The 230,686-nt window shown below is 63.3% G+C and carries 200 protein-coding genes, 1 tRNA gene and 2 pseudogenes (1 of these 203 only partly in view); 97 read left to right on the top strand and 106 right to left on the bottom strand.

Features of this window, described 5'->3' with window-relative positions; genetic code table 11:
• Window positions 1-78 precede the first annotated feature (78 nt).
• Window positions 79-294 (bottom strand): hypothetical protein, encoded by a 216-nt coding sequence (locus ACFOJ9_RS26850; protein WP_378983030.1) that lies wholly within the window; start codon window positions 292-294, stop codon window positions 79-81.
• Between ACFOJ9_RS26850 and ACFOJ9_RS26845 the strand changes: the two genes are divergently transcribed.
• From ACFOJ9_RS26845 to ACFOJ9_RS26835, 3 genes are all read left to right on the top strand, one after another.
• Window positions 293-1,843, top strand: a complete 1,551-nt coding sequence (locus ACFOJ9_RS26845; protein WP_378983027.1) for a cation:proton antiporter — start codon at window positions 293-295, stop codon at window positions 1,841-1,843. The genes ACFOJ9_RS26850 and ACFOJ9_RS26845 overlap by 2 nt on opposite strands.
• 89 nt (window positions 1,844-1,932) lie before the next feature.
• Entirely contained in the window at window positions 1,933-2,835 is a 903-nt protein-coding gene (locus ACFOJ9_RS26840; protein ID WP_378983024.1) for an endonuclease/exonuclease/phosphatase family protein, read from the top strand.
• Between the two features lie 7 nt (window positions 2,836-2,842).
• Window positions 2,843-3,688: an EamA family transporter gene (locus ACFOJ9_RS26835; protein WP_378983022.1), complete on the top strand. Its 846-nt coding sequence runs from the start codon at window positions 2,843-2,845 to the stop codon at window positions 3,686-3,688.
• Here the strand turns inward: ACFOJ9_RS26835 and ACFOJ9_RS26830 are convergent.
• The 14 genes from ACFOJ9_RS26830 to ACFOJ9_RS26765 all read right to left on the bottom strand — a co-directional run bounded on the left by ACFOJ9_RS26830 (window position 3,685) and on the right by ACFOJ9_RS26765 (window position 18,810).
• Window positions 3,685-4,917 (bottom strand): MFS transporter, encoded by a 1,233-nt coding sequence (locus ACFOJ9_RS26830; protein ID WP_378983020.1) that lies wholly within the window; start codon window positions 4,915-4,917, stop codon window positions 3,685-3,687. The two genes, ACFOJ9_RS26835 and ACFOJ9_RS26830, sit on opposite strands and share 4 nt — an antisense overlap.
• Window positions 4,918-5,083: 166 nt before the next feature.
• Window positions 5,084-5,398, bottom strand: coding sequence for a Dabb family protein (locus tag ACFOJ9_RS26825; RefSeq protein WP_378983018.1), 315 nt, complete (start codon window positions 5,396-5,398; stop codon window positions 5,084-5,086).
• Between the two features lie 7 nt (window positions 5,399-5,405).
• A complete protein-coding gene (locus ACFOJ9_RS26820; RefSeq protein ID WP_378983016.1) occupies window positions 5,406-7,034 on the bottom strand; it encodes a GMC family oxidoreductase in 1,629 nt (542 codons plus the stop codon).
• 12 nt (window positions 7,035-7,046) lie between these two features.
• The gene (locus ACFOJ9_RS26815; RefSeq protein ID WP_378983015.1) at window positions 7,047-7,808 is read right to left on the bottom strand and encodes a 3-ketoacyl-ACP reductase; all 762 of its coding nucleotides are present in this window, start codon (window positions 7,806-7,808) and stop codon (window positions 7,047-7,049) included.
• Window positions 7,805-9,307, bottom strand: a complete 1,503-nt coding sequence (locus ACFOJ9_RS26810) for a GMC oxidoreductase (RefSeq protein WP_378983013.1) — start codon at window positions 9,305-9,307, stop codon at window positions 7,805-7,807. Before ACFOJ9_RS26810 ends, ACFOJ9_RS26815 begins: the two co-directional genes overlap by 4 nt.
• 5 nt (window positions 9,308-9,312) lie before the next feature.
• The gene (locus ACFOJ9_RS26805; protein WP_378983010.1) at window positions 9,313-10,428 is read right to left on the bottom strand and encodes an ABC transporter ATP-binding protein; all 1,116 of its coding nucleotides are present in this window, start codon (window positions 10,426-10,428) and stop codon (window positions 9,313-9,315) included.
• Between the two features lie 4 nt (window positions 10,429-10,432).
• On the bottom strand, window positions 10,433-11,377 hold the full coding sequence (locus ACFOJ9_RS26800; protein ID WP_378983008.1) for a carbohydrate ABC transporter permease: 945 nt from the start codon (window positions 11,375-11,377) through the stop codon (window positions 10,433-10,435).
• Window positions 11,374-12,324, bottom strand: a complete 951-nt coding sequence (locus ACFOJ9_RS26795; protein ID WP_378983005.1) for a carbohydrate ABC transporter permease — start codon at window positions 12,322-12,324, stop codon at window positions 11,374-11,376. The genes ACFOJ9_RS26800 and ACFOJ9_RS26795 overlap by 4 nt, the downstream gene beginning before the upstream one ends.
• 90 nt (window positions 12,325-12,414) lie before the next feature.
• Complete coding sequence (locus ACFOJ9_RS26790) at window positions 12,415-13,668, bottom strand: ABC transporter substrate-binding protein (RefSeq protein ID WP_378983002.1); 1,254 nt, start codon at window positions 13,666-13,668, stop codon at window positions 12,415-12,417.
• Window positions 13,669-13,726: 58 nt separating this feature from the next.
• Entirely contained in the window at window positions 13,727-15,238 is a 1,512-nt protein-coding gene (locus ACFOJ9_RS26785) for an aldehyde dehydrogenase family protein (RefSeq protein WP_378983000.1), read from the bottom strand.
• Between the two features lie 10 nt (window positions 15,239-15,248).
• On the bottom strand, window positions 15,249-16,025 hold the full coding sequence (locus ACFOJ9_RS26780; RefSeq protein WP_378982997.1) for an enoyl-CoA hydratase/isomerase family protein: 777 nt from the start codon (window positions 16,023-16,025) through the stop codon (window positions 15,249-15,251).
• Window positions 16,018-17,619 carry an acyl CoA:acetate/3-ketoacid CoA transferase gene (locus ACFOJ9_RS26775; RefSeq protein WP_378982995.1) on the bottom strand — a complete coding sequence of 534 codons (1,602 nt, stop codon included), beginning with the start codon at window positions 17,617-17,619 and terminating at the stop codon, window positions 16,018-16,020. Before ACFOJ9_RS26775 ends, ACFOJ9_RS26780 begins: the two co-directional genes overlap by 8 nt.
• Before the next feature lies 1 nt (window position 17,620).
• The gene (locus tag ACFOJ9_RS26770) at window positions 17,621-17,755 is read right to left on the bottom strand and encodes a hypothetical protein (RefSeq protein ID WP_378982992.1); all 135 of its coding nucleotides are present in this window, start codon (window positions 17,753-17,755) and stop codon (window positions 17,621-17,623) included.
• The gene (locus tag ACFOJ9_RS26765) at window positions 17,752-18,810 is read right to left on the bottom strand and encodes a LacI family DNA-binding transcriptional regulator (RefSeq protein WP_378982990.1); all 1,059 of its coding nucleotides are present in this window, start codon (window positions 18,808-18,810) and stop codon (window positions 17,752-17,754) included. The genes ACFOJ9_RS26770 and ACFOJ9_RS26765 overlap by 4 nt, the downstream gene beginning before the upstream one ends.
• A 240-nt stretch (window positions 18,811-19,050) precedes the next feature.
• On the opposite strand from ACFOJ9_RS26765, the gene ACFOJ9_RS26760 reads away from it, so the two are divergent.
• Window positions 19,051-20,205 carry a dihydrodipicolinate synthase family protein gene (locus tag ACFOJ9_RS26760; protein WP_378982988.1) on the top strand — a complete coding sequence of 385 codons (1,155 nt, stop codon included), beginning with the start codon at window positions 19,051-19,053 and terminating at the stop codon, window positions 20,203-20,205.
• A gap of 164 nt (window positions 20,206-20,369) precedes the next feature.
• On the opposite strand, the gene ACFOJ9_RS26755 is transcribed toward ACFOJ9_RS26760, so the two are convergent.
• Complete coding sequence (locus ACFOJ9_RS26755) at window positions 20,370-22,646, bottom strand: alginate lyase family protein (RefSeq protein ID WP_378982985.1); 2,277 nt, start codon at window positions 22,644-22,646, stop codon at window positions 20,370-20,372.
• A 414-nt stretch (window positions 22,647-23,060) separates the two neighbouring features.
• On the opposite strand from ACFOJ9_RS26755, the gene ACFOJ9_RS26750 reads away from it, so the two are divergent.
• Entirely contained in the window at window positions 23,061-23,270 is a 210-nt protein-coding gene (locus ACFOJ9_RS26750) for a hypothetical protein (RefSeq protein ID WP_378982983.1), read from the top strand.
• A gap of 110 nt (window positions 23,271-23,380) precedes the next feature.
• On the opposite strand, the gene ACFOJ9_RS26745 is transcribed toward ACFOJ9_RS26750, so the two are convergent.
• A tRNA-Val gene (locus tag ACFOJ9_RS26745) sits at window positions 23,381-23,455 on the bottom strand.
• A gap of 192 nt (window positions 23,456-23,647) precedes the next feature.
• Window positions 23,648-24,010 carry a cell cycle two-component system response regulator CpdR gene (cpdR, locus tag ACFOJ9_RS26740; RefSeq protein WP_006199474.1) on the bottom strand — a complete coding sequence of 121 codons (363 nt, stop codon included), beginning with the start codon at window positions 24,008-24,010 and terminating at the stop codon, window positions 23,648-23,650.
• 162 nt (window positions 24,011-24,172) lie between these two features.
• Between cpdR and ACFOJ9_RS26735 the strand changes: the two genes are divergently transcribed.
• From ACFOJ9_RS26735 to ACFOJ9_RS26725, 3 genes are all read left to right on the top strand, one after another.
• Window positions 24,173-25,114, top strand: a complete 942-nt coding sequence (locus tag ACFOJ9_RS26735) for an N-formylglutamate amidohydrolase (protein ID WP_378982980.1) — start codon at window positions 24,173-24,175, stop codon at window positions 25,112-25,114.
• A gap of 395 nt (window positions 25,115-25,509) precedes the next feature.
• Entirely contained in the window at window positions 25,510-26,283 is a 774-nt protein-coding gene (gene hisN / locus ACFOJ9_RS26730) for a histidinol-phosphatase (RefSeq protein ID WP_378982978.1), read from the top strand.
• Between the two features lie 204 nt (window positions 26,284-26,487).
• Window positions 26,488-27,000: a DUF1579 domain-containing protein gene (locus tag ACFOJ9_RS26725; protein WP_378982975.1), complete on the top strand. Its 513-nt coding sequence runs from the start codon at window positions 26,488-26,490 to the stop codon at window positions 26,998-27,000.
• 18 nt (window positions 27,001-27,018) lie between these two features.
• Here ACFOJ9_RS26725 and ACFOJ9_RS26720 read toward each other — a convergent pair whose 3' ends face one another.
• Entirely contained in the window at window positions 27,019-27,996 is a 978-nt protein-coding gene (locus ACFOJ9_RS26720; protein ID WP_378982972.1) for an alpha/beta fold hydrolase, read from the bottom strand.
• 479 nt (window positions 27,997-28,475) lie between these two features.
• On the opposite strand from ACFOJ9_RS26720, the gene ACFOJ9_RS26715 reads away from it, so the two are divergent.
• On the top strand, window positions 28,476-28,943 hold the full coding sequence (locus tag ACFOJ9_RS26715) for an Hsp20 family protein (RefSeq protein WP_109659260.1): 468 nt from the start codon (window positions 28,476-28,478) through the stop codon (window positions 28,941-28,943).
• Between the two features lie 70 nt (window positions 28,944-29,013).
• Here the strand turns inward: ACFOJ9_RS26715 and ACFOJ9_RS26710 are convergent, their stop codons facing one another.
• The gene (locus ACFOJ9_RS26710) at window positions 29,014-30,063 is read right to left on the bottom strand and encodes a threonine aldolase family protein (RefSeq protein ID WP_378982969.1); all 1,050 of its coding nucleotides are present in this window, start codon (window positions 30,061-30,063) and stop codon (window positions 29,014-29,016) included.
• Between the two features lie 37 nt (window positions 30,064-30,100).
• The gene (locus ACFOJ9_RS26705; RefSeq protein WP_378982966.1) at window positions 30,101-30,295 is read right to left on the bottom strand and encodes a hypothetical protein; all 195 of its coding nucleotides are present in this window, start codon (window positions 30,293-30,295) and stop codon (window positions 30,101-30,103) included.
• A gap of 251 nt (window positions 30,296-30,546) precedes the next feature.
• Here ACFOJ9_RS26705 and gltB point away from each other — a divergent pair, with 251 nt between their 5' ends.
• Together gltB and ACFOJ9_RS26695 are read left to right on the top strand one after the other, a co-directional pair.
• Entirely contained in the window at window positions 30,547-35,283 is a 4,737-nt protein-coding gene (gene gltB / locus ACFOJ9_RS26700; RefSeq protein ID WP_378988078.1) for a glutamate synthase large subunit, read from the top strand.
• Between the two features lie 142 nt (window positions 35,284-35,425).
• Window positions 35,426-36,880 carry a glutamate synthase subunit beta gene (locus ACFOJ9_RS26695; RefSeq protein ID WP_378982963.1) on the top strand — a complete coding sequence of 485 codons (1,455 nt, stop codon included), beginning with the start codon at window positions 35,426-35,428 and terminating at the stop codon, window positions 36,878-36,880.
• 6 nt (window positions 36,881-36,886) lie between these two features.
• Here ACFOJ9_RS26695 and ACFOJ9_RS26690 read toward each other — a convergent pair whose 3' ends face one another.
• On the bottom strand, window positions 36,887-38,104 hold the full coding sequence (locus ACFOJ9_RS26690; protein WP_378982961.1) for an SGNH/GDSL hydrolase family protein: 1,218 nt from the start codon (window positions 38,102-38,104) through the stop codon (window positions 36,887-36,889).
• 129 nt (window positions 38,105-38,233) lie between these two features.
• Window positions 38,234-39,454 (bottom strand): lytic murein transglycosylase, encoded by a 1,221-nt coding sequence (locus ACFOJ9_RS26685; protein WP_378982957.1) that lies wholly within the window; start codon window positions 39,452-39,454, stop codon window positions 38,234-38,236.
• Window positions 39,455-39,664: 210 nt separating this feature from the next.
• Between ACFOJ9_RS26685 and galU the strand changes: the two genes are divergently transcribed.
• Window positions 39,665-40,570 carry a UTP--glucose-1-phosphate uridylyltransferase GalU gene (gene galU / locus ACFOJ9_RS26680; protein ID WP_378982955.1) on the top strand — a complete coding sequence of 302 codons (906 nt, stop codon included), beginning with the start codon at window positions 39,665-39,667 and terminating at the stop codon, window positions 40,568-40,570.
• Between the two features lie 70 nt (window positions 40,571-40,640).
• On the opposite strand, the gene ACFOJ9_RS26675 is transcribed toward galU, so the two are convergent.
• Window positions 40,641-42,431 carry an outer membrane beta-barrel protein gene (locus ACFOJ9_RS26675; protein WP_378982953.1) on the bottom strand — a complete coding sequence of 597 codons (1,791 nt, stop codon included), beginning with the start codon at window positions 42,429-42,431 and terminating at the stop codon, window positions 40,641-40,643.
• Window positions 42,432-42,681: 250 nt separating this feature from the next.
• On the opposite strand from ACFOJ9_RS26675, the gene ACFOJ9_RS26670 reads away from it, so the two are divergent.
• On the top strand, window positions 42,682-43,683 hold the full coding sequence (locus tag ACFOJ9_RS26670) for a KpsF/GutQ family sugar-phosphate isomerase (protein WP_378982951.1): 1,002 nt from the start codon (window positions 42,682-42,684) through the stop codon (window positions 43,681-43,683).
• 167 nt (window positions 43,684-43,850) lie between these two features.
• On the opposite strand, the gene ACFOJ9_RS26665 is transcribed toward ACFOJ9_RS26670, so the two are convergent.
• From ACFOJ9_RS26665 to ACFOJ9_RS26605, 13 genes are all read right to left on the bottom strand, one after another.
• A complete protein-coding gene (locus ACFOJ9_RS26665; RefSeq protein WP_023810067.1) occupies window positions 43,851-44,315 on the bottom strand; it encodes an NfeD family protein in 465 nt (154 codons plus the stop codon).
• A gap of 77 nt (window positions 44,316-44,392) precedes the next feature.
• Window positions 44,393-45,343 carry an SPFH domain-containing protein gene (locus tag ACFOJ9_RS26660; protein ID WP_378982949.1) on the bottom strand — a complete coding sequence of 317 codons (951 nt, stop codon included), beginning with the start codon at window positions 45,341-45,343 and terminating at the stop codon, window positions 44,393-44,395.
• Window positions 45,344-45,463: 120 nt separating this feature from the next.
• Window positions 45,464-46,675, bottom strand: coding sequence for an NAD(P)/FAD-dependent oxidoreductase (locus tag ACFOJ9_RS26655; RefSeq protein ID WP_378982947.1), 1,212 nt, complete (start codon window positions 46,673-46,675; stop codon window positions 45,464-45,466).
• A 134-nt stretch (window positions 46,676-46,809) separates the two neighbouring features.
• Window positions 46,810-47,874 carry a ferrochelatase gene (hemH, locus tag ACFOJ9_RS26650; RefSeq protein WP_378982945.1) on the bottom strand — a complete coding sequence of 355 codons (1,065 nt, stop codon included), beginning with the start codon at window positions 47,872-47,874 and terminating at the stop codon, window positions 46,810-46,812.
• 137 nt (window positions 47,875-48,011) lie between these two features.
• On the bottom strand, window positions 48,012-50,033 hold the full coding sequence (locus ACFOJ9_RS26645) for a 5'-nucleotidase C-terminal domain-containing protein (RefSeq protein WP_378982942.1): 2,022 nt from the start codon (window positions 50,031-50,033) through the stop codon (window positions 48,012-48,014).
• A 191-nt stretch (window positions 50,034-50,224) separates the two neighbouring features.
• Entirely contained in the window at window positions 50,225-50,602 is a 378-nt protein-coding gene (locus ACFOJ9_RS26640) for a hypothetical protein (RefSeq protein ID WP_378982939.1), read from the bottom strand.
• 85 nt (window positions 50,603-50,687) lie between these two features.
• The gene (locus ACFOJ9_RS26635) at window positions 50,688-52,133 is read right to left on the bottom strand and encodes a homospermidine synthase (RefSeq protein ID WP_378982936.1); all 1,446 of its coding nucleotides are present in this window, start codon (window positions 52,131-52,133) and stop codon (window positions 50,688-50,690) included.
• A gap of 129 nt (window positions 52,134-52,262) precedes the next feature.
• Window positions 52,263-53,192 carry a heme-dependent oxidative N-demethylase family protein gene (locus ACFOJ9_RS26630; RefSeq protein ID WP_378982934.1) on the bottom strand — a complete coding sequence of 310 codons (930 nt, stop codon included), beginning with the start codon at window positions 53,190-53,192 and terminating at the stop codon, window positions 52,263-52,265.
• Window positions 53,189-53,476 (bottom strand): YciI family protein, encoded by a 288-nt coding sequence (locus ACFOJ9_RS26625; protein WP_378982931.1) that lies wholly within the window; start codon window positions 53,474-53,476, stop codon window positions 53,189-53,191. Before ACFOJ9_RS26625 ends, ACFOJ9_RS26630 begins: the two co-directional genes overlap by 4 nt.
• Window positions 53,477-53,490: 14 nt before the next feature.
• Complete coding sequence (locus tag ACFOJ9_RS26620) at window positions 53,491-54,153, bottom strand: aminotransferase class IV family protein (RefSeq protein ID WP_378982928.1); 663 nt, start codon at window positions 54,151-54,153, stop codon at window positions 53,491-53,493.
• A complete protein-coding gene (locus ACFOJ9_RS26615; protein WP_378982925.1) occupies window positions 54,102-55,247 on the bottom strand; it encodes an aminodeoxychorismate synthase component I in 1,146 nt (381 codons plus the stop codon). The genes ACFOJ9_RS26620 and ACFOJ9_RS26615 overlap by 52 nt, the downstream gene beginning before the upstream one ends.
• Before the next feature lie 205 nt (window positions 55,248-55,452).
• Window positions 55,453-56,235: a proton-conducting membrane transporter gene (locus ACFOJ9_RS26610; protein WP_378982923.1), complete on the bottom strand. Its 783-nt coding sequence runs from the start codon at window positions 56,233-56,235 to the stop codon at window positions 55,453-55,455.
• Between the two features lie 363 nt (window positions 56,236-56,598).
• A complete protein-coding gene (locus ACFOJ9_RS26605; RefSeq protein WP_378982921.1) occupies window positions 56,599-58,431 on the bottom strand; it encodes a M3 family oligoendopeptidase in 1,833 nt (610 codons plus the stop codon).
• A 175-nt stretch (window positions 58,432-58,606) separates the two neighbouring features.
• Between ACFOJ9_RS26605 and ACFOJ9_RS26600 the strand changes: the two genes are divergently transcribed.
• The 3 genes from ACFOJ9_RS26600 to ACFOJ9_RS26590 all read left to right on the top strand — a co-directional run bounded on the left by ACFOJ9_RS26600 (window position 58,607) and on the right by ACFOJ9_RS26590 (window position 62,781).
• Entirely contained in the window at window positions 58,607-60,142 is a 1,536-nt protein-coding gene (locus ACFOJ9_RS26600; protein ID WP_378982918.1) for a sigma-54-dependent transcriptional regulator, read from the top strand.
• Window positions 60,143-60,590: 448 nt separating this feature from the next.
• Window positions 60,591-62,423, top strand: coding sequence for a DUF882 domain-containing protein (locus ACFOJ9_RS26595; RefSeq protein WP_378982915.1), 1,833 nt, complete (start codon window positions 60,591-60,593; stop codon window positions 62,421-62,423).
• A 166-nt stretch (window positions 62,424-62,589) separates the two neighbouring features.
• Window positions 62,590-62,781 (top strand): hypothetical protein, encoded by a 192-nt coding sequence (locus ACFOJ9_RS26590; protein WP_378982913.1) that lies wholly within the window; start codon window positions 62,590-62,592, stop codon window positions 62,779-62,781.
• Between the two features lie 73 nt (window positions 62,782-62,854).
• Here the strand turns inward: ACFOJ9_RS26590 and ACFOJ9_RS26585 are convergent, their stop codons facing one another.
• Window positions 62,855-63,493, bottom strand: a complete 639-nt coding sequence (locus ACFOJ9_RS26585) for a 2-dehydro-3-deoxy-phosphogluconate aldolase (RefSeq protein ID WP_378982910.1) — start codon at window positions 63,491-63,493, stop codon at window positions 62,855-62,857.
• A gap of 158 nt (window positions 63,494-63,651) precedes the next feature.
• Here ACFOJ9_RS26585 and trhO point away from each other — a divergent pair, with 158 nt between their 5' ends.
• The 3 genes from trhO to ACFOJ9_RS26570 all read left to right on the top strand — a co-directional run bounded on the left by trhO (window position 63,652) and on the right by ACFOJ9_RS26570 (window position 66,439).
• Entirely contained in the window at window positions 63,652-64,572 is a 921-nt protein-coding gene (trhO, locus tag ACFOJ9_RS26580; protein WP_378982908.1) for an oxygen-dependent tRNA uridine(34) hydroxylase TrhO, read from the top strand.
• A 117-nt stretch (window positions 64,573-64,689) separates the two neighbouring features.
• Window positions 64,690-65,427, top strand: a complete 738-nt coding sequence (locus ACFOJ9_RS26575; protein ID WP_378982905.1) for a tellurite resistance TerB family protein — start codon at window positions 64,690-64,692, stop codon at window positions 65,425-65,427.
• A gap of 256 nt (window positions 65,428-65,683) precedes the next feature.
• The gene (locus ACFOJ9_RS26570; protein WP_378982903.1) at window positions 65,684-66,439 is read left to right on the top strand and encodes an SDR family oxidoreductase; all 756 of its coding nucleotides are present in this window, start codon (window positions 65,684-65,686) and stop codon (window positions 66,437-66,439) included.
• On the opposite strand, the gene ACFOJ9_RS26565 is transcribed toward ACFOJ9_RS26570, so the two are convergent.
• Together ACFOJ9_RS26565 and ACFOJ9_RS26560 are read right to left on the bottom strand one after the other, a co-directional pair.
• Window positions 66,440-66,814 (bottom strand): YciI family protein, encoded by a 375-nt coding sequence (locus ACFOJ9_RS26565; protein ID WP_378982900.1) that lies wholly within the window; start codon window positions 66,812-66,814, stop codon window positions 66,440-66,442. It lies immediately after the preceding gene.
• A 292-nt stretch (window positions 66,815-67,106) separates the two neighbouring features.
• Window positions 67,107-68,003 (bottom strand): LysR substrate-binding domain-containing protein, encoded by an 897-nt coding sequence (locus ACFOJ9_RS26560; RefSeq protein ID WP_378982897.1) that lies wholly within the window; start codon window positions 68,001-68,003, stop codon window positions 67,107-67,109.
• A gap of 130 nt (window positions 68,004-68,133) precedes the next feature.
• Between ACFOJ9_RS26560 and ACFOJ9_RS26555 the strand changes: the two genes are divergently transcribed.
• The 3 genes from ACFOJ9_RS26555 to ACFOJ9_RS26545 are packed head-to-tail and all read left to right on the top strand — an operon-like array spanning window position 68,134 to window position 70,401.
• Complete coding sequence (locus ACFOJ9_RS26555) at window positions 68,134-68,973, top strand: transporter substrate-binding domain-containing protein (RefSeq protein ID WP_378982894.1); 840 nt, start codon at window positions 68,134-68,136, stop codon at window positions 68,971-68,973.
• A 13-nt stretch (window positions 68,974-68,986) separates the two neighbouring features.
• Entirely contained in the window at window positions 68,987-69,664 is a 678-nt protein-coding gene (locus ACFOJ9_RS26550) for an amino acid ABC transporter permease (protein ID WP_378982892.1), read from the top strand.
• The gene (locus tag ACFOJ9_RS26545) at window positions 69,664-70,401 is read left to right on the top strand and encodes an MBL fold metallo-hydrolase (protein ID WP_378982889.1); all 738 of its coding nucleotides are present in this window, start codon (window positions 69,664-69,666) and stop codon (window positions 70,399-70,401) included. Before ACFOJ9_RS26550 ends, ACFOJ9_RS26545 begins: the two co-directional genes overlap by 1 nt.
• Window positions 70,402-70,404: 3 nt before the next feature.
• Here the strand turns inward: ACFOJ9_RS26545 and ACFOJ9_RS26540 are convergent, their stop codons facing one another.
• Complete coding sequence (locus ACFOJ9_RS26540) at window positions 70,405-71,589, bottom strand: pyridoxal phosphate-dependent aminotransferase (RefSeq protein ID WP_378982886.1); 1,185 nt, start codon at window positions 71,587-71,589, stop codon at window positions 70,405-70,407.
• 83 nt (window positions 71,590-71,672) lie between these two features.
• Here ACFOJ9_RS26540 and ACFOJ9_RS26535 point away from each other — a divergent pair, with 83 nt between their 5' ends.
• The 4 genes from ACFOJ9_RS26535 (at window position 71,673) to denD (ending at window position 74,655) form a co-directional block, all read left to right on the top strand.
• Window positions 71,673-72,359 (top strand): GNAT family N-acetyltransferase, encoded by a 687-nt coding sequence (locus ACFOJ9_RS26535; RefSeq protein ID WP_352441881.1) that lies wholly within the window; start codon window positions 71,673-71,675, stop codon window positions 72,357-72,359.
• 27 nt (window positions 72,360-72,386) lie between these two features.
• Entirely contained in the window at window positions 72,387-73,364 is a 978-nt protein-coding gene (locus tag ACFOJ9_RS26530; protein ID WP_378982884.1) for a cation diffusion facilitator family transporter, read from the top strand.
• Window positions 73,365-73,453: 89 nt separating this feature from the next.
• Complete coding sequence (locus ACFOJ9_RS26525; protein ID WP_352441936.1) at window positions 73,454-73,666, top strand: hypothetical protein; 213 nt, start codon at window positions 73,454-73,456, stop codon at window positions 73,664-73,666.
• An 11-nt stretch (window positions 73,667-73,677) separates the two neighbouring features.
• Entirely contained in the window at window positions 73,678-74,655 is a 978-nt protein-coding gene (gene denD / locus ACFOJ9_RS26520; protein WP_378982882.1) for a D-erythronate dehydrogenase, read from the top strand.
• Between the two features lie 25 nt (window positions 74,656-74,680).
• Here denD and ACFOJ9_RS26515 read toward each other — a convergent pair whose 3' ends face one another.
• From ACFOJ9_RS26515 to ACFOJ9_RS26500, 4 genes are all read right to left on the bottom strand, one after another.
• On the bottom strand, window positions 74,681-75,829 hold the full coding sequence (locus ACFOJ9_RS26515; protein WP_378982879.1) for a nickel/cobalt transporter: 1,149 nt from the start codon (window positions 75,827-75,829) through the stop codon (window positions 74,681-74,683).
• A complete protein-coding gene (locus ACFOJ9_RS26510) occupies window positions 75,826-76,494 on the bottom strand; it encodes a DUF1007 family protein (RefSeq protein ID WP_378982877.1) in 669 nt (222 codons plus the stop codon). Before ACFOJ9_RS26510 ends, ACFOJ9_RS26515 begins: the two co-directional genes overlap by 4 nt.
• Before the next feature lie 89 nt (window positions 76,495-76,583).
• Window positions 76,584-77,483, bottom strand: coding sequence for a LysR family transcriptional regulator (locus ACFOJ9_RS26505; RefSeq protein ID WP_378982874.1), 900 nt, complete (start codon window positions 77,481-77,483; stop codon window positions 76,584-76,586).
• Window positions 77,484-77,485: 2 nt separating this feature from the next.
• A complete protein-coding gene (locus tag ACFOJ9_RS26500) occupies window positions 77,486-78,682 on the bottom strand; it encodes an amidase (protein WP_378982871.1) in 1,197 nt (398 codons plus the stop codon).
• A 540-nt stretch (window positions 78,683-79,222) separates the two neighbouring features.
• Between ACFOJ9_RS26500 and odc2 the strand changes: the two genes are divergently transcribed.
• Together odc2 and ACFOJ9_RS26490 are read left to right on the top strand one after the other, a co-directional pair.
• A complete protein-coding gene (gene odc2 / locus ACFOJ9_RS26495) occupies window positions 79,223-80,356 on the top strand; it encodes an ornithine/lysine decarboxylase (RefSeq protein ID WP_378982869.1) in 1,134 nt (377 codons plus the stop codon).
• 159 nt (window positions 80,357-80,515) lie between these two features.
• Window positions 80,516-81,187 (top strand): GNAT family N-acetyltransferase, encoded by a 672-nt coding sequence (locus ACFOJ9_RS26490; protein WP_378982866.1) that lies wholly within the window; start codon window positions 80,516-80,518, stop codon window positions 81,185-81,187.
• 96 nt (window positions 81,188-81,283) lie between these two features.
• Here the strand turns inward: ACFOJ9_RS26490 and ACFOJ9_RS26485 are convergent, their stop codons facing one another.
• The 4 genes from ACFOJ9_RS26485 to ACFOJ9_RS26470 all read right to left on the bottom strand — a co-directional run bounded on the left by ACFOJ9_RS26485 (window position 81,284) and on the right by ACFOJ9_RS26470 (window position 83,514).
• Entirely contained in the window at window positions 81,284-81,568 is a 285-nt protein-coding gene (locus ACFOJ9_RS26485; RefSeq protein WP_378982864.1) for an SCP2 sterol-binding domain-containing protein, read from the bottom strand.
• Between the two features lie 198 nt (window positions 81,569-81,766).
• Window positions 81,767-82,282 carry a hypothetical protein gene (locus tag ACFOJ9_RS26480; RefSeq protein WP_378982862.1) on the bottom strand — a complete coding sequence of 172 codons (516 nt, stop codon included), beginning with the start codon at window positions 82,280-82,282 and terminating at the stop codon, window positions 81,767-81,769.
• A 97-nt stretch (window positions 82,283-82,379) separates the two neighbouring features.
• On the bottom strand, window positions 82,380-82,805 hold the full coding sequence (locus tag ACFOJ9_RS26475; RefSeq protein ID WP_378982859.1) for a hypothetical protein: 426 nt from the start codon (window positions 82,803-82,805) through the stop codon (window positions 82,380-82,382).
• Between the two features lie 97 nt (window positions 82,806-82,902).
• Complete coding sequence (locus tag ACFOJ9_RS26470) at window positions 82,903-83,514, bottom strand: rod-binding protein (protein WP_378988074.1); 612 nt, start codon at window positions 83,512-83,514, stop codon at window positions 82,903-82,905.
• 141 nt (window positions 83,515-83,655) lie between these two features.
• Between ACFOJ9_RS26470 and dgoD the strand changes: the two genes are divergently transcribed.
• The 7 genes from dgoD (at window position 83,656) to ACFOJ9_RS26435 (ending at window position 90,876) form a co-directional block, all read left to right on the top strand.
• Complete coding sequence (dgoD, locus tag ACFOJ9_RS26465) at window positions 83,656-84,828, top strand: galactonate dehydratase (protein WP_378982856.1); 1,173 nt, start codon at window positions 83,656-83,658, stop codon at window positions 84,826-84,828.
• Between the two features lie 5 nt (window positions 84,829-84,833).
• Window positions 84,834-85,610 (top strand): SDR family oxidoreductase, encoded by a 777-nt coding sequence (locus ACFOJ9_RS26460; protein WP_378982854.1) that lies wholly within the window; start codon window positions 84,834-84,836, stop codon window positions 85,608-85,610.
• 24 nt (window positions 85,611-85,634) lie between these two features.
• Window positions 85,635-86,618, top strand: coding sequence for a substrate-binding domain-containing protein (locus ACFOJ9_RS26455; RefSeq protein ID WP_378982851.1), 984 nt, complete (start codon window positions 85,635-85,637; stop codon window positions 86,616-86,618).
• Between the two features lie 77 nt (window positions 86,619-86,695).
• Window positions 86,696-88,216, top strand: coding sequence for a sugar ABC transporter ATP-binding protein (locus ACFOJ9_RS26450; protein WP_378982849.1), 1,521 nt, complete (start codon window positions 86,696-86,698; stop codon window positions 88,214-88,216).
• Window positions 88,213-89,214 (top strand): ABC transporter permease, encoded by a 1,002-nt coding sequence (locus tag ACFOJ9_RS26445; RefSeq protein ID WP_378982846.1) that lies wholly within the window; start codon window positions 88,213-88,215, stop codon window positions 89,212-89,214. The genes ACFOJ9_RS26450 and ACFOJ9_RS26445 overlap by 4 nt, the downstream gene beginning before the upstream one ends.
• The gene (locus tag ACFOJ9_RS26440) at window positions 89,211-90,017 is read left to right on the top strand and encodes a FadR/GntR family transcriptional regulator (RefSeq protein ID WP_378982843.1); all 807 of its coding nucleotides are present in this window, start codon (window positions 89,211-89,213) and stop codon (window positions 90,015-90,017) included. The genes ACFOJ9_RS26445 and ACFOJ9_RS26440 overlap by 4 nt, the downstream gene beginning before the upstream one ends.
• A 16-nt stretch (window positions 90,018-90,033) precedes the next feature.
• Window positions 90,034-90,876 (top strand): aldose 1-epimerase, encoded by an 843-nt coding sequence (locus ACFOJ9_RS26435; RefSeq protein WP_378982840.1) that lies wholly within the window; start codon window positions 90,034-90,036, stop codon window positions 90,874-90,876.
• A 286-nt stretch (window positions 90,877-91,162) separates the two neighbouring features.
• Here the strand turns inward: ACFOJ9_RS26435 and ACFOJ9_RS26430 are convergent, their stop codons facing one another.
• The 3 genes from ACFOJ9_RS26430 to flhA are packed head-to-tail and all read right to left on the bottom strand — an operon-like array spanning window position 91,163 to window position 94,385.
• Window positions 91,163-91,546 (bottom strand): hypothetical protein, encoded by a 384-nt coding sequence (locus ACFOJ9_RS26430; RefSeq protein WP_378982838.1) that lies wholly within the window; start codon window positions 91,544-91,546, stop codon window positions 91,163-91,165.
• A gap of 2 nt (window positions 91,547-91,548) precedes the next feature.
• The gene (gene fliR, locus ACFOJ9_RS26425; RefSeq protein ID WP_378982835.1) at window positions 91,549-92,301 is read right to left on the bottom strand and encodes a flagellar biosynthetic protein FliR; all 753 of its coding nucleotides are present in this window, start codon (window positions 92,299-92,301) and stop codon (window positions 91,549-91,551) included.
• The gene (gene flhA, locus ACFOJ9_RS26420) at window positions 92,298-94,385 is read right to left on the bottom strand and encodes a flagellar biosynthesis protein FlhA (protein WP_378982832.1); all 2,088 of its coding nucleotides are present in this window, start codon (window positions 94,383-94,385) and stop codon (window positions 92,298-92,300) included. Before flhA ends, fliR begins: the two co-directional genes overlap by 4 nt.
• A 146-nt stretch (window positions 94,386-94,531) precedes the next feature.
• On the opposite strand from flhA, the gene ACFOJ9_RS26415 reads away from it, so the two are divergent.
• Together ACFOJ9_RS26415 and ACFOJ9_RS26410 are read left to right on the top strand one after the other, a co-directional pair.
• The gene (locus ACFOJ9_RS26415; protein ID WP_378982830.1) at window positions 94,532-94,828 is read left to right on the top strand and encodes a putative quinol monooxygenase; all 297 of its coding nucleotides are present in this window, start codon (window positions 94,532-94,534) and stop codon (window positions 94,826-94,828) included.
• 195 nt (window positions 94,829-95,023) lie between these two features.
• Window positions 95,024-96,805: a chloride channel protein gene (locus tag ACFOJ9_RS26410; protein ID WP_378982828.1), complete on the top strand. Its 1,782-nt coding sequence runs from the start codon at window positions 95,024-95,026 to the stop codon at window positions 96,803-96,805.
• Window positions 96,806-96,819: 14 nt separating this feature from the next.
• Here ACFOJ9_RS26410 and ACFOJ9_RS26405 read toward each other — a convergent pair whose 3' ends face one another.
• From ACFOJ9_RS26405 to ACFOJ9_RS26255, 31 genes are all read right to left on the bottom strand, one after another.
• Window positions 96,820-98,463 (bottom strand): MFS transporter, encoded by a 1,644-nt coding sequence (locus ACFOJ9_RS26405; RefSeq protein WP_378982826.1) that lies wholly within the window; start codon window positions 98,461-98,463, stop codon window positions 96,820-96,822.
• Window positions 98,464-98,705: 242 nt separating this feature from the next.
• On the bottom strand, window positions 98,706-98,972 hold the full coding sequence (gene fliQ / locus ACFOJ9_RS26400; RefSeq protein ID WP_023761707.1) for a flagellar biosynthesis protein FliQ: 267 nt from the start codon (window positions 98,970-98,972) through the stop codon (window positions 98,706-98,708).
• A 24-nt stretch (window positions 98,973-98,996) separates the two neighbouring features.
• Window positions 98,997-99,404 (bottom strand): flagellar hook assembly protein FlgD, encoded by a 408-nt coding sequence (flgD, locus tag ACFOJ9_RS26395; protein ID WP_378982822.1) that lies wholly within the window; start codon window positions 99,402-99,404, stop codon window positions 98,997-98,999.
• Window positions 99,404-99,847, bottom strand: coding sequence for a flagellar biosynthesis repressor FlbT (gene flbT, locus ACFOJ9_RS26390; RefSeq protein ID WP_378982819.1), 444 nt, complete (start codon window positions 99,845-99,847; stop codon window positions 99,404-99,406). The genes flgD and flbT overlap by 1 nt, the downstream gene beginning before the upstream one ends.
• Window positions 99,844-100,191, bottom strand: coding sequence for a flagellar biosynthesis regulator FlaF (gene flaF, locus ACFOJ9_RS26385; protein ID WP_109659362.1), 348 nt, complete (start codon window positions 100,189-100,191; stop codon window positions 99,844-99,846). Before flaF ends, flbT begins: the two co-directional genes overlap by 4 nt.
• A gap of 31 nt (window positions 100,192-100,222) precedes the next feature.
• Window positions 100,223-101,266, bottom strand: a complete 1,044-nt coding sequence (locus ACFOJ9_RS26380; protein WP_378982816.1) for a flagellar hook-associated family protein — start codon at window positions 101,264-101,266, stop codon at window positions 100,223-100,225.
• A 3-nt stretch (window positions 101,267-101,269) separates the two neighbouring features.
• The gene (gene flgK / locus ACFOJ9_RS26375; protein ID WP_378982813.1) at window positions 101,270-102,724 is read right to left on the bottom strand and encodes a flagellar hook-associated protein FlgK; all 1,455 of its coding nucleotides are present in this window, start codon (window positions 102,722-102,724) and stop codon (window positions 101,270-101,272) included.
• Window positions 102,725-102,751: 27 nt separating this feature from the next.
• Window positions 102,752-104,008, bottom strand: a complete 1,257-nt coding sequence (locus ACFOJ9_RS26370) for a flagellar hook protein FlgE (RefSeq protein WP_378982811.1) — start codon at window positions 104,006-104,008, stop codon at window positions 102,752-102,754.
• A 79-nt stretch (window positions 104,009-104,087) separates the two neighbouring features.
• A complete protein-coding gene (locus ACFOJ9_RS26365; protein WP_013529780.1) occupies window positions 104,088-104,756 on the bottom strand; it encodes a response regulator transcription factor in 669 nt (222 codons plus the stop codon).
• 221 nt (window positions 104,757-104,977) lie between these two features.
• Entirely contained in the window at window positions 104,978-105,565 is a 588-nt protein-coding gene (locus ACFOJ9_RS26360; RefSeq protein WP_378982808.1) for a transglycosylase SLT domain-containing protein, read from the bottom strand.
• Complete coding sequence (gene fliK, locus ACFOJ9_RS26355) at window positions 105,495-106,895, bottom strand: flagellar hook-length control protein FliK (RefSeq protein WP_378982806.1); 1,401 nt, start codon at window positions 106,893-106,895, stop codon at window positions 105,495-105,497. The genes ACFOJ9_RS26360 and fliK overlap by 71 nt, the downstream gene beginning before the upstream one ends.
• Entirely contained in the window at window positions 106,892-108,274 is a 1,383-nt protein-coding gene (locus tag ACFOJ9_RS26350; RefSeq protein WP_378982804.1) for a chemotaxis protein MotC, read from the bottom strand. The genes fliK and ACFOJ9_RS26350 overlap by 4 nt, the downstream gene beginning before the upstream one ends.
• Window positions 108,271-109,635, bottom strand: coding sequence for a MotB family protein (locus ACFOJ9_RS26345; protein ID WP_378982802.1), 1,365 nt, complete (start codon window positions 109,633-109,635; stop codon window positions 108,271-108,273). Before ACFOJ9_RS26345 ends, ACFOJ9_RS26350 begins: the two co-directional genes overlap by 4 nt.
• Window positions 109,632-110,258 (bottom strand): hypothetical protein, encoded by a 627-nt coding sequence (locus ACFOJ9_RS26340; RefSeq protein WP_378982800.1) that lies wholly within the window; start codon window positions 110,256-110,258, stop codon window positions 109,632-109,634. Before ACFOJ9_RS26340 ends, ACFOJ9_RS26345 begins: the two co-directional genes overlap by 4 nt.
• A gap of 3 nt (window positions 110,259-110,261) precedes the next feature.
• Window positions 110,262-111,908 carry a flagellar basal-body MS-ring/collar protein FliF gene (fliF, locus tag ACFOJ9_RS26335; RefSeq protein ID WP_378982798.1) on the bottom strand — a complete coding sequence of 549 codons (1,647 nt, stop codon included), beginning with the start codon at window positions 111,906-111,908 and terminating at the stop codon, window positions 110,262-110,264.
• 134 nt (window positions 111,909-112,042) lie between these two features.
• Window positions 112,043-113,107: a flagellin N-terminal helical domain-containing protein gene (locus tag ACFOJ9_RS26330; RefSeq protein ID WP_378982796.1), complete on the bottom strand. Its 1,065-nt coding sequence runs from the start codon at window positions 113,105-113,107 to the stop codon at window positions 112,043-112,045.
• A gap of 268 nt (window positions 113,108-113,375) precedes the next feature.
• Window positions 113,376-114,371 (bottom strand): flagellin N-terminal helical domain-containing protein, encoded by a 996-nt coding sequence (locus ACFOJ9_RS26325; RefSeq protein WP_378982794.1) that lies wholly within the window; start codon window positions 114,369-114,371, stop codon window positions 113,376-113,378.
• Between the two features lie 233 nt (window positions 114,372-114,604).
• Window positions 114,605-115,336, bottom strand: coding sequence for a flagellar type III secretion system pore protein FliP (gene fliP, locus ACFOJ9_RS26320; RefSeq protein WP_023810007.1), 732 nt, complete (start codon window positions 115,334-115,336; stop codon window positions 114,605-114,607).
• On the bottom strand, window positions 115,333-115,827 hold the full coding sequence (locus ACFOJ9_RS26315; protein ID WP_378982791.1) for a flagellar basal body-associated FliL family protein: 495 nt from the start codon (window positions 115,825-115,827) through the stop codon (window positions 115,333-115,335). Before ACFOJ9_RS26315 ends, fliP begins: the two co-directional genes overlap by 4 nt.
• Window positions 115,828-115,845: 18 nt before the next feature.
• The gene (flgH, locus tag ACFOJ9_RS26310) at window positions 115,846-116,556 is read right to left on the bottom strand and encodes a flagellar basal body L-ring protein FlgH (protein ID WP_378982788.1); all 711 of its coding nucleotides are present in this window, start codon (window positions 116,554-116,556) and stop codon (window positions 115,846-115,848) included.
• On the bottom strand, window positions 116,553-117,140 hold the full coding sequence (locus ACFOJ9_RS26305) for a MotE family protein (protein ID WP_378982785.1): 588 nt from the start codon (window positions 117,138-117,140) through the stop codon (window positions 116,553-116,555). Before ACFOJ9_RS26305 ends, flgH begins: the two co-directional genes overlap by 4 nt.
• A gap of 3 nt (window positions 117,141-117,143) precedes the next feature.
• Entirely contained in the window at window positions 117,144-118,385 is a 1,242-nt protein-coding gene (locus tag ACFOJ9_RS26300) for a flagellar basal body P-ring protein FlgI (RefSeq protein ID WP_378982782.1), read from the bottom strand.
• The gene (gene flgA, locus ACFOJ9_RS26295) at window positions 118,382-118,933 is read right to left on the bottom strand and encodes a flagellar basal body P-ring formation chaperone FlgA (protein ID WP_378982780.1); all 552 of its coding nucleotides are present in this window, start codon (window positions 118,931-118,933) and stop codon (window positions 118,382-118,384) included. The genes ACFOJ9_RS26300 and flgA overlap by 4 nt, the downstream gene beginning before the upstream one ends.
• Before the next feature lie 3 nt (window positions 118,934-118,936).
• The gene (flgG, locus tag ACFOJ9_RS26290; protein ID WP_013529795.1) at window positions 118,937-119,725 is read right to left on the bottom strand and encodes a flagellar basal-body rod protein FlgG; all 789 of its coding nucleotides are present in this window, start codon (window positions 119,723-119,725) and stop codon (window positions 118,937-118,939) included.
• Between the two features lie 11 nt (window positions 119,726-119,736).
• On the bottom strand, window positions 119,737-120,063 hold the full coding sequence (locus ACFOJ9_RS26285; RefSeq protein WP_378982776.1) for a flagellar hook-basal body complex protein FliE: 327 nt from the start codon (window positions 120,061-120,063) through the stop codon (window positions 119,737-119,739).
• A complete protein-coding gene (gene flgC, locus ACFOJ9_RS26280; protein WP_183448926.1) occupies window positions 120,063-120,479 on the bottom strand; it encodes a flagellar basal body rod protein FlgC in 417 nt (138 codons plus the stop codon). Before flgC ends, ACFOJ9_RS26285 begins: the two co-directional genes overlap by 1 nt.
• A 2-nt stretch (window positions 120,480-120,481) precedes the next feature.
• Window positions 120,482-120,862: a flagellar basal body rod protein FlgB gene (flgB, locus tag ACFOJ9_RS26275; protein WP_378982773.1), complete on the bottom strand. Its 381-nt coding sequence runs from the start codon at window positions 120,860-120,862 to the stop codon at window positions 120,482-120,484.
• A gap of 84 nt (window positions 120,863-120,946) precedes the next feature.
• The gene (locus ACFOJ9_RS26270) at window positions 120,947-121,624 is read right to left on the bottom strand and encodes a hypothetical protein (RefSeq protein ID WP_378982771.1); all 678 of its coding nucleotides are present in this window, start codon (window positions 121,622-121,624) and stop codon (window positions 120,947-120,949) included.
• Window positions 121,611-123,029, bottom strand: a complete 1,419-nt coding sequence (gene fliI, locus ACFOJ9_RS26265) for a flagellar protein export ATPase FliI (protein ID WP_378982768.1) — start codon at window positions 123,027-123,029, stop codon at window positions 121,611-121,613. Before fliI ends, ACFOJ9_RS26270 begins: the two co-directional genes overlap by 14 nt.
• Window positions 123,030-123,032: 3 nt before the next feature.
• Window positions 123,033-123,755: a flagellar basal-body rod protein FlgF gene (flgF, locus tag ACFOJ9_RS26260; RefSeq protein WP_378982766.1), complete on the bottom strand. Its 723-nt coding sequence runs from the start codon at window positions 123,753-123,755 to the stop codon at window positions 123,033-123,035.
• Between the two features lie 7 nt (window positions 123,756-123,762).
• On the bottom strand, window positions 123,763-124,884 hold the full coding sequence (locus ACFOJ9_RS26255) for a DUF1217 domain-containing protein (protein ID WP_378982763.1): 1,122 nt from the start codon (window positions 124,882-124,884) through the stop codon (window positions 123,763-123,765).
• A 147-nt stretch (window positions 124,885-125,031) separates the two neighbouring features.
• Here ACFOJ9_RS26255 and motA point away from each other — a divergent pair, with 147 nt between their 5' ends.
• Genes motA through ACFOJ9_RS26225 form a run of 6 tightly spaced genes read left to right on the top strand, consistent with a single transcriptional unit; the run spans window position 125,032 to window position 129,871 of the window.
• Window positions 125,032-125,907 (top strand): flagellar motor stator protein MotA, encoded by an 876-nt coding sequence (gene motA / locus ACFOJ9_RS26250; protein WP_023809996.1) that lies wholly within the window; start codon window positions 125,032-125,034, stop codon window positions 125,905-125,907.
• A 32-nt stretch (window positions 125,908-125,939) separates the two neighbouring features.
• Complete coding sequence (locus ACFOJ9_RS26245; protein ID WP_378982761.1) at window positions 125,940-126,887, top strand: FliM/FliN family flagellar motor switch protein; 948 nt, start codon at window positions 125,940-125,942, stop codon at window positions 126,885-126,887.
• A 16-nt stretch (window positions 126,888-126,903) separates the two neighbouring features.
• Window positions 126,904-127,290, top strand: a complete 387-nt coding sequence (gene fliN / locus ACFOJ9_RS26240; RefSeq protein WP_378982759.1) for a flagellar motor switch protein FliN — start codon at window positions 126,904-126,906, stop codon at window positions 127,288-127,290.
• A 44-nt stretch (window positions 127,291-127,334) separates the two neighbouring features.
• Window positions 127,335-128,345: a flagellar motor switch protein FliG gene (locus ACFOJ9_RS26235; RefSeq protein WP_378982755.1), complete on the top strand. Its 1,011-nt coding sequence runs from the start codon at window positions 127,335-127,337 to the stop codon at window positions 128,343-128,345.
• A 9-nt stretch (window positions 128,346-128,354) separates the two neighbouring features.
• A complete protein-coding gene (gene flhB, locus ACFOJ9_RS26230; protein WP_378982752.1) occupies window positions 128,355-129,437 on the top strand; it encodes a flagellar biosynthesis protein FlhB in 1,083 nt (360 codons plus the stop codon).
• A complete protein-coding gene (locus ACFOJ9_RS26225; RefSeq protein WP_136616788.1) occupies window positions 129,434-129,871 on the top strand; it encodes a hypothetical protein in 438 nt (145 codons plus the stop codon). Before flhB ends, ACFOJ9_RS26225 begins: the two co-directional genes overlap by 4 nt.
• A gap of 40 nt (window positions 129,872-129,911) precedes the next feature.
• On the opposite strand, the gene ACFOJ9_RS26220 is transcribed toward ACFOJ9_RS26225, so the two are convergent.
• Together ACFOJ9_RS26220 and ACFOJ9_RS26215 are read right to left on the bottom strand one after the other, a co-directional pair.
• Window positions 129,912-130,682 (bottom strand): helix-turn-helix transcriptional regulator, encoded by a 771-nt coding sequence (locus ACFOJ9_RS26220; RefSeq protein WP_378982749.1) that lies wholly within the window; start codon window positions 130,680-130,682, stop codon window positions 129,912-129,914.
• Window positions 130,679-131,389 carry a helix-turn-helix transcriptional regulator gene (locus ACFOJ9_RS26215; protein WP_378982746.1) on the bottom strand — a complete coding sequence of 237 codons (711 nt, stop codon included), beginning with the start codon at window positions 131,387-131,389 and terminating at the stop codon, window positions 130,679-130,681. Before ACFOJ9_RS26215 ends, ACFOJ9_RS26220 begins: the two co-directional genes overlap by 4 nt.
• Before the next feature lie 517 nt (window positions 131,390-131,906).
• Here ACFOJ9_RS26215 and ACFOJ9_RS26210 point away from each other — a divergent pair.
• Window positions 131,907-133,100, top strand: a complete 1,194-nt coding sequence (locus tag ACFOJ9_RS26210) for a TMEM43 family protein (RefSeq protein ID WP_378982744.1) — start codon at window positions 131,907-131,909, stop codon at window positions 133,098-133,100.
• A gap of 39 nt (window positions 133,101-133,139) precedes the next feature.
• On the opposite strand, the gene ACFOJ9_RS26205 is transcribed toward ACFOJ9_RS26210, so the two are convergent.
• Window positions 133,140-134,171, bottom strand: coding sequence for a histone deacetylase family protein (locus ACFOJ9_RS26205; protein WP_378982741.1), 1,032 nt, complete (start codon window positions 134,169-134,171; stop codon window positions 133,140-133,142).
• Window positions 134,172-134,194: 23 nt separating this feature from the next.
• Window positions 134,195-134,962: a TetR/AcrR family transcriptional regulator gene (locus ACFOJ9_RS26200; protein WP_378982738.1), complete on the bottom strand. Its 768-nt coding sequence runs from the start codon at window positions 134,960-134,962 to the stop codon at window positions 134,195-134,197.
• 142 nt (window positions 134,963-135,104) lie between these two features.
• Here ACFOJ9_RS26200 and ACFOJ9_RS26195 point away from each other — a divergent pair, with 142 nt between their 5' ends.
• The 8 genes from ACFOJ9_RS26195 to ACFOJ9_RS26160 all read left to right on the top strand — a co-directional run bounded on the left by ACFOJ9_RS26195 (window position 135,105) and on the right by ACFOJ9_RS26160 (window position 145,742).
• Window positions 135,105-136,784 carry an amidohydrolase gene (locus ACFOJ9_RS26195; protein WP_378982736.1) on the top strand — a complete coding sequence of 560 codons (1,680 nt, stop codon included), beginning with the start codon at window positions 135,105-135,107 and terminating at the stop codon, window positions 136,782-136,784.
• Between the two features lie 157 nt (window positions 136,785-136,941).
• Window positions 136,942-138,036, top strand: a complete 1,095-nt coding sequence (locus ACFOJ9_RS26190; protein WP_378982733.1) for an ABC transporter ATP-binding protein — start codon at window positions 136,942-136,944, stop codon at window positions 138,034-138,036.
• A 2-nt stretch (window positions 138,037-138,038) separates the two neighbouring features.
• A complete protein-coding gene (locus tag ACFOJ9_RS26185) occupies window positions 138,039-138,959 on the top strand; it encodes an ABC transporter permease (protein ID WP_056582570.1) in 921 nt (306 codons plus the stop codon).
• Complete coding sequence (locus ACFOJ9_RS26180; protein WP_378982730.1) at window positions 138,952-139,752, top strand: ABC transporter permease; 801 nt, start codon at window positions 138,952-138,954, stop codon at window positions 139,750-139,752. The genes ACFOJ9_RS26185 and ACFOJ9_RS26180 overlap by 8 nt, the downstream gene beginning before the upstream one ends.
• 22 nt (window positions 139,753-139,774) lie before the next feature.
• Window positions 139,775-140,809, top strand: a complete 1,035-nt coding sequence (locus tag ACFOJ9_RS26175) for an extracellular solute-binding protein (RefSeq protein WP_378982727.1) — start codon at window positions 139,775-139,777, stop codon at window positions 140,807-140,809.
• A gap of 68 nt (window positions 140,810-140,877) precedes the next feature.
• Entirely contained in the window at window positions 140,878-142,074 is a 1,197-nt protein-coding gene (locus tag ACFOJ9_RS26170; RefSeq protein WP_378982725.1) for a serine hydrolase domain-containing protein, read from the top strand.
• Between the two features lie 34 nt (window positions 142,075-142,108).
• A complete protein-coding gene (locus ACFOJ9_RS26165; RefSeq protein ID WP_378982723.1) occupies window positions 142,109-143,290 on the top strand; it encodes a serine hydrolase domain-containing protein in 1,182 nt (393 codons plus the stop codon).
• A 127-nt stretch (window positions 143,291-143,417) separates the two neighbouring features.
• Window positions 143,418-145,742 carry a Tex family protein gene (locus ACFOJ9_RS26160; RefSeq protein ID WP_378982721.1) on the top strand — a complete coding sequence of 775 codons (2,325 nt, stop codon included), beginning with the start codon at window positions 143,418-143,420 and terminating at the stop codon, window positions 145,740-145,742.
• Here ACFOJ9_RS26160 and ACFOJ9_RS26155 read toward each other — a convergent pair whose 3' ends face one another.
• On the bottom strand, window positions 145,743-146,654 hold the full coding sequence (locus ACFOJ9_RS26155; RefSeq protein ID WP_378982718.1) for a LysR family transcriptional regulator: 912 nt from the start codon (window positions 146,652-146,654) through the stop codon (window positions 145,743-145,745). It lies immediately after the preceding gene.
• A 152-nt stretch (window positions 146,655-146,806) separates the two neighbouring features.
• Here ACFOJ9_RS26155 and ACFOJ9_RS26150 point away from each other — a divergent pair, with 152 nt between their 5' ends.
• From ACFOJ9_RS26150 to amaB, 9 genes are all read left to right on the top strand, one after another.
• Window positions 146,807-148,003, top strand: coding sequence for an acyl-CoA dehydrogenase (locus ACFOJ9_RS26150; protein ID WP_056582555.1), 1,197 nt, complete (start codon window positions 146,807-146,809; stop codon window positions 148,001-148,003).
• Between the two features lie 352 nt (window positions 148,004-148,355).
• Window positions 148,356-151,715, top strand: a complete 3,360-nt coding sequence (locus ACFOJ9_RS26145; protein WP_378982715.1) for a transglutaminase family protein — start codon at window positions 148,356-148,358, stop codon at window positions 151,713-151,715.
• Window positions 151,716-151,721: 6 nt separating this feature from the next.
• Window positions 151,722-154,133: a circularly permuted type 2 ATP-grasp protein gene (locus tag ACFOJ9_RS26140; RefSeq protein ID WP_378982712.1), complete on the top strand. Its 2,412-nt coding sequence runs from the start codon at window positions 151,722-151,724 to the stop codon at window positions 154,131-154,133.
• 67 nt (window positions 154,134-154,200) lie between these two features.
• Window positions 154,201-155,085, top strand: coding sequence for a transglutaminase family protein (locus ACFOJ9_RS26135; protein WP_378982710.1), 885 nt, complete (start codon window positions 154,201-154,203; stop codon window positions 155,083-155,085).
• A gap of 146 nt (window positions 155,086-155,231) precedes the next feature.
• Window positions 155,232-156,170, top strand: coding sequence for a glycosyltransferase family 2 protein (locus ACFOJ9_RS26130; protein ID WP_378982707.1), 939 nt, complete (start codon window positions 155,232-155,234; stop codon window positions 156,168-156,170).
• A 111-nt stretch (window positions 156,171-156,281) separates the two neighbouring features.
• Entirely contained in the window at window positions 156,282-157,388 is a 1,107-nt protein-coding gene (locus tag ACFOJ9_RS26125) for a DNA topoisomerase IB (RefSeq protein WP_378982705.1), read from the top strand.
• Between the two features lie 108 nt (window positions 157,389-157,496).
• Complete coding sequence (locus ACFOJ9_RS26120) at window positions 157,497-157,871, top strand: YciI family protein (RefSeq protein ID WP_378982702.1); 375 nt, start codon at window positions 157,497-157,499, stop codon at window positions 157,869-157,871.
• Window positions 157,868-159,142 carry an RNA polymerase sigma factor gene (locus ACFOJ9_RS26115; RefSeq protein WP_378982699.1) on the top strand — a complete coding sequence of 425 codons (1,275 nt, stop codon included), beginning with the start codon at window positions 157,868-157,870 and terminating at the stop codon, window positions 159,140-159,142. Before ACFOJ9_RS26120 ends, ACFOJ9_RS26115 begins: the two co-directional genes overlap by 4 nt.
• A 174-nt stretch (window positions 159,143-159,316) precedes the next feature.
• Window positions 159,317-160,831, top strand: coding sequence for an L-piperidine-6-carboxylate dehydrogenase (amaB, locus tag ACFOJ9_RS26110; RefSeq protein ID WP_378982696.1), 1,515 nt, complete (start codon window positions 159,317-159,319; stop codon window positions 160,829-160,831).
• A 336-nt stretch (window positions 160,832-161,167) separates the two neighbouring features.
• On the opposite strand, the gene ltrA is transcribed toward amaB, so the two are convergent.
• On the bottom strand, window positions 161,168-162,406 hold the full coding sequence (gene ltrA / locus ACFOJ9_RS26105) for a group II intron reverse transcriptase/maturase (RefSeq protein WP_378987596.1): 1,239 nt from the start codon (window positions 162,404-162,406) through the stop codon (window positions 161,168-161,170).
• Between the two features lie 746 nt (window positions 162,407-163,152).
• On the opposite strand from ltrA, the gene ACFOJ9_RS26100 reads away from it, so the two are divergent.
• The 6 genes and pseudogenes from ACFOJ9_RS26100 to ACFOJ9_RS26075 all read left to right on the top strand — a co-directional run bounded on the left by ACFOJ9_RS26100 (window position 163,153) and on the right by ACFOJ9_RS26075 (window position 171,026).
• Window positions 163,153-164,061: a tyrosine-type recombinase/integrase gene (locus tag ACFOJ9_RS26100; protein WP_378982693.1), complete on the top strand. Its 909-nt coding sequence runs from the start codon at window positions 163,153-163,155 to the stop codon at window positions 164,059-164,061.
• A gap of 3 nt (window positions 164,062-164,064) precedes the next feature.
• Window positions 164,065-164,916, top strand: a pseudogene (locus ACFOJ9_RS26095) (IS91 family transposase); the annotation flags it as partial.
• A 72-nt stretch (window positions 164,917-164,988) separates the two neighbouring features.
• The gene (locus ACFOJ9_RS26090; RefSeq protein ID WP_378977626.1) at window positions 164,989-166,158 is read left to right on the top strand and encodes an IS110 family transposase; all 1,170 of its coding nucleotides are present in this window, start codon (window positions 164,989-164,991) and stop codon (window positions 166,156-166,158) included.
• A gap of 308 nt (window positions 166,159-166,466) precedes the next feature.
• A pseudogene (locus ACFOJ9_RS26085) lies at window positions 166,467-166,802 on the top strand (transposase); the annotation flags it as partial.
• A gap of 576 nt (window positions 166,803-167,378) precedes the next feature.
• A complete protein-coding gene (locus ACFOJ9_RS26080) occupies window positions 167,379-168,473 on the top strand; it encodes a branched-chain amino acid ABC transporter substrate-binding protein (protein ID WP_378982690.1) in 1,095 nt (364 codons plus the stop codon).
• Between the two features lie 81 nt (window positions 168,474-168,554).
• Window positions 168,555-171,026 (top strand): adenylate/guanylate cyclase domain-containing protein, encoded by a 2,472-nt coding sequence (locus ACFOJ9_RS26075; protein ID WP_378988072.1) that lies wholly within the window; start codon window positions 168,555-168,557, stop codon window positions 171,024-171,026.
• A gap of 308 nt (window positions 171,027-171,334) precedes the next feature.
• On the opposite strand, the gene ACFOJ9_RS26070 is transcribed toward ACFOJ9_RS26075, so the two are convergent.
• Window positions 171,335-171,682 (bottom strand): hypothetical protein, encoded by a 348-nt coding sequence (locus tag ACFOJ9_RS26070; RefSeq protein ID WP_378982687.1) that lies wholly within the window; start codon window positions 171,680-171,682, stop codon window positions 171,335-171,337.
• 232 nt (window positions 171,683-171,914) lie between these two features.
• Window positions 171,915-172,778 carry a hypothetical protein gene (locus ACFOJ9_RS26065; RefSeq protein WP_378982684.1) on the bottom strand — a complete coding sequence of 288 codons (864 nt, stop codon included), beginning with the start codon at window positions 172,776-172,778 and terminating at the stop codon, window positions 171,915-171,917.
• Between the two features lie 445 nt (window positions 172,779-173,223).
• Between ACFOJ9_RS26065 and ACFOJ9_RS26060 the strand changes: the two genes are divergently transcribed.
• The 3 genes from ACFOJ9_RS26060 to ACFOJ9_RS26050 are packed head-to-tail and all read left to right on the top strand — an operon-like array spanning window position 173,224 to window position 182,025.
• Window positions 173,224-174,930, top strand: a complete 1,707-nt coding sequence (locus ACFOJ9_RS26060; protein WP_378982681.1) for a ShlB/FhaC/HecB family hemolysin secretion/activation protein — start codon at window positions 173,224-173,226, stop codon at window positions 174,928-174,930.
• Between the two features lie 10 nt (window positions 174,931-174,940).
• On the top strand, window positions 174,941-179,773 hold the full coding sequence (locus ACFOJ9_RS26055) for a beta strand repeat-containing protein (RefSeq protein ID WP_378982678.1): 4,833 nt from the start codon (window positions 174,941-174,943) through the stop codon (window positions 179,771-179,773).
• Window positions 179,749-182,025, top strand: coding sequence for an MBG domain-containing protein (locus tag ACFOJ9_RS26050; RefSeq protein ID WP_378982676.1), 2,277 nt, complete (start codon window positions 179,749-179,751; stop codon window positions 182,023-182,025). The genes ACFOJ9_RS26055 and ACFOJ9_RS26050 overlap by 25 nt, the downstream gene beginning before the upstream one ends.
• Window positions 182,026-182,053: 28 nt before the next feature.
• Here the strand turns inward: ACFOJ9_RS26050 and ACFOJ9_RS26045 are convergent, their stop codons facing one another.
• From ACFOJ9_RS26045 to ACFOJ9_RS26030, 4 genes are all read right to left on the bottom strand, one after another.
• Window positions 182,054-185,335 carry an efflux RND transporter permease subunit gene (locus ACFOJ9_RS26045; RefSeq protein WP_378982673.1) on the bottom strand — a complete coding sequence of 1,094 codons (3,282 nt, stop codon included), beginning with the start codon at window positions 185,333-185,335 and terminating at the stop codon, window positions 182,054-182,056.
• Entirely contained in the window at window positions 185,332-188,448 is a 3,117-nt protein-coding gene (locus tag ACFOJ9_RS26040; protein ID WP_378982670.1) for an MdtB/MuxB family multidrug efflux RND transporter permease subunit, read from the bottom strand. The genes ACFOJ9_RS26045 and ACFOJ9_RS26040 overlap by 4 nt, the downstream gene beginning before the upstream one ends.
• The gene (locus ACFOJ9_RS26035) at window positions 188,445-189,806 is read right to left on the bottom strand and encodes an efflux RND transporter periplasmic adaptor subunit (RefSeq protein WP_378982667.1); all 1,362 of its coding nucleotides are present in this window, start codon (window positions 189,804-189,806) and stop codon (window positions 188,445-188,447) included. Before ACFOJ9_RS26035 ends, ACFOJ9_RS26040 begins: the two co-directional genes overlap by 4 nt.
• Before the next feature lie 141 nt (window positions 189,807-189,947).
• Window positions 189,948-190,706, bottom strand: a complete 759-nt coding sequence (locus ACFOJ9_RS26030; RefSeq protein ID WP_378982665.1) for an SDR family NAD(P)-dependent oxidoreductase — start codon at window positions 190,704-190,706, stop codon at window positions 189,948-189,950.
• 155 nt (window positions 190,707-190,861) lie between these two features.
• Here ACFOJ9_RS26030 and ACFOJ9_RS26025 point away from each other — a divergent pair, with 155 nt between their 5' ends.
• From ACFOJ9_RS26025 to ACFOJ9_RS25985, 9 genes are all read left to right on the top strand, one after another.
• Window positions 190,862-192,271, top strand: a complete 1,410-nt coding sequence (locus ACFOJ9_RS26025) for an aldehyde dehydrogenase family protein (RefSeq protein WP_378982662.1) — start codon at window positions 190,862-190,864, stop codon at window positions 192,269-192,271.
• 16 nt (window positions 192,272-192,287) lie between these two features.
• Window positions 192,288-193,091, top strand: a complete 804-nt coding sequence (locus ACFOJ9_RS26020) for an N-formylglutamate amidohydrolase (RefSeq protein WP_378982659.1) — start codon at window positions 192,288-192,290, stop codon at window positions 193,089-193,091.
• Between the two features lie 71 nt (window positions 193,092-193,162).
• A complete protein-coding gene (locus ACFOJ9_RS26015; protein ID WP_378982657.1) occupies window positions 193,163-193,747 on the top strand; it encodes a helix-turn-helix domain-containing protein in 585 nt (194 codons plus the stop codon).
• A 158-nt stretch (window positions 193,748-193,905) separates the two neighbouring features.
• A complete protein-coding gene (locus tag ACFOJ9_RS26010; RefSeq protein WP_378982654.1) occupies window positions 193,906-194,631 on the top strand; it encodes an ABC transporter ATP-binding protein in 726 nt (241 codons plus the stop codon).
• Window positions 194,632-194,673: 42 nt separating this feature from the next.
• Window positions 194,674-195,828, top strand: a complete 1,155-nt coding sequence (locus tag ACFOJ9_RS26005; RefSeq protein WP_378982651.1) for an ABC transporter substrate-binding protein — start codon at window positions 194,674-194,676, stop codon at window positions 195,826-195,828.
• A 48-nt stretch (window positions 195,829-195,876) separates the two neighbouring features.
• Window positions 195,877-196,581 (top strand): ABC transporter ATP-binding protein, encoded by a 705-nt coding sequence (locus ACFOJ9_RS26000; RefSeq protein WP_378982648.1) that lies wholly within the window; start codon window positions 195,877-195,879, stop codon window positions 196,579-196,581.
• An 8-nt stretch (window positions 196,582-196,589) separates the two neighbouring features.
• Window positions 196,590-197,489 carry a branched-chain amino acid ABC transporter permease gene (locus ACFOJ9_RS25995; RefSeq protein WP_378982646.1) on the top strand — a complete coding sequence of 300 codons (900 nt, stop codon included), beginning with the start codon at window positions 196,590-196,592 and terminating at the stop codon, window positions 197,487-197,489.
• Between the two features lie 17 nt (window positions 197,490-197,506).
• The gene (locus tag ACFOJ9_RS25990; protein WP_378982644.1) at window positions 197,507-198,592 is read left to right on the top strand and encodes a branched-chain amino acid ABC transporter permease; all 1,086 of its coding nucleotides are present in this window, start codon (window positions 197,507-197,509) and stop codon (window positions 198,590-198,592) included.
• A 35-nt stretch (window positions 198,593-198,627) separates the two neighbouring features.
• Window positions 198,628-200,022, top strand: a complete 1,395-nt coding sequence (locus tag ACFOJ9_RS25985) for a glutamine synthetase family protein (RefSeq protein ID WP_378982641.1) — start codon at window positions 198,628-198,630, stop codon at window positions 200,020-200,022.
• A 39-nt stretch (window positions 200,023-200,061) separates the two neighbouring features.
• Here the strand turns inward: ACFOJ9_RS25985 and ACFOJ9_RS25980 are convergent, their stop codons facing one another.
• The 4 genes from ACFOJ9_RS25980 to ACFOJ9_RS25965 form a co-directional block, all read right to left on the bottom strand.
• Entirely contained in the window at window positions 200,062-200,394 is a 333-nt protein-coding gene (locus ACFOJ9_RS25980; protein WP_378982639.1) for a hypothetical protein, read from the bottom strand.
• A gap of 63 nt (window positions 200,395-200,457) precedes the next feature.
• Window positions 200,458-201,306, bottom strand: coding sequence for an endonuclease/exonuclease/phosphatase family protein (locus tag ACFOJ9_RS25975; RefSeq protein ID WP_378982636.1), 849 nt, complete (start codon window positions 201,304-201,306; stop codon window positions 200,458-200,460).
• A gap of 112 nt (window positions 201,307-201,418) precedes the next feature.
• Window positions 201,419-202,882, bottom strand: coding sequence for a phospholipase D-like domain-containing protein (locus ACFOJ9_RS25970; protein ID WP_378982634.1), 1,464 nt, complete (start codon window positions 202,880-202,882; stop codon window positions 201,419-201,421).
• Window positions 202,883-202,957: 75 nt separating this feature from the next.
• Window positions 202,958-203,863, bottom strand: a complete 906-nt coding sequence (locus tag ACFOJ9_RS25965) for an SMP-30/gluconolactonase/LRE family protein (protein WP_378982631.1) — start codon at window positions 203,861-203,863, stop codon at window positions 202,958-202,960.
• Window positions 203,864-203,961: 98 nt separating this feature from the next.
• Between ACFOJ9_RS25965 and ACFOJ9_RS25960 the strand changes: the two genes are divergently transcribed.
• The 6 genes from ACFOJ9_RS25960 to ACFOJ9_RS25935 all read left to right on the top strand — a co-directional run bounded on the left by ACFOJ9_RS25960 (window position 203,962) and on the right by ACFOJ9_RS25935 (window position 209,429).
• On the top strand, window positions 203,962-204,681 hold the full coding sequence (locus ACFOJ9_RS25960) for a FadR/GntR family transcriptional regulator (RefSeq protein ID WP_378982628.1): 720 nt from the start codon (window positions 203,962-203,964) through the stop codon (window positions 204,679-204,681).
• A complete protein-coding gene (locus tag ACFOJ9_RS25955; protein ID WP_378982625.1) occupies window positions 204,678-205,880 on the top strand; it encodes a mandelate racemase/muconate lactonizing enzyme family protein in 1,203 nt (400 codons plus the stop codon). The genes ACFOJ9_RS25960 and ACFOJ9_RS25955 overlap by 4 nt, the downstream gene beginning before the upstream one ends.
• A 25-nt stretch (window positions 205,881-205,905) precedes the next feature.
• Window positions 205,906-206,883 (top strand): sugar ABC transporter substrate-binding protein, encoded by a 978-nt coding sequence (locus tag ACFOJ9_RS25950; protein WP_378982623.1) that lies wholly within the window; start codon window positions 205,906-205,908, stop codon window positions 206,881-206,883.
• Window positions 206,884-206,961: 78 nt separating this feature from the next.
• On the top strand, window positions 206,962-207,939 hold the full coding sequence (locus ACFOJ9_RS25945) for an ABC transporter permease (protein ID WP_378982617.1): 978 nt from the start codon (window positions 206,962-206,964) through the stop codon (window positions 207,937-207,939).
• A 3-nt stretch (window positions 207,940-207,942) separates the two neighbouring features.
• Entirely contained in the window at window positions 207,943-208,674 is a 732-nt protein-coding gene (locus tag ACFOJ9_RS25940) for an ATP-binding cassette domain-containing protein (protein ID WP_378982613.1), read from the top strand.
• On the top strand, window positions 208,674-209,429 hold the full coding sequence (locus ACFOJ9_RS25935) for an SDR family oxidoreductase (RefSeq protein ID WP_378982611.1): 756 nt from the start codon (window positions 208,674-208,676) through the stop codon (window positions 209,427-209,429). The genes ACFOJ9_RS25940 and ACFOJ9_RS25935 overlap by 1 nt, the downstream gene beginning before the upstream one ends.
• Window positions 209,430-209,457: 28 nt before the next feature.
• On the opposite strand, the gene ACFOJ9_RS25930 is transcribed toward ACFOJ9_RS25935, so the two are convergent.
• From ACFOJ9_RS25930 to ACFOJ9_RS25900, 7 genes are all read right to left on the bottom strand, one after another.
• Complete coding sequence (locus ACFOJ9_RS25930; RefSeq protein ID WP_378982609.1) at window positions 209,458-210,270, bottom strand: 3-methyl-2-oxobutanoate hydroxymethyltransferase; 813 nt, start codon at window positions 210,268-210,270, stop codon at window positions 209,458-209,460.
• A gap of 8 nt (window positions 210,271-210,278) precedes the next feature.
• Window positions 210,279-211,061: a TIM barrel protein gene (locus ACFOJ9_RS25925; RefSeq protein WP_378982607.1), complete on the bottom strand. Its 783-nt coding sequence runs from the start codon at window positions 211,059-211,061 to the stop codon at window positions 210,279-210,281.
• 1 nt (window position 211,062) lies between these two features.
• Window positions 211,063-211,374 (bottom strand): MocE family 2Fe-2S type ferredoxin, encoded by a 312-nt coding sequence (locus ACFOJ9_RS25920; protein WP_378982605.1) that lies wholly within the window; start codon window positions 211,372-211,374, stop codon window positions 211,063-211,065.
• A gap of 115 nt (window positions 211,375-211,489) precedes the next feature.
• Complete coding sequence (locus ACFOJ9_RS25915) at window positions 211,490-212,314, bottom strand: ATP-binding cassette domain-containing protein (protein WP_378982603.1); 825 nt, start codon at window positions 212,312-212,314, stop codon at window positions 211,490-211,492.
• Window positions 212,314-213,315 (bottom strand): ABC transporter permease, encoded by a 1,002-nt coding sequence (locus tag ACFOJ9_RS25910; protein ID WP_378988069.1) that lies wholly within the window; start codon window positions 213,313-213,315, stop codon window positions 212,314-212,316. The genes ACFOJ9_RS25915 and ACFOJ9_RS25910 overlap by 1 nt, the downstream gene beginning before the upstream one ends.
• Window positions 213,316-213,473: 158 nt before the next feature.
• Window positions 213,474-214,460 (bottom strand): sugar ABC transporter substrate-binding protein, encoded by a 987-nt coding sequence (locus ACFOJ9_RS25905; protein WP_378982601.1) that lies wholly within the window; start codon window positions 214,458-214,460, stop codon window positions 213,474-213,476.
• A gap of 95 nt (window positions 214,461-214,555) precedes the next feature.
• Window positions 214,556-215,575: a sterol desaturase family protein gene (locus ACFOJ9_RS25900; RefSeq protein WP_378982599.1), complete on the bottom strand. Its 1,020-nt coding sequence runs from the start codon at window positions 215,573-215,575 to the stop codon at window positions 214,556-214,558.
• A gap of 286 nt (window positions 215,576-215,861) precedes the next feature.
• On the opposite strand from ACFOJ9_RS25900, the gene ACFOJ9_RS25895 reads away from it, so the two are divergent.
• The 12 genes from ACFOJ9_RS25895 to ACFOJ9_RS25840 all read left to right on the top strand — a co-directional run.
• Window positions 215,862-216,899, top strand: coding sequence for a LacI family DNA-binding transcriptional regulator (locus ACFOJ9_RS25895; RefSeq protein WP_378982597.1), 1,038 nt, complete (start codon window positions 215,862-215,864; stop codon window positions 216,897-216,899).
• Between the two features lie 166 nt (window positions 216,900-217,065).
• Window positions 217,066-217,266 (top strand): hypothetical protein, encoded by a 201-nt coding sequence (locus ACFOJ9_RS25890; protein WP_378982595.1) that lies wholly within the window; start codon window positions 217,066-217,068, stop codon window positions 217,264-217,266.
• A 423-nt stretch (window positions 217,267-217,689) separates the two neighbouring features.
• Complete coding sequence (locus ACFOJ9_RS25885; RefSeq protein WP_378982593.1) at window positions 217,690-218,469, top strand: helix-turn-helix domain-containing protein; 780 nt, start codon at window positions 217,690-217,692, stop codon at window positions 218,467-218,469.
• Between the two features lie 210 nt (window positions 218,470-218,679).
• Window positions 218,680-219,348 (top strand): helix-turn-helix domain-containing protein, encoded by a 669-nt coding sequence (locus ACFOJ9_RS25880; protein ID WP_378982591.1) that lies wholly within the window; start codon window positions 218,680-218,682, stop codon window positions 219,346-219,348.
• A 195-nt stretch (window positions 219,349-219,543) separates the two neighbouring features.
• Entirely contained in the window at window positions 219,544-224,196 is a 4,653-nt protein-coding gene (locus ACFOJ9_RS25875) for a YadA-like family protein (protein ID WP_378982589.1), read from the top strand.
• Window positions 224,197-224,203: 7 nt separating this feature from the next.
• The gene (locus ACFOJ9_RS25870; RefSeq protein WP_378982587.1) at window positions 224,204-224,779 is read left to right on the top strand and encodes an invasion associated locus B family protein; all 576 of its coding nucleotides are present in this window, start codon (window positions 224,204-224,206) and stop codon (window positions 224,777-224,779) included.
• A 13-nt stretch (window positions 224,780-224,792) separates the two neighbouring features.
• Window positions 224,793-225,458, top strand: coding sequence for a hypothetical protein (locus ACFOJ9_RS25865; RefSeq protein ID WP_378982585.1), 666 nt, complete (start codon window positions 224,793-224,795; stop codon window positions 225,456-225,458).
• Between the two features lie 44 nt (window positions 225,459-225,502).
• Window positions 225,503-225,979 carry a DUF4189 domain-containing protein gene (locus tag ACFOJ9_RS25860; RefSeq protein ID WP_378982583.1) on the top strand — a complete coding sequence of 159 codons (477 nt, stop codon included), beginning with the start codon at window positions 225,503-225,505 and terminating at the stop codon, window positions 225,977-225,979.
• Entirely contained in the window at window positions 225,949-226,512 is a 564-nt protein-coding gene (locus ACFOJ9_RS25855) for an invasion associated locus B family protein (RefSeq protein WP_378982581.1), read from the top strand. The genes ACFOJ9_RS25860 and ACFOJ9_RS25855 overlap by 31 nt, the downstream gene beginning before the upstream one ends.
• Window positions 226,513-226,991: 479 nt before the next feature.
• Window positions 226,992-228,440, top strand: a complete 1,449-nt coding sequence (locus tag ACFOJ9_RS25850; protein ID WP_378982579.1) for a TolC family protein — start codon at window positions 226,992-226,994, stop codon at window positions 228,438-228,440.
• Between the two features lie 39 nt (window positions 228,441-228,479).
• Complete coding sequence (locus ACFOJ9_RS25845; RefSeq protein WP_378982577.1) at window positions 228,480-230,612, top strand: type I secretion system permease/ATPase; 2,133 nt, start codon at window positions 228,480-228,482, stop codon at window positions 230,610-230,612.
• Between the two features lie 41 nt (window positions 230,613-230,653).
• Window positions 230,654-230,686, top strand: the start of a protein-coding gene (locus ACFOJ9_RS25840; RefSeq protein ID WP_378982575.1) for an HlyD family type I secretion periplasmic adaptor subunit. The gene runs 1,257 nt beyond the window's last position; 33 of the gene's 1,290 nt are visible here — the first part of the coding sequence; its start codon is at window positions 230,654-230,656; its stop codon lies beyond the right edge, outside the window.

Here is a 230,686-nt window from a genome sequence, read left to right as displayed (position 1 = left end):
CAGTTTGGTCGCTTCGCCCGTCTTCGACTCCGACTCGGCCTGACCTGAATCTCGACACCCCCGCCCAAACCGGGGTTCTCAAGCCGGCGCGATGAATGGCTGCATCACCGTCTGAAAAACGGGGAGCGCTTCCATCCGAGCGGCAGGGGCTTCCAACGCGATCGCCGAACCAGTAGGGCGTCGACGAAAATCGTTCCAGGCATGTTGCCAGGCAGCTTGAGCATGCTGGCCAATCAACAGCTTCCAGCGCTTTGCCACTGCCGACAATCCCGCATCACGGGTATAACAGGCCATGGCGCTTTTCGAACTGACCCTTGTTCTCCTGTTGATCGCCGTTGCGTTGACGGCGCTGTCGCGGCACGTGCAGGTTCCCTATCCCTCTCTGCTGGCGCTGGCAGGGGTGGGCATCGCCTTCGTGCCTGGCGTGCCGACCATAGAGATCGATCCGGAACTGGCGCTTGCCCTGTTCATCGCGCCGGTGCTGCTCGATGCCGCCTATGACACGTCGCTGCGCGACCTCAATCGCTACAGGGTGCCGCTTGTGCTGCTGGCGCTCGGCGCCGTCCTTTTCACGACGGCTACCGTCGCGCTGGTCGGCTGGGCGATGGCCGGCCTGCCGATCGCCGCCGCCATAGCGCTTGGCGCCATCGTGGCGCCACCCGATGCGGTCGCGGCGTCGGCTGTGCTCGGCCAGTTCAAGGTGCCGCACCGCATCACTGCCATCCTGCAAGGCGAGAGCTTGCTCAACGACGCCACCGCGCTGCTGATCTATCGAATAGCGGTTTCGGCGGCAGCAGGCTCCATTCTGTTGAGCAGCGCCGTTCCGATGATCCTGCTGTCCACCCTCGGCAGCCTAGTGGCCGGCTATGTGCTCGGCCGGCTGTCCCTGATGACACTGGGCCGCATCGAGGACCCGGCGAGCGGGACTGTCGTGCAATTTGCCGGCACATTCGGAGTCTGGATCCTGGCCGACAGGATCGGACTGTCGGCCATCATCACCATCGTGGTCTACGCCATGACGATCGCCCGCACCGCGCCGCGTCACATGCCGGCCAGAAACCGCATCAGCTCCTATTCGGTTTGGGAAACCGCGGTCTTCGTCCTCAATGTGCTGGCTTTCGTCATCATGGGCCTGCAGGCGCGTACGATTGTCGGCCGGCTTGCCGGCCAGGGGCAGACCGATGCGTTCGTCCTGGCCGGGATCGTGCTTGCCATCGTCATCGCTTCACGCCTGATCTGGGTGCTGGGCTGCGGCGCGATCATCAGGTGGTTTGCCCGTTTCGGCAGCGCGGATCGTCAACGAGACGCGCCATCGTTTCGCGGCGGCGTGCTCATCGGCTGGTGCGGGATGCGGGGTCTGGTGACGCTTGCGGCGGCATTCGCCTTGCCGGCTGAATTCCCCGCCCGCGACCCGATCGTGCTCGCTGCCTTCACGGTCGTGCTCGGCACGCTGGTGCTGCAAGGTATGAGCCTGAAGCCGCTGCTGCGCCTGCTAAATCTCGACCCGGACGAAACGGTCGACCGCGAGGTTGCGCAGGCACGCGTTGTGGTCATGCAGGCCGCCCTCGACATATTGAGCGGCAAGACATCGGACGTGGCGGCGGCGGTGCGCGAGCAATATGCCGCCCAACGCAAGATCGCCAAGAATCCTGACGATGCCCAGGCGGCGACCGAATATGACCGCTTGCGCCTCTATGCCATCAAGAGCCAGCGCGACGCGCTGGAGGAACTGCGTCGCAACGGGACAATTGGCGACGAAGCCTATCATCGCCTGGAGGAAGAGATCGACTGGACCGAACTGGCGGCGTCGCCACCCGGCCGGTTCCAGTCGCTGACGACCTAGCCGCTGGCCTAGCTCCGCCATCCGCCCGGCACATTGCAACCGTGGCACCGAACCGTTACTGCCAACATCGAAATTGAGCCGGATAAGCAATGAAGCTGGTCAGCTACAACATCCAGTACGGGTTCGGCGGCGACGGGCGCTACGATCTTTCGCGCGCAGCGCGGATCGTTGCCGGCGCCGATATCATTGCCTTGCAGGAGGTCGAGCGGCACTGGCAGCGCAGCAATCACGACGACCAGCCGGAGCTGCTTTCCCGGCTGCTGCCGGACTATCACTGGGTCTATGGCCCAGCCTTCGACATGGACGCCAGCGAGCAGCGCGACGGTCGTCTGGTCAACCGGCGCCGCCAGTTCGGCACCATGGTGCTGTCTAAGCTGCCGATCGTCTGGTCGCGGCTGCATGCGCTGCCGATGCGCCGTACGCTGCGCCCGCTCAACACCCGCAACGCCGCACTCGAATGCATGATCCGCACGCCGGCCGGCCCGGTCAGGGTGTTGTCGCTGCATCTCGCCCATATCGCGGTCGAGGAGCGCCTGGAGCAGATCGACTATCTCATGGCCGAGCACCGCCGGGCACCGTCCGATGGCGGGCCGTGGAGCGGCGTCGACGACGAGCCTACGCGCAACTGGACGCATGGCGAGCCGGAACCGGAGAACCCGCTGGCGGCGATCTGGATGGGTGATTTCAACATGGAGCCGGGCAGCGCCGAATATCGCCGCATCGTCGGCAGCACGCCCTATCATGGCGGCGCGGCCTACCTTGACGGCTTTGTCGACGCCGCCGCTGTCGCCAGCGAGCCGGCTCAGGATTTCCACACCCATGTGAAGACCATCAACGGCAAGGTGGCAAAGCGGCGGCTCGACCATTGCTTCGTCGGCGGCATGTTTGCCGGGCGCGTGGGCTCGGTTGGCGCCGACATCGGCGAGGTTGCGTCGGATCATTTCCCGCTGCGGGTCGACATCGACCTGGAAACGCCCGGCATCGCCCCATGAGCCGCGCATGACACTTTTCGTCTTCTTCGCAGTACTTGCCGCAGCCGCCATGCACGCGATCTGGAACGCGTTGGTCAAGGTCCATCTCGACCGCTTCCTGTCGATCACCCTGATGACGCTCGGCATGGGCGCTGCAGCACTCGTGGTGCTGCCCTTCGTCGAAGTACCGAAGGCGGAAGTGTGGCCCTACATCATCGCCTCCGTCATTTTTCACATGGGCTACCGGACCTTCCTGATCGGCGCCTACAAGGCCGGCGATTTCGCCCAGACCTATCCGCTGGCGCGCGGCACCGCACCGCTGCTGGCGGCCTTTGGCGGCATGTTCGTCGTTGCCGAGATTCCCGGTCCCTTCGCCATTCTCGGCATCTTTTTGTTGTCGGCCGGTACGCTGGTGATGTCGTTTCGCGGCGGCGCGCATCTGGAGAAGCTGAACCTGCGCGCGGTAGGCTTTGCGCTGGGCACCTCGATCTTCATCGCCAGCTACACGCTGTCCGACGGCAGCGGTGCGCGGTTGGCCGCCACGGCGCAGAGCTATGCCGCCTGGCTGTTCATCTGCGATGCTTTTGGCGCCTTGGTGCTGTGCCTCATCTTCCGTGGTCCGAAGGCCCTGCCGGTGCTGGCGCGCGACTGGAAGGCGGGGCTGTTCACCGGCGTGCTCAGCGGTGCGGCCTACTGGATCGTGATGTGGGCGATGACCAAGGCGCCGATCGCCTCGGTGGCTTCGCTGCGCGAAACCTCGATCCTGTTTGCCATGATGATCTCGGTGTTCGCGCTCGGCGAAAAGATGACCGGCTGGCGCGGTGCCGCCGCGCTCAGCATTGTCGCCGGTGTCGTCGCGCTCAGGCTGGGTTAGCGCCCAAATCTCTCAACTGAGCACGTCATCACTTGGCCGCGTCGTTCCGGACTGAAACGGATGACGACGATGATGCAGACGGCGACCACGCCGGCAAACAGCGCCAGCGCATAGCCATAGCTGCCCCCGGCGCTTTCAGCGACTCCTGCCTGATACGGTCCGCCATAGGAAGCGGCGAGATTTCCCGCCTGATAGATGAAACCGGGCAAGGTCGCCCGCACCGCGCCGGGCGAAAGCTCGTTGAGGTGCACCGGGATAACGCCCCAGGCGCCCTGGACCGCGACCTGCATGATGAAGGCGCCGATGGCGAGCATGAAGGGCGTGGTGCTGTAGGCCCACAGCGGAATCGATGGCAGGGCGATCAGGCAGGCCAGTGTGATGGCGTTGACGCGGCCGATCTTCTCGGACAGCACGCCGAATGCCAGGCCACCGACGATGGCGCCGATATTGGCGACAATGGTGATCCAACTCACCGTATGCGGATCGAAGCCGTGCTGCTTCTTCAGGAAGGTCGGGTAGAGGTCTTGCGTGCCATGGCTGAAGAAATTGAAGAACATCATCAGCACGACGGCATAGAGCGCGACGCCCCAGTGTTTCTGAAGCGTTTCCAACATGCCCGGTCTCGCGGCCTTCTGGGCCTCGACGAAGGCCGGCGATTCCGGCACATGCGAGCGGATGAACAGCACGATCAGGGCCGGCACGAAGCTGAGCAGGAACATGGCACGCCAGCCGATCGTGTAGCCGGCGATCGTCTGCTGATAGAGCAGGCCATAGACCACCGCCGCCAGCAGATAACCGGCCGGATAGCCGCACTGCAAAATCCCCGAGACCATGCCGCGCGCGCTGGGCGGGATGGATTCCATGGCCAGCGAACTGCCAAGTCCCCATTCGCCGCCCATGGCGATGCCGAACAAAGCACGCAGGGCGAGGAATATGCCGAGATTGGGCGAGAAGGCGGCCAGCGCTCCGATCACCGAGTAGCTGACGATGTTGAGCATGAGGATAGGCTTGCGCCCATATTTGTCGGCAAGCATGCCGAAGAAGAAAGCGCCGATGAAGCGTGTGGCCAAGGTCAGGAACAGTGCCTTGGAGACTGCGGGCACGTCGGCGTGGAATTCGGTCGCGATATCGGTGAGCAGGAATGTCAGCAGGAAGAAATCAAAAGCGTCAAGCGTCCAGCCCAGGAATGAGGCCAGGACGGTCTTCTTCTGCTGCGAATTAAGGGGCAAAATCTTCCTCCTCCATCATCATCGATGTGAGGAATTATCAGCCAGTTTAGGGAAGACCGGTGGTCACTTTTTCGCGCGGCTCATTTGATCGAACGCCGCCTGGAATGGCAGGAAGGTGCGACGGGGTGTGTACCGGTTCGGTTCGATACGCGGCTTGAAGATGGGTCTAGATTTCGAGATCAAACACCATCAGCCCGTCGGTGCCGCCTTCGAGCCCCGCCACCAGACGCGCGCCGGCGCGCTGATGCGCTTCATGCACCAGATAGGCGTCGCGCGCGGCGGCATCGCGGAAATCGATGGTGAAGCCGTGGGTGAAGCCGCGTGCGAACGGTTCCGGACTGACATTGGCGCTGAATTTTACCGCGTCCATGCCGTCGACAACCTGTCGCAGTGCCTCGAGGTCGGCATGGATCGCTTTGTGTTCACCAACACCGACATCATTGCGGAATTTGACGAATACACAGTGCCTGATCATCTTCATGTTCCGTTCAAGCAGCCCGGTTGCCGGAAAACACCGCCGGCGGCAGCGGCTCGCGGCCGAGAACCAGGTCGGCGCCCTTTTCACCGACCATGATTGTCGGCGCATTGGTGTTGGAGGAGGGCACGCGCGGCATCACCGAGGCGTCGCAGATCCGCAGGCCCTCAAGGCCGCGCAGTCGCAGATCCGGCGTCACGACAGCCATATCGTCATGACCCATGCGGCAGGTGCCGACCGGGTGGTGGTCGGTCTTGGAACTGCGGCAGGCATAATCGAACAGCTCGTCGTCGCTGGCGAGCGATGGGCCGGGCAGCACTTCGCGCAGCACGTAAGGGGCGAGCGCCTTTTGCCGCATGATCTCGCGCGCCAATCGCAGTCCCTTGATCGACATGGCGCGGTCATAGGGATCGGACCAGTAATTCGGATCGATCAGCGGGTGGTCGGCGGGATCGGCGCTCTTCAGTCGCACCGTGCCGCGCGAGCGCGGCCGCAGGAAGGCCGAGTTCAAGGTGACGCCGGGATTCTTCAACTTCTCGACGCCGGCCTCGATGCCGGAGCCCAAGCCGAGATGGAATTGGATGTCGGGCGAGGCGGCGGTTGGGTCGGCGTACCAGAAGCCGCCGGTCTCAAACAGGCTGGAGGCCACCGGCCCTTTCTTCAGCAGCAGATATTGCAGGCCGGCCCAGGCCGTGCGGTGCAGCTTGGCGTAATTGTCATAGGTGTGATCGCCGGTGCATTCGGCGATGACGAATAGGTCGAGATGGTCCTGCATGTTGGAGCCGACGCCGGGCAGGTCATGCACCAGCGTGACGCCTACCGCCTTCAGGTGATCGGCCGGGCCGATGCCCGACTGCATCAAGAGCTTCGGCGAGCCGATGGCGCCGGAAGAGACGATCACCTCACGCTCGGCGCGCAGGATTTTCTTTTCGCCGCCCGGTCTGTCGACCACCTCGACACCGATGGCACGGCCCTTCTCGACAACGATGCGGGTGACCAGCGCGTCGGTTCGGACGGTCAGGTTCTGGCGGGCGCGGATAGGCCTCAAATAAGCGACCGAAGCTGAGGAGCGCCGGGCATCCTTCTGGGTCAACTGGTAGTAGCCGACGCCTTCCTGACTGGCGCCGTTGAAGTCCGGATTGAAGGGAATGCCCATCTCCTGTCCGGCGCGGAAATAGGCCTCGCAGATCGGCAGTGGCGAAATCGGGTTGGACACGCCGAGCGGGCCCTGGTCGCCATGAAAGTCGTTGGCGTAGCGCTGGTTGTTTTCGGCGCGTTTGAAGTAAGGCAGTACGTCGCGATAGCCCCAGCCGGCGAGACCTTCCTCTTTCTCCCAGGCGTCATAGTCGCGGGCATTGCCGCGCGTGTAGATCTGGGCGTTGATGGACGAGCCGCCGCCAACTACCTTGGCCTGCGTGTACCAGAAGACGCGGTCCTTCATGTGCTTCTGCGGCACCGTTGACCAGCCCCAGGAGGCGATACCCCTAGTCATCTTGGCAAAGCCGGCCGGCATGTGGATGTAGGGATGCCAGTCCTTGCCGCCGGCTTCCAGCAGCAGCACCGAATTTGCCGGATCTTCGCTCAGCCGGTTGGCCAGAACACAGCCGGCCGGGCCGGCGCCTACGATGATGTAATCGGTCATGACACTGTCCACTTACAGCCGGGGCACGGAGAGCGCGCCGTCGACATTGATGATCGAGCCGGTCGAAAAGCCGAGTTTGCCGCCGGCGAGCGTTGCCACCACCGCACCAATATCCGACGCTTCGCCCCAGCGTTTTGCCGGCACCAGTCCGCCGTCGATCAAGGCGTCGTATTTGGCGGCCACGCCGGATGTCATGTCGGTGCGGATGATGCCCGGCCGCACCTCGAATACGCCGATGTTTTCAGGCGCAAGCCGGAGCGCCAGGTTCTTCACCCACATCGAAAGCCCGGCCTTCGAGATGCAGTAGTCCGGCCGCTCCGGCGATGCCATTTCGGCGCTGACCGAGGTGATGGTGATGATCGATCTTGGATGACTGTCAGGTGCAGCCAGCATCGCCTTGGCGACGGCCTGGCTAAGGAAGACGGTGCCGCGCAGATTGATGCCCAGCGTGCGGTCGAAATTCTCCGGTTCGAGGTCCAGCAAGTCACCGCGCACCACGGCGCCGACGCCGGCATTGTTGACCAGGCAGTCGATACGGCCGAAGGCGTTCGTTGCGGCATCGACAAGTGCAATGTGACCGGCAAGATCGGCGATGTCGCATTGGGCGTAGGCGAACTTTGCGCCGCGTGCAGCGATGTTCTCGGCGAGCCCTTCGGCAGGTTTCTTGGCAAGGTCGGCGACCAGAATATCGAAGCCGGCATCGGCGAGCGCCTGGGCGCAGGCAAGGCCAATGCTGCGCGCGCCGCCGGTGACGATGGCCGCCAGGCGGGTCATGCGGCGAGGTCCGTCTTACGGATGTGGGCTGCGACACGCAGCGCCTGCGCCGCGATCGACAGTGCCGGATTGACTGCGGCCGAGTTGGGCAGGAAGCCGCCGTCGACGACGAACAGGTTCCGATGGTCGAACGAGCGACAGAACGGGTCGAGCGGCGCGGTCGCCGGATCGTCGCCCATCTTGACCGTGCCGCATTGGTGCGACGGCGTGCGCTTGTCGAAGGGCCGCGACAGCACTAGGGGATAACCGCAGGCGCGGAAGTTCTCGCGCATCACCTTGGTCAGCCCGTCGAGCGACTGCATGTTGGAGCGCCGCCACTGCATGACGATGTCCTTGCCGTCGACCATGATGCGGCTTTCCGGATCGGGCAGGTCCTCGCACATCAGGTACCAGTCGACGGCGTGGCCGGCCATGAAATCGAGCGCGAATTTGGGAGTGTACTTCACATTGGCCTTTAGCATGTTGCCGTCGATCTTGCCGAGCAGCTGGACGTTGCCGAGCGGCTTGCCGCCCTTGCCGTCGGACAGATAATAGTCGTTCAGCATCAGCGTCTTCTGGTAGACGGCATCGTTGCGGCGGCGCGGGTCGATTGCCAGCATGGCGCTGGAATTGTGGTTCATGAAATTGCGCCCGACCTGGTCGGAGCGGTTGGCGAGGCCTTTGCCATCCGATGTGGGCGAGCGCAGCAGGATAACGGCGGAATTGACCGCACCGGCGGACAGGATAACGAGCTTCGGGGATACTTTCTTCAGCTCGTCATTCTGCCGGTAGTGAATGGCGGCAATCGTCGTGCCATCGGCCGATGCTTCGAGATATTCGACGTAGGCTCCGGTCTCGAGCTTGATGTTCCGATCGGTCAGGGCAGCCGTCAGCGGACCCGTTTGCGCGTCGACCTTGCCTTGACCGGTGTTGGGAAAAGCATCCCAACCGGTCTTGCCTTCTTTCAGCCAGGTTTCGATGTCGACGCCGAGCGGCAGCGAAGCCGGATGCAGGCCGAGCCCCTTGAGCTCGGCGCGGGCGCGCGCGATGGGCGCCTCGTCGGGCACCGGCTTGAAGGCATAGGGGACCGAATGGAACGGCTCGGTCGGGTCCTCGCCCAGTGCACCGCGCACGCGAAACAGCTGTTCGGCTTTCGAATACCAAGGCTCGAACTCGTCATAGGAAAACGGCCAGGCCGGCGAGACGCCGCCGAAATGCTCCATGGCCGCAAAGTCTTGCTTGCGGTAGCGGATCAGCACCGCGCCATAGAATTTCGAATTGCCGCCGACATAGTAGTAATTGCCGGGGTTGAAGGCGGCACCGCCGGCTTCGCGCCACATCTCCTTTGGCCGGTAGTGGCCGTCGACGAAGATCGAGCGCGTGTCGCGTGCGTGCGGCGTTGCCGGCAGCGGCTCGCCGCGTTCCAGCATCAGGATCGAGGCGCCGCTGCCGGCAAGGCCTGAGGCGATCGTGGCGCCGCCTATGCCGGAGCCGATGATGACGATGTCCGGATTTGTCATGGCCGTCAGCGAATGCGGGTCTCGGTCGCCGGATCGAAGAACACCGCCTTGGTCAGGTTGAAGGCAAGCGGCGTGCTGGTGCCCGGCTGGATGTTGGCGTCGGCGCGCAGCCGCGCCACCACGCCCTTGCCGCCGAGATTGGTGACGGCGAAGGTGTCCGAGCCGGCCGGTTCGACGACCTCGATGTGGCAGTCGGCGGTGGCGATGTTCGAAGCGTTGCGCTCGGCACCTTCCGGATCGGTCAGCGCTTCAGGGCGGACGCCGAAGATGATCGGCTTGCCCTGGAATGCCGACAGGCCGGCCGGTGCATTGGCCATCGGCAGGTTGATCGGCTCGCGCGCCTCGCGCTGCAGCACGACGGACAGCGCGTTGCCGTTGGCGCCGATCGTCGCCGGGATCAGGTTCATCGCCGGCGAACCCATGAAGTCGGCGACGAAGAGATTGGTCGGGTTGTTGTAGATCTCGGCCGGGGTGCCGAACTGCTGCACTTCACCGTCGCGCATCACGGCGATCTTGGTCGCCAGCGTCATCGCCTCGATCTGGTCGTGGGTGACATAGACGATTGTGGTGCCGGTGGTGGCGTGCAGGCGCTTGATCTCGATGCGCATGTCGACGCGCAGCTTGGCGTCGAGGTTGGACAGCGGTTCGTCGAACAGGAACAGCTTAGGGTCGCGCACCAGCGCCCGGCCCATGGCGACGCGCTGGCGCTGGCCGCCGGAAAGCTGGCTCGGCTTGCGCTGCAGCAAGTGACCGATCTGCAGCACCTTGGCCACCTTGTCGATCGCCTTCTGGCGCTCTGCCGCCGGCACGCCGCGCATCTCCATGCCGAAGGAGATGTTTCCGGCCACCGTCATGTTCGGGTAGAGCGCATAGCTCTGGAACACCATGGCGATGTCGCGCTTCGACGGATGCAGATCGTTGATGGTGCGGCCGTCGACGCGGATTTCGCCGGAGGTAATCGTCTCCAGTCCGGCGATGGTGTTGAGCAAAGTGGACTTGCCGCAGCCTGACGGGCCGACCAGCACCAGGAAGCCGCCTTTCTCGAGCTCGACATCGATCCCTTTGAGTATCTCGACCTGGCCGAAGCGCTTTCTCAGACCATCAATTTCCAGAAAAGCCATCAGATTATCCTTTGACGGCGCCAGCCATGAGACCGCGCACGAAATAGCGGCCGGCGAGCACATAGACGAGAAGGGTGGGCAGTGCCGCGATCATCGCGGCGGCCATGTTGACATTGTATTCGACGACGCCGGTCGAGGTGTTGACGACGTTGTTGAGCGCCACCGTCATCGGCATCGCGTCGCCGGTGCCGGCGTAAGCCGAGGCGAACAGGAAGTCGTTCCAGATGTTGGTGAACTGGTAGATCACGGTGACGACGAAGATCGGCATCGAATTCGGCAGCATGATGCGGCGGAAGATCTGGAAGAACGAGGCGCCGTCCACCTGTGCCGCCTTGACCAGTTCGGTCGGGAAGGCCTCGTAGTAATTGCGGAAGAACAGCGTGGTGAAGCCGATGCCGTAGACGACGTGGACGAAGACAAGATTGACCGTCGGGTTGCCGAGACCGAAGCTCGTTCCCGTCGCATTCTGCAGCGTGACGCCGAAGCGGCCGAGGCTGCCGAGGATGGTCGCCATCGGCAGCAGCACCGACTGGAACGGAATGAAGCAGGCGAACAGCATCAGCCCGAACACCAGTGTTGCGCCGCGGAAGCGCCATTTGGTCAGCACGTAGCCGTTCAGCGCTCCGAGCATCGTCGAGATCAGCACGGCCGGAACCACCATCTTGATGGAGTTCCAGAAATAGCCCTTGATGCCGGCGCAGGTCAGGCCGACGCAGGTCTCGCCCCAGGCCTTCAGCCACGGATCGAAGGTCGGCGCCCTGGGCAATGCCAGCATGTTGCCGTTCTGGATCTCGTCCATGGTCTTGAACGAGGTGACCAGCATGACGAACAGCGGCATCAGGTAGAACAGCGCAAACAGCGCCAGCAGCCCGTAGATGACGATGCGGTTGAGGATCTTGACGTTGACGCCGCCGGAAGCCTGGCGGGCGGGAGTGGTGACAGCGCTCATCGCGGCTTCTCCCGCAGTTCCGAATAGAGATAGGGCACGATGATGGCGACGATGGTCATCAGCATGATCACGGCGCTGGCCGAGCCGACGGCCATCTCGTTGCGCTTGAACGTGTACTCATACATGAAGTTTGACGGCAGCCAGGCCGAGCCGCCCGGGCCGCCGCTGGTCAGCGCCACGACCAGATCGTAGGACTTGATAGCGAGGTGCGCGAGGACGATGAAGGCCGACAGGAAGATCGGCCGCAGCAGCGGAATGACGATGCGGCGATAGAGCTGGAAGGTGGTGGCGCCATCGATCTGCGCCGCCTTCATGATCTCGCCGTCGATGCCGCGCAGGCCGGCCAGGAACATCGCCATGATGAAGCCGGAGGCCTGCCAGACGCCGGCTATGACCACCGTGTAGATGACGAAATCCTTGTTCTTGATCCAGTCGAAATGGAAGCTCGTCCAGCCCCATTGATGCAAGGTCTGCTCAAGGCCGAGGCCGGGATCGAGGAACCATTTCCAGGCGACGCCGGTGACGATGAAGGACAGCGCCATCGGGTAGAGATAGATCGGCCGCAACACGCCTTCGCCGCGGATCTTCTGGTCGAGCAGGATGGCCAGGAACAGGCCGAGCGCCAGGCAGATGGCGATGTAGAGAAAGCCAAAAATGCCCATATTGACGATCGACGTGTACCAGCTCGATGGCGGGTCGGAATCGAAGGTCCAGCCCCACAGCCGCTGATAGGCGCGCGAGCCTGTGATGACATAGGACGGGAAGGTCTTGGAATTGGTGAAGGACAGATAGATCGTCCAGAGGATGAAGCCGTAGACGAAAACGATGGTGATGGCGAAGCTCGGCGCCAGCACGATCTTCGGCAAGGCGTCCTGAAGATACGAGCGCACAGAGGCGCGCGGCCGCTCCGGCGTCAGCTTGATCTGGCTTGTCGCTACCGTGCTCATGGGGCTCCTCCCGTCGGCGCGAGGCCGACCAGGTTCGCGGACAGGAGCCTTCCCCGCCGGAGCGGGGAAGGCATTTTCGGTGTGTTGTGCTTACTTGGCGTCGTCGATGGCCTTGACCAACTCGGTCACGGCCTCGTCCGAGGTCTTGATCTGACCATGGACGAACTTCGAGACGACGTCCTTATAGGCATTGGCGACCGCCGGAGGCGCGCCATAACCCTGAGCCAGCGAGCCGAACAGCGTGCCGCCTTCGTTGGCTGCCTTCAGGTCGGCGATGCCCTTCTTGCCGCAAGCGTCGAAGTCGGTGTCCGGAACGTCCGTACGGGCCGGAACCGAACCCTTGACGACGTTGAAGGCCGACTGGAAGCTCTTCGACAGGGTGGCGGTGGCCAGTGCGACCTGGGCGGCCTTGCGGTCGTCCGGAACGTTGAACATGCCGAACATGTCGGAGTTGTAGATCACCGACCCGTCGGTGCCCGGGAAGCGATAGCACAGGAAGTCCGTGCCCGGCGTTTTCTTGGCGGCGTTGAACTCGCCCTTGGCCCAGTCGCCCATGACCTGCACAAGGGCATCGCCCTTGATGACCATGGCGGTGGCAAGGTTCCAGTCGCGGCCGGAGAAGTTCGGGTCGACATAGGTGACGAGCTTGGCGAGGTTGTCGAACGACTTCTTCATCGTGTCGGATTTGAGCGAAGCATCATCGAGGTCGTTGAAGGCCTTCTTGTAGAACTCAGGTCCGCCGGTCGACAGCACGACCGAGTCGAACATGGTGGCTTCCTGCCAGTTCTGGCCGCCGAGAGCGAGCGGGATCACGCCTGCCGCCTTGGCCTTGTCGAGCAGGGCAACGAAGTCGTCGAATGTCTTCGGCTCGGTGCCGCCGATCTTGTCCAGGACGGCCTTGTTGATCCACAGCCAGTTGACCGAGTGAACGTTGACCGGAGCCGCGACCCACTTGCCTTCATAGACCGAGAACTTCTGTAGGGCCGCCGGAACGGACTTGTCCCAGCCTTCCTTCTTCGCGGTCTCGGTCAGGTCGCCCATGACGCCGGCCGCCGCATAGTCGAGCACGGTGTAGCCGAGCATCTGCGAGGCGGTCGGATAATTGCCGGCCGCGACCATCGCCTTCAGCGCGGTCATGGCAGCGTCGCCGCCGCCGCCGGCCACCGGCACGTCCTTCCAGGCGTAGCCCTCCTTGGCCAGGTCACCCTTGAGGACGTTGAGAGCAGCCGCTTCGCCGCCCGACGTCCACCAATGCAGCATCTGGACTTCCTTGACGTCCTCGGCATGGGCCGCGAAAGCCAGGCCGGATGCGAGAGCCGTTCCGATAAGCAGTTTGCGCAACATGTACTTCCTCCCTTGTTGCATTACACGACCGGTGGAAGCCCACCGGGTTCTTCCCAACTCAGCCGACCCACCATCCGGTGCGCTGGCCGCGATGAAACTGGATTGTCTTTTCCTCGGTATAGTCCTCGACGGCACGCTTGCCGAGTTCGCGTCCGAGACCGGACTGCTTGTAGCCTCCGAAAGGCAGCTCGGGATAACCTTCCATGAATGTGTTCACCCAGACGGTCCCCGAACGCACCCCACGCGCCACTGACATGCAAGTGTCGATGCTGGCGCTCCACACGCCCGCCGACAAACCATAGGGCGTGTTGTTGGCGATGTGCAACGCCTTTTCAATCGATTCAAAAGTCAGCACCGAGAGCACCGGACCGAACACTTCTTCGCGCGCTATGGCCATCTCCTCGGTGACGCCGCGGATGATGGTCGGATCGAGGTATTGACCGGCGTTGGAGGCCAGCTGCTTGCCGCCGCTGTAGACACTGCTGCCCTCGGTCGCGGCTGCCGCCACGTAATCTGCCACCTTGGTCAGGTGGTCGGATGAGATCATCGCGCCCACCTTGGTTTGGTCATCGAGCGGATCGCCGACCGTCACCCTGGCGGTGAGTGCCTTGACGGCGCTGAGAAAATCATCGGCGATCGCCTCATGCACGATCAGCCGGCTGCCGGCATTGCAGCATTCGCCGGCGTTGAAGAAGCCGCCGAACACGGCCGCGTCGGCGGCTGCTTCGAGGTCGGAGTCGGGGAAGACGATCTGGCCGTTCTTGCCGCCGAGTTCCATCGAGACTTTCTTCAGCGACTGCGCGGCCGAGGCCATCGTCATCTTGCCGACACGGGTGGAGCCGGTGAACGACACCATCTCGACCAGGGGATGACTGACCATTGGCGCGCCGACGTCGGCACCAAAGCCGGCGAGGATGTTGACGACGCCGGCGGGAAGGCCGGCCTGCATCAGGATATCGCCGAGCACGAAGGTCGACGCCGAGGTCATTTCACTTGGCTTGACCACCGCCGTGCAGCCGGCGGCCAGCGCGAAGGGCAGTTTCTGGCTGACGATCAGGAAGGGGAAATTCCACGGCGTGATGATCGAGACGACGCCGATCGGCTCGCGCAGCACGACGCCCAGCATGGCGTCGCCGAGATTGGCGTAGGATTCGCCGGAGAGCGTGCGGGCAAGCGAGGCGGCATAGCGCCAGATGTCGACGGCGCCGCCGATCTCGCCGCGCGCCTGGGCGATCGGCTTGCCGGATTCCAGTGCATCGAGCCGGGCGATGTCTTCCAGTCGCGCCTCGATCAGGTCAGCCGCCTTGAGCAGGATCGCGGCGCGTTCGGTCGCCTTCATGCGCGGCCATGGACCGGTCTCGAAAGCCTTGTGCGCAGCCTGCACAGCGGCTTCCACTTCGGCCTCGCCGGCCTGCGCATAGTGCGAAACGGTGAAGCCGTGGCCGGGGCTCTGGCGCGCAAGCGTGCGGCCGTCACGGGCATCGACATGCTTGCCGTCGATCAGCAGCCTGTACGCCTTCGGCGCCGCGGACGCCTCGGCCGGCATGGAAATCTTGAGGGGTGCGTTCATGTGAGTTCCTCTAGGATCTCGAAAAGGCCGGTTTTTGCTTGGCTTTGAAGGCGCCGACGCCGGCCTTGAGGTCGCCAGTCATCGCGATGAAGCCGCTGGCCAGCGCTTCCGTGGCGGCGGCACTTTCCTCGCCCTCGGCGACGCCGATCATCAGCTTGGCGGCTTCCGTCGCCAGCGGTCCGCGCTCGGCGATCTTTTCGGCCCAGGCCTTGGCTTCGTCATGTGCCTTGCCGGTCTCGACCACCCGGTCGACCACACCCAGAGCCAGCGCTTCGGGCGCGAGAAAGATCTCGCCGCCCAGCGCCATGCGCCGCACCGTCTGCGCGCCGAGGCGGCGCACGGCGCGCTGCGTGCCGGACCAGCCTGGCACCACGCCGATCGAGGTTTCGGGGAAGCCCAATTTCACCTGTGTTTCCGCCACGCGGAAATCACAAGCCACAGCCAGTTCCAGGCCGCCGCCCAGCGCATGGCCGGACAAAACGGCGATGGTCGGTTGTCTGAGCCGCGCCAGCCGGTCGAAGACGCGGTGGCCGTAGCGCACCCATTGGACCTGAAAATCGGCGGCGCTCATCTGCGCCCAGGCCTCGACATCGCCGCCGGCACAAAAGCCCTTGCCTTCGCCGCGCAGCAGCACGACACGAACGCCTTCCGCACCCTCAGCCGCGTCGAGCGCTGTCTCCAGCGCGCGCAGCATCGGGATATCGAGCGCGTTGAACTTCTCCGGCCGGCGCAGCGTGACGATGCCGATGACGCCATCCTGCTCGAAGGTGACGAGAGGCTCAGCCATGTGCGCCTCCGAGCGAGGCGCCGCCATTCAGCGACAGGCCTATGGGCTGGTCCCGGTAGAGGGCTTCCGGTGTCGTCTTGAGGTCCTTGGCAACGCCAAGCGGTATTTCAGCCTGTGCCAGCACATCGCGCTGGAGATCGATGCCGGGTGCGAGTTCGGTCACCACCAGGCCCTCCGGCGTCAGCTTCATCACGCAGCGCTCGGTGACGTAGGTGATGTCCTGTCCCTGCGCGACTGCACGCTTGCCCGAAAACGAGATGTGCTCAACCTCCGCGACCACCTTCTTGACCTTGCCCTCCTGGCCGATACGGATGCCGCCATCGGCCAATGAGAGTTTTGCCCCGGCGTTGAAGAAGCCGGAGAAGACGATCTTCTTTGCCCGCGCGGTGATGTCGACAAAGCCGCCGGCGCCGGCGGTGACATGCGGGCGCGCCGAAAGTTTCGAGACGTTGACCGAGCCATGACGGTCGATCTGCAGGAAGGACAGCAGCGAGGCGTCGAAACCACCGGCCTGGAAATAGATGAACTGGTGCGGCGAGGGCATGAAGGCGTCGGCGTTCGACGAGCAGCCGAACTTGAAGTCGAGCAGCGGCACGCCGCCGACCGCGCCCTGTTCGATCACCCAGGTGACCTTGCCGTGCTGGCCTTCCTCGAGCAGGATGCGTGGCACATTGGCCGAAATGCCGAAGCCGATGTTGACGGCCATGCCGTCGCGCAACTCCATGGCGACGCGGCGCGCGATCACCTTCTGGACGTTCATCTCGGCATTGCGGAAGCTCGACAGCGGCCGGAAGATTTCTCCGGAGATCGCCGGGTCGTAGGGTGTCAGCGTCGTCTGCAACTGGTCTGGCGCAACGACGATATGGTCGACCAGGACGCCGGGTACGCGCACATCATGTGGTTTCAGCGTGCCGTTTTCGACGACGCGCTTGACCTGCGCGATGACGACGCCGCCATTGTTGCGAGCGGCGAGCGCCTGTTCCAGCCCGCCGAGATAGGCGCCCTCATGCTCATAGGTGAGGTTACCGCGCTCGTCAGCCGACGTGGCGCGGATGATCGAGACCTGCGGCACGATGGAACGGAAATAGAGCCATTCCTCGCCGTCGAACTGCTGCACCGAAACGATCGGCTCGCTGGCGGCGGCGTTCATGGCGCAGCCCTGGTGGCGCGGGTCGGCGAAGGTGTCGAGGCCGACCTTGGTCAGCACGCCCGGCCGCTTGGCGGCGGCTTCGCGGTGCATGTCGAACAGGATGCCGGACGGCACGTTGTAGGCGGCGACCGAATTGTCGCCGATCATCTTCCATATCTGCGGCGGTTCGGAAGAGGAGGGGCCGGACGGGTAGGAGCCGCACAAAGTACGCTTCAGCAGGCCGGGCTTGGCCAGATGGTCGATACCCTTGATGCCATACATGTCACCGGCGGCGATCGGGTGCAGTGTGGTGATGTTCTTCGGATGGCCTTCTGCGTCGAAGCGTTCGCCGATCGCGGCCAGCACCGCGTCCGGGCAGCCGAGGCCGCTCGACGAGGACACGGATACGACCATGCCGTCCTTAATCAGGCCGGCTGCCTGCCCTGCGGAGATCACCTTGCTCAATTCATGCTCCGAGTTTCGGGTCGATCTTGACGGCCTTGCCGGAGCTGGCCGATTGCAGCGCCGCCTCTTCGCCGGTGGCGGCGGGCTGGCCCTCACCACGGATCGCGGCATGGAACTGGCGCACGGAGACGCTCATGCCGCGTCCCCCGATTCTGCCGGCCTGTTTCGGGTGCGGCGATCCGGGCCGCAGCTTTCCCTGACCACGAGATTGACCGCGCCGATATGATCCTCGGCCCGCGTGGTGCGGGACTGGATCATTTTCAGCATGACATGGGCAGCACGTTCGCCGAGGCCGGCCGAGTCCACCGCGACGCTGGTCAGAGCCGGCATATAGTGCTCGGCCTCGGCCACGTCGTCGAAACCGACGATGGCGAAATCAACTCCCGGCTCAAGCCTGCGCTTGCGCAGTGCCAGCATGGCGCCGAAGGCGACGGCGTCGTTGAAGCAGAGTGCTGCGGTCGGCGGTTCAGCCATAGCGAGAGCGGTTTCGAGGCACGCTATACCACCTCTGCGGCTGGTCTCGCCCTCGACGACAAGTGCGTCGCGGGCGGCGATGCCCTGCGTCTCGCAGGCTTCGCGAAATCCGCCAAGCCGCTCGTGATAGACCACCAGATCGGACGAGCCGCCGAAGAAGACCAGCCGGCGATGCCCCTTGCCGATGAGATGAGCGGTGGCGAGATAGGCGCCGCGATGATTGTCGGGCGCGATCACCGGGATGCGGCTCTCGGGAAGCCGGCGCATGGCAAAGACCACCGGCAGGCCTGCCGTCTCGATCCGCCGGAAGGCGCCCGGCGTCGTGCCGCGAGCCGGCGACACGATGAGACCGGCGACGCCTTGCTCCATCAGCGATTTCAGCACCTCTTCCTGGCGCACCGGATTTTCCGCCGTGTTGGCGATGAAAGGCACGATGCCCGCCGACTGGAAGACGCGTTCCATGCCGACCGCCAGTTCCGCGAAGAAAGGATTGGTGAGATCGTTGATGACCATGCCGATGACGTTGGAGTGCGCCTTGCGCAGGTTGGCGGCGCCACGGTTGTAAACGTAACCGACATCCTCGATCGCCTTGCGCACCTTGCTTGCCGTCTCGGGCCGGATCAGCCCGCTGCCCTGGAGCACGAGCGATACCGTCGATTTGGACACGCCAGCTTCGCGGGCGATGTCGAATATCGTCGCCTTGGCTCGACTGGCCATCCAGATGCATCCTCCCAACTTCAGTGCTCAAGTTTATTGGAACGTTCTAATCGTTGGCTCTATCCCGAGTCAATCAGGATTTTTCTCAGCCCGGAAAAGTCGATTGTGCACACTCAAATGGCATAACTTACAGGGTGTTCGGTGTTGCGATGCAGCATTTGCCTGTGAATGAGCTCTGAATCTGAAGGTTCTTGATTTATTGGAACGTTCCATTTATAGGCGCGGCAAAGGGAGAGATCGATGGACATTTCCTTGCCCGGTGAGGATGGCCGCAGCGCCCGTTACACGCTGGTCGGCCAGCCGGCGCAGCCGGTGGTCGGCGCGCGGTTTTCGCGTATTGCCTATGCCGCCGCGCACGTCGTTGCCGATCCGCTTGCGATGATCGATCCGTGGTCCAGGCCGGTGGTCGACTGGGATAGGACGATGGCGTTCCGGCACCATCTGTGGCGGCTCGGCTTCCGCATCGCCGAGGCGATGGACACGTCGCAGCGCGGCATGGGCTTCGACTGGGCGAGCGCACAAGAATTGATCCGCCGCTCGATCGCCGAGGCGCGCACCGTCGATGGCGCCGATCTGGCCTCGGGCGCTGGAACCGACCATTTGGCGCCGGCCGCGGCCAGAACGCTCGATGACGTGATCACCGCCTATGAGCAGCAGTTCGCTTTCATCGAAGGGCTGGGCGGCAAGGCGATCATGATGGCCAGCCGGGCGTTGGCAGCGGTAGCCAAGGGCCCGGACGACTATATCGGCGTCTACGATCGCATCCTGTCCCAGGCATCCGGCAAGGTCATCCTGCATTGGCTGGGCGATATGTTCGATCCGGCGCTCAGGGGCTATTGGGGCAGCAGCGATTTCGAAGCGGCGCTCGATACAGTGGTTGCCATCATCGAACGCCACGCCGGCAAGGTCGAGGGCATCAAGATATCGCTGCTCGATGCCGGCAAGGAGGTCGCGCTGAGGAACCGCCTGCCGGACGGTGTCGTCATGTTCACTGGCGACGACTTCAACTATCCCGAACTGATCGCCGGCGACGAGAGAAGGCATTCGCATGCGCTGCTCGGCATCTTCGACGCGATAGCGCCGGTCGCCAACGCGGCGCTGTCGAAACTGGCTGACGGAGACCGCGCCGGCTATGACACCTTGATGGCGCCGACCGTGCCGCTATCGCGAAAAATCTTCGAGGCGCCGACCGAATATTACAAGGCCGGCATCGTCTTCATGGCCTGGCTGAACGGCCATCAGGATCATTTTGCCATGGTCGGCGGCATGCAGTCGGCGCGCGGCATCCGTCACTATGCCGATGTGTTCTGTCTTGCCGACCAGGCCGGATTGCTGGCCGATCCGGAACTGGCGGTTGTCAGGATGAAGAGTCTGTGCGCCGTTGCGGGCGTTTGAGCTGGGGAGGGATCCCTCGCGGATCTGACGTTGCGGCTCTTGAGCAGTTCACCGTTTCAGGGAAACGATGAACTGCTCTATCTCTTTGTTTTAACGCAATTCCCAAGGGAAAGCGCTATGCGCTTTCCCCGGGAAAACCGTTTCACACTTTTCCTGGAATTGCTCTATCGCCTTCGCCACAGCCAAAAAGGCGCGATCGCCTCATCTGGATGAAAAATGGGCTTGGTCGACCTTCCCAAGTCGGCAGGTAGCGTCGCCTCGGGATCATGGTGCGCCCGGTCGAGAAGCAGCGGCCAAAGCCGATCCGGATCGACAGTTTCGGTCGACATGGGGTGTGGCTTGTTCTCGTGGGCAACAAGCCAGTGCAGTGCCTGAACCAGCCCCAGTCCCTCGGCGGTCCGGTGCTGCCAGAGATTGTCGCCGACCGAGGACAGGACACGGGCCAGTGACGTCCAGCCTTGCAGCGTAAACATGGCGTAGTGCCTGGGGCGCGTGCGGGACAGTTCCCTGGGCAATGAGCCGTCGGCCGCGACCTGGGCCGCTAATCTCTCCCGAGCATAAAGGCCGACCTTGGCCAGCGTGGCGCTGTCGCCAAGAAATGTGGCGATCGATGCCCGCTGCAGATCGTAAAATGTCCCTTGGTTGCTGCTGCTGTAGAAGGCCGTCGCGGCTGCCGGCGCGGTGTCCAGCCACTCGCAATAGGAGCCGAGCCAGGCTCTGAACGCCTCGCGATTCTCGTCGCCCAGCACTCCTGTTCGCTCGATCAGGCGCACGGCATCCAGGAAGAAATAGAAATCCTTCAGTTCGATGATGCCGTAGCCGGACCCTTGATTGGCGTCGTGGCCCGACCGCACCTGCGCATAGCGCAAATGCGGGTTCATTCTTGTCCTGGGATCGACAAACCATGCGCGGATCAGCCCCGCGGCATGAACGGCATAATGATGTCCACCAAGCACGGTTGCGGCCAGCGCAAGCACGGTTGTGTCATCGAAGACGCGCTGCAAGCGCGCGCGATCGTAGGTCTCGCTTCCGGCTTCATACAACGCCGTGCCGGCCACGCGTTCACCATCGCGCTGGATATAGGGCAGGCCATCCGGCCTGTCGGGGTCGGGCCACCAATAAGGCGCTGGGTGAAAATAGTCCTGGCGATCCCCGCTGGGGGCCAGGCCAGTCTTGTCGAGCACGCTGAACGGACCCCGGGCGAGCGCTTGTCCGGCCGCGACTTCGAGATGCCGCAGGATGGCCGCGTCCTTCGCCGCACGGGCAGCACCCAAGGCGTCGTCGTCATAAAAGGTCAGGCTGGAAGCATCAAGCCGAGCGGCGACCGCCCTGGCGTCGCATCGATCAACCATGTCGATAATCGCCTGATCGCGGCTGACCAGGCGCGCAACGAAGCCGGCCTTGCCGATTTCCAGATGCGAGCGCCCTGAATCCAGACGCGCCACCCAGCCCGCTTTCTGGAACAGCCCGGCATCCGCTGCCCGGGCCGGGCGCGGAAAATCCCAGGCGTCGTCGCGGTATCGGTTCCAGGAGCCGGGAACCCCCAACCTCCACAGCATCTCGATCTTTGGCCGCCTTCCGTAGCCATAGTTTTCGTCGAACAGCTGCGTGGTGTCGGCTCGAAATATGATCTGCGGCTCTTCCTCGGCCGGCGGCTGGAAATCCGGGCCCAGCAGAAGCGCGTTGTCGACAATGCGCGCCATGGGCACCACGGCGTATGGAAGGTGCGGGTTGTTCTCGATCGCGGACCGTATCTGCTGGAACGCAGACCCTGTCAGGTAGCAGTTTCCGTCCCAGGGCATCAGCCACTTTGCCCTGCCGCGGGCAATCGCGAGCGCGGCGTTGCGAGCGCCGTTATTGTTCATCACATAAAGGTTCTTGCTGCGGCGAATGTGCGTTTCGTAACGTGCGGTGTGGCCCCCGCTCGCCCGGCCTTGCTCTGAGAATCTGAGGTCGCCGGCAGCAATCTGGTCGAGATCCCAGGGTATCTTCCGATACGCATCGAGTTCGAAGGGGATTGTGTGAAAACTCTGACGGCGGCTTTCGAGCAGGCCGATGATCCGGGTCTCCTCGTCGGCGTCGACTATCCGGTTGACGATCCAGAATTTCTCGCACGCCTCGAAAGCCGGTTCGTTGTCCAGAATGAACAGCACATTGTCGAATGACTGGCCTTTGCGGTGTCGTGGTTCCAGATCGTTGCCGATGATCCGGACGAGCATGAAAGTGTCGGCAGTCTGCGAGATCGGCGACGCCGTATAAGTCTCGCGGGCGGCCTCGATCCGCTTGCCGAGGCCGCGTCGGTATTCAGCGTTCTGCTTTGCCGAAATGAGCGCGCTGCTCAATGTCGACCACGGCGATTGCAATTGCGTGCGCACACGGTTGAGTTCGCGATGTATCTTTGGCCAGGACGACAGCTTTGCCTTTCCGGGCCGTGAACTCATGGCAGTATGCCGGGAGCCCAAGTCCCGATCGCCGCCTCCGACACGCGCGCAGTTTCGGCAACCATTCCGGTTTCGATTTTGGACCATTTCTGATCGTGAGGCGACCAAGCCCCGCGTTGTCCAACGCGATCAATCATGGAAACGTCTCATGCATGCAACTTTGCGAAATGTCCTGCTTACGGTTTCACGGCCTCGGCAATGGCAGGTTGCCAGACAATACAGACAAGACAATGCGATAAATCAAATCTGAAAACCACATACCATGGCAAATGCCGCGGCATCGGCGATGCGCCTTGTCACCAAGGCAAGCTCGCAGAAGATTTCGCCCGTAATCGCAATTTTTCTTTGAACCAATTTCTCCCGAGGCGCGACCAAGCGATGTGTCCAAACATGGTCCATCAAGGAGAACGTCTCATGTTTACTGTTTCAAGAAACGTCCTTTTGGCCGCCATCGCCGTTTCGGTGCTGGCCGGCTGCAAGACAACCAGTCCCAGGGAATGCGACAGGCTGAAGCCTGGCGTCACCTACAACGGCAAATGCTGCGGTCTCGGAGAGCCTTGTCGCGAAGGCAAGGGCGGCACGCCGGACAGGCCGGGAAATACACCTGATCCAGAGCCGCAATGATCTGATCGCCTGCGGCCCGGTTCAGGCCGGGACGGTTCGCGCCAAGGAGCTTGCCCGTGGTTCGATGAACCCAAAGCTCTTCGTGCAAAACCCGAACTGTCTGGTTTGGATGGTGGGCGTGACAGGGATTGAACCTGTGACCCCTGCAATGTCAATGCAGTGCTCTCCCGCTGAGCTACACGCCCATCCGAAGCCGCGCATACACCATTTTTGATCCAGCGCGTCAATAGCAGGAAAAAGGAAAGAAGGCGTCGTCTCGCCGCAGCGGCGAACGGGCGCCGATGCCTAAAGCGCGCCGCGCTTTAGGTCTTTGTTTCATGTCGTTTTCCCAAAACCGGGACCACTTTTGGGCGATATGCATTGGCTCAGAAAGCGGCTCAGGCCGCCTGCAGCATCTTCTCGACCTCGTTGACGAGGTCGCGCAGATGGAACGGCTTCGACAGCACCTTGGCGTCTTTCGGCGCCTTGGAATCCGGGTTCAGCGCAACAGCGGCGAAACCGGTGATGAACATGACCTTCAAATCAGGATCGATCTCGGTGGCGCGCCGCGCCAGTTCGATGCCGTCCATCTCCGGCATGACGATGTCGGTCAACAGCAGCGAGAACGGCTCCTCGCGCAGCCGTTCATAGGCGCTGGCGCCATTGTCGAAATCGCTGACCTGGTAACCGGCGCGCTCCAGCGCCTTGACGAGGAACCGACGCATATCGTCGTCGTCTTCCGCCAGAAGAATGCGTGCCATGATATCCCGTCCGAATCACCCGCCCGAGATTGCCGTTGGGCAAGCCCGTTAACCATCCTGTATATGAGGAGGTGAGGGTAAACATCAAGTGAACGACGACGGCGATGATCCATATTTGCCCGGCGGCGTGGCCGCTGAAATGCTGGACACGCGGCCAGCAAGGTGGCACTTTCATATCATGATGCACTGGTGTTTTCGGGTTCGCTCAAATTGAAGACGGCAGCCGAGGATTTTTCGGTCTTTCCACCCTTCGAAATCCGGTCGGGCGCCGAGCAGCGCGTCCCCTTCCTCTTCAACTCACCGCATAGCGGCCGCTACTATCCCGAACGCTTCCTGGCCATGGCGAGGCTGGACCGCAACGCCATCCGCCGGTCGGAAGACTGTTACGTCGATGAGCTGTTCGGCGGCGCCGTCGCACTCGGCGCGCCGCTGCTGGCAGCGAATTTCCCGAGGGCCTATCTCGACGTCAACCGTGAGCCGTGGGAACTCGATCCGCGCATGTTCGCCGAGCCGGTGCCGTCCTTCTGCAACATCCGCTCGGCGCGGGTGGCGGGCGGGCTTGGCACGGTGCCGAAGCTGGTCGGCGAGGGGCTCGACATCTATTCCGGCCGCCTGCCGCTGGCCGAAGCGGTCGCCCGCATCGAGGCCGTCTACAAACCCTATCACGAGACACTGAAGCGGCTTTTGACCAGGACCCATGCGCGGTTCGGTTTTGCCGTGCTGATCGACTGTCATTCGATGCCGGCGAGCATCCGGGTCGGCGACAGCGGCCTGCGGCCCGACTTCATCATCGGCGACCGTTTCGGCATCTCGGCTACCGCGGCCTTGACCGAGACCGCGATCGGCCTGCTCACCGCGATGGGCTATACGGTCGCCCACAACAAACCCTATGCCGGCGGCTTCATCACCGAACACTATGGCCGCCCGGCGCGCCATTTGCATGCGCTGCAGATCGAGGTCAATCGCGGGCTCTACATGAACGAGCGGACATTCGAGAGGGCCGTTGGCTTCGACGCGCTGGCCGACGATTTGACGCGATTTTCAGCCGACCTGATGTCGATGCCCGATCATCATTTCGTCGACCTGCCGCTGGCCGCGGAGTGAGATCCGCCCTGTTTTTATGCATGTCGTTGCCCAAAAACCGCTGCGCACCCTCGGGTCAGGCCCGTGGGCGTGCTTTTGGGCGACATGCATTGGAAATCGCGGCGTAAAAAAAGACCGCATCGTTTGCACGATACGGTCGAAGTCTAGGGAGGAAACGCCCAAGGAGGGCATGGACAGGAAAACCTGTCCGAGGATGAGGGTATTGTGCGCTGCACAAATGTCAAGCGACCTTCAGGCTTTTTTAATTCACTCTGATGTGGAAATTGCGTTTCGACGATGCTGGCGTGATATTTTGGCAACAGATGCCGTCACGGAAAAGGTGTCGAACACCCTTGTTTTGGCACGAAATTGGCGGCAGAGCACGGTTCAGGCATGCTGCAATGCGGGAGAATCAGTTGGACATCAGCATCGATTTCATGCGCCGCATCGCGCAGGCGGCGGCGGCGGAAACCCTGCCGCGCTTTCGCAGTCAAGGTGCTGTCGCCAACAAGGAAAAGGGCAGTTTCGACCCGGTCACCGAGGCTGATCGCGAGGCCGAGCGCGCCATCCGCGCGCTGATATCGGCGCAGTATCCCGACCATGGCATTCTTGGCGAGGAGCATGGCAGCGAAAACATTTCGAGCCGGCATGTCTGGGTGATCGACCCGATCGACGGCACGCGCGCCTTCATCTCCGGCCTGCCGGTGTGGGGGACGCTGGTCGGGCTGACGGTCGACGGTGACGCCGTTGCCGGCATGATGTCACAGCCCTTCACTGGTGAGCTTTTCTACGCCAACGCCTCGGGTTCCCACTATGAGGGGCCGGGTGGCCCGCGCAAGCTGACAACCCGCAAGACGACAAAACTGGCCGAGGCGACGCTGTTCACCACCACGCCGGCGTTGTTCAAGGGCGAGGCGCGCAATCGCTACGACCAGTTCGAAAAGCAGATACAGCTCGCCCGTTACGGCGCCGATTGCTACGCCTTCGCCATGATCGCCTCAGGAAGCGTCGACATCGTCGCCGATCCCGGATTGAAGCCCTACGACATCGTGGCACTGATCCCGATCATCGAGAAGGCCGGTGGTGTCGTCACCACATTCGACGGCGGGCCGGCGGAAAACGGCGGCGACGTGCTCGCGGCGGCGACGCCGGAGCTTCATGCGGCCGCCATGGCTGCCTTGCGGGGCTGAGGTCATCACGACTTCTTTGTCTTGACGCAAATCCCAAGGGAAAGCGCGACGCGCTTTTCCCGGGAAAACCGCTCCACACGTCCTGCAGCGATGCGGGCTGTCAGAATCTTTAGCACTTTGCGTGCCGCGGGCGCTGGCTGGCTCATGCAACTGACAACAGGGTGTCAGTAGGCACAATTTATGGAGCCAGAAGGAGGACCAGACATGCCGACGCACTCAACAGCCAGCCGCGCCATCGACATTCCGGCGGACGGCCGAAGCGATTTCGATTTCTTTCCCGGCAAGTGGGATGTCAATCATCGAAGGCTGCAAAGACGCCTGGCGGGTGACACCAACTGGGACGTATTCGGCGGCACATGCGAGGTGCGCCCGCTGCTCGGTGGCCTTGGCAATGTCGACGACAATGTGATCGAACTGCCGCATGGCGCTTATCGTGCCGCCACGGTGCGGACCTTCGATCCGACGACGAGACAATGGTCGATCTGGTGGATCGATGGCCGCAATCCCCTGACCATCGGCGTGCCGATGCGCGGCGCGTTCGTCGACGGCGTCGGCACATTCCTGTGCGAAGACGTCTTGGACGGACGACCGATCCGAGTTCGTTTCCTCTGGTCGGAGATCGAGCAAAACACGGCGCGCTGGGAGCAGGCCTTTTCACAGGATGGCGGCACCAGCTGGGAGACCAACTGGGTCATGGAGTTTTCCCGCCAGCTCTGAACCAGCGACCGGCGCCTATCAGGCAGTCGGGTCGTCGCTGCCGGGAATGAAGGCATCGAAGGCGGCGAGCAACTGCTCGCGGTAGATGTCGGCTTCCTGCAGGATTTCGTGACGGGCACCATCGATCATCAGCAGCGAACCGAGCCGCAGACGCCTGGCGTAGGCTTCCACGGCCTTGGTCGAGACGACCTGGTCGGCGCCGGCGGCGATTATCAGCAGAGGGACCTGAATCCCGGCCATGAAGTCGGGGTCGCTGACGGCTTCGGATGCCTCGGCCGCCGCCTTCAGCCAGCGGATCGTCGGGCCGCCAAGCGCCAGTTGCGGATACTCTTCGTAGATCCGCGTGTTGCGCCGATAGCGCTCCGGATCCGACGTCAGCTTGTTGGTCTCGAAAGGAGCTGTCACATTCGGCCGCGGACCCCAGGCGGCATAGAGCCGGCCGAGGCCGAGAGCGCAGAACAGCGAACAGACGCGGCGAACGGTTGATATCGAGACCGGCAGATCGGGCAGCGTCAGGAATGGCGCGATCAGCACCATGCGCCGCACGCGGTTCACCATCGACGGCGCGGCAAGCAGTGTGATCACCGCGCCCGCCGAATGGGCGAGTATGTAGTATGGCCCGCGGCAGTCGGGCAGCACGATCTCCTCGAAGAACTGTTCGAGATCTGCCGTATAGTCGCGGAAGCTCCTGACATAGCCGCGCTGGCGATCACGGATCAGCCGGTCGGAATCGCCCTGGCCGCGCCAGTCGAGAGTGGCGATGCCAAAGCCGCGATCGGCAAGGTTGCGGATGGTTTCGAAATATTTCTCGATGCACTCGTTGCGGCCGGTGAGGAGGACCACGGTGCCCTTCATCGGGCGAGCGACCGCGCCGAACAGGCCATAGCGGATATTCTTGCGGTCACGCGTGGTGAAGAAGCCGCCGGTGGCGTTTTCCGGCCGCGGATTGCCCTCAATTTCGTGAAAAAGGGAGTTCTCGGTGAAAAGATCCGTCATTCGGCGCTTCGTGCTCGGCGTCTCGCATGCCCGCCTGCGCTGGCCGGCTCCGCTAAGGTGATAGACGCCCATGCGCCAAAAGCCAAGGAATTCCCGGTGACGGGAGGCTGCAACGGGGAAGGCCGGAAGCCGCTTGAACGCGTGCTTCCGGCCTCTGTCGATCCGGGAGGAAGGGACGTTACACCCGGTTCGGCCTCGTTTGCGGTGCCTGTTGTGCAATCGGCGCCGCCAGTCCTTGATCCTGGAATGCAGTTTAGTGCCGGCTGTCTGAACGCGCGCCGAAGCGCTGGTTCATCTACCGTTCATCAAGGACAAGCCCCGCGGCTTTTGCCTTCAGGTGAAATCTTGAAATGCTTTCGAGCGCTCCCCAAATGTCTGATGCGGTCGCCAATGTCGGGGCCGCTGGTCCAGCCGAAACGCCGCTCAAGGGTTTCGCACCGGCCATACGCAAACCATGTTGCTCAACAGGAGAACACCTCATGCGTCACGTTGATTTTTCCCCGCTTTATCGCTCCACCGTCGGCTTCGACCGTCTCTTCACCATGCTCGATTCGCTTGCGCAGCCGGATGGCGCGCAGACCTATCCGCCCTACAATATCGAGCGCACCGGTGAGGATTCCTATCGCATCTCGATGGCGGTTGCCGGCTTCTCGGACGAGGAAATCTCGATCGAAGCCCATCGCAACGTGTTGACCGTGAAAGGTGAGCGCAAGGACGAGGGCACCGGTGAAGGGTCCGAACTGCTCTATCGCGGCATTGCCTCGAGGGCTTTCGAGCGCCGCTTCCAGCTCGCCGATCACGTCGAAGTCGTCGGTGCTTCGCTGAAGAACGGCCTGCTCTTCGTCGACCTCAAGCGGAACATTCCCGAGGAGCTGAAGCCGCGCAAGATCGCCATTACGGCGTCTTCGGCCAAGGCCAAGCAGATCGAGGCCAAGACCGCCAACTAAACCAATAGCCTCCCAAGGCAAAGGCGGTGCCGAGAGGCGCCGCCTTTTTTGTTGTCCGGGATATTGATTATCAGGCGATCAGCTGGCCAAAGCGGTCGACTTCTTCGGCCGTCGTCGCGAAGCTGGTGACGAAGCGATAGAGCAACTCGTCTTCACCGATATGGCCGTCAAACCCATGCGGCTTGTGCCAGTCGTAGAAGGCAGCGCCGGCTGCCTGCAGCTTTTCGGCTTCGGCTTTCTTGATCACCGCGAACACCTCATTCGCCTGCGGCGGCCATGCCAGCTTTGCCGTAGCCGAATCCTCGATCGCCGCGGCAAGGCGCGCGGCCATGGCGTTGGCGTTGCGGGCGGTTTCCAGCCACAATCCATCCTTGAAATAGGCCTCGAACTGCGCCGCGACGAAGCGCGATTTCGAAAACAGCTGGGCGGCGCGCTTGCGCAGGAAGGCCAATTCCCTGGCGCGATCAAGATCGAACAGCACGATCGCCTCGGCGCACCAGCAGCCGTTCTTGGTGCCACCGAAGGAGAGGACGTCGACGCCGCGTTTCCAGGTCATTTCGGCCGGTGTCGTGTCGAGCGCGACAAGCGCATTGGCAAAGCGGGCGCCGTCCATGTGCAGGGGCACCGAATGCTGTTTGGCGATCGCCGAGATCGTCTCGATCTCATTCAGCCCGTAGATGGTGCCGACCTCGGTCGACTGGGTGATCGAAACAGCCATCGGCCGTCCCCAATGGACGATTTCGGGCGCGAAACGGCCGATGGTCCTTTCCAGATTGTGCGGGTCGATCTTGCCCAGCGCGCCATCGATGGCATGCAGGCGCGAGCCGCCGGAAAAATATTCCGGCGCGCCGCATTCATCCTCGATGACATGCGATTCACGGTGGGCGAAGGAAATGCCGCCTGGCTTGTTGTAAGTGGTCAGCGCCAGCGAGTTGGCGGCCGTGCCGGTGGCCACGAAGAACACCGCGACCTCGCGTTCGAAAATCTCGCTGAAGCGCTGATAGACGACCTGGTCGAGCGCACCGTCGCCATAGGCGGTGGAAAAGCCGCCGGAATTAGCTGACAGGCCGGCGGCAATATTGGGATGGGCGCCTGCCCAATTGTCGGAAGCGAAGAACATGCATCTGCCTGTGTCTGGGGAACGGGTTTTGGGGAAATCAGCCTGAAGTTGACCGGTTTCGCGCGCTGATCGCAAGGGCCAGACGCTGGAAAATCGGTAACGCCAGCCAGCCCGCAAGAAAATGGGCCAGCGACTGAAGCTTACGTTTTTCCTCAACTTCACGACATTTTCTGTCGCGAAAAGCCCAAGTTTTTTGCGAATCGGTCTTGTGTGCGTCCGGGATTTCTGTCATAAAAATTTAGGACAGTAGTGCTGTCTTATTTTGTCGCACAAAACAAGCTGGATTGGCGTATCATTTGGGCCTCTCCGGCTGTTGCTGCGAGCGACAGGTGGACGGCCAGACTCTGGCCTGTACGAATACGAACCGTGCGGAAAGCCGCCTGGTTCGGCAAGGATTTCGCAAGACGTGCCGCAAGGATCGGGGTGAGCCAAGCGCTTGCCGAGGCAAACCAGCGCCTGAAGGGCTGGAATGGAGGACAGGAGATGACGGACATGACGCACTCTGCGACGAACGGCCAGGCCGCGCAGACGAAAGCGGCAACCGTCAAAAATACGCTCCGAACCAATAATGGCCGAACCAACACCGGCTTTTCGGCCCAGGGCCTCTACGATCCGCGCAACGAGCATGATGCCTGCGGCGTCGGCTTCATCGTCAACATGAAGGGCGTGAAGTCGCATCAGATCGTCAAGGACGGGCTTGCCGTGCTCGAAAACCTGACCCATCGTGGCGCCGTCGGTGCCGATCCGCTGGTCGGCGATGGCGCCGGCGTGCTGGTGCAGCTTCCCGACCGTTTCTTCCGCGAGGAGATGGCAGCCCAAGGCATCGACCTGCCGCCGGCGGGCCAGTACGGCGTCGGACACTGGTTCATGCCGCAGGACGCAGCGCTCCGCGCCCATATCGAGGACATCATTGCCGAATCGGCCCAGTCCGAGGGGCTTCCGCTCATCGGTTTCCGCGATGTGCCCGTCGACAATTCGTCACTGTCGAAGGCGCCCGACATCGTCGCGTCCGAGCCCTTCCATCGCCAGGTCTTCATCGGCCGCACATCGGACATTACCGATGACGAGGAGTACGAGGCCAGGCTCTATCTGCTGCGCAAGGTCATATCGGGCCGCATCTATGCCGAGAACGACAACAAGGACATCGGCTCCTATTGCGTGTCGCTGTCGGCTCGCACCATCGTCTACAAGGGCATGTTCCTGGCCTACCAGGTCGGTGACTATTACAAGGACCTGATCGATCCGCGCTTCGAGACGGCGCTGATCCTCGTCCACCAGCGCTTCTCGACCAACACTTTCCCGTCATGGAAGCTGGCGCATCCCTATCGCATGGTCGCCCATAATGGCGAGATCAACACCGTGCGCGGCAACAACAACTGGATGGCGGCGCGGCAGGCTTCGGTCGATTCCGAACTGTTCGGCAACAACATCTCGAAGCTGTGGCCGATCTCCTACGACGGTCAGTCCGACACCGCCTGTTTCGACAATGCGCTCGAGTTTCTGTTCCAGGGCGGGTACAGGCTCAGCCATGCCATGATGATGCTGATCCCGGAAGCCTGGGCCGGCAACAAGCTCATGGATGCCGATCGCAAGGCTTTCTACGAATACCATGCAGCACTGATGGAGCCGTGGGACGGACCGGCGGCGGTGGTCTTCACCGACGGCCGCCAGATCGGCGCCACGCTCGACCGCAACGGACTGCGCCCGGCGCGCTACATCGTCACCGACGACGACCGCGTCATCATGGCCTCGGAAGCCGGCGTGCTGCCGGTGCCGGAGGAGAAGATCGTCAAGAAGTGGCGGCTGCAGCCCGGCCGCATGCTGCTGATCGACCTCGAGAAGGGGCGCATCGTTTCCGATGAGGAGCTCAAGTCGGAGATCGCGACCAAGCATCCCTACAAGACCTGGCTCGCCAACACGCAGCTCATCCTCGAAGATTTGAAGCCGGTCGAGCCGCGCGCGCTGCGCAAGGATGTCAGCCTGCTCGACCGCCAGCAGGCGTTCGGCTACAGCCAGGAAGACACCAAGCTGCTGATGTCGCCGATGGCGACGACGGGCCAGGAAGCGGTGGGCTCGATGGGCACCGACACGCCGATCTCGGCGATGTCGGACAAGTCGAAGCTGCTCTACACCTATTTCAAGCAGAACTTCGCCCAGGTCACCAACCCGCCAATCGACCCGATCCGCGAGGAGCTGGTGATGAGCCTGGTGTCCTTCATCGGGCCGCGGCCCAACATCTTCGACCTGGTCGGCAATTCGCGCCGCAAGCGGCTCGAAGTGCGCCAGCCGATCCTGACCAATGGCGATCTCGAAAAGATCCGCTCCATCGGCCACACCGAGGACCGCTTCGACACCAAGACGATCGACATCACCTATGGCTCCGCTGAAGGGGCCGCGGGCATGCAGGGCGCCATCGATCGCTTGTGCGAGCGGGCGGAGGCGGCGGTCGCCGGCGGTTACAACATCATCATCCTGTCCGATCGCCAGGTCGGGCCGGACCGCATCGCCATCCCGGCGCTGCTGGCGACGGCCTCGGTCCATCATCACCTGATCCGCAAGGGGCTGCGCACCTCGGTCGGCCTCGTCGTCGAATCCGGCGAGCCGCGCGAAGTGCACCATTTCTGCTGCCTCGCCGGCTATGGAGCCGAGGCGATCAACCCTTACCTCGCCTTCGATACGCTGCTCGACATGCACAAGCGTGGCGAGCTGCCGAAGGAAGTGGACGCCTACGAAGTCGTCTCGCGCTACATCAAGTCGATCGGCAAGGGCATCCTCAAGGTGATGTCCAAGATGGGCATCTCGACCTACCAGTCCTATTGCGGCGCGCAGATTTTCGACGCCATCGGCCTGAAGACCGATTTCGTGCAGCAATACTTTACCGGCACCGCGACGCTGATCGAAGGCGTCGGGCTGGACGAGATCGCGACCGAGACGCTCAGCCGCCACAATGACGGCTTCGGCAACGACCCCGTGCTGCGCAACAGCCTCGAGGTCGGCGGCGAATACATGTTCCGCATGCGTGGCGAGGCGCATATCTGGTCGCCCGATGCGGTCGCCACCTTGCAGCACGCCGTGCGCCAGGGATCGTGGGAAACGTTCAAGGACTATTCCGCGCAGATCGACAGCGAGACGGCCCGCGCCCAGACCATTCGCGGCCTGTTCAGGCTCAAGCTGGCCGAGGAAACCGGCCGCCAGAAGGTGGCGCTCGACGACGTCATGTCGGCGGCCGACATCGTCAAGCGGTTCTCGACCGGGGCGATGTCATTCGGCTCGATCTCGCGCGAAGCGCACACCACGCTGGCACGCGCCATGAACCAGATCGGCGGCAAGTCGAACACCGGCGAGGGCGGCGAAGAAGCCGACCGCTATTTGCCATTGCCTGGCGGCGGCAAGAACCCCGAACGCTCGGCGATCAAGCAGATCGCCTCGGGGCGTTTCGGCGTCACGGCCGAATATCTCGTCAATTCCGACATGATGCAGATCAAGGTGGCGCAGGGTGCCAAGCCCGGCGAGGGCGGCCAGCTGCCCGGCCACAAGGTCGACGCCACCATCGCCAAGGTCCGGCATTCGACGCCGGGCGTCGGCTTGATCTCGCCGCCGCCGCATCACGACATCTATTCGATCGAGGATCTGGCACAGCTGATCTACGATCTGAAGAACGTCAATCCGGCCGCCGACGTGTCGGTCAAGCTGGTCTCGGAAGTCGGGGTCGGCACGGTTGCGGCGGGCGTCGCCAAGGCACGCGCCGACCACATCACCATCTCGGGCTATGATGGCGGCACCGGCGCTTCGCCGCTGACCTCGCTCAAGCATGCCGGCAGCCCTTGGGAAATGGGCCTTGCCGAGACGCACCAGACGCTGGTGCTGAACGGTCTGCGGTCGCGCGTTGCGCTGCAGGTCGACGGCGGGTTGCGCACCGGCCGCGACGTCATCATCGGCGCGCTGCTTGGTGCCGACGAGTTCGGCTTCTCGACCGCGCCGCTGATCGCGGCCGGCTGCATCATGATGCGCAAGTGCCATCTCAACACCTGCCCGGTCGGCGTCGCGACGCAGGATCCGGTGTTGCGCAAGCGCTTCAAGGGCACGCCCGAGCATGTCATCAACTTCTTCTTCTATGTGGCGGAAGAGGTGAGGGAACTGCTTGCCGAGATGGGCTACACCCATATAGACCAGATCATCGGCGACACCGATCTTCTGGAAAAGCGCGACCTGATCGTGCATTGGAAGGCCCGCGGTCTCGATTTCTCGAAGATGTTCTTCAAGCCGGATGCGCCGCATGAATCGGTGCACTGGACCGAACGGCAGAAGCACCCGATCGACGACGTGCTCGACCGCAAGCTGATCGAACTGGCAAAGCCGGCGCTCGAAAGCAAGCTGCCGGTCAAGATCGAGGTCGACATCCGCAACGTCGACCGCTCCACCGGCGCCATGCTGTCGGGTGAAGTGGCCAAGCGCTTCAAGCACAAGGGACTGCGCGAGGATACGATTTCCGTGAAGCTGACCGGCACCGCCGGCCAGTCTTTCGGTGCCTTCCTGGCGCGCGGCATCTCGTTCGAGCTTGTCGGCGCCGGCAACGACTATGTCGGCAAGGGCTTGTCGGGCGGACGCATCGTCATCCGGCCGCCGGAAGAGGCCAAGATCGTCGCCGCGGAGTCCATCATTGTCGGCAACACCGTGCTTTACGGCGCGACCGAGGGCGAGGCCTATTTCGCTGGCGTCGCCGGCGAGCGTTTCGCCGTGCGCAATTCGGGCGTGGCGGCCGTCGTCGAAGGCGTCGGCGACCATGGCTGCGAGTACATGACCGGCGGCATCGTCGTCGTCATCGGCCAGACCGGCCGCAACTTCGCCGCCGGCATGTCGGGCGGCGTCGCCTATGTGCTCGACGAGGCGGGCGATTTCGCAGAACGCTGCAACATGGCGATGGTCGAGCTGGAACCGGTGCCGGAAGAAGACGATTTGATGGAGAGGCTGCTGCACCATGGCGGCGACCTCGATCACAAGGGCCGTGTCGACGTCTCCGGCGACATGACCAGCCATGACGAGGAGCGGCTTTACCAGCTGATCTCGAACCATGTGCACTACACCGGGTCGGTGCGTGGTCGCGAGATCCTCGACGACTGGACGACATTCCGGCCGAAATTCCGCAAGATCATGCCGGTCGAATACCGCCGCGCCCTGATCGAGATGGAGCGCATGCGCATGGGCGTGGCGGCGGAATAGGCTTTTGCAATTGCCGGGGAGCCCAGGCTTCCCGGCTGGATGTCACCGACAATTTGACCTCTTGTGGAAGGTTGCCATGGCTGCCTCAAGAGGTTAACGGGTGCGGCGAAAACCGCACCATCTGGACAGCAGGAACTGGACTATGGGCAAGGTAACAGGCTTTCTCGAAATCGACCGGCAGGTGCACAAGTACCAGCCGGCCTCCGACCGCATCCGGCATTTCCGCGAATTCACGCTGCCTATGTCGGACAAGGAGGTCGAGAAACAGGCCGCGCGCTGCATGGATTGCGGCATTCCGTTCTGCCACGGACCGACGGGTTGCCCGATCCACAACCAGATTCCGGACTGGAACGACCTCGTCTACAATGGCGACTGGGACAACGCGATCCGCAACCTGCATTCGACCAACAATTTCCCGGAATTCACCGGCCGCATCTGCCCCGCGCCCTGCGAGGAAGCCTGCACCCTGAACCTCGAGGACATTCCCGTCGCCATCAAGACGGTCGAGCAGGCGATCGCCGACAAGGCCTATGAAACCGGCCATATCAGGCCCTATCCGCCGGAGAAGAAGACCGGCAAGCGTGTCGCCGTCATCGGCTCCGGCCCTGCCGGCATGGCCGCTGCCCAGCAGCTTGGCCGCGCCGGCCACGACGTCCATGTCTATGAGCGCGAGAGCCGGCCCGGCGGGCTGATGCGCTACGGCATTCCCGACTTCAAGATCGAGAAGCACTATATCGACCGGCGCATCGAGCAGATGCAGGGCGAGGGCGTGACCTTCCATTGCGGCGTCAATGTCGGCGTCGACAAGCCGGTTGCCGAGCTGCTCGCCGAACATGATGCCGTGCTTTATTGCGGCGGTTCCGAAACGCCGCGCGCGGCCGGCATTCCCGGCGACGATCTCGGCGGCGTGCATGACGCGATGCCCTATCTGGTGCAGCAGAACAGGCGTGTCGGCGGCGAACCGATCCAGTCGGTGGCGTGGCCATCGCATCCGATCATCGCCGGCGGTCAGCATGTCGTCGTCGTCGGCGGCGGCGATACCGCGTCCGACTGTGTCGGCACAGCTTTCCGCCAGGGCGCGGTGCGCGTCACCCAGCTCGACATCCGCCCGCAGCCGCCGGAGAAGGAAGACAAGCTTTCGGTCTGGCCCTACTGGGCGACCAAGATGCGCACCTCGTCCTCGCAGGCCGAAGGGGCGGAGCGCGAATTCCAGGTGGCGACGCTCGAATTCATCGGCGAGGAAGGTCAACTGACCGGCGTCAAGTGCTGCGAGGTCGACGAGAAGCGCAAGCCGATCGCCGGCACCGAATTCGTCATCCGTGCCGATCTCGCCTTCATCGCCATCGGCTTTGCCGGGCCGGCTGCGGCCGGGGTGGCTGAGGAATTGGACGGGCAGATGAAGATCGCCACCGACAGCCGCCGCTCCAGGAATGTCGAGGCCAATGACCGCGACTACAGGACCAGCGTCGACAGGCTCTATGCGGCCGGCGACGTGCGTCGTGGCCAGTCGCTGGTCGTGTGGGCAATCCGCGAGGGCCGCCAGGCGGCGCGTTCGATCGACGAAGCACTGATGGGGTCGAGCGTTCTGCCCCGCTGAGCGTTTTTAGCGATTGATGGCGGTCGTAGTGTCGGTCGTGGCTGCGGCCTTGGGCGGCGGCCAGGAGAAATCGTCGGCGCGGCCGGGCGATGCAATCGGTGCCTTGCCCTCGACCACGAGCTTTTCACCAGGCAGATCCGGGTTGGCCTTTGCTGGCGGTGCCGCGCCGAGCAGTTCGGAGCCGCCATCGAGTGCCGGATCGCTGAGCAGCATTGGCGCGGTGCGGTCGATGACGATGGGTGCCGCGGCCGGCGCCGGCGCCTCGACAGGGGCGCCCGCCGGAGCGGTCGCTGGGGCCACGCTTCCAGGCGCGGCGAGGCCCAGGATCTTCAACAGCGGTTTTTCGGTATAGAAGGCGAGCTTGCGCTTGCCGGCCTTCGAGACGTTGATGCCGTCATCGGCGCGCAGCCGCACCGGCTGACCGTTGATGTCGGGGCCGCTGGTGACGAAGGCGCCATTCTCGTCGACGAAGCCGTCCCAGACGTCGACGAATTCACCGCCGTTGCTTTCGGCGGCCTGATGGTAGATGTCGTTGAAGGCAAGCATGTCGGAGGTCATCTTCGGCACCCGGAACGCCGGCATGCCGACCCACAGGAACGGCACCTTGGCAGTCGCTATGGCCTCGCCGAGCGCCTCGGTGCGGCGCTCATATTCCTCGGTCCAGTTTTCGGAACGGGGCTGTTCGCGCACGTCGCCCACTTTCATCTGCTGGCGGTCGTTCGAACCCAGCATGACGACCACGGCGGCGGGCTTTTCGGCCTCGATCAGCGTCGTGATTTGTTCGGGCCAGTTGTAGAAGTCGTCGCGCACGAAGCCGGACGAGCCATTGCTGCGAACGACGATCCTGACGCCGGCATTCTCGGCAAAAGCGGTGTCGAGGCCTTCGGCGAGGCCGGCCGCCATGAAGTCGCCGACCACCAGGACCGTGCGGGCATCCGGCGCTTTTTCGACCACCGGAGTTTCCGGCTCCGCGGGCGGGCGCGGGGCGCGGGGTTTTTTCGCCTTGGCCCTTGGCCTTGCCTTCTGGATATCCTGCGGCGGCTCGACCCGCTCGCTGCGGCGCGGGAACAGAAGGTCGCGCAACGACCAGCCGCGGTTTTGCTGCTCCTGAGCCATGGCCGGCGCATGAAAGGCGCCAGCCACGCCGACGGCGAGCACGATGACGGCCAGCATGAGCACCGGCATGCGACGAACAAGTCCTGCGATGCGCGCAGCCGAAGCCAATCGTTTCCTCCATCCCTTGGCGCAGTTCTGCCAGAAAATCGCGTCGATTTTTCGGCAAAGCCCGCGCCAACCAGATTGCTACAGTGTCCTTCGCGCGCCCGGAAGGCCGCGCGGCAACCGCAGGCGGCTTTATTTCTGCCGGAGCCACTTCAGCACTTCCATGCTCGGATAGCCATCCTGGGCCAAGCCGGCCCTGGCCTGGAAGGCCAAGATGGCTGACTTCGAGCCGTCGCCGATCTTGCCATCGAACTTGCCGTCGTAAAGGCCATGCTGGGAAAGCCGCTTCTGCAGCTCCTGCCTTTCCTCGAAAGTGAGTTTGGTGAAAGGCCGCTTCCAGTCCTGCACGAGACCGCTGGAGCCGGCGATTTCGTCGGCAAGAAGACCGACGGCCAGCGCATATTTGTCGGCGTTGTTGTAGGCTTTGATGACTGAGAAGTTCTTGATCATCAGGAAGGCCGGCCCGTTGCGGCCGTCCGGCACCTTCAGCGTCGCCTTGTCGGAGCCGTTCTTGAACGGCTTGCCGTTGGCCCTGACCACGCCGAGCGCCTGCCATTGCGACAGTGTTTTCGAGCCGCCGGGAAGCTTTCCAGCCGGCAAAGCAACCTCGTAGCCCCAGGTTTTGCCGGCCTGCCAGCCATTCTTCTTCAACAGGTTGGCGGAGGTCGCAAGCGCATCGGGAATCGAATTCCAGATGTCGCGTTTGCCGTTGCCGTCCATGTCGACGGCATAGTGCAGATAGCTGGTCGGGATGAACTGGGTATGGCCCATGGCGCCGGCCCAGGATCCGCTCAGATGGCTTTCGTCGATATCGCCGGTCTGCAGGATCTTCAGCGCGGCGATCAGCTGGGTGCGGGCGAATTTCGCCCGCTTCGGATCGGCATAGGCCAAGGTCGCCAGCGAGCGCACGACATTGCGCATGACGTCGTCGCGCTTGAGGATCTCGCCATAGTTCGATTCCATCGACCAGATGGCCAGCAGGATGTAGCGGTCGACGCCGAACCTGGCCTCTATCCGATCCAGCCACGGCTTCCATTTCTTGGCCATCTGCTGGCCGACGGAGACAGACTGGTCATGGACGCGGTTGTCGAAATAGTCCCAGGCAGGTGCCGTGAATTCAGGTTGCGTGCGCGCCTTTTCCAGCACCACCGGGTCGATATCCCTGATATTCCTGAAGGCCTGGTCGTAGAGGACACCGGAAACGCCGCTCTGCACGGCGGTGGCACGGAAGCCGGCGACCCATTGCCGGAAACCGGCATCGGCGAAAGCGGGGGCAGGCATCAGCAGAGCGAGCGAGAGGCTGGCTGCCGCTATGACGCTGGTAAAACGTTTTGCGGCATTGCGAACGGACATCTTTACCTCCTTCTCTGTCTCAGGAAAGACCATTCATCGCCGAACCAGGTTAGGAATTAGTTTACCATAGGTGCCACCGGGAACGAAAAGACGCCTCGAAGCTTTACCGGTGAACATTTCCCTCAGTCGCCCAGGTAGTCCTCAATTCCGGCGTGAAAATGTCTTGAAACGGGGATTGCGGAGCTGCCCATCAAACGGATAATTGACAGTATGAAGAGAGTTCGCAAGGCAGTCTTCCCGGTCGCCGGTCTCGGCACACGGTTTCTCCCGGCCACCAAGGCCGTCCCCAAGGAAATGCTGACCGTCGTCGACCGACCGGTGATCCAGTATGTGGTGGATGAGGCGCGCGAGGCCGGCATCGAGCATTTCATCTTCGTCACCGGCCGCAACAAGGCCGTCATCGAGGACCATTTCGACATCCAGTTCGAGCTCTACGACACGCTGGCCCAGCGCGGCAAGGACGACCAGCTCGCCCGCCTGCAACGGCTGCAGCCGGCGCCGGGGCAGACCAGCTTCACCCGTCAGCAGGTGCCGATGGGGCTTGGCCACGCCGTCTGGTGCGCCCGCGAGCTAGTCGGCGACGAGCCCTTCGCGCTTCTGCTGCCCGACATGATCATGCAGTCGGAGAAGAGCTGCATGAAGGCAATGGTCGAACTCTACGAGGAGACCGGCAACAACATCATCGCCGTGCAGGAATGCGATCCCGCCGACGCCCACAAATATGGCATCGTCGGCCGCGGCGAGGATACGCATCACGGCTTCCGCATCACCGAGATGGTGGAAAAGCCGAAGACCGGCACCGCGCCATCCAACCTCTACATCAACGGCCGCTACATCCTGCAGCCCGAGATATTCAAAATCCTCGAAGGCCAGGAAAAGGGCGCCGGCAACGAGATCCAGCTCACCGACGCGATGCTGAAGCTGGAAAAGCAGCAGCCCTTCTATGGCTACCCCTATCAGGGTCGCACGTTCGATTGCGGATCGCCGGAAGGTTTTGTCGAGGCCAATGTCGCCTTCGCGCTGTGGCGCAGCGACATGAACGAGAACATGGCCGGCATCATCCGCACGCTTCTCGATGAGCTGAAGCCATCGGAGCGCCGTGGGGCAGCGTTCTAAGTCGATGTCGATATCCAGCCGGCCCGTGAAGGGCCGGATGTGATCTCAACGCACGTTTGGCACGCAGGCCTCAGCGTTGCACCTTCACGCCGAGGAAGATGCTGTTGGCGGTGTAGTCGCGGCCCGGCAGATTGCTGGTCAGCTTCTCGGTCCTCACCCTTGTGGTCAGGCCTGCATAGCGGTTCAGCCACCAGGTCAGGCCGGCCTCGGCGCTCAAAACCCTGTCATGGCCGTCGATGCCGACATAATCGCGCCAGTCGAGGCCCAGCGCCGCGTTTGCGGTGAGATTGGCGCGAATCTGACGCTCACCGGTCAGGCGGCCGGAATAGAGGATGTCGCCGCTTTCGCCTGATGTGGTCGTGGGCTCGACGGTGGTCTTGCCGGTCAGGCCGATGATGGTGCCGCGCTCCGGCGACCATTTGAGGTCGGCGTTGACGGTGGCACCCGAAATCGCATCCAGGTTTTTGTCATCGATCGCTTCCCTGAGCCAGCCGGCCGAGAATTCACCCGACAGCTTCTCACCCATGTCGAGCTCAACGCCGGCGCGGGCGCCGAGCCGCGTCGACGAGCGCTCGAAGCCTTCATTGTCGATGCGCTGATCATAGGTCCGGCGGCCGACTTCGATTTCGGTGAAAGGGGTGAGGGCGGGGGAGATCTCGTAGCCGGTGCGCAAGGTCGCGGTGTAGAGCGTGGAGTCTTGATCCTTCTGCGACAGCGAGGTGCCGTTTGAAAGCTTGGCGTCGCCATAGAAGTCGTGCGAGACCGCGCCGGTCAACGTGTACTGCATCTTGCCGACGTGCTTTTCGAGGGCCAGGCTGCCATCGACGGTCTGTCGCAGCGGCTGCTTGCTGACGCCTGCGATGGCGTCGGGCGATGACGCCGATTCCGGTACGGCCTCGTAGCCGAGCTTGGCGATGGCGCGCAGTTCGTTGTCGAGGTCGACATTGAGCTGGCCTTCGATACGTCCTTGCTCGTTGTGAACGGGGTAGCCCGACACGGTCTCGCGAAACAGGCCATAGCCGTCGATCGTCGCGGAGTTCTCGCGCCAGTCGGAGGCGGCGGAAAAGCGCAGCGCCGTTTCGGATAGCAGCGCCGATTTGCCGGCATTGCTCGAATCGCCGTTCGATGTGGCGGTCAGGCCCTGTTCGATCGTCGGCCGGATGACGAAGGAGCCCCATTTGACGCCGGTGGCGGCGAACGGATCATCCTCCGGCTTCTTTTTCTGGCCCTCGATGGCGTCCGTGCGCTCCGCTCCCGGGTCGAGCTTCTGCTTGTCGGTGCTATCGATGGTAAGGGCTCGGCGGTTGGCCGTCTCCTCATCGGTGTCTGCGCCATCGGTGGCGTCCGCCGTGGAGGCGGTCGTGGAAGCGGTGATGTTGGTGGTGTCGGTCGTCGATTTCTTCTTCTTTTTCGACTTGTCGGCAGCCTTGTCCTTGGCCTGGTCGGCCGCATTCTGCCCGGCGGTCGACGAGCGGCGGCGAGGCTTCGGCGGCGCCGCGATGTCGGCGGACGTGTCGTCGGTGGCTGCCGGCGGGTCAAAAACGCTACCGGTGGCAGTTGCGTCGCCGGTGTCCGTGTCGTCAGGCACGGCACCGGCGCTGGCCGGCAGATAGGTGCGGGCCGGCACATTATCCTGCACAGCGTCGGTCGGCGCCTGACCCTGCGCTGCCAAAGCGAGTTGTCTCGCTTTGCGCTGCTGGTCGGACAGGATTGCCGATTCCGAAACTTCGCCACGCAGTTCCGTTTCCTGCGCATGGAGCACCGTTGGGCGCAGCAGAGCAAACATGCTGGTCGCCAGCAGCAAGGCGCAGACCGCCTTGCCCTTTCGTCCCGTCGAATTTTCTGGCTGGACCCCGGACATCGCCACCACTGCTTGCGCGGCGCACGCGCGCCATACTTACCGAACCGTAAATGGGGATGGTTAACGGAGGGTTGAGGCGGCGGCCCGTCAGCCGCATGAAGCGCTGATTTCCAAACGGATTCAAACCGCGCGCGTTAAGCTTTTTGTTTTTCATCCTGCCGTTGTCTCAAACCACCGCACACGTTCGGGCGACATGCCTGGGTCCATTTGTGTTGGACAGCACGCCGGCAAAGCGCTAATCGCATCAGCCATGCATGCGGGATCCTTGGATAAGAAGCCTTTGAACAGGCAAGCCTCGATCGCTTCGGCGCTGAGGACGGTGGCAACCGAACAGGCGGGGGTTGCGGCCCTTGCCGAGGCCCTCGAGAACGGACTGGCCGGGCCTTTCGCCCAGGCCGTCGAGATGATCTCCAAGATCGAAGGCCGGCTCATCGTCACCGGTGTCGGCAAAAGCGGCCATATCGGCTCGAAGATCGCCGCGACACTGGCCTCGACCGGCACGCCGGCTTTCTTCGTCCACCCCGCCGAAGCCAATCATGGCGATCTCGGCATGATCGCCAGGGACGACGCCATCATCGCCATGTCGTGGTCGGGCGAGAGCAAGGAACTGATGGGCATCGTCGCCTATTCCAGGCGTTTCTCCATTCCGCTGATCGCCATCACCGCCGGAGAGACATCGGCACTTGCGCGGGCTGCCGACGTCGTGCTGCTGCTGCCCCGCACGCCGGAGGCCTGCCCGCACGGCCTGGCGCCGACGACATCGACGCTGCTGCAGCTGGTGATGGGCGATGCGCTGGCGATCGCGCTACTCGAAGCACGCGGCTTCACGCCGGACCATTTCCGCACCTTTCACCCAGGCGGCCAGCTCGGCGCCAACCTGACGCAGATCCGCGAGATCATGCATGTCGGCGACAGGCTGCCGCTGGTGGTTGCGGGCACCGGCATGCAGGACGCGATCCTGGAACTGTCGCGCAAGGGGTTTGGCTGCGTGGCGATCACCGACGCCGCCGGCGCGCTGGTCGGCATCATCACCGATGGCGACATCCGCCGGCACATCGGCAGCAACCTGCTGGCGATGACGGTGGATCAAGTGATGACAAAAGGACCGAAGACGGCGACGCCGGACACGCTGGTGGCAACGGCGCTGCAGACGATCAACAATTCAGCCATCACCAGCCTGATGGTGGTGGAGGGCAGGCGACCGGTCGGACTGATCCACCTGCATGACCTGCTGCGTATCGGCGCCGCCTGAGGTGTGCTGATATTCAGGTGATGCCGGCCTGCAAACGATGGTTTCCTGCGCTTCCGGTGCTCACGTACCCAAAAGTACGCTCCGCTCCGGTTCTCGGAACCCACCGTTTTCGACTCGGCCTGACCTGAATCTCAACACACCTTGTCCAAGCGGCGGGTTTCAAGAATTCAGACCGCCTCGACTGTCAGTTCCAGATCCGTGTCGGCCGCACCCGTCACGCGCACTTGCGTGCCGGCCGGCAGGTCCGGGCCGGAGACACGCCAGAGAGTGTCGCCCAGCTTGATGCGGCCACGTCCGTCCCGGATCGGTTCGGCAAGTGTTGCCATGCGGCCGACCATTTGCGCGCCGCGCCGGTTGAGCAGCGGCTGGTCGGTCGGGTCGTTGCGGCTGCCGACCAGTTTCTTGCCGACATAGGCCGAGACCAGTGACAGCGCCAGGAAGGCGAGGACCTGGACCTGCCAGGTCCAGAAGCCGGCGTCCCAGATCAGCAGCGACACCGCGCCGATGATCAGAGCGGCGATGCCGATCCACAGCATGAAGATACCCGGCGCGATGATTTCCATCACCAGCAGGACGAAGCCGAGAACCATCCAGTTCCACGGTCCGAGTTCGGAAACGATGCGGTCGATCATGGGAGTGTTTCTTCTTGTTTGAGCATGACCTTTTCCGAAAACCGGTTTCCACTTTTCGGGGTCATGCTCTTACGACCTCAGTTGTCGGTCGGGCGAACGACCGGCGGGCGGGCGGCTTGCCGTGCAGCGCCGGCCGTGCCCTCGCTGCGGAAGACTTCCTTGGCGATCTCGCCAATGCCGCCGAGCGAGCCGATCAGCGACGATGCTTCGAAAGGCATCAGCACGATCTTGCTGTTGGTGGCGGTGCCGATCCTGCCAAGCGCTTCGGTGTATTTCAGCGCCACGAAGTAATTCAGTGCCTGCACGTCGCCCTTGGAGATTGCTTCCGACACCACCTGGGTGGCGCGGGCTTCCGCCTCGGCCGAACGTTCGCGCGCCTCGGCGTCGCGGAAGGCGGCTTCCTTGCGGCCCTCGGCCTCGAGGATCTGCGACTGCTTGAGGCCTTCGGCGGCGAGGATCTGCGCGCGCTTGTTGCGCTCTGCCGTCATCTGCCGGCCCATCGATTCGATAAGGTTGGCCGGCGGGTTGATGTCCTTGATCTCGACGCGGGTGATCTTGATGCCCCACGGATGCGCGGCTTCATCGACGACGCGCAGCAGGCGCTCGTTGATGGCATCGCGGTTCGACAACAGTTCGTCGAGGTCCATCGAACCCATGACGGTACGGATGTTGGTCATCGTCAGATTGAGAATGGCGTTCTGCAGGCCGGAAACCTGGTAGGCGGCCTGCGCCGCGTTGAGGATCTGGAAAAAGGCGATGCCATCGACACCGACAATGGCGTTGTCGCGGGTGATGATTTCTTGGCTCGGAACGTCGAGCACCTGCTCCATCATGTTCATCTTGGCGCCGATGCGGTCGACGAACGGGAAAATGAAATTGAGGCCTGGGCTCAGTGTCTTGGTGTAACGGCCAAAGCGCTCCACCGTATAATTGTAGCCTTGCGGGATTGTTCTGATGCCTTTGATCAGAAGCACCAATACCAGAAGGGCAAGTGCACCAACCGCAATATCGAAACCACTGAAATCCATTTGGCTCTCCCTCAGACGCAGGCGGCACAAGCCGTTCTCGCGCAGCCGACTTCACCAAAGACTTAAGTGTATTTCAGATGCGTTACAATCAGGTGATGATGGATTGTTTGCGGGTTGCGATCAGCGGTTGAAGGCAAACAACTTTGCATCCGTATCGTCCAGCCCATTGATCGAAGCCGAGACAATCTCGGAAGCGATCTGCGAGAAGGTGATGCCGTTGCCGCCGTAGCCCATCACCGCATGGATGCGAGGGTGGCGGGGAATGGCGCCGATATAGGGCAGGCCGGTGGTCGTGGTGCCGAACGAGCCGGTCCAGGCGAATGCGGGCCTGGTGTCGAGATGCGGAAATATCAGGCCGAGCTTCTCGGCGATGCGTGCGCTCTTGTCGGCGATCAGCGCGTCGCGCTGCGTCTCATCGACAAAGTCCTCATCCTCGCCGCCGCAGACGACCCTGCCGTCGGTGGTCGCCCTGACATAGAGGTAGGGGTCCGACGCCTCCCAGATGAACGCCGCCTGCGGCCAGATCTTTCGCGATTGCGGGCGTGTCGCGATCGCCCATGTCGAGATGATCTGGTGGGCCGCGGCCGGCACGATGTCGACCAACTCATAGCCGGTGGCCAGAATGACATGTCGCGCGGTTATGGTCGGGCCATCCTTGGTCGCGACGACCACTTCGTCGGCACTGTCCTCGATCACTGTGGCTTCGATCGGGGTGTAGAAGCGTGCCTTGCGCTCCAGGGCCTTGAGCAGCAGCCCGGCCGTCAGCTTGCGTGGGTCGAGTGCGATGTTGCCGTGGCTGAGGATGGCACTGTTGCGGTCGATGCCGAATGTCTCCGCCAGCGGTGCTGAGGTGAGATAGGTCGCGGCGATGCCCGCTTGCCGCCGCGCCTGTGCTTCATCATGCAGTTCCGATGGGCCAAGCAGGGTACCCGCAAGATAGAGCGACGGGGTGCGGCTCAGGCCACAATTGATGCCGAGTTCGGCGATACGGGCAGCAAGGTTGGAAACGGCGAGCCGCGAACGTCGCCAGGCCTGCTCGGCCGAGGTTCTGCCGATCATCTTCGAGAGCGTGGAAAGCGGCTGGTCGATTTCGAATGCCACCAGGGCGGTGGTTGCGGACGTCGAGCCTTTCAGCGGGCCGCGCCGGTCAATGCAGATCACCTGATAGCCATCCGCCGTCAGCGTCTCGGCCATCATGGCGCCGCTGATTCCCATGCCGACGATCAGCACATCCGTCTTGACGTCCTGGGTCAGACCGTCCGTCGGCACCGCAGGCGCGCGATAGGCGAACCAGACGGGCCGGCCAGTTCTGAGGTCGAGTTTGCGGGGCATCAAATTCTCCGGAGGCGCTGCTCAACGCCCCGGAGCTTGTGTTGTTCCGGTGTTAGAGCGGCGAGCCGCTCTAACTCTCTGGTTGACGAAATTCCGGACGGAAAACCGTTTCCACACTTTTCCTGGAATTTCTCCTAGACCCAGCCGGACAGTTCGCGCCGCACCATCGCCTCGATCACTGCCATGCCCTCGGAACTGTCGTTGAGGCAAGGGATATGGGCGAAATTCTTGCCGCCGGCATGATGGAAGGTCTCGGCCGCCTCGCGGCCGATCTCGTCCAGCGTCTCGATGCAGTCGACCGAAAAGCCGGGATTGACGATGGCGATCGACTTCACGCCGTCCTGCGCGAGTTTCTCGACTGTCTTGTCGGTATAGGGTTGCAGCCATTCCTGCGCGCCGAAGCGCGACTGGAAGGTGATGATCAGTTTCTTGTCATCCCAACCGAGCCGTTCACGCAACAGCCGCGTCGTCTTCTGGCAGTGGCAATGATAGGGGTCGCCCTTCTCGAAATAGGGCTGTGGAATGCCGTGATAGGAGGTGATGACCACCTCCGGTTCGAAATCCAGCGTCGCGAGATTCTGCTCGATCGAACGCGCCAGCGCTTCGATGTAGACAGGCTCGTCATAGTAAGGCGGCACGCTGCGGATGGCCGGTGCGCGGCGCATTTTCATCAGCGCGCGAAACAGCTGGTCGTTGGCGGTTGCCGTGGTCGTCGCCGAATATTGCGGATAGAGCGGGAACGAAAGGATGCGGTCGCAGCCCTGGTCGACCAGGCGCTGGGCAACGCTGGCGGTTGAAGGGTTGCCATAGCGCATCGCCCAGTCGACGATGACATCGGGCAGGTCGCGCAGTGCTTCGGCCAGGTTTTCGCCTTGCGCGCGGGTGTAGGTGCGCAAAGGCGACTCGTTCTTCTCCCGGTTCCAGATCCTGGCGTAGTTGGCGCCCGACTTCTTCGGTCGCGTGGTCAGCACCAGCCCATAGAGGATCGGATACCAGATCGCCCGGTTGAGTTCGATGACACGCGGGTCGGACAGGAATTCCCGGAGATACCGCCACATCGGCTTGAAGTCGGTGCCATCAGGCGTGCCCAGATTGACCAGCATGACGCCGATCTTGCCCGTTTTGACCGGCGGATGTCCGGCGGGCAAGGGGCCGAGCGCCTTCGCGGCCTTGGGATCGACAGGGGTGGAAAGCGTCATAAAGGTTCTCCAGGAGACGCGAACCTAACCATCTTGCGCGCGCATTCAATGCAGCGTCTGGCCGCACCTTAGCTCGAAAACAGGACGCCCGCCCAGTTTCCCGGGCGGGCGGTACCGTTGAAAGAGGCGATGCGAGATTATTTCGGCGGGATGGTCAAGGTCGCGCCGACGGGAAGCCGGCGTGGCTCGTAGCCCTTGTTGGCCTCGGAGATCACCGTCCATTTGGTGCCGTCGCCATATGCCTTCTTGGCCAGATCCCAATAGGTATCGCCGGCAACGATGACATGGCTGGCCTCGGCCGGGGCGGCCTCCGCCGGTTTTGCCGGCTCGGCGGGGGCAGGCGCGGCCTCAGCTGGTTTTGCTGGCTCGGCTGGCGCCGGCGTGGCCGGAGCGGTTTCCGCTGGGACGGTCGGCGGCGTCGTCGCGATATCGCCGGAGCCTGCCGGCAAGGCAGGCATGGCCGGTTCAGCCTCGGCCGGTTTTGCCGGCTCGGCTGGTACTGCCTCAGCTGGTTTGGCCGGTTCCACGGCAGGCGCTGCCGCGACGGTCGCTGCGATTTCGGTGATGCGGCCGTCGAGTTTCGGCGTGTAGGGCCGGTGGGCGCCGAGATAGTCGGCAACCACCTGTTCGAGGCCGGGACCGTAGTCGTAGGCATTCTTGGCCTTGTCGGCGAAGATTTTGTAGCCGTCGCCGCCCTGGCGGACATAATTGTTGGTGGCGACCAGATAGTCCTTGTCCGGGTTGAGCGGCGTCCAAGCACCGCCTTCCATGACCTCCACCGACTTGACGCGGCCGGCATTGGGCGCGACGGATTTGTCGAAGGAATATTTCAGGCCGGCGACCTGCGGGAAGCGCCCGGCGCCGTCCTCGACTTGGCTGAGGCCGCCCTCGAGGCCAGCCACCAGGTCCTTGCCGGAAATCTGGAAGGTTGCCAGCGTGTTCTGGAACGGCAGCACGGTCAGCACCTCGCCCATGGTCACGGTGCCCTTGTCGATCGAGGCGCGCAGGCCGCCGCCATTGGAGATGACGATCTCGACGCCCTGTCCCTTGACGCGGTCGAGGATGGCGTCGGAGACGAGGTTGCCCATCGCGCATTCGCGGGTGCGGCAGCTCTCGCGGCTGCCGTCGATCACGTCGGTGGTTTCGGCCACTTCCTTGTTCTTCAACGCCTCGATCGGCGCGCCAAGCTCCTTGATGCGGGCAAGCACGGCCGGGTCGGGCGTAATCGACTTGTCGAGAAAGATCGGGTCTCCGCTGGCCGATTTGACGACGCCATTGTCGTCGAACACCACCTTGAACTCGCCGAGATATTTCGAATAGGACGCCGCCTGCACGACCGGCACCTTGTAGCCGTCCGGGTTGTCGACCATCGTCGGGTAGGGGCCTTCCGCCTTGGGGTCGGTGTTGGACAGCAGCGAATGGCTGTGGCCGCCGACGACGACATCGACGCCCGGGATCTTGGCAATGACATCGCGCTCGCGCTTGTAGCCGATATGGGTCACGGCGACGATCTTGTTGACGCCCTCGCCCTTCAGCTTCTCGACCTCGGCGGTGATCGACTTGACGTCGTCCTCGATGGTGACGTTGGGGCCGGGGGAGGCGAGGTCCGGCGTGTCGTTGGTGATGGCGCCGATGATGCCGATCTTCTGGCCGCCGACCTCGACGACAACAGACGGCTTGACGCGGTCGCCGAGCTTGGATTGCGCGTTGGCCTTCACATTGGCACCCAGCACCGGGAACTTGATCATGTCGAGGAACGGCGCCAAGGCCACTTCGCCATCGTCGAATTCATGGTTGCCGAGCGCCATGGCATCGAACTTCATCTCGTTGAGGAACTCGCCTTCGACCTTGCCCTTGTAGGTCGTGTAGAACAGCGATCCCTGGAAATTGTCGCCGGCGCTGAGCAGCAGCACATTCTGGCCTTCCAGCTTCTTGCGCTCCTGGGCGATCGCGGTGATCAGCCGGCCCGCGCCGCCGATGCACTCGCCCTTGGTCTCCTCCTCGGCCGAGCAGGTCGATTCATATTTGTTGTTGCCTTCGATGCGGCTGTGCCAGTCGTTGATGTGCAGGATGTTCAGCGTGTAGTCGGCAAAGGATGCGCCGGCCGACAGGCCGAGGGTCGAGGCGGACAGGGCTGCAATGGCGGCGATCTTCTTCATCTTCGTCTCCCGGAAAGCTGATCAGAGGCCTTTAACGCTCTTGCTTGACTGGAACATAACAGTGGGCGCTTTGGCCATGTTCCCATCGCGTTCCGGATGACGCAAGCGGAAATCCCGGAACCTTTGCCGGCATAAAAAAGGACGGCGGCCAACCGGCCGCCGTCCTCGGGGAAGCGAATGTTCGCTGGGTTTCAGACGCGCCGTGTCAGCACGAAATTCTGGCCGCTGGAGCTGGTGCAGTTGAGCTGGCTTGTCGACACCATCAGACAGTTGAAGCTGACCGCGGTCTGGCGGATCAGCGAAGTGCCGTTGATCTGCACCGACGTGGCGCCGGTCATCGTGTAGCTGCCATCGGCAAGCTTCTGGCCGGTGTCGGTGGCGACGGTCGTGAAGGTGCCGCCGGCGAAGGTCGACAGGCCGGTGCCCTTGGCGTCGATCCAGGAGCCCTCGACGCCTTTCGGCGCCGCTGCCATAGGCGGTTCATCGGGGCCGCTGGTGGCACAGGCGGCGAGCCCGGCCAAGGCTGCCGCTGCTACGCTCATCGAAAGAACTTTGCGCGCAATGTTCATATGAAAATCCTCTCCTCAGTCCGCATCCCTTCAATCGCTCGATTTCCGGGCGATTGCAAGGCAATGGAGTATCCCGGGCAGGCCGCTATCGGACGAGGATGTTGCGGAATTGCCACGGGTCGTTCCGGTCGAGGTCTTCCGGGAACAGGCCGGGGCGGTTATCGAGCGGCGTCCAGTCGGTGTAGTAGCCCTTGACCGGTCCGAGATACGGGGTCTGCACTTCCAGGCAGCGCCTGTAATCCATCTCGTCGGCCTCGAGGATGCCGGCCTCGGGATTCTCCAGCGCCCAGACCATGCCTGAGAGCACCGCCGAGGTGACCTGCATGCCGGTGGCGTTCTGGTAGGGCGCCAGCTTGCGCGCCTCGGCGAGCGACAGCTGCGAGCCGTACCAGTAGGCGTTCTTGTCATGGCCGTAGAGCAGGACGCCGAGTTCGTCGACGCCGTCGACCAGCTCGTTCTCGTCGAGCACGTGGTGCACCGGCTGAGGCTTGCCGGCGGCGCCGAACATCTCGTCCAGCGACAGCACCGCGTCGTTGCAGGGGTGGTAGGCATAGTGGCAGGTCGGGCGGTAGTGCACCTTGCCCTTCTTCGAGCGCACGGTGAAGAAATCGGCGATTGAGATCGCCTCGTTGTGCGTCACCAGGAGACCGTATTGCGCGCCCGGCGTCGGGCACCATGAGCGCACGCGCGTATTGGCGCCGGGCTGCTCCAGATAGATGGCGGCCTTCGAACCGTGCTTGTGCTTCTTGGCGTTCTTCGGCATCCACGTCTCATGCGTGCCCCAGCCAAGCTCGGCAGGCTGCAGACCCTCGGAGATGAAGCCTTCGACCGACCAGGTGTTCCAGAACACGTCCATCGGCTTCGGCTTCTTGGCGCGCTGGGTGTCGCGCTCCGCGATATGGATGCCCTTGACGCCGGCCTTCTTCATCAGCTTGGCCCAGCCTTCGCGGTCGTCCTGCGCAGGCTCTGAAAATTCGAGGCCAAGATCGGTGGCGAGGTTGACCAGCGCCTGCTTGACGAACCAGGAGACCATGCCGGGATTGGCGCCGCAGGTGGAGACCGCCGTGGCGCCGCCGGGCTTATCGTGCTTTTCCTTGAGCAGCGACTCGCGCAGCGCATAGTTGGTGCGGCTGGCGTTGTCGGCCTTGGCGTCGAAATAGAAGCCGAGCCACGGCTCGACGACGGTGTCGATGTAGAGCACGCCGAGCTTGCGGCAGAGCCGCATCAGATCCACCGAGCCGGTATCGACCGACAGGTTGACGCAAAAGCCCTGGCCACCGCCATTGGTCAGGAGCGGCGTCAACAGCTTCTTGTAGTTCTTCTCGGTCACGGCTTCCTGGACGAAGGTGATGCCGCGCTCGTCGAGCAGCTTGCGGTCGGTATCGCGCGGGTCGATGACCGTCATGCGCGACTTGTCGAACTTGAAATGGCGTTCGATCAGCGGCAGCGTTCCCCGGCCGATCGAGCCGAAGCCGATCATCACGACAGGGCCGCTGATCTCACCGTAAACGGGCCAGTTTTCATTCGCCATTTTTTCGGACACTCCCTCAAAACCCAGGAAACTGGGAAAACACGCGCAAAACCGGGCATTTTTTGCCCGGCGGCCATGCGCTACATCACAGATCATTGTCACAAACCAGCGAAAAGCGCCAACCAGCAGCTAGCCGTCATTGGCCATGTGGTTAAGGACTGTCATCAGCCGGTCGCGGTCCGCGGTCAGGCCCTTGTAGTCGAGCTGGGCGAGATCGAGCGCTTCGAGCTGGGCGGCGAAAGATACCGCGAGCCTCGCCCGATCCGGGTGCCGTGCCAGCACGGCGAGAGGGTCGAGATAAATGCGGATGGTGAACAGGATATCGTGTGTAACAGGCAGTTTCCGCAGGGTTTGCCGCTCGACCCGGATGAAGGCATGGGCGTCGATGTTGCCATCGGGAAAGCGCGACGGCCGGTTGGTGGCGCGGTCGATGCGCTGCAGGTCGGAGAGCGGATGGTAGAGCGCGTTATCTGACTGGATCGACCAGTTGTAGCGCTCCACGGCCTGGCCCTGGAGGCCGTCGAACATGCGGTTGATGAGTTCCGCCGGGCGGGTGCCCGGGCCGAAACCCGGCACCGGCGCGTGGATGTCCTGCAGCGGCTTGCCGAACTTTTCCAGCAGCGACCAGGAAGAGGGAAAGCAAAGCGACCCGGCGACCAGCCGCCAGCCGCTGTCGCCGCGGCGCATCAGGATCAGGTCTTCCTGGATGAGCTGTGAGGCCTTGGCCAGCGGCGCATCAGCGAGGGAAGCTGGCAGACGGTTCGCCGCGCCCACGACCTCAATGCTCGAACCGGTGTGCCGATAAATGTCGGGAAATCTCTCCAGCAGATGCGTACCGAGCAAGTCGAGCACTTCATGCTGGGCGTCCCGCGTGCCGTCCTCCTCGACGAAAACGCGCTCGGGGATTTCGGCATAGAGCCGGTGCTTCTCGGCGAGATACGGCAGCAGATGATCGTCGACCTCGATCCAGTCTGCCGGGTCGAGTGGTTTCAGCCCGATGGTGAAGAGTTTTGACGAGCCGTCATAGGGCGTATGGGTGGGCAGTTCGGCCAAGCTCATGCTTCCCTAAACGTATCGAGTCCGGCGGCGGTCATTCTCGCCAGGAATTCGGTGACATCATAGTCGGCCGCACCCGCCTTAGCGAAAGGGTCGGCGGCCAGCCTGGCGTCGAGCACGTCGCGCGGGCATCGCGCGATGATGATGCCGCCGGTTCGCGGTTTCTTCGGCCCGGAGGCGACGAAGATGCCGTCCGCATAGCAGGCCTTCAGCCACTCGACATGCGCTGCCTGGAGCCGGTCGATTTCGGTCAGCGGCACTTTGTAGTTCAATGAAACGACGAACATTGTCTTGGCTTCTCTCAGGCAAGTTTGGCTGGGATCAGTCCGCGCAGCGAATTGCCGACGAACAGCGCCCTGGCGGATTTCAAATCGTCCAAGCTGTAGATCGCTTCACGGGCGCGGCCTTCATCCAGAAGCTCGGCGCGCAATACGCCAGGCAGCAGGCCGCAATCGAGCCGGGGCGTCGCCAGCATGCCGTCGCCAAGATCGGCGAAGACATTGGTGATCGTGCCCTCACAGATTTCGCCGCGCTGATTGGCGAGGATCACCTCGTCGGCCTGGGTGATGAGATATTCGGCGCGGGCATGCGTGTAGACCTGTCGCCGGCTGGTCTTGTGGCGCAGCAGCGTGTTGCTCGAATCGAGCCTTGTCCGCGCCAGCCGCAGCATCCAGATTTTGTCGGCGGCGAGCGGCTCATAGGGCTGCGCCGAGGCGGTCGCCTCGCCGTCGCGGGAAAGCGCGAGGCGCGTCCGCAGCGCAATATTGGAGCCGCTGACCGCATTGCCCAGCACGTCGCCGATCCTCTGCGCATCATAGCGGAAGCCGAGCTCCGCCGCCGAGCCATAGAGGCGCGCGAGATGGCGATCGAAGCGCAGGAAGCCCGAGCCGGGTTCCCAGCGCATGGTCTCGATCAGCTGGAAATCGGCGGCGTTCCCGTCGCGAAGCGCGCTTTCAAGAGACACTCCTGATACTCCTCCTGCGCCGTCGAATCGAAGACGACGCCGCCTCCGACATTGTAGACGGCCTCGCCGCCGGAAAAGAGCGAGATAGTGCGGATCGCCACGGAAAAGCGCATCGTGCCGCCGGGCGCGATCCAGCCGATGGCACCGCAATAGGCGTCGCGGGGCGTGCCTTCCAGATCGCGCAGGATTTCCATGGCGCGGATCTTTGGCGCGCCGGTGATCGAGCCGCAAGGAAACAGCGCCGCGAAGATCTGGCGGATCGAAAGCCCCGGCAGCAGTTTTGCCCTGACGTCGCTCACCATCTGGTGGACCGTCGGATAGGTCTCGATGCGGAACAGCGCCGGTACGTCGAGCGTGCCGACCTCGCTGATCAGCGAGATATCGTTGCGCAGGAGATCGACGATCATGCGGTTTTCGGCCTGGTTCTTCTCGTCGTTGCGCAGGAAGATCTTCTGCCGCTCGTCCTCGGCTTTGGTGTCGCCGCGCGGTGCCGTACCCTTCATCGGGTGCGTCTCGATCATGCCCTCGGTGTCGATCTCGAAGAACAGTTCGGGCGAGCGCGACAGCACGATGGGCTCGCCGAGCGCGACCAGCGCGCCGTATTTCACCGGCTGGCGTTCGGTCAGCGCGTCGAAGGCGGTCAGCGGGTTATCAGTCCATTGCGCATGGATGGGAAAGGTCAAATTGCCCTGGTAGCAATCGCCCTGCCTGATGTGCTGGTGCAGCCGTGAGAACCGCTTCTCGTAGTCCTCGGGCGACCAGGTCGCGCGGGCATCGAAGATCGGGCCATTGGTCACCGCTGTGTTGCGGGGCGGCACCGCCTCTTCGACCGGCGCATCGAAAACCCCAAGACACACAAGCGGAGCGCGGCGCCCGTCGGGCAGCAAGGGAACGAGCTTCGGTTCGAGCAGATAGCCCGCTTCATAGGAGAAATAGCCGGCCAGCCATTTGCCTGCATCATGCGCGGCTTGAGCCGCTTCCAGCGCCGACAGGAAATCCTTTGCCTCATGCGCCACGATGACATCGGCCGGCCGGTCGAAAACGAGCTGGCGCGCGCTTTCGTCGTTGCGGAAAATTGCGGCGGGCAGGGACATGGGACTCGGGTGCTGCGGTCAATGAAGCCGTCGTCCGCTCTATATGGGGGGCCGCTCGCGCGCAATCGAGGGAACGGCACGCTGCCACTCAAAGCCGACGTTTGGTCCGACCTTTGGGTCGACTCCGGGCCAACCCAGGGGCCAAAAGCAAACGGCGGCACCATATTGGCGCCGCCGTTTGCAATCTTCAGCTATCGCCTGGCGATCAGGTGTTGCTGGCGGTTCCCGCCGTTGGAAACTGCTTGGCGAATTCCTTCTCGTTGCCGGCGGCGAGCAGCTTGGCCTGCTCGATCCAGCGTTCGCGCGCGATGCGGCCGTCGAAATTCATCACGTCCTCGATCCGCTTGATATCGGCGGCTGTCCAGCCGGCGATCTGGGCGAAGCTGGTGACACCTTGCGCCTTGAGCAGCTTCTCGTTGACCGGCCCAATGCCGATCAGCCGGCGCAGATTGTCGGGTTTGCCGGATGCCGGCTTGGCCGGTGCCGGTGCAGCTTTCTTGGCTGGTGCTGCCTTTGGCGCGGTTGAACTCCTGGCCGCCGAGGTCGCGGCCGCGGGCTTGCTCGCCGCAGGCTTGGCAGCGGCGGGTTTCGGTGCTGCCGGCTTTGGCGCCGCCGATTTCGCAGCCGCTGCCTTTGCAGGGGCGGCCTTCGCAGCGGCCGGTTTGGTCGATGCCGGCTTTGCGGGCGCGGATTTGGCTGTCGCGGGTGTCGACATCAGGGCCGAGGGAGCAGTCTTTGTCGTGGCGCTGGCGGCGGGCGTTGCCTGCGCATCGCGCAGCCGGCGCTCGAGGTCGGCGCGGGTCTTGCCGCATGCATCGAGCTCACTGGTCAGACGGTCGCTGTCGGCGCGCAGCCTGTCGCGTTCGCTGCGTGTGCGGTCGACGTCGCCACGCAAGCTGTCCAGCTCACCGCGCAGACGGCCCCAGAGGAACCAGCCCACCAACACGCCTACCAGGAACGCCAGGACCACGTAGAAAAAAGTGCCCATTTGTCTCTCTCCAGTCAAATCCGTCTGCCGTGGGTCATGACCTTCGGCGAAGGACTACTCGATGGTGGTTCCGCGGTTCGCAGAACAGCCGGCTTCGGTTCGAGCTGTCGGCGATCGGCTTTGCTTGCCCATGGCCGACGGCCGTCGTCGCGTTCGCCTGAGCGCCACGGCCGGCCGAGATTTTTCCTCGCCGATCCGCATGCGCTCCGGCTGAGCTTGGGGCGAAGGCTATCATAGAGCTTGTGGAAAGCTATCGGAAAACTTCGGTGGAGAGTACTTCAAGAACAGATATTTAGGTCAATAATAGAGCCATCCCAATATGCATTCCGGCTAAACTGTTCGGGGACGCCTACGAGACACGTTTCAAGCGTCGAGCGCTTCCAGCTCGTCGATCAGGCCGCTGATGACGCCAAGCCCGATCTGCCAGAAGGCGGGGTCGGTGGCGTCGAGGCCGAAGGGCGCCAGAAGCTCGGAATGATGCTTGGTGCCGCCGGCGCGCAGCATCTCGAAATACTTGTCCTGGAAGCCGCGCTCGGCGTTCTGGTAGACCGCGTAGAGCGAGTTCACCAGGCAGTCGCCGAAAGCATAGGCGTAGACGTAGAAGGGCGAATGGATGAAGTGCGGAATGTAGGTCCAGAACACCTCGTAGCCTTCGCGCAGCTTGATCGCAGGACCCAGACTTTCGGCCTGCACTTCGAGCCAGAACTGGCCGAGCCTGTCGGAGGTCAGTTCGCCGTTCTTGCGCTCGGCATGCACCTTGCGCTCGAATTCGTAGAAGGCGATCTGGCGCACGACCGTGTTGATCATGTCCTCGACCTTCTGGGCGAGCATGGCCTTGCGCTCGCGCCTGTCGGTGGTCTGGTCGAGCAGCGAGCGGAAGGTCAGCATCTCGCCGAAGACCGACGCCGTCTCGGCCAGCGTCAGCGGCGTCGAGGCCATCAGCGCGCCCTGGCCGCTGGCCAGCACCTGATGCACGCCATGGCCAAGCTCATGCGCCAGCGTCATCACATCGCGCGGCTTGCCCATGTAGTTGAGCAGGACGTAAGGGTGCGCCGACGGCACGGTCGGATGCGCGAAGGCGCCGGGCGACTTGCCCGGCCGCACCGGCGCGTCGATCCAGTTGCGGTCAAAGAAGGTTCGCGCGATCTCCGCCATGTCGGGCGAAAAGCGCTGATAGGCGGACAGCACGGTGTTCCTTGCCTCGTCCCAGCCGATGATCGCCTGCGGCGTATCCGGCAACGGCGCGTTGCGGTCCCAGTGGTTCATCACCTCCATGCCCAGCCAGCGCGCCTTCATCGCGTAGTAGCGGTGCGACAGCCGCGGATAGGCATCGCGAACGGCCGACGCCAGGGCATCCACCACGCTGCGCTCGACGCGGTTGGCGAGATGGCGTGAATCGGCGATGTCCTCGAAGCCGCGCCAGCGGTCGGATATTTCCTTGTCCTTGGCCAGCGTGTTGGTGATCAGCGTGAAGGTGCGCAAATTTTTGCGGAAGGTCGTGGCCAGCGCCTCGGACGCCCGGCGGCGCACCTCGCCATCGGCGTCCTGCAAGCGGTTCAGCGCCGGCTCCAGCGTCAGTTCCTCGCCGTCGATGTCGAAGCGAAGGTCGGTCATCGTCTCGTCGAACAGGCGGTTCCAGGCGCCGCGCCCGGTGATCGATTTTTCGTGGAAGAGCTGCTCGACACGGTCCTCGAGCTGGTAGGGCTTGTCCTTGCGCAGATCGAGCACCCACGGCCGGTAGTGGCCGAACGCGGGATCGCCGGCGAGCGCGCCTTCGATGGCGGCATCGTCGATCGCGTTGAGTTCGAGTGCGAAGAACAGGAGATGCGCGCTGGCGTCGGTCATCTTCTCCTGGATGTCGCCGTAGAACTTCGCTTTCTTCGAGTCGGCGGTGTTGCTCGCATAGATCAAGCTAGCGAAAGAATCGATTCTGCTCATCAACTCGCTAAGCGCCTCGTAGGCGACAAGCGCCTCGCCCAGCCTGCCGGCGCTGCCGTGCTCGGCCTCGGCTGCCAGCGTGCCTTTCCAGCGACTCTCGAAGCTGATCGCATCAGTGGCGGCCTTGGCGATGTCGCGCTTCAGTTCCGGCGCATCCATGCCGGCATAGAGGTCGGCAAGGTTCCATTCCGGCAGGTCGCCAAGCTCGGCCGCGCCCTGACCGGACGCTGGCGCCGCAAGCTGCCGAGCAGAAACCATGTGCCCAGTAACCATGTGCATTGCCGACACCTTCCGTGGCCAAGGTTCAAGGGGAAACGTGAAGCCGGTCAAATCCTAAGGAATTCGTTCACCGGGTTTTTTGAAACCTTATTTAGAACCCTGTGCCAAGATGGTCCACAGGGCAGAATTCCTCGGGCGGGCAGTCGTACAAGTCATGACAGGTTCCATACTCATAGTCGATGACGATCCCGTGCAGCGCCGGCTGCTCGAAGCGGCGGTGACGCGGTTCGGTTACAGCGCCATCGTTGTCGACGGCGGCGCGGCCGCTCTCGATATGCTCGACGGGCCCGGCGCCCGCGAGGTTTCGGTGGTGATCCTCGATCTGGTCATGCCCGGTCTCGACGGCATCGGCGTGTTGAAGGCGATGCGCGAGCGCGATATCAATGTCCCCACAATCGTGCAGACCGCGCAGGGCGGCATCGAGACCGTGGTTTCGGCGATGCGTCACGGCGCCTTCGATTTCGTCGTCAAGCCGGCGTCTCCCGACAGGCTGCAGGCGTCGATCGGCAATGCGCTCAAGGTCGAGGCCGTCGAGGGCGAGGTCAAGCGGACGTCGCGCCGGCGTAGCGGCCTTCTGACCTTCAAGGACATGGTCACGCACAGTCCGGCCATGGACAGGGTGATCCGCCTTGGCCAGAAAGCGGCGGCATCCAACATCCCGATCCTGATCGAGGGCGAGTCCGGCGTCGGCAAGGAACTGGTGGCGCGCGCCATCCAGGGCAGTGGCGACCGCCGCTCGAAACCCTTCGTCACCGTCAATTGCGGTGCCATTCCCGACAATCTGGTCGAATCGATCCTGTTTGGTCACGAGAAGGGTTCGTTCACCGGCGCCACCGACAAGCACACCGGCAAGTTCGTCGAAGCGCATTCGGGCACCCTGTTTCTCGACGAGATCGGCGACCTGCCGCTCGACGTGCAGGTCAAGCTGTTGCGCGCCGTGCAGGACGGTGAGGTCGATCCGGTCGGCGGACGCTCGACCGTCAGGGTCGACATCAGGCTGATTTCGGCTACGCACCGCAACCTCCTGCAGCAGGTCAAGGACGGCAAGTTCCGCGAGGATCTGTTCTACCGGCTGAACGTCTATCCGATCTTCGTGCCGCCGCTGCGCGACCGCCGCGACGACATCCCCTATCTGGTCACGCATTTCATGGACAAGGTGGCACCGGCCGACCCGCGTCATCGTCTGCAAGGCATCTCGGCGGCAGCGCTCGCCGTGCTGCAGGCCTACGACTGGCCCGGAAACATCCGGCAGCTCGAGAATGCCGTCTTCCGGGCCTCGGTGCTTTGCGAAGGCGATGTGCTGACCACGGAGGACTTCCCGCAGATCCGGGCGCAGGTGGAAGGCACCGTCAACCTCGACACGGACGGCGATGCGCCGTTGCTGTCCCTGCCTCGGGACGGGCGCGATGAAGAAGCCTTGCCCGGCGAAGATATCCTGGCGACCGAGTCCGATCCGCCGGCCAGGCTGCAGCCTCGCTTCGGCACGTTGCGTGCGCTCGACGAACGCGGCAATGTGCGTGCGCTGGCCGACGTCGAACTCGAAATGATCAAGCTTGCCATCGATCACTACAACGGCCAGATGAGCGAAGTCGCCCGCCGACTCGGCATCGGCCGCTCGACGCTCTACCGCAAGCTCAAGGAATACGGCATCGACCCGGAGACAGGCCGCGTCGACCGACTCGCCTCCTAGAGCTGATCCGTTGGATTGGGTCCGAAAACCGCGTTCCCGCTCTCTGCTGCGATAACTTTCGGTCCGGGATCAGGTTTCGTACACAAGGCCGGCGCCAGCTTGCGCTGCCACAATTGGCCCTGTATCGGGCTTTCGACGGTATTGTGGCGGGCCTATGGACAGCTCTGTTCACGCATTAAGGCTAACGGTAACAGATCGTGTTCGGGCGAAAGCGGGAAACATGATCTAAACCAGCGGTTTACCAAGAAATCCTGTGAACAATTTTTGACGGGATATCGCCACGGTGTTACCGCATTTCGGCTTCAATAAGCGATGATTAACCATTAGGATCGATATTCGGATGTGATAACGATACATCCGTTTGGACAAATCCGGGGACAAACGGCAGCCTGCAGGGCCTTTTGATTTGAACAGAATCGAACGACACACAAACGGGCGGCACCATCATTTGAGCGTCTGGCCGAAATGGCTGGCGGCGTTGATTGTCGCGTTTGGTTTTGTTGCTGCGGCTGCCAGTGGCGCCAGCGCCGAAACACGTTCGCTGAAGCTCTATCACCTCCATACCCACGAGAAGGCCGAGATCGTCTACAAGCGCAACGGCCGCTACATTCCCGAGGGGCTGCGGAAGATCAACATCATTTTGCGCGACTGGCGTCGCAACGAGCCGACCAAGATGGATCCTCGCCTGCTGGATCTGGTCTGGGAAGCGTATCGGGAAGCTGGCGCCACGGACTACATCCAGGTCATCTGCGGCTATCGTTCGCCGTCGACCAACTCGATGCTGCGCGGCCGCAGCAGGGGCGTTGCCGAGAAGAGCCAGCATATGCTCGGCAAGGCGATGGATTTCTACATCCCCGGCGTGCCGCTGAAGAAGCTGCGCAACATCGGTCTCAAGATGCAGGGCGGCGGCGTCGGCTACTATCCGTCCTCCGGTTCGCCGTTCGTCCATATGGATGTCGGCAATGTGCGCCATTGGCCCGGCATCAGCCGCCAGGAACTGGTCAGCCTGTTTCCCAATGGCAAGACGCTGCATGTGCCGAGCGACGGCCGGCCGCTGCCCGGCTTTGAGCAGGCGCTTGCCTCCTACAAGGCGCGCAAGGGTTCAGGCTCGCCGGCCATCGAGCTGGCCAGCGCAGGTGGCAGCGGCAAGAAGTCGGGTGGGTTCCTGTCGGCTTTCTTTGGCGGCGGCGACGACGAGGCCGACGACACCGCCGATGTCCAGACCGCTTCGGCTGCACCTCCACCCAAGGCCAGAAATCTAAAGCCGGCCGCGGCAGCCAAGACCAGCAACCTCCCGGGCATCGCCATCGTGGCGCCGGAGAATGCGCAGCGCGCCGAGATTCCGCAGGTGGCAGAGGAGCAGGCTCCGGAGCCGGAAAAGGACACGCCGGAGACGATCATCGCGGCGTTGCCGGCACGCAGCATTCCGCTGCCTGATTTCGCACCGCGGCCCAAGGCCGATGTCGGCGCCCAGCCGCCTGAGAACGTGCCTTTTGCCATGGCGGATGCGACAACCACCACCGAGCAGGCCGTGGCGACCGCACATGCGCCGGCGACCGTTCCTTTCGGCATGGCCGATGCAACGGCTTCGGCCGATCCGGCCCAGGTCGCGGTCAACAACATACCGTTGCCGACATGGCGCCCCGACACTTCGCTGCCGGCCGCTCTGGCTCCGCCACCCAGCAAGGATGTGCTGATGGCGCTGGCCGAGACGGCCGATCACGGCAAGACCGCGACCGATGCGTTCTCGGTGCTGCCGACGGCGCGGCCCGAGATGGCCAGGCCTGACGCGGTCAAGGCCGTGCTCGACGAGGCCAATGCCCAGGTCGGCGCGGCCGACGCGTACTACCAGGTTGCTTCCTTGTCCCAGTCCGAGCCGCGTTCGGCCTTCAACGATCCGTCGGGCACCGACGCCGCATCGCCGCGCGAGGCTGTCGTTGCTCGCCCGGCCGGTTCCGATCCGGCCGCCGCGATCGGCGCCGGCGTCAAGACGACCCGCAAGGAATCGAGAGCCACCGCCCGCGACCTGAAGCCAGGCCCCAAGGCCATGGTGGTTGCCGCCGCCCCGCAGGCCGCCCGCTGGGCGCTGACCAGCGGCGAGCATGTCGCCACCGTTTCGAGCGCGACGACGGCGCCGGGCTACGCCTACAGCATCGTGCACACCCCGCCGAGCGAGGTCTACACGGCCGGCTTCCAGCCGAGCAGCCAGGTGGCCGATGCCAATCGCTTCACCGGAAACGCCGTCAAGTTCCTGTCGGTGGCCCGCTTCCAGACCAAGTGACGGACCAATCAATCGACAAAGCCGCGCCGGGCAACCTGCGCGGCTTTTGACGTTCATCAGACCGATCCCGATCCGGGAGATCACACGCGGCTGAACTTCTCGTGAAGCCGGAACAGCCTGCCTATTCCCAGGTTAGTATGGGTGCGTTCAAACCCCGGGGATATCCATGAAGAAGATTCTATTGGCATCGGTCATCGCATTGGCAACCGCTTCGGCAGCCATCGCCCCTACAAAGGCCGCGACCGTTGTCGTCAAGACCAACGACCATATGCATATCAAGAAGCACTGCCGGACCAAGGTGGTCACGACCTGGAAGCACCATCACAGGGTGGTTGAAAAAGTCCGGGTCTGCAACTGATCCGGTTCGGAGCCGATTTGGCAAACCCGGTCGACGCAAGTCGGCCGGGTTTTTTCATGCCGCGACGAATGCCTTATTTCGCGAGCTTGCTCGCCGCACGCGCCAAGGCTTCGATCTCGTCCCATTTGCCGGCCTTGACCAAATCGTCGGGCGCCACCCAGGAGCCGCCGACGCAGACGACGTTGGGCAGGCTGAGATAGTCGGCCGCGTTCTTGCCGGTGATGCCGCCGGTCGGGCAGAATTTCACATCGGCGAGCGGTGAGGCGAAAGCCTTGAGCGAGGCGATGCCGCCCGACTGCTCGGCCGGGAAGAATTTGAGAAAGCGCAAGCCGGCTTCCCGCGCCGCCATGATCTCGCCGGGCGTGATGGCACCGGGCAGCAGCGGAACATCGCTGTCGGCAGCTGCCGCCAGAAGCTCGCGGGTGACGCCGGGGCTGACGATGAACCGAGAGCCTGCGCTGGCTGCCTCTTCGAACTGCCTGATATCGAGAATGGTACCGGCGCCGACGATGGCTTCCTCGACTTCACCAGCCACCCGCCGGATCGCTTCCAGTGCGTCGGCGGTCCTCAGCGTGATCTCGATTGCCGGCAGGCCGCCGCGTGCCAGTGCGCGTGCCAGCGGCACGGCGTCAGCGACATCGGATATCTTCAGCACCGGGATGACCGGCTGGCCGTTGAGGAGCGACAGGAGTTTTTCGGTCTTGCTGGGCATCTGTCTCTCCGTACTCTAGGACAATTTCAACCGATTAGCAGACAGGCGTTTTTCTGTCCATGAAACGAAACTTGTCGCGATGTCACGCGCGGTCAATGCTTGCCGGGGTTCCGGCTCTACCTTGAATCGGCTTGCGTGAGCGTTTAGTGGCTTCGGCAATGACATCACTTCCACCCCTTCGCGTCGCCGCGCTCTATCGGTTCGCCCGGCTCGACGCCTTCGAAGAGCTGCGCGTGCCGCTCGCTGCGTTCTGTTGTGGGCGCGGCATCAAGGGCACGCTGCTTCTGGCGCATGAAGGCATCAACGGCACCGTTGCCGGTGGCGAAACGGCGATTGCCGAACTGATCGAGCATCTCGAATCCATTGAAGGGCTCGCCGGCCTCGAGGTCAAATACAGCGTGGCTGCGGAAATGCCGTTCCATCGCATGAAGGTGCGGCTGAAGCGCGAGATCGTCACCATGGGTGTCGATGACATCGACCCTTCGAAGAGCGCCGGCACCTATGTCGCGCCGGCCGACTGGAACGCGCTGATTTCCGAGCCCGATACTGTTGTCATCGACACACGCAACGCCTACGAGGTGTCGATCGGCACTTTCAGGGGCGCGATCGACCCCGCCACCGCAAGCTTTCGCGAGTTCCCGGCCTGGGTGGAAGCGCACCGGGCGGAGCTCGAAGGCCGCAAGGTCGCGATGTTCTGCACCGGCGGTATTCGCTGCGAAAAGGCGACCGCCTATGTCAGGTCGCTCGGCTTCGAGGATGTCTTTCATCTCAAGGGCGGCATCCTCAAATATTTGGAAGAGGTTCCGGCCGAACAGAGCCTCTGGCAAGGTGAGTGCTTCGTCTTCGACGAGCGGGTTTCGGTGTCGCACGGCCTGGCCGAGGGTGAAGCGGAACTCTGCCGCGCCTGCCGCCATCCGCTGACCGAAAGCGAGCGATCGTCGCCCAAATTTGCCGCCGGTGTTTCGTGCCCGCATTGCTTCGATGCGCGTTCGGACGAGGACCGCCAGCGCTATGCCGAGCGTCAGCGCCAGGTCGAGCTTGCGCAAGCGCGGGGCAGGGATCCGCATATCGGCTCCTGATCCGGGCACCGGGCCGCTGGAAAGCGGCTGCCTGTCATTGCAATGTCTAGTTTCGGGACCTACGTCTTCGACGTTCGAAACCTGCCCGTTCGGCCGGGCAAATCCTGGAGGCATTGAATGTTCGATCCCAAGAAGCTTCTCGACGATCTGCTCGGTTCGCAAATCCCCGGCACCAGCGGCACCGTCCGCGACAAGGCGGGTCAGGCCGTGCAGATGGCCAAGGACAATCCGCTGGCCGCCGGCGCGCTCGCTGCCGTGCTGCTGGGAACCGGCGCCGGCCGTCAGGTCACCGGCACTGCGGTGAAGCTCGGGGGACTGGCCGCGATCGGCGGCCTCGCTTACAAGGCCTACCAGAACTACAAGGCCGGCAACGCGCCTGCCGAGGCGCCGGCGGCCGGCGAACCGGAATTGCTGCCGCCGCCCAAGGACACCGCCTTCCACCCGTCGCAGGCGCCGCAAGGCGAGGACGAATTCACGCTGGCCCTGATACGGGCGATGATCTCGGCGGCGAAGGCCGACGGCCATATCGACGATGACGAGCGCCAGAGGATTGCCGGCAAGCTGAGCTTGGCCGGCATAGGCTCCGATGCCGAAAAATTCCTGATGGCGGAGTTGGCAAGCCCGCTCGACCTCGACGCGCTGGTGGCCGGCGCCAAGACCGATGCGCAGAAGCTCGAGCTCTATACAGCGTCGCGCCTGACCATCGATCCCGACACACGTGCCGAGCGCGGCTATCTCGATCTCCTAGCCGGTCGGCTTGGCTTGCCGGATGCGCTGGTCGACCATGTCGAGGCGACGGTTTCGGCCGCCAAGGTGCCGGCCAAGGCTGGGACCTCACCCAATCCGCGCTGGTAGGCCAAAACGGCACAGTCCGCCTTTTGTGAGTTAACCTTTCGTTAACTCAGCAAGCGCATCATTCTACACAGTCGGATCGGCTTTTCCTCCTCCCAAGCCCGGTTCAGATCAGGGCGGTCGCCAATGACCGCCCTTTTTGTCGAGACCTATAGGTGGACTCGCTTGCCATCGCCGCCGTCATTTGCGATGCCTTGTTTTCTCGAGCCAAACCCGAAAATCAGTCGAGCAAGCGCAGCGCTGCCGGAGGACAACAGCCATGACCGAGCAAAGAACCGCCATCGTCACCGGCGCCGGCACGGGCATCGGCAAGAGCGTCGCCACGGCGCTGCTCAAGGCCGGCTGGAACACGGTGTTCTGCGGACGCCGCAAATCCGTGCTGGATGCAGCGGTGGCTGAGGCCGGCCGCACCGATGCCAAGGCATTGGCGGTTGCCTGCGACATCTCCAAGGCCGACCAGGTCGACGATCTGTTCGAAACGGTGGCGGAGGCCTTCGGCCGTGTCGACCTGCTCTTCAACAATGCCGGCATGGGCTACAAGTCGACGCCGATCGACGAGATCCCGGTCGAAGTGTGGAACGATATCGTCGGCGTCAACCTCACCGGCTCGTTCCTGTGCGCCCGTGCCGCCTTCGGCGCCATGCGCAAGCAGAGGCCGATGGGTGGCCGCATCATCAACAACGGTTCGGTGTCGGCCTATGCGCCACGTCCGGGCTCGGTCCCCTATACGGCGACCAAGCATGCCATCACAGGACTGACCAAGACGCTGGCGCTCGACGGCCGGCCCTATGACATCGCCTGCGGCCAGATCGACATCGGCAATGCGCTGACCGACATGGCGCAGCCGATGACGGTCGGCGTGCCACAGGCTAACGGCTCTATCGCCGCAGAAGCGGTGATGGACGTTCAGCGCGTTGCCGACGCCGTCGTTCACATGGCCAGCCTGCCGCTCGACGCCAACGTGCTGTTCATGACGGTGATGGCGACCAAGATGCCGTTTGTCGGGCGTGGGTAGTTATTTCCCGGCCAACGGCCCGCCGGGCAGGTAGAGCGCGACGGGACGGATCTCGTAGACGGCGGTCGGATTGACGCGACGAAAGTCGCGCGCGATGGCGATGGCATCGTCGCGTGTCGCGCAGTCGACGACATAGAGACCGAGAAGCTGTTCCTTGGTCTCGGCGAATGGCCCGTCAATGACGGTTCCCTCGCCTGGCCCGCGCAACGTGAAGGCGGATTGTGTCGCCCCAAGCCGCGCCGAAGGTCCGAGGCTGCCGTCGGCGTAGAGACCGTCATGGATCTTGAGCAGTTCGGTCATCAGTGCCGCATCTTCCTGCGGCGTCAGCGCCTTGATTGCGTCTTCCACGTGATAGGCGAGGATTGCGTAGAACATCTGATATCACCCTTTCGACACGTCATTCAAACAGGGCGATCGTAGAAAGTCAGGCGAAAGGGAACAAGACAATATCCCGACGCATCTTATACATGTCGCCCAAGGTGGCCCCGGCTTTGGGAGAACGACCTGCATGAAAACAAAGACCTAACAGGCTGTTGAAAAAGGATCGGAGATACCCGGTTTGACTCTGATTTGTGCTTGGTCTGATTCTGATACGTTCCGTGAACAAAACAGTTTTTCAACAGCCTGCTAAAGCGCGTCGCCGGAATCCACTCAAACGCGACGCGCTTTAGCGCGATGGCTTCGTCGCCTGATCGACAAGCCAGTCGACAAACCGCCCGATGACCGGGTTCGCCAGGCCCTCCTCGTGGCATATGCAGTAGTAGTTTCGGGCGGCCGGCGTGAAGAGGGTGAGGGGCTGGACGAGGCGCCCCTCATCCAGGTCGCGAAAGGATATGATGTCGTTGGTCAGGGCAACGCCGTGACCATCGCGGGCTGCCTGAAGCACCATGGCAAAATTGTCGAAATAGATGTCGGACTGCACGGTATGCGGCACGCGCGCCTGCATCAGCCACTGCCGCCACTGGCTGCCGTCATCCTCGTGCAGCAGGCGATGATGAAGGACATCGCGCGGCTCGCGAATGCCCTTCGGCCCGCGCAGCAATTGCGGGCTGCAGACTGGCGCCGCGTGCATGTTGTGGAGCAGTTGCCACGAAAATCCGGGCCAGGGCGGACTGCCGTAGACGATGGCGACATCGACCTTTCGCCAGTCAAGTTCCTCAAATGCGACCGCGGTGAGCATCTGCATGCGAATGTCCTGGTTGGCATCCAGGAATTGAAAGATCCGCGCCGCCAGCCAAGTTGTTCCAAAGACCGAAGGGGCTGATACGCGCAGCTCCGCCCTGGCAGTCGTGGCGTAGGCATTGGCCGATATGTCGCGGATCGAATCCGCGATCTGATGCATGGCCATGCCGACACTCTTCTGCAGTGTTGCGCCCCGTTCCGTCAGCACGAGGCGGCGGCCGCTTTTCCGGAACAGGTCGATGCCCAGCGAGAGCTGCAAGGCGCGTAGCTGCTGGCTTATGGCGCCCGGCGTCACATGCAGTTCGGCGGCCGCAGCAGCGACATTGCCCAGTCGCGAAACGCTTTCGAAGGCTCGCAATGAATGAAGAGACGGAACGGCCACTCAGCACCTTAGTTTAGAAAAACTGCTCCTAATTTCCACTAAAGATTTAGCTTGTCTCCTGGCAATTGCAACATAAGGTCCCCCGGCGGCTGCAAAACGTCATCGCAAAACAAAAAATGGGGAACTGGATATGCTTCACACACGCATCGCCTTGGTGGCGAAAATCACCTTTGGCGGACTGGTCGTCATGGCTCTTGCCGCCACCGCGCCGGCAGCGCAGGCCGGGGATGTGGGTCTCGTCCGTAACGGCGTGCTCAACGTCTGCACCGGCGGCGATTTTCCGCCCATGCAATATTATGAGAATCCAGGCGACGAGAAGCTTGTCGGTTTCGAAGTCGATGTCGTGGACGCCATCGCAAAGCAATGGGGCGGCACCACCAGATATGTGGTCGGCGATTTCAAGGGGCTCCTGCCATCGCTCGGCGCCGAGCGCTGCGATCTCGTCGCGAGCGGCATCATGGTGACCAAGGAGCGCCTCAAGGCCTATGACGCGGTTCCCTACTTCGTCTCCAACGTGGTGATGGTGACGGCGGCCTCGGATACCGAGACCAAATCGCCGCTCGACCTTAGCGGCAAGGTGCTGGCGATCGAGGCGGGCACCACCTATGAAAAGACGGCGGCGGCCCTGAACGCAGAAATGGCAAAAGCCGGCAAGGCGCCGGTGCAGATACAGACCTATCCGTCCGCCTCCGGCGTCATCGAGCAGATCCTGGTCGGGCGGGCCGCAGCGACGATCACCCAGGACACGACGGCGGCATTCCGTATCAAGCAGATGCCAGGCCGTCTGCAGGTGCCGTACAACTATGGCGACGGCGAAACCTACGGGATCTATCTGAGAAAGGGCGGCGACAATCGCGAGGCCTTGGTCGAAGCCATCGAGACCTTGCAGGCCGGCGGCGAGATGAAGGCGCTGCTGCAGAAGTGGAACCTTCCCGAGACCGCCACCGACGTCAAGCACGAGACCAATTAAGGGACGTGCGGAGGTGTTCGACAGCAAGCTCTTCCTGACAGCCCTGTTCGGCTGGCCCCTCGCCAAGGGGGCTTTGCTGACCCTGGTGCTTTCGGTTCTGGTGATGACCGTTGCTCTGGCGATATCCTTGGCAACGGCAGCACTTGCCACTTCGAAGCGGCGCTGGATCCGCCTGTCGATCGCCGCCTTCGTCTGGCTTTTTCGCGGTGCGCCGGCACTGCTCGTGCTGCTGTTCATCTGGAATGGGCTGCCGCAGATCTCGGCGGTGTTCCGGTCGGACTGGTTCAGCCCGTTCGTGGCGGCGTTTCTCGCCCTGACCCTGATCCAGATCGCCTACCTGACCGAGATCCTGCGCAGTTCCTATGCATCGATCGGCAAGGGGCAGTCCGAGGGTGCGGCGGCCCTTGGCCTGCACCGGGGCCAGATATTTTTTCTAATCATCCTGCCCCAGGCGCTTCGCGTCGCCCTGCCGGCGCTGGTCAACGAGTTCATTTCGTTGCTGAAGGCAACCTCGCTGGCGACGGTCATCTCCTTGAAGGAACTCATGACCGTCACCCAGTTTGCGATCGCCACCAGCTTTCGTTTCCTGGAATGGTATGGCGCCGCGCTGATCTACTACATGTCGATGGTCTCGGTTCTGACCGTCTTCCAGATCAAGCTCGAGCGCTTGCTCTCGCGGGGCCATCGCTGATGCCGGTAACCGCGCCCGGCGAGGCTTCCGACTGGTTTTCATACGAAGCCGTGGGTCGGGGCATCACGCGGATATGGGAGCCGCACGTCCATCCCTATTTCAGAAGCAATATCTTCCGTGTTCGCGGGCACGATGTCGATCTCGTCATTGATGCCGGCATGGGTCTCGTGCCTCTCGGGCCGGTGCTGAACCTGCCAAGCACCAAGCCGGTCCTGGCCGTTGCGACGCACATCCATGTCGATCATGTCGGTGGCTTGAGCGAGTTCGAGACCAGAGCCGGCCATCGCCATGAGGCTGCTTTATTCGCAGCCATGGCGGATGAACATACTTTGGCGCATCTCTTTCGTGCGCAGCCGGAAGCGGTCGCCAGGTCACCGACCAGGGCCTGGTCGCCGCAGTCTGTCCAGGTCAGACCTGCGCCGCTAGCACGGATACTGGACGAGGGCGACAGTATCGAGACGGGCGACAGGTCGCTTCGCGTCCTGCATCTGCCGGGTCATTCGCCGGGGTCGATCGGGCTTCTCGATGAAAGGAGTGGCGACTTCTTTGCCGGCGATGCGATCTATCGCGGACGGCTGATCGACGATCTTCCGGGTTCGGACGTGCAGGCCTACCGGAAGACGATGCAGCGGCTATTGCAAATCGAGTTCAACCGGGCCTATTGCGGACATGGCGAGCCGATCGACCAGAACGAGCTTCGGTCGATCGCAAGAGCCTACCTCGACAGCTCCAGCTGAACCTCATTTCGCCAGGAACGCTCCAATCCGCTCCAGCGCGCGCAAAATATTCTCCTCGGAGTTGGCGTAGGAGAGCCTGATATAGCCTTCGCCGAGAATGCCAAAATCGGGGCCGCCGATCAGCGCCACGCCGGCATCGTCGAGCAGGGCCGAAGCGAGCTTCTTTGCTTTCCAGCCGGTCTTCGAGACGTTGGGGAAGGCGTAGAACGCGCCCTTGGGCGTGATGCAGGAAATGTCAGGCAGGGCGTTCAATCCCTCGACAACGATCTTCCTGCGGCGGTCGAAGGCACGCATCATCTTGTCGACGTCGTCCTGCGGGCCGTCGATGGCCGCGATGCCGGCAAACTGGCTCGGCGCGTTGACGCAGGACCAGCAATTGACCGCCAGCTTGCGCACCTTGTCGTAGAGATGGGCGCTCTTGTCGCCATTCGGCCAGATCGACCAGCCCATGCGCCAGCCGGTCATCGCCCAGGTCTTCGACCAGCCGTTGAGCACGATCAGCCGGTCGCGGATTTCGGGAAAGCCAAGCAACGAGCAATGCGTCTCGCCGTCATAAGTCATGACATCGTAGATCTCGTCGGAAAGGATGGCGACATGGGGATGCGCCTCCAACCCCTTCACCAATTTCTCGATCTCGGCGCGGGGCGTGACGCCACCGGTCGGATTTGCGGGCGAGTTGAGGATCAACAGCCTGGTCTTCGAGGTGATCAGCGCCAGCGTCTCCTCGGCGGAGAAGGCGAAGCCGTTTTCCTCGCGCATCGGCACGGGAATAGGCGCGGCACCGGTGAACTCGATCATCGACCGATAGATGGGGAAGCCCGGATCGGGATAGAGGATTTCCGCGCCCGGCTCGCCGAACATCAAGATCGCGGCGAACATGGTTGGCTTGCCGCCGGGCAGGATCATCACCGTTTCAGGCGATATTTCGACACCGGTGGTGGTCAGCGTGCGCCGTACCACCGCCTCGCGCGTCGCCAGAAGGCCATTGGCTGGCGTGTAGCCGTGGTGGCCGTCGCGCAGCGCCTTGATCGCCGCCTCGACGATGTGCTGCGGCGTCTTGAAGTCGGGCTGGCCGATGCCGAGATTGACGATGTCGCGGCCTTGGCTCGCAAGGGCTGTCGCCCGCGCCAGCACTGCAAAGGCGTTTTCCTCGCCGAGACGGTCGAAGGCCGAAATCGTGTGGAGCATTTTTCCCGTCCGTGTGGTTCTTGCTGTTGGGTCGCGTTTTTGTGAGCCTCAGGCCGCAAAAGTCAAACGGATTGGAGCTTTCGGTGTCGGAAAATCTCAAGGACTGGCAACCGCGTCCGCGGCCAGAACGCAAGGCCATCGACGGAAGCTATGTCCGGCTCGAGCCGCTGAGCGCCGCAAAACACGGCGACGGCCTCTACGAAGCGTCCTCCGTGTCCGATGTCGATGGTCGTTTCGCCTGGTTGCCCGATTATCCGCCGGAGACCCGCGCCGCCTTCCAGCCATGGCTGGACAAGGTCGAGGCCAGCGAAGATCCGCTGTTCTTCACCGTCATCGACAAGGCCAGCGGCAAAGTCGCCGGCCGCCAGACGCTGATGCGCATCGATCCGGCCTATGGGGTCATCGAGATCGGCAACATCTATTGGGGACCGCTCATTTCGCGCAAGCCGGGAGCGACGGAGGCGCAGTTCCTGTTCATGAAATATATCTTCGACGAACTCGGCTATCGCCGCTACGAATGGAAGTGCAACAACCGCAACGAGCCATCGAAGCGGGCCGCGGAACGGTTCGGCTTCAAGTTCGAGGGCATTTTCCGGCAGCATCTCATCGTCAAGGGTGAAAACCGCGATACGGCATGGTACTCGATCATCGACAAGGAGTGGCCGGCCTTAAGCAAAGCCTATGAGGCGTGGCTCGACCCGGCCAATTTCGATGGCGACGGCCAGCAGAAGCGACGGCTCGAGGATTTTCGCGCAAAGTTTGGCGCGTGAGATCAGGCGCGTAACGGGAGTTTGCCATTGGCGCATACCCACGATCACAGGGGGCATGATCACACTGGGCACGATCACGGCGCTGGCCATGTCCATGGCTCGACCGACAAGAAGCGCGTGCTTGTCGCGGCCTGCCTGACCGGCGGCTTCATGATCGCCGAAGCGCTTGGCGGCATCCTCACCGGGTCGCTGGCGCTGCTGGCCGATGCCGGCCATATGCTCGCCGATTCGATCGCGCTCGGCCTTGCCTGGTATGCGTTTCATCTTGCGGGGCGACCGGCGACCGTTCGCCTCACCTACGGCTTCGGCCGGGTCAAGACGCTGGTGGCTTACACAAACGGCATTGCCATCTTCGTCATCGCCCTGTGGATTGTCTACGAGGCCTGGGGGCGCCTGCAGGCGCCGGCACCGGTGCTTGGCGGGCCGATGCTGGTGGTGGCGATCCTCGGCCTGCTGGTCAATATCGGCGCCTTCTTCGTGCTGCATGGCGGCGACCGTGAAAACCTGAACATGCGCGGCGCCATCCTGCATGTGCTCGGCGACCTGCTCGGCTCGGCTGCGGCTATCGCGGCGGCGCTGGTCATCCTGGCGACCGGCTGGACGCCGATCGACCCGATCCTGTCGGTCCTGGTCTCGCTGCTGATCCTCTACACGGCATGGTCGCTGATGCGCGAAGCCGCCCATGTCCTGCTCGAGGGCGTGCCGCCAAGCCTCGACCGCGATCTGATCGCCAGGGATATCGAGGCGACGGTCCAGGGGGTGCGCGAAGTGCACCACATGCATGTCTGGTCACTCGACGGGACCAGCAACATGGCGACGCTGCATGCCTGCCTTAACGAGGGCGTCGATGCGCATCAGGCGGTGAGTGCCGTCAAGAAGCGGCTTGCCAGCGAGCACGGCATCAGCCATGCCACCGTGGAACCCGAATTCGGACAGTGCGCCGACGATGGCGACGAGCACGAGCACGAGCATGATGCGGCCGCGCATCACGACCACCATCACTAGGACCGATCGATTGATGTCGATTGGTTCTGCCTCAGGAGTTGCAAAACCTTGAAAACAAGCTTGATGAACGCCCGCTGCCTTGGTGTAGCGTGATGGACCGCGACACCAGGAACGCCGTTATCGCCGCGGTGTGGATCATGCTTCTGTTCGGCATCGCGGCCTTTTATCTGCCAACCATCATGTTGGCCCTTGGCAGTTTCTCGACCGTGCTGGCAGGTGCCTTTGGCATCGTTTTCGTGCTGGCATTTTTCTCGGTGTTCTGGCTGCGGGCCCGCAACCAACGCAAAAACCAGGGTAAGTAGAGGTCTTTGATATGCGCATTCTGATCACTGGCGCCGCAGGCATGGTCGGCCGCAAGCTCATCGCCCGGCTGGCCAAGGACGGCACGCTGCGCGGCGGCAAGATCACCGCGCTCGACCTGCACGACATCGTGCCGCCGCAGGCACCTAGCATGGACGGAGTCAGCGTCACCCTGCACACCGGCGACCTCGCCGAGGCGGGGGCCACTGAGCGCCTGGTCGCATCGCGTCCCGATGCCGTCTTCCATCTCGCGGGCATCGTATCGGGCGAGGCGGAAGCCAATTTCGATCTCGGTTACCGCGTCAATCTCGACGGCACACGCGCGCTGTTTGATGCCATTCGCCTGGCGGGCTTTGCGCCGCGTGTCGTCTTCACCTCGTCGATCGCGGTGTTCGGCGCGCCGTTCCCGGATGTCATACCGGACGAATTCCATCCGACGCCGCTGACCTCCTACGGCACGCAGAAGCAGATGAGCGAAGCACTGCTGGCCGACTATTCCAGGCGCGGCTTCTTCGACGGCATCGGCATCCGGCTGCCGACCATCTGCGTGCGGCCGGGCAAACCGAACAAGGCGGCCTCGGGCTTCTTCTCCGGCATCATCCGCGAGCCCTTGAGCGGCCACGAGGCGATCCTGCCGGTGCCGCGCTCTGTCGTGCACACCCACGCCAGCCCGCGCTCGGCGGTCAATTTCCTGATCCATGCGGCAGGGATCGACGGCAATGCCGTCGGGCCGCGCCGCAACCTGACGATGCCCGGCGTCGCCGTTACCGTCGGCGAGCAGATCGAGGCGCTGGAACGCATCGCCGGGCCAAAGGTGGCAGGCCTGATCCGCGAGGAACCGGACGCGACGATCTGGGCGATCGTCCGGGGCTGGCCAACGCGGTTCGAGGCGCGGCGCTCAAGGGAGCTTGGCTTCAGCGCCGAAAAGAGCTTTGACGAGATCATCCGCGCGCATATCGAGGACGAACTCGGCGGCAAGATCGCGGGTTAAACCCCGAGCCTCGCGGCGTCGGGCATCATCCGCCTGCCGCCAGGCTCGCCGACAGCAGCAGCAGTCCGAACAGGAACACGAAGGCCGCGCCGCCGATCTCGACGATCGAGTGGATGCGGTTGCCCATGCGGCCGTCGCCGGCAAAATACACCGCCCAGTTCTTGGCGGTCACCGCGAGTGTGGCCAGCGCCGAGACGGTGATCGCGGTTCCCAACGACATCGCCAGCACCGACAGAAGACCGCCCAGCCAAAGTCCGTTGAGCAGGGCGAAGCTGAGCACGATCAGCGCGCCTGAACACGGCCGGATGCCGACAGCGGCCACCGCCGACCAGGCCGTGCGCCAGTCGAAGCGATCGCCCGACAGCAGTGCCGGGTCGGGTGCGTGCGAGTGGCCGCAGGTGTCGCAGACCTCGCCCGCCGCATGATCGTGATGAGCGTGTGCGCCATGATCATGATCGTGCGAATGGCCATGCGCATGGTCGTGATCGTCATGCGCGTGCAGGGCGTGCGCATGGGCATGCGCCGAATGGCCATGGGCTGCGTGCGAATGGCCAGCATGAGAATGGCCGGCATGAGCCGCCGACAGGCTGTAGGCGGGTCCTTTGCCAAACAGGCGCAGGACGGCGGGGCCGAGCTTGCGCCACAGCAACCATGCGCCGAACAGGGTGACGAAGACAAAGCTCATGATCTCCATGAACCAGGCTGCGTCCGTCATCGAGACGGAGGTGCCGCGCAGGACGAAGTAGGCGACCCCCATCACCGCGATCGCGGTCAGGCCCTGCAGCAGCGCCGAGACGAAGGACAGCAGGATGCCGCGCCGCAGCGCCACCTCATTGGCAACCATGTAGGATGAGATCACCGCCTTGCCGTGGCCGGGGCCGGCGGCATGGAAAATGCCGTAGGCGAAGGACAGGCCGATGAGTATCCAAATCTTGCTGCCGTCCTGGCGCATCGCCTTCATCGCCGTTGCCAGCGCGCGATAGAATTCCTGCTGCCTGAGATTGATCCACATCAGGATGTGGGCAAATGGGCCGGTGGTGGGCGCCATGCCGTCATTGACGCCGATGCCGAGCGAACTCTGGGCGTGGGCGGCATTGGCAAAATGCATCATGACAACGGTGACGGCCAACAGGCCGAATGCCAAACGCAGGGACGGTTTCGTCACCGGCTTCATCCTTCTGGCTGACAGGTCAGTTCGAGCTTGGTGGCGAAGATCTTGCTCATGTCGGTGCCTGTCGGATCGTTGAAGAAGGCATCGGTGAGAGTCTTCTGGTTTTCCTTGATCGCCTCGTCCGGGTCCGGACGGATCACCTTGCTGGTGCAGCTCGACGGCAGGCCTTCAACCGTGATGTTGGAGTCCTCGGTGAAGTCGATTGCCGTGTAAAAGGTCGGATCATAGACGCCGATGTCGATCTTGCCGTTGAGCTTGATCGGCACCTTCGGCTCGGATTCGAAAAGGATGATCAGCTGGTCGTTGTCGAAATTGGCCATCAGATGCGGCGGCGGCGTCATCGCCACGTCCTTGCCGTCGACGGTGACGAGCTGGAAGTAGTTGAACTCGGCCAGCGAGGCATGAACGGTGTCGGCGACGTCCTTCAGCTCCTTGTCGTCCAGCTTCAGGTCGGAGTTCTTGTCGAACTCCATCATCACCGTGCTGGAAAACAGGTCGTCGAAACGCCAGAGATGACGCAGCGCCTTCACACTTTGGTGATCCGGGGAGAGGATCACGTCGAGACGAGCCTCGGCGAAGACGTGCGGGTGCACCTCAGCCGGTCCAGTGGCGGCAAAGGTCGCCGCCAAGGCCGAAGCCAGCATGATTGCGTGCCGTTTCAGGTGCATTCTCAGTCGCGATTCCATCGGCCTCGGAGAGATGTCGAGAGTTACCATAAAGGGGGCGAAATTGGGACCGGGACCCGGCTGAAGTGGGGTCAGGCAGCTTCACGCGTCCTGAACCACTGCACCAGGAAGTCCACGAAGACGCGGACTTTCGCCGGCAGATAGCGGCGGTGCGGGTACACGGCGAAGATGCCGCCGCCGGACAGGATGCGGTCATCCATCACCGCCACCAGCCGGCCGCTGGCGAGATCGGGCGCGGCAATGAAATCCGGCAGGACGGTGAACCCCAACCCGGCCACGGCCGCGGCTCTCGCCGTCATCGGGCTGTTGACCTCGACCGGACCGGACACCGAAACGCTCACCGGATCGCCATTGTCGCCCTTGAACGGCCAGTTGTTCAGGCCGCGGCCATTGGTGTCGACGATGCAGGGCATGCGGCTGAGATCCTGTGGCCGTGTCGGCGTGCCATGCTTGGCGATCAGTTCGGGAGAGGCGCAGAGTTTTATTGAAAACGGCGCCAGACGCCTGGCGATCAGCGAAGAGTTCTCCAGCCGCGAGATGCGCACCGCAAGGTCGAAGCCTTCCTCGACCAGATCGACGAAGCGGTCGTCGAGCTGGATGTCGAGCACGATGTCGGGGTATTGCTTGGCGAAGTCGATCAGCGACTGGCCGATCGGCGCGTCGGCGAAGGTGCGTGGCGCCGACAGCTTGATCCTGCCGCGCACGTCGCCGGAGGATTCGCGCACAGCGTCGGCCAGGCTGTCGACCTCGCGCACGATCTCCGAGGCGCGCCGGTAATAGGTGTGGCCGGCTTCGGTCATCGAGAACTGGCGCGTGGTGCGGTTGAGCAGCAGCGCGCCGAGTTCGTCCTCCAACTCGCGCACATATTTCGACAGCAATGCCTTGGAACGGCCGATCTTGCGCGCCGCCGCCGAAAAGCCCTCGGCCTCAACCACGTCGATGAAAGCGCGCATGCGCGTCAGTGTGTCCATGGTCAAGCCTTTCGTGCCGCGTCGAGAAGTTTCCGGCCGAGCCGTATCAGGGCAATGTCGCTGCCGGAAGGGCCAAGCAGCGACAGGCCAAACGGGGCGCCGGCGACCGCGCCGATGGGCAAGGTGATTTGCGGAAAGCCGGACAGGCCGGCCAGGCACAGAAGTTGGAGCGCCCGTTCGCGATAGGCCTGGAATTGCTCCGGCGTGCTGTCCACGTAGGGTGCTGGGCCCGGAACCGTCGGCAGGACAAGGAAGCCGTCCTTGCCGAGCAGGGCGCTCAGTTCGCCGCGAAAGGTCAGCCGGCGCACCTTCTCGGCCTGGGCTGTCTTGTCGTCGACGGCACGGCCAAAGCCGAAACGCTCTTCGACGCCGGGACCGAGGTCGCGCTCACCGCTGGTGATCCATTCGCCATGCACTGCCCAGGCCTCCTTGGCCTGCAGTCGGCGAAAGCACCAGTAGAGCTCATCCGCAGACGAGGTGAAGCGCATTGCCGGCGCCACAGGCGCGCCGAAGACCGCGCTCGCTAGCGCCTTCATTCCTGCATATTCGGCAATCGCCGGGCGGGCGACCAACCCATCCAGCCAATCCAGCGTCAGCGGGCGGTCGAGCGTGTGCTGGTGCGGGTCGCGGCGGAGCAGCAGCTTGCCGACGGTCTCATAGGTCTCGATGTCGTCGGCGAACCAGCCGAACGTGTCGAAGCTCGGAGCCAGCTTCATCGTGCCGTCGAGCGAAATGCGGCCATGCGTGGTGCGCAGCCCGATCAATCCGCAAAAGCTCGCCGGCGCGCGGATCGAGCCGCCGGTGTCGGAGCCGGTGGCGATGTCGGCCAGCCTGCCTGCCACCGCCGCCGCCGATCCCGAGGACGAGCCGCCGGTGACGCGATCGGGCGCTGCCGGATTCACCGGAAACGAGAAATGCGCATTCTGGCCGAACAGCGCGAAGGCAAGCTCGTCGGTCTGCGTCTTGCCGACGAAGCGCGCGCCGGCATCGAGAATCATCTGCACGGCGGGTGCCGTGCGCGAGGCGGCGGGGCATTCTGCGAATTTCCTGGAATTGCCGCAGCCGGTGCGGTAGCCGGCGACGTCGTAGATATCCTTGACGGCCAGCCGCAGGCCGGCCAGCGGGCCGAGTTCGGCATGTGCCACCGGCATCTGGCGAAGATCGAGAAAGGCGTTCAGAGGGCCGTGCGTGCCTGTCATCGTTCGATATCCGGATACGGTTGCCGCAACATTGTTCGATGGCAGAAATTTTACAACCTTGGATGCGATTTTTATTGATTGTGAAAGCCTTCGCCCTTATATCGCGCTTGCCCAAAGTCGCACGTGCCTGTGGGTGTCCGCCGATCCTCGAATGGTGAGGGAAATCGGTAAGGTAACTGGAGCCAACCCCTCCAGTCGGTCTAGCGGCCAACCGCCAGCCCGAGGACACCTTGAAGCAACGACGGTGCGGGCCTTTCTGGTGTTCTGCCGGTTGTCCAAAAACCGGGGTTACTGAAGAGGCACACCTTCATTGCCGGCAGTGCGGACGGGTCTCCCATCCAAGCCAAGGCAGACAAAGCGAACCGAGGCCGGGCAAGGCCAAGGTTCACCGCCGCGAGACGGCGCTTCATGGTTCCGGGGTCTCCACCGGCTGGTTCCATGGATATCCGTCCCGCCTTTGTCCACCGCGTGTTCGCGAGGCTGACAGCCCGCGTCCCGCAGCTTTATTGCGCGCCGAAAGGCGCTGATGGAGAGACCCTGATGGCTACCCAGCGCATCCTTGACTTCCTCGCCACCCGACGTCCGTCCGGCCCCTGCCTCGTCGTCGACCTCGATGTCGTGCGCGACAATTTCCGCGCCTTCGAGAAGGCGCTTCCCGATTCCAAGATCTACTATGCGGTGAAAGCAAACCCGGCGCCGGAAATCCTGCGCCTGCTTGCTGCCATGGGCTCGTCCTTCGACACCGCTTCCGTTGCCGAAGTCGAGATGGCAATGGACGCCGGTGCGCCGGCGGACCGCATCTCCTTCGGCAACACCATCAAGAAGGAGCGTGACATCGCACGCGCCTACCAGCTCGGCATCCGCCTGTTCGCGGTCGATTGCGTCGAAGAGGTCGAGAAGATCGCCCGCGTCGCTCCCGGCGCGCGCGTATTCTGCCGCGTGCTGACCGATGGCGAGGGCGCCGAGTGGCCGCTGTCGCGCAAGTTCGGCTGTGTGCCGGCGATGGCCGTCGACGTGCTGCGCCATGCCAAGGGGCTCGGCCTCGACGCCTATGGCGTGTCGTTCCATGTCGGCTCGCAGCAGACCGACCTGACCGCCTGGGATCGTGCGCTGGCCGACGCCAAGGTGGTGTTCGCGACGCTCGCCGAGGAAGGCATCGTCTTGAAGATGGTCAATATGGGCGGTGGCTTCCCGACGCGCTATCTGCGTGACGTGCCGGCGGCCCAGGCCTATGGCCAGGCGATCTTCTCGGCGCTGCGCAAGCATTTCGGCAATGCCATCCCGGAAACCATCATCGAGCCGGGCCGTGGCATGGTCGGCAACGCCGGCGTCATCAAGTCGGAAGTCGTGCTGATCTCGAAGAAGGCAGCCAACGACAATGTGCGCTGGGTGTTCCTCGACATCGGCAAGTTCGGCGGCCTGGCCGAGACGATGGACGAGGCGATCCGCTACCCGATCGTCACCGCGCATGACGGCACGGAGACCGCGCCCTGCGTGCTCGCCGGCCCGACCTGCGATTCGGCCGACGTGATGTACGAGAAGACGCCCTATCCGCTGCCTTTGTCGCTGACCATCGGCGACGAGGTGCTGATCGAAGGCACCGGCGCCTACACGACCACCTACTCGGCGGTCGCCTTCAACGGCTTCGAGCCTCTCCGATCCTACGTGATCTGACGGTTCGAAAGAACCGATCAGATCATCCCAGATGGGCGTCTGTCGCCCGCTTGGGCTCGCATGTGGAAAAGTCTCCGCTCGTGAAGGATTGCGGAAATGGACATTGCAAATTTCATTGTTGACGGCGCTGCGCGCGCAATCTCCCCCCTTGAGGGGGAGATGGCCACGAAGTGGCCAGAGGGGGTCGTCTCGGCTGCCTCGACTTCTCTTGGACCGTATGGCGCCAGCGCTTCACGCGCGGCGACCCCCTCTGTCGCCTTTGGCGACATCTCCCCCTCTAGGGGGGAGAGTGCCAGCGCCATTGCCATTGTTGCCGAAACCGCGACCGACATTGCCACGCGTGAAGTGCTGTTGGACGAGGCCATGGGGCCGAAGCGGCGGAAAAAATCGTCGGAGAAGCTGCGGCGTGGCCGGCGGCCTTCGGAAGGCCTGGCCTTTGTCGCGCGCGATGCGTCGGGCGGCGTGGCTGGCACCGTGCGGCTGTGGGATGTCACGCTGGGCGAGGGCGGTCCGGCTGCGCTGCTGCTTGGCCCGCTCGCCGTCGATCCGTCGCTCAAGAGTGCTGGCATCGGCTCGGCGTTGATGCGCCATGCCATCGCCGAGGCGGCGCGTCTTGGCCACGCCGCGATCCTGCTGGTCGGCGATGCGCCCTACTATGGACGCTTCGGCTTCTCGGCCGCCAGGACCGGTTCGCTCGCCATGCCGGGGCCCTATGAGCGGCACCGCCTGCTGGCGCTGGAACTGGTGGAAGGCGCGCTTGATGGCGTGTACGGCACGCTGAAGGCTGCCGGCCGCAAGCTGAAGGCGCAGCAATTGATATCGGCGGCCTGAGAGACGAAGCCGCCAGCAGCTGATGCAAAAACGCCGCCCGAAAAGGCGGCGTTTTTTTCGCGATTGGTGAGCGCCGCCTTGGGCGGCTGCATGCCTTCAGCCGATCAACTGGCTAAGCGCCATGGCGACGGTCATGTCGCCTTCGACCTTTATCTTGCCGGTCATGAACGCCATCGTCGGGTTCAGGTCGCCAGATATCAGCGAATCCAGATCGTCGAGCGAGAGCTTGATGGTGCAGTCGGCGGGTGCATCGGTGGTGGAAATCGTCGCGCCATCGATGACGATGACGCCGTCGCTGCCGGTGTCGAATTTCACGGAACGATCGAACCCGCTGCTTGCCACGCGCGACTTGATCTTCTCGGCAATCTCCTGAACGCTCACGCTGTTCTCCTTGTCTGGTTGCATCTGTCTCGCAACGGCGCTTCGATCCAGCCGAAGCCCATGCCGCCGTTTCGCGATCACGGTCGCTGCCGCATATAGCTTTGGGTTGACGTTTACGTCAACGCGGATTCCGATGGCTGGTTCCTGCCGTGGCGGCAGGTGTGGCCCGACGGGATCGGGGCCTATAGGCTGGGCAACTCAGTGTTCCTTGAACGCCTTGGTCATTTCGCTCGCCGTCTCGCTTTTCTTGCGGCGCAGCCAGTTGTCGCGGATTTCGTCCTTCGACAGGAAATTGACCTGGTCGATCAGAACCTCATGCACCAAAGGGGCGCCGACACGCGCGTTGACGGTATCGCGGATCGCGACACGGAAGGCATCGAGATCGATCGTCGCCTTCTTGGTGAAGTCGATCTGCGGATTGGAATAGAGGTAGGAATAGACCTGGTCGGTGATTAGCGCTTCCGCCGGTATGGACAGCTTCTTTATCTGCTCGGGTTCGACCGTGTAGACAAGCTTGGTCAGGAAATAGCCGCCGATCTGGGAATCGCGGATCAGCGGCACCGAAATGATGTCGGTCTTGACGTAGTCGAGGCCGCCCAGCATCGGCTTCGGCGTTTCGCCCACACCGCGCTCACCGGCCGCCTGGAACGAATAGAACACGGCGCCGAGCGTGGCGGCGCAGATCCAGACGGCGATGGCGATGACCTTTATCATCAGGCTCTGTCAGTCCCTTGGTCATTCCCTTGCGATGGCAATGCGGCACTGCGCTGCTGCCTCGGCGGGATCGCCGATGTGTCTCTTGTGTTCGCCATCATGACTTCATCCAGCCGAACTCGCCGGCGGAATAGGTGCCGTCTGTCTCCGCGCGCTGGATGGCGTGCCGCAGCAAGCTGGCGACTTCGTTGACCGCGCTGAGGTGCGCCAGGATCGCCGCCTCGTTCTTCGCCAGCTTGTGGCGCAGACGGGTCAGGCCCTCACGGTGCTGTTCGAGGAATTCGGCTTCGCTGCCGCCCTTCATGGCGCGGGTCAGCTCGTAAAGGTAGCGGCTCTTGCGGGCGTTGGATGCCTTGAGATCATAGTTGGTGGCGTTGCGGATGCCGGCCGTCTCTTCCTCGACCACTTCCTCGATGCGGCCGATGATGGCGGCGAGGTTGCCAGGCCGCGCGAACGGGATCGGCGCTTCCGAAGCGGTCGTGCGTGCTGGCAGGTTGGCGGTGAATTCCGAAAAGTCGGCCATGAAAATCCCGGTCTGGTTAGATTGAAACTCGGATACGCACTATCTCGGTGGTGAGCAGGTCTTTTCCCCAGACCGATTCCCGGCTTGGGGCATGCCCTTAGATTTTGATGTCAGTCTTGATGGTGGTCTCGTCACCGGTGATCGACCGCGCCGCCCTGCGCTGCAATTCGTGCACCAGCGAGGTCGACAGGCTGTTCTGTTGATCGATCTCGGTCTTTTCCGGTCCGCCCGAAACCGGGCCGACCGGCATGATGCGCTTGCCTTCGACATAGTGGTCGGCGAGCATCGACTTGGCGATGCCGATACCGCCACGCTCGGCCATCACGTCGGCCACCCGCTCGGCAAGCTGCGACTTCCACATGTCGCCGGCCAGGCCCTTGCCGTAGACACCCTCGGTGTCCTTGGGCAGCATATTCTGGATGAAGGTCTGCAGCACCATCGCCTCGAACTTCTTGAATTTCTTGGCGGGATCGGTTGAGGCGGCAGCCTTGTCGGCGGTGGCGCGCGACAGGATCGAACCGGCATCGACCGAAGCGGCGGTGTCGACCGAAAACGCGCCCGCGGCACCGCCAGCCCGCTTTGTCAGCGCGGCACGGGCGGCCTCGATATCCGTCGGGTCGACGGCTCGGGCCACATCCATAACGATGTCGCTGGGTGGAGAAATCGCCAAGAAAGTCCGCCTTTTGTCGGTTTTCCTTAGCCAGACAATGCCTCAACAAGCTTGTGGCAGGCTTGCGCGGGCGGGGAGGGGCGGAAGGCGCAAACCGCTGCTGCACTTGACTTGCTCATATTAATGATAATAAATCATACATATTGTCGTTGAAAAAAGACGGCCTGTCTGGGAGGACCAATGAAAATTACGGCCATCAAGGCGTTGGTCTGCAATGCGGAAATGCGCAATTGGGTTTTCGTGCGGGTCGAAACCGACGAGCCCGGTTTGTTTGGCTGGGGGGAGGCAACGCTGGAATGGAAGACGCGTGCCGTCGTCGGCGCCCTTCAGGATCTGGAGGCACTGCTCATCGGGCAGGATCCGCGCAATGTAGAACATTGCTACCAGATTCTGACGCGCCACGGCTTCTGGCGTCTTGGCGTCGAGGGAATGTCCGCAGTCAGCGGTATTGAGATTGCGCTCTGGGACATCCTGGGTAAGTCATTGGGTGTCCCGGTCTGGCGCCTTTTGGGCGGCCGGGTTCGCGACTATCTGCGCACCTACACGCACCTCGGCCTAGGAGACATGAAGGCGGTCTATGAGACCGGATCCGCCGACACGATTGTCGAACGCGGACGCATCGTGACGCAGGCAGGCTACGACGCGGTCAAGGTCGTCTGCATTCCCTACACCCACTACGTCTCGCCCGCGAAGGCGGTGGACGCCGTTGCCAATATGGTTGGCGCGCTGCGCGAAGCCGTCGGTCCCGATATCGACATCATGGTCGACTTTCATGGTCGCCCGGCGTCCGTCAACGCTGCGATGGACTACCTCAAGGCGATCGAGCCGGCCCGCATCATGTTCGCCGAAGAACCGGTGCCGCCCGAAGATGTGGCCGGCCTGGCGCATATCACTGCGCGATCGACTGTGCCGATCGCGTCCGGCGAGCGGCTGATCGGGCGTCGCGAATTCGCGCACTCGATCGCGGCGCGCGCCTTCAACATTGCCCAGCCCGATATCTGCCATACCGGCGGTCTGCTCGAGACCAAGAAGATCGCGGCTCTGGCGGAAACGGCGGGCATCGGTCTTGCGCCGCACAACCCGCTCGGCCCGATCGCTGGCGTCGCTGCGCTTCACTTCGGCGTATCGACCCCAAACGTCATCATCCAGGAAGAGATGTCGGGCGCGGTCGCCTGGTACGACGACGTCGTCAGTTGGCCGATCCAGCGCAAACCAGGCCGCTGGGACGTGCCCGAACTGCCGGGCCTCGGCGTCACCGTCAATGAGGATGTCGTCGCGCGCCACCCCTTCAAGCAGGAAGTACTGCATGCCCGCAACGCCGTCATGCCCGACGGCACCGTGGTCGATTGGTGAGCGCCATGACAGGCAGGCTTCAGGGAAAGATCGCAATCGTCACCGGCGCCGGCCAAGGCATTGGTGCCGCCAGCGCCCGGGCCTTTGCCGCGCAGGGGGCAAAGGTTGTCATCGCCGAACTGAATACGGTAAGCGGCAGCGCAATCGCCGACGAGTTGCGTGCGCAGGGCGCCGAAGCCCTTTTCGTCGAAACCGATGTCACCGACGCATCGGCGGTCGCCGACATGGTCGCCCGGGCGATCGCGACCTATGGCGGCGTCGACGTTCTCGTAAACAATGCCGGCGCCAACGTCTTCCACGAACCGTTGCTGATGCCGGATGAGGAATGGGACCGTTGCCTCAAACTCGACCTCCAGGCTGCGTGGTTCTGCGCCAGAGCAGTTCTACCGACGATGCTGGCGAATGGTTCGGGGTCTATCGTCAACATAGCGAGTTGCCACGCTTTCAAGATCATTCCCCATACATTCCCTTATCCGGTCGCCAAGCACGCGCTTGTCGGCCTGACGCGCTCCCTCGCCATCGAATATGCGGCGCGCGGCATCCGCGTGAACGCGATTGCCCCCGGCTATGTCGAGACGCCGATCGCTGAAGCCTATTGGAACACATTTCCAGACCCCGCCGAGGAGAAGCGGCGGGCCTACGACCTTCATCCGCCCAAGCGCATTGGCCGGCCGGACGAGGTTGCAATGACGGCGGTTTTCCTCGCTTCGGACGAAGCGCCGTTCATCAATGCCGAGACAATCACCATCGATGGTGGACGCTCGGTTCTCTACCACGACTGAAAAGCAACTCTCAGGGAGGATTACATGAAAACGACGACAAAGGCTCTCGCAACATTTGCAATATTGACCGCCGGACTGATGGGTGGCGCGGCAAGCGCCGACGACATCAAGATAGGCTACATCAACAAGATGGGTGACCATCCATGGTTCGTCGCCGAAGTCGGCGGCGCCAAGAAGGCGGCTGAGACGGCCGGCGCCACCTTCGTGTCACAGGACGTCCAGTTCGATGCCAATCTGACGATCACCACCTTCGATACAATGGTCGGAGATGGCGTCAAGGGCATCGCAATCGTCGTTCCCGACAAGGCACTGGGACCGGTCATCGCCGAGAAGGCCAAAGCGGCGAAAATCCCCCTGGTGGCGGTCGACGACGACATCTACTATCAGGACGGCACCCAGGTCCCCTATGTCGGCATGAATGCCTACAATATCGGTGCGCGGGTGGGCGAAGAGCTGGCCAAACTCTACAAGGCCGACGGCTGGGCCGGCAAGGAGGTGCGTATCGCCTCGATCGAGGATCGCAAGGCTGATACCTGCATGCAGCGTAACAAGGGTGCCGAAGAAGCGTTCCTGAAGGCGGTGCCCGATTTCAAGCCGGCAAACATCGTTCGCGTCCCCTACGACAACACGATGGTCAACGCCATCGACGTCATGACCACCACACTGACGGCCAATCCCAGCGTCACGAACTGGATCTTTTATTCCTGCAATGATGATGGCGTGCTGGGCGGGGCGCGGGCATTGGAGAACGCCGGCTATACCCCAGACCAGGGAATGGGCATCGGCATTGACGGCAGCCGCGCCTGTGAGGCCTTCGGATCGGGAAAGCCTTCGGCATTCCGTGGTACGATGTGGCTCAATTCGGCAAACCATGGCGCGCTGGCGGTGAAGATCCTGCTGGCCTCAATCAAGGATGGAACGAAGCTGCCGGTTCAGTCCTTCACCGACCCGGAATACATCACTGCCGATAATTTTGCATCGGACTACAAAGCCAAGCTCTGCCACTGAACCGGGTTATGCGTCATGCGCCCCAGGGCGCATGACGCTCTCCAGTCGCACGGATCGATCTTCGGGAGTGAGCTTTGATGCAATCGGAATTCTTCTCGCTCGACGGGATATCGAAGCGCTTCGGCGTCGTGCAAGCGCTCGACAACGTCTCGATTGCCTTCCGGCAAGGCGAGGTGCTCGCTCTGGTCGGCGAGAACGGGGCCGGCAAATCGACGATGATGCGCATTCTCGAGGGTGTGTTCGGGCCGGACAGCGGCACAGTGCGGCACGGTTCAACGCCGATCGTTTTCGGCGAACCGCGCGACAGCCACAGGGCTGGGATACGCGTCATCCATCAGGAGCCGGAGATCGTTCCCAACTTGACGGTGGCCGAGAACATTTTCGTCGGCGAACTGCCGCGGCTGGCAGGCGTGCTGCTCGACTGGCGCAAGCTCGAGGAGCAGACCGACCGGGTGCTTGCGACCTTTGGCATGCAGAAGGACATGCGGCCGCGGCAACTCTGCAGCACGCTCGGTCCGGCACAACGCCAGATGATCGAGATCATGCGCGCCATCCGTGCCGGCGGTCGGCTGATCGCATTCGACGAGCCGACATCGTCGCTGACCGATGACGAAGCGCGACGCCTGTTTTCAGTGATCCGCCGATTGCGCGAAGAGGGCACGTCGATCGTCTACATCTCTCACCGGCTGAACGAGATCATCGACCTGGCGGACCGCATTGTCGTTTTGCGCGACGGTCGGCTGGTCGACGATTCGCCGGCGGCAGGCGCCAGCGAACAGGGCATAGCCAAGCTCATGGTCGGGCGCGACATTGCAGATCTGTTCACCCGCGAGACGTGGCGGTCAGGAGAGCCGTTGCTGGACGTGGTGGGCTTGACCACCGACCGCGTCAGCGATGTCAGCCTCAAGATTCGCCGTGGTGAAGTGGTCGGCATCGCCGGCCTCATGGGCGCGGGCCGATCCGAACTGGCAAAGGCGATTGTCGGCTATGATCGGCGCCTCGCTGGTACCATAGCGATGAATGGCGTGTCCGTTCCCCCCAACAGTCCGCACGCGGCGATCGTCGCGGGCATCGGTTTTGCCCCGGAAGACCGCAAGCACGAGGCGCTGCTCCTGTTTCGAAGCATTCTCGACAACGCCGCGCTTTGCGTGCCCGACAAGACGTCGAGCTTCGGCTTCTTCAACCGGCGCAAGGCGCTGGAGATTGTCTCGCCGCTGGCGGCCAAGATGTCGATCAAGGCACCCAACCTTGACGAGCAGGTTTCGAAACTGTCGGGCGGCAACCAGCAGAAGGTCGTTCTGGCGCGCTGGCTTGCCCGGCAGCCGATGCTGCTCATCCTCGACGAACCGACCCGCGGCATCGATATCGGCGCCAAAGCGGAAATCTATCGGCTGATCGATGAACTGGCGGCGAGCGGCATCGGCATCATCCTGATTTCCTCTGAAATGCCGGAACTGATCGGGCTCGCCGACAGGGTTATGGTCATGGCGGGAGGCCGGATCACGGCCGAACTTTCCCGCACTGACATCGACGAGGCGACGATCCTCAAACACGCCATGCCGCAATCCGCACCAGTGCTCGGAGACCACATCCAATGAACAGCCTCGAGCTTCGCGCATCGAAAGTGCAGACGGACGCCAGGGGCGCTTCCTCGCGTGTTGTGGAACGCGTCGGCGTTCACAATATCAGCCTTTTGGTTGCGCTGGCCATTCTCATTGTCATCTTCGGCTCGCTACGCGGCGACGTTTTCTTCTCCAGCCGAAACCTGCTCAACATCGGCCTCGGCATTACTATCCTCGGCGTGCTGGCAATGAGCCAGACCGTGGTCATTGTCGCCGGCGGTCTCGATATCGCCGTCGGCGCCATTGTCGGCCTGACCACCGTATCGACGGCGATGGCCATCCAGGCGACCGGGTCGCCCGCGGCCGGTATCGTTGCCGGCCTTGTGCTTGGCGGTCTCGCCGGTCTCGTCAACGGCATCATCATCACATACGGGCGGGTCAATGCGGTCATCGCCACGCTCGGCACGATGGCGATCTTCCGCGGCATCGCTTTCATCATGTCCGACGGCCAGTCGATCGCCATCTTCAGCGACACGTTCCGGTTCATAGGCATCGGACGGATCCTCGGCCTGCCGCTGCTGATCTGGATTCTTGTGCTGACCGCGATCGTGTTCCATCTGTTCCTGGCGCGCTCGATCGTCGGCCGCAACATCTACGCGCTGGGCGGCAATCCCGTTGTCGCTCGCTTCTCCGGCATCAACATCAACCGCTACCGCGTCGGCATCTACATCATGAGTGGCGTTGCCGCCGGATTGGCCGGAATTCTGCTGGCCGCCCGCACCGGTTCGGGTCAGCCCGTGTCGGGATCCCAAGGCCTGGAACTCGAGGCCATCACGGCTGCGGTGCTGGGTGGCTGTGCCTTGCAGGGCGGCAAGGGAACGATTGTCGGCGCACTGCTCGGCGTCGCCATCATTGGCGTGCTCAACAACGGAATGATACTGACGTCGGTGCCAACATTCTATCAATTGCTTGCCAAGGGCTCGCTCCTGATACTGGCTGTCGTAATTGCCGAGTATCATTTGAACAGGACATGACGATGGACGCGGCCGCCGCTTCGATTGATCAAGGCAAGCAGGAGCTTTCTGCTGGGGACAGCGGCACGTCGTCGCTCAAGGATCGCATCGCCCGCGATCTCGGGCAGCGTATCCTTGCAGGCACATACGCACAGCACGAGGTCCTGCCGACGGAAGCCGAACTGTGCGTCATCTACGGCGCCAGCCGCACCGCGCTTCGCGATGCGCTTCTGACGCTTTCGGCCAAAGGGCTGATCGAGGCGCGCAAGCGGGCCGGGACGCGCGTGCGCGTGTCGAGCGAATGGAACAGGCTGGATGCGCAGGTTCTCGAATGGATGCGCGATATCGAGCCTGATCTCGATTTCGTCCGCGGCTTGATCGAGGCGCGGCTGGTGATCGAGCCGGCTGCCGCCCAGCTTGCCGCCATGATGGCGACCTCGGGCGATCTCGCGGTGATCGAAGCGGCCTATGAGGCTATGCGTATCGCTCCGGAGGACGACCTCGCCGCCTGCCTTGATGCCGACGTCAGGTTTCATACGGCCATCCTTCGCGCCAGCCGTAATCCGGTTTTCGCCAATCTAGGCAACATGCTTGCCGCCGCGCTGAGCTTCTCCTTCCGATTGACCACATCGGCCACCGCCAACTATCAGCAGACACTCAGCGCGCATGGCGATGTGCTGGAGGCAATCCGACTGCGCAGGGTCGACGACGCTCACGACCAGATGAAAGCGCTCATCGGGATCGCGTCGAATGACCTTCTTGCCGTGGCTCGCAAAGGCCGACGTGCCCAAATGCCGACTCGCCTTGATGATCCAGACCGTTGAAATTCGAAGCGGAGACTTGTCCGCCGAAATCGTTCCGTCGCTTGGGGCGGGACTGGCGCGTTTCAACTACCGCCGCGTGCCGCTCTTCAGGCCATGGCCGAACGGCGGCGGCGGGAACCCGTTCGATCTTGCCTGCAATCTGCTTTTGCCGTGGTCAAACAGGATCTCGGGGGGCGGGTTCGTCTTCGAGCACAAATTCCACGAATTGCTTGCCAACGTTGCCGACGAGCCGTTCCCCATTCACGGCAACGGATTTTCGCAGGAGTGGGAGGTAGACAGCTTGGCGCCGGACAAAGCCAGCCTGTCGCTCGTCAGCGACGGACCCGGCCCATACCGGTATCGCGCCGAGGTGACCTACGCACTGACCGGACAGGCGCTCGAACTGCAGCTTCTGATCGTCAACAGCGCGCCGGTCAGGCTGCCGTTCGGACTTGGCATCCATCCCTGGTTCCCAAGAACCGCCCTGACAACGCTTCACGCCCCGGCGTCGCAGGTTTGCCTCGAACTGCCCAGCCATCTCCCCGACAGGTTCGAGGATGTAGAAACCCGTCCCGATTGGGATTTCGCCACGCCGGCCGCCTTGCCGAGCGGTTGGATCAACAATGCCTTTGCCGGCTGGGACGGCGTTGCTTCCATACGTTGGCCAGAGCAAAATTGCGGCCTCAGGATAGAAGCGTCCCCGGTCTTGAACTTCTATCTGGTCTATTCGCCATCGCAGGCGAGCGACTTCGTCTGTTTCGAACCGGTCAGCCATGTCGTGGATGCCCACAACCGCGGTTCGATCGACAAATGGAACGGATTGTCGGTGCTTAGCCCTGGCGAGAGCTTGGTGGCCGATTGCAGCTTCACTGTCATATAGAGCGACCAACTCACCCACAAAGCCAAAACTAGGCGGCTCGGAATGCTCGGCCGCGATGTGCACGCACGAACGGATCCAACGGACCATTCGCACACTATGCCCGCTCGCGCGTGCAACCTGACTTGATCCACGCTGAAGCAAATTTCCAACTCTCGCGCAACCACGACCTTCAGCTTGATCGCCGGCGATGTCTGCTTTCAGGAATCGACCGACATCCTGCGCATAGCGGTCGTTCACGTCGCGCCGTCCGCAAGTCAACTTTGGGTCATAAGCTGAGTCCTCGCAGCTACTCCTCCCCCCGCTTCTGCGCGATCAGGTCGAGGCGCTCGCGGTCGGAGCGTTCGCGTTCGTCGCGGTTGCGCACGTCCTTGTAGGCGCGTTCGACCATGTTGGTGCGGGCGGTGGCGGCAGCGATGAGGCTGGCCTCTTGCCTGGCGCTCTCGAGGCTCGCTTCCTGGCGCACGACCGCCTGGGCGATGCGGCGGTGGTAGAGATCGGGAAACAGACCGGAGAGGGAATCTGTCTGGTCGAAATGACCGACCAGATCCCTGGCCTCGGCCTCGGCGGCACTGGCCGCGGCAAGGAAGGTGGCGTGGCGGGTTTCGTGCAGCGCCTTCAGCTGTTCCTGCACCTTGACCAGTTTCCTGAGGCGGTCCTTGCGTGTGCTCATTTCTATCTCGCCAGTGTCAGGTCGACAAAGCCGTCGACGAACAGCGACAGCATGGTGCCCACGGCGAAATAGAAGATGATCATGCCGCCGGCGATGATGAAGGGCTGGGAGATGAAATAGATCGGGATCTGCGGGGTCAGCTTGTTGACGAAGCCGATCGTCAGATTGACGAGAATGGCATAGGCGACAAACGGGCTGCCGAGGCGGATGACCAGGAAGAAGGTGTCCGACACCGTGTCGGTGACATCGACGAGAGCGGCCTGCGGGTTGAAAAAGATGTTGACCGGCGCGACCGTGTAGGAAGACACTAGGGCGCGTATTATCTCGTGATCGAAATCGAAGACGAACAGCATCAGCAGCGCCGAAAATGAGATGATGGCGGCAAGAGCTGCCTGGGGTTCGGGCTCCTCGATCGCCGGTCCGCCCGAGCCGCCATAGCCGATCAGCATGGCGATGGCCGAGCCCATGAAGCGCAGGGCTTCCATGTAGAGCCTGGTCATGGCGCCGATCAGGCCGCCGACCAGAAGTTCAGAGATGATCATCGGCACCAGGATCTGCGGGCGCGGGTCGACGAAGGGAAAGATCTTGTCCCACAGGAAGGCGAGCAGGCCGCCGGTGGCAGCGACCGCGACGAACAACCTGATCTGGATCGGAACGCGGGCACTGGACAGGCCCGGCATCAGCATGAAGCAGGCGCCGATGCGGCAGAAGGCGAGGAACGCCGCAATGACGACGCCTTGCGAAAGCGCGCTCACGATATGGTTCCGAGCACCCTGATCTCGACGCCCTTGGCGATTTCGACGTGGCTGAGCACCGGCAGCGTGGTGAACAGCCGTTCGATGATCATGCGCACATAGGGGCGGGCGTCGGGCGCGGTGACGAGGACGAAACGCTCGCCGGCTTCCAGATATTTCTTGATCGCCTTGGTCGCGTCCTGGCCGAACTCCTCGAGCTGGCGCGGGTCGATGTCGAACTCGCGCACCTCGCCCTTGGCGTCGCGCTTGAGGCTCTGGTGGAAGGCGAGGTCCCAGCGGTTGCCGAGGCGCAGCACCTTCAGCACACCGCCCTCGGAGAGGTCGCCGCAGATCTGCTGGGCCATGCGGATGCGGACATGCTCGACGATCTGCTCGGTGCGGCGCACATGCGGCGCGATCTCGGCGATCGCCTCGATGATCAGATGCAGGTTGCGGATCGAGACGCGTTCGGCGAGCAGCAGCTTCAGCACCGCCTGCAGGCCGGGATAGGAGATGTGCGTGGTGCAGATCTCGTCGGCGAGCTTGCGGTACTCCTGGTCCTGCCGTTCGAGCAGCGCCTTCATGTCCTTGTAGGACAGAAGCTGCGGCAGGTTGTTGCGGATGACCTCGGAAAGATGGGTGAGCAGTACCGACATGTTGTCGGCGAAGGTGTAGTTCTCGCGCTTCAAATCCTCGGCGAAGGCTTCGACCACCGAATAGGCGCGCATGCCGAAGGCCGGCTCGCGGATTTCCTCGCCCGGTATTTCGGGGATGTCGCGGTTGCCGAGCAGCACCATGATCTCGCCGACACGCATCTGGTATTCGGCCACGACGGTGCCGTGCACCTTGATCTGGTAGCTCTTCGGCGGGATGGCGAAATCGTCGGCGACACGCACTTCCGGCACCACGAAGCCATACTGGGTGGCGAATTTCTTGCGCATCTTGCCCATGCGGAAAACCAGTTCCTGATGCGACGTCAGCAGCCTTGTCGACAGCTGCTTGCCGATCAGCAGTTCGATCTCGGCGGTGGCGAGCGAGGCCTTGACCGAGTTCTTCTCCTCCTCGACCTTGGTCGCCTTTTCCTGGTCCTTGATCGCCTCGGCTTCGGCGAGGACACGGTTGGCGCGCATCGGGATGATGTAGCCGAGGCCGGCCATGCCAGCGGCGAGCGCAAAGAACGGAAACAGCGGCAGGCCGGGCATCAGGCCAAGCAGCACCAGCAGCGACGCCGCGACGTAGAGCGCGCGCGGATGGGCGCCAAGCTGGCCGAACACCGCCTGGTTGGTCGAGCCGCGGGTGCCGCCCTTGGAGACGAGCAGGCCAGCGGCGAGCGACACGATCAGCGCCGGGATCTGGGTGACGAGGCCGTCGCCGACCGACAGCTTGATGAACACGTCGGCGGCTTCGCCCATGCCCATGCCGTGCCTGATGTAGCCGATGGCGATGCCGCCAACGATGTTGATGGCGGTGATGATCAGGCCGGCGATGGCGTCGCCGCGGACGAATTTCGAGGCGCCGTCCATCGAGCCGAAGAAGGAGCTTTCTTCTTCCAGTTCACGGCGGCGCAGCTGTGCGGTCTTGTCGTCGATCATGCCGGCGGAGAGATCGGCGTCGATCGACATCTGCTTGCCGGGGATGGCGTCGAGGGTGAAGCGGGCGCCGACTTCGGCGATACGCGTGGCGCCCTTGGTGATGACGATGAAGTTCACTACGATCAGGATCATGAAGACGATCAGGCCGATGACGAAATCGCTGGCCATCACCAGCTTGGAGAAGCCGGCAATGACATAGCCGGCCGCATGCGTGCCCTCATTGCCGTGCGACAGGATCATGCGCGTGGTGGCGATGTTGAGCGACAGCCGCAGCATGGTGGCGATGAGCAGCACGGTCGGGAAAGACGAGAAATCGAGCGGCCGCTGAATCCACAGCGCCACCATCAGGATCAGCACCGAAAGCGCGATCGAGAAGGCGAGGCCGATGTCGATGAGAAAGGCCGGGATCGGCAGGAACAGCACGGCCAGGATGATGACGATGCCGATGGCAAAGAAGACGTCGCGGCCGTTCTTGGCCACCGCGCCGGGCTGAATGCTTTCGCTGATCGCCATATCGTCCTCAAGCCATGGACTGCCGAACGTGCGACAGCCCTGTGAGGGTAGCCCGCCAAGCTTGCGCGAGGGTGGGAGACTGGCTAGTTCGAACGATCATGCGCAGGTAGCCGTGTCGGCCGGCCTCCCAATAAAGGGAAAAACCCATGCTTCTGATCATCGGCTCCATCCGCTTGCCAAACAGATTGGAGGAAGCCAAGCCCGCCATGGAGCGCATGGTTTCGGCCAGTCGCGCCGAGCCCGGCTGTGTCGAGTATTCCTATGCGCAGGATGTGTTCGATGCCGGGCTCATCCGGGTGACAGAAGTCTGGAGCGACCGGGCAGCGCTCGACGCGCATTTCCGTTCGCCGCACATTGCGGACTGGCGTGCGAGCTGGCCGGCACTTGGCATCGGCGAGCGCAACCTCGTGCTCTATGAAGCCGGCGAGCCCATGCCGACCTGATCGGCCCGCCGGGCCGGCTGCCCGCTGGTCGTCGGCAAGGACCGTTTGCGTTCCCTCAGAGGCAGTAGCGGCCACAACAAGTCGGTCGATGCCACAATGGCGCCTTGTCTGTCGCCATTGTGGTTGCCATGCCGTGTCGCTGGGCGTATCAGGCGGGCTTTCCACTGCCTTTTCTGATGTCGGCGAGCCGCCCCGGTGCTTTCCAGAAACCAACCGCAAGTTTATGCCCGCCGGCTGCGCGCGGTGCTGATCAGGTCGTTGCCACTGCTCGAGGCGCGCGGCATCGCGGTGGTCATTCTGGCCGGCATCGTAGGCGTCATGGCGGGCATATTGGTCACGGCGATGAGCCAGATCGTGCAGGACCTGCACGGGCTGTTGTTCGGCGTCCAGCCCGGCGGCCGGCTTTCCGGCATGTTCTCGCTCGCCAATCCGATGCAGGCGCTGATACCGGCGATCGGCGGCATCCTGCTTGGGCTGACGGTCATCTGGCTCCGGATACGGAAATTCCGCACGCCGATCGACCCGATCGAAGCCAATGCGCTCTATGGCGGGCGCATGTCGCTGACCGACACCTTCATCATCGCCGGCCAGACCATGATCTCCAGCGGTTTTGGCGCCTCGGTCGGGCTCGAAGCCGGCTACACGCAGGTTGGCTCCGGGCTGGCATCGCGGCTGGCTGGCATCTTCAGGCTGCGCCGTAACGATGTCCGCATCCTGGTTGGCTGCGGTGCGGCCGGCGCCATCGCCGCCGCCTTCGATGCACCGCTGACCGGCGCCTTTTACGGCTTCGAACTGGTCATCGGCATCTACTCGGTCGCCAATGTCGCACCGGTGATGACAGCAGCGATCTGCGCCTCGCTGACCGCCGAAATGTTCGGCGGCGTGCCGTTTCCGCTCGAGCTTTCGGGCCTGCCGGCGCTCACCGCCAGCCAGTACGTGCCGTTCCTGCTGCTCGGCCTGCTCGGCGGTGCCGCCTCGATCGCCATCATGCATCTGGTGACACTGATCGAACGTGGTTTTGCCAGACTGTCGATCGATGCGGCGCTGCGCCCCGTCATTGGTGGCGTCATCGTCGGGCTGCTGGGTCTTATCACCCCGCAGGTGCTGTCCAGCGGCCATGGCGCGCTGCATCGCGAATTCTCGATGAACTACGGGCTGGCCGTGGTGACCAGCGTCTTCGTACTCAAGCTGGCGGCATCGGCGGTTTCGCTGGGGTCGGGCTTTCGCGGCGGATTGTTCTTTGCCTCGCTGTTCCTCGGCGCGCTGCTCGGCAAGGCGTTTGCGGATGTGATGGTTGTCGTCTCGCCGGCAACCGGCATCGACCCTGCGGTCGCCGCCGTCGTCGGCATGACGTCGCTCGCCGTCGGTGTCGTCGGCGGCCCGCTGACGATGACCTTCCTGGCGCTGGAATCGACCCGCGACCTGACGTTGACCGGCGTTGTGCTGGCGGCCTCGATCATGTCGGCCATCCTGGTGCGCGAAACCTTCGGCTACTCGTTCTCGACATGGCGCTTCCATCTGCGCGGCGAGACCATCCGCAGCGCCCACGATGTCGGCTGGATGCGCAGCCTCACCGTCGGCTCGATGATGCGCAAGGACATCAAGACCATCTATGCCTCGACGACGCTGGCGGCCTTCCGCAAGGAGATACCGCTCGGCTCGGCCCAGCGGGTCATCGCCGTCGATGCGGGCGATCATTATGTCGGCGTGCTGATCGTGGCCGAATTGCACAGCGATCCCTCCGATGGCGAGGTGCCGGTGCGCGATCTTGCCAAGTACAAGGACGCGGTGCTGGTGCCGAGCATGAACGTGCAGGCCGCCGCAGAGACGTTCCAGCGCGCGGGCGCCGAGGAACTCGCCGTGGTCGAGGATTTCACCGACCATATCGTCCTGGGGCTGTTGACCGAAGGCCATTTGATGCGGCGCTATGCCGAGGAACTCGACAAGGCGCGCAAGGACCTGTCGGGCGAGGGCTAAGGGACAGCCCGGAGTCAGTGTTCAATAGGCCCCTTGGCCATCACAAGCGCCGTGCCGGCGGTCGTCGGGCGCTCGATCATGCGCCGCACGCGCGGCGGCTCGTCGCCGCTGTGCAGCGCCCGCACGCGCTCGCCGATGACGGCGTCGGCATGGGTGATGCGTCCATTGTGCCTGATATATTCGATCCAGGTCGGCGTGTGATAGTGCTCGATCCATATGGTGGGATTCTCGAGATCGCGCGCCAGTGTCCAGTTGCGGGCGCCGTCACGGCGGCGGATGCGGCCGCGTTCGGCCATTATGGCGAGGAATTCCGGTTCGTCCTCGTGCCGGATCACATACTCGATCATGATGGCGATGGGACCACTGCGCGGCTTCAGGTCAAGCGCCAGGTGCGGTTCCTTGAAGCGATTGAGCGGGTCGAGGTTGAGCACCTGCTGTTGCGGTAGCGGGAGCAAGAGACCGATGGCGCCGCCGGCCAGCATGGCGACGCTGGCGGCGATCAGCGCGGTTTCGGCGCCATGCGCATCGGCGACGACACCCCAGATCCAGCTGCCGAGCGCGATGCCGCCGAAGGTAGCCGTCTGATAGACCGACAGCACCCGGCCGACCACCCAGCGTGGGGTTGCCATCTGCACGGTGACGTTGAAATGCGAAAGCGCGATCACCCAGCAGGCGCCGCCGACAAGCAGGCCGAGCGACGTCTGCCAGGCATGCTGGCTGACGGCGGCATTGAAGGCGCAGACGGCGAAACCGGCGAAGGCACAGCGCACCATCGTCTCGCTGGACAGCAACTGCCGCAGCCTGACGCTGATCAAGGCACCGCCGACCGCGCCGATGCCGAAGGCACCGAGCATGATGCCGTAGGTCAGCGCGTCGCCCTTGACGACGTCACGCGCCACCAGCGGCAGCAGCGCCAGCACAGCACCTGCGCTGAAGCCGAAAGCAGCGCCCCTGACCAGCACCTTGCCGATGTTGGGCGACATCGCGACATAGCGCAGGCCGGCGCCCATGGCGGCACCCAGCGACTCGCGCGGCAAGGTCGATACCGGCACGTCCGGCTTCCAGCGCGCCAGCACGACGATCAGGCCGATATAGCTCACCGCGTTCGCCGCGAAGGCGGCAGCTGCACCGGCCGCGGCGACGATGATGCCGCCTATTGCCGGGCCGACGCTGCGCGTCAGATTGAAACCCAGGGAATTGAGCGCGACGGCGGCCGGCACCTTGTTGCGGGGGACGATGTCGCCGACGGAGGCCTGCCATGACGGGTTGTTGAGCGCCGTGCCGCTGTCGATCAGGAAGGTGAAGGCGAGCAGCGTCCACGGCGTGATCAGGCCGGAGTAGGTGAACAGGGTCAGAAACACCGAGACGACCAGCATGAAGGTCTGGGCGACCAGCATCACCTTGCGTCGGTCGAAACTGTCGGCGATGGCACCGGCGACGAGCGCAAACAGCATGATCGGCAAGGTGGTCGAAGCCTGGACCAGGGCCACTTGATAGGGCGAGGTGGCGATCGTGGTCATCATCCAGGCGGCGCCGACGCCCTGGATCAGGCCACCGAAATTCGAGACGAGACTTGCGCCCCACACGGCGCGGAAAATGCCGTGCCGGAAGGGTGCCAGCGCCGAGACGCTCTCGCTGTCCGGCTTTTCGTCAATCATCGGGGGTTCCTGCCATGTCGTGCCGATTCGTCAGATGATCCGTTTGCTCAAGATCATTTGCCGAAAGTAGGGCATGGCGCCGCAAAGGGCGAATGTCTTTCGAAAAAGCTCATGGTCCAACAATGGGATAGAGGCGGTCCACGCCCTTATCTGCCGTTGGCCCGGAGGGGCGCAGGGATCAGCGGCGTGTGCTTTCACGCAATCGCGGACGGCATGTCGCGGCACACCTTCCTGGAACTGGCTCAGAACCCGTTCTGGATGCGCTCGAAGATGACGTTGGTGAAAGCCGATATCTGGCTGCCGATGAAGGGCCCGGTCAGCGCCACCACCAGCATGATGGCGACGATCTTTGGCACGAAGGTCAAGGTGATCTCCTGGACCTGCGTCAGCGCCTGGATGAGCGCGATGCCGATGCCGACCACCATGGCGACCAGCACCACCGGGGCGGACGCAGTGAGCACCGTCCACACCGCGTACTGGACGATGTCGAGAGCGTCGGCCTCGTTCATGGGACTGGCTCTCTGTCGAAAGCGTCAGCTCGCTGCCTTGACCGAGACGCCTGGGCCGACCGCGACTTCGGTGCCGTTCTGCAGCACGGCGATGAGACCGCTGCTGGCAAGGCGCACCGAAGCCACCGTGCCCGTCGTCTTGCCGTCGGCGGAGGTTATCGAGCGCCCGATCAGCGCGTCGGCCTGCGACAGTGCCGAGGACTGCATGATCTGGTTGAGCTTGGTGTTGGTCTGCACTGATTGCTCGACCTGCGAGAAGGTGGCGAGCTGGGCGACATACTGCGTCGAATCCATCGGCTTGGTCGGATCCTGGTTCTTCATCTCGGCGATCAGAAGTTTCAGGAAAGACTGGTAGTCGACCGCTGTCTTCGAAGTCGACGCGGTGGCCTGGTTGGCGCCGGTCGGTATCGTCGTCGTCATGTCCACATTCATCAGTATCGTGCTCCCACAGCCAGCGGGCGCTCGGCACCCGGAACGTCGTCATTGCCACCCAGCGCGCGGCGTTCGAGCGGATAGAGCGCGCGGATAGCCTTCAGCGCCTCGTAGATATGATCCTCGCCGACCATGCGGTCGATCTGTTTCAGCGCAGCACAGATCTGCGTGTCCTCGAAGCTTGCCAGCAGCAGCGGCAGCGAACGGCGGAACATGTCGCGCGCGGCGGCAGCGCCGGCCGGGTTCATCAGCATGACCTGCAGGATGAAATACAGCTGCTTGAGCGGCGTCGAGGCATCGTCGGCCTGGATCACATGGCTTTCGAGCAGGAACTGCACGTCGTTCATCAATTCGACGGTGACCTTGCGGTCGACCCGGATGACGGCGCCGTTGATGTAGATCTTCTCGTTAGGCTTCAGCGATATCTTCAGCGTGTTGGTCATTGGATTCCGTCCCTGATGATCTGGGACACCTCGATCAGCCCTTCGAAATTGTTGGTGCGGCCCTGGCGAATGTCTTCCGCCTCGCGCAGCAGCCACAGGCCGATGGAAATGAGATTGGCACGCAGTTCCTTGGGCAGGGCGTTGTCGCTGGAGCCGAGATCCTCGACGAAGGCGGTCCAGACGCGGTTGGTGAAATGAAGCGCCTCGATCGCCTCCATCGAACCGTGGCCGGCCGCCGCCGCCGCCGCCAGCATGTCGATCGAGCGGGTCAGGAGCTCCCGCTCGCGGTCCTTCGCGTCGGCAACGGAGGTGCTCTGGATGTCGGCGTAGGAGAATTGGTACATCGTTGGGGCTCTACCGTTCCGTTAAGCGTTGTCAGGTCAGGTAATTCAACAGGCTGAGCTGCTGCAGGCGTGCGGTCAGCGCGAAGGACGTTTCGATGTGCTGTGTCAGGTCGGCGACGCGGGTCGCGGCTTCGGCCGGATCGACGCCTTCCAGATCGAGAATGTGCCTTTCGAAAAGGTCGACCTGCGTTTTCATGCGGTCGTTTGCATCGGAAACCCGCTTCTGGACGATACCGGTCTCGGATTGAACCTGGGCAATGCCGCTCAACGCTTCGCCGACCAGCAACGTGGAGCGGCTGACGACGGTGTTCTTCGCGGCCTGGCTGATGTTGCTGGACATCAGGCTGGCGACCATGGTTGCCGCCATGGCGAGCTTCTGGATGCCATCGCTGTTGGCGCTGGTCGAGGTAGGGGTGGTCTCGTTGAGGGCGATGCGGCTGACGATCTGTTGGTCGGTGGCGTTCGACCAGTTGCCTTGCCAGCCCGCGCCCGTGAACTGCGGCGCGACATCATTGGTGATGAAATCGTCCATCTGGGCAGCCGTGATGTTGGCCGCGGCCGGGTCGTCCTGGGTGAAGCCGAAATTGGCGACGAAAGCGGCGTCGAATGCCGCCTTGGCGGGAGAGCCGGCGGCCGTGAAGTCATTGATCGGCTTGACGTCGGTGTTGGTGCCGGCGAACAGATATTCGCCGTTGACGCTGGTGTTGAGGATCGATGTCAGCTGCTGGATGGTCGCCTTGCCGGAGTCCCGGGTGAGACTATTGGAAGAATCGCTCGATGAGGCGGTGGTCAGGGCGGACAGCAAGGCCTGCGCGGCGCTGGAGAGCTGGCTAAGCGAGGTCTGCGTCGAGGAGAGCCGGGCGCCGACCAGGCCGTTGGAATCAATGATGACGTTGAGCCGGTCGAGATCGCGCGAGAAGGTGACGGACTGCGCGGTGCGCCCGCCGAGAGCCAGCCCGACATCGGCAACCCTGCCGGTCGACGCTTCCTTTGTGGCTTTGACGAGGTCCGCCTGCATGCGCATCTGCTGGGAGCGCATGGCATTCGACAAAGCGGCTGACGAGACTGAAGTCATGGATTATCCCACCGCGTTGAGCAGGGCCGTCAGCATGTCGTCGACGGTTTTCATCATCCGGGCTGATGCCTGATAGGTGTGTTCGAGGTCGAGCAGCAACGACATTTCCTGGTCAACATTGACGCCGGTCGCGTTGGACAGCGCCTCGGCGCTGCGCGAGGCCAATGCTTCCTTGGCGTCGGAGGCGGTCGAAGCCTGCTGGCGCACGCCCTCGAACCAGCCGATCGAATTGGCGGCGTAATCGGACACGCTGGACGTTGCCGAAACGCCTGCGGCGGGGTCGAAAGTCATCGGCTGGTCGAGCCGGTCGCCATAGGCAACCAGAAGGGTGGAATAGGATGCGCCGCCGCCGGTGTTGGCGACATAGGCGGCACCATTGGCGCCGCCGTCGCGCAGCAGCGTCGGATTGCCGCCGGTGCTCGGGTCCATCGCCGCATTGACGCTGATGGACGCGGCAAGGCCGTTGACCAGCGTGCCCGCGGCCGGAATGGCCGGCGCGCCCGACCAGGTGAACAGGCCGGCGGCATTGGGCATCGCAGGTGCCGTCTCGGCAAAGGCGGTGATCAGGCCACGCGCTGTCTCGTCGAGCTGGCTCTGCATGGTCGAGGCAACGCCGTCGCGCAATTGCAGCAGGCCGGCAAGCGTGCCGCTGGCGCTGGTGTTGCCGCCGGCTCCCGCCGAGATCGGTACATTGTCGATATAGACGGCATTGCCGGCGGCACCCGCGGTGTAGCCGGCCGACGCCGCGAAGGTGACCGTGCGCGGTATCGTCTCGAACAATGTCGTGCCGTCACCGGTGGTGATGACCATGTCATTGTCGCCACGCGTGAAGGTCGACACCGGGACATAGTTCGAGATCTTCTTCAAAAGCGCGTCACGCTGGTCGAGCGCGTCGGAAACGTCGGTGCCGGAACGGGTTCCGGACATGACCGCCGTGTTGGCATCCTGGAATTGGCTGAGCAGCGAGTTCAGGTCGTCGACGGCCGTGGCGATCTGGCCGTCGGTCTGGGTGCGGAAATCCTGGACGGCCTTGGAGCCCTCATTCAGCGAGCGCACGACCTGCTTGGCCGCGTCGATGACGCTGGCGCCGAGGTTCTGGTTGGACGGCGAGGTGGCGTAGAGCTGCAGCGCCTTTTGCAGGTCGGCAATCGCGGTCGAGGGCGAGGACGCATTGTCGACGCCATTGACCGCAACGCCCAGCTGATCCATGCCGCTGTAGAGCGCGTTCTGGCCGCTCCAGGCCGACAGCGCACCGAGGTTCTGGCGGAACAGTAGGTCGTTGGTTGCGCGCTGGATATCAACCGAACGCGCGCCCGGCGCCGTGCTGGTGACGACGGCCTGACGGCGCGAATAGTCCGGATTGGAGGCGTCGGCGACGTTGCGCGAGACGACGCTGGTCTGTCGCGCGGTGTTCATAAGCGCCGACTGGGCGATACTCAATGCGGTAGACAGTGACATGCGGGTCTTTCGCGGGCGGCGCCCGTCTTATCGCTTCAGGTTGACAAGGACGTCCATCAGATCGGAACCGGTCTGGAAGACTTTCGAATTGGCGGTGTAGCTGCGCTGCGCCGCGATCATGTTGGTCAGTTCTTCGGCGATATCGACGTTGGAATTCTCGAGCGCGCCGGAGATGATGGAGCCGAGCTTGCCTTCATTGGCGAAGCCGACGCGGACCGCGCCGGATTCGGTGCCCTGTGAATAGACGTTGCCGGGCAGCGCGGTGAGCTGGTCCGGGCTCTGCACGTCGGCCAGCGGAATCTTGTAGAGCGGCTTGGTGGAGCCGTCCTTGTACTGCGCGTAGATGGTGCCGTCCTTGCTGATCTGGACCTTGTCGATGGTGCTCGGCGCGTTGCCGTTGACCTGGGCGTCGGAAACGGTGAAGCCGGCGCCGAGCTGGGTCAGCGCCGACAGATCGAGCGAAAAGGGGGCGCCATTGGGCACGGTGAGCGAGACGCTGTCGACGGCGCCGGTGAGCTTGCCGGTGGTGGTGTCGAAGGTCAGGTTGGCCGAGCCGAGCGCGCCGCCGGTATAGGGGAACGCGGTTCCGGCCGTGGCCTGCGACTGATCGAAGACCGACACCTGCCAGGTGCCGGCGCCGGTGTTGGTGAAATAGACGTCGAGCAGCTTCTTGTTGCCGAGATTGTCGTAGGCAACCATCGAGGATTTCGAGGTGTACTGCGCGCCGACAGCATTGGTGGTGGGCAGATTGCCGGCAGCGACCGGTGTCGCACCTGCCGGCAGATTGCCGGCATAGCTACCCTCGGTGCTCGGTGTTGCGGTCATGCCCTGATCCGAGATGACAACCGGGACCAATCCCTCGAAGCCGTTGACCGTCGCTGCCGGCACACCGTTGTCGTAGCTGTAGGCCATCAGCTGGAAGCCGGCCGAGTTGACCAGCCTGCCCTGCCCATCGGGAACGAAAGCGCCGGCGCGGGTCAGGTAGGGCGTACCGCTCGGATCCTGGACGACAAAGAAGCCATCGCCGCTGACAGCAAGGTCGGAGACCGAGGTCGTGTACTGAAGCACGCCCGGATCGCTGACCGCCTGCCGGATCGTCGTGGTGACGCCGCCGGAATTGTAGGCACCGCCCGTCGACGGCATGACCAGCGTCGAGAATTCGGCGGAGGACCGCTTGTAACCGGTGGTGTCGGAATTGGCGATGTTGTCGGCGACCGTCGACAGGCGGTTTGCCTGCGCGTTCATGCCGGAAACGCCGGTCCGCATCATTCCATAGAGGCTCATCGAAACGTCTCCGCTGTGTCCATGCCACTGGCTACGAGGCTACGCGTGTTTTCTTGCGCGAGGCTGGCGCGGCGCTGCATCAGAAGACGAGCCGGTAGCCGAGGAAACGCTTGGAATCGATCGGGTCGGTGCCCAGCTTTTCGCGCAGCTTCTTGCGCAGTTTGCTGATGTGGCTTTCCACCACGTTCTCTTCGACCTCTTCGTCGAAGATGCCGTAGATGGCGTTGAAAACCTGGGTCTTGGTGACGCGACGCCCGCGATTGCTCGCCAGATATTCGAGGATGCGGCGCTCACGGCGCGGCAAGGGCAGAGGCTGACCGTCGATCTCGGGGTCGCGGCCGTCCATGAAGATGCGCATGGCGCCGATCTCGGTGTAGGCGACATCCTCCTGGGCGCGGCGGCGGATGGCGGTGATACGGGCCAGGATCTCGCGGATGTGGACGGGCTTGCGGATGACGTCGTCGACGCCGCTCTCGAACAACCGCAGCGTGTTCTCCAGGGAATGCTGTTCGCTGAGCGCAATGACCGGAGCGCCGGTGCGGTCGCGGATCTGGCGGGGAGAGATGGAACCTTCGCGGCAGTCGCCGATGAGGAAGGCTCGGACCGAGCGCAGATCGGTGTCGGCGGCCGAGTTCACCCACTCACCGAACTCGCCGGACGCAAAGCCTGCACAGGCGATGCCCTCACGATCGAAAAGTGAATTGTATCCCTCTGTTACGAGCTCGCGCTCGTCAACGATTACAATCATCGGCCCGCCTCCGAATCAAATCATTTGCCCCGTGAAGAGAGGCCTATCCGCTGGCGAGAATCCTGAACAACCGTCATTTCTTGTAGCTAGTTTCTTGGGAGTCTGGAATCGCACCGGTTGCATTAGCGTGCAGCCAGATATGCTTTCGGCGGCAAGATTTGACCAAGTCAAACCAACAATTCCGGATTGTGCAGTTGGTTTATTAGAAGCGTAAAATACGCTTATCGGTTGCAGAAGCCGCGAGCGTTCGCGGTCCATTTTCCAAAGCCGGTGGCGACCATGTTGGCAATGACACGGCAGACATAGACCTTCTGTGCCGGATCGTTGTCGGGACCGGCATGATAGCGGGCGACGGCCATTGACCAAGTCTCGTGACGGGCATGGAGGCTGGCCAGGAAGCGCGCCGCATAGTCGACGTTCTGGCGTGGATCGAGCATGTCCTCGACGCTGCGAAAATGCGAAGCGTGGTAGTGGTGGTTGATCTGCATGCAGCCCAGATCGATCAGCGTCTTGCCCTCGCGCCGGGCATTGGCGAAGGCGGCAAGAGCCTCGGTCCGGTTTCTCGAAAAGACCGCTTTTCCTTCTATATTCAACGCGTTGGGTTGAAGGCTGCCCTTGTTGCCGGTCTCCGTCAAGCCAACGGCATAGAGGATGCCGGCGGGCACGCCATAGCGATCGGCAGCGCGCAGGATTTCCGGTTCGCAAGGGTTGGTCGCGGCAGCGGCAGCGCTTGCCGCGCTAGATAAAGATATCGCCGCCAGCGCGTTCGCGAGAAGGCGAAGTGCCGCGGCCGTAGTCCTGCGCATCATCGTTGCGGTTCCCTGCGGATTGCTGACCCGGCTGCTGACCACCCGCTCCACCATTGCCGCCGCCCGGACTTCCGGGCTGGAACGATGATGGATCGCGGCCTGCTGCGGCCGGCAAAGGGGCGGTTGCATCGGTGCGGTTTGTGGCAGGAATTGCTACCGAAGGTTGCAGAATTGTGACCTTGTCAACCTCGAAGCCGAGCCCGCGCAGCGACTTGACGATGGCCTCGCTGTCGGCGGACAGCCGACGATAGGCGTCGTGTGTTTCGGGCTTCAGCTCAATCGAAAGTTGTTCTCCGGAGAGGCGAAGATGGGCCGTCACCATGCCGAGTTCGGCGGGGTGAAGTTCGATCTTCAACACATGTGTCGGAACGGCAACAGGGCCGGCCAGCTGGGCGGCCGCGGATGAGGCTGAAAGCGCCTTTTGCGGGCCACTGTCGGCGGCTATGGCGTTGATCACATTGAGGGCTGCCTGGCTGATGGGACTCTGCGGCGGTGCGGGGAAGCTCTGTTCGGACACCACGTCGATGCGTGCGGCGGACAGGGACTGTTTTCCCGCTTCGGGCCGCAGCGAGGACTGGACATCCTCGATACTCCTCATCGCCGACGCGGTGTGCTTCGACTGCACGCCGGGCACGTCCGCAGCCGGTGCGTCCGGCAGCTTCCGGGCCGCCACTGTGTTGTCGCGTTTCGGCGCAGCCGAGGCAGCGCCGGGTGAGGTTGCGAACTTGCCGTCAAGGTCCGTCAAAGGCCCGTCGACGATCGAAGCCTGCTCCGGCTTCGACATGGTTTCGAGGGCTTCGCGTCCCGCAGAGGATTTTGACCGGTAGGTCTTCGGCAGCGGAGCCTGCCCGTCGAGCGCTGGCTCCGACGGGCTCTCGCCGGTGGCCGCGTCGCGCCCGGATGCCTTGGCCGATGTCGAGAAATGGCGCAGGTCATGAAACGCAATCAGTAACGACAGGTCGTCCTGAAGCGGCGCGGCATCCGCCGTCGTCTCTTCGGCGTCGGCATCGTCCTTGTTCGCCTTTGCTTCCAGATCGTCCTTGCCGATTTTCACAGTCGGCACCTTGCCCGAGACGGTTTTTCCGGGCTCGGCCGATGTCGGCTCGGCCTTGCCGCTATGCCCGGCAAGGCCGGCGGCGAGTTTGCTCCAGCGCTGCTCGCGCGATCCTGCCTCGGTCGTCGGCTGCCGTTTCGGGCGGGCAGTGTCCGTGTCGCCGCGCAGCATCTTGCCGAAGCCGGCGTCGTCGTTCTTGCCGTTCGCAGCCGGTTGCTCCGCTGTCGCACGCGCGGCGGCAAATCCTGGCAAGGCCGAGCCGAGGCTGGTGGTCATTTGGGGGCGGCTCCAAGCATCTGGTCGATCAGGTCGAGTTGTCGACGTGTTCTGGTCATGGCTGCGTCGGTCGGATCGGTGGGTTCGAGACCGGCTGCAGGCGGCGATGCCGAGGCCGGCATGACAGTCGCCGCGACCGCGGATGTAGCTGGGACTGCCGCCGTGTCCGGCGCATCGGCGGTTGGTCCGCCGGGGGCGGCGGTGACGGCAGGCTGCTCCGCGATCGCGCCTTCGACCGGTGGCAGTCCGCTGTCATCGGCGCTTTGCGCCGTGGCGATCTCGGGCACCGGTGGTTGCTCGGCCGCAACAGGGGCAGGCTTTTCCCTGGGAAGAGCAGCGGGCGGCGCGACGACTTCGCCGGCAATGGCCTGCGCGGCGTCGAGCAAGGCGCGGTCGCCTTCAGACAGCCTGCTGCGGTCGATCTTGCCGAGCTTGGCACGGACGTCCTCGATGGTGCCAGAGGTGACGGTGGAAAGGCTGGCATAGAGCAGGGCGCGTGGATCGTCCTGGTTGGTGTTGCCGTCGCGGCCCTGCTCGGCCCGCGCCGAAGCGAAGGCCGACAGCTCGTTCAGGCCGTCGATCGCGGCACGGCGGGCGATGCGCAGATAGATCACCTTCTCGCGCTCGGGATCCATCATCGAGGTGATGTCGCCCAGCTTGTCCTGGCTGATCGACATATGCAGCGCGATGACACCGGAGACAAAGGAGTCGGCGAACTGGCTGGCATAGGGCGAATAGAGGTAGCGTTCGACATACTGAGTGGAGGCAAGCGCGAAGCGCGCCGCGTCGCCTTGCGCGACTGCAATGCCGACCGAACGGCGAAGTGCCGCTTCCTCGACCAGCGTGCCGGGGCTGAGCAATCTTGCCTGGTCGAGCAGACCGAGTGCGGCTGCCGGCTGGTCGCCGGCAAGCAGCGAGCCTTTGACCAGGGCAAGGAAAGCGCCGAGATCGGCAGGCAGCGCCATGGGATCGATCGGCTTCAAGGCTTCGATCGCCTCGCCGGGCCGGCCGTTGAGGTAGTCGATCACGCCTTTGGCTATGGCAAGGCTTTGCGGGTCCGTCGTGGCGCGCGACGTTGCGGCCTCGACGGTCACCGGGTTGCCGCCGCTCATGCCGTAGACAAGCAGGGCGCGAAAGTTCTTGGGATCCTTGTAATCCTCGGCATCCGCCGCGCGCAGGCGCTCATCCGCCATCTCGAGCAGCTTGGCCTGCATCGGCAGCGCGGCATGATCGCCGGCGGCTATGCGGTCCTGGATGAGTTGCAGCGAGCGCACCAGCTGATACGGCTGCAGTCCATCCTGGGCGAAGCCGGCCGACGGATGTCCGCCGGCCAGCAGCAACAGGCCAATCAACCGGCTGGTGACGGCCGCTCGCCTCATCCGCCGGTCGCCATCAGGATTTCGATGCGGCGGTTCGCGGCCGCCAATGGATCTGCTGCCACCTTCGGCTGGCGGTCGGCGAAACCGGCGACCTCGGTGATGCGGCGTTCGTCGACGCCGCCGCGCACGAGCATGTAGTAGGCGGAATGCGCGCGCGCCGTCGACAGCCGCCAATTGTCGTAGCCGTCGCTGCGGAACGGCCGTGCGTCGGTGTGGCCGTTGATGCTGATGGTGCCCTTCTGGCTGTTGACGATGCGGCCGATCTTCTCCATCGCCAGCACCAGTTCGCGGCGCGGCAGCGCCGAGCCGACCTCGAACATGCCGAAGTCGAGCTGGTCGGTGATCGAGATGACGACGCCCTTGTCGGTGGCTTCGACCGAGACGCCGTCATGCAGTTTGTCGCCGGGCTTGAAGGCATCGGCCAACTGCTGCTTGACGTCGGCCGCGGCCTTGATGGCGGCGGCGGTCGGCGCCTTCTCGCCGGTGTCGGGTTTGGCAGCCTTTTGCGCCTCGGGTTCGGTCTTGGCTACGTCCGCGGCTTTGGTGTCGCCCGGTTTGACCTCGCTTGGCTTGGTGTCTTCGGCCTTGGCCGTTATGTTGGCGGGGTTTGCGGCCTGCTTGCCTGACGCATCCTTTGCCAGCGGCTCGAGCGGTGCGGCCGCGACAGGCGGTACGGCTTTGACTTTGAGCACCTGCGTTTCGGCGGCTTTGTCGCCGGGCTTGACCGGATCGCCCTCGATCCTGGTGCGCTCGGCACTGGCCTCGGCGCCGGGCGCCGCCACCTGCTGTGACCAGAAATCCGGCTCGAAGGGATCGCGATAGGAGGCGCCACCGGAGGCGCCCGTCGCCGGACCGGCAGCCTGCACGCCGCCGTCACCCTTCTGGCTGACATTCTGCATGACGCCGGTATCGGTGGCGATTTCCGAAAGCACCGCGTAAGGGTCGGCGAAGAGATGATCGTCCGAGCGTTCCGCCTGCTGCGGCTCCTGCTTGTCCTGCTTGCGGTTCGACGCGCCCGCGCCGGCATTGCCATTCTGCCCGGCTTTGCTGGTCGCCTCTTGCGGATCGTCGGCTGTCAACCCGATCGCGCGCGGACCATCGCCGATATCCTCCAACCCCTTGCGGCTCGAACTGCGGTCGACCAGCTTGACCGGGTTGAAGTAGCTGGCGACGGCTGCCTTGGTCTGTTCGTTGGCGGCATTGATCAGCCACATGACCAGGAAGAAGCACATCATGGCCGTCATGAAATCGGCAAAGGCGATCTTCCAGACGCCGCCATGGTGGGCCTCGTCATGGTCGTCATGGCTGCGCCGCACGATGATGATCTCGTGCCTGCCGTGGTCGGCGTCTGCGACGCTCATGCCAGGACCTCCGAGAGGACCGTCGACCATTCGGCCATACGCGTCTCGAACACCGCCTCATCGATGGCGACGGTGAGGTCGAAGCCTGGTGCCTCGACGAAGTCGAGATTGGCCGCGCGCGGCCCGAGCGATGCCTTCAATGTCTCGAACAGCGAGAGCGGCCCGCGCACGACGATGCGCACCGCTTCGGCGTCGCCGACCGCTTCGCGTATCGCGCTGGCGAGTACCTCGATCGAGCGTTTCTGCAGATCGTCACTGACGATGCCGCCGATGATGCGGGCGACCGTGGCGGCGACAAGCCCGGTCACGCGCGCCTCCATGGCATCGATGCGCAATGAGACCGCCTTGCCGACATCGTCGCCAAGGCCTTCGAGAAATACCCTTGCTTGCTCTGCATTGGCCTGGCGTTCGGCTTCGAGCGCGGCTTCATGCGCGATCGACAGGCGTGCCTCGAGCGCCGCTTCAGCCTGGACAACCGCTTCCGCGATCAGCGTGCCTATATCGGCTTGCGGCGCCGGCGCTTCGGGCTTGTGTTGCGGATCGACCGCGACCCGGGGCTGGCCGGCACGTTGGGTGCGGGTGCCGAAATCAGGCAGAAGGTCGAAGAGGGCTGCGGAGGCCATGGTTTACACCGCAACTTCCTGGGCAGCCCATTTGCGCAGGATCTGCGCGGTGCGCTCCTCGTTGAGGTCGACCATCCGGGCAAGCCGATCCTGCGGCGCCGGCCTGATCTTCTGGCGAAGATCGTCGAGCGGTGTGAGGCCCGGGCGCGCGCCGGGCAAGGCGCCAACCGCGGCACTGTCGGCGGCGGTCGTTGCTTCCGGCGTCGGCAGCGAGCGTTGGACATCATCGAAGCTGGGGCCTGACAGGGCCGGTGTCGCCTTTGCCGTAAGCGCCGCCGCCATCGGCCTCAGGCCGAAGAAGGCGACCAGGAAAACCACGACGATGAAGGCGCCAGCGTTGATCAGGGTGCCGGCATGCTGGCCGATGGAATCGAGCATTCCAGCCTGCGGGATCGCCTCGCCATCCAGCCCGTCGATGAACTCGACCGCCGAAACATCGATGACGTCGCCGCGTTTTTCGTCCAGGCCGGTGGCCGAGGTCACCATCTTCTGGATTTCGGCCACACGCTTGGCAATCTGCTCCGGCGTGGCGTCCTTGCCGAGGATGGTCATCAGGCGTTGCTGGTTGACGACGACGGCAATCGACATCTTGGTGACGCTGTAGCCGTTGGAGACGGTGGCGATCTTCTTCGAATTGATCTCGTAATTGGTGATCTCTTCCCTGCGGTCGTTCTGCGAAGAGGATTGCGGACCGTCGGTGGCGGTTGCCTGGGTTTCGGGCAGGTTCTGCTCGACGCTGGCCGGGGTGGAGGCCTGCTTCTGGTTGTTGTTTTCGTTGGCGCGCACCGACTGCACCGAGCGCTCGACGCGGGAGTTCGGATCGAAGATGGTTTCTTCCGTCTGGCGGGTGTCGGTGTTGACCTCGGCCTTGACGCTGGCGCGGAAGTTGTCGGGGCCGAGATAGGCCGTCAGTGCACGGCGGATGTTGTCACCGATCTGCGCCTCGACGGTCTGCTCGACGCCGAGCGTGCGGGCGGCGCTGGTGTTGGAAGGATCATCGCCGGCGGCCAGCAGGTTGCCGCTGGAATCGAGCACCGTCACCTTGTCGGCCGACAGGCCGGGGACGGCGGCGGCGACGAGGTGGCGGATCGACATGGCGCTCTTCTCGGCGTCGATGCCGGCGTAGCGGATGACCACAGAGGCGGAAGGCTGCTGCTCGTCGCGGCGGAAATTGGCGCGTTCGGACATGACGATGTGGACGCGCGCCGCCTTGATGCCCGATATCGACTGGATGGTGCGGGCGATCTCGCCTTCCAGCGCACGCACCCGGGTGATCTGCTGCATGAAGGAGGTGAGGCCGAGCGAGCCGACATTGTCGAACAGTTCGTAGCCGGCATTGGCGCTGGTCGGCAGGCCCTTTTCGGCAAGCAGCATGCGCGCCTGTGCGGTGGTGCCCGCCGGCACCAGCACGGAGGTTCCGTCAGAACCAACGTCGAAGGCGACGCCGGCTTCGCCCAGCACCAGGCCGATCTGGTTCACGTCGGCGCGGTCGAGCCCGACATAGAGCGTGTCGTAGGCAGGGCGGTTGAGATAGACCGAGGCGATGCCGATGACGCCCATCACCAGAACGGCGATGCCCGCCAGCATGGCAAGGCGCTTCACGCCAAACCCGCGGAGATTCGAGATGATGCTCTGGATCTGTTCCGGCACGGTTCAACGACTCCCAGCATGATTGTCCGCCGGAACTCTAGTCCTCGAAGCTTGTGCGAAAATGAAATCGGGCCGCGCTTGCGCGCGGCCCGTCGATCGGAGTGCCAAAAGGAGGGCGCCGGTGGCGCCCGCGATTAGCTCTTGAACAGCGACAGGATCGACTGCGAGGCGCTGTTGGCGATCGACAGCGACTGGATGCCGAGCTGCTGCTGCACCTGCAGCGCTTGCAGGCGGGTCGATTCCTTGTTCATGTCGGCATCGACGAGCTGGCCGACGCCGCGGTCAATGGAGTCCATCAAGCTCTGGGTGAAGGTTTTCTGCAGGTCGATGCTGCTCTTGGCCGCGCCCAGGATGGTGGCGGAATCGGTCAACTGAGCCATGACCTTGTCGATCCTGGTCACCATCTGCGTGATGATGTCGTCGGTTACGCCGGCCGCAGTGATGTCGAGGTTGTAGGCGGAAATATTGTCGACCTTGGCGACCGCTCCCGCCGCCGTCTGGCCGGCGGTGTTGGCAGCGATGTCCGTTCCTCCGCCCGCGATAGCGGTCGCATAGGCGTTGTCATACAGGGTCTGGGCAGCCCCCGTGGCATAGATGGAGGTCTGGCGATCGAGGGTGCCGTAGTTCTTGACGCCGGTGGCCAGGCCGTAGTCGAAAAGTTTGGTGCCCTCGACATCGATATCGATCGTTCCAATCGAAATGGCGCCGGATGAGGAACGATTAAATGAGGACACGATCTCCGAGTCGGGCTGGACGCCGTCATTGGCAGCGGCAACCTGCTTGGAGGTCACCGCAAGGAAATTCGAACCAGAGAAGGTGGCCGCATCCGCGAAAGACTTCATCTGCGCCTGAAGCGCCTTGATCTCGGTCTGGGTTTTCGCCTTGGCGGCGTCCGTCTGGCCGACGGTCGAAAGCAGCTTGGTCTTGATCTGGCCGATCGTGGCCAGCACATTGTTCATGCCGGTATAGGCGGTATCTACTTTCGAGGCGCCGAGGCCGAGTGCATCCTGTACCGTCGACAGGGCCTGGTTGTCCGAGCGCATCGTGGTGGCGATCGACCAGTAGGCGGCGTTGTCCGAGGCCTGCGAGACCCGGTAGCCTGTCGAGATGCGAGCCTGCGTCTGTTCGAGCGATTTGTTGGTGGCGCTGAGGCTTTGAAGTGCGGTTAACGCCGAAGCGTTGGTCATGATGCTCGCCAAGAAAGTCGCTCCTTCTCAAAGGCCGACATGCTCAGACATGCCGGATAGGCCTGTTCAACGGTGGTATCGTGCCGGTAGGGCCGATTCGCCAACTGTTGTAAGCTATTGATTAACCATAACTAGCGCGACATGGTTAACAGCCTGTTAAACGCTGGCTTTCGAGAGTTAAGGACCGAGGGTTGCGCGGGGCTGGAGCAAACGCAAATCGGGCCGCGCTTTTGGCGCGGCCCGATTTTTTTTAGCGCGAACTGTGGTTAGGCGTAGGCGATTAGCCGCGGAAGAGCGACAGGATCGACTGCGACGAGCCATTGGCGATCGACAGTGCCTGGACGCCGAGCTGCTGCTGGACCTGCAGGGCCTGCAGACGGGTCGATTCCTTGTTCATGTCGGCATCGACGAGCTGGCCGACACCGCGATCGATGGAGTCCATCAGGTCCTGCGTGAAGGTCTTCTGCAAGTCGATGCTGCTCTTGGCGGCGCCGAGCTTGGTGGCGGCGTTCGTCATGTCCTTGAGCGCCGTGTCGACGACGGTCATCATCTGCTGGATCTGGGTGTCGCTGGCGGCAACGCCGCCCACGGAGATGGCCAGCGAGGCGACCGAATAGGTGTCGGTGGCCACTGCAGCAGCGCCCAGGGTCGGGGCCGAGGCAGTGAGGGTGGCCGCACCGGTGGAGCCGACGCGGAGCGTGTCGAGGATGCCCTTCGCGAGGGTCGCGGTGGTACCAGCTTCATACAGCTTGATGCTTTCCACGTTGACGTCGATCGTCGAGATCGAAACCGCGCCGGCGGCGCTGCGGTTGAAGGCCGAAACGATCTTGACGTCGGTCGCCGTCGTGGCTGTTGCGCCGCTGTTTACGGACAGCATGTTGGTGCCGGAGAAGGTGGCGCCATCGGCATAGGCCTTCAACTGCTTCTGAAGAGCGGCGATTTCGACCTGAGTCTTTTCCTTCGACGCATCCGTCTGGCCGTAAGATGCAGTCAGCTTCTGCTGGATCTGGTTGATGGTGGTGATCGCGCTGTTCATGCCGGTGTAGGCGGTGTCGACCTTCGAGGCGCCGAGGCCGAGCGAGTCCGAAACAGTGGACATGGCCTTGTTGTCGGAGCGCATCGTGGTGGCGATCGACCAGTAGGCGGCGTTGTCGGAGGCCTGCGAGACCTTGTAGCCGGTCGAGATACGGGACTGGGTGGCTTCGAGGTTCTTGCTGGTGGCGTTAAGGCTCTGCAGAGCCGTCAACGCGGCGGAGTTCGTCATGATGCTGGACATGGTACTCGTACCTTGATTTTACAGGTGTTTTTTTGACATACCGGGTCTCCCGGTATGACGGTGCGGCATCATGCCAATGATCTCTGAAATCGATCACCCGCCATCTGCGAGCGAATATGCGGGCAAGTCCCTACCAAAGGACTAAACCGGACGGTTAATCGAAAATATATTGCTTGAATTTTGGGCCGGAGCGCGCGGCAAAGATCAAGTTGTCAGGGATCGATTGACCGGGATCAGTTGAAGGACCGCACCAGGCTGCCGACAAGCAGATTCCAGCCGTCGATCAGGACGAAGAACAGGATCTTGAACGGCAGCGACACCACTGTCGGCGGCAGCATCATCATGCCCATCGCCATGGTGATGGTGGCGACGATCAGGTCGATGACCAGGAATGGCAGCACGATCAGGAAGCCGATCTCGAAGCCGCGGCGGATCTCCGAGATCATGAAGGCTGGCACCAGGATGCGCAGGTCGACGGTATCGCGCGAAACGGTCTGACCGCGCTCGCGGGCGAGATCGGCGAAGAGGTCGAAGTCCTTGTCGCGCACATTACGCAGCATGAAGGTGCGGAACGGATCCGAAATCTTGTCGAAGGCTTCGGTCTGGGTGATCTGATTGTCCATCAGCGGCTTGACGCCGGTGTTCCAGGCCTGGTCGAAGGTAGGCGCCATGACGTAGAAGGTCATGAACAGCGACAGTGAGATGAGAATGAGGTTTGCCGGTGTCGACTGCAGGCCGATGCCGGCGCGCAGGATCGAGAAGGCGATGACGAAGCGGGTGAAGCTCGTCACCATGATCAGCAGGCCCGGCGCCACCGACAGCACGGTCAGCAGGCCGAACATCTGGATGATGTAGCCGACGGTGGTGCCGTCGGCCTTGCCGATGCCGCCGAGATCGAGCTGCTGCGCCGCCGCGACGGAGGTGGCGGCGGCGATCATCGCCGTGGCGAGAAGGAACTTTCTCATTCGAGCAGCAATGTCCTGATGAGAATCTGTTTGGCGTGACCCTGGCTGCGGATCGCGGCGCGTTCCTCGAGATCGGCCTTCAGGTGCTGGTAGCCGCTGGCGCCCTCGATCTGATGCATCTTCAAGGTGCGCACCAGGGCCAGAAGATCCTGGTGGATGTCATCCGACATTGCCTGTGGCTGCGGCCCGTCATAGACGACGGACACCTCCATCCTGATCCAGGTATCGGCAGGCGAGGCGATGTTGGTGGTGATCGGCGCCAGCACGACGAGCGTCGGCCCCACGCTTGGCTGCTCGGCCGAAGCCGGCTGCTCTGTCTTGCCTTCGTTTTCAGGCGCCACCGGCACCGACGCCGGTGCATCGACGCCCTTGAGATAGCCGCCGGACATCCAGCCCATGCCGATGGCGGCCGCCGTCACAACCAGCAGCATGCCGGCCTGGATGGCAAGGGAGGGACCCTTGCGCGGCTGAACCTGTTCGACATTTGCCACGGTGCGGTGTCCCCAATCCTAGAACGGAAGAACCTGGTCGAGAATCTGCTGACCGTAGGCAGGTTGCTGGACCTCGGTGATGCGGCCGCGTCCGCCGTAGGAGATGCGCGCTTCGGCGATGCGTTCGTAGGGTATGGTGTTTTCGGCGCCGATATCGGCCGGCCGCACGATGCCGGCGAGCGTCAGCACCCTGAGCTCGGCGTTGACGCGCACTTCCTGTGATCCCGTGATCATCAGATTGCCGTTCGGCAGCACATCGGTGACGATCGCCGCGACATTGAGTTCAAGCGTTTCCGAGCGCTTGATCTCGCCGTCAGCCGTCGTGTCCGTGGTGGAGTTGAGGGCACCGGCACCCTTGCCGGCGGTGCTGCCAATCTTGTCCCATTGCGCGCTGATGTCGAAACCGAGCTTGCGGTTGGCGGTGCGGCTCCTGTCGTTCTGGTTCTTGAAATTGGCCCGGTCGTTGATCTTGATCTTGACGGTCAGGATGTCGCCTTGGGACAGCGCCCGCGGGTCGGTGAACAACCGGCTCTGGCGGTCATCCCACAACGAGAATTTCTTGAGCGGCGCGGGCGGCGTTTCCGGATAGCGATAAAGGGAAGAGGTGTCGCCACCATCGATGCCGGAGCCGACCGGCGACAGAGCCGGCTCCCTGCCGACCTCCTTGAGGTTGGTTCCGCAGCCGGACAGCACGGCAACCGCGCCCAAGACGAGCATTTTGCGGATCATGACGGATCTACCCTTCGGGCTGCGCTGGCCATGATGCCGGTGAGCGTCGCCGCCGCCTTCTGGTCCATTTCGTTGAGGATGACGCTCGCCTTGCGTGAATCGAGCTTCATCAATATGGCCGCCGCCAGATCGGCGTTGACGATGGCCAGCCGCTCGGCGGCGGCGTCGGGCTTCATGCCGGCGTAGATCTGGACGACGCCTTCTTCGGCTCGGGCCAGGAAAACCTCGCGCCGCTTCAGCCAGGTCTCGTACTCGGCTTTTTTTGCATCCAGAGCTTTCATGCGCTCGTCGATGCCGGCCTGGAGCTGCTTCAGTTCGTCCGCCTGCAAGACATAGCGGCGGTCGCGGGCGGCGTCGGCGATGTTGGAGCAGAAGCGCTCGATCTCGCTTTGGTCGGGTGCCTTTTCCCGCGTCAGTTGCTGCGGCGCCGCCGCGACCGGTGCTCCCGGCAAGACCTGGCGGACCTTCTGCTCGCCGCGTGCGGTGCCGCCGGCAAAGGGCAGAGTCGCGAGAACGGCGGTCGCCAGCAGGATTGCGGCGGGGCGGTGTCTTTCGTGGCGTGAGAGGGAGCGGATCATCGGCATCGCCTATTGCAGAACCAGGTCGGCCTGCAGGGCGCCGGCCGACTTGATGCCCTGCAGAATGGCAATGATGCCGTCCGGCTTGACGCCGAGACGGTTGAGGCCGGAAACGAGGGTCTGGAGATCGGGTCCGTCAAGCACGGCAACGCGGGCGTCGGGCCGGCTGGCTTCGATGGCGGTGAACGGTTCGACGGCGGTCTCGCCCTTGGAGAAGGGCTCGGGCTGCACAACGCGCGGCGCTTCGGTGATGCGCACGGTCAGCGTGCCGTGGCTGATGGCGACCCGCGATATCTTGACTTCATTGCCGATGACGATTGTGCCGGTGCGCTCGTCGATGACGACACGGGCCGGCGTGTCGGATTCGACCACCAGGTTCTCGATCTCGGCATAAAAGCGCGCCGCCGAGACACCCTTCGGCCTTCTGATCTGCACGGTGCGGGAATCGCGCTCGGCCGCCACCCGCATGCCGAAGCGCTGGCTGGTGTAGTCGTTGATGGCGTCCGCAATGCGGATAGCGGTCGAGAAATCGGGATTGCGCAGTTGCAGCGTCAGCGTCGCCTGATCGTCGAACTCGGCCTGGACAGCACGCTCGACGATGGCGCCGTTCGGCACGCGGCCGGAGGTCGGCACGCCTTGGGTCAGCTGCTCGGCCTGGCCCTGGGCGGTGAAGCCCGACACGATGACCGAGCCCTGGCCGACGGCATAGATCTCGCCGTCCGCCGCCTTCAACGGCGTCATGATCAGCGTGCCGCCGGAAAGCGAGGTCGCGTCGCCCATCGAGGAGACGTCGATGTCGATGCGAGCGCCCGACTGCACGTAGGGCGGCATGTTGGCGGTGACGATGACGGCGGCGACGTTCTTGGCGCGCGCGCGGCCGCCTTCGGTGGCAATGCCGAGATTTTCGAGCATGGCGCGGATCGACTGTTCGGTGAACGGCGAGTTGCGCAGGCTGTCGCCCGATCCGGCAAGGCCGATGACCAGGCCGTAGCCGACCAACTGGTTGTCGCGCGAACTCTGCAACTGGGCGATGTCTTTAATGCGCGAGGCGACCTGGCCCGGCGGCAGCGAACTCGGCCCGGACGAAACCCGGAACATGCGGCTGGTGGTGGCCGGATCATATTCGGGATCGTTGTAGACGCCGCCATTCTTGGCGGCGAGCTCGCGCTTGGCCTTCGGCGTCAGGCCGTCGGCCAGTACCGGCTGCAGGCCAAGCACGGCTGCCAGTATCAGGGTAAGCCCGCGCATCATGAAGCGCTGACCTGGATGGTTCCATCCGCCATCACCGTGCCGGACAGGATCTTGCCGCTGTCGATGTTGCGAACCTTGACGAGGTCGCCCGCGGCACCTGGTTGCAACGTCACGGCGGTCGCCGAGATCGTCAGTCCGCCGGCGATGAAGAAGACCTGCACGGAGGCGCCCTGTTCGACCAGCCAGGCCTCGCGGATGGCGGTGGAGGGGATGTAGCGGCCGGGCAGCAACGTGCGCTTGGCGACCTTGCCGTCGAGTTCCTCGGCCCGTGTGACGACTCCGTCCGGCTTGTGCTTGCCGGCGATGAGGGTCACCTGTTTCAGGGCTGCGAGTTCGATGGTCTGGCCGGGATAGATGACACGGTTGGGGATCAACACGACGTCGCCGACAGGTTGATTGCTGGCGATCTGAGTGGCCGACCGATCGGCCGATTGGTCTGTCGATTGGCTTGTCGATTCCTGGGCAAAAGCCGGCATGCCGCCGGCCACCAGCGCAAGGACGAGCGCGGTGCGGCGGAATGCGGACAGGAGGCCGGGCGTCGACATCATGCGTTACCTGATGTTCTTGGAGACGACGGAGGCCATGTCGTCGGCGGCCTGGATGACCTTGGAGTTCATCTCATAGGCGCGCTGCGCCGAGATCAGCTCGGTGATTTCCTTGACCGGGTCGACGTTGGAGGCTTCGAGATAGCCCTGCTGGATGGTGGCAAAGCCGGGATCGCCGGGGACGCCAACATTCGCGGGGCCGGAGGCCGTGGTTTCCTGGAACAGGTTGTCGCCGAGCGGCGCCAGGCCCGCCTCGTTGGCGAAATTGGCGATCTGAAGCTGGCCAAGATTCTGCAGATCGGTCTGGCCGTCGATGCGGGCGAAGACCTGCCCCGTCTTGTTGACGATGACCTCGACGGCATCGACGGGAACGTTGATTGCCGGAATGACGGCAGCGCCATCGACTGTCACCAGCTGGCCGGTGGCATTGGTGTTGAGGGCGCCGGCGCGGCTATAGAGCGTGCCGCCGTCGGCACCCTCGATCTGGAACCAGCCCCTGCCGGTCAGCGCCAGGTCGAAACTGTTGCCGGTGCTGGTCAGTTCGCCCTGTGTGTGCACGTTGCGCACGGCCGTCGTCTTGACGCCGAGGCCGATCGAGACGCCCTCCGGCACCAGCGAGGCGTTGGAGCGGTTGGGCACACCCTGCGTGCGGTCGACCTGATAGAGCAGGTCGGAAAATTCGGCACGCGCCCGCTTGTAGCCGGTGGTGTTGATGTTGGCGATGTTGTTGGCGATGACTTCCAGGTTTGTCTGCTGGGCATTCATGCCGGTGGCGGCGATGGCGAGTGCTTTCATGGCGGAATTCCTCAGATGCCCATTCGGCTGACTTCGAGATAGGCGGAAACCACCTTGTCGCGGATGGCGACGGCGGTCTGCAGCGCCTGCTGCGCGCTCATCACGGCGTCGACCACCTGACGGGTGTCGACGTCGCCCTTGAGAGCCTGCACCGACACCTGCTCGGCATTCTGCAGCGTGTTGACGGTCTTGGAGGCCGCCTGGCTCAGGGCCTCGGCGAAGGAGGTGCCGATGTTGCCACCGGCCGAAGGTGTCGCGCCGCCCTGGAGCAGGCTTGTCACCGCGTCGTCGCTGCCGATCGTCGACTTGAACTGAAGGGCTCCGATACCGCTGATCATTACTGGTTCCTCATCAGGTCGATGGTCATGGAAATCAGGTCGCGCGCCTGCTTGACGACCTGAAGGTTGGCCTCGTAGGAGCGGTTGGCCTCGGTCATGTCGGCCATCTCGATCAGCACATTGACGTTGGGCATCTTGACGTAGCCCTTCTCGTCGGCAGCCTCGTTGCCGGGCTGGAACTCGACCGGAAAGTCGCTGGGATCACGATCGATCGAGTTGACCTGGACCAGCGAGCCGCCTGTCGTCCGGTCGAGCTCGGAGACGAAGCTGATGGTCTTGCGGCGATAGGGGTCGGAGCCGGGCGCGGTGCCGGTCGACTGGGCGTTGGCCAGGTTTTCGGAAACCACACGCAGGCGCTCCGACTGGGCGCCGAGGCCGGATGCTGCGACTTTGAGGGCTGCGGTCAGCGCGTCCATGGTCAGCTCTTCACCGCCATCATCATCATCGAATGGAACGCCTTGACGATCGCCGTGTTGAGCTCGAAGGAGCGGCGCACCTCGCCGGCCTTCAGCAACTGGTCTTCCAGCACGACCGAGTTCTTGGACGGCATGATAACGCCGTCGTCTTCCTGCGGCTTGATGGTGAAGCCGGCATTGGTCGCCGCGTTGCCGAGATGGCCGGCCTGCGTGGCCTGCAGCGATACGGCGGTGCGGTCGAGCACCTTTTCGAACGGCTCGACATCGTTTGCCGTGTAGCCCGGCGTGTTGGCGTTGGCGATGTTGCCGGCGACGGCGGACTGGCGCACAGCCAGCCACTGGGCTTGCTTGGCGGCGAGGTCGAAAAGGGAAACGGGCTCCATGGGAATCTCCGGGCGGGTTCCCGAAGACTAGGCCGCCAGTCTTGCGCGGACCTTGCGGATGGCCGGAGGCCGAGACGGGGTCGTTTATTTGGAGAGTTCGATTACCTGGTCGGCGCTGGTGACCATGACCCATTTGCCGTTGCGCTGTTCTATGGAAGACACTTGGCTGGAGTCGGGCAGTATCGAGCCACGCTGGACGATCCAGAGGCCTGCATCGTCCTCGATCATGGCGCGGCCGTTGGCGACATGAACCATGCGGAATTTCGCTGCGTCGGCCGGAAAGGGTTGCTCATCGGGTGCAGGTGCGGAATTGGCATCATGCTGCACGGTTCCCGTGGCAAGCAGATCGAGATTGGCCGCGGGGACGTCCTTTGCCGTCAGCGGCGCGCTGCGTTGCGCGACCACGCCGCCGCCCGCCCGTCCCGAATTGGTGCCGGTGCCGCCGAATTTGATCGCCTGGACGCCGAACTGTTCCTGGTTGAAGAAGATGTACCAGGGAAACAAAGCGCAGATCAGGCCGAGCGTGATGCCGAGCGCGGCAATGACGAGATCGCTGCGCCGGTCGGACTTCTTTTTCAGCCTGGGAAATTGCGCCTTTGGCGGCTGCGGCCATTGGTGCCCGGAAGACTGCTGCCATTTCCGCGGCGAAAACAGGTCGTTGATGGCCGAGGCGCGGCTGGCCTCGGTCTCCTCGGCGGCGTTGGCCTCGGCGATCATGTCGCGCAGGACGCGCTCGGTGTACTGGCGTTCAGTCTCCGGCATCGGCGTTCAACTTGCTCTTGAGGTGGCGGGCGAGGTCGGAGAACGGATCGGCTGACGGGCGGTCCTTCGGCGCTTGCGTCAGTGCCTCGTAGATCAGCGGGACCTGGCGCACGGCAATATCGAGTTCGGCATCGACGCCGCCCTGATATGCCCCCAGCAAGCGGATGTCGCGCGTGTCCTCGAAGCGCGAGATCATCGACTTCAGCCTTGTCACCAGCACGCGCTGTTCGGTGCTCCAGGCCTTGCCGGCCAGCCGCGAAATGGACGACAGCGGATTGACGGGTGGATAGCGGCCCTGTTCGGCGATCGTGCGGTCGAGCACGACATGGCCGTCGAGGATGCCGCGCACGGAATCGGCGACCGGGTCGTTATGGTCGTCGCCATCGACCAGCACGGAAATGATGGCGGTGATCGATCCCTTACCTTCAACCCCGGGGCCCTCAGCGCCTGGCCCGGCGCGTTCGAGCAGCTTGGGCAGCTCGGTGAACACCGAGGCCGGATAGCCGCGGGCGACCGGCGGCTCGCCGGTTCCCGTCGCCACCTCGCGCAGCGCGTGGGCGAAGCGGGTGATCGAATCCAGCACCAGGAGCACGCGGTGCCCTTGGTCGCGAAAATGCTCGGCGACGCGCATGGCGGTGTCCGGCGCGCGTCGGCGCATCATGGCGCTCTCGTCGCTGGTGGCGACGATGGCGACGGTCTTGGCCATGCTGTCGCCGATCGTGTCCTCGAGGAATTCGCGGACTTCGCGGCCGCGTTCGCCGATGAGCGCCACGACGACGGTGTCGAATGCGTCGGCGCCGGCAAGCATGGCAAGCAGCGTCGACTTGCCGACGCCGGAGCCGGCGAAGATGCCGAGGCGCTGGCCGAAGCAGAGCGGCGTGAAGATGTCGATGACCTTGACGCCGGTCATGAAGGCGGTGCCGACACGCTGCCGCGCCATGGCGCCGGGCGTCGTCCGGGTGCCGCTCGATGCGTCGTCTCCCCTGACCAGGGGCGAGCCGCCATCGATCGCCCTGGTGAGCGCGTCGATGGTGCGGCCGCGCCACGAGGCATGCGGCGCCACCGCGAGCGGACCGCGGCGGAACACGGCATCGCCGATGCCGGCATCGGAGCTGCGTTCGAAGGGTGCTACGACGACCTCGTCGCGGCTGATCTTGACGATCTCGCCGCGGCGCGCGCCGGCATGGCCGCGCTGCTCGACGATGTCGCCCAGCCTGGCGAAATCGGAAAGGCCGTGCACCTTGTAGTGCGTGGGCGTGACTTCGACGACGCGGCCGCCGCGCTTGAGCAGCGCCTCGGCGTCGGCGAAACGCCGCCAGACCCGTTCCAGCGCGGCAAGCCGGTCTTCCGGCACCGGCTGGACTTGTCTTTCAGGTGCGCGCAGGGATGGCTGGTCGAGCGACATGGATTATTTCGAGCCGAGCGTTTTGATCGCCTCGTCGGTGGAGGAGTCGGTCTGCCGCATCAGGGCGGCGGTGTTCTCGAAGGCGCGCTGAACCTGGATCAGCCGGGTGATCTCCAGCACCGGGTTGACGTTGGATTCTTCGAGAAAACCTTGGGCGACGCCAATGTCGGAGCGATCTGTTACAGGCTCTGGCGTGCGCGCCGGAACGATGCCGGAATTGCCGTAGCGGACGAAATTCTCGCCCGGATCGAAATTGTAGAGCCCGATCGAGCCGACAAGCTGATCGTTCTGGCGCAGCGAACCGTCGGCCCCGGCCTTGGGCGGACCGTTGCGGGGATCGAGCTGGATCGGCGAGCCGCCGGCATCGAGCACCGGGTGGCCCTCGGTCGACATCAGCTCGCCGTTCTCGTTCATCGAAAAGCGCCCGTCACGGGTCATGACGGTGCCGACCGGCGTTTCTATGGCGAACCAGGCATCGCCCTGAATAGCGAAATCGAAGGGATTTCCGGTCTCGCTCAAAGCACCGTGAGCGCCGGAAAGATAGGTCTTGCCAGAGGAGGCGAAGGACACCGATTTCTGCCCGGTGCCGGAGACGACGTCCTCGAACTTCACGCCGGTGGCGCGAAAGCCGATCGTCGAGGCGTTGGCGACATTGTCGGCGATCGTGTCGAGGCGGCGCTCGAGCGCGATCTGCGAGGAAAGGGCGACGTACAGGCTGTCCCGCATGATGCTCTCAGAACCTCAGTTTCTGCATGGCCATCATCAGGTCGGTGGAGATGCCGACCGTGATCGGCTGGGCAAACAGCACGCTGACGGAGGTGACGGCCGATGAGGTCGGGTTGTTGATCTCGTACATGCTGGTGAAGCGCGTCAGGAACTTGCCGAGCTTCTCGGGATCGGAGAAATCCGAGATGTCGAGTTTCTGCTCGAACAGCTGCGCCTGCTTGTCGACATCGGCGGTGGCGAAGGAATCGGGCAGGCCGAGCACGGTGCGCACGACGCTGGCAAGCGCGGTGTCGGCCAGCACCTCGTACCAGCTGGTGATGGTTGGCGCCTTGCGGTCGAAATACAGCGCCAGCCGCACGCCCTGATTGGTCTGGCCGGCATCCTCTTCGAGGGTCTGGCGCATGTATTTGTCGACGGTCGGCTGCTGCGCCGGATTGATGGTGGTGGTGTTCGCACCATAGGCTTCGAAATTGAAGGCGGAGGCAAGCGCGGCGTAGGTCTTGTTCGTCATCTTGTTGGCGACGCTATCGGGGTCGCGAACGCCACCCTGCAGAACCCGCTTGATGAGATCCTTGTCCTCCGTCGCCGAATCGAGACCGAAAGACGCCAGCGCGTATGTGTAGAGCCGGTTGTTCGACATCAGATCGTCGATCGACTTCACCTTTGTGATGTTGGCGAGATAGTATGTCGTCTCGCCCTTCACATAGGCCGAATTCGGATCGAGGCCGGCGATTTTCGCCTGCGTGGCGTAGTTCTTGGTCACCATCTGCTGCGTCTTGTTGTAGATGGTCGCATCGGCGCCGTTGGCGGCGAAATTGAAGGCGCTGACGAATTCGGCGTAGCGCTTGTCGGTCAGCTTGTTGGCGAAGCTGTCGGGATCGGAGACGCCTTCCTTGAGTGCCTTGACCATGAAGGCCTTGGCGTAATCCATGTCCTCGAGCCCGTAGGCCTTCATGGCATATTTGAACAAGCGGTCGTTTTTGACGAAATCGTCGATCGATTTCACCTTGGTGATGTTGGCGAGATAATATTTGGTGTCGCGATCAACCACGGGCTGCTGCTCGATCCTGTCGAGCGACTTTGAAATGTCCTTGGTGATGAGCTGGTAGCTGGTAAAGGTATTAAGCAAAGACGTGCCTCCGGCCGAAGCTATGTCAGGACAATACCCCCACTTCCTTGCGCGAAACTGAATCGTCTCCGACGCTTTCGATTCAAGCCTCACACAAGGCACGGGGGCTATCCCTTGCTCCCGATGTGAAATGCGGAAGGACCTGTCGTGGGCATTCTGATTGGACTGGTGGTAACGCTCGGCTGCGTCCTTGGCGGCTTCATGGCCATGGGCGGCCATCTTCACGTGCTGATCCAGCCATGGGAGGCCGTGATCATCTGTGGCGCGGCTTTTGGCACCTTCCTCGTCGCCAATCCGATGAAGACGGTCAAGGACACCGGCAAGGGCATTCTCGAAGCCTTCAAGCAGGCGGTGCCGAAGGAACAGGACTATCTTGAAACGCTCGGCGTACTGCACTCACTGATGCGCGAGTTGCGTTCGAAATCCCGCAGCGAGGTCGAGGCGCATATCGACAATCCGGAAGAGTCCGCGATTTTCCAGGCGTTCCCAACCGTGCTGCATAACCATGACCTGACGCATTTCATCTGCGACTACTGCCGCATCATCATCATCGGCAATGCCCGCTCGCACGAGATCGAGGCGCTGATGGACGAAGAAATCCAGACCATCAAGTCCGACAAGATGAAGGCCTATCACGCGCTGGTGGCGGTGGGCGACGGCCTGCCGGCGCTCGGCATCGTCGCCGCCGTGCTCGGCGTGGTCAAGGCGATGGGCGCGCTCGACCAGTCGCCGGAAATCCTCGGCGGCCTGATTGGTGCCGCACTTGTCGGAACGTTCCTCGGCATCTTCCTGTCCTATTCGGTGGTCGGGCCGGTCGCCACCAAGATCAAGACGGTGCGCGAGAAGAAGAACCGCCTCTACATCATCGTCAAGCAGACGCTGCTGGCCTACATGAACGGCGCACTGCCGCAGGTGGCGATCGAGTTCGGCCGCAAGACCATCTCATCCTATGAACGGCCGACGATCGACGCCGTCGAGCAGAGCACGATGAACACCGGTACCGTCGAAAAGAAGGCCGCCTGAACGATGCGCGACAGATCGGTCCCAGCACTGTCATGACCAGTCCGGGCAGCCCAGCGGAAGCGCGCTCGCTGATCATCGAGCGTCTGGTTGGCGACAGCGGCGAGGCAGCCCAGGTCATCGATGCCGGCCGGGCCATGGCTGAGCGCGCCGTGCCGTTGTTGCAAAAAAGCCTGACCGGCGAGCTTGGCGTTCCGGTCGCCGTCGATCTCAAGGCGATCGAAGTCAGCCGCGTTCCCGAGGCGCGTTCGCGCGCCGGCGACACGTTTGCCCTGACCGTCGTCGGCTCGTCCGCGTCCTCCGATGCGATGACTCTGGTGATCGATGCTCCGGCGATCGCGATCATGGTCTGCACGCTGTTCGGCGGCGATCCGGATCTGCCGGTCTCGCCGATCGAGCGCGATCTGTCGCAGATCGAAATCGATGTCTCGACCATGGTGTTCCAGCAGGTCGCGCAGGCCCTGAATGGATCGGGACGGCGCTCGCTCGACCTGCGCCTGCCAGTGCCGCGGGCAATGTCGGGCACCGAGGCGAAGCGGCACGTGCTGCGCGACGGCGCGGCAATCCGCATCGTCCTTGGCATCTCGACGCCGGCCGACAGCGGCACCGTCACCGTGACGATGCCGCAGCGTGTCGTGCTGGCCAGCCGCGACGGGGCTGTCCCCGTCAGCGATGACGATCACGGACCCAGCTGGCGCGCGCGCTTTTCGGAAGAGGTGATGCGCTCCACGGTGGCACTTGAGGCCACCATGCCGCTGGCCCGGCTGACACTCGGCGACCTCGCCGGTTTCGAAATTGGCCAGATCATCGAATTCGAGGAAACGGCGCAATCGCAGGCGCGTCTCAGCGCGCGCGGCAAGACGCTGTTCGTATGCGAGTTCGGCAAACTGGGACAGAATTACACCGTCCGAATCAGGCATCCCTACGATGCCGGGCAGGACTTTATCGAAGCGCTGATGCCGGCTGCCGCCGGACGCGCCTGACATTTGGAGACGATTCATGGCCAAGACCAAGGTGGAAGCCGACCTCGACCAGCCGGACGAGCAGCTCGACCATGCCATCGAAGAATTGCGCGGTGTCCTGCATGAAGAGGAGCAACGCCCCGATGCGGCGTTCAGAGCCGCTTCATCAGCCAATTCGAGCGTCATCATGAACATCCCCGTCGATGTCCAGATCATCCTCGGCAGCACCGAGATGCCGGTCTCCGAGCTGATGGCGCTGCAGAAGGGGTCGACGGTGGCGCTCAATCGCCGTATCGGCGAACCTGTCGACGTCGTGGTCAACGGCCGCAAGATCGCGCGTGGCGAAATCACCGTGCTGGAAAGCGATCCGTCGCGCTTCGGCATCAGGCTGACCGAAATCATCGCCGGCACGAAGGGCGCCTAGGACATGGGTTGCGGAGCTTGCCGGTGGCAGCGGAGGCGAGTGGCATGACGACGCCGGTGACCTTGACCCGCGCGCAGAAGGCCGCCGCCATCCTGGTGGCGATGGGCAAGCCGTCGGCCAGCCGTCTGTTGAAATTCTTCAAGCAGGAAGAACTGAAGGCGCTGATCGAAGGCGCCCGTCTGCTGCGGACGATTCCGCAAAGCGATCTCGAACGCATCGTCGCCGAATTCGAGGCCGAGTTCACCGAAGGGGCGGGATTGCTCGATTCCGCCGACAGGATGGACACTATCCTCAACGAGTCGCTGTCGCCCGAAGAGATGAGCGCGATCATGGGCGACAAGAGGTTCGAGGTCGCACCGGAAGGTCCGCCGCCGATCTGGCCCGAGCTCGAAAAGCTCGAGCCGGCGCGGCTTGGCGCCTTCCTGGCTGGCGAGCATCCACAGACCGCGGCCATGGTGCTGTCCAAGCTGGCGCCGCAAGCGGCGGCGAGTGTGCTGTTGACGTTGACCAAGTCGACGCGCGGCGAAATCATCAAGCGCATGGTGACGATGGCCAATGTTCCGGAAGCCGCAAGCAGGATCGTCGAAAACCGGCTGCGCACCAGTGTGCTGACAGAAACCTCGACCAAGGACACGTCGGCCGGACAGGCGCGCGTCGCCAGCGTTCTCAACGAACTGGACAAGCCTCTGCTCGAAGAGGTCATGCAGGACCTGGAGGCCGCCGGTACGCCCGATCTCGATGGCGTCCGGGCTCGCCTGTTTGCCTTCGACGACCTGCCGTTGCTCACGCAGAAAGCGCGGGTGCTGTTGTTCGACGGGCTGTCGACCGAACTGGTCACGCTGGCCTTGCGCGGCGCGCAGGCGGGACTTGCCGAGTCCGTACTGTCGGCGATCGGCGCCCGCTCGCGGCGCATGATCGAAGCCGAACTGGGACAGGGCTCGGAGGGGGTCCCTCTCGCCGACATCACGGCGGCGCGCAAGACGGTCGTGACGACGACGATCCGGCTGTCGCGCGAAGGCGCCTTCGAACTTCCCTCGACCCAGAACGCCGCCTAAGACCGCGCCATGGCTGACGCGGTCGACAAGGATTCGAAAACCGAAGAGGCGACGGAAAAGAAGATCCGCGACACTGTCGAACAGGGCAAACTGCCCCATTCGCGGGAGACGGCGCTGCTTGCGTCCTTCGTTGCCATATTGGTGTTCACCGTCTTCTACGCCAAGGACGCGATCATCGATCTCGGCATGTTCCTGTCGATGTTTCTGGAGAAGCCGGAAGCCTGGCCGATGGACACCGAGACCGATGTCATCGCGCTCTACAAGATCGTCCTCCTCGAGGTTGGCCGCGCCGTCCTAAGCCTGATGGTGCTGCTGACCGTCGCCGGTGTCGGCGCCTCGGTGTTCCAGAACATGCCGCAATTCGTCGGCGAGCGGGTGCGGCCGCAACTCTCGCGCATCTCGATCGCCAAGGGGTGGAACAGGCTGTTCGGCATTCAGGGTTGGGTCGAGTTCCTGAAGGCACTCGGCAAGGTCGGCTTTGCCATCGTTGTGCTGAGCTTCACGCTGTCCGAAGACCACCGCAAGCTGCTCGCCGGGATGATCACCAATCCGGTCGCCTTCGGTCTCGTCATCCGCGGCATCGCCGTCGACATCCTGGTGGCAATCGTCTTCGTCATGGGGCTGATCGCGGCAATCGACATCGTCTGGTCGCGCTTCCACTGGAAGCAGGATCTGCGCATGAGCAAGCAGGAGGTCAAGGACGAGTTCAAACAGTCCGAGGGTGACCCGATCGTCAAGTCGCGGCTGCGCTCGCTGGCGCGCGACCGGGCGCGCAAGCGGATGATGACGGCGGTGCCGCGCGCGACGCTGATCATCGCCAACCCGACGCACTTCTCGATCGCGCTGAAATATGTGCGCGACGAGGACTCGGCGCCGATGGTGCTGGCCAAGGGCCAGGATCTGGTGGCGCTCAAGATCCGCGAGATCGCACGGGAACACAACATCCCTGTCTTCGAGGACGTGGCGCTCGCCCGCTCCATGTACAAGCAAGTTTCGGTCGATAATGTGATCCCGTCACAATTCTACCAGGCCGTCGCCGAACTGGTGCGGATCGTCTACTCGAAAAAGGCTGAGCGCAGACAGATTTCATGAACCGGCAACCGCACGCAAAATCCCGCGAGATCATCGTCGCCAGCGCCATCGAGCAGGTGGTGGGGGAACTGAGGCTGATCGATGTCGCCGACTACATCGCCTTCATCCGGCTGGAGCATTTCGCGTGCCTGTCGGATCTGGTCGATTCAGCGGTGGAGCTGTTCTTCATGCCTGGCACGCTACGGCTCGGCCATGGCGGCGAGGCGCATGTCGACTGGAGCGGCAGCCCGCGCATCGTGCTTGATCTGGAACTGAGGCCACCTGGCGTCACCGTCTATTTCCAGCTGACGTTGAGCGAGCTCGGTGCCTCGGTGGTGGTCAATTACGTATCATTCGAGAAGCCGGGCGAAGACCCCGAGCACAACACGGCTCTGCTCGAGGCTGTGATCGAAGAGGCGCGTATCCGTAAGGTCGAGCCGCTCGCTTATCGCTGACATTGATCGCGAGCCGCCGCCGGCCGATCCTCGAATTATCCTATTCGATCAGGCCCAGCCGCAGCGCCTTGGCCACGGCCTGGTTGCGGTTGACGGCGTTGAGCTTCTGGGTCGACTGGGTCAGATACTGGTTGGCGGTGTGCACCGACAGCTTCAGGAGCCGCGCGATCTCCTCGCTGGTGTTGCCGTTGGCGGTCAGCTTCAGGCATTCGAGTTCGCGCTTGGAAATCGCGCGCGTACGGCCGGCATCGCCCGGACGGATGCGGGCGACGGCGGCGAACAGCGAAAAGCAGCGGGCGTGGATTTCGTAGAGCGCGTCCTGCGGCAAGGCCATCTCCGAGCCTAGGAAAACGACGAGGCCGCATTGCCCGCGGTCGGCGTGGACGGGGAAGGCGATGCCGCTGGTGCCGGGCGCCAGCGGCGCCATCTGCTCGGTCCAGGCGAGATTGCCGAACGTCTCCGCCATGGCGGCGACGCCGTCGTCCGTCCACCAGCGCGGCTCCGTCGAGTTGCGGGTGTGGCGTACGATCTCCTCGCCATTGGCGCCTGAAATGAATTTGGTCGCCACGGCAATGCCAGGATAGTCGGAATCAAGGCAAGGGAAGAGCCGTGCTCGTTCGGGTGACGGGCTGACGAAGAACAGGCCGAAGGCCGAGGCGTTGATGTCGACGGCGATCCAGCGGCAGCGGCGCACGGCATCGGGAATGCTGACGGCATGATGGGTTTCGGAGCCGAGCGAGAAGGCGCCGAACGGGTTGCGCTGCTCGTTGAAAAGGGCTTCGGCAGCCTCCTTGATATCGGCGCGTTTCAAATGATGCCGCTCCTGATCGCCGTGGCGATGGCCATCGCGCGGTTGCTGGCCGCGAATTTCTGGATGGCGTGGGTGATGTAGCTGTTGACGGTGTTGGAGGAGACGCCAAGGATGACGGCGACCTCGTCGGTGGTCTTGCCTTCAGAGACCCAGAATAGGCATTCGCGCTCGCGATCCGACAGCGGATCCTGCATCGCGGCGGCGGCGATTAGTTGCGGGATATGCGAGAGCGCGTAGCAGCATTTCAGCTGCGCCCGCATCAGCGCCGGCTGGTCGATGCTGCCGGCGGTCGCGGCAGAGAACAGGGCGAACAGGCGCTGGCGGCCGACATTCAGCCTGAGCGAATAGACCTCGGCATGGCCGAGCACATCGAGAAGGCGCGCCTCCTCGCCGGTGATCAATCCGTCCGCCTCGGGTGCCTGGGATGCCACCAGCGGTCTTGGGCGGATGCCTGGTGCAACGGTGAGCGCACCTTGCGCAAGCCCGGCGATCAGCCGCTTGCCGATCAGCTCGATGGCATCGAAAATCCAGTTGGACGAAACGATGCGTGCATCGTTGCGGTCCTGGTCGTGGACGATGGCGACCAGCATGTAGCTGTCGGCGCCGATCTCGGCGGTCAGTTGCATGAAAAAGCTGGTCAGATCACCGCGCGACGTCAGGCGCGAGCCCAATGTGTCGGATTGAAGTAGCGCGGCGGGACTGCTCATTCTTTTGCTTTTGGCCGGAATCGTTTCTGCTGTCCGGATGCTGGAAGCCAGCCGCCGAACCCGAATACGCATTACTTTGACGAAGACACACGCGTGGCGCAGGGCTGCGCCAAACCAAATCCCGAATCGATTCAGGGAACGCGAAGCCGTCCGCGTCTGGTGCCGGAAAAGTCCGGAACAAGAGACTTTGGGTGGTCGCCGCGCCCCCCAAGGACCGGCTGATTCGGGTCTAATCTACCCGCAGTTGAATCCGACATCAAACGCGATTTGACAAAATCGAATCTGGTGGACTCAGGTGCGACTCAGAGGTCGATTTTCGCGCCTTAGACAGAAGACAGAGACGCGAAAAGTCTTCACTGATTGCAAACCGGCCATATCGGCGGCTAGTCGATTCCGCTAGGTTCGGGAGCGTTGAAGAGACGGGCGCCTCTTACAGCCATGCCTGCGGGCGGCAGGACCGTCGCAATCATCTCGCGGCGGCACGCAGTGGGGTGGCAATTTGGTTTCGGGGGAAACAATGAGCGATTCATTTCGGGAAGTTACATCCGTCTCGTGGTTCGGGCGGATCAAGCAGGCGGTTGGCGGGGTCATCTTCGGCCTGCTTCTGGTGGTGCTGATGGTGATCGGGCTGTTCTGGAACGAGGGCCGCGCGGTGCAGACGGCGCGTTCGCTGGCCGAAGGGGCCGGCGCCGTCGTTTCGGCCAGCGCCGACAGCGTCGATGCCGCCAATGACGGAAAGCTGGTGCATGTCAGCGGACCGGTGACGGCCGAGAGCGGTCTCGCCGATCCGGATTTCGGCATTGCGGCGCAAGGGCTCCGCCTGTCGCGCACCGCCGAGATGTATCAGTGGAAAGAGGAATCCAAATCCGAAACCACCAAGAAGCTTGGCGGCGGCGAGGAGACGGTGACCACCTACAGCTATTCGAAGGTGTGGGACGACAGCCAGATCGACTCGTCGGATTTCAAGAAGCCGGACGGCCACCAGAATCCGCCGATGGAAATCCACAGCAAGACCTTCCAGATCCCACAAGGCAAACTCGTCGCCTTCGATCTCGACACGCCGGTGCTTGATCGCATCGAGGGCGACAAGGACTATTCGCTGTCGGCCAACCAGTCGGCCGCGATTAAGGCCGCCTATACCGGGACGAAGCCGCTCGGCATCGTCGACGGCAAGATCTATCTCGGTGCCGACACGACAACGCCGGCGTTGGGCGACTACCGCATCGGCTATGAGCTGGCGCCGCTCGGCGTGGTCAGCATCGTCGCGCGGCAGGCCGGCAGCCGGTTCGAGCCGTACCAGACCGAGGCGGGCGATGCATTGCTGATGGTCGACACCGGCACTGTCCCGGCCGACAAGATGTTCGCGGAGGCGGTCAGCGCAAACACGCTGATCACCTGGCTGCTGCGCGCCGCTGGCCTGCTGTTGCTGACCATCGGCTTTGCCCTGTTCCTTAGCCCGATCGGCGTGATCCTCGACGTGATCCCCTTCCTCGGCAGCATGGCGCGGATGGGAACCGGCATCATCGCCTTCTTCCTGGCGATCCTGGTCGGCACGACGACGATCGCGATTGCCTGGTTCTGGTATCGGCCGGTTCTGGCGGTGGGCATCCTCGCAGCCGGCGTCATCGCGGCAGCGGCGGTCTACTACCTCGGCCGCTCGCGCAAACCGGCCGAACCAGTTGTCGCGCCCAACGTTGGTGTAGCCACCTGATCGCGAGAGCCGGGCGGCACTGCCGCCCGGTCCTGGTTGTTACCGATCTTCGAAGCCAGTCAGCACGCCGACGGCGTTGACGCCGATCTCCTCGACGGCATAGCCGCCTTCCATCACGAACAGCGTCGGCAGGCCGAGCTTGGCGATGCGGCGACCGATCTTGGGATAATCAGATGTTTTCAGCTTGAACTGGCTGATCGGGTCTTTCTCGAAGGTGTCGACGCCGAGCGAGACGATGACGATATCCGGTGCGTAAGCGGCGAGCTTGGCACAGGCATCCTCCAGCGAGGCGTTCCAGGCGTCCCAATCGGTGCCGAAGGGCATCGGATAATTGATGTTGAAGCCTTCGCCGGCACCGGCGCCGCGTTCGTCGGCATGGCCGAGGAAGAACGGGTACTCGACCATCGGGTCGCCGTGCAGGTTGAGAACCTGTACGTCGGCGCGATCATAGAAGATCTCCTGCGTGCCGTTGCCGTGGTGATAGTCGACATCGAGGATCGAGATGCGTTTGGCGCCCTGGTCGCGGAACCATTGCGCGGCGACGGCGGCGTTGTTGATGTAGCAGTAACCGCCCATGAAGCCGGCTCCGGCATGATGGCCGGGCGGACGGCAGAGTGCGAAGGCGGAAGCCTCGCCATCCTTGACCAGGCCGGCGGCGGTCAGCGCCACGTCATAGGACGACTTGATCGCGGCCCATGTGCCTTCGACGAAAGTGGCGCCGGCATCGAAGGAATAATAGCCGAGCAGCGCGTCGACGCGCTTTGGCGGCACGTCGCCGCGCAGGCCGCGCGTGGGCCAGGTGAAGGGCATCGCCGTGCCCTTGAAGCCGGCTTCTACCCATTGCGGCCAGACCGTCGGCAGGAAGTCGATGTAGTCTGATTTGTGGATGCGCTTGGCGGCGGCGAGATCGTGCTCGAGCGGCAGGACGATCGGCCCCAGTTTCTCGCTTTCGACCCGCGCCTTGATGAATTCGGCCCGTGAGGGCTTTTCGAAACCCGGCACGATGGCCGAGGTGACGAGTTCCATCTGGCCGGCATGGCCAGCATGAAGCGGCGAATAGACAGTCTTCATAAAATTCCTCTCGAAGTGCGAAATCAGTCAAGATTGAGATAGGGGCTCACCAGAGCGAGCCACATGGTTTCCACATCGTCCTCGATGAGGTCGAACGTCCTGCGATCTTTTTTCAGCCCCACAAGCCGGCAGACGTGTCCGACCTCCATCATCAGCACGCCGAGCCGGCTGGCGATCTTGTCTTCAAGAGCCGGGTTCGCGTGCTGCAGCCATGCGGCGTAGAGGGCGATGATCTGGTCGTCATATTCGTTCTGGATCGGCCTGAGATCGGCGTTGCCTGAAATGGCCTCGATCACCGGCATCAGGCTGGCGTTTTCGAGGTAGAGCCGGGACGTATCGATGAAGAGCTTGCGCACTTCCTGCCGAAACTCTTCGCGGTTGGTGGGCGGGGCGACCTTGATGCGCTTTTCGATCACCTCCGGAAAAGATGACAGCCAGCGCCGGGCGAGGTCCAGAAGAATGGCTTCCTTGTTGGGGAAGTATTGATAGACCGAACCGACCGACAAGCCTGCGCGCTGCGCAATGGCGAGCGTCGTCGGCGTCTTGGTTCCTTGCTCGCGCGTCAAGACCAGCGCCGCGTCGAGAATCCGATCCACCACCTTGCTCGACCGTTGTTGCCGCGGCTGCTTGCGGGGTTCGAGCGCTATCCTGGTTTTGCGGTCGAGACTGCGCTTCACTGCTTGACGTCCTCGTCCCCGCCCGGTCCCAACACAGGCGCAGGGTGCTGTCCACAATACATTCCAAATTCCGCATGTTGACAAACGCGAATAATCAGTCGCATTCTTATCCACGCTGTCTCTTGGGATAACAAGGGGAATTTCAAAGACGGCGCGCTGGCATCACTTCTGTCCGATAGCGCCGCTCCAGCGGAGTGGCAGGTTGTTGGACACGGGGTTGTCGGTCCCAGTCAGTCGTCAAAAGCGCGGAGTCGCGATGTCTGTCACAGGTGCGGGTCACAATGCGGATCTGATCGTCATCAACGGTCGTGTGCAGACCATGGACGACGACAACCCCGCCGCCGAGGCCGTTGCCGTCAAGGACGGCGCCATCATCGCCCTTGGCAGCCGCGCCGCCATCGAAGAGCTCAAGGGACCGGCCACCAACGTCATCGACGCCAAGGGCGGTTCTGTCGTACCGGGCTTCATCGAAGCCCACATGCACCTGTTTTCAGGCGGGGCTGAACTTGCCCACCTTCAGCTCACGGGTATTCACGGCTTCGATGCACTGCAAAAGGCAATCCGCGATTATGCGCCGACGCGGCCGGATGCACCGATGCTGGTCGGGCAAGGCGTCGACTACACCGTGCTTGGCAGCGAGCGGGTGACGCGCCACCATCTCGACGCCATTTTGCCCGATCGCCCGTTCTGCATGGCGGCGCCCGATCACCACACGATGTGGGCCAACACCAAGGCGCTGGAAATGGCCGGCATCCTGCAGGGTCGCAGGTTTGGTCCGGGCAATGAGATCGTCATGGGTGATGATGGTCTGGCCGCGGGTGAATTGCGCGAGGGCGAGGCCTTTGGCCCGGTGCTTGACCTTGCCGGCGAAAGCCGGGTGCGGCTGGGACTGGCGACAGGCGGCGAGCCGGACCCGATGCCGACAGCGGCCGAGCGGGCCGCCGACCGCGACATCATGCGGCGCGGCCTCGCCTGGTGCGCCCGCCATGGCATCACCTCGATCCAGAACATGGACGGCAACCTCTATCAGCTCGAGCTGCTGGCCGAGATCGAAGCCGAGGAAGGCTTGCCCTGCCGCGTCCAGATCCCGTTCCACTACAAGAATTTCATGACGCTCGACATGCTCGACAAGGCATCAACGATGGCCGAACGCTACAACAGCGAATGGCTGTCGTCGGGCATGGTCAAGGTGTTCTATGACGGCGTGCTCGATTCCTGGACGGCTGTCATGGTCGAGCCCTATGCCGACCGGCCCGATTGGGTGGGCGAGCCTCTGTTCACGCCGCAACAATTCATCGATCTGGCCGTCGCGGTCGACAAGCGCGGGCTGCAGATCGCCGTACACTCGATTGGCGACGGCGCCGTGCGCGCGGTGCTCGACGGTTATGAGGCGGCGCAGAAGGCGAATGGCAGGCGCGACAGCCGTCACCGGGTCGAGCATATCGAGGTCACCACCACTGCCGACGTGCCGCGTTTCGCCGAACTCGGCGTGATCGCCTCCATGCAGCCGCCGCACCCGCCCGGAGCCATGGATTTTCCGCTGGAGCCGACGGTGTCGCGCATCGGGCCGGCGCGCTGGCCGCTGAGCTATGCCTGGCGGACCTTGAAGGATGCCGGCGCGCATGTCGTCTTCGCCTCGGACTGGCCAGTGTCGCCGATCGATCCGATCCTGGGCATTCAGGCGGCAGTGTTGCGCAAACCGTGGGCAGACAGCGACCCGGACCAGAGCTTCTCGCTGCATGAAGCGCTCGCCGCATACACGGTCGAGGGCGCCTATGCCGAATTCGCCGAGCACCGCAAGGGCACATTGAAACCCGGCTACATGGCCGATCTGGTCGTTTTGTCGGCCGATATCGAGAAAACGGCGCCGGCCGATCTGCACAAGGTGCGGCCGGTGACGACGATCTGTGGCGGCAAGATCACCTACCAGGCCTGACAATGGCATGCGGCTTGCTGGGGTGAGGCTTGCTAGCCGAAAATAACGAACTGAACTGTGATTCAATGCCGGGCTTGCCAACCTACCGGCCATGTGGTCACATCGAACAGGGGAAGAGCTCCGCCAGCAAGAGCGGGGTCAACAGTGAGGCGTAATCGTGCCGGACAAACCGGATCGGAATGCGATTGAAGTAGTAAACGTCAGCAAAATTTTCGGATCAGGTGAGGGGCAGGTCGCTGCCCTCGACACGGTCTCGGTATCCATCCGCGAGAATGAGTTTTTCACGCTGCTGGGGCCATCCGGCTGCGGCAAGACGACATTGCTGCGGCTGATCGCCGGCTTCGACTTCCCAACCGCCGGTGAAATCCTGCTCTATGGCCAGGACATCGCGCTGCTGCCGCCCTTCAAGCGGCCGGTCAACACCGTTTTCCAGTCCTATGCGCTGTTCCCGCACATGACGGTCGCCGACAATATCGGCTTTGGCCTGGAAATGCTGGGCAAGCCGAAGGCCGAGATCAAGGCGCGCGTCGCCGAGATGCTGAAGCTGGTCAAGATGGAGGCACTCGCCGGTCGTCGCACCAGCCAGATCTCCGGTGGCCAGCAGCAGCGCGTGGCGCTGGCCCGGGCGCTCGCACCGCAGCCGAAAGTGCTGCTGCTCGACGAACCCTTGTCTGCGCTCGACTACAAGCTGCGCAAGGAGATGCAGATCGAGCTGAAGCGGCTCCAGCACGAGACCGGCATCACCTTCATCTTCGTCACCCACGACCAGGAAGAAGCGCTGACCATGTCGGACCGCGTCGCGGTGATGTCGTCGGGCAAGATCCTGCAGGTCGGCTCGCCCTGGGATATCTACGACAAGCCGGCGGAACGCTTCGTCGCCGACTTCATCGGCGAAACCAACTTCCTCACCGCCGCCATATCAGGCATCGGCAACGGCAAGGCGCGCGCGACGCTCAAATCCGGCACGACCATCGAGGCGACCGTTGCCGAGGGCTTCCAGCCCAAGGACAACGCCACCGTGGTGGTGAGGCCCGAGCATGCCAAGCTGACCAAGAGCAAGGGCGACTTGTCGGGCACGGTCGAGAACGTCGTCTATTTCGGCACCGATACGCATATCCATGTCCAGCTCGACAGCGGTGAGGACTTCACCGTTCGCCAGCAGAACACACGCAGCGCCGGCTGCGGTTTCGAGCGTGGCGACAAGGTCGGTATCCTGATCGGCAACGATGCCGCGCAAGTGCTGAAGGACTGATCATGGCGACCGCGGAAGAAGTCGCCAAGGCAGCGGAACGGCGCGATGTGCGTGACCGCTGGCTTCTGTCAGCGCCAGCGCTGCTTGTCATTTTCCTCGCCGCGACCGGTCCCCTGCTGATCGTGCTGGTCTACTCGTTCCTGACGCCAGGTTCCTATGGCGACGTGAAGTGGCAGTTCTCGCCGGAAGCATGGATAGCGGTGTTTCTGGAACGCGATATCTTTGACGATACGCTTTCGATCGCCGCCGCCCACGTCACCATCTTCCTGCGCTCGATCAAGCTTTCGGTGGTGACGACCATCGCCACTTTGGCGCTTGGCTTCCCGACCGCCTATTTCATGGCGACGCGCAGTGAAAAGACCCGCGATCTCTGGCTGTTCCTGATCACCATTCCGTTCTGGACCAACCTGCTGATCCGCACCTTCGCGGTGCTGCAGATCATCCGCAACGAAGGCATCATCAACACGATCCTGCTCAAGCTCGGCATCATCTCGGCGCCGATCCAGATCCTCTACACCGACACGGCGATCCTGATCGGCATGGCCTATGTCTACCTGCCGCTGATGGTGCTGCCGATCTATGCCAGCATGGAGAAGCTCGATTTCAGGCTGGTCGAGGCGGGCTACGACCTTTACGCGACGCGCTTCCAGGTGCTGCGGCGGATCATCTTCCCGCTGGTCAAGCCGGGCGTCATCGCCGGCTCCATCCTGGTCTTCATCCCAGCGCTTGGCGCCTATGTAACGCCGAGCGTGCTTGGCGGCGGCAAGAACATGATGCTGTCCAACCTGATCGAATTGCAGTTCGGACAGGGCCGCAACTGGCCGCTCGGCTCGGCGCTGTCGATTGCGGTGATGATCATCGTCATGGTGGCGCTGCTTGCCTATGTGCGCAATGCCGGCAAGTCGGGAGTGCGTCATGGCTAAAAACTTTTCCATCAAGCATCAGCCAGGATTCAACGCGATCGCCGCGACCTGCTTTATCGTGCTCTATCTGCCGATCATCGTGCTGGTCGTCTATGCCTTCAACGCGGCGAGCTCGACCTCCGAATGGGGCGGCTTTTCGCTGAAATGGTTCCAGTCGGCATGGCAGAACACGCAGGTCATCGATGCCACACTGCGTTCCTTCCAGATTGGTTCCGTCGCGGCAGTGCTTTCCACCATCTTCGCCACCATGGCGGCGCTCGCCACCACGCGCACCGCACCCTATCCCGGCCTCACCTTCAAATATGCGGCAATCAACCAACCACTGATGGTGCCCGAGATCGTCACTGGCGTGGCGCTGCTGATCTTCTTCTCGCGCATCAAGATCTTCACCGGCTATTCTGGCATCGGCTATCTGGTCGCCGCGCATACCGCGTTCTGCATTCCCTTCGCCTACCTGCCGATCCGGGCCCGGCTTGAAAATATGGACCTGACGCTGGAGCGTGCCGCCGCTGACCTCTACGCGACGCCGTGGAAGACCTTCCGCCGCATCACGCTGCCGCTTCTGTGGCCCGGCATCCTGGCCGGGCTGATGCTGGCCTTCGTCATCTCGCTCGACGATGTCGTCATCACCGAGTTCGTCAAATCGGGCGGCCAGGACACGCTGCCCACCTATATGCTCGGCCAGATCCGCCGCGGCATCACACCCGAGATCAACGCGATATCGACCGCCTTCCTGCTGCTTTCGGTCGCGATCGTCACGTTGTTTTTCTTCGTCAGCAGGAAACGAGACTGAACCGAAAATGGGAGTTAAAACCATGAACTGGAAGACAACAGCAACCGCCATGGGGTTGGCGTTGCTCGCCTCGACGAGCCTGGCGCGCGCCGACGGCGTGCTCAACATCTACAATTGGGGCAACTACACCAGCCCCGACGTGATCAAGAAGTTCGAGGCCAAATACAACGTCAAGGTGACCATCACCGACTACGATTCCAACGACACCGCACTGGCCAAGGTTCGCCAGGGCGGCACCGGCTTCGACATTGCGGTGCCTTCGCAGACCTACGTGCCGATCTGGATCAAGGAAGGCCTCGTTCAAGAGACTGATCCGAGCAAGATGGAAAACTTCAAAAATGTGGCGCCGGAATGGGCCAATCCCGATTTCGACCCGGGCCGCAAATATTCGGTGCCGTGGGCGCTGGGCACTGTCGGCGTTGTCGTCAACACCGACGCCTACAAGGGACCGGCCGACAGCTGGGGCATCATTTTCAACACCCCCGACGAACTGAAGGGCAAGGTCAATGTCGTTCCCGAAATGAACGACGTCATCTTCGCCGCGATCAAATATGTCGGCGGCCAGCAGTGCACCACCGACAAGGAAGTGCTGAAGAAGGTGCGTGACACGCTTGTCGCGGCCAAGCCGAACTGGATCGCGATGGAATACAACACCATCGAGAAGATGGGCGCCGGCGACTTCAAGGCGACCAGCGACTGGAACGGCTCGGCGCTGCGCCAGCGGCTGGCCAACCCGGCCATCCACTACAACTATCCGAAAGAAGGCTTTGGCCTGTGGAGCGACAACGTCGTCGTTCTGAAGGAAGCCAAGAACGTCGAGAACGCCAAGCTTTTCCAGAACTTCATCATGGACCCGGAGAATGCGGCAGGTCTCTCGGCCTTCCATCGCTATGCCAACGCCATCACCGGATCGGACAAGTACATGCCGGCCGACATGAAGGATGCGCCGGAAGTCGTCATACCGGCAGCCGACAAGCCGCATGCCGAATTGCAGCAGATGTGCGCCCCGGAAATCCAGGAAATCTACACCAAGATCTGGACCGAACTGCAGAAATAATTGCGTTTCAGCGGACCCGGCGGCCCACGCCGCCGGGTCCGTTTTTGCTTTCAAGAGGCTCGGTCGTCATGGACTCCTACCGCAACTCCGATCCGCGGCCGCCGATCATGCAGGGCTCGCCGCCCGCCATGGTGCCGCCGAAGCTCGACTGGGACCGGCCGCCATGGAACCGCTGGGCGTTCCAGCACATCCGCGAAATTCTGCCGACCGCCGAAGTCTGGCGCGGCAATGGCCATCGCCACCGTCTCGAACGCGCCGAGGTCGATCTCGACGGGCTGCCGGTCGAGGACAGCGAGGGCAAGCTGACGACGCTCGCCGGGCTGCTCGACGAGACCTACACGGACGGCTTCCTGGTGCTGAAAGACGGCAGGATAGCCTATGAGCGCTATTTCAACGGCATGGGTGAGCGCACGCTGCATCTGTCGCAGTCGATGGCGAAGTCCGTCACCGGTTCGGTGTTCGGCATACTGGTTGGGCGCGGCCTGATCGACCCGGCCAAGCCGGTGACCGACTATCTGCCGGAGCTCAGCGTCACCGGTTGGGCCGGCGCCAGTGTGCAGCATGTGCTGGACATGACCAGCGGCGTCCGCTTCTCCGAGGAATACACCGACCGCTATTCAGACATTGGCCAGGTCGATGTCGCCACCGGCTGGAAGCCGGTGCCGCCGGACAGCGATCCGACCTTTCGCTGGCCCTCGCACATGTTCGAGCTGATCCTGGGCTTGAAGGAAACGATCCGCCCGCACGGTGCTCAATTCGAATACCGCTCGATCGAGACCGACGTGCTTGCCTTCATCATGGAACGGGTGACGGGCAAACGGCTGCCGCAGCTGGTTTCGGAAGAACTCTGGCAAAAGCTCGGTACTGATGAAAGCGCCTGCTTCACGGTCGACAGCGCCGGCTATGCGGTGGCCGACGGCGGCTTCAACGCGACGCTGCGCGACTATGGCCGCTTTGGCCAGCTGATCCTCGACAATGGTGGCGGCGTCGTGCCGGCCGATTGGATCGAAGCCACACGCAACGGCAGGCATGGGCCGGATTTCAGTCCCAGCCTGCCGGAGGGCAGCTATCGCAACCAGTTCTGGATCGAGGACCCGCGCTCGCGCGCGCTGATGTGCCGGGGCGTGTTCGGGCAGATGATTCATATGGACTGGAACAGCGGGATGGTCGTGGTGAAGCTTTCGACCTATCCGGATTTCGGCAATGTCGCCTATTCCATGGCGACGCTGAAGGCCGTGCACGCCATCGCCATGGCGCTGAACTGAGCCCCACAAGAAGAAACGACCCGGAAGGACCGCCATGACCGGCAAGACCGCGTTCGAGACCCGATACGGCTTTCGCCGCAACGAGGTGGTGCTCGCCAACTGGCGCGAGAACCCGTTCAACCAGTGGTCGTTCCAGAATCTCGGCGAACTGGTGCCGACCGCTCGCGTGGTGGCGGCACCGGCTAGTGTCGAGACGCCGGTCCGGAACATGGGCGGCCTGCTTGGCGAGAAGGTCGCGGTCGCCAGCACATCGGAGACGATGGCTGAATTTCTCGCACGTTCGAGCACCGACGCGCTGACGGTGATGAAAGGCGGCAAATTCATCGGCGACTGGTTCGCGCCGCATATGGATTTCGGCGCCCGCCACATCATCTTTTCCATCAGCAAGTCGCTGACCGCCATCATTGCCGGCATACTGGAAGGCGAGGGGTTGTTCGACCCGGAAGCGCCGGTGACGACCTACATCCCTGAAGCCGCCGGCTCGGCCTATGGCGATGCCAGCGTGCGGCATGTGCTCGACATGAGCGTCAGCCTCGATTTCGAGGAGGCCTATCTCGATCCGGAGAGCGCTTTCGCCCGCTATCGCCGCGCCACGCTGTGGAATCCGGGCGGCGGCACCGAGAGCCTGCGCGAATTCCTCCTGACCCTGCAGCGCCTTGCCGAGCCGCATGGCCAGACCTTCCGCTATCGCTCGCCCAATTCCGACCTGCTCGGCCTGCTGCTCGAGCGCGCTTCCGGCCAGCGTTTTGCCGACCTGATGCACGAGAAATTGTGGCTGCCGCTCGGCGCCGTCGGTGAGGCCTCGATCGGTGTCGACATGGAAGGCACGGCGCGCACCGCCGGCGGCATTTCGGTGACGCCGCGCGACCTGGCGCGCGTCGGCGAGATGATGCGGCAAGGTGGGATGGCCAATGGCCGCCGCGTCGTGCCCGAAGCCTGGGTGCACGATACGACTGTCAGCGGCGGCAGTTCGGACGCCTGGCAGCGCGGCGCGATGCAGCCGCTGTTTCCCAAGGGCCGTTACCGCAACAAATGGTACCAGACGGGTTTGCCGAACGGCGCTTATTGCGGCATCGGCATCCATGGCCAGTGGCTCTATGTCGACCCAAAGGCTGAAGTGGTGATCGCCAAGATGTCGTCACAACCGGCGCCGGTCGACGATCCGCTCGATGTCGAAATCGTCGCCTTCTTCGAGACGCTGAGCCGGATGGTCTGATCCTCGCCTGGCCGCCACATTAGCGCGCGCTTTCCTGTGGACCCGCCGGGCTCATGGAAACGCGGCGGTTGGCGGACCGGACGTCTGCGCCTATGGTCGCCGCTCTTTCGATAAGAGCAGGAACGACATGGCATTCGACATCAAGCGCATTGCAGCCATCATCGCGGCCGAGATCGCTGCCCGACCCGAACAGGCGGCCGCGGCGATCGAACTGCTGGATGAAGGCGCTACGGTGCCATTCGTGGCGCGCTATCGCAAGGAGGTGACCGGCGGGCTTGACGACACACAATTGCGCGACCTTGCCGAACGGCTTTCCTATCTGCGCGAACTCGACGCGCGCCGCGACACCATCCTCGGTTCCATCCGCGACCAGGGCAAGCTGACCGGGGAGCTCGAGGGCAAGATCGTCGCCGCCACCAAGGCTGAGCTGGAAGACATCTATCTGCCCTACAAGCCGAAGCGCCGGACCAAGGCCGAGATCGCCAGGGAGCGCGGGCTGGGGCCATTGGCTGAAGCCATCCTAGCAAACCGTGCACTGGTGCCTGCCGAGCTGGCGCTGGCCTATCTGACCGAAGACGTGGCTGATGCCAAGGCGGCGCTCGATGGCGCGCGCGACATCCTGTCGGAACAATTCGCTGAGAATGCCGATCTGGTCGGCAAATTGCGCACCTACATGAAGGAACGCGCCTTCATGCGGGCCAGGGTGGTCGACGGCAAGCAGGAGGCCGGCGCGAAATTCTCCGATTATTTCGACCATGTCGAGCGCTGGGCGAATGTGCCGAGCCACCGGGCGCTGGCCATGCTGCGCGGCCGCAACGAGGAGGTGCTGTCGCTCGACATCGAGGTCGATGCCGACGACACGTCTCCGGTGAAGCCGGTCGAACGGATGATCGCCAATGCCTATGCCATCGGCGGCAGCCTGCCGGGTGATCGCTGGCTGATGGAGGTCGCCGGCTGGACCTGGCGGATAAAACTGTCGCTGCACCTGACGCTCGACCTGATGCGGGACATGCGCGAGCGGGCCGAGGAAGAGGCGATCCACGTCTTCGCCCGCAATTTGAAGGATTTGCTGCTGGCGGCTCCCGCCGGTTCGCGCGCCACGATGGGGCTCGATCCGGGCATCCGCACCGGCGTCAAGGTGGCGGTGGTCGACGGTACCGGCAAGGTGCTGACGACGACGACGGTCTATCCGTTTCCGCCCAGGAACGATGTGCGCGGCACGCAGGCGGAACTGGCCAAACTCATTCGCCTGCACAAGGTCGAACTGATCTCGATCGGCAACGGCACCGGCAGCCGCGAGACGGAAAAGCTGGTGGCGGACATGCTGTCCGACATGCCGGCGGATGGCGGCCCGAAGCCGCTCAAGGTGATCGTCAGCGAGGCGGGCGCCTCGGTCTATTCGGCGTCGGCGACGGCGGCGGCGGAATTTCCCGGCCTCGACGTGTCGTTGCGTGGCGCTGTCTCGATCGCGCGGCGCCTGCAGGATCCGCTGGCTGAACTGGTCAAGATCGAGCCCAAATCGATCGGCGTCGGCCAGTACCAGCATGATGTCGACCAGTACCGGCTCGGCCGTTCGCTGGAAGCGGTGGTGGAAGACGCGGTCAACGCCGTCGGCGTCGATCTCAACACCGCTTCGGCGCCGTTGCTGGCCCGGGTTTCGGGTCTCGGCGCGTCGCTGGCCGACGCGATCGTCGCGCATCGCGATGCGACCGGTCCCTTCGCCAGCCGGAAGGATTTGCTCAAGGTGGCGCGGCTCGGGCCGCGAGCGTTCGAGCAAAGCGCCGGCTTCCTGCGCATTGCCAATGGCAGCGAGCCGCTCGATGCCTCGTCGGTGCATCCCGAAGCCTATGGCGTGGCGAAGAAGATCGTCGCCGCCTGCGGGCGCGATGTCCGCTCGCTGATGGGCGACAGTGCCGCGCTGAAGGCACTCGATCCCCGCGTCTTCGTCGATGAGCGTTTCGGCTTGCCGACGGTGCGCGACATCCTGGCGGAGCTGGAAAAGCCCGGCCGCGACCCGCGCCCCGGCTTCAAGACGGCGACCTTCGCCGACGGCATCGACGACATCAAGGATCTGAAGCCCGGCATGCTGCTCGAAGGCACCGTCACCAATGTCGCCGCCTTCGGCGCCTTTGTCGATATCGGTGTGCATCAGGACGGGCTGGTGCATGTCTCGCAACTGGCCGACCGTTTCATCAAGGACGCGCATGAGATCGTGAAGGCCGGCGATGTGGTCAAGGTGCGCGTCGTCGATGTGGACATCAAGCGCAAGCGCATAGCGCTTTCCATGCGCAAGGACGGCGGCGAAGGCGGTGCACCGCGCAGCGGGCCGCGCGACAATGGTGGCGGCAGGCCGGCCCCGCGTTCGCCGGCACCACAACAGCGTCAACCGGAACGGCCGGCGCAGCAAGGCGCGTTCGGTGCTGCCTTGGCGGATGCGCTGAAGCGGAAGTAGCTACCAAGCCAGAACAGTCGGCTCCTTCTCAACCTGGCCCAGCAGCCAGTCGCGAAAGCTGGCGACCGGTGGATGGCCGCGCTTGTCGTGCGGGACGACGAGATAGTAGGCGCTGCGGCTTTGCATGGGCTGGCCGGGCGCCGGCACCAACTGGCCACGCTGCAATTCGCCCGCGATGAGGATCAATGGCAACAGCGCCACACCAAGCCCCGCCATGCAGGCCTGGGCAGCGGTGCCGAACTGCTCGAACTGCATGCCCGGTCCGGTCGGCGCGCTCAGGCCCTGATGCTCGAACCATTCGGTCCAGGCGCCAGGGCGCGTCGCCATATGCAGCAGCGGCAGGCGGCCAATATCGGCCGGTGTGGCGATGGCGCGGCCGGCGAGGAATTCGGGCGACACGATCGGCGCCACCGTTTCGCGCACCAGCAGCGTCGAGTCGGCTTCCGGCCAGTCCGGCAAGCCGTAGTGGATGGCGGCATCCAGCCTTTCCCTGGCGAAGTCGAAGCGGCCGACGCGGGTGACGAAGTTGATGGTGATGTCAGGGTTGTTTTCGACGAAATCGGGCATCATCGGCATCAGCCAGCGCGTGCCGAAGGTCGGCAAAATGGCAAGGTTCAGGATGCCACCATGCCGATTGCTCATCAATCCCAGGGCTGCGTCGCGCAACTGGCCAAGCGCTGAACGCACTGCCTCAGCGTAGATTTCGCCCGATGTCGACAGCCTGACATTGCGGCTGTCGCGTTCGAACAGCCGGCGGCCGAACTGATCTTCCAGCAACCTGATCTGCCGACTGACCGCGCCCTGGGTCAGATCCAATTCCTGGGCGGCGGCGGTGAAACTGCCAAGGCGGGCCACCGCCTCGAAGGCGACAAGGGCGCTGATGTTGGGCAAAAGGCGACGTTGGACGCTCATGATCCATTACTAACGCTCATTGATCGGTGAAGCAATTTCGTTTGATTTTTTCGAGGCGCGGGCCGATAAGCCGGGCCAAGATTTTGCTTCATGCATGTCGTCCCAAAACCGCTGAACATTTTTGGGCGACATGCACTGGTTGGGAGAACGCCATGGCCGCCGACAAGAATGCATTCGTCTGGGAAGACCCGTTCCTGATCGAGGACCAGCTTTCGGAAGACGAGCGCATGGTGCGCGACGGTGCCGCGGCCTTTGCCGCCGACAAGCTGGCGCCTCGGATCGAGGACGCCTATCTCAACGAGACCTTCGACACCGCGATCTTCCGCGAAATGGGCGAGGCCGGCCTGCTCGGCATCAACATCCCCGAGGAGTTCGGCGGGCTCGGCGCCAACTATGTGACCTACGGGCTGGTCGCGCGGGAAGTCGAGCGTGTCGACTCGGGCTATCGCTCGATGATGTCAGTGCAGTCGTCGCTGGTGATGTATCCGATCTACGCCTATGGCTCGGACGAACAGCGCAAGAAGTACCTGCCCAAGCTTGCCAGCGGTGAGTGGATCGGCTGCTTCGGCCTGACCGAGCCGGATGCCGGCTCCGATCCGGGCGGCATGAAGACGCGCGCCGAGAAGACCGCCAACGGCTACCGGCTCTCCGGCTCGAAGATGTGGATTTCCAATTCGCCGGTCGCCGACGTGTTCGTCGTCTGGGCGAAGTTGAAGGGCGAGAACGGCAAGGACGAAATCCGCGGCTTCGTGCTTGAAAAGGGCATGAAAGGGCTTTCGGCGCCGAAGATCGGCGGCAAGCTGTCGCTGCGCGCGTCGATAACCGGCGAAGTGGTGATGGAAGGCGTCGAGGTCGGCGAGGATGCGCTGCTGCCCAATGTTTCCGGGCTGAAAGGCCCGTTCGGCTGCCTCAACCGGGCCCGCTTCGGCATTTCCTGGGGCTCGATGGGTGCAGCGGAAGATTGCTGGCATCGCGCCCGCCAGTATGGCCTTGACCGCAAGCAGTTCGGCAAGCCGTTGGCCGGCACGCAGCTTTACCAGAAGAAGCTCGCCGACATGCAGACCGAGATCGCGCTGGGATTGCAGGCTAGCCTGCGTGTCGGGCGGCTGCTGGATGAAGGCAAGATGGCGCCGGAAATGATCTCGATCGTCAAGCGCAACAATTGCGGCAAGGCGCTCGACATCGCCCGCCAGGCCCGCGACATGCATGGCGGCAACGGCATCCAGATCGGCTACCACGTCATGCGCCACGCGCAGAACCTGGAGACCGTCAACACCTATGAGGGCACGCATGACGTGCACGCGCTGATCCTGGGAAGGGCGCAGACGGGGATACAGGCATTCTTCTGAGCCAGGCAGCGCCATGCAGGCAATGTGCGCGCCTGAATGGATTGCTGATCGCGTTACCAAAGGCCGCGCGATTGAGGACCGCCTTCCCCCACTCCGTCTCGGCTTCGCCGAGCCACCTCTCCCCCCTCCGGAGGGAGAGGAAGGGAGCCAGCCGGAATAGGTTCGCGCCCTTCCTCTACCCCGTCGACCGGGGGAGAGAGGTGGCTCGGCGAAGCCGAGACGGAGTGGGGGTCGACCTGCTCGGGGAGAAACAAGGCGTTCGATTGGGTGCACCGCAACATCCGCTTGGAGATCGGCTACTATCTGTGTCAGGGTCTAGCGTTCGTTCTGAAACGCTGAATTCCGGGGCCCCATGGCAATTCTGGCAGCCGTCTACCATCTGACCCACTATAAATACGACCGGCCGGTGGTGCTCGGCCCCCAGATCATCAGGCTGCAGCCGGCACCGCATTCCCGCACCAAGGTGCTGAGCCATTCGCTCAAGGTCGAGCCGGCGAACCATTTCGTCAATCTGCAGCAGGATCCCTACGGCAATTTCCTTGCCCGTTTCGTCTTTCCCGAACCGGTGACCGAGCTGAGGATCGAGGTCGACCTCGTCGCCGACATGACGGTCTACAATCCGTTCGATTTCTTCGTCGAGCCATCGGCCGAGACGTTTCCGTTCGAGTACCCGGAAGAGATACGCGACGATCTGACGATCTACCGGACGCCCGAGCCGGCCGGGCCGCTGCTGTCGGCTTTCCTCGGGACGATCGACCGCAGCGCGAAGAACACCGTCAATTTCCTGGTCGATCTCAACGCCCGGCTGCAGCGCGAGATCGCCTACATCGTGCGCATGGAAACCGGTGTGTTCTCGCCGGAAGAGACCTTGGCCGCGAAAAAAGGATCGTGCCGGGATTCGAGCTGGCTGCTGGTGCAGATCCTGCGCAATCTCGGCATCGCCGCGCGTTTCGTTTCCGGCTACCTGATCCAGCTCAAGCCCGACCTCGTCGCGCTCGATGGACCACCCGGCACCGCCGTGGACTTCACCGATCTGCACGCCTGGTGCGAAGTCTATCTTCCCGGCGCCGGCTGGATCGGCTTCGACCCGACCTCCGGCCTGCTCACCGGCGAAAGCCATGTGCCGCTGGCGGCCACGCCGCATTTCCGCAACGCCGCACCCATTTCCGGCATGGCGAGCTTCGCCAATGTCGAGTTCGGCTTCGAGATGCGGGTCGACCGCATCGCCGAACATCCGCGCATCACCAAGCCATTCTCGGATGAAAGCTGGCAGGCGCTCGACGCGCTCGGCAACAAGGTGGATGCAGCACTTGCGGCCGGCGATGTGCGGCTGACCATGGGCGGCGAGCCGACCTTCGTATCCATCGACGATTTCGAGTCGGCCGAGTGGAACACCGCTGCCGTCGGGCCGACCAAGCGCGAAAAGGCCGATGAACTGATCCGAAAACTGCGTGAGCGCTTTGCGCCGGGCGGCTTTCTCCACTACGGCCAGGGCAAATGGTATCCAGGCGAAAGCCTGCCGCGCTGGACCTTCTCGCTTTACTGGCGCGCCGATGGCCAGCCGGTGTGGAGCGACCCGTCGTTGATTGCGCGCGAAAAGAGCGAAGCCGATATCGGGCCGAAACAGGCCGAAAGCCTGCTCACCGCCATTGCCGGCGAACTCGGCATCGACAAGGCCATGGTCAGCGAAGCCTATGAGGATCCGGCCGAATGGCTGCTCAAGGAAGGCAAGCTGCCCGAAAATGTCGATCCGTCCAACTCCAAGCTGGAGGATCCGGAAGAACGCAGCCGCATGGCGAAGGTGTTCGAACGCGGGCTGACAAAGCCGTCCGGCTATGTGCTTCCTGTCCAGCGCTGGAACAGCCAGGCATCGGGGCCGCGCTGGCGCTCGGAAAAATGGAAGACGCGGCGTGGCCGGCTGTTCCTGGTACCCGGCGATTCACCCGTCGGCTACCGCTTGCCACTCGGCACGTTGCCCTATGTGCCGCCGGAGCAATTCCCCTACATCGTGCCGGTCGATCCGTCGCTGCCGCGTGGTGCGCTGCCCGCGCGTGAGGCCATCCTGCCCTCGGCGGCTCCGGCCGAACTCGAAGGCGCCGACGAGATGGCGCGCCGCCAGCAGGCGGCGTCCTTCACCGCGGCGACCGGCCAGCAGGATCGTGTCGAACAGGAGATCACCGAGATCGGCGGCGCGGTGCGCACCGCACTCTCTGTCGAGCCGCGCGACGGGCGGCTCTGTGTATTCATGCCGCCGGTCGAGGCGCTGGAGGACTATCTCGAACTGGTCGCGGCGGCCGAGAACGCGGCAAAGGCGATCGGCCTTCCCGTGCATATCGAGGGCTATGGCCCGCCGCACGATCCGCGCCTCAACGTCATCCGCGTGGCGCCCGACCCCGGCGTCATCGAGGTCAACATCCATCCGGCTGCCAACTGGCAGGATTGCGTGGCGACGACGACGGCGATCTACGAGGAGGCGCGGCAGACGCGGCTTGGCGCCGACAAGTTCATGATCGACGGCCGCCACACCGGCACCGGCGGTGGCAACCATGTCGTGGTCGGCGGTGCGACGCCCAATGACAGCCCGTTCCTGCGCCGGCCGGACCTGTTGAAGAGCCTGGTGCTGCAATGGCAGCGGCGCCCCTCGCTGTCCTACCTGTTCTCGGGCCTGTTCATCGGCCCGACCAGCCAGGCGCCGCGCTTCGACGAGGCACGTCACGACTCGCTTTATGAGCTCGAGATCGCGATGGCGCAGGTGCTGCATCCGGACCAGGGCGCGGCACCCTTGCCTTGGCTGGTCGACCGGCTGTTCCGCAATTTGTTAACCGACGTCACGGGGAATACGCATCGCTCGGAAATCTGCATCGACAAGCTGTTCTCGCCGGACGGACCGACCGGCCGGCTGGGGCTGGTCGAATTCCGCGGCTTCGAGATGCCGCCCAATGCGCGCATGTCGCTGGCGCAGCAATTGCTTGTTAGGGCGATTATTGCGCGTGCCTGGAAGAGCCCGCTCGACGGCCGCTTCGTGCGCTGGGGCACGTCGCTGCATGACCGCTTCATGCTGCCGCATTATGTCTGGGCCGATTTCCTCGACGTACTCGACGACCTTAAGCTCAACGGCTTCGAATTCAGACCCGAATGGTTCGACGCCCAGCTCGAATTCCGCTTCCCGTTCTGCGGCGAGGTCCAGCACGCCGGCATCAAGCTGGAACTGCGGCAGGCGCTTGAACCCTGGCATGTCATGGGCGAGCAAGGCGCGATCGGCGGCACCGTGCGTTTCGTCGATTCCTCCGTCGAACGGCTGCAGGTCAAGACCGAAGGGCTGAACCCGGAGCGCCACGCGATCGTCTGCAACGGCCGTATCGTGCCGATGAAGGTGACGGACAACAGAGAGGTCGCGGTGGCGGGCGTGCGCTTCAAGGCCTGGCAGCCGGCATCGGGCCTGCATCCGGCGCTGCCGGTCAATACGCCGCTGGTGTTCGATATCTATGACCGCTGGTCGGGCAGGGCGGTCGGCGGCTGCGTCTACCATGTCGCCCATCCCGGCGGGCGCAATTACGACACCTTTCCGGTCAATGGCAACGAGGCGGAAGCCCGGCGGCTCGCCCGCTTCGAACCGCGCGGTCATACGCCGTCCGCCTATGTGCTGCGCGAGGAACAACCGGCGGAAGATTTCCCGATGACCCTTGACCTTCGGCGGCCGGCAAGACTCTGATCAACGATGGCAAAGGGGAATCACAAGAGGGTACGCGGCAAGCCGCAGAGCCACAGCCTGCTGGAGCACTACCAGCCGATCGACGGCGTCGTCGACGAGATGGTCGATGCAGCAGGCAATCCCCGTCCGGTCTGGAAGCACTTCATCGAGGCGCTCGACGAACTGGGGCCTGAACAGCTCGGCCAGCGCTTCGCCCGCGCCGACCAGTATCTGCGCGATGCCGGCGTTTATTACCGCGTCTATGACAAGGCCGGCGCCAATGAGCGCGAATGGCCGCTGGCGCATGTCCCGGTTCTCATCGAGGAGAGCGAGTGGGCCGCGATCAGCGCCGGCCTCGTGCAGCGCGCCGAGCTGTTCGAGGAAACCATCGCCGATATCTACGGGCCGAATCGGTTGGTCGAAAAAGGCATCCTGCCGGCGGGATTGATCGCCGCCAGTCCGGAATATTTACGGCCCGTCGTCGGCACCAGGCCGGCCGGCGGCCATTTCCTGCATTTCTGCGCCTTCGAGCTCGGCCGCGGGCCTGATGGCCGATGGTGGGTGCTTGGCGATCGCACGCAGGCGCCGTCCGGTGCCGGCTTCGCGCTGGAAAACCGCGTCGCCACCACACGCGCGCTGTCCGATATCTATGGCGAGATGCATGTGCACCGCCTTGCCGGCTTCTTCCGCCGCTTTCGCGATGCGCTGATCGGCATGGCCAAGGAAACCGACGGCCGCGTCGCTATCCTGACCCCGGGGCCGCTCAACGAAACCTATTACGAACACGCCTACATCGCCCGCTATCTCGGTATCATGTTGCTCGAAGGCGAGGATTTGACCGTTTCCGGCGGCCGGTTGATGGTGCGCACGGTTTCCGGCCTGATGCCGATCAGCGTGTTGTGGCGGCGGCTCGATGCCGCCTTCGCCGATCCCCTCGAACTGCGCCCGGATTCGCAGATCGGCACGCCGGGCCTGGTCGAGGCGATCCGCCAGGGCGCGGTTGCGACCGTCAATGCGCTTGGCTCCGGCCTGATGGAGACGCGCGCGCTGCTCGCCTTCCTGCCCAAGATTTCACGTGCCTTGCGGGGCGAGGAATTGCTGCTGCCAAGCGTCGCGACATGGTGGTGCGGGCAAGCAACCGAGCGCGCGCATGTGCTGGCCAATATCGATCGCATGGTTATCGGGCCGGCGCTGTCGACGAGACTTGCCTTCGAGGATGACGAACAGACGAAGCTCGGCTCGGCGCTGTCCGCAGGCGAGCGGGCGGAGTTGGTGGCGCGCATCGAACGCTATGGCGGCGACTTCGTCGGCCAGGAAGCAGTGACGCTTTCGACGACGCCCGTCTATGTCGGCGGCTGGCTGGAGCCGCGGCCGGCGAGCCTGCGCGTCTATCTGGCGCGCACGCCCGACGGCTGGACGGTGATGCCGGGGGGATTTGCGCGCGTCGGCCTGTCGCTCGACCCGACGGCAATCGCCATGCAGCGCGGCGGCCAGGCGGCGGATGTCTGGGTCGTCAGCGACCGACCGGTGGAGCGCGAGACGCTACTGCCGCAAGAAGGCGACAGCTTCACCCGCACCAGGCCTGGCAGCTTGCCCAGCCGTGCAGCGGAAAACCTGACCTGGCTCGGCCGCTACATCGAGCGCTCGGAAGACACGGTGCGCATCCTGCGCGCCTACCACGTGCGGCTGGCCGAGACCTCCGACCCGGATATGCCGCTGCTTGCCGACATCAGGGATTATCTCGAACCTTTCGGCATCGACGTCGAGACGGCGATCCCGTCGGGGCTGATCGGCACGCTGGATAGCGCGGTCTACAGTGCCGGGCAGATCCGCGACCGCTTCTCGCCCGATGGCTGGCTGGCGCTGAAGGACTTGTCCAAAACCATCCATCAGTTCGCAACGACGGTGGCGCCGGGCGACGACGCGACCCGGGCGATGACGGTCATCCTGCGCAAGCTCGCCGGCTTTTCCGGCCTGCTGCACGAGAACATGTACCGCTTCGCCGGCTGGCGTTTTCTCGAGATCGGCCGGCGGCTGGAGCGCGGCATCCAGATCGCCCGCACGCTGTCTCGGCTGACCAGCGCCAAGGCGCCGGACGGCGCGCTCGACATGATGCTGGAGATCGGCGACAGCGTGATGACCCATCGCCGGCAATATCCGGTGCAGGCAGGCCGGCGCACGGTGATCGACCTGCTGGCGCTCGATCCGCTCAATCCGCGCTCCATCCTGTTCCAGCTCGAAAGGCTGAAGGCCGAGATCGGCCTGTTGCCGTCGCTTGGCGGCGAGGGGCACATGTCGCCGGCGGCGAAGGAAATCCTGCAGCTCAACACCCAGATCGCCATCAAGGAGCCTTCGGACATGACGGCAAAGGCGCTGGACGAGCTCGCCTACGAAATCGGCGGCCTCTACAACAGCCTCGCCAAAGCCTATTTCGGCTAAGCAGGTTCCGCAAAAGTGTCGCACGGTTTTGCGGCAAGAACCTGCGCCAAGACAAGAAAAGTAGAGCATGCTTTACGACATCAGGCTTCATCTGCATTACGATTACGCTGCGGCGGCCGGCGGCAGCCGCCATCAGATCCGCGTGCTGCCGTCGACGATATCAGGCGTGCAGCGCGTCATCGCCGCATCCCTGTCCTTTGCGCCGGCCCCCAACGAGCGTTCTGACTTTTCCGACTTCTTCGGCAACAACGTCACCTCGATCGCCTTTCGCGACGCGCATGACGCACTCGACATAAGGATGAGCGCACGCGTATCAGTGTCGCGGCCCGAGCCCGGGCTCGACGTGTCGCCCGATATCGGCCGGCTCAGGCAGGAGCTCGCCGCCGTGCGGTCGTTGGCGCCTGATGCACCCCACCATTTCCTGATGGCCAGCACCCATGCCGGCATCGATGGCGCGATCACCACCTACGCACGGGATAGCATCGCCGGCTCTGCCGCCGGCACGGCCATGAACCTGTGCAATCGCATCCATCGCGATTTCACCTATGACGGCGATGCGACGACGGTGCGAACCAGGGCGAGCGATGCCTTCAAGCTGAAGCGCGGCGTCTGCCAGGATTTTTCGCACATCATGATCGCCGGCCTGCGCGGGCTCGGCATTCCGGCCGGCTATGTCAGCGGCTTCCTGCGCACCATCCCGCCGAAGGGCAAGCCCCGGCTGGAAGGGGCAGATGCCATGCATGCCTGGGTCAAGGTCTGGTGTGGGCGCGATGCCGGCTGGCAGGAATTCGATCCGACCAACGGCATGCGGGCCAGCAACGACCACATCACCGTCGGCTATGGCCGCGACTATTCGGACGTGGCGCCGATCGTCGGCGTTCTCAAGACCACGGGGGGGCAGGTCGGCGAGCAAGCTGTCGACGTCATTCCGGTCGTGCTCGAAAAGGCCTGAAAGCAGGCCGCACCCGCAGCGGTTTCTTCGCTGCAACTCCGGATGGACAAGACTGCTTCTCAAACACCGATGTGGCCGCTAATCTGCATTCGTTTCGAAGTGGACGATAATTGTATTCTTAAGCGCGTGGCGCGGGGTTTTTGGAATTGAGAGCGATCAGCGTCGTCATTCCTGCCTGCAACGCGGCGGCGACCATCGCGGCAACGCTGGCGTCGCTGCGCAGCGAGACCGAGATCATCGGCGAGATCCTGCTGGTCGACGATGCATCGACCGACGGCACGGCAACTGTCGCGCAGGAGGCCGCGGCGGAACTGTCGTTGCCGTTGCGTGTGCTGCCGGCCAGTTGCCGCGATGCCGGCGGCGCCCGCAACGTGGCGCTGGCGGAGGCGCTCCATCCCTGGGTCTACCTGATCGATGCCGACGACCTGCATCTGAAAGGCGGATTGCGCTCGCTGCTCCGGAAGGCGGAGGAGCAGCCGAAAGCCGACATGATCGTCGGCGCCTATCGGCGACGGGTGAACGGCCAGGATCGGCAGATCAAAGTGCCAAACGGTTATCAGGCTGCGTGCCTGGCAAACGCTTCAGCCTATGTGAAAGGCGACATACGCTCCGTCGCCGTGGGCAGCGTCCTGGCATCCCGATCCCTGATCGGCGAGACGCGGTTCCCGGTCGGACTGGCCTATGACGAGGATACGTTGTTCTGGGCGCGGCTGATGAGCAAGGCATCGCTGGCCATGATTTCGGACCCCGTCATGGTTTATGAGGTTTCGCCGGTACGCTCCGACGACCGCTTTGCCCTCAACCCGGTGCGGCGCTTCCTGGATTGGCGCCGCCAACTGCGCACGCTCACCGACTGCAACATCCCGATGTCGGCGCTCAAGACCAGGGAAGGGCTTGTCGCCCTGAAGATCGCCCGGGTCCACTATGCGCGCGGCGATCTGGACACTGCGGCGCGCTTTCTGGCAGTGGCTGCGGCCGCGCCGAAGCGACGTTCGGAAGCCTGGCGCTGCCTGCGCTACAGGTTCAAGCTTGCGGCGCGGCGGCGTTTGTCCGCGCCGTCCATCCAGCTGCAGGGCGCTCTGTAGGCGCCAGTCCCGTCGGGACCGACAGTGCATCGGCGCCACAGGCTTTTCGGACCGTGTGTGGAACCAGCAATCGGCCAATGGCTTATCTACGGATATTTGCGTGGAGCTGACATGCTGCAAAAATCCGGATTGTCGCACAGCCGGTCGACTGACGAAGACGGTGTGCCGAAAAATGGTGCGCCGAAGAACGGGGCGCAAAGCTCGGCCGACCATGCCGAGCTCACCTATATCAGCGACGCCGAGCCCGGTATCCGCCGGCTGAAGACAGGCAAGGGGTTTTCCTACAAGGGTCCGGACGCGCGGGCGGTTCCGGGCACTACAAGGGCACGCATCGAGACGATCGTCATTCCGCCGGCCTGGACGGATGTGTGGATTTCGCCCGACGCCAGCGGCCATATCCAGGCGACCGGCAGGGACCAGCGCGGACGTAAGCAATATTGCTACCATCCGCTGTGGGCCGAAGAACGCGACGGTGCCAAATATTCGAGCCTTGTCGCTTTCGCCGAAAGCCTGCCGGACCTGCGGCGCAGGATCGACAGCGATCTGCGTCGTCGCGGCCTGCCGCTCGAGCGTGTCGTCGCCGCGGTCGTGTGGCTGCTCGACAACACGATGATCCGGGTGGGTAATGCCGCCTACGCCCGCGACAACAAGAGTTTCGGGCTGACCACGTTGCGCGACCGCCACGTCGATGTCGTCGGTTCAAGCCTGCGCTTTGCCTTCAAGGGCAAGTCCGGCAAGGAGTGGAAGCTGAAGCTGGTCGACCGCCGCATCGCTGGAATCGTGCGCGGCGCCCAGGACCTGCCGGGCCAGAAGCTGTTCCAGTATCTCGATGAGGACGGCAACAGGCGGCCGATCCGCTCCGAAGACGTCAACCGCTACATCCGCGAGGCCCTCGGTGATGCGTTCAGTTCGAAGCATTTCCGCACATGGGGCGGCACCATTCATGCCGCCTCGCTGTTTGCGCAGACGGAATTGCCGCAAAGCCAGGCACAGCAAAAGCGGGTGATGAACAGTGTCATCGACAAGGTTGCGGAGCGGCTGGGCAACACGCGTGCCGTCTGCCGCAAATGCTACATTCATCCGCAGGTCTTCGAAGCATGGTCCCAGGGGCGGTTGCTGGACGAAATGGCTCAGGCCAACAAGCGCAAGCGCTCGATCGATGGTCTCGACGACGAGGAGGCTCTCGTGCTGCGATGGCTGAAGGTGCGCGAAAGCTGACTGGCGACCACCGGCGGTCGCCAAATCCACGGCATCGGGATTTTTTTATCGACGTCGTGTCGGGATCGGTCTTACTGTTTCGTCCTTTGACAGAGAAAAGGACCAGCCATGCTCTACGCAATCCTCTGCTATGCTTCCGAAGACGTCGTCTGCTCCTGGAGCAAGGCACAGGACGACGAGGTCATGGCTAATCTCCTCGACGTCCAGGACAAGTATGCCAGGGCTGGCCGGCTTGGCCCGGTGGCACGGCTTTTGCCGACGACCGCCGCGACGACCCTGAGAAAGGTCAAAGGCGAATCGGTCGTCATCGACGGACCGTTTGCCGAGACCAAGGAACAGTTCCTCGGCTTCTACACGCTCGAATGCGCCGATCTCGACGAGGCCGTGGAGTTCGCTCGCGAGCTTTCCGAGGTCAATCCGAGCGGCGGCTCCTATGAGATCCGGCCGGTCTCGATCTTCAATCCCGCCAAGGTTTCCGCATGACCGAACTCGCCTGGATCAGCTCGGCGATCAGCGCCGCCCGCCCGCAGGCGATGGGCGCGCTGCTGCGTTATTTCCGCGATCTCGATACGGCGGAGGAAGCTTTCCAGGATGCGTGCCTCAGGGCCATCAAGAACTGGCCGCAGAACGGGCCGCCGCGTGATCCCGCGGCCTGGCTGATCTTTGTCGGCCGCAACAGCGGCATCGATGCGGTGCGCAAGCGGGCCAAGCAGGCGCCGATGCCGGAGGAAGACCAGATCTCGGACCTCGAAGACGCCGAGAGCGATATCGCCGAGCGACTGGACGGGGCGCATTACCGCGATGACATATTGCGGCTGCTGTTCATCTGCTGCCATCCCGATCTGCCGGCAACGCAGCAGATCGCGGTGGCGCTGCGGATTGTCTCGGGCCTCACCGTCAAGCAGATCGCGCGCGCCTTCCTGGTTGGCGAAAGCGCCATGGAGCAGCGCATCACCCGCGCCAAGGCGCGCATTGCGGACGCCGGCGTGCCGTTCGAGACCCCGGGCGCCGTCGAGCGCTCCGAGCGGCTCGCCGCTGTCGCCGCCATGGTCTACCTGATCTTCAACGAAGGCTATTCGACCAACAGCGGCGAGGCGCCGGCTCGCGCGCCGCTGTGCGAAGAGGCGATCCGGCTGGCACGGCTGTTGCTGCGGCTGTTCCAGACCGAGCCGGAGATCATGGGGCTGACGGCGCTGTTGCTGCTGCAGCATGCGCGCGCACCGGCCCGTTTTGATGAGAGCGGCGAGATCGTTCTGCTCGAGGATCAGGATCGCAGCCTGTGGAGCCGCAAGATGATCGATGAGGGGCTGGCGCTTGTCGACAAGGCGCTACGCCATCGCAAGCCCGGTCCCTATCAGGTGCAGGCGGCTATTGCCGCGCTGCATGCGCGGGCCGAAAAGGCCGAGGACACCGACTGGAACGAGATCGACCTGCTCTACCGCTTGCTCGAGCAGATGCAACCATCACCGGTGGTCACGCTCAACCGGGCCGTTGCGGTCTCGAAGGTGCGTGGGCCGGCAGAGGCGCTCGCCATGATCGAGCCGCTGGAGGAAAGGCTTTCCGGCTATTTCCACTTCTTCGGCCTCAAGGGTGGCCTGCTGATGCAGCTTGACCGGGGCGAGGAGGCGCGTGTTGCCTTCGACCGCGCCATTGCGCTTGCCAACACGGCGGCGGAAGCCGCCCATATCCGCATGCATATCGACCGGCTGATGAAAGACGGCGCCGTGCGCTCGCCGGCGAAAAAGGCAAACTGAACGCCGGCTGCCCTCTGGCTCAATCGTGCAACTTGGGCTTGGACCATGCCGGGGTGGCGATTTTTCCCTGAAACGAGTAATGCCACGCCATGACTGCCCGAAGTGCCGGCCGGCACGCGGGCGACATGGCGCGAGGGCGCCATATGATGGCGACGGGATCTGAAAGGGACAAAAATGACGATAGCAAAGGAAACGACTGAGCTTCTGGCGAAACTGGGTGTGGCCAAGGACGCGCTTGTCGGCGGTGACCTGATCGTGCGCAGCCCGGTGACGGGCGAAGAGATCGCGGCGCTGAAGACGATCTCGCCGGCTGAAGCGGCCAAGACCATCGATGCCGCGCACAAGGCCTTCCAGGCGTGGCGGATGGTACCGGGCCCGCGGCGCGGCGAACTGGTGCGGCTGCTCGGCGAGGAGCTTCGCACGCACAAGGCCGAGCTTGGCCGGCTGGTCTCGATCGAGGTCGGCAAGATCCCGTCCGAAGGGCTCGGCGAAGTGCAGGAAATGATCGACATCTGCGATTTCGCCGTCGGCCTGTCCCGGCAATTGTACGGCCTGACCATCGCCACCGAGCGTCCGGGCCACCGCATGATGGAAACCTGGCATCCGCTTGGCGTCGTCGGTGTCATTTCCGCCTTCAACTTCCCGGTCGCGGTATGGTCGTGGAATGCCGCACTGGCGCTGGTCTGCGGTGATGCCGTGGTGTGGAAGCCGTCGGAGAAGACGCCGCTGACCGCACTTGCCTGCGAAGCTATATTCAAGCGCGCGGTCAAGCGTTTCGGTGCGGATGCGCCGCAGGGCCTGGCGCCGGTGCTGATCGGCGACCGCGCCGTCGGCGAGATCCTGGTCGATCACCCCAAGGTGCCGCTGGTTTCGGCCACCGGCTCGACCCGCATGGGCCGCGACGTCGGCCCGCGCTTGGCCAAGCGCTTTGCGCGCGCGGTGCTGGAACTCGGCGGCAACAATGCCGGCATCGTCTGCCCGACCGCCGATCTCGACATGGCGCTGCGCGCCATCGCCTTCGGCGCCATGGGAACGGCGGGCCAGCGCTGCACGACGCTGCGGCGCCTGTTCGTGCATGACAGCGTCTACGACGCCCTGGTTCCACGTCTCAAGAAGGCTTACGAAAGTGTGACGGTCGGCAATCCGCTGGAGACCTCTTCGCTGGTCGGCCCACTGATCGACAAGGCGGCCTTCGACGCCATGCAGAAGGCGCTGAAGGAAGCCGCCGTCCACGGTGGCAAGGTGACCGGCGGCGCACGGGTCGAGAACGGCCACCCCGATGCCTATTATGTGCATCCGGCGCTGGTCGAAATGCAAAGCCAAGTTTCGCCGGTGACGGAAGAGACCTTCGCGCCGATCCTCTATGTGATGAAATATTCCGATTTCGACGCCGTACTCGACGAGCACAATGCGGTTGGCGCCGGCCTGTCGTCGTCGATCTTCACCCGCGACCTGCAGGAATCCGAGCGCTTCCTCGGTGTCGACGGGTCGGACTGCGGCATCGCCAACGTCAACATCGGCACCTCGGGGGCTGAGATTGGTGGCGCTTTCGGTGGCGAAAAGGAGACCGGCGGCGGCCGCGAGAGCGGCTCCGATGCGTGGAAGGCCTATATGCGGCGCGCCACCAACACGGTGAACTATTCCAAGGCGCTACCGCTCGCCCAGGGCGTCTCGTTCGATATCGACTGAGGTCCGTTTCCCGGTTCGGGTGACTTCGCGCACCCGAACCGTTTTACCCCCGGAGGTTGATTTTTGAGGGCAGCTATGCTATCGTTTTGCCCATGGTGCTGATTTGCGCCGACGACCCGCCGCCAAGGCGGGTTTTTTGTTTTGCGGGGCGTGAGGTGTCGATCGGCTGGTTGTCCTCAAGGGCGAGGGGGGGACGTCAACGCGCCAGAAGCGGCTTCGGTTATGCGTTTCGGAACGGCTGGAAGGGGCCGGGGATCGGGATAGGGGGACGCCTCGCGACGCCGCCCCTCCCACACCACCGGGCATACGGGTCCGTACCACGGCGGTTCGATCGTATTAAGCTTGGGCAGAGACATGAAGTCGAGGGAGACCGAGAGACTCGAAGTAATGGTTGCGCAGGGCCTGTTGGACCGCCGGGTGTCCTGACATGCGCCAGAATCCCGTCGGTGAACCGGCGGCAACCGCAGCTCCGAACTTTGGTACGCCATGACGACGTAGTTCCTTGAAGCGGTTGTGCCCGTTCCCCCATTGCCACCAGAGATACATGCGTAGTCTCCGGCGGGTCCACGCTTCCAAGTTCGTAAGCACCCGTGGGGTCTGGCAGAAGCCAAAGTAGCCGCGCCATCCGATGAGGTATGACTTCAGCTCCTTGATCATCTGCGGCAGACTGATTCCCCGTGTCCGGCGTGTCATGTCCCGGATCAGCGCCTTGAATTTGTCGAGGGCCTTTGGCGCGATGCGCCGTTCGCTCCCGTCATTTGAGATGCTGAACCCAAGGAATTTCCGCTCCTCCGGTCGCGCCACCGCGCTCTTCGCCTCGTTGACCTTCAGCAGCAGCTTCTTGGTCAGGAACCGGCCGACAGAGGTCATGACCCGTTCGCCGGCGCGGCGGCTGCGAACATAGATGTTGCAGTCATCCGCATAGCGGCAGAAGCGGAGACCCCTTCGGGCCAGTTCCTTGTCGAGGTCGTCGAGCAGGAGATTGCTTAGGAGGGGCGAGAGCGGGCCACCTTGCGGGGTCCCCTCGTCCACCGGACGGACCAAGCCATCCTCCATCACCCCCGCATTGAGGAATGCGCGGATGAGTTTGAGCACGCGCTTATCGGATACCCGCGCGGCGACGCGCGCCATCAGGCTGTCGTGATTGACTCGGTCGAAAAACTTTTCGAGATCGATGTCAATCACGTGGCTGTAGCCCTCGGCAACGTAGCGTTGCGATTGGGCTACCGCCTGATGGGCGGAGCGTCCTGGGCGGAAGCCGTAGCTGTGCTCGGAGAACGTCGGGTCCCACTGCTCCTGGAGAACCTGCAGCAGGGCTTGCTGGATCAGTCTGTCGACGACGCAAGGCACGCCGAGTTTTCTGACCCCGCCCTCCGGCTTGGGGATTTCGACCCGCTTGACCGGCTGCGGCTGATAGGTTCCTTCGAGCAATCGAGACCGGATGCTTGGCCAGTGCTCACGCAGGTAGCCCTTGGCGTCATCGATGGTCATCCCATCCACGCCTGGACCGCCCTTGTTGCTTCGAACGCGTTTCCACGCTGTTTCCAGATTCTCTCGGCTACATACCGTCTCCATTAGTTGTTCTGTCCAGGCCGGGCTTTCGGGTGCCGACTTCGCCACGAGTGGTTCGGCCCCTTGGTAACCGCTGACAGGGGCTTCACCCCGGTCCCTCGGTTCCAGGGCCAGTGAGTACTGGGTCTTCTGCCGCTTTCCACTCATGAGTTGCCAGTCCTATTTGTCACTTCCAATCGTTCGGGCCTTCGGTCATCGTTTCCGGCTCGGCCTATCCGTTTGCTCCGCCTTTCGGCTTGGAGTGCCTCACTAGCCTTGCCGACAGCATCACCTACTACGCCCTCTGCTGACTCCTGCATCACGGTCAGGTCACCTTGCGGTTCCCTCAGTTCCGAAGTCGGAACATGACGCAGGCCTCCCCAGGTAAGTTCAATCGCCTTCCCCGCGCACCTGCCGGATCTACAGCCCTGCCCCTTGATGGATATGGACTTCGCGACACGTTGCCCGCTCGTCCGGCCAGGGATGCCTCATATCCGGTTTCTGTTCGTCAGGTCGCGGTTTTGCTCCACGCTTCCTTCAGACACCACCTCGCGGTAATGCCCTTGCGCTTTGCTAAGCCTTCACCTCCATCAGGTTGGCAAGGGGACTTTCACCCCCAAGCGGTTGAACATGCTGGGCACACAACGAACCCGCTGCGCGGGAGGGCGCCTGCGGTTGAGGTAGAGATCAAGAACCGGTCGTCGCGCCCGCGTTGAGCAGGGTTCGGCAAGGGCAGAGCATCACAGGCTTCTTCAACAAGGAGCCTGACTATGCCTCATTCAATTCTCGAAGCTTCGATCAGCCCGTTGCGCCAGCGACTGATCGACGACATGAACATGCGACGTTTCTCACGGGAGACACAGCGCAACTATCTCCGCGACATCGGACGCCTGGCGACATTCCTTGGGCGATCACCAGACACAGCGACCACCGATGACCTGCGCCGGTTTCAGATCGAGCAGCAGGAGGACGGCGTTCCGGTTCCGACGATGAACAGCATCGTGTCAGCGCTGCGCTTCTTCTTCACCCACACGCTCGACCGCCCGGACCTGGCGCGCCGGCTCGTCCGGCTGTCGCATCCGCGTAACCTGCCCGTGGTGCTGAGCCGCGACGAGGTTGCCCGGTTGCTCAACGCCACCACCTGCCTCAAGCACCAGGCGGCACTCTCGGTCGCCTATGGGGCCGGCCTGCGTGTCGCGGAGGTGTCGATGCTGAAGGTCGCCGACGTCGACAGCGAGCGCATGCTGCTGCGCGTCGAACGCGGCAAGGGCGGGCGGTATCGCAACGCCATGCTCTCGGAGGATCTGCTCACGCTTCTGCGTGAGTGGTGGAAGGTCGGGCGGCAGCAGGGCGTAATGCATCGCGACGGCTGGTTGTTTCCCGGGCAGCACGCGATGAAGCCGATCAGTACGCGGCAGCTCTATCGCATAGTCGTCGAGGCGGCCCAATCCGCCGACATCGCCAAGCGGGTCGGGCCGCACACGCTGCGTCACAGCTTCGCCACCCACCTGCTGGAGGACGGCACCGACATCCGGATCATCCAGGTCCTGCTCGGGCACGCCAAGCTCAACAACACCGCCCTTTACGCGAAGGTTGCGACCCGGACGGTGCGTGCCGTGACGAGCCCGCTCGACAAGCTCGGCCTGTTCAAGCCGGGAGAGACCTCGCCCGGTGGCTAATCCGTGCGCGCCTCGATCGAGGTCGCCGACATCTTCCGTGCTGCCGGACCCGCCTACCGGGCCGCCCATGCAGGTCACCTGAGCCTCGTCCAGCTCAAGGTGATGTCGGCGATCGAGCATTGCCGCACCGCAGCCCTCGGCGGTCACGTCGAGGCCTGCGAGGACTGCGGCCAGTGGCGCATCGCCTACAACTCCTGCCGCAACCGGCACTGCCCGAAGTGCCAGGGCGCAGCCGCGCGGACATGGCTTGCCGAGCGCGAGGCCGACCTGCTGCCGGTCGGCTACTTCCATGTCGTGTTCACGCTGCCCGCCGAGGTCGCCGACATCGCCTTCCACAACAAGGCGCTGGTCTACGACCTGCTGTTCAAGGCGGCATCGGAGACGATGCTGACGATCGCGGCTGATCGGAAGCACCTCGGTGCGCGCATCGGCATCACTGCGGTCCTCCACACCTGGGGCTCGGCGCTGACCCACCACCCGCACGTGCACATGATCGTGCCGGGCGGCGGCATCGCGCCGGACGGGAGCCGCTGGGTCTCGTCGCGTCCAGCCTTCCTTCTCCCGGTGCGCGTGCTCGGCAAGTTGTTCCGACGCCTGTTCCTCACCCGGCTGCTCGCGCTGCACGACGCCAGCCGGCTCGGCTTCTTCGGCACACTTGCTCATCTCACCGAGCGGCAGACATTCCTGCGCCACCTTGCTCCCGTCCGGAAGACGCGCTGGGTGGTCTACGCCAAGGCGCCGTTCGCCGGACCGGAGGCAGTGCTCGCCTACCTGTCGCGCTACACCCACCGGGTCGCGATTTCGAACAGCCGCCTGATCGCCTTCAACGCGAGCGGCGTCACCTTCCGCTACAAGATCCCATGAGGGTATGGATAGCGACCGGAGCTGTAATAGAGCGAGGTTGTTTGAACTCTCTGGAGACCCACCATGTCTATTACAACTGATCAATCTGCAGCGCCTGCCGCTATCCGTGTCGAGCTTGACGCAATTTTTATCTCTTTGGAACTGAGCAAATCAGCCTGGCTGATCACCTCGCTGTCGCCGGGTGCCACCGATAAGATGTCCCGGCACACGGTTGTCGGTGGCGACATTGCCGGACTGTTTGTACGTATCGACGAACTCCGTTCCAAAGCGCTGGCCAGGACTGGCAGGCTCTATCGAGTGGTATCTATTCACGAAGCCGGACTTGATGGATTCTGGCTTCACCGCTTACTCGATCGCGAAGATTGGATAGAAAGCCATATCGTGGACGCCGCCTCGATTGCCGTCTCGCGCAAGCGCCGGCGGGCGAAGACAGACCGGATCGACGGCGAGACGCTTATCCGGACGTTGTTGGCCTACAAGCGAGGGGAGCCCCGCGTCTGCTCTATGGTGCGAGTTCCAACCTCGCAGGACGAAGACCGTCGCAGGATCGGTCGCGAGCGCAAAGTACTCGTCGACGAACGAACGCTCCATATCAACCGCATCAAGGGTTTGCTGTTTAGCCAGGGCATTCGGGGCTATGAGCCTGGGCGCCGCGATCGCCGCGAGCGCCTTGAGGAGCTCCGCACGGGTGATGGTCGCGATCTGCCTCGGCACACCAAGGCCCAGCTTCTTCGCGAGCTCGGTCGCCTCGAATTACTGATCGAACAAATCAAGGCGGTGGAGGCCGAGCGTGACGCGGTTCTAGCGCAGGAGAAGGCGGCCCTGACCGAACCCGCAACGATGCTGCTCGGCATAAGGGGGATCGGCCCAGAATTCGCCAATGTCATCTACAGCGAATGCCTGTCCCGGCACTTCGACAACCGAAGACAGGTCGCATCCTACGCAGGACTTGCCGCAAGTCCCTGGCAAAGCGGTTCAATCAATCGTGAGCAGGGTATCTCGAAGGCAGGCAACCCACGTCTTCGAACAGCAATGGTCCAACTCGCATGGCTGTGGTTGCGTCACCAGCCGAATTCGATGCTGAGCCGCTGGTTCCAGGAACGGGTGAAGCACAATGCCGGAAAGCGCAAGGCGACGACAATTGTTGCCCTGGCCCGCAAGCTGCTGGTGGCGTTCTGGAAATATGTGACGTTCGGTGTTCTCATCGAGGGAGCCGCCATCAAAGCCACCTGATGCGACGACAGACGTAAAGTTATTCCCATCCCCAGGGCCTGATTAGCCCTGACGGATCCAGGGGGACGAACCGTGGTAGTCCATGGCTCAAAGCAAGCCGCCTACAAGAATGGTCTCGTCCTTCTGAGCCCTTGCCCGCCGAAAGCGGGATAGTGGTGCAGCCGCTGGGCGGCGACCGGATGTGAGGTTGATCAGGCCCGGATATCGGGCAGTGTCGTGCAACCGGGCTCAGACCGTGGATACCGTCTTCGAATAAGGAACGAATAATGTCGCCATGATGCCCCGACTTGACGTGATGACCCTCATGTGAGGACTACCGTCGCGACGGCGCCGACCGGCAGCAGGTCATGACGCTTGGCCCCGCCGAGTTCATCCGCCGCTTCCTGCTCCACGTGTTGCCGCGCGGCTTCCACCGCATCCGGCACTATGGACTGCTCGCCGGCTCCGCCCGCAAGGCCAGTCTCACGCTCGCCCGTGAACTCCTGGACGTCGCCGCGCCGCCCGACCCCAGCGAACCGGACGACTTCCGCCCGTCATGCCCGTGCTGCGGCGGACGCATGATCGTCATCGAGACCTTCGAACGCTGGAGGCAGCCGCGCGGACCGCCGGACGCAACCGCGACGAGCCGGGAGAACGTCCCATGACCCGGCATGGTATCCAGCGTTCAGCCGCAGGCACTCAGCCTCCGGCAATGGACCCACGCGTGTTCTTGGTAATGGTTGACCCCGACAGGCGCGCCTCCGGACCAGCGCCCGGCCGACAACACCGCGCGGAGGCACAACGAGGCGGCCTGTTCGCGCCCATCCCCGCGCTTCCCGTCGGCGGGCGCGCCATCGCCGACACCGGCCGAAATCCGAAATCCCCATAGCCACCGCCTGTGGCCCGCGGGTTCCTTCCTCGGGGACTTTCGTACGCCTGCCGGCGCCCGAAACTCTTCACGATTGCGGACAGGCCGCTTTGGGCTGGGATACAAGAGAGCAGACATTCAGGTCGTCGCGAACATCGTCGTGACCTGACCCAAATCACGATGTTCACTCCGGCCAGTGGAATGTCGGGATTTGGCGCGCGATTCCGACCTCAGCGAACGAAGTTATGACACGCCATTCAAGCGAAGGATCGCTTCGCCAATTGCACTGTAATCACAGCCGAGATACTCGCGCTTGCCGAAGGGGCTGTCGGCTCTGACGGGATTAGCGTAAGCTACCGACAGGGATGCACACATGCACCGCATCATCGCCATAGCGATCTTAGTTCTCGCGGCCGTGTTCAGTTCCGCGCGAGCGGAGGTGCTGGTCGGGGTCTCGGCTGCGATGACAGGACGGCTTGCCTGGATCGGCGAGCAGGGACAGCGCGGCGCGGAGATGGCGGTGGCCGACGTCAACGCGGCGGGCGGCGTGCTCGGCCAGAAGGTGAGGCTCATCTCGGTCGACGATTTCTGCGATCCCGAGCAAGCGGTGGCGGCCGCCCAGAAGCTGGTGGCTGACGGGGTGGTGCTCGTCGTCGGGCATTATTGCTCCGGGGCCTCGATCCCCGCATCAAAAGTGTACGAGGAGGCGGGCGTCGTCGAAATATCCCCGGGCTCGACCAATCCGCAGCTGACCGAACAGGGCCGTGGCAATGTCTTTCGCACCATTGGCCGCGACGACGTGCAGGGTTTCATCGCCGGCAACTACCTTGCCGATCGCTGGGGCGACAAGAAGATTGCAATCCTCCACGACAATTCGACCTATGGGAAGGGTCTCGCCGACGAGACCAGGAAGCAGCTGAACAAACGGGGCGTGACTGAAGCCGTTTACGACACCTACACGCCCGGGAAGGATGACTATTCAGCCGAGGTCGCTGCGTTGCAGACCGCCGGCGTCTCCGCCTTGTATATGGGTGGGTATCATGCCGAGGTTGCGCTGATTGCTCGCGCTGCACACGACCGTGGCTACACGGTTCAGCTCATATCCGGAGATGCCTTGGCGACCGAGGAATTTGCCCTGATCGCAGGCTCAGCGGCGGAGGGAACCCTGTTCACCTTCCCGGCGGATCCGCGGAGAAATGCCGGCGCGGCCGCGATCGTGGAGCAGTTCCGTGCAGAGAACTTCGAGCCCGCGGGCTACACGCTGTTGAGCTACTGCGCGGTCCAGGTCTGGGCCCAGGCGGTCGCGAAGGCAGGTTCGCTGGAGCCGAAGGCGGTCATCGCGACACTGCACGAACAGCAATTCGACACCGTCATTGGCCGGATCGATTTCGACGACAAGGGCGACCTCACGAGGCAGAGCTGGGTTTGGTACGTCTGGCGGGGCGGGGAGTACGTGCCGGTTGAATAGGGTTCGCCGATCGCCGGCGTGCCGCCTGAGACGTCTAGTCTGATGCAGACCAGTGTGGCAGGATTGTTCCGACTCACCGCGATGCTTGAACGCCTTGGCATACGCGGCCGGCTGTTGCTCGCCTTTTTCGGGATCAGCACCCTTGCGGTGCTGGCAACCGCTGCAGCGCTTTATGCCTTCCTCCAAGTCGGCGACGTCGTCGACCGAATTACCACGGATCGGGTGCCGTCGGCGCTGGCCTCCCTCCAGCTGTCGCGCCAGGCCGAACGGGTCGCCGCTGCCGCGCCATCGGTGCTGGCGGCGACAAGCAGGGCTCAGCACAGCGAGGTCTCGGCTGCCGTCGCGCTCGAGATGTCCCGCCTCGAGGCCCTGCGCACGGACCTCAGGGATGCCACGCTGGGCACAGTGCCTTTGGCCGAGATCGAGGAAGCCGCGGTTGTTCTGAGGCGCAACCTGAAGGAGCTCGACTCTCTGGTTGTCGCCCGGCTCGACGTAGTCGCCCGCAAGGAGGAGCTCCTGAACCGCCTCGCCGCGACGACGACCGGAAGCCACCGCCTTCTGGCCACCGGCATCCTGGTGATGGATTCTAGGCTCCCGCAATGGCGGGCGGTCGCGGCCGATACGTCGCTGTCGCCCGATCGACGCGCAGCGGCAATGGCCGACCTGGTCCAGGCGATTGCGGCCTACATCCCCCAACAGAAGGCGCTGCTGGAGATCTCGGCGGTCAACGACGCGCTGGTGAAGGCCGCGACAGCGCCGACGCAGGGCGACCTGGAGTTGATCCTGTTTCCGCTGCGCCGCTCGCTTGCCGCTTTGGAAACGGCTTCCTCGGAAATCGACGAAAAGCTGCAGACCCGTTTCCGGCAGCGGGTGGACGAGTTCAAGGCACTAACCGATGGTGAGAACAGCATCCCGAAGGCACGGGAGGAGGAGCTTGCGGTCCTCGCGCAGGGCGAAAAGCTTCTGGCCGAAAACAATCGGCTGTCGCGCAGTCTTACCGCTGCCGTCGACCGTCTTGTCGCAGCAGCGGACCGCGAGATCGCTGCCTCCGGTCGCGAAGCCGCGCTCGTCCAGCGCTACGGCACCGGAGTTGTCCTCGGCTCCGCCTTTCTCAGCCTGTTGAGCTCGGTTCTGGTCGTCTGGCTCTATGTCGACCGCAGCCTTCTCGCCCGTCTGGGAGCGGTGAGCCAGGGCATGCTCGCGATCGCGCGCGGCGATCTTCATGCGCCGCTGCCGGCCGCGGGCAGCGACGAAATCGGGCGCATGGCCGAGGCGCTGAGCCTCTTCCGGGATACCGCTGTCGAGGTCGAGGAAAAGAACCTGCGCGACGTTGCAGAAGCGCGTCAGCGGCTAGTCGATGCCATCGAAAGCATTTCCGAAGGTTTCGCTCTCTATGACAGAGAGGACTGGCTTGTCCTTAGCAACAGCCGCTACCGCGAACTGCTATACGCCGGTCTGGAGGCCGAGCTAACCCCTGGCACGGCATTCGAGGAGATCATTCGCCGATCCGCCGAGCGCGGCTACATCAGGGATGCCGAGGGGCGGGTCGATGAGTGGGTTGCCGAGCGCCTGTGGCGGCACCGCAACCCCGGCGAACCATGGGTGCAGCGGCGGGGCGACGGACGATGGATCATGATAAGCGAGCGGCGGATCAGCGCCGGCGGCACGGTCGCCGTCTATTCGGACATCACCGAGCTGAAGCAAAGGGAGGAGAACCTCGCCGAGAAGTCCACTGCCCTAGAGGCGCTTTCCAGCAAGCTGGCCAAATATCTGGCGCCCCAAGTGTACAGCTCGATATTCACCGGCCGCCAAGACGTTAGAATCGCCAGTCAGCGCAAGAAGCTGACCATATGCTTCTCCGACATCGCCGGCTTTACCGAGACCACCGACAGGATGGAGTCCGAGGATCTCACCCAGCTCCTCAATCACTACCTGACGGAAATGTCGAAAATCGCGTCGGATCATGGTGCCACGATCGACAAGTACGTCGGCGACGCGATCCTGATGTTTTTCGGCGACCCTGAGACGCGCGGCGTCAAGGAGGACGCGCTGGCTTGCGTACAGATGGCGCTTGCCATGCAAAAGCGGATCAGCGAGCTTACCGAAGTCTGGCGGGACATGGGGATCGAAACACCGCTGCGCTGCCGCATCGGCATCCATACCGACTACTGCACCGTCGGTAACTTCGGCAGCGAGGACCGGATGGACTACACGATAATCGGCGGCGCCGTGAATCTCGCCTCGCGCCTGGAACAGGAGGCGGCACCGGGGGCCATCCTCATTTCCTACGAGACGTTTGCGCAAGTGAAGGACACGATCGATTGTGAGGAGATGGGGCACGTCCAGGTCAAGGGGATCGCCTATCCCGTCGCCACCTACCGCGTCATCGATCTGAAGGCCAATCTAGCGGGCGCTTGTCGCGCTGTTCGAACCGAGCTGCCGCACTTCAGGCTGGAACTTGAACCGGAGCTGATGTCCGCCGACGAGCGTGGCGGTGCCGCCACTGCGCTTCGAGACGCGCTGGATCGGCTTTCCCACAAGTCCGGGCAGTAGGGCTTGGTTCACAACGACCCTCCCAATGGACGCAAGGAGTAGGATGTGGGACACCGCTTATTGGCGCTGTCGATGCGAAGGCCGCAGAACGGTCGCGGTTAGTCTTTGAACTCGGGCGAGGGTCCGCATCGGAGCCGAAACTTAACATTCGCGGCATTACTGGCAAGGCCCGAAGGTGGCGCCACCACGACCTCCAGCGCGGTCGCCTGCGATGTCAGCTTTCAGGAAACGGCAAAGCTGATCTAGACGGCCGAGATGCGGCGCGTAGCAGACAGTCGGCCGCTTGAACATCAGCGATTGGCGGACATTCAAGTCGGGTCGGTAAGGAGGGGCATGATGTCGACGCCGTCGGCCGGGAAGACCGTGAAATGCGGGTGATTCTCGAACTGGCGGGCGGCTGCATCGATGGTATCGGCCTCGACAACAATGTAGCCGCAGAACGGATTCACGCCGTCGGTAATGCCGTCCCTGGTTACGCGCGTCGTCTTGCCGACCATGCCGCCCCGATCGGCGAGAAACGCGGCTTGTCTCTCCTCCCAGTCCGCCCATTGCCTTAAGCCGATGGCATCAATCGCATTCTGCTCGGGCTTGGGCAGGCTGCGAAAGCGGGTGAGGTCTTCGGGCTTCATGGTGTAGACGGCAAGAAAGCGGGGCATGCGGCGGTCTTCGTGCTGGGAGAGAGGACCCCAGCCTAATGTCCAAGGTCAGCGCCATTGTCCCTCCCTCTTCGATTCAGCCTTGCGGCTGCGAAGACGCAGACACATTTTCAGCCTTCGGCGGCTGTGTCCAGACACACTCCGCCGACCGCGGTTCGCGGCGGTCGAGGGTCTCGCTCATGATCTCTACCCTGTCGGCGATTTCTCGCGCAGGCTGCAATCCTGTGCAAATTCAGACGGGCTGCGCCGGCGGAAAACAGGCATCGAAAGCGGCATCGACAATGGCCAGCTTGGCGGCCTGGACGGTCATGTATTCCTGGTAGAAGGTGTTCGACACCCACATCACCGAATGGCCGCGCTGGCCGAGCCAGCCGATGCTGCCGAGATTTTCGGCAGCGCGCAGCTTGCGGGCAAGGTGGGTCCGCGACAGCTTGAGCCATTTGGCGAAATCTCCGATCGAGACGATGCTGGTCGGAATCCGGTCCAGGCCGGCATGATCGGGGTCGATGCCCGACATCAGCCAATCCATGACGATGCCGCCATTGTTGAGCCAGATGAACAGGGAAAAGGTCTGGTTGGGTTCGCGCACCGGCTTGGACGAAAGCAGGCCGTCCGCCACCAGGGGCTGCAGCCTGGCAACCATGTCGGGGTGCTCCAGGAACCTGGCCAGCCGGTCGGCCCCGTCGAGGCGATCCAGCGTCCGCAGATGGGCCAAGACCCAACCGGTGAAGGTGCGCACGGTTGCCGCCGTCGGTTGCAAGGGATGTGTGCGCCCATCCCCGCCTGAAACATACTCGGCGATGTTGTAGTGCAGCATCTCCTTGATGAAAGCGTCGGCGGTGTTGCGGCTGGCCACTGAATGCTGGTGCACGACCTCGATGAAACGCGACACAGTCAGCTCTTTGCGGCGGTCGAGCGGGTCACGCCTGAAATGCATGGCAAGGCCGACATGGCCCATCAGCCAACGCTGCTGCGTGGCAAAAATCGCGGCCAGCCGCGGGCTGTCCTGATAGATCTGGATCAGCGCCAGCGACTGCTCCTGAACGTAGCGATGCAACGCCGGATGACCGGCAATGTCTTCCAATTTCAGCGCCATCCTCCTTGTGTTGCGATTCAACTCCAAAAGTGGAGTTGCGTTCCCCATTTTTCAGCCTTCCACAGCTGTGTCCAGAGGGTAGCAAATGTGGAGAATAGGCCCTGTCCGGTAGCGACCAGTTCATGACGCAGCGTGCTAACTGATTGCTATAGCTTGGAAAACCCCTCCCAATAATAGTCAGCCGGACGGCACCCCGTTGAATTGACGTTCACCAGAGCCAGGCATAGTTTCCGCGTCATCCGAGCGGCGGGGACACGCCTTTCCGGAAATGAGTTCGAAAGCAGCGGTGAATTGACGAGCGATGAGATCTCGCGCGGTGGCGAAGCTTTGCCGCGTTCTACCTCGAAAGACGAGTGATTGAGTGAAGTATACAAGCAAGATCGCGATTGGCAGAAATAACGACTGCCACCCAATTTTCGGTGGGCTGGCAGCCCGTGGGGGATGGTTGATCCTGCTTGTTGCCTCGGCGTGCCTGTGGCTTCAAGCCGGTGCGTTTGCGCAGACAGCCAGCCAGATCACGCCGCCAAGCTTCCGGCCGCCGCCACAAGTCAACACGGCAGGCGTTTCCATTCCCGAAGGTGTGGGCCTCGAGGCGCCGGCGGGTGCCGAGAAGCTCAAGGTCAAGCTCACGGATGTCAGCGTCGAAGGCGGCTTGCCCGACATGGCTGATGCAACACGCAAGATCGTTGCGGGCCTTGCGCACCGCACGGTGACGGCGGCTGAAATCTTTGCCGCCGCGCGAAAGCTCGAAACCGAATATGGCCGGGCCGGCTATGCGCTGGTGCGGGTCGTGCTGCCGGCGCAGAAGCTCAACGACGGCGCAAGACTTCGGCTGGTCGTCGTCGATGGTTTTCTCGAGCGGATCGACACCAGCAATCTGCCCGGGCGGATACGCGGACGGGTCGAGGCAACGCTGGCGCCGCTCGTCGGACAAAAAAGCATCAAGCTGTCGGCGATCGAGCGCAAGCTTCTGCTGGCCGGCGATACGCCCGGCGCCAGGCTGCGTTCGACCTTGCAGGCCGGGACAGCCAAAGGCGCCAGCGTGCTGGTCATCGACGGCAAATATCGCCCGATCGGCGGACAGGCGACCGTGGACAACTCGCTGTCGCCGTCGCTGCAGCGCTGGTCGACGGGCATCGGCGTCGATTTCGACTCGTTGCTCGGCCTCGGCGAACTCGTCTATATCAGGGCCGGCGGCTACCCCGATGGCGGCGAGAGCGGCCTGTTCACGGACGGACCACTCAATCGCAACTATGCCGCCGGTATCGTCGTGCCGATCGGCTATGACGGGCTGACGCTGAACCTCGAAGCCAGCCGCACACAAGCCAATCCGACCGCCGAACCCGGCACGCTCGGCTTCGGCAGCGCCTTCGAGCGTTATTCGGCGCGGCTTCGCTATCCCTGGATCCGCAGCCGCGCGCTCACCATCAGCACCGAACTGTCCTTCGACGTGCAGAACGACACGCTCGACGCGGTAACGCCGATTTCGCTGCCGATCGCCGAGGACCGGCTGCGCATTGCCCGGCTCGGCCTTGACGGCACCTGGTTTACGCCGCTTGGCGGCGTCTTCATCGGCAATGTCGTGGCGTCCTTCGGCATTGACGGGCTGGGCGCCCGTTCAGCCGCCGATGCCACGCCGCTGCTGCCGCTGTCGCGCCAAGGGGCGGACGCCGCGTTCCAGAAGCTGGAGGTCTCCGCCAGCTACAGCCAGCCGCTCTCCGCCCATCTCGGTCTCGATCTCTACGCCCGTGCGCAGACCTCGTTCGGCAAGCCGCTGCTGCAGTCGGAACAGATCGGGCTGGTCGGGGCGAACGGCCTTTCGAGCTTCGACGCCGGCGCGCTGCAGGGTGATTCCGGCTACGTGCTGCGCGGCGAGCTGTCCTCCCCCTGGTACGTGCCGTTCACCGGCGGCATCGTTTCGCTTTCGCCCTACGTCTTCGGCGCCGTCGGCCAGGTGCATCTCGAAATGCCGACCGCGCTCGAGACGGCCAACATCGTCGGCGCGTCATACGGACTTGGCCTGAAAGTCGGCACGGCACTCGCGGGTGACGCGACCAACGCCAGCCTGACGCTGGAATGGGGCCGCCAGCATCGCGACGATCATCTGCCGATCAGCGATCGCTTTTCGCTCAGCGGCGCCGTCCAGTTCTAGAGACATGACCATGCAGCGCAAACCCCACCTCTCACGGCGGCATCTCAACCACACCGGCGCGCCGTTGATGGCGCTGCTGCTGGCGTCAACGGCGCTTGTCGGTTTTACGTCCGCACGGGCACAGGAGCTGCCGACCGGCGGCAGCGTGGCGTCCGGCGGCGTCACCATCGCCAATCCGTCGTCTTCACAACTGACGATCAAGCAGTCGACCAATTCGGCCATCGTCAACTGGCAGAGTTTTTCGATCGGTGCCGGGGCGACAGTCAACATCGACCAGCCGTCGTCCTCGGCAACGATGCTGAACCGCGTCACCGGCGGTACCAGATCGACCATTGCCGGCCAGCTCAACGCCAATGGCCAGGTGTTCCTGGTCAATCCCAATGGCATCGCCATCTCCAAGACCGGCAAGGTCAGTGCCGCCGGCTTCGTCGGCTCCTCGCTCGATATCAGCGACGAGGACTTCAAGGCCGGCAAGCTGGAATTCGAGGGCAACGGCGCGTCAGCAGCCGTCTCCAATCAGGGTTCCATCAGCATCGGGCGCGGCGGCTATGCCGCGCTGATCGGCGGCAGCGTCGACAATGCCGGCTCGATCACCGTGCCGCTCGGCAAGGTCGGGCTCGGCTCGGGCGAGAAGGCGGCGCTTGATTTGTCCGGCGACGGCTTCTTGCAGGTTTCCGTGCCGACCAGGGCTGACGGCAGCAATGCGCTGGTCAGCAATTCCGGCCGCATCAGCGCCGATGGCGGACTGGTCGAACTCAAGGCAGCGGCGGTGCGCGATGCAGCACGCCAGGCCGTCAACATGTCCGGTGTCATCGAGGCACGCACGGTTTCCGGTCAATCCGGCGCCATCGTGCTCGGCGGCGACGATGGCTCGGTTGAAATCACCGGCACGCTCGACGCTTCGGCCAAGGCCACCGGCAAGGGCGGCAAGGTCACGGTGACCGGCCGCAAACTGAAGCTCAGGGCCGCCAAGGTCGATGCCTCAGGCAAGGATGGCGGCGGCACGGTCAAGATCGGCGGCGACAAGCAGGGTTCTGGCACGCTGCAACGCTCAGCAACGACCGAGATCGATGCGAACACGACGATCAGCGCCGATGCGACCGGCACCGGCGATGGCGGCACGGTGATCGTCTGGTCCGACGAGCAAACAAACTTCGCCGGCAAGATTTCCGCACGCGGTGGCGACAGCGGCGGCAATGGCGGCTTCACCGAAGTGTCGGGCAAGCAGCGTCTCGACTTCACCGGTGAGGTCGACCTGCGTGCCCGGTTCGGCGACACTGGCGACCTGCTGCTTGATCCCTACAACGTCACCATCTCCAATGGCACAAACAACACCGGCGGCAGCATGTCCGCCAACACCGACGACAGCGTCATCAACGTCACCACGCTGCAGAACCTTCTCGCAACGGCCAATGTCACCATCTCCACTGGCAGCGGCGGCTCCCAGGCCGGCGACATCACCATCGCGGCGCCGATCAGCTGGAACGCCAACACGCTGACGCTCAACGCCTATCACTCGATCGTCTTCAATGCGGGCGCTACGATCGGCGGCGTCGGCGGACTGGCGCTAATCACCAACAATGGCGGCACCGGCGGCACGATCTCCTACGCCTTAGGCGCATCGGCGACATTCACTGGCACGCCGGGTGCGCAGGCACTGTCGATCGACGGCCAGAGCTACACGCTGGTCTACGATGTCAACGGCCTGCAGGCGATCAACAGCGGCCTGACCGAACGCTATGCGCTGGCCAACAACATCGAGGCGAGCTCGACCTACTATTGGAACAACCTTCTCGGGTTCACGGCACTCGGCACCGACGGCAACAGCAATGTCCAGAATGGCGGCAACGGCTTCACCGGATCGTTCGACGGGCTCGGCCACACCGTCGACAGCCTTTCAGTGACGCAATCCGCCGCTCAATATGTCGGTCTGTTCGGCTATATCGGCGCCGGTGGCCTTGTCCAGAATGTCGGCGTCACCAATGTGACGGTTCGGGGAAACAAGGCCCTCGGCGGGATCGCCGGCTTCAATGCCGGCACGATAACCCAGAGCTATTCGACCGGCCAGTTGTTCACGACGCAGTACGGCTCCGGTTCGGGCGGCCTGATCGGCGAAAATGATGGAGCGCTGTCCGACAGTTTCTCCAGCGTCGTCGTCAATGCTCGCGATACCAACACCGCCGGCGGCGCAGTGGGTTTCAACAATTTCGGCACCATCGATCGCGTCTATGCCATGGGCGCCGTCGATATCGGCAGCGGCGGCGCGGCCGTCGGCGGTCTCGTCGGATCGAATTATGGCTACTCACCGGTCGGCAATGGCGGCAGGATAACCGACAGCTATTCGACCGGCGCGGTCAGCGGCGGATGGCTCGTCGGCGCTTTCATAGGCAACAACCTCTATGACGGCATGGTCACAGGCGCGTACGACACATCGACATCCGGCCCCTATAACACCACGTCCGCCGCAAAGCCTGCGATCGGCGGCGGCACCACGGGTGGCTTGGTCAATGTGGTCGGCCTTTCAACCTCCAGCTTCCAGAATGGTGGCGCCAACGGACTGAGTGCCGCCTATGGCGGCGGGGCTGGCGGCCTCTATCCCTATCTGAAGAGCTTCTACCCCAATGGAATGCAAGCGATCTCGGGCATTGCCTACAAGGATGGCGGCAACACACCACTGATTTCCGGCACCGGCCAGCCCTACTACACAAAGAATCCGGGTCTTGTGTCTGTCGTCTCCGGCGGCGTGAAACTCGGCACCGTCTCGACCGGAACGAACGGCTATTACTATCTCGCTCTGCCGGCCGGCACCGTCTCGAACGCTGTGCTTGCCTATACGGTTCTCGAAGCGGACTCGGGCGCCAAGAACGGGGTGACTTTCCGGACCGGCCTGCCTGGCGGCAACATCTCGAACCTCAACGTCTATGGCGACTGGCGGCTCGACGAGGCGGATGGCTCGATCGCCTCGCTGTCGGCGCTGAACAGCGCCTATAGCGCGGCGATTGGGTCGACCTCTGTCGGCAGCCTGTCCTTCGCAAATCGCCAGATCGAAACCGCCGCGACGACCTTCGCCCTCAATCAGGTGCTGTCGGTCGGCACCGGCACGCTGGCGCTGTCGTCGAACGGCGTGGTCACGCAGACAAGTGGGCTGACGGCGGCGTCGCTGGTTCTCGGGGGCACCGGAAGCTTCGCCTTGACCAATGCCGGCAACCAGATCGGCAACGTCGCCGGCAACGCCGGTTCCGTCGATTTGCGCGACGGCACAAGCCTGACGGCCGCCTCCGTCTCGGGCGCCCGTGGGGTTACCGCGAACGGGGTCAGTACCACAGGATCCGTCAAGCTTCAGACGGCGGGTAATTTGACCATCACGGCGGGTGCAACAGTCAGCGGAACAGATCCGGTGCTCTCAGCGTCGGGCCAATTCATCAACAATCGCGGCAGCGATGCCGTCATCGCCACTACCGGACGCTGGCTGGTCTATGCGGCAGGTCCGACCGGCAACAATTTCGGCAATCTCGACAGCGGCAACACCGCCATCTGGAACACGGCGGCCGGCGGCGCGGTGAGCGCGACGGGCAATCGCTATGTCTTCGCCTATCAGCCGACGCTGACCTTCACGTCCAACAGCGCAACGAAGACCTACGGCGACACCGCCCTGCCGGCACTGACCTATTCAGTGGCGGGCTACCAGGCGGGCGCAGTCGGCGCCTATCTCGGCAACAGCGCCGCCACGACGTTCAGCGGCGGCCCAAGCGTGACGTCCGTCAACCCGCCGAGCAACACACAGGTCGGCGCCGGGTCTTACGCAGTCACCGTCAGCGCCGGCAATCTCGCGGCGTTGAGCGGCTATGGCTTTGCCTACAACAGCACCGGCCTGCTTACCATCGGCAAGCGCGCGGTGACGGTGACGGCCACGCCGGGCCAGAGCAAGATCTATGGCGATGCGAATCCGTCATCCTATGCGTACACCGTTTCGGATCTCGGCGCCGGTGTGGCTTTGGTCGGAACTCTCAACCGCACGGCCGGGAACGGTGCCGGGACCTACGCCATCAACCAGAATACCATCACCAACGCCAACAATTCGAACTACGACATCACCTATGTCGGCGGCAATTTTACCATCGCCAAGCGCGCGATCACGGTCACGGCCGACGCCAAGAGCCGCATCTATGGCAATGCCAATCCGACGCTGACCTACCAACTCACATCTGGCAGCCTCGTCGGCGGCGACAACTTGGGCGGTCCGCTGACGACATCGGCGACGACGTCATCCAGCGTCGGCAGCTACGGCATTACGCAGGGCTCGCTCAACAACAACAATTATGCGATCAACTATGTCGGCGCCAATTTGTCGGTGACGCCGCGCGCGATCACGGTCACGGCGAACGCCAAGAGCCGTATCTATGGCGATGCCAATCCGGCGCTGACCTATCAACTTAACACAGGCAGTTTCGTCAATGGCGACAGCCTGAGCGGTGCACTGGCAACAACGGCGACGACGGCATCCGGTGTCGGCAGCTACGGCATCACGCAGGGAACCCTCGCCAACGGCAACTACACGATCAGCTATGTCGGCGGCAATCTGTCGGTGACGCAGCGCGCGATCACGGTGACGGCCGATGCCAAGAGCCGCATCTATGGCGATGCCAACCCGGCGCTGACCTATCAGCTGACCGCGGGTAATCTCGTCAATGGCGACAGCCTGAACGGTGCGCTGGCGACGTCGGCGACGACAGCATCCGATGTCGGCAGCTACAGCATCGACCAGGAACGCTCGCCAACAGCAACTACGCGATCAGCTATGTCGGCGGCAACCTGTCTGTGGCGCAGCGTGCGATCATGGTGACGGCCGACGCCGAGAGCCGCATCTACGGCGATGACAATCCGGCGCTGACCTATCAGCTGACCTCGGGCAATTTCGTCAATGGCGACAGCTTGAGCGGTGCACTGACAACGACCGCTACGGCATCATCCGATATCGGCACCTACGGCATCGGCCAGGGCACGCTCGCCAACGGCAATTATGCGATCAGCTATGTCGGCGCGGACCTTTCGGTGACGCCGCGCGCGATTACGGTCACAGCGAATGCCGGTCAGAGCAAGATCTATGGGGACAGTGATCCGCTGTCCTACGGCTATGCCTTTTCCGATCTTGGCGGCGGCACGACGCTGGTCGGCTCGCTTGATCGCGCCGCCGGCGAGAATGTCGGGACCTATGCCATTGGCCGCGGCAGCCTCAGCGATGCTGCCAACGGCAACTACGACATCACCTATGTCGGTGCCGGTTTCAGCATCGGCAAGCGCGCGGTCACGGTCACGGCCACCGGTGGCCAGGGGGTTGGTTCTCTCGACCGTGCCACTGGCGAGGATGTCGGGACTTATGCGATCGGCCAGGGCACGCTGACCAACGCTTCGAACTCGAACTACGATATCAACTATGTCGATGCCAATTTCAGCATCGGCAAGCGCGCCGTCACGGTCACGGCGAGCACCGGCCAGGGCAAGACCTACGGCGACAGCGATCCGCTATCCTACGGTTACACCGTCTCCGATCTCGGCAACGGCGTTGATCTGGTTGGTTCTCTCGACCGTGTCACTGGCGAGGATGTCGGGACTTATGCGATCGGCCAGGGCACGCTGACCAACGCTTCGAACTCGAACTACGACGTCAGCTATGTCGGTGCCAATTTCAGCATCGGCAAACGCGCCGTCACGGTCATGGCCAACTCCGGCCAGGGCAAGACCTATGGCGACAGCGATCCGCTGTCCTATGGCTACACCGTCTCCGATCTCGGCAGCGGCGTCGATCTGGTTGGTTCTCTCAACCGCGTCGCCGGCGAGAACGTCGGAACCTATGCCATAGGGCAAGACAGTCTCGAGACCTCAAATGCCAACTACGACATTACCTATGTCGGCGCCAATTTCGCCATCGGCAAACGTGCCGTCACGGTCACCGCGATCACTGGCCAGGGCAAGATCTACGGCGACAGCGATCCGCTGTCCTATGGCTACACAGTCTCCGATCTCGGTAGCGGCGTTGATCTGGTCGGCGCGCTTGACCGCGCCTCTGGCGAGAACGTCGGAAACTATGCGATCGGGCAGGGCAGCATCACGGATGTCGCCAACTCGAACTATGATATCAGCTATGTCGGGGCCGATTTCAGCGTAGGCAAGCGCTCCGTCACGGTCACAGCCGGCGCAGGTCAGGGCAAGACCTACGGCAATGCCGATCCGTCGTCCTATGGCTACACCTTCACCGATCTCGGCAATGGTGTGGCGCTGGTCGGCACTCTCGACCGCATTGCCGGAGAGACTGTCGGAAACTATGCGATCGGGCAGGGCACGCTCACCAATGCGGCCAATTCGAACTACGATATCAGCTATGCCGGTGCGGACTTCGGCATCGGCAAGAGGTCGGTCACGGTCACGGCCAATTCGGGCCAGGGCAAGATCTATGGCGATGCCGACCCGTCGTCCTACGGCTACACAAGCACCGATCTCGGCAATGGGGTGGCGCTGGTCGGCACGCTCGACCGCGCCGCGGGTGAGAATGCCGGAGCCTATGCGATCGGCCAGGGCACGCTCACCGACAGCGCCAATTCGAACTACGATATCAGCTATATCGAGACCGATTTCAGCATCGGCAAGCGGGCGATCACCGTCATGGCGGACCCGCAAAGCCGACCGCAGGGCATGCCCAATCCGCCGCTTACCTATTCGATCGGCGGTCTGGGATTGGTCAACGGGGATACATTCCTTGGCACGCTCTCGACTGAGGCGACACCCGTCAACGCTCCTGGCAACTATGCCATCGAACAAGGGAGCCTGACCCTCTCGGCCAATTATGAGCTGACCTATGTCGGTGCCGATCTGGTTGTCTCGGCGCCCAACACGGTGCCAGCAACCGAAGCCGCCAGCACGGTTGCGTACAACACCAACATGCGCGGTGGCGGTTGGCCGACGCCGGTGTTCTTCACTGGTGTACCAGCCGATGGCGATGCGCAGACACTGGTCGAGGACCCGCGAGTTGATGGCCCTGCTTTCTGCCAGGGCGTGGCGGGCGTCGCTTCCGTCTGTGCTGTCGCGTCGGTGCAGTAGGACAGACCCGGCGTGGCATGACCTGATGTCATACTCCCGGCTGCGGGCTTTGCGACCACAGAAGCGGTGACGACCGCAACCTTTGGCACCAGCGACCGAAGCGGTCGACATAGATGTAGATAACCGGCGTCGTGTAGAGGGTCAGGATCTGGCTGAGGATCAGGCCGCCGACGATGGCGATGCCAAGCGGCTGGCGCAGTTCACTGCCTTCGCCAAGGCCGATGGCCAGCGGCACGGCGCCAAACAAAGCCGCCATGGTCGTCATCATGATCGGGCGAAATCGCAGCAGGCACGCCTGGTAGATGGCGTCATGCGCCGATCTGTTCCCGGTGCGCTCGGCGGCCAGGGCAAAGTCGATCATCATGATCGCATTCTTCTTGACGATGCCGATCAAGAGGATGATGCCGATCAGCGCCATGATGCTGAACTCGATGTCGAAGGCCGACAGGGCCAGCAGCGCGCCGACCCCGGCCGAGGGCAGGGTCGAGAGAATGGTCAGCGGGTGGACATAGCTCTCGTAAAGAATGCCGAGCACGACATAGACGGCGATGAGCGCGGCAAGGATGAGCAGCGGCTGGTCGGAAAGCGAATCCTGGAACACGCCGGCCGTGCCCTGGAAACTGCCATGGATGGTGGCGGGCATCCCGATGCGGTTCGCCGCCGCGTTGATGGCCGCGACCCCGTCGCTGAGGGCGACGCCCGGCGCCAGATTGAACGACAGCGTGGTGGCGACGAACAGGCCCTGATGGTTGACCGAAAGCGGCGTGCTGCCGGGGCCATAGCTGGCGACCGACGACAACGGCACCATGGTTTCGGCTCCGGTGCTGACGGCCGATCCGGTGGAGGCCGCGGTCTTGCCGATGCTGGTGATGGAATTGTTGGCCTGGTTGCGCGCGGCATCCGCCACGGCCGCCGTGGCGCTGCTCGACTGCCCCGGCGTGACGAATGTGCCGGCGACTGCATTGCTCGCCTGCGAACCATGCACCGACCCGCCCGACGTGCTGACATAGACCTGTTTCAGCGCTTCGGGGTTCTGCCAGTATTGCGGCGCCACCTCCATGATGACGTGGTACTGGTTGCGCGCAACATTGATGGTCGAAACCTGGCGCTGGCCGAAGGCGTCGTAGAGCGTGTTGTCGATCTGGCCGACGGTGATGCCGAGCCGCGTCGCGGTATCGCGGTCGATCACGATGTCCGCCTCCAGGCCCTTGTTCTGCTGGTCGCTGTTGACGTCGGTCAGCTTCGGCTCGGTCTGCAGCGCCGCCGCCAGTTTGGGGGCCCACTGCGCGAGTTCGTCGAAACTGTCGCCCTGCAATGTGTATTGGTACTGCGCGTTCGACTGCCGCCCACCGACGCGGATATCCTGCACCGCCTGCAGGAAGAGCGTTGCGCCCGGCACCACAGCGAGTTGCCGCCGCAGCCGGGCGATCACCTGGTCGGCGGAAACCTTGCGCTCGGCCAGCGGCTTCAGCGACACGAACATCGAGCCGGAATTGGTCTGGCCGCCGCCGGTGAAGCCGACGGCGGCGTCGACGGCCGGATCCTTGCTGACGATGCCGGCGAACTGGGTGAGCTTCTGCGACATCGACTGGAAGGAGGTCGCCTGGTCGGCCTGGATCGAGCCGACAAGCCGGCCGGTATCCTGCTGCGGGAAGAACCCCTTGGGGATGGTGACATAGAGGTAGCCATTGAGACAGAGCGTCGCCGCGAGCACCGCCATGATCAGCAGCGGATTATCCAGCGCCCAGGACAGCGACCGGCGGTAGCCTGTCAGCATGGCGTCGAAGACGCGTTCGCTGAAGCGGTAGAGCCGGCCGTGCGCGCGTTCTCCTTCGGGGCGCAGCAGGATCGAACACATCATCGGCGTGGTGGTCAGCGAAATGGCCAGCGAAACCAGGATCGCGGCCGACAGCGTGATGGCGAATTCGCGAAACAAACGGCCGATGATGCCGCCCATCAGCAGGATGGGGATGAACACGGCGATCAGCGAAAGGCTCATCGACAGCACGGTGAAGCCGACCTCCTGCGCACCCTTGATCGCCGCCTCGATGCGGCCCATGCCGGTAGCGGTATGACGCGAGATGTTTTCCAGCACGACGATGGCGTCGTCGACGACGAAGCCGGTGGCGACCGTCAGCGCCATCAGCGACAGATTGTCGATGCTGAAGCCGAGCAGGTACATGGCGCCGAGCGTGCCGACCAGCGACACCGGCACCGCCACGATCGGCACCAGCGCCGAACGCACGTCGCGCAGGAAGGCGAAGACGACCAGGATCACCAGGCCGATGGCGATCATCAGCGTCTGCGCGACTTCCCATAGCGAGGCGCGAATGGTGGTCGAGCGGTCGACCGCCAGCGACAGGTTGATAGCCGGCGAGATCGAGGCGCGCAGCGACGGCATCAGCGCCTTCACGCGGTCCACGGTGGCGATGATGTTGGCGTTGGGCGAGCGGTTGAGGATGATCAGCACGCCCGGCTTGCCGTTGACGAGACCGGCATTGCGGATGTTCTCGACGGAATCATTGACCTGGCCAACGTCGGACAGCCGCACCGGCGCGCCGTTGCGATAGGCTACCACCAGCGAGCGATAGGCGTCCGCACGGTTGGCCTGGTCATTGGCGTAGATCTGATAGCGTTGCGGGCCGGTGTCGATGGCACCCTTGGGACTGTGGGCGTTGGCCGAGGCGAGGGCGGCGCGCACATCCTCCAGCCCGATGCCGTAATTGTAGAGCGCCTGCGGATTGAGCTCGACGCGTACCGCCGGTAGCGAACTGCCGCCCACCGACACTTCGCCGACGCCATCGACCTGCGAGAGTTTCTGCGCCAGCACGGTGCTCGCGGCATCGTACAGCTGTCCCTTGGACAGAGTGTCGGAGGTCAGCGTCAGAATGAGGATCGGAGCGTCGGCCGGATTGACCTTGCGATAGGTGGGGTTGGAATGCAGGCTGGACGGCAGGTCGGCGCGCGCCGCGTTGATCGCGGCCTGCACGTCGCGCGCCGCGCCGTCGATGTCGCGGTCGAGGCCGAACTGCAAAGTGACGCGCGCGCTGCCGACGCTGCTCGACGACGTCATTTCGTTGACATCGGCGATCTCGCCGAGATGCCGCTCGAGCGGGCTGGCAACCGTGTTTGCCACCACCTGCGGGCTGGCGCCGGGCAGCGATGCCCGCACCGAGATCACGGGGTAGTCGACCTCGGGCAGCGGCGCCACAGGCAATTGCGGAAACGCCACCAGTCCGGCCGCCAGCAGGCCGAAGGTCAGCAGCGTTGTCGCCACCGGCCGCCGGATGAAGGGAACCGACAGGTTCATGGCGCGGCGTCCGCACCATAGGCACGGGGAAGGTTGGGCTGGATACCTTGCAGCCGGGCGGCAAGGCGGTCGAACCAGAGGTAGATGACCGGTGTGGTGAACAGCGTCAGCAACTGGCTGACGAGCAGGCCGCCGACGATGGTGACGCCGAGGGGGTGGCGCAGTTCCGAGCCGACGCCGGTGCCGAGCATCAGCGGCAGCGCGCCCAGCATCGCCGCCAGCGTCGTCATCAGGATCGGGCGGAAGCGCAGCAGGCAGGCCTGATAGATGGCCTCGCGCGGCGCCTTGCCTTCGTTGCGCTGCGCGTCGAGCGCGAAGTCGATCATCATGATGGCGTTCTTCTTGACCACGCCGATCAACAGGATGATGCCGATGATCGAGATGATGGTCAGATCCTCGCCGGCGATCATCAGCGCCAGCAGCGCGCCGATGCCGGCCGAAGGCAGCGTCGACAGGATGGTGATCGGGTGGATGAAGCTCTCATAAAGCACGCCGAGCACGATGTAGACGGTGACCACCGCCGCCAGGATCAGGAACAGCGTGTTGTCGAGCGAAGCCTGGAAGGCGCGTGCCGCGCCCTGGAAACTGGTGATGACGCTGAGCGGCATGCCGATCTCGCTCTGCGCCTGCTGGATCGCGCTGACCGCTTCACCAAGCGACACGCCGGGCGCGAGGTTGAACGAGACCGTGGTGGCGGGGAACTGCCCCATATGGGTGATCTGGAGGGGCGCCGTCGCGACATGGGTGCTGGCGACCACGGAAAGCGGTACCGGGCTGCCGCCGGTCGATGACGGCAGGTAGACGGAGGAGAGTGCGCTGAGCGAATCCTGCAAGGACGGATCGGCTTCGAGGATGACCCGGTACTGGCTGGACGTGGTGAAGATGGTCGAGACGATCCGCTGGCCGAAGGCGTCGTAAAGCGCGTTGTCGATCGTCGCCGGCGTGATGCCGAAGCGCGCGGCCTGGTCGCGATCGATATCGACGAAGACGGCGAGGCCGGCATCTGACAGATCGCTGGCGGCATCGGCGATCTCAGGCAGCGTGTTCAATCTGGCAAGCAGCTTCGGCGTCCATTGCGTCAGCTCGTCCGGATTGGCGTCCTGCAGCACGAATTGGTATTGCGCGCGGCTGACCGTGCCGTCGATGGTCAGGTCCTGCACCGGCTGCATGTAGAGGGTGACATCAGCCGTCGCGGCGGTGGCCTGCTTCAGGCGGGCGATAACTTGCGTGATATCGGTGGTGCGTTCTTCATGCGGCTTGAGGTTGATGAGGATGCGGCCGACATTGAGCGTGGTGTTGGTGCCGTCGACGCCGATGAAGGATGACAGGCTGTCCACATCGGGATCTCTGAGGATGACAGCGGCCAACGCCTGCTGCCGCTCGGCCATCGCGGCATAGGATATGGACTGTGGCGCCTCGGTGATCGCCTGGATGACGCCGGTATCCTGCACCGGGAAAAACCCCTTGGGGATGATCACGTAGAGCGCTGCCGTCAGCACCAGCGTGGCCGCCGCCACCAGCAGCATCAGCGTCTGCCGGTCGAGCACCCAGGTCAGCGCGTGGCCGTAGCCCCTGATCACCCAGTCGAAGAAGTCGCGGCTGGCGCGCTGCAGGGCGTTCTCGCGCACCGCCGCCAATGGCTTGAGCAGCTTGGCGCAGGCCATTGGCACCAGCGTCAGCGACACCACGGCGGAGATCAGGATGGTGGTGGCGAGCGTGATGGAGAATTCGCGGAACAGCCGGCCGACGACATCGCCCATGAACAGCAGCGGGATCAGCGCCGCGATCAGCGAAACGGTCAGCGAGATGATGGTGAAGCCGATCTGCTGCGAGCCCTTGAGCGCCGCCTGCAGTGGCGTATCCCCTTCCTCGACGTAGCGCGCGATGTTCTCGATGACGACGATGGCGTCATCGACGACGAAGCCGGTGGCGATGGTCAGCGCCATCAGCGACAGATTGTCGAGGCTGAAGCCAAACAGATACATGACGCCCAGCGTGCCGACCAGCGACAGGGGCACCGAGAGGCTTGGGATGAGCGTCGCGCGCGCGCTGCGCAGGAAGACGAAAATGACCAGCACGACCAGCATGATCGCAAGCGTCAGTTCATATTCGACGTCGCGCACGGAAGCGCGGATGGTGGTTGTGCGGTCGGTCAGCACCTTCACATCGACAGCGCTCGGTAGCGAGGCCTGCAATTGCGGCAGCAGTGCCTTGATGCGGTCCACCACCTCGATGACGTTGGCGCCGGGCTGGCGCTGAATGTTGACGATGATCGCCGGCGTGCTGTTCATCCAGGCCGCCAGCCTGTTGTTTTCGGTGGCGTCGACCACATCAGCGACATCGCTCAGCCGCACTGGAGCGCCATCCTTGTAGGCGACGATCAGCGAACGGTATTCGTCGGCGCTCTTCAGTTGGTCGTTGGCGTTGATGGTGTAGGCCCGCGACGGCCCGTCGAAATTGCCTTTGGGCGTGTTGACGTTGGCGCTACCCAGCGTGGTGCGCAGATCGTCGAGATTGAGGCCATAGGCGGCGAGCTTGCGCGGATCGGCCTGGACGCGCACGGCCGGGCGCTGGCCGCCGCTGAGGCTGACGAGGCCGACGCCCGGCAGTTGCGATATCTTCTGCGCCAGTCTTGTGTAGGCAAGCTGCTGCACGTCGCGCAGCGGCATCGTCTTCGAGGTCAGGCCCAGTGTCAGCACCGGCGCGTCGGCGGGATTGACCTTGGCGTAGATCGGCGGCGCCGGCAGATCGGCCGGCAGCAGATTGCCGGCGGCATTGATGGCCGCCTGCACCTCCTGCTCGGCAACGTCGAGCGAGATCGCCAGGCTGAACTGCAGCGTGATGACGGAAGAGCCGGCGGAACTGACCGAGTTCATCTGGTTCAGATTGGCGATCTGGCCGAGCTGGACCTCCAGTGGTGCCGTGACCGAGGACGTCATGACGTCGGGGCTGGCACCGGGATAGAAGGTCTGCACCTGGATCGTCGGATAGTCGACCTCGGGCAGCGCTGAGACCGGCAGATAGCGGTAAGCCAGCAGGCCGGACAGCATGATGGCGACCATGAACAGCGATGTCGCCACTGGCCGCAGGATGAAGGCGCGCGACGGGCTCATTGCTGCTGCCCGGACTCCGCATGACGATGCTTGCGGCCTTGGCCCTTGTGTTTGCCCGTGCCGTCCGGCTTCGGCGCATCGGGGGTGGCCTGGTCCGGTGCCTGCGCCTGCGCCTGCGGCGTTGTCCCTGCTGGCGCAGGCGTTGATGCCTGCGGGGGTGTCTGTGCCGAAGTCTGAGCTTGGCCGTCCTGCCGCAGGTTGATGCTGGCGCCATCGCGAAGCTTGTCGGCGCCGTCGACGACGACGCGGTCGCCAGGGTTCAGGCCCGACAGGATCTCGACATGCTCGCCATTGGTGACGCCAGGCGTGACCTTGCGCACGGAGACGGTGCTGTCGGGATTGACCAGGTAGACAAAGGTGCCGGGCAGGCCGCGCTGGATCGCGGCGATCGGGGCGATGGCCACGTCCTTGTGCTCGTCGACCAGCAGCTCAACGTTGACGAACTGGTTCGGATAGAGGATGCGCGTTTCGTTGGCGAAGCCCGCTCGCAACTTGATGGTGCCGGTGCTCGGGTCGATCTGGCTGTCGAAGGTTTCAAGCTGGCCATCGGCGAGCTTCTTGTTGCCGGCGCGGTCGAAGGCAGAGGTGGGCAGGGTGGCGCCCTGCCGCATGCGCCGCGCGATCGCTGGCAGTTCGTCCTCGGGTACGTTGAACAGGACGCTGATCGGCTGGATTTGAGTGAGGATGACGATACCGTTGGCATCGCCAGGGGTCACGTAGTTGCCTTCATCCACCTGGCGCAGGCCGGCGCGGCCGTCGACCGGAGCCAGGATGCGGCAATTGTCGAGATTGAGGGTGGCTGTCTGGACCATGGCCTGGTCGACCTGGATGGAGCCGGCGTCCTGCGCGACAAGAGCGACCTGCGCGTCGAGCGTCTGGTGCGTGGCTGCGCCCTGGGTCACCAGTGTCTGGTCGCGTGCGAGGTCGAGCTGGGCATCCTTCAGCATGGCCTGGTCGCGCGCCAGCTGGCCCTGGGCCTGGGCGAGTGCCGCCTGGTAGGGGCGGGGATCGATCTGCGCCAGGAGGTCGCCCTTGCTGACGCCCTGGCCCTCCTTGAAGTTCACTTGGACGAGCGGGCCGGTGACCTGCGACTTGACTGTGACGGTGGAGAGCGAAGTCACCGTGCCAAGGGCATCGAGGGTGACGTCTATCGTACCCTTCTCGATAGCGGCGGCGCCGATCGACATCGGCTGCGCGTTTCTCCTGTTTCCAGGCTGCCTGGCCTCGACCTGCGGGCGCTGGTAGAGATAGGCACCGGTGGCGGCGCCCACGGCAACAAAGATCAGCCAGGGAATCCAGCTGCGCGAACGGCGCGGCGCGACAGTCGTCTGCAGGGGCATTTCCAATTGCTGGTCCATGGCGGCATCTTTTTTACCCCATCAACCAATATGGCCGAACACGGCCCAAGTCGAATTAACAGTTGGACAGGTTTGACCGGCCTTGCCGGCCGGTCATTTGCCTCGGTTGCGGCTATCGCAGCCGGTGGCCGGACATGCCTGCTACATGCGCATCAGCAGGCCGCCATCGACGGCGAGTTCGATGCCGGTGATGTAGCTTGCCGCGTCGGAGAGCAGGAACAGTGCTGCGTTGGCCATGTCCTGTGGCGTGCCGATGCGGCCGAGCGGCGCGTAGCCCGCCACGGCCGAGCGCTTCTCCTCGGTGTCCCAGCGCGCCTGCAGCGGGGTCAGCGCCATGCCAGGACAGATGGCGTTGGAGCGGATGCGCTCGCCCGCCAACTGCATGGCGAGCGATTTGGAGAGCGCGCAGACGCCGGCCTTGGATGCCTGGTAGGCGTCCTGCGGGTTGGCGTCGCCGCGATACCACTGGATGGTCGAGAAATGCACCATGGCGCCGCCGCGCCCGCCCGAGCGCATATGCGGGACGACCGACCGCGCCGTGTGCACGAAGGATTTCAAATTGATCCTGAACACCTCGTCCCAGACGTCGAGATCCATCTCGAGAGCCGATTTGTCGCGGCCGAACCACAGCACACCGGCGACATTGGCGAGATAGTCGATGCCGCCGCGCTCGCGGCCCGCCGTGCCGATCGCCTGTTCGACAAAGGCGGCGTCGGTGAGATCGCCCTGCGCGAAGGTGATCCTGTCGTCGTAAGAAGCGAGGGAGGCCGGCCGGGCCTTTACGTCGATGGCGGTGACGGAGGCACCGGCATCGAGCAGCGCCAGCGTGATCGCCTCGCCCATGCCGCCGCCCGCGCCGGCCACGACCGCATGCCTGCCGGTGAAATCGTAAGCGATCATCTGAACCCCTCGTCTGTTCCTGCCGAAATGCCGATCGAAGGGACAATAGGGGCGGACCAAAATTCCATCAAGCGGTATTAGAAAAAATTTGCCAAAATGGAAAATCGCGATATCGTGCCCCAAATGACCTCTCAGCTCGGATGGATTTCAACAGCATGAACCTGCATTCCGGCGCGCGGACCTTTTCCGTGACTTCTCCCGTCGACGGCTCGACCTATACGACGCGCTCCTATGCCGACGGTTCCACCATCGAGGCAGCGCTCACCCGGGCGCGTACCGCCCTGCCGTCCTGGCGGCGGACGCCGCTGGCCGACAGGCTGGCGATCCTGCTGCGCTTCGGTGAGGAGATGAAGGCGCGGGCAACGCCGCTGGCCGAGATGGTGGCCTGGCAGATCGGCCGGCCGCTGTGGCAGGCCGACGAGACGCCGCGCCTGGCGCTGGTCGGACAACTGCTTGCCGACGTCGCACCGGAAACGCTGGCCGATGTGGCCTATCCTTCGGATGACAACATCCGCCGCTATGCCAAGCCGGTGGCGGGCGGCCTGCATCTGTCGATCTGCGCCTGGAACTATCCCGCCGCCATGCTCGGCTATCTCGTGACCGCGCCGCTCGCGGCCGGCAATGTGGTGATCTTCAAGCATTCGCCGCAGACGCCACTGATTGCCGAACTGGCGGAAGAGGCCTTCCGTGCCGCCGGCGGTCCCGACGGCGTCTTCCAGAGCTTGCATCTCGATCATGCCGATGCCGAGCGCCTGATCTCGTCAGGCGCCTTCAACGCGGTGAACTTCATCGGTTCGGTCAATGGTGGAAGGCGAGTCCATGCCGCCGCCGCTGGCACCTTCACCCAGGTGCATCTCGAACTCGGCGGCAAGGATCCGACCTATGTCCGCGCCGATGCCGACCTCGAGGCGACGATCCCGCAGATCGCCGAGGGCACCTATTCCAATGCCGGCCAGTCCTGCTGCTCGGTCGAGCGCATCTATGTCGACAAGGCGATCCATGACCGCTTCGTCGAAGCGCTGGTCGCCGAGACAGTGAAATGGACCATCGGTCATCCCTTTGCCGAAAAGCCGATGGTCGGCCCGGTGGTGCGGGCAAGTGCCGCCGACACCATCCGCGGTCTCACCGACAGCGCGGTGCGGGCAGGGGCCCGGCGCCTGATGCCGCGAGACGGAACGCTCAAGGCCTCTGGCCTCGGCGCTGCCTATGTCGCGCCGGAAGTGCTGGTCGGTGTCGATCATAGTATGCAGATCATGCGCGACGAGCTGTTCGGGCCAGTGGCTTGCATCCAGTCGGTCGGCAGCGATGAGCAAGCGATCGCCCTGATGAACGACAGCGATTTCGGCCTCAGCGCCTCGATCTGGACCACGGATATCGACCGCGGCGTGACGCTGCTCGACGAGGTCGAGGCCGGCACGGTGTATCTCAACCGCTGCGACCATGCCGACCTGCATCTGCCCTGGGGCGGCATCAAGAATTCCGGCCTCGGCCGCACCAATGGCCGCGCCGGCCTGGCGGAGGCGACAGCGGCGAAGGCCTACCATGTCCGCTCCGTCATCGGCTGATCCAGAGGCTGGCCCGGTGAGCGCTGCGAGCCTTGCAGGGCTTGATGATGGAGCAATCGCCGCGCTGGCCGCCGCCAGTGTTGAGCGGCTGCGGATCGAGGCGGCAAGCCCCTATCTGCTGATCGCCGAGCATGCCGGCAATCTGGTGCCCGCGCCATGGCATGACCTTGGCCTCGCTGCACCCTATCTCGGCACGCATTTCGCGGTCGACATCGGCATCGATGCCTTGACGCGCCGGCTGTCGCAGACGCTGCGGGCGCCGGCCGTGGTCGCGCATTATTCGCGGCTGTTCCTCGACTACAACAGGCCTGCCGGCGAATGGGATTTCATGCGTCCGGATCTCGGCGGCATTCCGGTGCCCGGCAATCTCGCACCCGATGCAGTCGATGTCAGGCTGCGCAAGATGATCGCCTGGGCGCCGGTCGAACAGGCTGTTATCGAGGCCGCGGCGGGCAGGCAGGCGCTGATCTCCGTGCATTCCTTCACCCCGGTGATGGGCGGCGTCAGGCGCAATGTCGACATCGGCGTGCTGTGGCGGGAGAAGTCCCCCTTCGTCACCTCGGTGTTGAAAACGCTTGGCGCGCGGGGCGCCGAGGCCGGATTGAGGATCGGCGACAACGAGCCGTATGACTGGCGCCAGGCCGTCGGCTACACGCTGAACCGGCACGGGCTGGAGCAGGGCAGGCCTTGCCTCTATCTCGAAGTCCGCAACGACCTGCTTTCCGATCCGGAAACATTCGAGCTCGTCAGCCGCACCCTGGAGGATGCCTTTGCCACCGTCGCGATGTCGCTATGGCCGAAACCAGCCATAGCCGTCTAAAGGCTGGACGCCCCAAGGCCGCCCGGCTAGAGCTTGTCGAATTGGAAACACGACAGCCAAGGGCGCAGGTGATGCAGGGCAATGTGGGCAGCAAGATCCGCGATGCGCGCAAGGAGCAGAACATCACGCTGCGCGATCTCAGCGAACGCTCCGGCCTTTCGGTTTCGCAATTGTCGAAATTGGAGAACGGCAAAGCTCGGCTGACGGTCGATGTCGCGCTGATGATCGCCGGCGTGCTGCATGTGCCGGTGGCCTCCTTCCTGTTCAGCCCGAAGCCGGGCATGCAGGCACGCCGATCGATCACGCGCGCCGGCAGCGGCATCCTGCACCAGGGCAACGCGATGGAATTCGAGGTCCTGTGCAGCGATTTTCGCGACAAGACCAACATTTTCTGGCGTGTTACGCTACGCGCGAGGAGTTTTGAGGAGAATGGTGGCTGGCGCAGCCATTCAGGCGAGGAGTTCATCCACGTGCTGAGCGGCAGCCTGGAGCTGCACACGATCCACTATGACCCGACAGTGCTGCAGCCGGGCGACAGCATCCTGTTCGACGGCGAAATGCAGCATGCCTATATCGCGCTGGGCGACGAGCCGGTGATCATGCTGATGTCGAACACCGTGCCGCGCGACGGGCTGCCGGCCGTTGCCGGGGTCTGATCCCGGCCTGACTGGAATCCGGGCCCGAAAGTTTGGTGCCTCTCAAGAATATTTTCTAAAATGGAAAAAAATACTTGTTATGGAAAAGTCGAGGGTCTAGCATCCTGCTGACCGGCCGACAGGAGAAATAGCCATCGGCCGGATGGGAGATGTGACCGATGCTGTCGGTTGAGGCAGTCAGCAAGACCTTTGGCGGCGTGCAGGCGTTGCGCAGTGCCTCGCTGGCCTGCGAGGCCGGCGAAATCCTCGGCCTGATCGGCCCTAATGGCGCCGGCAAATCGACCCTGGTCAATGCCATCTCCGGCGTGCTCAAGCCGGACACCGGCAGTGTCAGACTGGCTGGCAAGGAGATCACCGGCCACGGTCCTGAACATTGCGCACGGGCCGGCGTCGCGCGCACGTTCCAGACCATCCGCCTGTTCAAGGATTTGACCGTCCGGCAGAATGTCGAGGTCGCTCATATCACCTGCCAGGCGGTTCGGCCGGAAGCGGCGGCACGCATCGGCGTCGATCAACTGCTTGCCGAATATCAGTTGGACGGCTTCGCCGACGTTCCGGCCGGCACGCTGTCCTATGGCAGCCAGCGCCGGCTCGAAATCGCCCGCGCGCTGGCATTGGGCCCATCGCTGCTGCTGCTCGACGAGCCGGCGGCCGGGCTCAACGAAGGCGAGTCCGAGACATTGGCGGTGGCGATCGAGGGCATTCGCAGGGATGTCGGCTGCGCCACCATCGTCATCGATCACGATTTGCGCTTCATCAACCGGCTTTGCGACCGGCTCTGTGTCATGGACCAGGGTCAGGTGATCGCGTCCGGGCAGACCGAAGCGGTGTGGCGCGATCCGCGCGTCATCGAGGTTTATGTCGGGCAGTCTGCAACATCGTGACGGCGCCCTAAACGCCAACAACAACGGAGAAGGAGGGGTCAAATGGAGAAGATGATTTTGGGGGCCGCGGTCGTGGCGGCGGGGCTTTTGCAGGTGACGCATGCCGGGGCCGCCGATTTGAAGATCGGTCTCGCGGTGGCGATGACCGGCACCTACGCACCCTACAGCGAGGCCGAAGGGGCGCGCTGCATGGCCGACAAATTGAACAAGGCCGCAGGCGCCGGTGATCCCAAGGTCGAGCTGATGATCGAGGACAACCGCTCCGATCCGCAGCTTTCGGTGTCGCTCGGCCAGAAATTCCTCGATGCCGGCGCCCAGGTCATCACCGGCGTGCCGTTCCCGGATGCGCTGATCCCGACAGCGCAGATCGCCGCGCCCTATGGTGCTACTGTATTCTCGGCGCCGAACACGCAGCTTGAGATGCAGCAGGCCGGCCTCGACAATTTCATTGCCGGCGCGGTGCCGGATCCGATCAATGCGGCAGCGACCGCCAATGCGCTCTACGGCAAGGGTGCCCGTACCGTGGCGCTGATGGTCTCGCCCGATGCCGGTTCCTATTCGGAAAAGCTGCCGGAGTGGTTCGGCGAGGTGTTCGAACATCTCGGCGGCAAGGTCGTTTCCAAGCTCAACTATTCCTGGGGCACATCAGACTGGTCGCCGCAGATCGCCAGCATCAAGGCGCTGCCGCAGAAGCCGGATGCCATCCACATCTGCGGCGTGCTGCCCGATGTCGGCATTTTCATCCGCCAGCTGCGCGCCAATGGCTATGACGGTTGGGTCGCCGGCTGCGATGCCTTCGACGACAAGTCGCTGGAAGGCACCGTGGGTGATCCGGCATCGCTGGAGAAGGTGATGTTCGCTACCCATGGCGCGACCGGCGTCGACAGCCCGATCGACAAGTTCCTGGCCCAATGCAAGGCTGACGGCTACACGATCAACGGCATCTTCGACGCGCTCGGCGCCGACATGGTGCAGATCAGCTACGAGGCGGCGAAGAAGTCCGGCACGGTCGAGCCCGCCGCCTTGCGCGAGGCGATCCGCGCGCCGGGCGGCTATCCCGGCACCACGGCGCCGATCATCTCCTTCGCCGCGAAGAAGGGTTATCCGGTCAAGGCCGTGCCGGTGATGGGGTTCGCGAACGGCAAGCGGGTGCTGATCACCGACACGCCGCCGACCTTCGTTCCGGCGCTGAACTGACGGGCAGCAAGCGATGATGGATCGAGTCTTGGCAGCGCTGGTCTCGTCGTGCTGAGCGTCGACAATCTTGTCGTCCGCTACGGCGCGGTGAGCGCGGTGCGCGATCTCAGCCTGAAGGTCGGACGGGGCGAACTCGTTGCCCTGCTCGGTCCCAACGGCGCCGGCAAGAGCTCGACCATCCATGCGCTGACCGGTCTGGTCACGCCGGCTTCCGGCCGCATCGTTCTCGACGGCCAGGACATTTCGCGTGTCCGCACCGAGGCCCGCATTCGCGCCGGCCTGACCTCGACCCCGGAAGGCCGGCACATCTTCGCCAATCTGACGGTCGGCGAGAACCTACGGCTAGGTGCAGCGATACGGCGTGATCCCAAGGGCGTGCGCCAGGACATCGAGCGCTTCCTCGCCTTGTTTCCGGTGCTTTCCGAACGCTATGGGCAGGCGGCCGGCACGCTTTCCGGTGGCGAGCAACAGATGCTGGCTATCGCCAGGTCGCTGATGTCGCGGCCGAAGCTGCTGTTGCTCGACGAGCCGTCGCTGGGGCTGGCGCCGAAGATCGTGGTGCAGATCTTCGATTTCATCGGCGAGCTTAAGGCGGAAGGGCTGACGCTGCTGGTGGTCGAGCAGAACGCCAGGCAGGCGCTGCGTTTCGCCGACCGCGTCTATGTCGTTAGTGCCGGCACGCTTCGCCACAGCGGGCCACCCTCCAGCCTTGCCGACGAACACGGTCTCTTCAACCTCTATATCGGCGGGTAGGCGGCGACATGGACTATGCCTTGCAGCAGCTTCTCAACGCGCTGGCTTTCGGTGCGGAATATTCGCTGGTGGCGCTCGGCCTTGCCGTGGTGTTCTCGATCATGGGCCTGGTCAATTTCGCGCATGGCGAAATCATCGGCGTCTCCGCCTACAGCGTGTTCCTGGCGGCGGCGCTCGGCCTGACCTCGCCATTCGTCGCGGTGCTGCTTGCTGTTGCTGCCGCTGCCCTTGCGGCCATCGCTTTCGAGCGGGTGGCGTTCCGGCCGGTGCGCTATGCGCCGACGACGACAGGACTGCTGACCGCCTTCGGCGTCTCGATCGTCGTGCAGAACCTGTTCATGCTGCTGATCTCGCCAAAGCCGCAGTCGGTTTCGATCCTCAACGGGCTGAACCAGATGTGGTTCTTTGGCCCCTTCGCGGTATCGTCACTGCAGGTGATGGAGCTCATCGTCTCCGGTCTGACCATCCTCGCCCTGGTGCTCTTCCTCAACCGTTCGACGCTCGGCCTCGCCATCCGCGCTGCGTCGCGCGATTTCGCCACGGTGCGGCTGATGGGTATCAAGGCGAACCGGGTGATCGCCACCGCCTTCGCCATCTCGGGTGCACTGGCCGGCATCGCGGCCGTCTTCATCATCGCGCGGCGCGGCAGCGTCTCGCCCGATCTCGGCTTCAGCCTGGTGCTGAAGGCGTTCGTCGCCTGCGTGATCGGCGGCTTTGGCTCGCTGGCAGGCGCTGCGGCCGGCGGCATGCTGCTCGGCTTCATCGAGGTCGGCCTGCTGGTTGCGTTGCCGCAGGAATATGGGGGCTTCAAGGACGCGCTCACCTACGGGATCATCGTCGCGCTGCTTGTCTACCGGCCAGAAGGCCTGCTCGGCCAGCGGGTCGAACTCGGCGACAAGGAGATTTGACGTGGGGGAGATTTGAGGTGTCGCAGGCAATCGAAGAGACCGCGCCGTCCGCCGCCGTTGTCGCGAAGTCTGGCAGTGCGTTGACGCGCTCGCTGATCGGTGGGCTGGTAACGTCGGTGCCGGTGCTGGTGGTCGGGCTGCTGATCCTGAATTTCGCGCCGACCTACTACACCTATTTGGCGCTCGGTGCCTTCGTGAACCTGATCGTCGTCGTCGGCCTTCAGGTGTTCATGGGCAACAGCAACATCGCCAATCTCGGCCACAGTGCCTTTGTCGGCCTCGGTGCCTATGGCGTCGCCATCCTGTCGACGCCGCTGGCGATGAAGAAGCTGTCGATCCCCAATGCGCCGTTCGGCTTCGCCACGCTGCAACTCGATCCGGTGTCGTCGGCGCTCATCGCGCTGATCGCGGTCGGCATCGTCGCCGCCGTCAGCGGCAAGGTCATCAGCCGCCTGTCGGGCGTCGCCGCGACCATCGTCAGCCTGGCGCTGCTGATCATCGTCCATTCGGTGTTTCTCAACTGGACCAATCTGTTCAAGGGCAACCAGGCCTTCTTCGGCATCCCGAAGGTGGTCGGCTTGCCCTGGATGATGGTGTTCTCGGTGGTGGTGATCGTGCTGGCGCGGCTGTTCAAGGACAGCCGCTGGGGCCTGCAGCTCCGCGCCAGCGCCCAGAGCCCGCAAGCCGCCGCAGCGCTCGGCATCGACGCCCGGCGCCTGCGGCTGATGTCATGGGTGCTGTCGGCGCTGATCTGCGGCCTGGCCGGCGTGCTCTACGCCTATTTCGCCGGTACGATCAGTCCCAAGCTTTTCTACTTCCAGATGATCTTCAACACGCTGGCGATGCTGATTCTGGGCGGCATGGCGACGGTGACCGGCGCGGTGACCGGCGTGATCATGCTTTCGGTCGGGCTGGAATTCATCCGCAGCATCGAATCCGGCGTGACGATCGCCGGCATCCAGCTGCCGCAGCTGCTCGGGCTGTCGGGTGTGGCGCTCGGCGTCGTCATCGTGCTTTGCATGGCCTTCCGGCCAAGCGGCATCAGCGGCCGTTACGAGCTCGACGAACTGTTGTCGCGATTTTTCAGGCGCAACGCGAAATAGCGTAGCCCCTTGGTTTTCCTGGTGGAGGTTTGAAAGTGGAATTTGAGGACAAGGCCGCGGCCTACAAGCCCAGGCTCGAAGCGCTGCAGAGCAAGCTGGCGGCCGACGGCGTCGAATTCATCGAGATCCATACCGTCGACACATCAGGGGCGTTCCGCTCCAAGATCGCACCGCTGAAGCTCTCTACCTATGGCGAATCCATCAACGCCATCCTCTATTGCGTTACCCATGGCGACGGCCAACCGATGGGCGATGTTGCCTTCGCCTCGCTGAGCGCCAATGAGGAGAACGGCTTTCCCAACATCAAGGGAATCATCGATCCGGCGACGGTCGTCCAGCACGGCTGGAAGCCGAAATTCGCCTCGGCCATCACGAGCTCCTACATGCTCGACGGTACAGTCTGTCCATTCGATCCGCGCGGTGTGCTCGCCCGCGTCGAGGAACGCGCCAGGGCGCTCGGCTACGAGCCGATGATCGCGCTCGAATACGAGTTCGGCATCTTCCACGCCGACCACGATCTGATGCGCGCCGGGCGCTACCGCGAGCTGAAGCCTTGGGGCCATTCGCTGATCAACTATGATCTGGTGCGCAGCGGCGAATATCAGGATTTTGCCGCCGAATTCATCACCCGCATGAAGAGCATCGACATCGGCGTTGCCTCACTGGTCACCGAATATGGCTACGGCATGTATGAGTATGCGCTGACGCCGAAATCGGCGCTGCAGGCGGCCGATGACGCCATGCGTGCCAAGCTGCATCTGCGCGAGCTGTGCGCTGAGCGTGGCCTGGTCGCCACTTTCATGACGCGCTTCCAGCCGCCGGGCAAGGAAAGCGCCTGCGGGGCGCATCACCATGTCAGCCTGTGGCGCGACGGCAAGCCGGCCTTCGCCGCGGGTCCGAACCGGCTGACGCCGGTCGCCGAAAAATTCCTTGCGGGCCTGCTCAACCGGATGCAGGAAACACATCTGCTGTTTCGGCCGACTGTCAATTCCTACCGCCGTTTCGACCGCGGCGCCTGGTCGCCCGAGGACGTCGCCTGGGGTTTCGAGAACCGCACCGCACCGATCCGCGTCATCACCACGCCGAATGACGGCGCCTGCCGGTTGGAGCACCGCGCACCTGGCGCCGACATCAATCCCTATCTGTCGATCGCCGCTATCCTGGCGGCTGGCTGCGAGGGGATCGAGAAGGACCTGCCGCTCGAAGCGCCGGTGACGTCGAACCTCGCCAATCTCGACAAGCCGAAACTGCCGCGCACGCTCAATGCTTCGATCGCGGCGTTCGCCGCATCGGATTTCTGCGCCGATGCCTTCGGCGAGGCCTTCCGCGACAATTATGCCGAGAGCCGGCGGGCCGAGCAGGCAGCATTCGACGCCTGGCAGGCGTCGCACATCACCGACTTCGAGTGGCAGCGCTATTTCGTCAGCTGATCATGCCCAAATGAAGCCAGCCGGTTGGTCTAACCAGGATCAGCCGCAGACGCGGACCTCCTCGATCACCCTATGGTGATGGCGCCAGTGCTTGACCAGTTCGATATGGCAGCGATGATGCCGGTGGTGGCGGCGATACTCGCCATCGTTGTAGTCACCGTATTGCACACTCTGGTCGTCACCATACTGGTTGTCGTAAATACGCCGGTCATGATGGCGGCGAACAACGATTTCGCCATTGTCGTATTGATCATCCGGCGAATACTGGTCACCGTCGTCGGACTGGATAATCACACTTGCGGCCTGCGTTGGCGCAACGACTGCCCCTGTCGCGGCAAATGCCAACACGGACGCTAAAATCAGCTTTTTCATGTCGTCCTCCTGCGAGTTCAAGACATGTAAACTCACGGGAGAACCGGGCGTTCCAGCGTAAATCTACACGCTTTGCGACGCCGGAGACATCAAGGCGTTATCGGAGATACGCTCCAGGCGCACGAAGGCCGTCAGCGGCAGGTGGTCGGAGGCAACGCGCGAAAGCGGCGTGTCATGCGCTTCGACAGCGGCGATCATGCCATGCCGGTTGGCCATGATCCGGTCTAGCGCCAGCAGCGGCAGGTTCGACGGAAAGGTGGGGACCGCCGGCGGCTGCGGACCGAACGTCGCATGCAGTGTGTTGAGCGCGGAGCGATTGCCGAGCCGCCATTCATTCAGGTCGCCAAGCAGCAAGGTTGGCGTTTCGTCCGGACTGTTCATCAGCTCGAGCACGACACGCGCCTGCTGGGAACGCGATCGGCGCAGCAGGCCGAGATGGGCGGCGATGATGCGCAGCGTCTGGCTTCCGTCGAAGTCGATCTCCGCCACCACCGCACCGCGCGGCTCCAGTCCCGGAAGCTTGATCTGATGCACGTCACGAACGACGCCCTTCTTGAACAGCAGCACATTGCCGTGCCAGCCATGGCCCTTGCCGGTGGCCGAAATCGGCACCGGAACCAGGCCGGTTTCCCGCTCGAGCCGGAGCAGGTCGAGAAGGCCGTCACGGTCGCCGAAGCGGTTGTCGGCTTCCTGCAACGCAATGACATCCGGATCGATTTCGCGGATGACGCGGATGGTCCGCTCCGGGTCGAACTTCCTGTCGACGCCGATGCATTTGTGGACATTGTAGGATGCAACCAGCGTGCCGGTGGTGACCGTCGTCTTGTGTGCAGCGGCGTTTGCCTTCTGCATCCTCCGGTCGCGAATGGACAGAAGCATGCTTGCCGGGAGGCTGCGTCCAGTTCTCTGCATATCTGTGCTGCTCGTCCTCGCTGGCTTCAATTCAGAAGCTGGATACAGTCAAAATAGGCAATATCGGCGTATGTTCCATGACAGGCGAGTTCCACAACGACGCACCTCCGCGTTAGAGATAGGGCGAACCGAGCCAAAGCACCCGGTCGAACAGCCTGATAAGGAACGGCCGGGCCCGCAATGCTTCCAGCGTCACCGGCACGGCCGTTTCGAGCGCCGACCCGATGCGGGCCTCGATCTCGCCGGCAAAGCCGGCGTCGAGAACCTCAAGGTCGATCTCGAAATTCAGCCGCAGCGATCGGGCGTCAAGATTTGAAGAGCCGACATAGGCCCACACGCCGTCGATCGAAAGCAGCTTCGAATGGTCGAAAGCTCCCTCTGTGCGCCAGACGCGGCAATAATGTTTCAGCACCTGATCGAACTGCGCCGTCATCGCACGGTCGACCAGGAAAAGATTGTTCACAGCCGGCACGACGATGTCGATCTCGACGCCGCGTCTGCCCGCGGTGATTAGTGCACTGATCAGTTCGCGATCCGGCAGGAAGTAGGGCGACATCAGACGGATCGATTTGCGGGCGACGGAGAAGGCGCCGATCAGCAGTTTGTGGTTGGTTTCGTTGCTGGCGTCCGGACCGGACGCCACGGCTCGCACAAGCATCGGCACACCCGGCCCCGGCGACAGCGGGGCAATTCGCCAGTCATCGCCTTTCAGCGCCTCGTTGGTGGCGAAGCGCCAGTCCTCGGCGGCGACTGAAAAGAGGTCGGCGACGACCGGACCGGTCACCCGGAAATGCGTGTCCCTGGCGCTGTTGGAGCCGGCGAATTCGGCGGAGAAGCCCTTGCGGATGTTCATGCCGCCGGTAAAGGCGACCGCGCCGTCGACCACGAGGATCTTCCGGTGGGTCCTGAGATTGGCGTAGGGCAGGCGCAGGCCCATGACGATGTTGCCGTTGAAGACATCGGCGGTGATGTTGGCCTCGCGCAGATGCCCCAGGATACTCGGCACGGAGTAGCGGGCGCCGACGGCATCGATCAGCACGCGGACGGTGACGCCGCGCCGGACGGCGCCGGCCAGCGCTTCAACGAAGAGCAGGCCGACGGCGTCATTGTCGAAAATATAGGTCTCGAGCAGGATGCCGCGCTCGGCGCCGTCGATCGCCGCGCACATGGCGGCATAGGCTTCGTCGCCGGTCTCCAGCACCTCGATTGCATTTCCCGGGGTGAGTGCGCGCCGCGCCACCCTATCGCCCAGTGTTCTCAGGCCGGTGAACCGCTGCCCGTATCGCTCGACGATCAGAGCCTCTTCGGCAGCGACGTCGCGCTCATGCTTGGCGGACACCGCGTCGCCGGCAAGCGGACGCTGTGCGGTGATCGTGGCACGGCGAATCCGGTTGATGCCGGCGACGGCATAGATCAGGACGCCGAGGATCGGCGACAGCACCATCACGCCGACCCAACCGGTGGCGGCGCGGACATCCTCCTTGGTCATAACGGCGTGGACGATGCCGACGGTCGCCATCACCACCGAGATGATGGCGAGGATTTGCGGCCAGTGAGTCGCCAGGGTCTCCAACATAGCCGAGACTATCCAGCGAGCGGCTGCGGAACGCAATGCAGCCGGTCATCCCTGATGCGGCCCACCTAGCGGAGTTCATCCGAACCGGTTGGTCGGCGTGCCTCGAATGCCTGTCCGCACCGCGAACAACCCGCCCTCATGCGGGTTTGCCTGCAGATGTCTCTCGCTCATGGTAAACCGTGCCGAAGTGACGAAGAGGGTATCGAAATTCTCGCCACCAAAGGCACAGCTCGTAGGCCAGCTGCAGGGCAGTTCCGCCACTTTGTCCAAAGCTCCATCAGGTGAAATGCGGACGAGGCAGCCACCCCCGGCAACGCGACAATTCCAGACATAGCCCTCCGCATCCATACACGACCCGTCGGGCAGACCGCGCGGAAAGTCCGAGAAGAAAAGGCGCCTGTCGGTTATTCGCGATTGCAACCGATCCCAGCGATAGCGGAAGATCTGGTTCTTCGTCGTGTCCGCCGTGACGAAGGTATCATTCGCCGTCCAGACCATGGTGTTGGTGATACCGAAGCGATCGGCGCTGAGCGCCTCTACAATGCCGTTCGTGTCGACGCGATAGATCCGCCCCGCATCTCGCGAAATATCGCGCGGAAGATCGTCGGGGCCGATATTGTTTTCCATGGTCCCGACCCAGAACGAGCCGTCTGGGGCGACCACGCCCTCATTCAACCGTGTGTCCGGGCTATCCGGTTCGATCGTCGCGATCGTCCGGAAGGTCTTCCCGAAGTCCCACAGCGCCACGTCCTTTCGCAACCCGACGATTGCGCCACCGTCCCTGCACAGCCCAATCGACGTTGCGAGGTCCGGAGTTTGCCAGCTCTGGTGATCGAGAGTGTCCGGATCGAGCTGATGGATACGTCGCCGGATAATATCCACCCACACCAATTTCTTCCTGTCCCCATCCCAAACCAGGCTCTCCCCGACGACATCCCTGGCATCGAGCACGAAAATTGCCTGCATCTCTCCTCTGTCCATGCTCTTCCTCTCTCTATTGTTGCCCTACTTGACAGACACAATTTCACAAAGATATATGCATTTCAAGAAAACATGTCATACAGGTTGAGGAGCAAATGATGGCAGGTCGAGGCGCCACGCCTGAGGTCACCAGCCCCGGTCTGGTAAGCACCGCCATTCAGGCCATCACCCGACACATCCGCGTTGAGGGCCTCGGCCCCGGCGACCTGTTGCCCAGCGAAGCCGATATGACCCGCAAGCTCAGCGTCTCGCGGACGGTTGTACGGGAGGCGTTTCGATCACTGTCGGCGATGCGTTTGATCGATATCAGCGCTGGTCGGCGCGCGAGCGTCGCCAAGCTGGACACAGATGCGATGTCGATGGTGATCGAGCACGGCATCACTACCGAACAGATCAGCGTCCACCAGGTTTATGATGTGCGCCGTACAATCGAAATGCGCACGGTGGCGCTCGCCGCACTCCGGCGGACCGACGCGGAGGCGGCTGAAATAGAAAAATACGCGTGGCTGATGCGTGAGAACTGTCGCTCGCCCGAGATCGTCATGGAGCACGATATCGCGTTCCATCAGGTGATCGCGCAGGCCTCCCACAATCCGGTGTTCTCGTTGATCATCAACGCCTTCAGCGGTGTCACGCGACGCACCTGGGTGATCGGCTGGCGTACGCGTGCCACCGAGGAAGAACAGATCAAGATGATCGAGGGTCACGGAGATATAGCTCGGGCGATCATCGTGGGGAATCCGCAACTTGCCGCCGAACATATGGCCGCGCATTTCGACAAAAGCGTCAAGGCGCTGATCGACGCGGGGATCGCATGAAAATCCGCTCGATCGAGACCATCCGCATCGAAGAACGACCCAATCTGCTCTGGGTCGAGGTGCATACAGACGAAGGCATCACCGGCCTTGGCGAAACCTTCTTCATGGCGCGCACGGTCGAGGAATATCTGCACGAATATGTCGCGCCACGCGTAATCGGCCGCGATCCGCTGCAGATCGATCTGCTTTCCGCGGATCTGGTCGGCTATCTCGGTTTCCGCTCAAGCGGGGTCGAAGTGCGCGGCAATTCCGCCTTCGACATCGCGCTCTGGGATATTTTCGGCAAGGCGACGAACCAGCCGATTGCGCAGCTTCTCGGAGGCTTTTCACGGCAGTCCATCCGTACCTACAACACCTGCGCCGGCACCGAATACATCAAGGACGCCAAGGGACAGACCACCGCAAATTATGGTCTCGGCAGAAGGCAGGGCTACGACGATCTGAACGGGTTTCTCCACCGCGCCGACGAATTGGCGGCAGAGCTCCTTGAAGACGGTATCACGGCCATGAAGATCTGGCCCTTCGACCATGCCGCCGAGAAAAGCAGGGGGCAGGATATCACCGCCGCCGACCTCAAAGCCGCATTGCAGCCTTTCGAGAAGATCCGCAAAGCCGTCGGCGACAAGATCGACATCATGGTCGAGTTCCACTCCATGTGGCAGCTCTTGCCGGCGATCAAGATCGCCAAGGCGCTCGCACCTTATGGCACCTACTGGCACGAAGATCCCATCCGCATGGACAGCCTCGCCGATCTCAAGCGCTATGAGGCCGCGAGCCCGGCGCCGATCTCGGCATCAGAAACCTTGGGCAGCCGCTGGGCATTCCGGGACCTTCTGGAGACGGGTGCTGCAGGTATCGTGATGCTGGACATTTCCTGGTGCGGCGGGCTTTCGGAAGCACGCAAGATCGCCGCGATGGCGGAGGCCTGGCACCTGCCGGTCGCCCCGCATGACTGCACCGGGCCAGTGGTTCTGGCGGCGTCCACACATTTGTCTCTCAACGCGCCCAACGCGCTCGTGCAGGAGAGCGTGCGGGCCTTTTACCGGACCTGGTATCGCGATCTGGTGACCGCGATACCGGAAGTCAAGGACGGCATGATCACCGTGCCGCCCGGCCCGGGCCTCGGGCTGGAACTCAATCCCGACCTCGGTCGGGCCTACACCGTCCATCGCCGCGTCTCCGACAAGGCGGACATCTGAAGAACACTCAACGGGAGGAATAGCAATGAAACGACTGACTGCAACGCTTTTGCTCGCTACGACGCTGCTCGCCGGGCCTTCCGTCGCCAGCGCCGACGGACTCAACATCGTCTTTACGCACCATTCGTCGGCCTCGAACACCTTCTGGCAGGCGGTGAAGAAGGGCTATGACGACGCCTGCGGCAAGGTCGAAGCCAAGTGCAACATGATCTTCACCCAGACCGAGGGTTCGGTCGAGCAGCAACTCGCCAACATGCGCGCAGCACTTGCCGCCAAGCCGGATGCCTTGCTGACCTCGATCGTCGACAACAAGGCGTTCGACGACGTCATCAAGGAAGCGCGAGATGCCGGCGTATTGGTGATTGCGGTCAATGTCGATGACACCGACGGCGCCAAGGGCAATGCCCGGCAGGCCTTCATAGGGCAAGGTTTCAAGCCGGCGGGCTATTCGCTCGGCAAGGCGATTTCCGAGAGCTTCCCGAAAGAAGGGCCAATCAAGGTTCTGGTTGGCATTTCCGCACCAGGCCAGAACTGGTCGGAAAGTCGCGGCGCAGGCGTGATGCAGTTCCTGGAAGAGTACAAGGCGGCCCATCCCGACCGCCAGGTCTCATGGGAGCGGATCGACAGCGGAACGGACCTTGCGGTCACGTCCGATCGTGTCGGCGCCTATCTCAACGCGCATCCCGACACCACCGCCTATTTCGACACCGGCTTCTGGTGCGCGGGCGTTGCGCGGTCACTGCAGGATCGCGGCGTCGCGCCCGGCAAGGTCCTCCTTGGCGGCTTCGATCTGGTGCCTGAGGTTCTGCAGCAGATGCAGAAGGGCTATGTGCAGGCCCTGGTGGACCAGCAGCCCTACATGCAGGGCTTCATGCCGGTGATGGAAGCCTATCTGAACAAGAAGGTGGGCCTGGCACCCTCCGACATCGATACCGGGCAGGGCATCGTGCGCCCGGATCAGGCCGACGCAATCATGACGCTTTCCGCGCAAGGTCTGCGTTAGGCGCACACGCGCCCTGTGTTCACCCGGCGGCGCTTATGCTGCCGGGTGGTTCCTTGCCTCGAATTCCTGGAGCCTGCCTTGAAACGCCTCTTCAAGACCTATCTGGAAAAGCCGGAACTGGCGGGACTGATCCTGCTGGTGCTTCTGGTGGTGATTTTCGAGATCCGCTCGGATGGCGTGTTCCTCAACCAGGATAACCTTCGCGGCATACTCGGCATTTTGCCGGAGACGGGCCTCGTCGCCATCGGCGTCACGATCTTGATGATCAGCGGCGAGTTCGACCTATCGGTTGGATCTGTGTTTGCGCTGATGCCGATGTCCATGGCCGTCCTCATGGTCGAGGGTGTGCCTTTCCCTCTTGCCTTGCTGGCCGGCCTGGTCGTTTGCGCGTTGATCGGGTTCATCAACGGCTATGTGACGATCCGGTTCGAGATCCCGAGCTTCATCACCACGCTGGGCATGCTGTTCATCGCCCGGTCGCTGACGATCGTCGTCTCGGGCGGGTTTCCACCCCTGCTTCCCGCTGATCTGCCGAACTGGCTGTTCACCTCGTTTGTCGGTCCCGGCAACATGTTCCGCATGTCGTTCCTGTGGTTTGCCGGAATTGCCGTCCTGACGTCGCTGATGCTTTCCAGAACCAATTTCGGCAACTGGATAAAGGCCACCGGCGGCTTCCTTCCCGCTGCTGCCTCGATGGGCATCCCGACCGCAAGGGTGAAGCTCGCATGCTTCATGCTTTGCTCGATGCTGTCCGGTTTCGCCGGCATGTTGCAAGTGCTGAGGCTGGGCTCTCCTTTGCCTTCCATCGGCGAGGGTCTGGAACTCCAGGCAGTCGCCTCGGCGGTCATCGGCGGTGCTTCGCTCGCAGGCGGCATCGGTACGGTCGCTGGCGGTATCATCGGCACGATCCTCATTCGCATCATCGACAACGGGCTTGTGCTCTCCCACGTTGACGCGAACTGGTTCAAATTCGCGATCGGCTTTCTGACCATCTTCGCTGTCGTCGCCAATGCCTGGATGCGCAAGCGCGCCAAGGCGATCAAGATGGAGGGCTGAGGCATGGAAGACGCAATCATCTCCGTCCGCAATCTTCACAAATGGTACTCCGGCGTCCATGCGCTGAAGGGCGTGAGCCTCGACTTGAAGCGGGGCGAGGCGCTCGGGCTGGTCGGCGACAATGGTGCCGGCAAATCGACGCTCATCAACATTCTGTCAGGCGTCCATACGGCCGACGAGGGCGAGATACTGGTGGACGGCAAACCGGTACGGATCGCCCGCCCTCGCGATGCGATGAACCTCGGTATCGAGACCATCTACCAGTACAACTCGATGGTTCCCACCATGTCGATCGCCAGGAACCTGTTCATCGGTCGGGAACCGACGCGGTTTTCCATATTCGGTGTTGGCGTCCTCGACCAGAAGAAGATGGGTAGCGAAAGCATCAAGGCGATCGCCAATGTCGACCTGCATCTGCGCTCGCCCGACGCACTTGTCGGTGAATTGTCAGGCGGCCAGCGGCAGGGTGTCGCCATCGCGCGCGCCATGCATTTCAAGTCGAAGGTGATGATTCTCGACGAGCCGACCAATCACCTTTCGGTCAAGGAGACCAGCAAGGTGATCGGATTCGTACGCGGTCTGAAGTCACAAGGAGTGACCGGCATTTTCATCAGCCACAACATGCATCACGTTTTTGACTGCTGTGATCGTGTGGTCGCGATGGCGCGCGGCGAGATCGTGCTCGACAGGCCGGTGAGCGGGACCACGATCGAAGAGGTGCATGGATATCTGTGATGGGTGAATTTTCGGGCAACACCGTGCTGATCACCGGTGCGTTGGGCACTTTGGGCACGGCGCAGGCGGAAGCCTTCGGCAGGCTCGGCGCGAAGCTGATCCTGCTTGACCGGCCGGGCGATGCGCGCGGTGAAAGCCGCGCCCGCGAAGTGGCCGCACATCATGGCGTCGACGTGCGCTATGTCGGCCAGGATCTCGGTGAGCTCAAGGCAAGCGAAGCCATGGTACGTGCGCTGAGCGACGAGCATGGCGGCATCGACGTGCTGGTTTCGAATGCAGCGCTGATCATCAACAAGCCGTTCGAGGATTTCTCGATCGAGGAATATGAGGACCAGCTGCGCGTCAATGCGGCGGCTACCTTCGCGCTGGTGCGCGCGATCGCGCCGAGAATGAAGCAGAAGCGCAGCGGCAAGATCGTCAATTTCTGCTCAGTGACACTCAATGGCCGTTGGGACGGCTACGTGCCTTATGTGGCAAGCAAGGGCGCTATGCTCGGGTTGACCAAGTCGCTGGCGCGCGAGCTTGGTCCTTTCAACGTGCGCGTCAACGCCGTATCCCCGGGCGCTGTCGTGTCGGAGGCCGAGAACCGGGTGTTCGCCGACCGGTTGCAGCAGTACAATGACTGGATCCTCGAGAACCAGAGCCTGAAACAGCGCATCCAGCCGGAGGATGTCGCCGACCTTGTCGTCTTCCTGGCGTCGGAGCGCTCGCGCATGATCACTGGGCAGAACTTCGCGGTCGACGGCGGCTGGTAGTCGCGCCATGAAGCCCCGAGGCAGGCCCCTAGAGGCCCAGCGAGGCCTTGAAAGCAGAAAACTCCTCGTCGGTGACGGGAACCACGTGTTGCGGCTCGGGATAGGCGCCTGTCTGCACGTCGGAAATGAATTCGCGATAGGCGGCGACGCGCTCGCGCTGCAGCCGTTCATACTCGGCGGCGAAGTTGCGGTAGGTCTTGGCGTGGCGCGGCCTGTGGCCAGCGGTGTGGCCAAGCACGTCCTCGCTGAACAGATACTGCGCGTCGGCATGTGGTCCGGCGCCCATGCCAAGCATGATCATCGGCGTGTTGCGGGTGATCAATTCGGCAATCCGGTCGGGCACGACTTCCAGCTCGGCGCCAAAGCAGCCGATGGCCTCCAGGCGCTTGACGTGATCCCACACCGCACGCGCGCTCTCGGCCGTCCTGCCGACCGCCTTGAAGCCGCCGGTCCAGGTGCATTGCGAGGGGATCAGGCCGACATGGGCGACGATTGGCACGGCGTTGTCGCAAAGCGTCTTCTGGATATCGAGCGAGGCGGCGCAGTAGAAGCAGTCGCCGCCGATGCGCATGAAGTGGTAAGCGGTTTTCAGATAGTCCTCAGCGGTGACCAGATCGCCGGCGGGGCCGTAAGGTAACCCGACCTGCACGAAGCAGCGGCCGGCCGCCTCGCGCATCTCGGGCGAGAAGAAGCGGCCCTCGATCGAAAGCATATCGACGCCGGCCGCGTCCGCTGCCGCCGCCTCTTCGACAGAGGTGACGTACAGCATGGAAATCTTTTGTCCGCGGCCCTTCATGGCGCGGATGTCGGCGACGGTGGGGCGGCTGCTCTTGGTGACCATTTCGTTCCTCAGACGGTGAAAGCTTCGCGAAAGGCCTGCAGGGCAACTTCGGGGTCGCCGGAGGCAAACGCCTCCATGCCCACCGGCCCGCGGTAGCCCATGTCCTTCAGTGCGCGGGCGATGCCGCGATAGTTGATCTCGCCGGTGCCGGGCTCCATGCGTCCGGGCACGTCGGCGACCTGGACCTCGCCGATCCACGGCAGGCAGGCGCGGCACAGTTCGATCAGGTTCCCTTCGCCGATCTGCGCATGGTAAAGATCGAGATTGAGGCGCAGGCCCGGCCGGTTGACATCAGACACCAGTGCAAGCGTGTCCTCGGCGCGCCCAAACGGCACACCGGGATGGTCGACCGGCAGGTTCAAATTCTCCAGCGTGAACGTCACGCCCTCGGCTTCGGCGAGGTTGGCAATGCGGTTTAGCGTGTCGCGCGCCTTGAGCCACATCGTGCCGGTGACAGTTTCGCAAGGCGTGACCGGCAGGCCGCCATCGCCCAGTCCGGTGCCATGCAACTTGAGCCGTGCGACGCCGAGCCGCTTGCCGACGGCCGCCGTCTCCTTCGCCGTCTTCAAAAGTTCGGCGGCACCCTCGTCATCGGCCAGCCGGCCGCGCAAATAGCCGTTCATGATCGAGAACGTCGCGCCGGATTTCTCCAGCATAGCAAGGTCATGCTCGGGCCAGTTCCAGAGACCGACCTGGAAGCCCATTTCGGTGAGGCGCCGCACGCGCCATTCCATCGGCTTGTCGCGCCACAGCATTTCGACGCAAGCCGCAAGCGTAAAGGTATCGGACATGTCAGACCTCGATATACACGCGGCCGTCCTCGACCTTCGTGGCGTAGGTTTTCAGGCTCACGCAGACCGGTGCGCGCAGCGCTTCGCCGGTCCGGTAATCGAACACGCCGCTGTGCTTCGGGCATTCGATCCTGTGCTCCATAACCAGCCCGTCGCTGAGATGCACCTTCTCATGCGTGCACAGCCCGTCGGTGCAGAAGAATGCATTGTCGGGGCTGCGGTAGATGGCGAATGTCCGGCCCTCGTGATCGAAGCGGATGACGTCCTCTTCGTCGATGTCATCGGTCGCGCACGCGTTGATCCACTTTGCCATTGCCGATTCCTGCAAGCCTGCTTTGGTTGGTTGAAAAAGGGGCGGCCGGCGGCCCACGCATTCCGCCGGCCGCACAGGAAGATGCCCGGGAGGAGGAGATGGGCGTCTTCACTGGTCACGCATGGCTTGCGCCATGCGGCGCATGCCCGTCATCAGCCATGGAGAAGCTCTCGATCTCGGCCTCAAGCTCGGCCATCTGCTCGCCCCCCGCCATCAGGTCGGTGATCGCCTCGCGGCTTTTCTCGCCCTTGCGGAAATCGGCGGCCTTGGCGCCCCTGATGAGGACGGCGAAGTGGTCACCAACGGTCAGCGCATGGACGACATTGTGGGTGATGAAGATCACCGCGATGCCCTTGCGGCGCGCCTGGAGCACGATGCGCAGTACGTGCGCCGCCTCCTTGACGCCGAGCGCCGCGGTCGGCTCGTCGAGGATCAGTACGCTGGCGCCGAAATGCACGGCGCGTGCGATGGCCAGCGCCTGGCGTTCGCCACCTGACAGTCCGCCGACGAGGCGATCGCCGTCATCGATACGGGTGATGCCGAGCTGGCGCATCTCGGTGACGGCGATCTCGTTGGCCCGCTTGCGGTCGTAGATGGTCAGCGGCCCCCAGCGCCGCGTCGGCTCGGCGCCGACGAAGAAGGAGCGGCCGATGCTCATCAGCGGGAACGTGCCGCCGAACTGGTGGACGGTGGCGATGCCATGGTCGCTGGCGTCGCGGGGACTGTCGAAGGCGACGGATTTGCCGTCCATTTCCATCGTACCCGATGTCGGCTTGTGGACACCGGAGAGGATCTTGATCAGCGTCGACTTGCCGGCGCCATTGTCACCGAGCAGGCACAGCACTTCGCCTCTGTTGACCTCCAGCGAGATGTCGTGGAGCACGTCGATGGGACCGAACGACTTGTTGATTGCGGTCAGCCTGAGCAGGGGCGTTGTCATCAGCGGGCCCTCGATTTGGTGCGCGGCGCGTAGGTCAGCGCCATGGTGCGGAAGGTGTTGTTCATCAGCACGGCGGCGAGCAGCAGGACGCCGATGATCAGGCTCGCCCAGTTGGCGTCGAAGCCGGTGTAGAAAATGCCCTGATTGACGATCGCGAAGGTCAGCGTGCCGAGCACGATGCCGACCACCGAACCGTAGCCGCCGGTGAGCAGCACACCGCCGATGACCACGGCGATGATCGAATTGAAGATGAAGGACTGCCCGGCGGCCACCTGCGCGCTGTTGTAGAGGATCGCCTGCGACATGCCGACGAAGGAAGCGCACAGGCCGCTGCTCATGAACAGCGCGATGGTGACCCGGTCGGTCGGGATGCCGGCATTGCGGGCGCTGACGGCGTCGCCGCCCATGGCCAGGATCCAGTTGCCGAAGCGCGAGAAGTTCAGGATGAAGCCGACGATCAGGATGACGGCGATCCACCAGAACAAAGTCACCTGGAACTTGCCGCCGAGATAGTCGCCGAACAGAAGCTTGGCGGTCGGTCCGCTCTTCAGCGCGACACTGGTGCTGCCGGACAGGATGACCGAAAGGCCGAGCGTCAGGCCGGCCAGCGCAAACAGCGTTGCCAGGGTGACGACGAAGGACGGCACCTTGGTGCGGATCACCAGCACGCCGTTGATGAAGCCGACGGCGAGCCCAAGGCCGAGCGCGGCGAGGATGCCGACGATGATCGGCAGGTCGTAGTGGCCCGAGATGATGGCAATGGTCATCGAGCTGGCCGGGATCATCGAGCCGACGGAGAGATCGAGATGTCCGGCGATCATCAACAGCCCCACCGGGAGTGCGATGATGCCGAGTTCCGAGGCGACGTTGAGCCAGCTCGCGGCGCCGCCGGCCGACATGAAATTGGCGCCGCCGAAGATCGAGAAGAACACCAGCACGGCGATCATGCCGATCAGCGAGCCGACTTCGGGGCGCCGCACGAGACTGCCGATCGAGGGCATCGAAGAATGCGGCACGGTCGCTGCCACGGCGGGTTGGTGATGGGCTTGGGATGTCATCGAAATGTCCCTGGCTTGAATATGGGGAGCCTGGCGCGGTCGTCGGCGCGGGGCAGGTGATGTCCGGCCCTCGGATGGGCCGGACATTCGATCTGCAAGAGCTAGCGGGCGCCGGCCGCCGCACCAGCCAGCGTCGCGTCGACATTGGCGGCGTCGACGATCCCGGGTCCGGTCAGCACCGGCTTCGTCGGCAGGTCGAGCCCATAGTTGACGAAGCCGTTGAGCAGCGACACGGCAAGGAAGCCTTGCAGATAGGGCTGCTGGTCGATCGAGAACATCTGCGTGCCGTCCTTGATGCGCTGCAGGCCGGTTTCGTCCATGTCGAACGACGCGAGCTTGACCTTGTCGCCGACACTGGCCTGGCTGATGGCGTTGGCGGCGCTGTTGGCGTCGCCGGCGCTGATGGTGATGACACCGTCGAGCGTGTTGTCCTTCAGCACGGCGGCCTTGATCGCCTCGGCGACCGCGGTCGGGTTGCCGAAGCTGGAAGAAGGCAGCGGCAACTGGCTCGATTTGCCGCCGCTCTTGGCGATGGCGTCGGCAATGCCCTTGCAGCGGTCTTCGGTGTTGGTGGAGCCCGGCAAGGTGTTGACGCACAGCACGTTCTTGGCGCCATGGCCGCCAAAATAGGCGCCACCACCAAGACCGGCTGCGTATTCCTCGTTGCCGACATAGTTCATGGCACCGAGCCGCTTGGCTGCATCCATGCCGCCGGAATTGTAGATGATGAGCGGCACGCCCGCGGCAACGACTTCCTTGAAGGCGTCATCCATGGCCTCGGGCACCCAGTCGGGACCGACGATGGCGCTGGGATTCTGGCTGAGCGCGGTGCGGATAAGCTTGGCCGCGTCAGGACCCAGATTGTCGTAGTTCTGCGGACCGAGCCAGGTGACCGAGCCGCCCGTCAGCTCGGCGACCTTGCCGGCGTCGTCGGCGCCCTTCTTGACCTTCGACCAGAACGGGTCGTCGGCCTTGCCGCCGATGACGAAGATCTTTGCCCCCTTGGACTGCGCCATTGCCGATGTGGCCGATGTCGCCGCCACGCCGGCAAGCATGATCGCCGCCAAGAGTTTTGTGATACGTTTCATGTCGTCTCCTCCCATTTGCCGTCTTCGGACGGGTTTTTGAAAAACTGTGACCTCTCCTGCGCGCCTCTCTCCCGGTTGCGCGCCGTGTGACGTGATCAAGGGTTCGCCGCGGCCTTGGCGTTCATGCGTTCCTTCTTTTTCTGGAAACGGGCGTCCATCATGGCTTCGCCCTCTCTGGTGCCGTCGTGCCAGGTGCCGAACCACCGATCGAGTGGGATCAGCCCGTCGCCGCCATAGTTCACCTCGAAATATTTGTGGTGCAGGTAGTGCGTGTAGGCGTGGCTATCGACGGCCGTGTCCTCGGTCACTTCCAGCTTGTCGAAGCCGAGATGGCCATTGACGGCGCCGAAGCCGGCAACATGCAGCTGGAACAGGGCGATGATCGGATTGGACGGAATGACAAGATGCCAGAAGGCGACCGCGTGGTAGAGGAAGCCTTCCACCGGATGCATCGACAGCGAGGACCAGGGCGACGGGTTGATCGAATTGTGGTGGACCGAATGGATCCAGCGATAGAGCGGCCCCCAGTGGATCAGGCGGTGGATGAAGAAGAAGTGCACCTCGTGGATGGCCGGCGCGATCAGCACGAGTGCTGCGAGATAGACCGGGTGATCCTGCCAGCCGATCCACGGCACATAGCCATTGGCAAAGCACCAAAGGAAAATGACTTCGACCACGGTCCACAGCGGGATGGTGATGAAGAACGAGCGTAGGAAATTGTCGAGGTTCTGGCTCTGGAACCAGAACACGTCGGAGGGCGCATCGCTGGGGAATTTGTGGTTGTATTTGAACCGGGTCGCCTGGGCGCGCTTGATGTAATAGCGCAGCTCGAAGATGCCGTAGAAGACGAGGATCGCCGCCGCGTTGACGGCATAGAGCCACAGCGCCCAGCCCCAACCGATCGTCTTCATCGTCTCGACGCTCGGCACGACATAGAACCAGTAGAGGAGGGCAGTGGCCATGTGGAAGGCATTCCACGGCCAGATATAGCCGGGCAGCCACGCCAGGATTTTCGGCAGCCTGGGCGGCCAGTTCAACAACGGCGCCCCCTCGATGCGTCCGTTCGGCTTCCAGTCGCCGCGCTTGTCGCGCACGCCGTATTTGAGATCGTCCATGCAGATCCTCCACCCGCAATGCCGCACCCGCAACGCCTTTGGATGGGCCGCACGCGCATGCTGCCTCACACCGCCTGAGAGCGGTGGGCGAGAACCTGTCTGCGCTGTGCTGCTGCTATCCCTGGGCTGGCGGTGCGTCCGCCTTGCTTGCTTTTGACGAGATAAACATCTTGATCCAAAATGAATCAAGAATAGAATGTTTGTTCCAAATGGATTGTGTCATTCATATCAATATGGCACGAGAAATGATATTTTCGTATCAATTGCTACAAGCGGATGAGACGGAATGGATCAGAACAAGCGGCCAACGATCAGGGATGTAGCCGCCGAGGCGAATGTTTCGGTGGCCACCGTCAACCGGGTGCTGAGCGGTGCGGGCGCCGTGCGCCAGGGTACGCGCGAGCGCGTCAGGCTGGCGGCGGAGCAGATCGGCTTTTATGGCATGGGCGCGCTGCGCAGCCGCGTGGCGGCCGCGCGGCCGCGCTACCGGCTCGGTTTCCTGCTGCACCAGCCCGGCCGCGCCTTCTACCGAAACATGGCCGAGGCGCTGCGCCTGGCAACCGAAACGATGCCCGACTGCGAGATAGAGCTGCGCACGGAGTTTCTGGACGATCTGTCACCGCAGAACGTCGCCTCGCGGATGCTGGCCTTGGGCGCGGAATGCGATGCCGTCGGCGTCGTCGCGGCGGTCCATCCCCTCGTCACCCAGGCGGTGGATACGCTCAATGCCCGCAACGTGCCGGTGTTTGCGCTGATCTCGCAGATCTCGGCGACGGGCCATGTGCGCTATATCGGCCTGGACAACTGGAAGGTCGGGCGCACCGCGGCCTGGGTGTTCGAGCACGTCTGTCGGGCGCCGGGCAAGCTCGGAATCCTCGTCGGAAACCACCGCTACCGCTGCCAGGAAATGAACGAGAGCGGCTTCCGTTCCTATTTCCGCGAGCACGCGCCTGGCTTCACCCTGCTGGAGCCGCTGCTGACCTTCGAATCGAGCGCCATCGCGCAGGAGATGACCGAAAAGCTGCTGAACGAAAATCCGGATCTGTCCGGCCTCTATGTCGCCGGTGGCGGCATCACCGGCACCATCGCGGCGCTACGCTCCACCGGGCGGGCCGGCAGCCTCGTCGTCGTCGGCTATGAGCTGATGGATTCGACGCGCCCGGCACTGCTCGACGGCACGCTGACCTTTGTCATTTCGCACCCGCTCGCCCGCATTGCCCAGGAAGCGCTGGCCGGCATGGTCCGCGCCGTCTCCGCCCCGAACGAAGGCGGCAACTTCACGACGATCCTGCCCTTTGAGATCTACACCCGCGAGAACATCTAGCTCATAACGGTAACGCAACGGCATGCATGAGCGGCTGCTTCGTCGTGTTGTCTTCCGCCGCGTTGGTTCTTCAAGGCTTCCTATGCTTTGGTCCTGGATGTAATGTATATCAGCAGGAACAAAATTAACGACTTAACATTTTGATTGATGGCGAGGGGGGCGCCGAATGATGAAGTTCAACTTCGATGGACCTCCTGGCGATGATGCCGCTGTCGACACATCGGTCGAATGCCAACGCCAATTGCTGCCTCTCCTCCGTGAAATCGTTCAGGCGGCAGTCGCTGCCGGGTGGAGCGAGGAGGATGTTCTTCTGGGCTTTGTGGAACTTGCGTGGGATCTGTACGAGAAGCGTCGCAACGACCTGTAACGACCAGCCATGAACCAGGCTTTGTAGCCTCATCGCGGCCCTCCGACCTCTGGCCGATTTCCCCTCGATGAGCGTAGTGCGTCGATGAAAGTCCTCTCCATCGCGTGGAAGAAAATATCCAGGAACTCCCATCGCTGGCCATATTCTTTCTTTTTATCCCGAACAAAATTTTTTCTTTGCGCACGGATGTTATTCACTATCCGCGGCATGTGCATTACGCTGAGTTAGGGCAGTCATGGGGCTAGGGGGATTCAAGCGGCGGCAAAGCGGCCGAGGCGAGGCGGAATGAAAAGTGCGGACGAGGCTCGGGATGGCGATCCCCGGGGCGTCGATCGGGGACGGGCAGTCCGACACGTCCTGGAAATAGTTCCTGAAGGCGCGGGTCCGAGACGGGCCACCCAACAGGGGAGCGTGATATACTCGGTGCGTGGCGGTCCCGGGTCGCAAAAGTTCCTGGCCAAGGAGCATTCGGCGGGGATCGTGCTGGCGCCGATGCGCAAGTTGCGAGCCTCGCTCGGCAGCGACAGGATCAAGGAGTACGATGCGCCGACCGGCTGCATGGTGATCAATCCCGCCGGCGTGGACAGCACCCTTGCCTGGTCGGCGACCCGGGAAAATGCCGTTATATCCATATCTCCCGCGGCGCTGTCGGAGCTGGCTGTTCATGAGTTCGATCTCGCCGATGTCGAGCTCGAACCACCCGCGTTCGGCACCGTCGACCCCTGGGCGCTCACCATAGCCCAGAAGGTCACCGCCGAGCTGACGGGGAAGGCACCTCCGAACGAGCTCTATCTGGACTCGCTGATCACGGTGTTCGGTATTCATCTGCTGCGCACCTACACGAGCCGCAGGACGCAGCCGGTGTCGCACAAGGGCGGCCTTTCGCCCGATGGTGCCCGGCGCGTGCGGGAGTACCTCAATGAAGGCTTCGCGCGAAAAATCATGGTCGCCGAACTCGCCTCGGTCACCGGCGTCTCGCCCAACCATTTCATCGCGGCATTCGCCAGGACGTTTGGCATGCCGCCGCATCGGTATCTGATCAATCTGCGCCTCGATTTCGCGGAAAAGCTGCTCGTCGGCGGCAAACTTTCGATTGCCCAGGTGGCATACCTGGCCGGGTTTTCGGATCAAAGCCATTTGGCCGCGACGATGAAGAAATACAGGGGAAGAACGCCGGCGGGACATGCTTGCGTCAGAAACTGAAACCGCAGGGCGATACATGGAAACGCAGGCGCAAAATCAAAGGGCCGCAACATCCTCCGCGCAGGGCGCGCGGGCGCTGTGGCAAAGCAGCGACATCTGCCGCCCGATACCCAAATACCGGAATTTCCTACAAAGAATCCCGAATTTTCCAAAATACGTCGGTCGCGAATATGCCCAAAACTCGGAGTGGGAAAATCTTCGGCGTGCCTGGTGTTTCTGTCTGCTGTGGCGGCGCGAGTGCCGGCCAGTCGGCTTTCGTTTTCTCAACGCAGCAATTTCCTGAAATACCATCCGCCCAAACCGTGGTCTTGCTCTGTGTCGTCATCGGACTGGAATTGCCCAACGAATCTGACTGGCGACAACGGTCAGGTTTCATCCATCACGAATTGTTTTTCCGGGGAACCGCAGGGTTGCCCTACGGTTGGGCATCATGCGGGGAAATATCAGGAGGCCGAGAAAATGCGGCGCGATGATGAGTCCCCGGGACGGATTTCCGAGACCAATGCGGCGCGGCAGCCGCTGCTCAACGTGAAAGGCGGGCTTTCCGTCCGCAGCATTCGCAAGGTGCAGGAGTTCCTGAACGAGAACTTTTCGCGCAAGCTGGCGCTTGCCGAGATGGCCGCGGTTTGTGAGCTTTCGCCATATCATTTCCTGCGCGCTTTCTCCAGGACGTTCGGGATGCCGCCGCATCAGTATGTCCTCGATCTCAGGCTGGATTTCGCGGAAAGATTGCTTGCCGACAGCCGCATGACGATCGCCGACATCGCTCATTCCTGCGGGTTTTCAAGCCAGAGCCATTTTACCACCGTGATGAAGAAATACCGGCAGGTGACGCCGTTGCAGGCTCGGGTGAGCAAGCTTAGCGCGAAGGTTAGATGAGACGGCACTTACGGCATTGCTTGATTCCTTGATTTTAAAGCATTGTCTAAAGTAACGATCCGTTAACCTCTGTAGATTTGCTCCGCTTTTTCTCACAAGATAGCAATTTCGTGAAATACCGCAGGCAGGAATCATGTCTTCCTGCCGTGGATCGGAATTGTCAGACATTTCGTGCCGGCCAGCGGAGAGGGAACCATGACCGACAATCAGATTTCGAGCGACCAGATTTCGAGCGGCTCGTTTGTTCAGCGTCGCGCGGCGCATTTCGCCGGACACTGGATCGCGGGGGCTGATTTCGGCTCTCGCTCGCTGCGCCGCCGCCTGATGGCCGTGCTGCGAATGTCGTATCGCGTGCTTGGCATGCGCCGTAAGGGACATGGGCTGGGCGCGCTCGGCGCCGGCAAGCTGGTGGTGGCGCTGGGCGCGATCGCATTCGGCGGCATCGCCACGCCGGCACTGGCGCAGTATGCCGCCGGCGGCGGCACCGCGACCGGCGGCAATTCCGTGGCCGTCGGACCTGGCTCGACGGCCAGCGGGCTGCGCGGCATCGCGGTTGGAAATGGAGCATCGCAGGCTGGTATCGATTCCATTGCCCAGGGCACCGCCGCAAACGCCGGCGCCCAGAATGCCGTCGCAATCGGCTTCCAGTCGATCGCGTCCCAGATAAACTCCATCAACATTGGCGCGCGCACCGTTCCGAACACCGGTGCCCTTGCGCAGGGCGCCATCGCGCTCGGCACGGATGTGTTGTCATCTGGGTTCAGCGCTACCGCGATAGGGACCCAGAGCAAGGCGACCACAGGAAACGCGGTGGCTATCGGCACGGGTGCGTCAGCCTCGGGCGCCGCCGCGGTGGCTCTTGGCCAAGGCACGATCTCAAGCAACGTCAATTCAGTCGCGCTCGGCGTTCAAGCCAGTGCCACGGGCGCCGGCGACAGTGCGCTTGGCACCTTCGCCGTTGCTTCGGGAGGCAACTCCACTGCGGTCGGTGTCAGTTCCACGGCCAGCGGCCTCACTTCGTTCGCCGGAGGATGGAGTTCCGTTGCCAGCGGTGTCAATTCCACCGCCGTTGGCCGTGAGGCCGTTGCATCGGCCCTCGACGCAACCGCGTTTGGATACATAGCCAAGGCATCAGGCCAATACAGTACCGCCATCGGACCCAATGCCAACGCTACAGCCACGTCTAGCACCGCGATCGGCCAGAACGCATTTGCAACCGACGTTCAGGCGACCGCTCTCGGCGTAGGAGCAAATGCGAGCGCTCAATCTGCCATCGCCATAGGCACCACCTCAGCAGCGAGCGCCGCCGCCAGCACGGCGGTTGGCAACACGGCCGTTGCCAGCGGCATAAACTCATCTTCATTCGGGACAGGATCCAAGGCGACGGGAGACAATTCTCTCGCTGCCGGCGTCAGCGCCAACGCCGGCGGGGTCGCCAGCACCGCACTCGGCATCGGTTCCAACGCGTCGGCGCAGAGCGCCATCGCCGTCGGCAACAATGCCAAGGCCGATTCCGCCGAGGCGGTCGCCATGGGCACCAATGCGGTCGCGACCGGCGGCAAGGCTGTCTCGATCGGCTCCGGCAACACGGCCTATGGCGACGGCGCGGTGGCCATCGGCGATCCGAGCTTCGCCAGCGGCACCGGCGCCTTCGTCGGCGGCGCCAACAACATCGCCAACAGCGACGGCACGGCAACCGCGACGGCCGCCAACCAGGCCGCCGGCGCGGTCGCCATCGGCAACAACAACAAAGCGATCGGGCAGGGCTCCGTCGCACTGGGCAACGGTTCCACCGCGGGTGCCGCCGGCCTCGCCGGCAATGTCGCGCTGGGCAATGGCGCCTCTGCGGCGGCAAGCTCGGGCGACGTGGCGCTCGGTTCGGGCTCGGTGACCGCCGTGGCGGTCGGCACGCCCAGCGCGGTCATCAACGGCACGACCTATGCCTTCCAGGGCACCACGCCAACCTCGACGGTCAGCGTCGGCGCGGTCGGCGCCGAGCGCACCATCACCAACCTGGCGGCGGGGCGGATCAGCGGGTCTTCGACCGACGCCGTCAACGGTTCGCAGCTTTTCGCCACCAATCAGGCGGTCGACGCCATCGGTGCCACCGTCAACAACATCAACGTCGGCGGCGGCATCAAGTATTTCCATGCCAACTCGACGCTGGCGGACTCGTCGGCGACGGGTACGGACTCCGTCGCGATCGGGCCCGGCGCGACCGCGACGGGGACACGCGCCATCGCGGCCGGCATGAATGCGAGCGCCACCGGCACAAACTCCTCCTCATTCGGATTTCAAACAAAAGCGACAGGAGACAATTCTCTCGCTGCCGGCGTCAGCGCCAACGCCGGCGGGGCTGGCAGTACCGCACTCGGTATCGGAACCGTTGCTGGCAGTGCCGAATCGACAGCTGTGGGCTTCCTCGCCAGTGCGACGGGGCAAAATTCCCTCGCGCTGGGGGCAAACGCCGCCGCCGGCAATGCAGGCGACGTAGCGCTGGGCTCCGGTTCGGTGACCGCCGTGGCGGTCGGCACGCCCAATACGGTGATCAACGGCACGACCTACGCCTTCCAGGGCACCACGCCGGCCTCGACGGTCAGCGTCGGCGCGGTCGGCGCCGAGCGCACCGTCACCAATGTCGCGGCGGGGCGGATCAGCGGCTCCTCGACGGATGCGGTCAACGGCTCGCAGCTCTTCGCCACCAACCAGGCGGTCGATGCCATCGGCACCACCGTCAACAATATCGGCGGCAACATCACCAATCTCGGCAACACCATCAACAACATCGCCGGCGATACCTCGACCGTCTTTACCGACGCCAATGGCGAGGGCATTCGCTACGCCCGCACCAACGAGACCGGGCTGGCGCAGACCGACTCCTTCGCGCAAGGTGTCGGCTCCACGGCCGTCGGCTACCAGGCGACCGCGACCGGCGACAGCGCGCTGGCGCTCGGCCGCGACAGTGCGGCCAGCATCGATGGTAGTGTGGCGCTCGGTTCGGGTTCCGTGTCCGATCGCGCCTTGGCTCCGGCCACGGGCCAGATCGCGGCCGGTCCGTCCAACTTCATCCAGTACAACACGACGGACAAGACGCTGCTCGGCGCCGTTTCGGTCGGCACGGATACGTCCTACCGGCAGATCACCAACGTAGCCGACGGCACGCAGGCGCAGGATGCGGTAACCGTTCGCCAGCTTCAGGGCGCCATCGCCTCGGTTGCCGTCACCTCAACCAAATATTTCCACGCCAATTCTGCGGCGGGCGACTCGCTTGCCGTGGGCGCCGAGTCCGTCGCGGTCGGCCCGACCACGGTCGTCAACGGCGACAACGGCATCGGCATCGGCAATGGCGCCATCGTCGACCAGATCGCGCCCGGCGGCACGGCCATCGGCCAGAACGCGCATGTGATGCTGGCCGACGGCATCGCGCTCGGCACCGCCTCGACCGCCGCCGGCGTTCAGTCGGTGGCGCTCGGTGCCGGCGCCCAGAGCACCTTCGCCAACAGCGTGGCGCTCGGTGCGTCGTCCATCACCACGGTCGGCGCGCAGGCTGGCTACACGGCCTTTGCCCTCACCGCTCCGCAGACATCGGCCGGCGAAGTGTCGATCGGCGCCGCCGGGGCCGAACGCAAGCTCACCAATGTCGCGGCCGGCTCGGTCGACACCGATGCCGTCAACGTCTCGCAGCTGCGCGGCACGGCGCAGAACATCAGCAACCTGTTCGGCGGCGGCACCACGGTCAATCCCGACGGCTCGGTCACCGGCCCGACCTACAACATCCAGGGCAACAACTACACGACCGTCTATGACGGCTTCACCGCCGTCAACAATGCGCTCACCACCATCAGCAATGGCGGCGGCATCAAGTATTTCCACGCCAATTCGACGCTGGCCGACTCCGCCGCCAGCGGCACCGACGCCGTTGCGATCGGGCCGGAGAGCGTGGCCAGCGGCACTGACAGCCTTGCCGCCGGGCATGGTGCCACGGCAAGCGCGCAAGGGGCGGTGGCGCTCGGCCAGGGCGCCAAGGCCAACAATGCCAACGATGTGGCGCTCGGCTCCGGTTCGGTGACGCAGGCCGCCGTCGGGACCTCCAGCACCGTCATCAACGGCAAGACCTACACCTATGCCGGGACGACGCCGACCGGAACCGTCAGCGTGGGCGATGCCGGCGCCGAGAGGACGATCACCAATGTCGCCGCTGGCCGCGTCGATGCCGGCAGCACGGATGCGATCAACGGCTCGCAGCTCCACGCCACCAACACGGCGATCGAGGATCTGAAAGCCGGCGTCGGAAACCTTACCCAGAATGCGGTGACCTATGACACCCAGGGCGGCAACAAGACGAACACCATCACGTTGCAAGGTGGCGACGTCAACGCGCCGGTCGTCATCTCCAATGTCGGCCCCGGCGTCAAAGGGACCGATGCGGTCAACGTCGACCAGATGAACCAGGGCCTGACCGCGGGCAAGAGCTATACGGACAACCGCGTGGCCTACGCTATCGATACGTCCAACGCCTACACCGACAAGGTGGCGGTCACGACCTTGCAGCAGGCCAACGACTATACCGACCAAAAGCTCAGCCAGCTCAATTCCGACGTCAGCGGCATCCGCGACGAGGCGCGGCAGGCGGCCGCAATAGGCCTCGCCGCCGCCTCGCTGCGCTACGACGACCGGCCCGGAAAGCTGAGCGTCGCGGCGGGTGGCGGCTTGTGGCGGGACGCAGGCGCGTTTGCCTTCGGCGCGGGCTACACCAGTGAAGACGGCCGCATCCGCGGCAATCTGTCCGGCACGGCCGCGGGTGGGCATGTCGGTGTCGGCGCCGGCATCAGCTTCACGTTGAACTGAGGCGGGAATGAAAAGGCAAACCAGCCATGCCCGCCTTGCCATACTGACTTGCCTGGCGCTCTGCGGTGGTCTCGTGCCTGCTGTCGGGCAGGCTGGTTCCACATACAGGATCAAGTCCTCGGACGTGGTGGTCCCGCCCGAGGTGAGGCTCGGAGATTACCAGCGCACCATCCGCCCATTCGATAACTGGACGCTGATCTGCGACGAGAACCTCAAAGCCCGCAAGAAGGTCTGCAACGTCTCGCAGATCATCGAGGACGCGTCCGGCAAGATGGCCTTCAGCTGGTCGCTTGCCGCCACCCAGGATGGCAAGCCGTACATGATCCTGCGCACCGCCCCGAACGCCAAGAGCGACGGCCTGGTGTCAGTGAAGTTCGAGGGGCGGGACCAGGCGATCGACGTTCAACTGAACGGCTGCAACGAAATGGTCTGTGTCGGCATGTTGCCGGTCGGGCCCGTCATGCGCCGGCAGATATCGCAGAATGCGACACCGGCGATCTCCTACTCGACCGTCGACGGTCAGACGATCACCGTGACCGCAACACTCAAGGGGCTGTCAGAGGCCCTTTCACCACTCAAATAACCGGGGCACAACCATGAGCCAGCAGGACCAGTTCACGTCCGCAAAACGCACCCCGACCGTCGAGGCGGATCGGCAGAGGCGGGTCGAGCCCACACCGCGGCGGTGGCCACGCATCGCCGGATATTCACTGCTGGGACTGGTCGTGGCGGGCCTCGGCTTCGCGGCCGGGAACTATGCGGCGATCGCCAATCTCATAGGCAGCGCGACGGCCGCACAGGCCGAGACAGCCACTCCCGCGCTTCCCGACACGCCCTTCCTCGAGCACGTCAAGCAAGCCGGCGTGCAGGCCTGCTCGACCGTTTATCCGGTGCTCGGACAGATACTGACGACCGGCACGAAATACAGCGTCAAATCCTTGTGGAACGACCAGGCCGCCGACAAGCACGCCGTTCAGGCCTTTGTCGGCATGGATTATGCGTCGGAACGCTATAGCGGGCCGGCCGCCGGCATCGTTTTCGCTTCGCCCACCGCCTCGGGTTGCGAGGGAGCGATGGTGCGGGTGGCGCCATTCGCCAGCCCATGCGCCGACATCCCGTCCATTCTGCCGCAGGGCAGCAAGATCACCGACCATCTTGGACAGGTCGAGGTCTACGAGCTTGGCGGCAATGCCGGTGAAGCGCTTCTCCTGCCGACCGGCAAAAGCTGTGTGGTGATCTCCGTCGCTTCGGCGGCGAAGTAGGACGCGAAGTTGATGACGACGAACCCTGCAGAGGATTGCTGACAATGAGATCGGGATCTGTGGCCGCCGTTCTAGGCATTGGGCTGCTCTGGGCCGGGCAAGTCGTCTCGGCCGACCTGCCCGGACCGGAGCAACCGCCCGCTCCGCCGCAGGAGGAAAAAGGTATCTGGGGGGCGATCGCCTATTCCAGCGCCGACACCAAGCATGGCTTCTTCTGGGGTGCGGACAAGCGGCAGGAGGCGAAGGACATCGCGCTGAAATACTGCGAGAACGCCGGCGGAAAGACCTGCACCGTCGTCACCGTGTTCCGCAACCATCGCCACTGGAACGACGACGACGAGACCGGCTTTCCCTACAAACACTGCGGCGCCCTGGCCGTGGCCGAGAAGAAGCAGACCGAGCGACTGACGCCCTGGGGTGTGAATTCCGCCGAGACCCGCCGCGAAGCCGAAGACCTCGCTTTGCAGGCCTGCGAGGCGGCGGGAGAAAAATGCAAGATCCGCGAGTGGGTCTGCACATGAGGCTTGGCCCGAAGGCCGTCTCCGCATGTGGGGCAATTCTATTTTCATTGATGTCGCCGGCGTCGGCGCAGCAGCAGGTGGCGGCTGTCCCGGATGGACCGTCGTCGCTGCGTGAAGTCTATCAGGACTGGAGCGTGACCTGTTCCGTTCGCGAGAAGGCGAGGATGTGCTCGCTTGCGCAGGACCAGGTCCAGCAGAACGGCCAAAGGCTTCTTGCCGTGGAGATCGCGGGGCGCGCGGACGGGTCGACGACGGCTACCCTGCTTCTGCCCTTTGGCATCTTGCTCGATCAGGGTGTAACGCTGCAGATCGATGATCAGCCGCCACTGTCCCCGCAGCGATTCAGGACCTGCCTGCCGACGGGTTGCGTCTCGGTCTTTACCGTCGATCGGCCGACGCTTGGAAAGCTGAGGGGAGGCTCGGTGCTGAAGCTCAATGTCACGACGGATGCCGAGACCCCTCTGACCTTCCCGGTGTCGCTTCGCGGCCTGACCGCGGCGCTCGACCGCATGGCCGCGTTAAGCGCAAATTGAGAGGAAACGGGTCAGCCCGCGACCAATATGTGTCTTCCGGAGCCGTGTCACCGCTGCCAGGCCTGCGGCGGTGACGGGCGATGTCTACGGCATGATGCGCACGCCGGCCGCCGCCGATGGCGTATTTCTTGACGCGGCACCCTGGGGTGTCGTTGCCCGAAACAGCGACCCAACCACTGGTTCAATCGTCAATAGCGACTATCCACACCTATGATTCTGGCCCTATCGGTCGACAATCTCTGTTTCTTGTGCTTTCTCCACACTTGGCAGCGTCCGGATACAACCGCAACGGGCGGATGTTTATGTGCCATTTTTGCGACATCTCGCAGCCTTGTTGCCTGAAACCTCGTTTTAGCTGCCTCTAAACCAATAATCGCTCACACATTTCGTGAATTTGTGGATAATTCGTCGACGGGCAGGCCTTGGCTTGGTTGTAGCGCTCTGAAAAAGGGCGCTGGGGAAACGTTAGGGTGGGTTTGATGAATACGACAAGCATGTCGACCATAGGCAAGCGTCTTGGTCTTTTGATGGCGGCCACCATGCTGACCTGCGGGGGCGCTCATGCGCTCACGCTCAAGGAGGCGATGGCTGTTGCGGTGGAATCCAATCCCGAGATTGGACAGGCAATCGAAAACCGCGAAGCAATCGAATTCGAGTTGCGGCAGGCCAAGGGCCTTTATCTTCCAAGTGTCGATGTCGAGGCATCAGGTGGCGTTCGCCGGCTCGACAATTCGTCCCGGCGCGCACTGTCGATAGAGGACGATTCGCTCTATCCGGTGGAAGCGGATCTGGTGGTCACGCAGAAGCTATATGACAGCGGAGCGCGGCGGGCGGAATTGAACCGTCAGGCATCGCGAGTCGACGGAGCGTCGTTCCGGGTGCTGGAACGGTCCGAATTCATCGGGCTGTCCGTTGTCCAGGATTACCTCGAATACATGCTGCAGGCTTCGATCGTTGCCGAAGCCAAGAAGAATCTGGGTTTCCACCAGGCGATACTCGGTGACATCCGGCAAGGCATCTCAGGCGGAGCGCTGAACGAGGCCGACCGGCAACAGGCTGAGGAGCGTCTGTTCGCTGCCAAGGCGCGCATGCAGGAGGCGACCGAAGAACTGGAGGCTTCCAAGATACGGTTCTTCAAGACCGTCGGAAAGCCGCTGGTCAATGCTTCGCGGCCCGGTGATGTCGCTGCCGCACTTCCGCGGTCACTGGATGACGCGATAGGCTTGGCACGACAGAACAATCCGCGTGTTCACATGGCCACCAGCGATATCGACGCTGCCGCTTCCCTGGTGGACGCGGCGCGAGCGAAATATGGCCCTGAAGTCATTGCTGAAGGTCGGGCCAGGGCAGGCACTGACATTGACGGCGACGATGGGGACACCAATGATCTGCAGGCGCGTCTGGTGCTGCGTTGGAACCTGTATCGGGGCGGCATAGACAAGGCCAATGAACAGGAGCAGATCCGCCGTGCCAGCGAGCAGCGGCTTGCCTATCATCAGGTCTTGCGCGAAATCGAGGAAGCCGTCCGCACGTCATGGGATCGCCGTTTCCGGCAGGCCGATCTGGCAAAGACCCTGAGGCAACAAGCCGCCGCCAATGAGAAGCTGGTTGCTTCCTATCGCGAGCAGTTCAAAGTCGGACAGCGCTCGCTGCTCGACGTGCTCGATGCGCAGAATACGCGTTTCAACACGGCAACGCTGGCGGACACCGCATCCTATGCATCGCTGTTTGCCCAGTACCGGCTTCTGGCCGCGACCGGACAGTTGCTGAAAACGATGAACCTTGAGCCGGCAAAGCAAGCGACGGCCTATGCACGAACCGAATTTGCAACACCAGAAACCGCAGACACTGAAACCTATGCGCGGACGCCATCGGAGCAGAAGAACGACCTGCCTTTCGATATCCTCGCCCCGGTGAGGAAGAAATAAGACGGCACAAGGTCCGGCGAGAGTCCTGACGGGCAGATCGTGAACCAGCAACCCAACATCCTCTCCCCCAAGGAGGCGTTCAAAGCCTGTTTCTCAGCCGTGGCCGGATATCTCGGCAGGCCGAGCGCGGAGACCGTGCTGTTTGCCGGCGTGCCGCTCTCGGACACGCGAATTGAAGTCGACGACATCAGGCACCTTGCCGAGCGCATCGGCCTGGAAGTCACTGAGTTCAGCCACCGCGACTTTCTCAGGGGGCGTATCGACCTTCCCGCCATCGTCTTTCGCGTCAGCCAGTTGCCAGTCGCCCTGCTCGCCCAAACCGAAGGCGGTGCCTATATCACCGCGCCCCAGGAAGACGGCCGCACTGCAATCGACAGGTCGGAACTCGCCGCCAGCTATATCAGCGGCGGCGCGTCCTTCTCGATCACCTATGCCAATGCCACCGAGGGGATGACGGTCGGCTCGGCAGCCAAGATCGAGCGGAGACACTGGCTGACCGGAACGATGGGAGCCTTCTGGCGCACCTATTCGAAGGTCGTTCTGGCGGCGGTGTTCATCAACCTGCTGGCCATAGCCTCGCCCATCTTCACCATGAACGTCTACGACAGGATCCTGCCGAACAAGGCAATATCGACACTGTGGGTTCTGGCAATCGGCATTGGCGCCGTCATCCTGTTCGACCTGCTTTTGAAGACGGCCAGGGCTTCCCTCATCGACTATGCCGGGCGCAAAGCGGATATTCGGATATCCTATCTCCTGTTCGAAAAAGTGCTGAACTCGTCGCTGTCGTCGCGTCCTGGCTCGACTGGTGAATATGCAAACAGGGTCACGCAATATGAGTTCGTCAGAGAGTTCTTCACCTCGAACACCATCAGCGTGTTCATCGACACGGCATTCGTCTTCGTCTTTCTTCTTGTCATCTATGCGATAGGCGGCTGGCTGGTGATCATACCGGCGCTGGCCTTCGTGATGTCCGTCATCGTCGGCTTGATCACCCAGCGCCGCATCGGCAAGCGCGTCGCCGCCTCGATGAACGAAGCGTCGCAACGCCAGGCCCTGCTGGTCGAATCCATCTCCACGCTGGAGACAATCAAGTCGCTGCGCGCCGAGGCGTATCTGCTGCGAAAATGGGGGGAGCACTCCAAGAACGCCGCCAACACGTCCGAGAAGATCAAGCAGCTTTCGGCTGCCGCAGGCAACATAACCCAGTCCATACAACAGCTGGTGACCGTCGCTCTGGTGGTGGCCGGCGCTTATGCCTTCTCGGAAGGGCATGTTTCGACAGGAGCAATCATCGGAACGGTGATGCTGGCGAGCAGGGCCGTGGCTCCGCTCGGCCAGATCGCCATCACGCTGTCCCGGTTCCGCCAGGCCATGCTCTCGTTGAGAATGGTGAACTCGATCATGGCTCAGCCGGAAGACCGACCCGACACGGTGGGTTTCGTCAACCGCCCCATTCGCAAGGGGGCGATGGTGTTCAGGAACGTCGGGTTTGTCTATCCCGGCTCCAAAAACGAGGTTCTGACCGGCCTGAATTTCTCGGTGAAGCCGGGTGAGCGGATCGGCATCATCGGCCGCATAGGATCGGGAAAGACGACGATGGGTCGGCTGATCGGCCGGCTGTTCCTGCCGACGTCCGGTGAGTTGCTGCTGGATGGGATCGACATTCGCCAGTATCACCCGTCCGAGGTTCGCGCTGCGGTCGGCATCGTTGCGCAGGCTGGCGATCTGTTCTCGGGCACCATCAAGGAAAACCTCCTGATGGCATGCCCCGAGGCTACCGATGAGCAGATCATCGAAGCGGCAAAGGCGGCCGGGGTCGACGAGTTCGTCTCACGCCACCCGCGCGGCTACGACATGAATGTCGGCGAGCGCGGCACCAATCTTTCAGGCGGCCAGAGGCAGACTGTGGCGATCGCGCGCCTGCTGCTGACCAAACCGAAAATCGTCTTTCTGGATGAGCCGTCGGGCTCGATGGATCTCGCATCGGAACGCCAGTTGATCAAGCAGCTCAAAGTCGCCTTTGACCGCGACACCACGCTGATTGTCTCCACACATCGCTTCAGCATGCTTGAACTCGCCGACCGCCTGATCGTTATCGAACGGGGTAAAATCGTAGCCGACGGACCGAAGGACCAAGTCATACAGGCGTTGCAGAAAACAAGCGCCTGACAAAACAAATGTAATGCATCCAATGCGTTGGGGCGTGGGAAATGCTTGCCAGGGAAGATCGACCGCCGCTGTTT

Origin of the sequence: Mesorhizobium cantuariense (genome assembly GCF_042647205.1) — a bacterium.
In the GTDB taxonomy this organism is placed as follows: Bacteria; Pseudomonadota; Alphaproteobacteria; order Rhizobiales; family Rhizobiaceae; genus Mesorhizobium; species Mesorhizobium cantuariense.
This window is presented reverse-complemented; position numbering and strand designations above follow the sequence as displayed.

Coding starts and splice junctions, on each gene's coding strand:
- ACFOJ9_RS25900 (WP_378982599.1), bottom strand. CDS start 215,575: ATGGACGATCTCAAATACGGCGTGCGCGACAAGCGCGGCGACTGGAAG.
- ACFOJ9_RS26340 (WP_378982800.1), bottom strand. CDS start 110,258: ATGGCCTCCGCAGCCCTCTTCGACCTTCTGCCTGATTTCGGCACCCGC.
- ACFOJ9_RS26205 (WP_378982741.1), bottom strand. CDS start 134,171: ATGAAGACTGTCTATTCGCCGCTTCATGCTGGCCATGCCGGCCAGATG.
- ACFOJ9_RS26790 (WP_378983002.1), bottom strand. CDS start 13,668: ATGTTGCGCAAACTGCTTATCGGAACGGCTCTCGCATCCGGCCTGGCT.
- ACFOJ9_RS26760 (WP_378982988.1), top strand. CDS start 19,051: ATGGACATTTCCTTGCCCGGTGAGGATGGCCGCAGCGCCCGTTACACG.
- flgK (WP_378982813.1), bottom strand. CDS start 102,724: ATGTCACTGTCTACCGCATTGAGTATCGCCCAGTCGGCGCTTATGAAC.
- ACFOJ9_RS26585 (WP_378982910.1), bottom strand. CDS start 63,493: ATGCCCAGCAAGACCGAAAAACTCCTGTCGCTCCTCAACGGCCAGCCG.
- ACFOJ9_RS25935 (WP_378982611.1), top strand. CDS start 208,674: ATGGGTGAATTTTCGGGCAACACCGTGCTGATCACCGGTGCGTTGGGC.
- ACFOJ9_RS26210 (WP_378982744.1), top strand. CDS start 131,907: ATGAGCGATTCATTTCGGGAAGTTACATCCGTCTCGTGGTTCGGGCGG.
- fliK (WP_378982806.1), bottom strand. CDS start 106,895: ATGACCACCAGCCTCGGCTCGGCCTTGCCAGGATTTGCCGCCGCGCGT.
- ACFOJ9_RS25905 (WP_378982601.1), bottom strand. CDS start 214,460: ATGAAACGTATCACAAAACTCTTGGCGGCGATCATGCTTGCCGGCGTG.
- fliN (WP_378982759.1), top strand. CDS start 126,904: ATGGCCAAGACCAAGGTGGAAGCCGACCTCGACCAGCCGGACGAGCAG.
- flgA (WP_378982780.1), bottom strand. CDS start 118,933: ATGATGTCGACGCCCGGCCTCCTGTCCGCATTCCGCCGCACCGCGCTC.
- ACFOJ9_RS26780 (WP_378982997.1), bottom strand. CDS start 16,025: ATGGCTGAGCCTCTCGTCACCTTCGAGCAGGATGGCGTCATCGGCATC.
- ACFOJ9_RS26840 (WP_378983024.1), top strand. CDS start 1,933: ATGAAGCTGGTCAGCTACAACATCCAGTACGGGTTCGGCGGCGACGGG.
- ACFOJ9_RS26145 (WP_378982715.1), top strand. CDS start 148,356: ATGGCAATTCTGGCAGCCGTCTACCATCTGACCCACTATAAATACGAC.
- ACFOJ9_RS26170 (WP_378982725.1), top strand. CDS start 140,878: ATGGACTCCTACCGCAACTCCGATCCGCGGCCGCCGATCATGCAGGGC.
- ACFOJ9_RS26660 (WP_378982949.1), bottom strand. CDS start 45,343: ATGGATTTCAGTGGTTTCGATATTGCGGTTGGTGCACTTGCCCTTCTG.
- ACFOJ9_RS26545 (WP_378982889.1), top strand. CDS start 69,664: ATGCCGGTAACCGCGCCCGGCGAGGCTTCCGACTGGTTTTCATACGAA.
- ACFOJ9_RS26440 (WP_378982843.1), top strand. CDS start 89,211: ATGACGATGGACGCGGCCGCCGCTTCGATTGATCAAGGCAAGCAGGAG.
- ACFOJ9_RS26450 (WP_378982849.1), top strand. CDS start 86,696: ATGCAATCGGAATTCTTCTCGCTCGACGGGATATCGAAGCGCTTCGGC.
- ACFOJ9_RS26125 (WP_378982705.1), top strand. CDS start 156,282: ATGCTGCAAAAATCCGGATTGTCGCACAGCCGGTCGACTGACGAAGAC.
- ACFOJ9_RS26120 (WP_378982702.1), top strand. CDS start 157,497: ATGCTCTACGCAATCCTCTGCTATGCTTCCGAAGACGTCGTCTGCTCC.
- ACFOJ9_RS25930 (WP_378982609.1), bottom strand. CDS start 210,270: ATGGTCACCAAGAGCAGCCGCCCCACCGTCGCCGACATCCGCGCCATG.
- ACFOJ9_RS26010 (WP_378982654.1), top strand. CDS start 193,906: ATGCTGTCGGTTGAGGCAGTCAGCAAGACCTTTGGCGGCGTGCAGGCG.
- ACFOJ9_RS26195 (WP_378982736.1), top strand. CDS start 135,105: ATGTCTGTCACAGGTGCGGGTCACAATGCGGATCTGATCGTCATCAAC.
- ACFOJ9_RS26715 (WP_109659260.1), top strand. CDS start 28,476: ATGCGTCACGTTGATTTTTCCCCGCTTTATCGCTCCACCGTCGGCTTC.
- ACFOJ9_RS26430 (WP_378982838.1), bottom strand. CDS start 91,546: ATGAGCACACGCAAGGACCGCCTCAGGAAACTGGTCAAGGTGCAGGAA.
- ACFOJ9_RS26100 (WP_378982693.1), top strand. CDS start 163,153: ATGCCTCATTCAATTCTCGAAGCTTCGATCAGCCCGTTGCGCCAGCGA.
- flhA (WP_378982832.1), bottom strand. CDS start 94,385: ATGGCGATCAGCGAAAGCATTCAGCCCGGCGCGGTGGCCAAGAACGGC.
- ACFOJ9_RS26610 (WP_378982923.1), bottom strand. CDS start 56,235: ATGGGCACTTTTTTCTACGTGGTCCTGGCGTTCCTGGTAGGCGTGTTG.
- ACFOJ9_RS25850 (WP_378982579.1), top strand. CDS start 226,992: ATGAATACGACAAGCATGTCGACCATAGGCAAGCGTCTTGGTCTTTTG.
- ACFOJ9_RS26225 (WP_136616788.1), top strand. CDS start 129,434: ATGAACCGGCAACCGCACGCAAAATCCCGCGAGATCATCGTCGCCAGC.
- ACFOJ9_RS26075 (WP_378988072.1), top strand. CDS start 168,555: ATGCTTGAACGCCTTGGCATACGCGGCCGGCTGTTGCTCGCCTTTTTC.
- ACFOJ9_RS26795 (WP_378983005.1), bottom strand. CDS start 12,324: ATGAGCACGGTAGCGACAAGCCAGATCAAGCTGACGCCGGAGCGGCCG.
- ACFOJ9_RS26005 (WP_378982651.1), top strand. CDS start 194,674: ATGGAGAAGATGATTTTGGGGGCCGCGGTCGTGGCGGCGGGGCTTTTG.
- ACFOJ9_RS26055 (WP_378982678.1), top strand. CDS start 174,941: ATGCAGCGCAAACCCCACCTCTCACGGCGGCATCTCAACCACACCGGC.
- ACFOJ9_RS26645 (WP_378982942.1), bottom strand. CDS start 50,033: ATGAAGAAGATCGCCGCCATTGCAGCCCTGTCCGCCTCGACCCTCGGC.
- ACFOJ9_RS25870 (WP_378982587.1), top strand. CDS start 224,204: ATGAAAAGGCAAACCAGCCATGCCCGCCTTGCCATACTGACTTGCCTG.
- ACFOJ9_RS26455 (WP_378982851.1), top strand. CDS start 85,635: ATGAAAACGACGACAAAGGCTCTCGCAACATTTGCAATATTGACCGCC.
- denD (WP_378982882.1), top strand. CDS start 73,678: ATGCGCATTCTGATCACTGGCGCCGCAGGCATGGTCGGCCGCAAGCTC.
- ACFOJ9_RS26025 (WP_378982662.1), top strand. CDS start 190,862: ATGAACCTGCATTCCGGCGCGCGGACCTTTTCCGTGACTTCTCCCGTC.
- ACFOJ9_RS26720 (WP_378982972.1), bottom strand. CDS start 27,996: ATGACGGATCTTTTCACCGAGAACTCCCTTTTTCACGAAATTGAGGGC.
- ACFOJ9_RS26300 (WP_378982782.1), bottom strand. CDS start 118,385: ATGATGCGCGGGCTTACCCTGATACTGGCAGCCGTGCTTGGCCTGCAG.
- ACFOJ9_RS26835 (WP_378983022.1), top strand. CDS start 2,843: ATGACACTTTTCGTCTTCTTCGCAGTACTTGCCGCAGCCGCCATGCAC.
- ACFOJ9_RS26270 (WP_378982771.1), bottom strand. CDS start 121,624: ATGCCGGAGACTGAACGCCAGTACACCGAGCGCGTCCTGCGCGACATG.
- ACFOJ9_RS26245 (WP_378982761.1), top strand. CDS start 125,940: ATGACCAGTCCGGGCAGCCCAGCGGAAGCGCGCTCGCTGATCATCGAG.
- flgG (WP_013529795.1), bottom strand. CDS start 119,725: ATGAAAGCACTCGCCATCGCCGCCACCGGCATGAATGCCCAGCAGACA.
- ACFOJ9_RS26350 (WP_378982804.1), bottom strand. CDS start 108,274: ATGAGGCGAGCGGCCGTCACCAGCCGGTTGATTGGCCTGTTGCTGCTG.
- ACFOJ9_RS26500 (WP_378982871.1), bottom strand. CDS start 78,682: ATGACAGGCACGCACGGCCCTCTGAACGCCTTTCTCGATCTTCGCCAG.
- ACFOJ9_RS26800 (WP_378983008.1), bottom strand. CDS start 11,377: ATGAGCGCTGTCACCACTCCCGCCCGCCAGGCTTCCGGCGGCGTCAAC.
- ACFOJ9_RS25960 (WP_378982628.1), top strand. CDS start 203,962: ATGGCAGGTCGAGGCGCCACGCCTGAGGTCACCAGCCCCGGTCTGGTA.
- ACFOJ9_RS26685 (WP_378982957.1), bottom strand. CDS start 39,454: ATGTCCGTTCGCAATGCCGCAAAACGTTTTACCAGCGTCATAGCGGCA.
- ACFOJ9_RS26150 (WP_056582555.1), top strand. CDS start 146,807: ATGGCCGCCGACAAGAATGCATTCGTCTGGGAAGACCCGTTCCTGATC.
- ACFOJ9_RS26325 (WP_378982794.1), bottom strand. CDS start 114,371: ATGTCCAGCATCATGACGAACTCCGCCGCGTTGACGGCTCTGCAGAGC.
- ACFOJ9_RS26215 (WP_378982746.1), bottom strand. CDS start 131,389: ATGAGCAGTCCCGCCGCGCTACTTCAATCCGACACATTGGGCTCGCGC.
- flgD (WP_378982822.1), bottom strand. CDS start 99,404: ATGAATGTGGACATGACGACGACGATACCGACCGGCGCCAACCAGGCC.
- flaF (WP_109659362.1), bottom strand. CDS start 100,191: ATGTACCAATTCTCCTACGCCGACATCCAGAGCACCTCCGTTGCCGAC.
- ACFOJ9_RS26565 (WP_378982900.1), bottom strand. CDS start 66,814: ATGTTCTACGCAATCCTCGCCTATCACGTGGAAGACGCAATCAAGGCG.
- ACFOJ9_RS26415 (WP_378982830.1), top strand. CDS start 94,532: ATGCTTCTGATCATCGGCTCCATCCGCTTGCCAAACAGATTGGAGGAA.
- ACFOJ9_RS26825 (WP_378983018.1), bottom strand. CDS start 5,398: ATGAAGATGATCAGGCACTGTGTATTCGTCAAATTCCGCAATGATGTC.
- ACFOJ9_RS26155 (WP_378982718.1), bottom strand. CDS start 146,654: ATGAGCGTCCAACGTCGCCTTTTGCCCAACATCAGCGCCCTTGTCGCC.
- ACFOJ9_RS26345 (WP_378982802.1), bottom strand. CDS start 109,635: ATGAGCGTCGCAGACGCCGACCACGGCAGGCACGAGATCATCATCGTG.
- flgH (WP_378982788.1), bottom strand. CDS start 116,556: ATGATCCGCAAAATGCTCGTCTTGGGCGCGGTTGCCGTGCTGTCCGGC.
- ACFOJ9_RS25915 (WP_378982603.1), bottom strand. CDS start 212,314: ATGACAACGCCCCTGCTCAGGCTGACCGCAATCAACAAGTCGTTCGGT.
- ACFOJ9_RS26575 (WP_378982905.1), top strand. CDS start 64,690: ATGTTCGATCCCAAGAAGCTTCTCGACGATCTGCTCGGTTCGCAAATC.
- ACFOJ9_RS26635 (WP_378982936.1), bottom strand. CDS start 52,133: ATGGCGAATGAAAACTGGCCCGTTTACGGTGAGATCAGCGGCCCTGTC.
- ACFOJ9_RS26540 (WP_378982886.1), bottom strand. CDS start 71,589: ATGCTCCACACGATTTCGGCCTTCGACCGTCTCGGCGAGGAAAACGCC.
- cpdR (WP_006199474.1), bottom strand. CDS start 24,010: ATGGCACGCATTCTTCTGGCGGAAGACGACGACGATATGCGTCGGTTC.
- ACFOJ9_RS25975 (WP_378982636.1), bottom strand. CDS start 201,306: ATGCAGAGAACTGGACGCAGCCTCCCGGCAAGCATGCTTCTGTCCATT.
- ACFOJ9_RS26785 (WP_378983000.1), bottom strand. CDS start 15,238: ATGAACGCACCCCTCAAGATTTCCATGCCGGCCGAGGCGTCCGCGGCG.
- ACFOJ9_RS26370 (WP_378982811.1), bottom strand. CDS start 104,008: ATGAGCCTCTATGGAATGATGCGGACCGGCGTTTCCGGCATGAACGCG.
- ACFOJ9_RS25855 (WP_378982581.1), top strand. CDS start 225,949: ATGCAAGATCCGCGAGTGGGTCTGCACATGAGGCTTGGCCCGAAGGCC.
- ACFOJ9_RS26675 (WP_378982953.1), bottom strand. CDS start 42,431: ATGTCCGGGGTCCAGCCAGAAAATTCGACGGGACGAAAGGGCAAGGCG.
- ACFOJ9_RS26165 (WP_378982723.1), top strand. CDS start 142,109: ATGACCGGCAAGACCGCGTTCGAGACCCGATACGGCTTTCGCCGCAAC.
- ACFOJ9_RS25910 (WP_378988069.1), bottom strand. CDS start 213,315: ATGCCCTCGATCGGCAGTCTCGTGCGGCGCCCCGAAGTCGGCTCGCTG.
- ACFOJ9_RS26475 (WP_378982859.1), bottom strand. CDS start 82,805: ATGGCCGACTTTTCGGAATTCACCGCCAACCTGCCAGCACGCACGACC.
- ACFOJ9_RS26180 (WP_378982730.1), top strand. CDS start 138,952: ATGGCTAAAAACTTTTCCATCAAGCATCAGCCAGGATTCAACGCGATC.
- ACFOJ9_RS26185 (WP_056582570.1), top strand. CDS start 138,039: ATGGCGACCGCGGAAGAAGTCGCCAAGGCAGCGGAACGGCGCGATGTG.
- ACFOJ9_RS26405 (WP_378982826.1), bottom strand. CDS start 98,463: ATGATTGACGAAAAGCCGGACAGCGAGAGCGTCTCGGCGCTGGCACCC.
- ACFOJ9_RS26175 (WP_378982727.1), top strand. CDS start 139,775: ATGAACTGGAAGACAACAGCAACCGCCATGGGGTTGGCGTTGCTCGCC.
- ACFOJ9_RS25895 (WP_378982597.1), top strand. CDS start 215,862: ATGGATCAGAACAAGCGGCCAACGATCAGGGATGTAGCCGCCGAGGCG.
- ACFOJ9_RS25980 (WP_378982639.1), bottom strand. CDS start 200,394: ATGAAAAAGCTGATTTTAGCGTCCGTGTTGGCATTTGCCGCGACAGGG.
- hemH (WP_378982945.1), bottom strand. CDS start 47,874: ATGACGCTTTCCACCCCTGTCGATCCCAAGGCCGCGAAGGCGCTCGGC.
- ACFOJ9_RS26510 (WP_378982877.1), bottom strand. CDS start 76,494: ATGCACCTGAAACGGCACGCAATCATGCTGGCTTCGGCCTTGGCGGCG.
- trhO (WP_378982908.1), top strand. CDS start 63,652: ATGACATCACTTCCACCCCTTCGCGTCGCCGCGCTCTATCGGTTCGCC.
- ACFOJ9_RS25875 (WP_378982589.1), top strand. CDS start 219,544: ATGACCGACAATCAGATTTCGAGCGACCAGATTTCGAGCGGCTCGTTT.
- ACFOJ9_RS25890 (WP_378982595.1), top strand. CDS start 217,066: ATGATGAAGTTCAACTTCGATGGACCTCCTGGCGATGATGCCGCTGTC.
- ACFOJ9_RS26600 (WP_378982918.1), top strand. CDS start 58,607: ATGACAGGTTCCATACTCATAGTCGATGACGATCCCGTGCAGCGCCGG.
- ACFOJ9_RS26065 (WP_378982684.1), bottom strand. CDS start 172,778: ATGGCGCTGAAATTGGAAGACATTGCCGGTCATCCGGCGTTGCATCGC.
- ACFOJ9_RS26360 (WP_378982808.1), bottom strand. CDS start 105,565: ATGATGCGCAGGACTACGGCCGCGGCACTTCGCCTTCTCGCGAACGCG.
- ACFOJ9_RS26755 (WP_378982985.1), bottom strand. CDS start 22,646: ATGAGTTCACGGCCCGGAAAGGCAAAGCTGTCGTCCTGGCCAAAGATA.
- ACFOJ9_RS25865 (WP_378982585.1), top strand. CDS start 224,793: ATGAGCCAGCAGGACCAGTTCACGTCCGCAAAACGCACCCCGACCGTC.
- ACFOJ9_RS26115 (WP_378982699.1), top strand. CDS start 157,868: ATGACCGAACTCGCCTGGATCAGCTCGGCGATCAGCGCCGCCCGCCCG.
- ACFOJ9_RS26505 (WP_378982874.1), bottom strand. CDS start 77,483: ATGGACACACTGACGCGCATGCGCGCTTTCATCGACGTGGTTGAGGCC.
- ACFOJ9_RS25925 (WP_378982607.1), bottom strand. CDS start 211,061: ATGTCCGATACCTTTACGCTTGCGGCTTGCGTCGAAATGCTGTGGCGC.
- ltrA (WP_378987596.1), bottom strand. CDS start 162,406: ATGGAGACGGTATGTAGCCGAGAGAATCTGGAAACAGCGTGGAAACGC.
- ACFOJ9_RS26570 (WP_378982903.1), top strand. CDS start 65,684: ATGACCGAGCAAAGAACCGCCATCGTCACCGGCGCCGGCACGGGCATC.
- dgoD (WP_378982856.1), top strand. CDS start 83,656: ATGAAAATTACGGCCATCAAGGCGTTGGTCTGCAATGCGGAAATGCGC.
- ACFOJ9_RS26695 (WP_378982963.1), top strand. CDS start 35,426: ATGGGCAAGGTAACAGGCTTTCTCGAAATCGACCGGCAGGTGCACAAG.
- ACFOJ9_RS26135 (WP_378982710.1), top strand. CDS start 154,201: ATGCTTTACGACATCAGGCTTCATCTGCATTACGATTACGCTGCGGCG.
- ACFOJ9_RS26080 (WP_378982690.1), top strand. CDS start 167,379: ATGCACCGCATCATCGCCATAGCGATCTTAGTTCTCGCGGCCGTGTTC.
- ACFOJ9_RS26480 (WP_378982862.1), bottom strand. CDS start 82,282: ATGATAAAGGTCATCGCCATCGCCGTCTGGATCTGCGCCGCCACGCTC.
- flgC (WP_183448926.1), bottom strand. CDS start 120,479: ATGGACGCGCTGACCGCAGCCCTCAAAGTCGCAGCATCCGGCCTCGGC.
- ACFOJ9_RS26090 (WP_378977626.1), top strand. CDS start 164,989: ATGTCTATTACAACTGATCAATCTGCAGCGCCTGCCGCTATCCGTGTC.
- amaB (WP_378982696.1), top strand. CDS start 159,317: ATGACGATAGCAAAGGAAACGACTGAGCTTCTGGCGAAACTGGGTGTG.
- ACFOJ9_RS26820 (WP_378983016.1), bottom strand. CDS start 7,034: ATGACCGATTACATCATCGTAGGCGCCGGCCCGGCCGGCTGTGTTCTG.
- ACFOJ9_RS26770 (WP_378982992.1), bottom strand. CDS start 17,755: ATGAGCGTCTCCGTGCGCCAGTTCCATGCCGCGATCCGTGGTGAGGGC.
- ACFOJ9_RS25995 (WP_378982646.1), top strand. CDS start 196,590: ATGGACTATGCCTTGCAGCAGCTTCTCAACGCGCTGGCTTTCGGTGCG.
- ACFOJ9_RS26040 (WP_378982670.1), bottom strand. CDS start 188,448: ATGAGCCCGTCGCGCGCCTTCATCCTGCGGCCAGTGGCGACATCGCTG.
- ACFOJ9_RS26140 (WP_378982712.1), top strand. CDS start 151,722: ATGGCAAAGGGGAATCACAAGAGGGTACGCGGCAAGCCGCAGAGCCAC.
- ACFOJ9_RS26515 (WP_378982879.1), bottom strand. CDS start 75,829: ATGAAGCCGGTGACGAAACCGTCCCTGCGTTTGGCATTCGGCCTGTTG.
- ACFOJ9_RS26845 (WP_378983027.1), top strand. CDS start 293: ATGGCGCTTTTCGAACTGACCCTTGTTCTCCTGTTGATCGCCGTTGCG.
- ACFOJ9_RS26850 (WP_378983030.1), bottom strand. CDS start 294: ATGGCCTGTTATACCCGTGATGCGGGATTGTCGGCAGTGGCAAAGCGC.
- ACFOJ9_RS25950 (WP_378982623.1), top strand. CDS start 205,906: ATGAAACGACTGACTGCAACGCTTTTGCTCGCTACGACGCTGCTCGCC.
- flhB (WP_378982752.1), top strand. CDS start 128,355: ATGGCTGACGCGGTCGACAAGGATTCGAAAACCGAAGAGGCGACGGAA.
- fliI (WP_378982768.1), bottom strand. CDS start 123,029: ATGTCGCTCGACCAGCCATCCCTGCGCGCACCTGAAAGACAAGTCCAG.
- ACFOJ9_RS26625 (WP_378982931.1), bottom strand. CDS start 53,476: ATGTTCGTCGTTTCATTGAACTACAAAGTGCCGCTGACCGAAATCGAC.
- ACFOJ9_RS26670 (WP_378982951.1), top strand. CDS start 42,682: ATGCATGCGGGATCCTTGGATAAGAAGCCTTTGAACAGGCAAGCCTCG.
- ACFOJ9_RS26555 (WP_378982894.1), top strand. CDS start 68,134: ATGCTTCACACACGCATCGCCTTGGTGGCGAAAATCACCTTTGGCGGA.
- ACFOJ9_RS26750 (WP_378982983.1), top strand. CDS start 23,061: ATGTTTACTGTTTCAAGAAACGTCCTTTTGGCCGCCATCGCCGTTTCG.
- ACFOJ9_RS26665 (WP_023810067.1), bottom strand. CDS start 44,315: ATGATCGACCGCATCGTTTCCGAACTCGGACCGTGGAACTGGATGGTT.
- ACFOJ9_RS26035 (WP_378982667.1), bottom strand. CDS start 189,806: ATGGACCAGCAATTGGAAATGCCCCTGCAGACGACTGTCGCGCCGCGC.
- ACFOJ9_RS26490 (WP_378982866.1), top strand. CDS start 80,516: ATGGCCACGAAGTGGCCAGAGGGGGTCGTCTCGGCTGCCTCGACTTCT.
- ACFOJ9_RS26030 (WP_378982665.1), bottom strand. CDS start 190,706: ATGATCGCTTACGATTTCACCGGCAGGCATGCGGTCGTGGCCGGCGCG.
- ACFOJ9_RS26305 (WP_378982785.1), bottom strand. CDS start 117,140: ATGCCGATGATCCGCTCCCTCTCACGCCACGAAAGACACCGCCCCGCC.
- ACFOJ9_RS25940 (WP_378982613.1), top strand. CDS start 207,943: ATGGAAGACGCAATCATCTCCGTCCGCAATCTTCACAAATGGTACTCC.
- ACFOJ9_RS25970 (WP_378982634.1), bottom strand. CDS start 202,882: ATGTTGGAGACCCTGGCGACTCACTGGCCGCAAATCCTCGCCATCATC.
- ACFOJ9_RS26160 (WP_378982721.1), top strand. CDS start 143,418: ATGGCATTCGACATCAAGCGCATTGCAGCCATCATCGCGGCCGAGATC.
- ACFOJ9_RS26070 (WP_378982687.1), bottom strand. CDS start 171,682: ATGCCCCGCTTTCTTGCCGTCTACACCATGAAGCCCGAAGACCTCACC.
- ACFOJ9_RS25860 (WP_378982583.1), top strand. CDS start 225,503: ATGAGATCGGGATCTGTGGCCGCCGTTCTAGGCATTGGGCTGCTCTGG.
- ACFOJ9_RS26725 (WP_378982975.1), top strand. CDS start 26,488: ATGCCGACGCACTCAACAGCCAGCCGCGCCATCGACATTCCGGCGGAC.
- ACFOJ9_RS26815 (WP_378983015.1), bottom strand. CDS start 7,808: ATGACCCGCCTGGCGGCCATCGTCACCGGCGGCGCGCGCAGCATTGGC.
- fliP (WP_023810007.1), bottom strand. CDS start 115,336: ATGAGAAAGTTCCTTCTCGCCACGGCGATGATCGCCGCCGCCACCTCC.
- odc2 (WP_378982869.1), top strand. CDS start 79,223: ATGGCTACCCAGCGCATCCTTGACTTCCTCGCCACCCGACGTCCGTCC.
- ACFOJ9_RS26615 (WP_378982925.1), bottom strand. CDS start 55,247: ATGTCCCTGCCCGCCGCAATTTTCCGCAACGACGAAAGCGCGCGCCAG.
- ACFOJ9_RS26235 (WP_378982755.1), top strand. CDS start 127,335: ATGACGACGCCGGTGACCTTGACCCGCGCGCAGAAGGCCGCCGCCATC.
- ACFOJ9_RS26655 (WP_378982947.1), bottom strand. CDS start 46,675: ATGCCCCGCAAACTCGACCTCAGAACTGGCCGGCCCGTCTGGTTCGCC.
- ACFOJ9_RS26285 (WP_378982776.1), bottom strand. CDS start 120,063: ATGATCAGCGGTATCGGAGCCCTTCAGTTCAAGTCGACGATCGGCAGC.
- ACFOJ9_RS26460 (WP_378982854.1), top strand. CDS start 84,834: ATGACAGGCAGGCTTCAGGGAAAGATCGCAATCGTCACCGGCGCCGGC.
- ACFOJ9_RS26045 (WP_378982673.1), bottom strand. CDS start 185,335: ATGAACCTGTCGGTTCCCTTCATCCGGCGGCCGGTGGCGACAACGCTG.
- ACFOJ9_RS25965 (WP_378982631.1), bottom strand. CDS start 203,863: ATGGACAGAGGAGAGATGCAGGCAATTTTCGTGCTCGATGCCAGGGAT.
- fliQ (WP_023761707.1), bottom strand. CDS start 98,972: ATGAACGAGGCCGACGCTCTCGACATCGTCCAGTACGCGGTGTGGACG.
- ACFOJ9_RS26810 (WP_378983013.1), bottom strand. CDS start 9,307: ATGACAAATCCGGACATCGTCATCATCGGCTCCGGCATAGGCGGCGCC.
- ACFOJ9_RS26805 (WP_378983010.1), bottom strand. CDS start 10,428: ATGGCTTTTCTGGAAATTGATGGTCTGAGAAAGCGCTTCGGCCAGGTC.
- ACFOJ9_RS26015 (WP_378982657.1), top strand. CDS start 193,163: ATGCAGGGCAATGTGGGCAGCAAGATCCGCGATGCGCGCAAGGAGCAG.
- ACFOJ9_RS26445 (WP_378982846.1), top strand. CDS start 88,213: ATGAACAGCCTCGAGCTTCGCGCATCGAAAGTGCAGACGGACGCCAGG.
- flgF (WP_378982766.1), bottom strand. CDS start 123,755: ATGCGGGACAGCCTGTACGTCGCCCTTTCCTCGCAGATCGCGCTCGAG.
- ACFOJ9_RS25955 (WP_378982625.1), top strand. CDS start 204,678: ATGAAAATCCGCTCGATCGAGACCATCCGCATCGAAGAACGACCCAAT.
- gltB (WP_378988078.1), top strand. CDS start 30,547: ATGACGGACATGACGCACTCTGCGACGAACGGCCAGGCCGCGCAGACG.
- flbT (WP_378982819.1), bottom strand. CDS start 99,847: ATGACCAACACGCTGAAGATATCGCTGAAGCCTAACGAGAAGATCTAC.
- ACFOJ9_RS26365 (WP_013529780.1), bottom strand. CDS start 104,756: ATGATTGTAATCGTTGACGAGCGCGAGCTCGTAACAGAGGGATACAAT.
- ACFOJ9_RS26380 (WP_378982816.1), bottom strand. CDS start 101,266: ATGACTTCAGTCTCGTCAGCCGCTTTGTCGAATGCCATGCGCTCCCAG.
- ACFOJ9_RS26705 (WP_378982966.1), bottom strand. CDS start 30,295: ATGACAGAAATCCCGGACGCACACAAGACCGATTCGCAAAAAACTTGG.
- flgB (WP_378982773.1), bottom strand. CDS start 120,862: ATGGAGCCCGTTTCCCTTTTCGACCTCGCCGCCAAGCAAGCCCAGTGG.
- ACFOJ9_RS26710 (WP_378982969.1), bottom strand. CDS start 30,063: ATGTTCTTCGCTTCCGACAATTGGGCAGGCGCCCATCCCAATATTGCC.
- ACFOJ9_RS25920 (WP_378982605.1), bottom strand. CDS start 211,374: ATGGCAAAGTGGATCAACGCGTGCGCGACCGATGACATCGACGAAGAG.
- ACFOJ9_RS26765 (WP_378982990.1), bottom strand. CDS start 18,810: ATGGCCAGTCGAGCCAAGGCGACGATATTCGACATCGCCCGCGAAGCT.
- ACFOJ9_RS26630 (WP_378982934.1), bottom strand. CDS start 53,192: ATGAGCTTGGCCGAACTGCCCACCCATACGCCCTATGACGGCTCGTCA.
- ACFOJ9_RS26640 (WP_378982939.1), bottom strand. CDS start 50,602: ATGAACATTGCGCGCAAAGTTCTTTCGATGAGCGTAGCAGCGGCAGCC.
- ACFOJ9_RS26605 (WP_378982921.1), bottom strand. CDS start 58,431: ATGGTTTCTGCTCGGCAGCTTGCGGCGCCAGCGTCCGGTCAGGGCGCG.
- galU (WP_378982955.1), top strand. CDS start 39,665: ATGAAGAGAGTTCGCAAGGCAGTCTTCCCGGTCGCCGGTCTCGGCACA.
- ACFOJ9_RS26590 (WP_378982913.1), top strand. CDS start 62,590: ATGAAGAAGATTCTATTGGCATCGGTCATCGCATTGGCAACCGCTTCG.